Source organism: Dokdonia sinensis (assembly GCF_003688895.1).
Lineage (GTDB): Bacteria > Bacteroidota > Bacteroidia > Flavobacteriales > Flavobacteriaceae > Dokdonia > Dokdonia sinensis.
In genome coordinates this window covers 57,672-276,961 of record NZ_REFV01000003.1, presented here as the reverse complement: position 1 = coordinate 276,961, position 219,290 = coordinate 57,672, and the positions used below count along the sequence as shown (strand labels likewise).

Genomic DNA, 219,290 nt, shown 5'->3' with positions numbered 1-219,290 from the left:
CTTTTTACACTGAAAATTGTTCAGTGTTTAAGGTCCAATCGAGAAATCGGTTGGACCTTTTTTTATGTCCAAAAATAAGGCCAAGACTGCCCTCCACACGCTCTCTGGACCGATACCAAAATACCGCACGTTCAAAGGGGAGTCATTGCTAAGGGCAGCTGTTCTCTGGAGCAAAGGAATCCACATAAATACAAGAGCGATCCCGGATCGTTGCTCATCAACACACATGTCTGATAGAGCGGGTACCATAAGGTGAGACCTTTATAGTGTTGCTATTCCCCTACAATGATACAATGGATGTAATCGCACAGATTGCCAGAGCTTAGTGCAAGTAACCAAATCCTATGAGCGCATAGCAAAATTACTGCTTGACAAACCATAATTGTTATCGTAATAGTTTGAATGGTGGTACTTCTCCTTGAAGTGTTACTTCCTTAGTTTTCCTCTGGTCTCCAGCAAATCGGGCATCTAGAACATAAGGCATACGTTCTAAACGCTGAACCTCTAGGGTAAGAAACCCAAACTCTGTTACCACCTTGCCCGAAATTCGATAAACACCCTTACCCTGAAAAGGCCATTTCTTGAGTGAAGGAGGGAAGTGTACCGTATCTAACCACTTTCCAGTAAGGTCTAAAAATGTGCCAAAGCACATCCTGTCTCCACGGGAGGTACTCGTTTTTTTTGCGGTGACGAGATAACCATAGATAGTAATTTGTTTGTTTAAGTATCCTGATAGCTCAGAGGCAATGAGATGATGTGAAGGTTCTTCTTGAAGAATTAGGAAAGGATCAAATAATGGGAAACCCAGCAATTCTAATTGGTCAAAGGCTTTTTCAAGATCTGTAATTGGAAATTTTGGAAGTATGAAATCTTTAATTGAAGTTTTAAAAAGTTTTTGCTGGTTTATGTCTTTTGGAGCGTTGCTCTCTTTGAAATATACTTCCCACAACAAAGCGCGCTTGTCTTTGTTTATTGTTCTAAACGCGTTTATTCGTACTAAGAGATCTAGCTGTTCTAGGCTTATTTCAATACGCTCTTTAAAATTGTCTAGAGAGGTAAATGTGTTAATGTGCCTATCGTTCATTATATCTATCATAATTTGTTTTTCCAGTCCTTGAATATGCTGGAAGCCTAGATAGATTTCTTTTCCTTTAATGACTGTTTGAATATCGCTCGTGTTGATACAAGGAGGATGTATAGTGCCACCGTGCATTTTTGCTTCATGTATATAGGTTTCTGTTCGGTAGAAGCCGCCACCGTTATTTATGGTGGCTACCATATACTCAAGTGGGTAGTAGCATTTTAAATAAAGACTTTGATAGGATTCAACGGCATATGACGCAGAGTGCCCTTTTGCGAAAGCGTAACCCGCAAAGCTCTCCACCTGTCTCCATACCTCATCTATCTTTTTCTCATCTTCTCCTTTGGCTAAACAGTTTGACTTAAACTTTTCTTTTACTTTAAAAAATTCTTCTCTAGAACGATACTTGCCGCTCATCCCACGACGTAGTACGTCTGCCTCGCCTAAATTTAAGTCTGCATAATAATGTGCCACTTTAATAACATCTTCTTGATACACCATTACACCATAGGTATCTGGCATAATATCTAGTAGGACCGGGTGGCTTTCTCGCTTTGCCCGACTGGGATCCTTATGTCGCAAGATGTACTCGCGCATCATCCCGCTTTTTGCAACTCCTGGGCGTATTATGGAGCTTGCAGCAACTAATAGTGGATAATTATTTACTGATAATTTCCGTAGTAACATACGCATCGCCGGAGATTCTACGTAAAAACAACCTATACACTCGGCGCGGGAAATCATCGCGTTGATGTTCTTATCCTTAAAAAATGGTTTTGCATCGTGAATGTCAGGAAGCTTAATTTCAGGGTGATTTTGCTTTATAATAGCTATCGCATCCTTTATTTTACCTAAACCTCTCTGTCCCAAAATGTCAAATTTATACAGCCCTACATCTTCAGCAATGTGCATATCAAACTGCACGGTGGCAAAACCCTTAGGTGGCATATTAGTCGCCGAAAAGTGATGAATGGATTTTTCTGAAATGAGAATTCCCGCAGCGTGTATACTTATATAATTAGGCCTTCCGTTAAGTATTGAGGCATATTTGAGCACTAAGGTCTTTATATTATCTAAGTTGTCGATGTTATATCTACCATCACTCAACTTATCAATCTCGTGTTTAGGCAAGCCAAATACCTTACCCAGTTCTCGCACAGCGCCACTACGTTTAAAAGATACATAAGCGCCTAGCAAAGCGACGCGATTATCTTCCCCAAATTCCTTGAATATAAAATCAGTAACATCCTCGCGATCCCAAGTAGAAAAATCTATATCAAAATCTGGCGGAGTCGCGCGGTAAATGTTCATAAAGCGCTCAAAATAAAGGTCGAGCTCAATAGGATCTACATTTGTAATGCGAAGTAGGTAGGCCACTATACTGTTTGCACCACTTCCGCGACCTACATAAAAATAGCCTTTGCTACGGGCATACTCAATAATGCGCCAGTTTATGAGGAAAAACGCCACATAGCTCTGCTCTTTTATGACGCCAAGCTCCTTTTTTAAGCGTTGGCGTATGGTGTCATCTACAATTTCATATCGCTCTGGAAGTCCTTTGTGGCAGAGGTCAACAAGCATCTCATAATCTGCTTCTGGAGAATCCAAAAAAATAGAGAGATTTTGAGAGGGTTTTATTTTTTCAAAATTGAAATGGATTTTACATTCACTTAAAAGGCGTTTTGTGTTCTCAATGATGTGCGAGTACTCTTTAAAATATGCTTTGAGTGTTTCTTTCGAAAGCATTTTGTCATCTGGGCTTCCCTGTTCAGATTCTGGGAGCATACTTAGTAATGCATAATTATCTATAGCCCTGAGTAAGCGGTGTGTGTTATAATCCCGCTTATCGCGAAAGCTCACCGTGTGCAAAACCACTAATCGGTCTTTGAATTTCTGCAATGGGGAAAACCGAAACTTATTCAAATCTTTTATTCTAATCCCAATATATTCATTGGCCGAAAATGAAGTTTTTTCCAACTTCAGTACATTTTCAAAAGGATAGATAACAGAAACATTCTTAAATGCAGGAGCAAGTTCAGGAAAGGAGGTTTTGTCATGCAGATGTCTAGAAAGAAAGGTGTTGATTTCTAGAAAGCCCTCGTTATTTTGTGCAAGCGTGATATAGCATTGATAAATCCCGTTTCTGAAATCGACGCCTATGATGGGTTTTATGTTGTTTTCCTGTGCTCTTCGTACAAAGTTCAGGCAGGCAGAGGTGTTGTTTATATCCGTAAGCACAAATTCCTTACATCCTTCGGCTATTGCCATTGCAAGCAGTTCTTCTTCGGAAATGGTTCCGTAGCGTAGGCTGAAATAGGAGTGATTGTTTAGGTACATTTTGAACTTGAACTTGAATTTGAATTTGAATTTGAATCTGAATCTGAAAAGACATAGGACTTGCACTCCTACGGCTTGCTGACTTAGTACATAAGACTAAAAGTGTTGCGTAACAGTTTTGCTTTCCTGCCTGCCGGCAGGCAGGCGCGAAAGCGGAATCATTTTGTCCTAAGTCCTACCTCAGGGTGCAAAGCGACCCCATCCTAAGTCATCTCGCAATCTCGTTTTTCTACTTTCTACTTTATTTACTGATGTCTGTGTGCTAATAAAATAGGCGGTTCTCCATTAAAGGGATTCCCCTGGTTCCCGATAGTTCTTGAGCCTTCTCCTATGGTATTTGCCCGGCGTATGCTGTGGTCGCCGTAGCGATCTCTTATGATGTCCATTGCTTTATATAGGTTTACGGTTTTATTCGTGTTTTCAAAAAGGTCTATCTGGTAATGACCTTCAGTAAGACCGCTGTAGCGTACACCCACGAGCCTGATGAGCATCCTGCGGTTATGGAGTTTATGGAAGAGTTCCATTACTTTTGGGATAAGTGTATGATCTGCCGAAGTGTAAGGAACACGCATCTGTTTAGAATAGGTCTGGAAGTCTGAGTAGCGTACTTTTACAGTTACTATAGAGGTAAGCTTATTACCACGACGCAATTGAAATGCAAGATTTTCGGCCATTGCGCTTATGGTGGTGCGCAGTTTTGTGATGTCTGTCGTGTCCTGGCCGTAGGTACGCTCGCTGGAGATGGACTTGCGCTCGTGATACGGCACAATGGGGCTGTTATCTATTCCGTTACATCGCTCCCAGATGATGCGCCCACTTTTGCCAAAAACCGCTTCCATCATTTCTAGTGGCATTTGCTGTACAAGGTCAACGGTGCGCACACCTAAGTTGCAGAACTGTACAAACGTTTTCTGACCTACAGAGGGAATCTTTTTTATAGATAGTGGTGCGAGAAATATCTTTTCATACCCTGCATCTACCTTGATTTCGTTGTTAGGTTTTGCTTCTCCAGTTGCGACTTTAGAAACCGTTTTATTAGGAGACATTCCAAAGGAAATAGGCAGTCCAGTCTCGTTCATAATGCGCTGACGCAATTCCTTAGAAAAACGGTAACACCCAAAAAATTTATCCATCCCCGTAAGGTCTCCGTAAAACTCATCTACACTCGCTTTTTCTACCACAGGAAGTGACTCTTGCAGTATCTCTGTGACCTCGCGCGACATTTTAGAATATGTGCCTGCGTTTCCTCTTATGTAAACGGCGTCGGGACATAACTGGCGTGCCATTTTCATAGGCATTGCGCTATGTACCCCAAAGGTACGCGCCTCATAACTGGAAGCGCTCACAACGCCACGGTCACCTGTCCCACCTACGATAACGGGCTTTCCTATAAGGCGACTGTCCAATCTCCTCTCACAAGAAACGAAGAAAGTGTCTAGATCAAAATGTATTATCGTGCGTTGCATAGTTAAGATATTATCCAAAATTATGGAATAATTCCTATATTTAATGTTAACGTCAGTCAACTAAGTTATCAACACATTGGAACTGCTAATAAATCAGGCTTCTTACGTATAGCTATTGACTTTTCTTAACACAAATTAACAAACACCAGTATTATCTTCACTTTTCAAATCGTAACACTATTTTTGGATGAAGTTTACTCAATATTTAGTACTTGCATTTCTTGTAGTCACTACCATTTCTTGTAAGCAGGAGGGTGGGGAGGATACCGCTTTCGCGAAAGCGGAAACCCCGACATTTAACGTAAATTTTGAAAAGTTTACGCTGGACAATGGTCTTACCGTCATCTTGCACGAGGACAAATCTGACCCAGTAGTCGCAGTCGCGCTGACCACGCACGTAGGATCTGCTCGTGAAATTGAGGGAAGAACAGGATTTGCACATTTGTTTGAGCACCTATTATTTTTAGAATCTGAAAACCTGGGAAAAGGCGGACTGGACGCAATGAGCGCCCGCATAGGTGGCTCGGGAGCAAATGGATCCACCAGTCGCGACCGTACCAACTACTTCCAAACGGTGCCGAAAGATGCGCTGGAAAAAATGATTTGGGCAGAGGCAGATAAGTTAGGGTATTTTATAAACACGGTGACAGACCCAGTGCTCGCCAAAGAAAAACAGGTCGTAAAAAACGAAAAACGTCAGAGCGTAGATAACCGTCCTTATGGTCACTCGCGCTATGTAATCGGAAAAAATATGTACCCAAAGGATCATCCGTACAACTGGCAAGTGATAGGATCGCTGGAGGATTTACAGAATGCAACTTTGCAAGATGTAAAGGATTTTTACAATCGCTGGTACACACCAAATAATACGGTGCTTACGATTGCCGGAGATTTTGACGTAGCGCAAACTAAGGAGTGGGTGGAAAAATATTTTGGCGAGATTCCCCGTGGGGAAGAAGTTGCTCCTCTGGAAAAACAGCCTGTGCAACTTGAGGAGACAAAAAAAATGTACTATGAAGATAATTTTGCACGCCTTCCACAACTCACAATGACGTGGCCTACGGTGCCTAATTATGAGGAAGATTCTTATGCGCTAGATGTTCTTGCTACCTACCTTTCTGACGGAAAAAAAGCGCCTTTTAATCAGTTATTGATTGATGAAAAAAAGCTTACAAACCGTGTGAGTATGTTCAATTTTGGGTCGGAGCTTGCTGGGGAATTTGGACTTTCTATTAATGCCTATGCGGGAAAGGATTTAGATGAAGTTGCAAAAGCCGTGAGCGAAGCCTTTACAAAATTTGAATTACAGGGAATTTCAGAAAATGACCTTGAGCGTATCAAAGCCGGTCAAGAGACACAGTTTTACAATGGCCTTTCTAGTGTGCTGGGCAAAGGATTTCAACTGGCTCAGTATGAGATTTTTGCTGGAGATGCGGGATATATTAATAAAGATGTAGATAAGATACTTGCCGTAACTAAGGAAGACGTGATGCGCGTTTATGAGAAATACATTAAAGGTGAAAATTATGTGTCCACGAGTTTTGTGCCCATCGGTCAAAAAGACTTGGCTCTAGAAGACTCAAAGCTCGCCGAAGTGGTAGAGGAAGAAATAGTAGAAGGTGCCGAGGAAACATTTGACGCCTCTATCGTTGCTGACTATGAAAAGACGCCTTCTTCTTTTGACCGTTCTGTAGAGCCACCGTATGGAGAAAGCCCAGAATTAAACATCCCAGAAGTTTGGAATGAGACGCTCTCTTCTGGTATAGAAGTTTATGGAATAGAAAATGACGAAGTACCGCTCGTGCAGTTTCAGATGAATATAAGAGGCGGACTGTTATTAGAAAACAAGGACAAAGTAGGTGTTTCTAATCTGCTCGCGCAGTTAATGACTAAAGGAACAGCCACAAAAACTACAGCGCAACTTGAAGAGGCTATTGAAAAACTGGGAGCCAATATTTACGCCTATTCAGACAAAGAGAATGTTTATATAGGAGGAAACACCCTGGCAAAAAATTACGATAAGACAATGGCGCTCGTCGAGGAAATTCTCTTACAACCTCGCTGGGACGAGAAGGAATTTGACTTGATAAAGCAAAGCACTTTAAGTAATCTAGAACAACAAAAGGCTAACCCTAATGCGATTGCTTCTAATTATTTTGATATGCTTATTTATGGGGAAGACAGTATTCTCGGGAAGAATAATCTAGGAACACCTAAGTCTGTACAGGCAATAACGCTTGCAGACCTTAAGAGTTATTATTCCAATTACATATCACCTTCGGTTGCTAAAATGCAGATCGTAGGTGCTATAGGAAAGGGGCAAGCGACAGCTTCTCTCAATGGTATCAATGAGCAATGGGAAGTAAAAGAAGTAATCATCCCAAAACCTGTGGTTCCTGAAGCTCCAGAGCAGTCTAACGTTTACTTTTATGATGTGCCAGATGCAAAGCAGTCTGTACTTCGTTTTGGCTATCCTGCGCTGTCAGCTACAGATGAGGATTACTACCCTGCTCAGGTGATGAATTATAGACTTGGTGGCGGAGGCTTTGCCTCAGAGCTTACGCAGGAATTGCGTGAGGGGAAAGGGTATACATATGGAATAGGTTCGCGTTTTAGCGGGACTACCATTCCTGGGCCATTTTCTATTTCTAGCGGTGTACGTTCTAATGTTACGTATGAGTCTAGTGCTCTGGTAAAAGAAATTGTTCAGAACTACGGAAAAGACTTTACACAAGAAGATCTTGACGTTACTAAAAGTTTTATGACTAAAAGCCAAGCGAGAGCCTTTGAAACTATAGGGGCAAAACTCAACATGCTAGATAACATCTCTAATCTAGGAATGCCCGTAGATTATGCAAAACAGCGACAAGCAACCGTTGCGAAAATGACCGTTGAAGATGTAAAGAAACTCGCTGGCGAGTATCTCAATCCTGACAAGATGATTTATCTCGTCGTAGGGGATAAGAAAACACAAATGATTAAACTGGAGCAATTGGGCTACGGGACACCTATTTTGCTCGAGGAGAAAGAGGAAAATGTAAAGCAATAATGGTATTACATAAGCGAACTTAGGTTCGCTTTTTTTTCTCTTGTAGGAGTATAAACGTAGATACTTTTAATTTTTAAATAAAAAAAAATAAGCAAGTTGAGAGTATAAGTAAAATCACTCGTTTAAGACTCGTTCTTGACTGAACATTAAGGATACTCGCAACCCTTTCTGATTTGTGGTTCAAGCCAAGCGTTTTTAAGTTTCGGGCATAAAGAAAGCCAAGCAAGTTGATAAAGAAGAAAAACCGCTCGTTCACGGTCAGTGCTGTATTTGTGGTTCTGGCTACTCGCGACCCCTTCTGATTTATGGTTCAAGCCAAGCGTTTTTAAGTTTCGGACATAAAGAAAGCCAAGCAAGTTGCTTGGCTTTCACCCCAAATCATAATTGATTATTTAAAGTCAATTACAACAGTCTTAAATATTTTTCGGTGATTTCTACCTTACAATAATATAATAATTTTTTACAAATAGCTGTTAATCAGTATTTTTCTATTTTCTAAAAATCTTACAAAAAGATAACGTCTTTCTAGTAAGATTAGTACAAATGTACGTCGAATTATTGCTTACTGTCAAACAATTTTAAGCTATTTTTTTAGGCTAACTCTTTGCCGATGAATATATTAATTTCATCGAATTATTAACACATTCATTTACAGTTTTGGATTGCTAACGTTATTTAAATGAAGGCTTTTGACTCAATAACATCATTTTTGTTCTCTTGCCACTTCATCATATTGAATCCTTTATGAATGCAAAAACTACCAGTATCACCTGACTTATTCATAGCGATGTACGCTACTTGAAAATCTTTATAGCGATTGTTTTTTCTAGTAATACGGTAAACGGCCTCTTCACAAGCCTCTTGCGGTGACATTCCTGATCGCATTAGTTCGACAATAAGGAAACTCCCTACGGTTTTTAGAACCTCCTCGCCCATACCCGTCGCAACGGCGCCACCTACTTCATTATCTAAAAATAATCCAGAACCTATAATGGGAGAGTCACCCACACGACCCTTCATTTTATACCCTAATCCAGATGTAGTACACGCCCCCGCAATATCTCCATCACCGTCTATCGCGAGCATTCCTATAGTATCATGGTTTTCTACATTAATTGCGGGTTTGTAATTACTAGTCTTCAACCATTCTTCCCATTCTAGTTTACGCTGTTCTGTAAGTAGCGGCTGTTTTTTGAATCCCGCTTTATAGGCGTACTCTTCGGCACCGCGACCTGCTAAAATAACATGTGGAGTGTCTTCCATCACTTTTCTGGCAAGTGCAGCCACATTCACAATATTTTCGACAGCCAGTACGGCACCGCAATCTCCCGCTGGGTTCATTACGCAAGCATCTAGCGTTACGTTACCCTCACGATCTGGAGTCGCACCTATTCCTACAGTCGAGTTTTCTTCATTTTCTTCTTCTACAGCAACTCCTGCGATAACAGCATCCAGAGCAGACTTTCCTTGCGATAATAATTCGCCAGCTCGAGCAGTAGCTCCAGAAAAGTTCCAAGTACAAATGGCTATAGGTGATGGTTTAAAAGCAGATTGTTTTTCCGCTTTCGCGAAAGCGTCCACCTTTCCACTTTCATTTTTACATCCCAAGAGAGTAGCACCCGTTGCTAGACCTGTTCCAGCTAGAGTTGTATTATGTATGAATTTTCTTCTATCCATAGAAAATTGAATTTTTCCCACAATTGCAGAAATTTAATTACTGTACTAAATGATTACGCGTTGCCCATTCCGTCCAAGAACCGTCATACACAGTCTTAGAGCCTTCTGAAATTAAATCGTATGCTAAAAGAATAATACAAGCCGTAATCCCCGAACCACAACTGAAGATAGGTGATTTCCCCGCTATAGGTAACTCACTAAAAATATCTTGAAGTTGGGCGTTAGATTTGTATTTCCCATCTTCTAGCACCTCCGTATATGGTAGGTTAATTGAATTTTTAATTTGTCCACTTTTAAGCTGTGGTCTAGGTTCGGGAGCCGTGCCTCGAAAACGACCTGATGACCTTGCGTCAATTAAAATAGAGTCTTGGGAACGAATATTTGCTTGTATATTTTCAAAAGTTGCAATCCTTCTGGGGTCTAATTGGGCTTTAAAATTTCCTCTTTCCACAGACTCATTGGTGCCTTGTATTACAGAATAACCAGATGCTCTCCAAGAAGGAAGTCCGCCATCAAGTACAGATACTGCATCGTGACCAAAGGTCTTAAACATCCACCAAACCCTAGGACTCGTAAAAATACCTTTATTGTCATAAACTACAATATGTGACGAGGTGTTGATGCCAAGGTTCTGACATCCTTTTTCAAAAATTTCTGGACTTGGAAAACTGTTGGGTAAAGGATTATTAAGGTCGCTAAAGGTGTTTTTTATATCAAAATGTCTGGCTCCATGTATCGTTTGCGTCTCATCATAATCTGCACTTGCATCCAGAACGATAAGGTGATCATTATACAAGTTGTTTCTAAGCCAATCTACAGATACTAATTGCTTTGTCATAATTACTACACTATCGTATTACAATCTCATCTAAAAAGAGCCAGGCCTTCCCGTCATAGTCATATCCCAAATGCCATTCTGGAACGGGGCCCACAGTTTTTGCTACCACTTTAATATAACGCGCATTAGTGTTTGGGGTGGCCGTAATGTTTCGGATAGCAATAGCATCATCTTTTTTGCTCGATTCATAATTTTCTTTAAAAACTTCGGTATAAGTTTTACCGTCTTGTGATATAAGATAAGACACCTCTGTTGGGTAAAAAATCCAGCTTCTCTGATCCTGTAGGAAACCTACTTCTATTGAGTTTATAGTCTGATTTTTACTTAAATCTAAGGTCGCAATTACATCTTGATCTGAGTAACCTTGCCAGGTTCCTGTTCTAAAATCTACCGTGCCACGTATTCCGTCTATTAAAGCATCGTTACCACCCGCATTGTAGGCATTTGCATATTCGGCATCCAGTTGTATGGATAAATTTTCATTAATTTGAAAAAATTGTGTCTCGATGACTGTGCTCTGGCCGTGTCTCGTGTCGGTATAAGTGCGTAGTGTTGTGGGTTGAGATATTGTAATGGGCTTACGGTATCTTTTAAAAGGTTCTTTTTTGCTTAAAGCAAAATATATCTCTGCATCCTTCTCAACACTCCCCAGAACAATAGTTGTTTCTCCTTTAAAAGCAATATCGCCTTGCTCAATAAAAGGAGCGGGAGTGAAAAGATGGTCCTTAATTTCGGTTTTAGGACTATGGGCAGGATGTTTTCCCCAACGTGATGGGCTCGTAGACATTTCAAAGGTTAACGCTCCACCGTCTAATATATCACTATGTTTAAGGTAAGAATAAGGATGTGCAGAACCGTTCATTTTTGCGGAAGCGATATATCTATTTTCCTCGTTTAGATTTTCTGCTGTAATCGTAAATTGATTCCCATTCTCAAGATTAATTGTTGCTTTATCAAATAATGGTTTTCCTATCACATACTCGCTTGTTCCGGGAGTAACGGGATAAAACCCTAGTGAACTAAATACATACCAAGCGCTCATCTGGCCGCAATCCTCGTTGCCCGAAATTCCGTCTGGGGCATCGTGGTACATTGTGGTCATAATCTCGTGCACGCGTTCTTGTGTTTTCCACGGCTTGTTTATAAAATTATAGAGATATGCCATATGGTGGCTGGGTTCGTTTCCGTGAGCATACTGACCTATGAGCCCCGTGATATCTGCTTGGTCTCGTCCAGAGGTTTGGCTTTCTGCTGTAAATAATTCATCTAACTTTTTTTCTAGCATTTTCTTCCCGCCCAAAAGTTTTGTAAATCCTGTTATATCTTGCGGTACGTAAAAACTATATTGCCAGGCGTTTGCCTCTGTATAATTAAAATTGACTTCAAAAGGGTCAAAGGGTGCAAACCATTTATTGCGCATACGACCACGCATAAAGCCGGTCTCCGGGTCAAAAACATTTTTGTAGGACTGTGCTCTTTTAATAAAGGTCTCATACATTTCACCGTCACCCATTTCTTTGGCGACCTGCGCAATCGTCCAATCGTCATACGCATATTCCAAGGTCTTTGAGACGGACTCTGATTCTTCTTCTACAGGAATAAACCCAAATTCTTTATACACCTTTAATCCAAGCTTATCCCTTGTTGCGCTATGAATCATTGCTTCAAAAGCTTTTTCGGTATCATAACCGCGTATGCCTTTTATATAAGCATCTGCAATTACGGGAATACCGTGATAACCTATCATACAGCCGGTATAATTCCCAGAAAGATCCCAGATAGGGATGATACCACCTTCATCATATTTGGCAAGCATCGTGTTTATAAAATCGTTTGTACGTTTTTCTTCTATAATTGTATATAATGGGTGCGCAGCACGGTACGTATCCCATAGTGAGAAGACGGTATAATATTTAAAATCTGTTGTTTGGTGTACCTCCAGATCCATTCCTCTATAACGCCCGTCAACATCTTGATAGAGGTTTGGGGCGAGCATTGTATGATATAATGACGTGTAGAAGTTCGTTTTGTATTCCGTATTTGAACTTTCAACAATAATTTTTTCTAGTTGTTTTTCCCATTTGGCCTGCGCTTCTTGTTTTACTTCCTCAAAGCTTTTATCGCCTATTTCGGTTTCTAGATTATTTTTTGCTCCTGATTCATCTACCGCAGAAATACCAATTTTTATGATGATGGGCTCATTTTTTGGGTTGTCAAATTTTAATGCGGCCTTATTTGCTTTTTCTCCTTTCTTACTAATGAGCAAAGACGAAGATTGCTTCATAAATTTAAACGGATGCGAAGTTTTGATATAATAAAATAACATTTGTTTATTAGCCCAGGCCTTAGAGTGACGATAGCCAGAAAGTTCGGTGGTAGAAAGGGTGTCCACCTTAGCATCTAACACTTCATCGCGATGGTCTAGGTCTAGGATGAGGTAATTTCTTAGGGAGTCCGCTTTCGCGAAAGCGTACTTGTGAACCCCACTTCGTTCTGCAACCGTGAGCTCAACATCAATATTTGTGCTGTCCAGATGTACCTTATAATATCCTGGTTGTGCAATCTCATTATCGTGTGAAAAATGATCGCGGTATCCAGCGTTTCCGTCTGCTCCATTATTAAAATTAATTGTAGTGGATGGCATTAAAAGAATATCACCATAATCTGAAACGCCGGTGCCACTCAAGTGTGTGTGGCTAAAGCCATAAATGTACTCGTCATCATAGTGATACCCAGAGCACCCATCCCAACCGTCTAGTCTAGTGTCGGGACTGAGTTGCATCATCCCAAAAGGCATTGTCGCCCCGGGATACGTATGTCCGTGACCGCCTGTTCCTATAAATGGATTTACATAGTTTATAAGAGGTCGGTCTTTTTGAGCTGGAGTTACTTCTATGATGCGGTCACAGCTTAAGAATAGTGTGGTTGAGATTAAAAGTAGTAGGTAAGATCGCATTTTTGGCTTTGTGTTTGTGACTAAGATACGGATAATGCAATTTCCGTACATTAGGGATATGAAACTAGAAATTTGTGCAAATTCCTTTGAGAGTGCTCAAGCGGCTCAGGTAGCTGGGGCGCATCGTATAGAGCTATGTCAAGAGTTAGCCCTAGGAGGCATCACGCCCAGCCACGGGCTTATAGAAAAAGTAGTGGAGGAACTTGAGATTCCCGTTTTTGTACTCATACGCCCTCGTAGTGGAGATTTTACGTATTCTTACAGCGAGTTTGATATAATGTTACGAGATATCGCATTTGCAAAGGCAGTAGGTTGTAGAGGAATTGTTTCTGGTATGTTGAATTCGGATTTTACGATAGACGTCGAAAGAACTCAAAAGTTAGTGACGGCTTCTTCTGGAATGGACTTTACCTTTCATCGCGCTTTTGACTGGACTCTGGACTATAATGTTGCTATCCAAACATTAAAAGGAATGGGAATTAACAGGATCCTAACCTCTGGGCAAGAAACAAATGTAGATGCGGGTTTTGAGAAGTTAGTTGAGATGAAAAATATCGCAGGGTCAGATTTTTCAGTAATGCCAGGAGGTGGTGTAAATTCAGAAAATATTGTGAGGTTTAAAGAAGCCAGTTTTACTGAGGTTCACGCGAGTGCATCCAGCTTTCGTCAAAGCTTAAAACATCACATACCAATGCATAATACCGCAGATTTAGATAAAGACAAGCTAAGATTTTCTGATGTAGAAAAAATAAGAGGATTGTTGAAATTTTTATAAACAAAAACCTCCCGAAAATGAAAAATCGGGAGGTCTCTACTATTTATATTTCAAAAATGTAATTAATCATTAAGCTTTAAAACAGCCATAAACGCTTCTTGAGGAATCTCTACGTTTCCTACGGCACGCATACGTTTTTTACCTTTTTTCTGCTTTTCAAGAAGTTTGCGCTTTCGCGAAATATCTCCTCCATAACACTTAGCTGTTACATCTTTACGTAATGCCTTTACAGTCTCACGAGAGATGATTTTTGCCCCAATCGCTGCTTGGATTGGAATGTCAAACTGCTGGCGAGGTATGAGTTCGCGTAGCTTCTCACACATACGTTTACCTATGTCATATGCATTATCTTGGTGCAATAAGGCACTAAGTGCATCTACAGGTTGTGCGTTTAGAAGTACATCTACTTTTACAAGTTTTGAAGCACGCATTCCAATAGGAGAGTAGTCAAACGAAGCATACCCTTTTGAAACTGTTTTTAACCTATCATAAAAGTCAAAAACGATTTCTGCCAGTGGCATATCAAAATTTAACTCTACACGCTCTGTAGTAAGGTATGTTTGAGCTACAATTTGCCCACGTTTTTCAATACATAGGGACATTACAGGTCCCACAAAATCAGATTTAGTAATGATTGTTGCTTTAATAAATGGTTCCTCAACACGGTTAAGTGATGAAGGCTCGGGTAAATCAGAAGGGTTATTTACCAGAATAATCTCATCTGGATTTTTGTGCGTAAAGGCATGGTAGGATACGTTAGGCACCGTAGTAATTACGGTCATATCAAACTCTCGTTCCAGACGTTCTTGTATAATCTCAAGATGCAGCATCCCAAGGAATCCACATCGGAATCCAAAACCAAGCGCCGCTGAACTTTCGGGCTCAAAGACTAAAGAAGCGTCGTTAAGTTGCAGCTTCTCCATAGAGTTACGTAGTTCCTCATAATCCTCTGTGTCTACTGGATAAATCCCAGCAAAAACCATAGGTTTTACGTCTTCAAAACCTGCAATTGCATTTTTGGTAGGGTTCTTTGCATCGGTAATTGTATCTCCTACTTTTACCTCGCGTGCATCTTTAATTCCAGTAATGAGGTACCCTACATCACCGGCTTTTATTTCTTGTTTTGGTGCTTGTGTAAGTTTCAGAGTTCCTACTTCATCTGCTCCGTAAGTATTACCAGTTGCGACAAATTTTATCTGTTGATTTTTCTTTATTGACCCGTTAAGAACTCTAAAATATGTTTCTACACCTCTAAAAGGATTATAAACACTATCAAAAATCAAAGCCTGTAATGGCTCGTCTACATTTCCTTTAGGAGCAGGTATACGTTCAATTACTGCAGCGAGTATTTCTTGTATACCGATACCCGTTTTTGCACTTGCAGGAATCACATCTTCAGCCTTACAGCCCAAGAGATCTACAATATCGTCTGTTACTTCTTCGGGATTTGCGCTTGGGAGGTCAACTTTGTTCAGTACCGGAATAATTTCTAGGTCATTTTCTAGCGCTAGATATAAATTTGATATCGTTTGTGCCTGTATGCTCTGGGCTGCATCTACAACGAGCAGTGCTCCCTCGCAGGCAGCAATACTTCGAGATACCTCGTAAGAGAAATCTACGTGGCCTGGAGTGTCTATTAGGTTTAGAATGTATAGCTCTCCTTTGTACATATATTCCATCTGGATGGCGTGCGATTTTATCGTAATACCACGCTCCCGTTCTAGGTCCATACTGTCCAATAATTGTGCTTGCGCCTCCCGCTTTGTTACCGTTGCAGTTTCGTCCAGAAGACGGTCTGCCAGCGTACTTTTACCGTGGTCAATGTGGGCAATAATGCAAAAATTCCGGATGTTCTTCATAGTCATAGCAAATAGGCTACAAATATACGGCTAATCGATGCCATTTAATTCTTACCAAAATAGAATTTGTGTATTTGGTCGAAAATTTTAATTATATACTCTCTTGTTTGAACTTATAGTATAAATTAGACGACCTAACTCAATATGTACTTCAAGACTTACTCAATTTTGAATATAAGATTTCTACTCATTTTTTTACTTCTTTTTTCCGCTTTCGCGAAAGCGCAAGAATATACCCTTTCAGGCTCCGTGGTCGATAGTAATGGAACTCCTGTGCCATTTGCAAATGTACTACTGCTTAATCCGGATCAAGAGATCATTCAAGGCACCATTACCGAAGATAATGGAACATTCACCCTCACGGGGCTGGATGACGCAGGGTATCAATTAAAAGTGAGTTTTTTAGGATATAAAGATTATCTGTCTGATGCCTTTACAGTTTTTGGTGATGAAACTTTCCCGCAAATAGTAATGGACGAATCTTCCGAAGGCCTGGAAGAAGTCACGGTAGTCGGGCGTAAGCCTACGATTACAAGAAAAGCAGATAGGATTGTTTTTAATGTGGAGAACAGTATTTTGTCCTCAGGGAATACACTGGATATTTTGAAGCGCACTCCAGCCGTAGTCGTTAGTCAAGATAATATTACAGTGCGCAATGAAGCAGTGACTGTTTATCTCAATGATCGTAAAGTACAACTGAGCCCTACGGAACTGTCGAGCCTTCTTGAAAATCTAGACGGTAACGCTATAAAATCCATTGAGGTTATCACAAATCCTCCCGCACGATACGATGCCGAAGGTGGTTCTGTTCTCAACATAAATACCTCAAGAGCAGTAGCAACAGGCTACAAAGGAAATATAAATGGAAGAGGAACCTATTCGATTTTTCCTAAGTATAATATCGGGACGAGTCAGTACTACAAAAATGACAAACTCAACCTATTTTTTAATTATAGCTTTAATCCTTCAAAATTTTCAAATCAAAGTGATAATCTGATCAATTATAGAAATGAAGGGGTCACTACCACTTGGAATCAGGATTTTGAGCGTACCTCTAGAACCCAAGCGCATAATGCAAATTTCATTTTAGACTATCAGTTATCGGAAAAATCCGAGCTCAATTTTTCTGCCGTGGGCTTGCTTTCTCCTAATATAGAACAATCAACAGCTTCAACTACAAGTGTTATATCGTCGAGCGCAGATGCATTTTTTATCAGTACTGCCAGCGACATAGATAATGACCGCAATAACATTGCGCTGGATCTACAGTATAAATACACGCTAGAAAACGGACAGTTAAGTACGAATGTACATTTTACCACTTTTGAGAGAGAGCAATTACAAAGCCTCACTTCTGATTATCGCAATGAGAATGATGACTTATTCCGAACCGTACGATTTACGAGTGATGCAGATCAGGACATTGATATATACACGGCGCAAATAGATTATGAGGCGACCATAGGCGAGTTTGCATTTGAGACAGGAGCAAAAGCAGCTTTTATTAATTCACAATCTAGAATTGATTTTTTAAACATAGATGATGAAGGAAATTCTGGTCTTGACCAAGCCCAGAGTGATAATTTCCTTTACGATGAAAAAGTATTTGCTGGCTTCTTTTCATTAAGTCGGGATTGGGAAAAATGGAGTGCAAAAGTTGGTCTACGTGCCGAACAGACCAATAGCAAAGGAACGTCCATAGTGCTAGAGGCAGAAAATGAATTAGACTATCTAGAGTTTTTTCCGACAGCTTATTTACAATACACTATTTCAGATAATCATAGGGTAGGACTGGATTATTCGAGACGTTTGAGCAGGCCACGTTATGAGGATCTTAATCCTTTTGCAATCTTTTTAAATGAGAATAATTTTAACGTAGGTAATTCTGGATTACAACCATCATTTAGTAATCGCTTTAATTTCAATTATACTTTTAAGAATGAATACTTTTTTGATGTGTATTACAGGGATAATGGCGAGAATATCGTGACGCTTGCCCAGCAGGACAATGTAAATCAAATATTGCGCACTGAACGACAGAATGCAGTAGGAAGTAAATCTTGGGGAATAGATTTGAACCACGCTAGGGAAATTGGCAACTGGCTTTACGTTGCAACGTATATAAGTCTTTTTCACGAAGAGGACACTTTTGTTGCCACCCAAAGTGGTGGAGTAGAGTTTACAAATAGCGTTGATGGGCTGTATGTATACTTAGGGAATAGTTTTACACTTGATAAGAAAAAAACCCTTACTGCAGAGGCTACCATAGAGTATATATCAGAGTTTATCCAGGGAGCTTACATACAAGACGACGTCTTCCGTTTAGATATAGGGCTGCGCAAAAGATTGTGGGATCGTCGTGCGTCACTGTCCGTAAATTTTGGAGATGTTTTTAACAGAGCAACGGCTCTCGTAAGTGCAGATTATCTCAATCAAGACAATAGTTACTTCCCTAGAGTTGAAACGCAATTTTTCCGAGTAGGGTTCCGATATAATTTCGGCAACTTTAGATTGAGAGATAATGATCGCGCTATTGACAATTCGGAAAGGGAAAGATTGAAGCAAGGAGAATAGTTCTTGACATATAATTTTAAACATTTACTTTTATGAAAAAAATCAATTTTAACATTACTAATTCTGACAGCTGTTTCTGCTGTTGTAACTCTTAGTTCATTTAGAAGCGATACAAAGAAATATTCGGAACAAGATTTTTTTGAAATTATTGCATCTGAAAAAGCCTTTACAGATGAAGAAGTTCGGATTTTAATAGAGCAAACTAAATTTGAGACAATTAGTCCAGCAATGATAAGAAGATGTGACGGGAGTTCTAATGATTACTGTAAAGGGGATTTCCCTAACGGTGTTCCAAGGCCTAAATGCTGTATAAAGGCTCTTCCGCCAAACCAATAGAACATATATAGAAAGGCTGTCTGTAAAGGCAGCCTTATTATTGAAAATCATCTATAATTTTTTTGACAATGGTTATCTCCCCATCCCAGAAACCCAATACGTACGTGTCGCATTCACTTATAACTTTGGGAATTTTAGATTAAGTGATAACAATAGGGATTTAGACAAAAAGGAGCGAGAACGTTTAGGATCATCGCAATAGTCCATATACTTTATATTTGTCGTTTAACGATGTAGATATTTGCTATGCGTATAGATTATTCTCGTAGGATTTTCGGCTTTGATCTTCTTAGGGGTGGTGCCACGGTTACGGTAGTTGCGGGACATTCAGTACATATCCTCCCGGATACTACAAATACACTTGCTGCGGGGATCAATTTTTTAGGAATCCTCGGTGTTGAGATGTTTTTCGTTTTAAGTGGTTTCCTTATTGGTCGGATTCTTTATAATCTTTTGACCAGAAATGAGATAATACGTGGGGAATTCCGATATTTTTTGGCGAGAAGATGGTTTAGAACCCTTCCTAATTATTACTTATTGCTCTTAGTTAATATCGTTTTGCTATTCCTGTTAGGAAGGGAAATGCCAGAACAATTGTGGAGTTACTTTATTTTTTTACAAAATTTCTCTTCCGGTATGGGAGGTTTTTATGGAGAAAGTTGGAGTCTTACTGTGGAAGAATTTGTGTATTTGCTTGGACCTATTCTATTATTTTTAGGAGCTCTAAGTTTTCCCAAAAAAAACCGAAAAAAACTATTTCTTTATATCATTCTAACAATAATAGCTTCTGCAATGGCCATAAAACTATGCTATTATTTCAATCTTTCAGATTTAAGCGGAGCTCGATGGAATGATACTTTACGTACTGTAGTAATATATCGCTATGACAGTATTTTCTATGGAATGGTAGCAAGTTACATCGCATTACGATATCCACAATTTTGGAAAAGAGAAGCAATAAAAGCGGCTATTTTAGGGTTGGTAATAGCGGTAGGAATCGTTATGATGCTCATCATTTTTAAGTGGACTCCAGAAACGGCGCCATTCTTTTGGAATGTAATTGCTCTCCCATTAATCTCGATAGCATTTGCTCTAATTATGCCATTGTGTTCCGAGATGAAAACTGCGCCAGCTTACATAAGGAGGCCCATAACCTACATTAGTATTCGTTCTTATACGATGTACTTGCTTCATTTTGGAATAATATTAAAAACGATGCTCTATCTTTATCCTACAGAAGGAATGTCTCGAGAAGCATTAATGGTTTATGCGATTATCTATATGGGAATCGTATTTGGTTTAACTCATTTATGGTACCGCTATGTTGAAAAACCTGCAACAGACCTTAGAGATAAGCCCTCAGTAAAAAAATGGTTTCTATCTTAAAGGAGCAAAACATACAGAACCGAAGAATTTTTGGTCTCGACCTGATGAGAGCTATTGCAATCCTTGCTGTTCTCGGCTCACACACTTTATGGATATTTCCTGAGGCTACCGGCACACTGCCTTCACTTTTGAAGTTTGGCGGAGTGATGGGTGTAGAGCTGTTCTTTGTGTTGAGCGGTTTTCTCATAGGGCGCATTCTTTTTAAAATATTTACGAAAGACGATTTTACAATTGTTGATCTGAAATATTTCCTTGTCAGGCGCTGGTTTAGGACATTGCCTAATTATTATTTAATTCTTATTCTTAATATCATTTTGGTCTCGGCTATCGGTAGGGCATTGCCAGATAGTTTGCCTTTGTATTTTGGTTTTTTACAGAATATGACTTCCGGAATGGATATTTTCTTTACAGAATCTTGGAGTTTGCCGGTAGAAGAGGTTGCCTATGTTGTTGGTCCGTTTTTGTTATATGTTGTAGTTTCCGCTTTCGCGAAAGCAAAAAAAGAAACTATTTTTCTCTTTACAACATTAAGTATCATCTTAACCTTTTTAATGACCAAGGTTTTCTATAATCTCCATGTTGCAAACAGTTCTCTAGATTACTGGAATATTAATCTTAAAGCGGTCGTGTTATATCGTCTGGACGCTATTTACTATGGAGTCCTAGCAGCTTATTTGTCATTAAAACATCCTGATTTTTGGAAGCGGAATAGTGGATTTCTGGGTATTGCAGGCGTAGTGCTATTTTTGGGGTTTCAATGGATTTTGGGAAAATATCAACTTTCCATTGCGCAGGCGCCTTTCATTTGGAATGTACTATACCTTCCTGTTGTTTCTATATCATTTTGCTTTTTCCTTCCTTTTTTATCCCAATGGAAAAAAGCTCCAAAATTCATAGGAAAACCTATCTTTACATTAAGCATTATTTCCTACGCAGTTTATCTATTGCATTACGGTATCCTATTGCAAGGAATGCGCTGGTTGCAACCTATCGAGGGACTCAATAATAATGAGCGACTCCTATTCGCAGGAATATATCTGTTGCTCACGATACTTATTTCCTACCTCTGGTACCGCATTTATGAAAAGCCGATGACGGACTTGCGTGACCATCCTAAGATAAAAGGCCTGTTCGACCGTTAATCTATCCAGTCTACAATAAACAGGTTCGTATCACGGCCTCCACCGTTATTTCTGTTAGAAGAAAAAGCAAGTTTCTTACCGTCATTAGAAAAAACAGGAAATGCGTCAAAGGTCTCCCCGTGTGTCACACGTTCCAGATTCTTCCCGTCTATGTCAATCATATAGAGATTAAACGGAAATCCACGCTCTGCTTCATAATTAGACGAAAAAAGGATTTTTTTCCCACTAGGGTGAAAAAATGGACTCCAGTTTGCATTTCCTAATCGTGTGAGTTGCTTTAAGTCTGAGCCGTCTGCATTACAGATGAAGAGTTCCATTTCTGTAGGTTCTACGAGACCATCTGCAAGGAGGTCTTTATACTTTTTAACCTCTGCTTCGGTTTTTGGGCGACTGGCTCTAAAAATGATTTTTGTCCCGTCTGGAGAGAAAAAAGCTCCACCATCATATCCCAGCTCATCCGTAATTTGTTGTACATCTGTCCCATCTAGATTCATGGTGTATAACTCCAGATCGCCGCTTCGGGTTGAGGTGAACACAATTTTATCACCCTGAGGAGATACGGTAGCTTCGGCATCATAACCTACTTCAGTTGTGAGCTGTTTTGTGATATTTCCTTCTAAGTCTGATACAAAAATGTCAAAACTATCATATACTGGCCAAACATAGTTTCCATTCTTACGTAATGGCACTTCTGGACATTCCTTATTGGCTAGGTGGGTAGAACCGTAAACGTAATGCTTATTGTCTGGAAGGAAATAGGCACAGGTGGTACGCCCCATTCCTGTAGAGATCATAGGGGGATTGTTGGGCTGCTCCCCGAGCGGAGCCGAGGGGAAGCTTTCTCCCACATTCATTAAGAACATCTGGTCACATTCCATTCCCCAGGCTTTATTGTTAGATTGAAAAACAAGTTGCTTGTCGTCAAAACTCCAGTAAGCCTCTGCGTTATCACCGCCAAAGGTCACCTGTTGCATATTCTTAAAATGCTTCTCTTCAGGGTAAATGAGCGGGTTATCTACAGATTTTACGGCCTCTTCCGGATCTATAGGTGCTGCTTGAACTTTAGTGTTTTCTTTTTTACAGGACACTAGGATTAGAACGAGTAGGGCTATATAAATACTTCTCATACAGAATGATTAATTTTGCACAAAAATAAGTCATATTTATATGAAAAAGGTTTTTGCTGTTATCGCTATTCTGGGAATGTTTGCTTGTCAGGAGAAAATGGAAAAGAAAATATCCTTTGAAGATGATGTTGCTTTTCTTGCTTCAGATGACCTTGCAGGTCGAGAAACAGGAACTGAAGGGGAGATCAAAGCAGCCCATTATATAAAAGATCGTTTTAAGTCTATGGAATTGCAGGCAATGGGGAATGCAGGAACTTATTTCCAGACGTTTACATTTGCGCCAAAAAATGATCCTCACGGGGAAGTCCGCTTTCGCGAAAGCGGAAAAAACGATTCCCTTATCACAGGAACAAACGTCATAGGTTTCCTGAATCATAAAGCCAAAAATACTATTGTAATAGGCGCGCATTATGACCATTTAGGAATGGGAGGAGAGGGATCATTACATAGAGAAGGAGCCGCTATACACAATGGTGCAGACGATAATGCAAGTGGTGTCGCCATAATGCTGCAACTAGCCGAAACGCTGAAAGCCGAAAATTACAAAGGCAATAATTACCTATTTATCGCTTTTTCTGGCGAAGAGATGGGCCTTCTAGGTTCTAATTTCTTTACTAAAAATGCTACAATCGATTTGTCGACCGTAAACTATATGATTAATATGGATATGGTGGGACGATTAAATGACGACAAGGCACTTGCTGTTCATGGTACGGGAACTTCTCCTATTTTTCCGCAAGCAGTATTTTCGGCAAATAGTGATTTTAAAATTGCAGAGCATAAGAGTGGCGTAGGTCCTTCTGACCATACCTCTTTTTATCTGAATGATATCCCTGTATTACATTTTTTTACTGGCCAACACGAGGATTATCACAAACCAGGAGACGATAGCCAGAAGCTTAATTATGATGGGATGGCGCTTATCCAAAAGTACATCGAGGCCATCATCCTAGAGCTAGATGATAATGGTAAAATAAAATTTACTAAGACAAAAGATGAAAGCGCGGCAGTTCCCAGCTTTAAAGTGGGCCTAGGCGTAGTTCCAGATTATTTATATAGTGGTTCTGGAATGCGTATAGATGGCGTGAGTGAAGGGAAAGCAGCCCAAAACGCAAAGCTACAACGTGGCGACATTGTTATTAAAATGGGTGATAGTACCGTGACAGATATGATGAGTTATATGCGTGTGCTTTCTACCTTTGACCAAGGAGATACCACAACGGTTGTTATACAACGTGAAGGTGAAGAAATAGAAAAAGAAGTTACTTTTGTAAAGGATTAGGGGTTCGCTTTCGCGATTTATCCTGAGCTTGACTCAAGGAAAGCGGCATAAACTGTTCCTTGAGTAAATAAATATATAATCTGCAGTTGCAGCACAAAAAAGACCCCTGCCTGCGCAGGGGAGATTATGGCAAAAATAGGAAATATAGATGTAGGGGACTTCCCGTTGCTACTAGCACCGATGGAAGATGTGAGTGATCCACCGTTCCGAGCATTGTGCAAGGAACAGGGCGCAGATGTAGTATATACGGAATTTATATCCTCAGAAGGACTGATACGTGACGCTGCAAAAAGTGTGATGAAGCTGGATATTTATGAGAAGGAGCGTCCGGTGGGTATTCAGATTTTTGGTGCAGTAGAAGAATCTATGCTCCGTAGTGTAGAGATTGTAGAGGCTAGTGGGCCAGATATTATTGATATTAATTTTGGTTGTCCTGTAAAAAAGGTAGTTTCAAAAGGAGCTGGGGCTGGTATCCTAAAAGACATAGACTTAATGGTAAGCCTCACTAAAGCGATGGTAAACCATACAAAGTTACCCGTAACCGTAAAAACGAGACTAGGCTGGGATCACGATAGTATAAAAATAGTCGAGGTTGCCGAAAGGTTGCAAGATGTAGGTTGCGCAGCAATTTCCATACACGGACGTACCAGAGCACAGATGTATAAAGGTGATGCAGATTGGGCTCCTATAGCAGAGGTTAAGAATAACCCACGAATGCATATTCCTGTCTTTGGGAATGGCGATGTAAACTCTCCGGAGCGCGCTGTAGAGATGCGTGATAAATATGGACTAGACGGAGCAATGATAGGTCGAGCTAGTATAGGTTATCCTTGGTTTTTTAATGAAGTAAAACACTTTATAGCAACGGGAACCCATAAAAAGCCACCTACATTAGAAGAGCGGGTGCAAGCTGCGCGCCGTCACTTACAAATGTCTATAGACTGGAAAGGCGAGATTCTAGGTGTTTTTGAAACTAGACGTCACTATACAAATTACTTTAGGGGAATTCCGCACTTTAAGGAGTATCGAATGAAACTTGTGACTTCAGATAAAAGTGAGGACGTATTTGCCGCCATGGATGTTATTGAAAAAGAATTTGCGGGCTACGAGTTTGTTTAGAAAGACGCTATTCTATATTCTCAATCATTCGTTTATTTATTTTGCTTGCAGCAAGTCTGGCTGCGATGATTCCTAAGACTAAAATCAATACGTAAACTATAAGGATATTCAGCGGTTCTACAATCATAGGCCAGGGGAGTGTAGGTGTTATCATTTTAAGTGCAAATTGCTCTTGTAAAAAGGCCACCAGTAAGCCTAAAATGATTCCTATAAATCCCCCTAAAATTATGATAAGCGCTCCTTGAAGGAAGAATGTTTTTCTAATTTCCTTAAGCGATGCGCCTAGATCAGATAAGGTTTTAATATTTCTTTTTTTATCGATGATTATCATTATCATACTTCCTACAAAGCTAAAAAGAGCGATAATAAGTATAAGTGTGCTTACAAAATATAGCATTAAATTCTCCGTGTTTAGCATTTTGTGTAAAGCATCATTCAGCTCAATGCGATTTTTAATGATGACTTTGTCCGTCCCTAAAAGCTTACCTATTTTATCTCGAACTTCATTTTCATCTGCGTCTGGAGCAAGTTTCAAATCAATGCTAGTCACAGTATCCACGTCATAACCTAAAAGTTGCCCTACAAAATCAATATTGCCAAAAATATGATCTGTACTTATCTCACCGGCATCTATGATCCCACTTGCTACCGCACTACTTTTTTTGAAGGCTTGGGTTGGGTCTGTAATTTGGCCAGCGCCAGGTTTAGGAACCATAATACTCATCAAATTACGATAATCTCCTATGCCTATACTTAGATTTCTTGCAACTCCTGCACCTATCGCAAATTCTGGCTCACCTACTTCAGGCCATAAACCATAGGCAATTGTTGTGTCTATGGGGTTTACATCCAGATAATGTTCGTCTACACCTTTCATAATCGCTAAGTGTCTTTTACCTCTGAATTCGAGGTAAGCTCTTTCTTCTATAACTTTAGAGAATTGTGCAACCCCTTCTGTGTTAGATAAGTCTTTTTCATCATCAGAGGTGATAGTAAATGTTTTGCCTTGGGCAGGAACTACTTTTAGATCTGGATCAATGACTGAGGTTATAGAGAGGTTAAATTCCTTTATTCCTGCAAATCCCGAAACGACCACAACGAGTACAGCTGTTACTATTACAATAAGAAATACAGAAATTGCCGTAATTATATTTACAGCACTCGTACTACTTTTTGAAAAAAGATAACGCTTTGCGATGTATAGCGGGAATCGCACTATTTTTTCTTCCTTTTTGGGAGGAGGGTTGGGTCTTGGATAGGATTTTCACCTCCTTTAAGTGACTTGTCTATGTTTTCGATATATTCCAGAGAGTCATCTATGTAAAAGTTAAGTTCAGGCATACGACGCAGCTGGTGACGGGTGCGTTGGGAAATTTCGTGCCTAATTTGCGAATTAATCTCCTTAATTTCAGAAAGAATGTGTTCTCCTTTACTGCTGGGAAAAACGCTTAGGTAAACTTTGGCAATAGACAAATCTGTAGGTACTTTTACCTTAGAAACCGAAATAATAATGCCCGTAGTTCCATTGTCTCTAAGGGTGGCTTGAAGGACTTCGGCGAGGTCTTTTTGTAAAACTCCTGCTACTTTTTTCTGTCTATTACTTTCCATAGCTGCAAAAGTACAGTTTTTTAGAATTGTGATACTTTTGTTTAACGTAGTTTATGGGGTTATTGCGCTTTCGCGAAAGCGTAAAAAAAGCAACCTCTAAATCTAAGAAAAGAGATATGGATAAAATTGAACATATAGGAATAGCTGTAAGAGACCTTGAGAAGTCGAACGACCTGTACGCAAAACTCCTCGGGAAATCTCATTACAAAATGGAGGAAGTGCTTTCTGAAGGGGTGCGCACCTCTTTTTTTGAAGTAGGTCCAAATAAAATAGAATTACTGGAAGCCACAAGTGTCGAAAGTCCTATCGCTGGCTTTTTGGATAAGAAAGGAGAAGGGATTCACCATATTGCATTTGCGGTAGACGATATTGTAGCAGAAATGAAACGGTTAGAATCTGAAGGTTTTAAATTATTAAACAAAGAGCCTAAGTTAGGCGCTGATAATAAGCTGGTTGCCTTTGTTCATCCTAAGACTGCAGGCGGTGTTCTGGTAGAACTTTGTCAAGAAAGGAAGTAATAGTTTTTAAATCCTTTGGTTAATAATAGAATTATATTAAATTTGCACCCGTTTTCGGTCCCATAGCTCAGCTGGTTAGAGCATCTGACTCATAATCAGAGGGTCCTTGGTTCGAGCCCAAGTGGGACCACTTTAAGTTCTTAACAATCCTATTTCTGCAGTATTATTTTGTATTGCAGTAGTAGGATTTTTTTTAGATTGAATTGTCTTATATCCAGAAATAATTCATTTCAAATGAATGAGTTAGATTTTTATTTTATAGTTCAAACTTAGAAAAGGAAGCTTAAATTGTGATTTTATCGGTAAAAAGCGTATAATTGCCGTTGAATTACAGCAAATGATATTATAATATAATGTTTGCCTAGGCGTTACTTTAAGTAATACAATGGTGTTACATTTACATACATTATGAGCCCCTTACTAAAAAAAATAGCCTTATCGGTACTGCTGGCATTTGTGCAATTAACGCTTTTTGCTCAGGAGGTACCACCACCACCTCAAAGAACTCCACCTTCTGGGTTGCCTATGCCTATAGATAATGGGGTAGTATTTTTATTAGTTGTTGGGTCGGCTCTCGGTGTCTTTTTTGTGCTTAAGAATAAAAGAAACCGCAAAGTGGCTTAATATCCAGAAGTAAGTCGCTTCACATATTTTCCTATAACATCAAATTCAAGATTTACAATCGTTCCTTTTTTAAAGGAATTGAAACCTGTGTGCTCGTAAGTATATGGGATTATGGCAACGCTTAAGATTCCTGGTTTAGAGTCTACAACAGTAAGGCTTACTCCATTTATAGTTATGGAGCCTTTTTCGATAGTTACGTTGCCTAGGGACTCATCGTAAGAAAATGTAAATCTCCAACTTCCATTTTCATCCATAATATCTATGCAGGTGCCCACCTGATCCACGTGGCCTTGAACTATGTGTCCATCAAGCCGCGCACCTAGAATCATCGCGCGCTCTAAATTTACAATATCACCTACTTTAAGATGTCCTAAATTGGTTTTGTCCAAGGTTTCTTGTATGGCTGTGACAGTATATGTGTCACTTTCTAAAGCAACAACGGTGAGACACACGCCATTATGGGCTACGCTTTGATCTATTTTTAATTCCTGAGAAATGGCACTACTTATGGTTAAATGAATATTTTCTCCCTCTGTAATAATCTCTTTGACCTTGCCTAAATCTTCAATGATACCCGTAAACATAAATGCTTTTTAATTGGTTACTTTTGTCTAGTAAAAATACGAAACCTCACACAGCAAAAATGAAGAAAGAGCAGAAAATAAAAGTTGGGATTTCCTTAGGTGATCTTAATGGTATCGGGCCAGAAGTTGTACTAAAAACATTTGCAGAGGCTATGATGTTAGATTTCTGCACCCCGGTGATTATAGGTTCTGTAAAAGTGCTCAACCAGATACGTAAAGAACTTGATGTGGAACTAAGCTTGCATGGGATTGACGCTTTCGCGAAAGCGCTAGAAGGAAAAGTGAATGTTCTCAATATATGGAAAGAAAATATCTCAGTAGAACCTGGTGTCGAAACGGCTGAAGCTGGCAAATATGCGTTAGAGTCATTCTTAACTGGGGTTGATGCTTTAAAAAATGAAGAAATAGATGCTCTTGTGACTGCGCCTATAAATAAAGCAAATATCCAGACCGAAGCATTTAAATTTCCTGGCCATACAGATTATCTCGCACAGGAACTTACGGGTGATGCCATGATGCTTATGGTTTCGGAATCACTCAAGGTGGGCTTACTTACTGATCATGTGGCCGTTAAGGAGATTTCTGGAAAAATAACTCCAGAGCTTATTACAAAAAAAATAGAGACCCTTTATGTTACATTGCAACGTGATTTTGGTATAGGTAAACCTAAAATAGCTTTACTTGGTATAAACCCACACGTAGGTGACAACGGGGTGATAGGAGATGAAGATGATAAAGTGCTTATTCCAACATTAGAAAAAATACGGGCAACGGGAAAAGTTGTTTACGGCCCTTATGCGGCAGATAGTTTCTTTGGTTCTGGGAATTATAAGAATTTTGATGCTGTGTTAGCCGCATATCACGATCAGGGATTAATACCTTTTAAGACACTTGCTTTTGGTAAAGGTGTAAACTATACTGCGGGGCTCAATAAAATAAGGACCTCGCCAGATCACGGTACGGGATATGACATCGCAGGAAAAGGTGATGCAGACCATAGTTCCTTTAGAGAAGCCGTGTTTACAGCAGTTAATATTTACAAACACCGCAGCGAGTATGATGTGCTCACAGAAAATGTGCTAAAAGTGTCCCCTAGAAAACCTGGAGGAAGAGGGCGTTCTAGAAATGAAGGTGGGCGTAAATATGACAAAAACAGCTAAGGATAATATTGCGCCTTAGGCTTTAGGAGAGCGCTAAAATAAAATACTTAAGAAGTTTTGTAATATATAATTTTGTGTATCTTTGCACGCTCCTAACGGATGATGAGATGAAAGATTTGAAACTATTTACAATACAGTATGTAGGTTTAAAGGAGGGAGAGCATCGGTTTGATTATAAAATTGATCGTGCGTTCTTTGAACATTTTGACTATGAAGATTTTAACGACATCGACGTTAACGTTGTCTTGACTTTTGTCAAGAAATCTACACTTATGGAGCTTGATTTTAAAGCTACTGGTGTTGTAAATTTAGACTGTGATGTGACTAATGAGCCTTATGATGAGCCTATAGATGCTTCTTATGAGCTCGTTGTAAAGTTTGGGCAAGAGCGCAATGATGATTTTGAAGATATTCTAATTCTTCCTTACGGAGAGTATGAAATAAATGTGGGTCATTACATATACGAACTTCTTGTGCTTTCTTTACCTAATAAACGAGTGCACCCAGGTGTTGCAGATGGGACTTTAAAATCAGAAATACTCGACAAGCTAGAAGCAATGAGTATTCCTAGTCAGAAAGAAGAAGAACCTATAGATAAAACAGAGACGGATCCTAGATGGGATTCACTTAAAAAACTATTAACAGATAAATAAGAGTACATAATGGCACATCCTAAGAGAAAAATCTCGAAAACAAGAAGAGATAAGAGAAGAACACATTACAAGGCTGCTATACCTCAAATTGCTACAGATCCAACCACGGGTGAGTCTCACCTTTATCACAGAGCTCATTGGCACGAAGGTAAATTGTACTATAGAGGGCAGGTGGTAATTGATAAAACAGAGGCAGAAGCAGAGGCTTAGGTCATAAGTCACAACATAAATAAAAGACGCTCACGCTGTGAGCGTTTTTTTTTATGAACAGTTGGCGCAAAAAAAGTTAATTCTGGGCGTGTTTTGCTCAATTTTTATTACTTTTCGTAACTTTTTGTGCTGTTTTGAGGCATAAAAGTTAGAAACCTAACTGAAACTAATGAATAAAATCTCAGCGGCAATTACAGCTGTAGGGGCATATGTTCCAGAATACGTCTTGACCAACCAGATTCTGGCAACAATGGTCGACACGAACGACGAGTGGATTACCACTAGAACCGGAATAAAGGAACGACGCATTCTCAAAGATCCTGATAAAGGGTCGTCATTTCTGGCTGTAAAGGCAGCACAAGACCTTCTAGAAAAACGTAATCTCGACCCTAAAGAAATAGACATGGTAATTGTGGCTACGGCTACACCAGATATGCCCGTGGCATCTACTGCAGTATATACAGCAACGCAGATAGGGGCAACAAACGCATTTGCTTATGACCTTGTAGCCGCTTGTTCTAGCTTCTTATATGGAATGTCTACTGCAGCAAAGTATATAGAGTCAGGGCGCTACAAAAAAGTACTTCTTATAGGGGCAGATAAAATGTCTTCCATCATAGATTATACAGACAGAACTACGTGCATCATCTTTGGGGATGGTGGCGGTGCAGTCCTTTTTGAACCCAACGAGGAAGGATTGGGCGTGCAAGATGAATATTTGCGGTCTGACGGTATAGGTCGTGAGTTCCTAAAAATAGATGCTGGAGGTTCTATATTGCCTCCATCCGCAGAGACAGTTGCAAATAAGCAGCATTATGTATATCAAGATGGGAAAACCGTATTTAAGTTTGCCGTGTCAAATATGGCAGATGTAAGCGAGAAAATAATGATGCGCAATGACTTGTCTCATGATGATATAAGCTATCTTATTGCACATCAGGCAAATAAGAGAATAATAGACGCCACAGCAAGACGTATGGGACTTGAGGAAGAAAAAGTACTTATGAACATACAGCGCTATGGCAATACGACATCTGCAACATTACCATTGTTGATGAGCGATTATGAAAACCAACTTAAAAAAGGAGATAACATTGTTTTTGCCGCATTTGGTGGCGGATTCACGTGGGGTTCCATCCTCCTAAAATGGGCCTATAACTCCTAATTAACCTTAACTGAATAATTCAAACACTTATGGATTTAAAAGAAATTCAAAACCTGATTAGATTTGTAGCAAAGTCTGGAGCAAGCGAAGTAAAGCTTGAAATGGATGACGTAAAAATCACAATTAAAACAGGAGCAGATGAAGAAAAGGGTGGTACTACCATCTTGCAGCAAATGCCAGCAATGCAGCAACCTGTGCAGGCAGCAGCTCCAGCAGCCCCAGCGGCTCCAGCAGCACCCGCAGCACCCGCTTCTCCTGCAGAAGATGAGAATGCAAAATACATCACAATCAAGTCGCCGATCATCGGTACTTTCTATCGCAAGCCTGCACCAGATAAGCCTACATTTGTTGAGGTAGGAAAGAGTATTTCAGAAGGTGATGTGCTTTGTGTGATAGAAGCAATGAAGCTCTTTAATGAGATAGAAAGCGAGGTTTCAGGAACAATTGTAAAAGTTCTTGTAGATGATTCTTCTCCTGTAGAGTTTGATCAGCCATTATTCTTGGTTGACCCATCATAATATAATCCTTTAACAGGTTCTATAAATAGTAGTATAGGTTTTAGGTACGCTTTTGCAAAAGCGTAATCCCTACAACCCGCTACCTTAAAATGACTACCTATGTTTAAGAAGATACTTATAGCAAATAGAGGAGAAATTGCCTTGCGCGTCATCCGTACGTGTAAAGAAATGGGCATAAAGACAGTTGCTGTATACTCTACCGCAGACCGTGAGAGCCTCCACGTAAAATTTGCAGACGAAGCCGTTTGTATAGGCCCAGCTCCGAGTAGTGAGTCCTATCTCAAAATGGCAAATATTATCGCCGCTGCCGAAATTACAAATGCAGATGCCATTCACCCGGGATATGGTTTTTTATCTGAAAACGCAAAATTTTCTAAAATTTGCGAAGAGCACGATATAAAGTTTATCGGTGCTTCTCCAGATATGATAAACAAGATGGGAGATAAGGCGACCGCAAAAGCCACGATGAAAGCCGCAGGTGTGCCCTGTGTACCAGGATCTGACGGGATCATTAAGGATTTTGAAGAGTGTCAGAAACTGGCAAAAGAAACAGGTTACCCAGTAATGCTTAAGGCTACTGCCGGAGGTGGTGGTAAAGGAATGCGTGCCGTTTGGAAAGAAGAAAACTTACACAAAGCTTGGGAATCTGCAAGACAGGAATCTAAGGCAGCCTTTGGTAATGACGGGATGTATATGGAAAAACTCATAGAGGAGCCACGACATATTGAGATTCAGATCGTCGGAGATAGTAAAGGTAAGGCATGTCATTTATCTGAGCGAGATTGCTCAGTACAACGCCGCCACCAGAAGCTGACAGAAGAAACCCCGTCGCCATTTATGACAGATGAATTGCGCGAAAAAATGGGGCAAGCAGCCGTACGAGCCGCTGAATATATAAAATACGAAGGAGCGGGAACCGTCGAGTTTCTTGTAGACAAGCACCGTAATTTCTATTTTATGGAGATGAACACAAGGATTCAAGTAGAGCACCCGATTACAGAACAAGTGGTAGACCACGATCTTATACAAGAACAAATTCTAGTCGCAGCAGGTGTTACAATATCTGGAAAGAATTATTACCCACAACTTCACTCTATTGAGTGTCGTATAAATGCGGAAGATCCTTATAATGACTTTAGACCTTCACCAGGGCGTATTACAAATTTACATACACCAGGAGGTCACGGGGTTCGTATTGATACACATGTGTATAGTGGGTATATGATACCTCCTAATTATGACTCTATGATTGCAAAGTTGATTACAACAGCGCAAACACGTGAGGAGGCTATAAGTAAAATGAAAAGAGCTCTTGACGAGTTTGTGATCGAAGGTATTAAAACAACCATACCTTTTCACAGACAACTTATGGATGAGCCCGATTATATAGCTGGAAACTATACCACAGCATTTATGGATACTTTTAAAATGAATCCAAAAGAAAAGGAATAGTTTAAAAATCCATATCATATTTTAGAAACTCCAATGTCGTAAGATGTTGGGGTTTTTCTTTTTTACGCTTTCGCGAAAGCATAATTAAACGTCTAACCGTTTAGAAAGGACATATCCACTTCATTAGTCTCTTTGCTCGTGGAGAGTACAATATGGCTCTGTACATTACCCAAATAAGGAAGGAGTGTTAGTTTTGAAATTATAAAAGTCTCGTAAGCTTCAATATCTTCAACAACTAGTTTTAGAAGGTAGTCAAAGTTGCCACTTACACGATGACACTCCACCACTTCAGGAAAGCTATTAATACTGTCTACAAACTTCTGCAAATAACTTCTGGTATGTCCTTGGATTGAAATTGCAATAAAGACGGTCTGTTTGAGTCCAAGTTTTTTATGATTTATTCGAGCGACATAATTTGTTATCAGTCCTTCTTTTTCTAACTTTTTAATACGTTCAAACACGGGAGTTGTAGAAAGACCGAGTAATTCGGACATACTTTTAACGGTGCGATTTGAATCTACTTGGAGCATTTTTAAAATCTCAATGTCGATGGTATCAATCTTCATAAAATAATGTTTTACTGTATATGCCTATTCTTAAGAGTCTTGAAAGAATAAAATGTAAATTAATATCAAAAATAAAGAATGATATGCTGAATATAGATTAGATAATGGTGTTTTATAATTATTCTTATTGTGATATTGTTACATTTATATTTAACAGATGCGTTTAAAATATAGGCTATGAATAAGAAGATGACAGATTTATTAATGCCCAAAATGGGTGAGTCTATTACAGAAGGAACTATCTTAAATTGGCTCGTTGCTGAGGGTGAATCTTTTGATGAAGGTGATATTCTTGTAGAGGTAGCGACAGATAAAGTAGATAATGAAGTCCCTGCTCCAAGTGCTGGCGTAATGTCAGAACATTTGTTTGAACCCAATAGCGTTGTTGGTGTAGGAGTCGCAATTGCTCGTTACGAAGAGAGCGGTACAGAAAGCAGTAAAAAAGGTAACACTCTGGCAGAAAGTAAAGTTGGGCTCAAGCAAGTTAAAAGGTTATCGTCAAAAAAGCAGCCTCAATCACTAACGGAATCAAAACAGGCATTTGCAATGCCAAATAAAAATGTTTTTATCAGTCCGCTGGTGGATGCTATGGCTCGTGAGCATCATATTTCTTATGAAGAACTGGCACGTATTTCTGGAACTGGAAATAATGGTAGATTGCGTAAGAGTGATATTACTCATTATTTGGAAGAGGGAAGACCGTTCCAGTTTGCTCAACCCGTTGCAGTTCCAGATCCAGACGCATATAAAATCCCTAAACTTAATTTAGACAAAGGAACGGGTAAAATTGTGGAGATGGATCGTATGCGCCAGATGATTGCAGACCATATGGTATACAGCAAGCATACCAGCCCGCACGTGACCGCTTATGTAGAGGCAGATTTGACCGAAATGGTACAATGGCGCAATGCAAATAAGGTGGCCTTTCAAGAGAAGCACGGAGAGCGACTTACATTTACACCGCTTTTTGTCGAGGCGGTTGCAAAAGCTGTAAAAGACTTCCCAATGATAAACGTCTCGGTAGACGGAAAGAATATAATTGTCAAAGAACATATCAATATTGGAATGGCGACAGCATTACCATCAGGAAATTTAATTGTTCCCGTGGTTAAAAATGCAGATCAGAAGAACCTTGTAGAAATAGCAGCCGAGGTTAATCGCCTTTCGGCTCTGGCCAGAGAAAATAAGTTAGGAGGTGACGATATAAAAGGAAGCACGTTTACCATTAGTAACGTAGGAACCTTTGGTAGCGTTATGGGAACTCCCATTATCAATCAGCCAGAGGCCGCCATACTTGCAACAGGAATTATTAAAAAGCGCGCCGAAGTGATGGAGCGTCCAGAAGGTGATACTATTGAGATACGCCAGATGATGTATCTCTCGCTCAGTTTTGACCATCGTATTGTAGATGGTTACCTAGGTGGTAGTTTCCTACGTCGCATTGCAGATTATTTTGAGCAATTTGATACCACTCGTAGCATATAAAATCAAACCTTTTACCCCTAAAAGATGATGGAAAAAGATATTTTAATAAAAGCCTTCAAGAATCTTTGCACCGCAAAGGCAATGACAGAATTATACGAGGCAAACTTTAAAACAGTATCAAAATACGTGCACGCTACGAGCCGTGGTCACGAGGTTATTCAGACTGCAATCGGGATGCAACTGCAACCTCAAGATTATGCGTTTCCTTATTATCGAGATGATTCTATGCTGCTCGCTATTGGAATGACACCTTATGAACTAATGCTACAGGTTTTAGCAAAAAAGGACGATCCGTTTTCTGCTGGGCGCACTTATTATTCACATCCGAGTCTTAATGATCCAGACAAACCTAAAATCCCTCACCAAAGCAGCGCAACCGGGATGCAGGCTATTCCTGCTACTGGAGTTGCAATGGGGTTCTGGTACAAGGAGTCTCTTGATGTAGATCTAGTATCTGACACAGTCATAAATCAAAACAGCGGGCTGAGCGGAGCCGAAGCCCCTTTTGTGGTTTGCTCTCTAGGTGACGCATCAGTTACAGAAGGCGAGATTGCAGAGGCTTTCCAGATGGCGGCTCTCAAGCAATTGCCTATTTTATATTTGGTACAGGACAATGGCTGGGATATTTCGGCAAATGAGGCAGAGACGCGGGCACAGAATGCTTATGAGTATGCCGCAGGGTTTCACGGGCTAGAAGCTGTGTCTATAGACGGAACAGATTTTGAGGAGAGCTACAGTGCGCTTGAGAAGGTCATAAAAACCATCAGGACGGAGCGCCGGCCATTTTTGGTGCACGCAAAAGTGCCCTTGCTCAATCATCATACTTCTGGCGTGAGGATGGAGTGGTATCGGGATGATTTGGAAGAAGCACGCAGTAGAGATCCGTATCCTAAAATGGTTCAGTTATTACTGGATAACGGTATTTCTCAAAATGAGATTGATGAGATGTCCGCTTTCGCGAAAGCGGAAACCAAAAAAGCCCTTGATAAAGCCATCGCCGCTGATGATCCCAAACCAGAAGATTTATTTACACACGACTTTGCCCCAACGCCCATCACCGAAGAAGTAGGCGAGCGCTCACCAACTGGTGCAGAAAAAGTGGTCATGGTAGATTGCGCCCTTTTTGCCATCGAAGAATTAATGAAAAAACATCCAGAATGCTTGCTGTATGGACAAGATGTGGGTGGCAGATTAGGTGGTGTTTTTAGAGAAGCGGCAACGCTGGCGCAAAAGTTTGGGGACAATCGGGTATTTAATACACCCATACAAGAAGCTTTTATCGTCGGTTCAACCGTGGGGATGAGCGCAGTAGGACTAAAACCCATCGTCGAAGTCCAATTTGCAGATTATATATTTCCCGGAATTAACCAATTATTTACAGAAGTGAGCCGGAGCTGTTACCTGTCTAACGGAAAATGGCCCGTCTCAATGATATTGCGTGTCCCTATAGGCGCTTATGGTTCTGGTGGTCCATACCATTCTTCGTCTGTAGAAAGTATTATCACAAACATACGAGGTCTAAAAATCGCCTACCCATCAAACGGCGCAGACCTTAAAGGTCTGATGAAAGCAGCATATTATGACCCAAATCCTGTGGTTATTTTTGAACATAAAGGATTGTATTGGAGTAAAGTGCCAGGTACAAAAGGGGCTACTTCTCTGGAGCCTTCTGAAGATTATGTACTTCCTTTTGGCAAAGCGTGGGTGTTGCAAGAAATTTGGAAAAAAGAAGATGTAGAGACTATTTCAATTATTACCTATGGAATGGGTGTGCATTGGGCTATGAATGCAAGTGCCGAGCTCGGAATGCAAGATCAAATTGAGATCGTAGATTTGAGGACATTACACCCTTTAGACTATGATACGATATTTAAATCTGTCAAAAAATGTGGTAAGTGTCTTCTCGTTACAGAAGAACCTTCCGACAACGGCTTTAGTCGTGGACTTCAAGGGCGTATTCAGGAAGAGTGTTTCCAAGAGCTTGATGCGCCCGTAATGCTCATCGGGTCAGAAAATATGCCAGCCATCCCTCTTAATAGCGTCCTTGAAGAGACAATGATTCCTAGTACGGAGAAGGTGAAGGAGAAAATTTTGTGGCTTCTTTCCTACTAAATTTTTTTTGGGTTGTTTAAAGTTTTAAATCAAACCACGCTTTCGCGAAAGCGTAATTACCAATAAGGCTATGCGTATTTTGTTCAGGACTTTTTTCACATAAATAATCTCCTAATGGATAACTGTCTATTTATTCAATGTAAGGTTTTCCCCCACCTTTTTATTATTAGACAATGAGTTAGGTCGACGCGATTCTTAAAAAAAAGAGTGATCTTAATCTTTTATCTTAAAGGTTTAACTTTTAATGCTTGAGGCTACATATTAAGGAATCAACAGTTTAAGTGAATTGTAGACTTATTTTATACCTTTATTGACAATTATAAGGGGTGAAACATATAAAATCCTTAATCCTTTCCTAAGCGCAATTCCTATATTGCGAGTGTATAGAGATTAAATCTTTTAAGGCAAATCACAGTACAGGTCGCGCATCAACATCCCCCAGTTATTATCGTTGCTTCAGTATTGATTTCTATTCTTAGTGAGCCTCTTTGTATGAGGTTCATAATTAATATTTTAAAATCTAATAACTGATTATGAAAAAAATTACTTTACTACTTTCTTTTTTGCTCTTGTTTTTTTTACAGAATGAAATCTGTAGTCAAACTACTGTTCTCGATTATACTTTTGAGAATGGAACGCTTACTTCATCTAGCGGCTCTGCTGGGAATACAACTGTCTCTTTTGCTTCAGTAGGTACAACAATGGCCGCATTTAACTCTGGTGTAGGCTGTACACAGGAAGCTATTGCAAATGGATGGAGCGCAAACGATTATTGGACGACAGGATCTTTTAATACTACGGGCTTTTCAGGCTTGACGCTGTCTTTTATTCAATCTCGTTTCTCTGGAGGACCAGGAGGACAGTTTAGTGTAGAATATAGTTTTAACAATATGACTTGGGTAGCTGCTGCGCCCACAAATTATACGCCACCATCAAATGATGCTTGTGCACCAGTTTATACTGCCACAAATGTTGCGTTACCGGTAGCGATGGAAAACCAGCCTACAGTTTATTTGAGATGGAGGAATCTCAATGGAAGTGGAGCTGGGGGAAGTAGGATGGATAATATTCTCGTAAGCGGTACAATGGCGGGTGGAGACACCACAGATCCTAATGCCGTTTGTACGAACATCACAAGGAACTTAGATAGTTCTGGGAACGTAACTATTATGGCATCTGACGTGGATGGTGGGTCTACAGATAATGTAGGTATTGCGAGCAGAAGTGTGTCGCCGTCCTCTTTTAATTGCGCTAATGTTGGAACAAATAACGTAACACTTACCGTTACGGATGCTGCCGGAAATTCTGACACTTGTGTGGCTGTAGTTACCATAGCAGACAATACAGCACCAGTAGTAAGTAATGTAAATGATATTACAGCAACCCTAGGTGCAGATGGAACAGTTGTATTAAATAATAATGCAGACGTGGCTCCAGCAGTTACGGCAACGGATAACTGCGGTATTCAGGTAATTAGTATTATAGGGATTGCAAACCGTACATTCTCCTGTGCAGATATAGCAACCAATCCTAATGTAAGATCTATAAGAGTAAGAGATGTTAATGGTAACAACACTTTTGTAGACGTAAATGTAAATGTTGTGGATGCGATGGCGCCTACGATCACTTGTGTTGGAAACGATACAAGAGATACAGATGCAGGAGTTTGTAACTACACTATTCAAGGAACTGAGTTTGACCCGACCTTTGACGATAATTGCTCAAGTGCAACGATTTCAAATGATTTGAATATGACTGCCACACTCGCTGGGGAAGTACTTCCGCTGGGAGATACAACGGTGACTTGGACAGTAAACGATGGGAATGGACAGACTACGAATTGTATGACTGTAATTACCGTAGCAGATAATGAAGTTCCAGTAATTTCTGCTGTAATGGATATCACAGCAGTATTGGGAGCAGACGGAACAGTCGTAATAAGTAATAATACAGATGTTGCAGATGCTATCACTGCTACGGACAATTGTGGAGTAGATAGTTACTTTGTTCGAGGAAACGGAGGGACAAGTCTTGAGGCAAGAACCTTTGATTGTGATGATATAGCAACAAATCCAAATGTCCGCAACGTACGTGTGCGTGATGTAAATGGAAACGATGCATTTGTAGATGTAAATGTGAACGTTGTTGATGATACCGCACCTACAATCATGTGTGTTGGAGACGATACTCGTGATGCAGATGCAACTGCTTGTAGTTACACCGTTCAAGGGACGGAATTTGATCCTACATTTGACGATAACTGTTCTAGCGCAACGATTACAAATGACTTTAATATGACGGCTACGTTAGATGGAGCAGTACTTCCTTTAGGAGACACTACGGTAGTTTGGACTGTTAATGACGGTAACGGGCAAACAGATATGTGTACGACTATTATAACTGTTGAAGATAATGCGGCTCCTGTAGTGACAGACGTTCAGGATATTACAGCTGTTTTAGAAGCAGATGGAACCGTGATCGTAAACAACATAAACGATGTGGAACCAGCCGTTACAGCAACGGATAATTGTGGAATTCAGAATATCCGCATCATTGGTGTTGAGAACCGTACTTTTTCTTGTGCAGATATTGCAACGAACCCTAACGTGCGTGAAGTACGTGTGCGTGATGAAAATGGAAATAATACGTTTGTAAATGTCAATATTATCGTGGTTGATGATATTGATCCTACCATCACTTGTCCAGTTGATGATGCTCGTGATGCAGATGCTGGTGTCTGTGAGTACACGGTGCAGGGAGCTGAGTTTGATGCAACATTTGACGATAACTGCACGAGCGCAACAATAACAAACGATTTTAACAATGCAACGACATTAGACGGGGCAGTATTGCCAGCTGGTGACACACTCATTACTTGGACAGTAGATGATGGAAACGGTCAAACCGTAAATTGTTCATTTACTGTAACTATAAACGACAACGAAAATCCAGTCGTGACAGATGTACAAGACATCATTGCACAATTAGATGCAAACGGTACAGTGACTATAGGCAATAACTCGGACGTTGCAGATGCGGTAACGGCTACAGATAATTGTGGTATCCAAAGTTATTTTGTTCGTGGAATCAATGGAGGGACCAGTAACGAGGCTAGAACTTTCACTTGTGATGATATAGCAACTAGTCCTAACGTTCGCACGGTTCGAGTAAGAGATGTAAATGGAAACGACACAGATGTAGATATCAATGTAATAGTAGAAGATAATCTAGATCCTATTGTGACAGATGTGCAGGATATCATTGCAGTTTTAGGTCCTGATGGTACAGTCAGGTTAGACAATGATATAGATGTAGCACCGGCAATCACAGCCACAGACAACTGTGAGATTTTAGATATAAGAATTACAGGCGGTAATGGAATGACAGGAGTAGAAAACAGAACTTTCGACTGTGATGATATTGCAAATAATCCCCACGTGCGCAGAGTAAGAGTGCGTGATGTAAACGGAAACCGCGCTCTTGTAGATGTTAATGTGATCGTTCAAGATAATACGGGAGTCATTATCACAGACGGTCCTTTAGATATATTTACCGGAACAGGTTCTAGTGCTGGAGAGTGTGGAGCCATTGTTAATTATGGTGTAGGTATCGCAGCTTTTGTGTTAGAAAATAACTGTGGAGACGATTCAAGTATTGTTTTTGAGCAGACAGCGGGACTTGGTAGCGGAGCTTTCTTCCCAGTTGGAACAACTTCTGAAGAGTTTAGTTTCACAGATAATAATGGTAACGTTACGACATATAGTTTTGATGTAACTATAACAGACACTACGTTACCTGTAATAGCTTGTCCAGGACAAGTTACTGTGGGTAGTGATGATGAAGGAAATTACACCATTGAAGACTACACAGACTTAGCTACAGATAACTGTTCTTCAGGAACTGACCTCGTAATTACACAGGAGCCAGCAGCAGGAACTGTAGTAACTGATCCCAGCACAACAGAGGTAACGATTATAGCAACAGATGAAGCTGGTAACACGACTACCTGCGCCTTCAATCTAGTGGTAGACGAGACTCTAGGTGTAAACGATGAAGCCTTTAATAATAGCATTATCCTTTATCCTAATCCTACAAATGATATTATCAATATAACTTCTAAAAACGGAATTGATACTATAACAATCTATGATTTGAGAGGCAGAGTGGTTGAAAACCAAGTAGTGACAGAGACTTCTGCGATCGTAAGTATGGCATCGCTTTCTTCTGGAGTATATCTTTTACAGATTGCCCAGGGAGAGAATTCGATTGTAAAACGTGTGATAAAAGAGTAGGTTTATGGAATATACGCTTTCGCGAAAGCGTATTCACAATACTATAATATATTTATACAACCCCCAAGCGATTAGTTTGGGGTTTTTCTTTGATCGCTGAATTTTAATTTACTAAAAACAACTTATTCCAATTGGACAGAGTTTTGGCTTTTGATTTTAACCCGTCCCAGAAAGTTTAGGAGAGTGATACTTGGGTGTTGTCTGTTCAGCTTAGGGTGCACCTCTGATTTATCAATGGTAAAATAGGATGGATAATAAAGGCCTAAATATAAAAGCGGATCACCTATCACAGGTATCCGCTTTTATATTTAAAAGAGCTCTTTTAGTTGCTAGCCACATTAGGTGGATACACCATCATAATCTCTTTTACAATTTCTTGTATACGAGCCTCGCGACGTGCTACATCTCCAGATACAAGTGGCGCAGTTCCTTGTCCTTGCCAGATAAGTTGATTTTTATTGGTATCTATTAAGTCTATGTATAGCGTTCCTTCTGTACTTCTCGAGACAACATTGTTGTTAAAGCCTGCGCCCCAGCCGCCCCAAGGACCTCCCCAGAAACCAGGAGCTCCCCAGCCCCAGCCGCCTCCCCAGCCCCAACCTCCAGCAAAGCCAAAATTATTTTGGTATACGTCTACACGTTCTTTTGCTTTTGTAAAAATGCTTACGAGTACGGCAGGATTTTTGGATTTTGTAAAGCCTTTTGCATTCATTTCGGTTTCGATGGCACGTAGGATACGCTTTTTGTCAAGGTCAGAAACCTCAGCTTTGTCGATGCCAGGTTTATAAAAAGCATAGGTCTTATATTGGTCAAAGTTTACACTCTGGTCATAGTCTGCTGCGACACGTACTGTGCTGCAAGATGCTAGTAGGAAAAGTAGCCCTAAAAGCGGGAGTAATTTTAATGCTTTCATAATTATAGTTTTAAATATTGAACAATGCGTCGTCTACGAGGTTAGGTAATGTGACTTTTAAATTTGGTTCCAGCTCCATCGCTCTTTTAATGGCAAAAACTGCCCCCTCGTTTCTTGCCCAACTGCGCCTCGCAATTCCGTTATTTACATCCCAGAAAAGCATTGATTTTAAGCGTCTTTCGGCATCTGTAGTACCATCAATTACCATACCAAAACCACCGTTTATAACCTCTCCCCAGCCTACGCCTCCACCATTATGAATGCTTACCCAAGTTGCTCCTCTAAAGCTGTCTCCTATCACATTCTGTATGGCCATATCTGCCGTAAAGCGGCTTCCGTCATAAATATTACTGGTCTCGCGATATGGAGAATCTGTTCCCGAAACATCGTGATGATCACGGCCTAAAATAACAGGTCCTATTTCTCCTCGAGCGATAGCATTATTAAAGGCTTGTGCAATTTTGGAACGACCCTCTGCATCTGCATATAAAATTCTTGCCTGCGAGCCTACGACGAGCTTGTTTTCTTGAGCGCCTTGAATCCATTTAATATTATCCTGCATTTGCTGCTGGATTTCTGACGGTGCATCTTTTGCAAGTTTTTCTAGCACATCACAGGCAATTGCGTCTGTCTTTTGTAGATCCTCCGCTTTTCCGGAACCACACACCCATCTAAAAGGGCCAAAACCATAATCAAAGCACATAGGCCCCATAATGTCTTGGACGTATGAAGGATATTTAAAATCGATACCATTTTCGGCAAGGATGTCTGCTTCGGCACGAGATGCTTCAAGCAAGAAGGCGTTTCCATAGTCAAAAAAGTAAGTACCCTTTGCGGTATGAGCGTTTATCGCTGCGGTATGGCGACGAAGGGTGCTTTGTACGCTTTCGCGAAAGCGGTCTGCATCACTTGCCATCATTTTATTTGCTTCCTCAAAAGTCATTCCCAAGGGATAATAACCTCCTGCCCACGGATTATGGAGCGAGGTCTGATCACTACCTATATCAATGTGAATATTGTGCTGGTCAAAGGCTTCCCAAACGGCAACAATATTCCCCAGAAACGCGATAGAAACAACTTCTTTTTTCTCCTGCGCTTCCCTGACACGGGCAACGAGAGCATCGGTATCTTTTATTACTTCATCTACCCAACCTTGTGAATGACGGGTGTGGACCGCCTTAGGATTAACCTCTGCGCATACGGTAATACAACCTGCGATATTTCCTGCTTTAGGTTGGGCGCCGCTCATCCCACCTAGGCCAGAGGTTACAAAAAGGCCGCCAGCAGTGGGTTTATTTATTTTTCGGAAAGCATTTAGTACTGTGATAGTTGTGCCGTGTACGATCCCTTGTGGCCCTATATACATGTAGCTTCCTGCGGTCATTTGTCCGTACTGAGTTACACCGAGGGCATTAAATTTTTCCCAATCGTCGGGTTGCGAATAGTTAGGAATCATCATCCCATTAGTTACTACTACTCGAGGTGCTTCCTTATGTGAGGGAAAAAGCCCCATAGGGTGTCCGGAATACATTACCAGCGTTTGCTCGTCTGTCATCGTAGCGAGGTATTGCATTGTGAGTAGGTATTGTGCCCAGTTTGAAAAAACACCTCCATTACCACCGTAGGTGATAAGCTCGTGTGGGTGTTGTGCCACGGCAGGATCCAGATTATTTTGAATCATAAGCATTATACCAGCTGCCTGCGTTGAGGTAGCTGCATAGGCATCGATAGGGCGGGCGTGCATTTTATATTCTGGTCGGAAACGGTACATGTAAATCCGGCCGTAGGTTTCTAGTTCGGCTTTAAATTCTGGCAAAAGTGCAGCGTGATGCTTTGGGTCAAAATAGCGTAAGGCATTTTGTAACGCGAGTTTCTTTTCAGTATTTGAGAGGATGTCCTTACGTTTTGGTGCGTGATTCATCTCTGGATCATATACTTTCTGCGTAGGAAGTTGATCAGGAATTCCTGCTCGTATTTGTTCTTGAAATGTCATTGCTTGTCATTATTTAATTATTAGATCAAGTGCGCTTTTGCAATTTATCCAGAGCTTGTCTTAGAAAAAGCGTAAAATCCTCAAAACTTATTGCTTGCCAGTCTTCTTATCAAATCCGTAAGGACAATGCCTACAGCCACTCTCACAGCAATATCCGCGTTTAAGATGATACTGTTCTGTAAAGCATTTGTAGCCTTCTGGAGTGAGGTAGTAATCCCCTTCTTCTAAAGGAATATGTTTTTTTATATGGGACATAACACAAAGATAGTGAGTATGGTATTAAAGTTGTTCATAAGAACGTAGATGCAAGATGTTCTTTAGGGAGTGTATGAGTCTGATAATGCAATATTTTTAAGGTTATGTTTTACGTGGTAAATAAATATCTCTTGCGTAGGGGTTTTGCAGGAGTTACGCTCTATCCCTTTGTGATTATGCGCGATGCAACCCTACGAGAGGATGCAGTTTTTATGAATCACGAGAAAATTCATTTAAGGCAACAACGGGAATTGTTGATACTACCATTCTTTTTATGGTATGGCGTCGAGTTTTTAGTGCGATGCGTTCAGTATAGAAATAGGTATGTGGCTTACCGAAATATTTCCTTTGAGCGTGAGGCTTATGCGCAGGAAACTAATTTTATTTATTTAAAAGATCGTAATTTCTGGAGTTTTTTGAAATTCCTTTAAAAGTAAAAAGCCTCAAGAATTGAACTCTTGAGGCTTTATTGAAAAAAATATTATTTTTTAATTACCGCTCTTTCTGATTTTCTTGTATTGGAGTAGCAATCTTTATGTTCTTGTCTTCCTCAAGAAGTTGTGGGCTTATTGAGGCTGCTTTAGGATTTATTGCAGCTTTTGATGTGGCTTCTTTTTTGGATTTCCCATTAGTATAGAACATCCCTTTTTCTTTAGGTTGGTTATAAAGTTCTGGAGTAAGATATTTCCCTGCTCTGGTACCTTCTTTTATAAGTTCTGGTTTTCTTAGCTCAGGGTTTTGTTGCATATATGGGTCGTCACGTTCTGCTGTAATCTGCCAGGATACTTTTGCGCCAGCCACTCCTCCTGAAACTATAAAACTGTTGTTTGCTATCTCTCGGGCAACATACATATTAGGCATTGCTGCTCCTACTGCTGTTAGTTGGTAGGAAGGATTTCTATTTACGTCATCATAATAAGAAGGTAAATCTATTGTAGCATTCCCTGAACTATCGAATGTTGCTGTTCCTCTATAGATGTTGAGAACTTCGTCCGACTCTACTGAATAGTGTCTCAGAAGCTTATTGCTCGGATCTTCAGGGTGATCAATTAAAAAGGTTTTAGTTCCGGTGGCCCCAAAATTTCCATTTGAAAATACACCGTAAAAACCTCCTGTACCAAGTACTCCGACCCCAAATCCTACTCCCGGGGTTGAATTTGCATTTACAGCGATATGATCTATGTTACCTATTCCGGTATAGGAAATATCTGCAACTGACAAGGTCCCAATAGCATTATTCTTTTGATTTTGGATTTGTAAGGTAGAGCCTTCTCCTTGATGCGTTGCAAAAATCGTAGGATCGGTATTAAGGTTATTTTCAATGTTGAACTCTGCATTTCTTCCCGCTATTCCAGAATGGTTAAGCAGTATACCGTGCCCAACTCCTGTTTGGTTTCCCACAAAGGCGGCTCCAGATACAGTATTTCCGATTGTAGCAGTCTGGGTTCTTACTTCTGCAAAAAAACCATAAGCATTACCTCCAGCAGTAGGGGTGGTAGCATCATCTACTGCTATGACAAATACGCCCGTTCCATCATTTGTGTCTAAATCTATTTGTTCCCCAATACCTCCAGCGTCGGTAAGGTCTGTGTATAATCCTACATTACTTCCTCCTACAATGTTTACAATACCAATACCATCGGTTGACTGCGAGTATATTGCGTTACCGGTTCCTAAATTGACACCCGCAAGGCCATAACCCGTCCCAGTAGCAAAGCTTCTTAGCGCCGAATTTACATCTCCAGATTGAAAGTAGCCTCCACTACCTGTTCCGGTATTAATTCCAACAACAGCATTACCTGCTCCAGAGTTTTGGCCTTGTACACCAACACCTGTATTAGCTCCAAATCCGATCACCCCAAATCCAGTTCCAGTATTACCACCTTGCACACCCGAACCAGTTGTAGATGACAATCCACCTAAAGCAATTTCTCCATCTGTCCCAACTGAGACTAGGCGAAATGCTGCATTACCGGCGCTGTTTATTCCTATTTCTCCATTTGCTAAGATTCTCATTCTTTCTGTATCGCTAGTAGCGATTATAAGATTTGTCACGTCCGAAGTACCTAGATAATTTTGTCCTGGTCCTGTCCCTGGAGTCGTGCCTGAATTACCTTCAAGCGCCCAGTCATTGCCATTTGTTCCGCCCATTGCAATCCAAGCAGTACCATTCCAATAATAGAAGCCTGGACTTACGGCAGTTGCACCAGTACCCGCAGATGCTGTGTTGTATACTAACATACCTGCAGCCCCTGCATTGACAGTAACCGTTCCCGTATCGGCTGTACCCGTGAGGGCTACTCTATTAATAAGAATACCTTTGTCTGTTGCCCCCATTTCTAATTGAGCACCTCCTTGTAGATTAGTTGTTCCTACACCTATATCACCATCACTAGCAATGAGTAGCGCGTCATTTGCATCTACTCTAAATTGGTGTGCATTGTTTGTAGAATATGTAAATGGATCATCGTTATCACCTGCATCTGGAGATAAGATGGATAACCCTCTATCTGATTGTGAGGTGAGTTTGAGGATTTCAGATTCTGTGGTTGCACTATTCTGACGTATTTCTAATCGTGCATCAGGGTCATTAGTTCCAATTCCTACATCATCGGTTTGAGACTCAACAAACAGAGCGTTTGTGTCATTATTTCCTTCGACTCTAAAGTTTGTTCTAACACTCGAATCATTTATTACTACTTCGGAGTTATTTCCTGCTTCTATAAAGGAGGCAAGTTCTCGCCCACCAGCGGTAAGCTGCACTACATCTGCTCCAGTTTTGAAAAGTCCTGTATCCGTATCTGCACTCCAAGTGAATGAAGGGTTTGCAAGTGTCCCAGGATTATTTGCCTGAATTTGTCCTCCAGTCGTTAAAGTTAACACAGGACTTCCATCTGTAGCAATGATTAAATTCTGGGTGTCAGACGTTCCTAAATAATTCTGTCCCGGTCCAGTTCCAGGAGTAGTACCCGCGTTACCTTCAAGTTCCCAAGCGTCTAGAGCAGCTGGTGTGATGGCAGTCCAAAGAGAACCACTCCAATAATAGAATCCTGGGCTCACGGCGTTAGAGCCCGTCCCGGCCGTGGCATTATTAAAAACAAGTGTCCCTACTTGGAGCGCACCCACCGTTGTTATAGGTGCTTGTGTTGCTTTACTGGTAAGCGCTACTCTAGGAATGAGTATTCCAGAATTTGTACTTTCTATATCGAGCATTACACCTTCTGCAGGGGTTGTGGTTCCTATCCCTACTTGGGCGATAGTATTCTGACTTAAAGCGATTAGTATTATGCAACTTATGAGTTGCATAATTGAAATTCTGAAGTTCATGATTTAGGGGTTTAAATAATCGCCGCAAATTAAAAAATTTTCTTAAAAAACCGTTAAAGTGTAAATAAAAACGGATAAAATGTAAAAGACAAAGATAACAGACTGGATAGCAATACTTTAATAAAGCTCATGATAGTCACTTTTGAAAATATTTGTTTTTATGATGCTTTTTTGTTCTTAAGATTTTGTGGCAAAACGTCAAATGGCTGCTGCATAACTTGATAGTTTGATCAAATCTTAGACTGGTAAAATGAACTGAGTTGACTATAATTCTATAATTTTGACCATTAATATGTATGTCTTACAATGCACAATCAGATTTTACATTATACCAATGAAAATAATATAGAAATCTGGTTGAAACGGGAGGATGAAATACACCCATACGTCTCAGGAAATAAGTTTAGAAAGCTTAAGTACAATATCGCTTTTGCGAAAGAAAAACAGCACACTTCCATCCTAACCTTTGGCGGAGCATATTCCAATCATATTGCTGCAGTTGCAGCGGCTGGACAATTGGAAGGATTTAATACCACAGGAATTATAAGAGGCGAGGAGTTGGGAAATGATATAAACAAAACTTTGGCTCAAAATCCAACACTTGCCTTTGCTCGACATTGTGGTATGAGATTACATTTTGTGTCTAGAGAAAGTTATCGGGATAAAAATGAGGTATATTTTCGCGAAAGCGTAATAAGTAAATTTGACAACCCCTACATTATCCCAGAAGGAGGTACGAACGACCTAGCCGTAAAAGGATGTGAAGAAATTTTAAGTACCGAAGATGAGCGTTTTGATTATGTCTGTTGCGCCGTGGGTACTGGCGGAACCATTGCGGGGATAATAAATACGGCGAGCGATCACCAAAACGTTTTAGGTTTTCCTGCTTTAAAGGGAGAATGGATAAAAGGTGAAATACAACAATGGTCGAGTAATACGGACTGGAAATTAATAGCCGATTATCATTTTGGAGGATATGCCAAAATAAATAGAAAGCTCGTTAGTTTTATAAATGATTTTAAAAAAGAACAAGGCATATCTTTAGATCCTATTTATACAGGAAAGATGATGTACGGGATTTTTGATTTGATATCCCAAGGTTACTTTCCTCAGAATTCCCGTATTTTAGCAATACATACTGGAGGTCTTCAGGGTATCGCCGGGATGAATAAGCTGTTGAATAAGAAAGGACTTCCTTTAATTGAAGTATAATGATGTATAGACGTATTTTTTTAATTCTTTTTGTTGGACTTCTCGTTACTTCTTGTGGGAGTTCAAAAAAAACTTCTCGTAATTATAAGAAGCCTGAAAAAAGAGAGCGTAGAGTGATGACCAAGGGGAAGGCTGATTCAAGAAAGGAAAAGGAGGTTGAAGTCGCGCCAGCAAAAGATCCGCTGGATAATGGTGTTAATCCTATTCCTAAAGATGGTGTGTCTGTTTATGTGGATACCTATTCTGAAATTGCCAAAGAAGAAATGCTACAATACGGAATCCCAGCGAGTATAACCCTAGCTCAAGGAATTCTAGAGTCGGGAGCAGGAAAAGGAGAACTGGTTCGCAAGGCAAATAATCATTTTGGCATAAAATGCCACGACTGGAAAGGGGCTACGGTTTCTCACGATGATGATTCAAAAGGAGAATGCTTTAGGAAATATAGTCTTGCAAAATTCTCCTATCGCGATCATTCCTTATTTCTCACAAATAGAAAACGCTATACCGACTTATTTAAACTCCCCAAAGATGATTATAAAGGATGGGCAAAGGGTTTAAGAGCAGCAGGTTATGCAACAGATAAAAAATATCCGGCAAAATTGATAAGCCTTATTGAACGTTATCAGTTATACCGTTATGATGGCGAAGTCTTAGGAAAGTCTGAGTCAGACTATACTAGAGTGACAGACCAGCTGGATCAACATACGGTGCAAAAGGGAGAGACGCTCTATCGCTTGTCAAAAAAATATAATCTTACTGTCGAGATGCTCAAAGAGATAAACGGTTTGGAGAGCAACGAGATTTTTGAGGGACAAGTGCTTTATATCAAACCTTTAAGTAAAGGATATTAATACATGATTTATAAAAGAAGTAGTGCGCTTTTTACTGAAGCGCAAAAGGTAATTCCAGGAGGAGTAAATAGTCCTGTGCGCGCATTTAAGGCTGTGGGAGGAGATCCTATTTTTGTAAAAAGTGCAAAAGGAGCCTATTTATACGATGAAGATGGTCGCAAACTCATAGATTATATAAACTCTTGGGGCCCTATGATATTGGGCCACGCATACCCTCCTGTTGTAGATGCTGTTGTGCAAAAGGCTCAAAAAGGCACCTCATTTGGAATGCCCACAGAGATAGAAACAGAGATAGCTGCGCTTGCGGTTTCTATGGTTCCTAACATAGACAAAATACGCTTTGTAAATAGTGGTACAGAAGCTTGTATGAGTGCTGTGCGACTCGCTCGCGGCTTTACAAGAAGAGAGAAAATAATAAAGTTTGCAGGCTGCTACCACGGCCATTCAGATTCATTCTTAATTCAGGCAGGAAGTGGTGCTGTGACCTTTGGAAGCCCTAATAGTCCAGGAGTTACAGAAGGAACGGCAAAAGATACTTTGCTTGCAAATTACAATGACACAGAAAATGTAGAAGCGCTTTTCAAAGCAAATCCTAATGAGATCGCTGCCATTATCATAGAGCCTGTTGCTGGTAATATGGGTTGCATCCCTCCTGCAGAAGGATTTTTATCCCGCTTGCGCGAAATATGTGATGCAAACAATACCCTACTCATTTTTGACGAAGTAATGACCGGTTTTAGACTTGCAAAGGGAGGTGTACAAGAATTATACGGGGTGGCTGCAGATATCGTGACCTTCGGAAAAGTTATAGGTGGTGGCCTTCCTGTGGGTGCTTTTGCAGCTCGCAATGAAATTATGAATCATCTTGCGCCATTAGGGCCCGTGTATCAAGCGGGAACCTTGAGTGGGAATCCGCTTGCAATGGCAGCGGGACTTGCGATGTTAAAAGCTCTTAATGACGATCCAGAAGTATTTGACAGACTCGCTCAAAAGACAGAATATCTTCACAAAGGCATTCAAAAGGCATTAATAGATAATGGGATTGTCCATACCATAAATAGAGTAGGCTCAATGATTTCTGTACACTTTGCCCCAGATGCTGTGGTCAATTTTAAAACGGCTGCTCACGGCGATAACGATACCTTTAAGAAATTCTTTCACGGCTTGCTGGAAGAAGGTATTTATATAGCTCCTAGTGCTTATGAAACTTGGTTTATAACAGATGCGCTTACCTATGAAGATCTTGATACGACCATTAACGCCGTACGCAAAGTAGCCTCGACACTATAAAAAAAAAAGCATCCCTAGGGATGCTTTTATATTGTAATCTTAATTCAAGTGTTTGTAAGGGTATTGTTTACTCAAAAAGCTTGATTAATGAGATTTCTGAATATCGATTTTCAGATTACAATACTGCAATGTACTATAAATTTAAGATTTGACCTAAAAGTCTTAGATTCTTCGGTCTTATTTGACTCTTTTTTTGTGTTTTCCTCTATCTCTTTTGTTACGTAGCATATGCTTTTGCCATTTTTGGAACTGCTCATCGTTGAGAATAGCTTTTACCTGACGTTGCATCGCAATTTTCTCATCTAGTCGCTCATTGCCCATTTTGATGCGATCTTCCTTAGATGGTTTTTCTGTTTCATCCTTTCTGGATTTTCTAAAATTTTCTCGTTTTGTGATTTGAGCTAAAATAATAGGATACATCTTCTTACTCTGAGCGTCATCAAGAGCGAGTGCTAGGGTTGCCTTTTTTGTGGCAAGCGTCGCTTTTTCTTCTACTGACATTTCGGATAATCTCTCGTTTTGTCCTCGGTTTCTCTGTGCCGTCATTGCTACAGTTACAAGTAGCATTATGGCAATCATTACATTTTTCATAAGTATTCTGTTTTTTAAATTGTGAACGCTATTAGGACGCTTTTTTTTTCAGAAGGTTTAAAATCTAGTTGCCTTAAAGTTAAAATTTGATATTATGGAACAAAAAAATCGGCCACAGTTTGCAGCCGACTTTTAACGAGTATTACGCTTTCGCGAAAGCGTAACAACAAAAATTTACAACCTATTTATTAGGCTCAAGGATCATATCTACGCGCTCTATTAAATCACTTATGTGGAACTTAGTCATACGGTCACGAGTCCTGTTTTGTCCGCGTTGTAAGGCGCCTTTAAGTAGCTTTAACTCTGCACGTACAATGGGACGAATGTCACTCTGGCTTACGTCAACATCGGTACGGGAGCCAAAGCGGTTACTTCCTTCTTGCTCTTCTGTCATTAAATGTTCTAGGCGCTCTACATAAGCCCTCTGGAGATTACGACGGTACACATCTATAGTGGATCCACGTTGCAGTTCGCTAAATAGTCCATCGCGTAGATCTTCCATCATTTCTAGAAGCGGGTAGGCAGTAGCTCCATTTTTTGCCTCGTTCTCTATAATACGTCCCATTCTTCCAAAATCAAGAATATTATTTAATGTTCTAGTCTGGAATCGACGTATACGCTCTACACTTCCTGCGCTCTCAATCTTGTCAAAAATGGAATTGTCCAGAAGCCATTCTGGTGTTTCAAAAAGTTGATCATGTAGAAATTGCATTGCTTCTTTCTGCTTTGCGGAATTAACGTGTGTGTATACTGCTCCATCCTGATCATAGGTTTTATACATTTCATATACGCCGCCTATGTTTGCTGTGACGTGTCCCATATATCTGTTGTATTGAGATAATACTTGCCCGTACATCTTGTCTAGTTCGTCGTAGTTTTGTCCATCTTCTGCAGTCCACTCTGTAAGATTTGGGACGATACGTTTTAGGTTTTTAATGCCGTAAGCACTCGCCAGTATTGCGTCGTCGCCTAAATCTTCGGTTTGAGAACTAGGGTCGATGACACCAAATTGCTGACGTCCGAAACGATACATAGGATCCCCAGCGTGCTCAAGAATCCAACTATCAAGTGTTTTCTTTTCATCTACTGCAGATTTATCTGGGATGGGACGATATCCCCATTTAATAGCATATTTATCATATATTCCTATGTTAGGCATTAAAGCAACATCACCATCACCTGGTTGTGCAACATAGTTAAAACGTGCATAGTCCATTATAGATGGGGCGGTTCCATATTTTTTTGTAAAAGCTGGGTCACGCAATTTTTCTACAGGATAAGCAACACTACTTCCCATATTGTGGGGTAATCCTAGGGTATGTCCAACTTCGTGCGAACTCACAAAACGAATTAATCGTCCCATAATTTCATCCTTAAATTCGTTATTGCGCGCCTCAGGATTTATCGCTGCGGTTTGCACAAAGTACCAGTTGTGTAATAAGGTCATTACATTATGATACCAGTTTATATCACTTTCCAGTATTTCTCCGCTACGCGGGTCACTTACGTGAGGTCCATTTGCATTTGGGATAGGTGAGGCAAGATAACGTACGACACTATATCTTACATCTTCTGGTGACCACTCTGGATCCTCCTCTACAGTAGGCGGGTCTTTTGCAATGATGGCATTTTTAAAGCCTGCTTCTTCAAAGGCTACTTGCCAGTCTTCTATTCCCTGTTTGATATAAGGAATCCATTTTTTAGGAGTCGCGCGGTCCACGTAGTATACGATCTGCTTTTTGGGCTCAACGAGTTCACCACGGTTGAATTTTTCCAGATCTTCATCTTTTACTTCTAGTCGCCATCTGTCTAGGTAACGTACGGTTTTACTTTTTTGATTTTCGAGTCCGTAATCTGTTTGTCCACGTCCAAACCAGCCCACACGCTCGTCAAAATAGCGACGCTTCATAGGTTCTTTAGGTAGCAAAATCATCGAGTTGCTCATCATAAGCGAGATGGATCCTGTAGCAGCATTAGAGGGTGGCTCTGAGGCATTATAGGTTTTTACCGTACGCACCTCAATATTGTGTGGGTAACTACGTATAGTGTCTATGTAACTGCGGTCTTTGTCCAGGTTTTTTACTTTATAGCCTTTTCTTCGTCTATCTGGAAGTCCGAGAGGAGCGACATCGTCTGTATAGAGTTTTGTAACATCTATGACTGTGTTTCTGTTGTCAGAAATGGAATCTTTGTGATATGCCGCCACATCAAAAGCATACAGTATAGGCTCAAAATTGCTATTTTTTACGGCTTCAGAAATGGGAAGCGAATCGGCAGCAAATATCTCGTGTGAAACTACACGGAGTAGGACTTTTTTGTCCTTTACTTGCCACCTAAGCACGGAGGTGTTTTGCTTACCGCCGCCAAAACCTAGTCCTGTAGCGGTCTTTGCAATGCGAGTAACCATTAGCATCTCCCGCTCAAAGAGTGAATCTGGAATCTCGTAAAAATACTTATCATCCAGATGGTGCACGGTAAAAAGACCTTCGTCACTTTTTGCTTCATCCGTAATTACCTTGTTGTAAGGTTTGATTTTTTCTTTTTTGTCTTTGTCCTTGTCTTTGCTCGCGGTGGCGCCTTTTTTTGTTGTTTTTAAGGAACTACAGCCTACTACGAGTACGGCTAGAAGACTTGCCGTAAGTGTGGGTAATTTTAATCGCATATTATTTTTTTTTGGAAGGCTTCAAGATAGGGATTGCGCCTAGAGTAGGTTGTTAAGAAAATCATAACAACGCTAATGTGGTTTTGTATAGCGGTTGCCCTGTCATTTTTGATTTTACCCACGCATAAAAACTCAACATAAAGATATCTTCTTTTAGAATGCTTGAGGTTTTGAGTTGACTTTTTACGCTTTCGCGAAAGCGTGCCGCGACCGTATCCATATCCCCACGATACATTGTCGTAGCAAACTTTAAAAACTGTTCCAGTCTCTGATCGTTTTTAATCTGAGATTTATATTTACGCCGAAATCTTTTGAGCAATGATTCTACAAGGTCTATATTTTCAAGTTCTATGTGAACAATAAGTTCTACGAGGTCTCTTTTTATGAGCCAGTCTTCGCCAGCTTTCTCTAGGTACCACGAGTCTGTGTGTTTTAATCTGTTTAATGTAGAAAGTGCCGCTTTGTGTTCGGCTTGTTGCACGTAGAATACGGTAAGAGCGAGAACAAGGTCGGGATTTGGGGCATTCTTTTTTGAGGTTTTTTCAAAATGGGATTGTAAAGTAGCTGTGGCTTTACTTGAATTACCTGTGTAGTTGTCTAGAAGTGTTTTTAGTAGAAGTGCGTTTTCGCAAAAGCGGTCTACATACCGTCCCCGCTCTTCTTTCATCGCAGTTTTCATCTGGCTCAAGTAGTTTTGTGCCTTCCCAAAATCTCTATTGCGGAAATAGGAGTTTGTCATCAAGTAGAAATAATGTATCCTATAATATAAGTGTTTTCCATCTTGAATTTTTGGGATAATAGCCTGCTCGATATTTGTAATAAAAGGAAGCGCTCCAGCAAAATCGGATATAAGATGTGCCGCAGAGGTTATGATTTCCAGCAACTGGTACAGCGATTTAAAAGTAAGAGTGTTGTTAATCGTAATACCGTATTGCCCGAAAGTGGATAGCAAGGTTTTCTGCATATCTGCTTGAGGCGCCTTTAGTTTTACCTTGAGGGTGGCGTATGCAATATTGAGTTTTTCTTGCTGTAGGAGCAGATTTTGATTCTCCTCAAAATCTGCGATGAGTATTTCTAAATCTTCTGTTTTGTGTAAATGAGCGTACTGAATTTGCGTATGATAAATCTCGTTTAAGGCACTATAGAGGTCTATTTTCTGGGCTTTTGCTTTTGCTTTTAAAAGTGTCTTGCGGGCTGGGGCGTGATGTTGTTTTTCATAAAAGATGCGTGCTGCGAGGAGCAGTTTGAATATTTCCATTTCTTCAGAAGCTTCGGTTTCAAAACTACGACTGGCGATAAAATCTATGAGATTGTCGTGTAGGCGTTTTGATAATGCGTGATAGGCATTCCTTGAAGACTTTCCATACAGATGCGTGTCTATATTTTTTATTTCAATACCATTTACGACAGCATCCAGGAGCGCTATGTTTTTTGTGCTGCTGCGCTTGTTTCTTTTCCTCAGATAAGATTTGAAAAGAGGTATTTCTTCAGGTAGTAACGTATCAATAAGTAGTTTTAAAGACATTTTATATCGTAAGTAAATAATTATAAAATTCAATAAATATAGTAATTAATAAGTGTTACGTTTTATTTATATCATAAGTATTATGTAAAAGTTGAATTTGTAAACCGTAATGGCTGCTTCATCTTTGTATCGTAATCAAGCAACCACAACTATGGAATTTAATAATAAAAAGCTTACTCGGACCACCACTTTAATACACTACGTTATCAGTATTGCACTTGCAGTTTTTTTAATAGGATTGGCAAATAGAATTATCTGGGATATGGATAGTGTGAAGCCTTATCCAGAGTTAAGTACTTATGAGCCCGGGACAGATATTCGTAAATATCGAGTAATTGCAGATAGTCTCGAGCAAGAAGCTCAGATAAAGAGAGACGAACTAAAATCGATCCAATTACGAATGGATCTGGAACAAACAACGCTGGACGAAAAAAGACAATCCTTTGCATCGTGGATTTCTAATCGTACGGCAACGCAATCCAATACAGTAAATGATGAGATCAATTTGCGTAATCGTGAGATGGACTCTTTACAAAATTCTATTAAAAGAATTACGAAAGAACGCCTTTTGCATAAAGCGAGTATTGAAGATTTGCAGTCCACTATAAGTGCAAATTATAATCGTATTACAGCAGAACAAGAAAAGGCCTATGAGCTGCTAACTACCGCAGTACGCGCTTATGAACTGCGCATTTTCTTGAGCAGGTTGCTGTTTGTATTGCCTATTCTATTAATAGGTGTATATATGTTACTCAAGAGAAGGGGAAATAGTTACTGGCCATTATTTCGTGGTTTTGTCTTCTTCTCGATGTACGCCTTTTTTGTAGGACTTGTGCCTTACTTACCCAGTTATGGGGGATATGTGCGCTATAGTATCGGGATAATACTTTCCGTATTCATAGGGATTTATGCTATTAGATATTTGAGAGCTTTTGTAAAACGTAAAAAACAAGAATTACAACGCAGTACAAAAGAGCGTTCTGAACAAATTAAGGAAGAAACGGCAGAGAAAGCCCTAGAAAATCATATGTGCCCTAGCTGCGGGAAAGATTATCTCATTAATGAATTGCATCAAAGCGGTCACAAAAAAGGAGCGCTGTTGCATTACAAAATCACCCCATATTGCAGGCATTGCGGACTAGAACTTTTTAAGAATTGCGATACCTGTGGCACTCAGAACTATGCGCATTTACCGCATTGTTATTCCTGCGGAGACCATATTATGAAATCGAAAACGAACTTGAACTTGAAGAACGAAGGCTCTCTTAGAAACGAAAACGAAAACGAAAACGAAAACGAAAACGAAAACGAAAACACTTAAACTTAAAACCCTCGTGTAAAAAAGTCGAATACCGAATACGAAAACAGAGAGGACAATTCCTCAAAAAAACCAATAACAACAAACAACAATTATTATGGAAAATCAATTTGAAACTACCGAAAACAAGAATTTTGAAACGTCAAAAAAGAAGGATAATACTCCTTTTGAAAACAAGCCGTCGCCAGCATTTATCTCGGCATCGTGGAGTGCACTTTTTGTGGGGATGATTGCCTTTTGTGTAGGACTGTGGAATGCAGATATGTTTCTGAACGAGAAAGGGTATTACTTTACTATCTTACTTTTTGGACTTTTCTCTGTAATCTCTGTGCAAAAGAGCGTGAGAGACAGAATGGAAGGTGTTCCGGTGACAGATATTTATTATGGATTGAGTTGGTTTGTCACGATGGCATCTATTTTACTACTCGTCATCGGTCTCTGGAATGCAGACTTGGAATTGAGTGAGAAAGGTTTTTACGGGATGTCTTTTACGCTAAGTCTCTTTGCAGCCATTGCTGTGCAAAAGAATACTCGAGATGTAAAATGGTTTAATGACAATAAATAGAAACGCAATAAACGATGGTGCGATAGTGCCATCGTTTGTTGTTTGATGAGGCGTGGTTGCTTCGAGACCCGATGGTGCTTATGTACTGTCGGGTTTTTATGTTTTTAATAAATCAGGACTTAAAGGAAATAGTCAGTAAGACGTTTTCTAGATGTTTTCGCTTTCGCGAAAGCGTAATTAGACACTAGCTTCTCCAGAAAGCTCATCCTTACTTGGATCATACTTCATAAAAAAGTTAATCCAGATGTTGCGAGAAATCCTCATAATGATGGGCATAAAAATAACCATCGTGCCTACAATAGCTAGAAAAGTATTTACTAGTGTAGCGCCAAAGAAGAGATAAGTGATTACAAAGGCAGCAGTTGCAAATGCAATCCCAACAGGATAGCTCACATACATCGCACCGTAAAAAAAGGAGGGTTCTATTTTATATTTTGTGTTGCAATGGGAGCAGCGCTCGTGCATTTTAAGCGTATCTCTAAGTTTATAAGGGTTAGACTCCTCGTACATGGACTCGTTATGACAAACAGGGCATTTTCCTGTAAAAATGCTATATAATTTTGTGCCTTTTATAAATCCCATAAACCAGAGGTTATTTTGTGCAAATTTAAGCATCTTTGCACCAAATTTATGTGAACGAATGCTTAATATCCATAACCTTTCCGTCTCTTTTCAGGGCGAATATTTATTTGAAGAAATCACCTATAGATTAGGTCACGGTGACCGCGTAGGATTGGTGGGAAAAAACGGAGCTGGTAAGTCTACGATGCTTCGCATTATTTCTGGCGAGCAACAGTATGATACAGGCTCTATAGCGATTGAAAAGGAAGTAACCATAGGTTTTTTAAAACAGGATATTGATTTTGTTGAAGGTCGCACCGTACTTGAAGAATCTTACGAAGCTTTTCAGGAAATAAAAAAACTAGAAGCGCAAATGGAGGATATCAATACTCAGCTGGCGACGCGCACAGATTATGAAAGTGAAGGTTACAATCAATTAATGATTGATATAAACGATGTGCAGCAGCAGTATGAGGTGCACGGGGGTTATAGTTATAAGGGAGAGACTGAGCGAATTTTACAAGGATTAGGTTTTAAGCGAGAAGACTTTGAGAAGATCACAGATACATTCTCAGGTGGATGGCGTATGCGTATTGAGCTTGCAAAGCTCTTACTACAGGATAATGATATCCTATTGCTGGATGAGCCTACAAACCACCTTGATATAGAATCTATTATTTGGTTAGAGACATTTTTAAGAGGATATACTGGCGCAGTAGTAATAGTTTCTCACGATAAGATGTTTCTGGATAATGTAACAAATCGTACCATTGAGATTTCACTTGGGCGCATTTACGATTACCCAAAACCATATACAGAATATCTTGTCCTACGTAAGGAATTACGTGAGCAACAACTGGCTTCTCAAAAAAATCAACAGAAGCAAATAGAGCAAACTGAAAAACTCATCGAAAAATTCCGCGCAAAGGCTTCTAAAGCTACAATGGCCCAATCGCTCATTAAGAAGTTAGACCGTATAGACCGTATCGAAGTAGATGAGGATGATAACAGCGTGATGACCCTGCGTTTTCCAGTATCTGTAACTCCTGGCAAAGTAGTAGTAGAGGCTGAAGACGTTGCAAAGAACTATGGAGACAAAAAAGTGCTTCAAAATATAGATTTACTTATCGAGCGGGATACAAAAACTGCTTTTGTCGGGCAAAATGGTCAGGGCAAATCTACCCTGGCAAAAATCATTGTGGGCGAGCTCGAACACAACGGTAAAGTGAAGTTAGGGCATAATGTGCAAATAGGTTATTTTGCTCAAAATCAAGCCGAATACCTAGACGGTACAAAAACCGTCGAGGAAACAATGATCGACGCGGCAGACGAAAGAACACGGCCTAATGTGCGCAACATTCTCGGTTCGTTTTTGTTTCGTGGAGAAGAGGTAGATAAGTATGTGCGCGTCCTTTCTGGAGGTGAGCGCAATAGGCTGGCGCTGGCAAAACTAATGCTGCAACCCTTTAATGTCCTAGTAATGGATGAGCCTACAAACCACCTCGACATCAAATCTAAAAATGTACTTAAGGATAGTCTTAAACAGTTTGAAGGAACCCTGATAGTCGTGTCTCACGATCGTGATTTCTTGCAAGGCTTGACAGATAGAGTGTACGAATTTAAAGACCAGCGTATCAAAGAATATCTAGGAGATATAGATTATTACTTAGAAGAACGTGAAGTGACAAACTTGCGCGAAATCGAAAAACGCGACGTAATAAAAAAAGTAGCCGATAAGCCAAAGGAGACAAAACAATCCTACGAAGAGCAAAAGAAGCTCAAATCCCTAAATAACAGATTGAGCAAGGTAGAGTCTAATATCAATAAACTGGAACGCGAGATTAAGGAAATAGATGTCCAGCTTGCTGTAAACTATGAGGAGACCATGGCAAAACCTAATTTCTTTGAGAATTACAACAAGAAGAAAAAGCAACTCGACCAGTTTATGGAAGATTGGGAGAAAATAACTGAGGAGCTCGATGCGTTGAGTTAGTATTTCTTGAACTCCGCTTTCGCGAAAGCGTATTAAAATCAAAACCTCGATACATATCTGTGTCGAGGTTTTTATATATAAACAAAAGGTGCCGCGTGATGCAAAGCATCGTTGGGGGAAATAGTTGGGGGGTGCGACACCTTTTTTATGATAATACAAATGTATGATCTTCCTTGTCCTAGACGATGAGTCAATTAATAAGTGGGCAAATAAGGGGATAGGCGTTTTTCAAAATCTGGTTCCTATTATTCCGGGGAGATTCTGACTTTTTTTAAGAGTATTTTAACGCGGCTACGCAAATAGCAGGTTTAGCTTTGTCATTTCGGCAAATGAGTCGAAATCAACCAAAATTATCAGAATGCGTAAAATTATTCTTTCCCTCCTCGGGGTGCTCCTTATTATAGGGGCTTATTTTGCATCTCAGGCCATCGTAGCGAGTAATCAGAGGACTCGTCCCAAGCCTAAAAAAGTCGTAAAAACCGTTTTTGTTGACACCGTAAAAAATGGAATTGTACCCATTAATATTTCGGCAAATGGAAACTTGGTTTCTCAGCGACGGTTGGAGCTTTTTTCTGAGGTGCAAGGAGTGCTACAAAAGGGTAGCAAGCTCTTTAAACCAGGGCAAACCTACAGCAGGGGAGAAACTTTGCTTAGTTTAAATAGCTCAGAATATTATGCAACCGTACAATCTCAAAAAAGTGCATTGTATAATCAGATCACTGCTATTATGCCAGATTTGAGGTTGGACTATCCTTCCGCTTTCGTAAAATGGGATACTTACCTCAATAATTTTGACGTAAACAAAACCACACCAGAACTTCCAGAAATCACCAGCGAGAAAGAACGCTACTTTATCTCTGGCCGAAATATTCTGACCACATATTACAATGTAAAAAATCTCGAACAGCGATTAGGAAAATTTAGAATTACAGCACCCTTCAGCGGTATTCTTACTGAAGCTTTAGTAACCGAAGGAACACTCGTGAGGTCTGGACAGAAGCTAGGAGAATTTATCGATACTAGTGTTTACGAACTTGAAGTGGCAATAAGTAAAACGTACGCAGACTTGTTAAAAGTAGGAAACGAAGTGCAATTGAATACCATAGACGGTAATAAACAGTATAAGGGAAAAGTAACCCGAGTAAATGGAAATATAGACCAAGCATCACAAACAATAAACGCTTACATTGAAGTAAGCGATAAAGAACTTAGAGAAGGGGTATATCTAGAAGCCGTACTTCAAGCCAAAGAAGAAACGAATGCTATTTCTATCCCCCGAGGATTATTACAGCCAGAAAATCAGCTTTTCGCCGTGCGTGACTCTATTCTTGATGTAATTAAAGTAAACCCTGTTTATTTTTCTGAGAAGGAAGTGGTTGTAAAAGGTGTGCCAGAGGGAACTGCGATTGTAAGTAAACCAGTACCTGGCGCTTATGCAGGGATGCTTGTAAAAGTTTATAAAGGCAAAGAAAACACCCAAACACAAGACAATTAGGATGCGCAAGATAATTGAATATTTTATTAAGTATCACGTCGCAGTAAATGTGATTGTACTTATGTTTTTTGTTTTTGGCGTTGTGGGAGCTTTATCACTAAAGTCATCTTTCTTTCCATTAGTAGATTCTAAGAATATCAATATCAATGTAACTTATCCTGGAGCATCTCCTCAAGAAGTAGAGGAAGGGATCGTTCTTAAAATAGAGGATAACTTAAAGGGACTTGACGGCGTAGAACGTGTTACGTCTACTTCTCGCGAAAACAGCGGAAACATAAACGTTGAGATTGAGAAAGGAAAAGATATAGATTTTATGCTCTTGGAAGTAAAGAACGCGGTAGACCGTGTTCCCTCATTTCCTACGGGAATGGAGCCGCTTGTGGTGTCCAAGCAAGAATCTATACGTCAAACCATATCTTTTGCAATAAGTGGGGAGAACATCGACCTTGCAACCTTAAAACAAATAGGTCGCCAGGTAGAAAATGACCTAAGGGCAATAGACGGAATTTCTCAAATAAATGTCTCGGGTTATCCCGCCGAGGAGATAGAAATATCAGTAAATGAAAACAGCTTACTTGCTTATAATCTCTCCTTTGCTGAGGTGTCGCAAGCCGTAAGTCGCTCTAACATACTAACCACGGGAGGAACGATAAAAACAGAAGCAGAGGAGTATCTTATACGTGCTAATAATCGCTCGTACTACGGTGACGAACTTTCAAATGTTATAGTGCGCTCAGATCCTAATGGGAGAACAATACGTCTTAAAGATGTAGCAGAGGTAAGAGATCGTTTTTCTGAAACACCTAACGCAAATTATTACAACGGTAATCTCGCGGTAAACGTTACGATTACTTCTACTAATACTGAAGATCTAATAGGTGCAGCAGAGGCAACAAAGGTCTATATAGAAGATTTTAACCAGAAGTATAATAACGTTCAGCTTGCGGTAGTAAATGATCTTTCTATCACACTAGTACAACGTACAAAATTACTTACAGAAAATGCAGTAGTCGGGATGTTACTTGTCCTGTTATTCTTATCTGTATTTTTAAACACAAGACTAGCCTTTTGGGTGGCTTTTGGCTTACCTGTAGCCTTTCTCGGGATGTTTATGCTTGCAGGATATTTTAATGTTACCATAAACGTATTATCTCTTTTTGGGATGATTATCGTGATAGGTATTCTAGTAGATGACGGAATCGTAATTGCCGAAAACATATATCAGCATTATGAACGTGGTAAAACTCCCATACAAGCCGCAGTAGATGGGACGATGGAAGTACTGCCTCCTATTTTAAGTGCAATTACAACGACAATTTTGGCCTTTGGGATTTTTCTCTTTTTAGATGGTCGTATAGGTGAATTCTTCGGTGAGGTTTCTGTCATAGTGATGTTGACGTTGCTGGTATCCTTAGTAGAAGCTTTAATCATACTTCCGGCCCACCTAGCGCACTCTAAGGCATTACGAAAACAAAGCAATGCACCTAAAAAAGGAATGGCACATGTATTCTCAAAGCTTAGATACATTAATGTATTTGGAGACCGTATAATGAGTTGGTTGCGTGACAATTTATACAGTCCAATTTTAAGATTTGCTTTGGATTATAAATTTTTAATGTTCTCTTTTTTCGTCGTCTTTATCATTTTGACAATGGGAAGTTTTCAAGCAGGAATCATACGCGGGGCGTTCTTCCCACAGATTGCAAGTGATCGTGTTCAAGTAACGCTATCTATGCCTAATGGAACAAATGAAAAGGTGACAGATAGTATTATCTCGTTTATAGAAGAAAAGGCCATCGAGGTAAACAAAGAACTTACCGACGAATATTTGGCAGGCACAAATACAGAGCTTTTTGAGAATCTAATTAAGACTGTGGGTCCAGGAGCATCTCAAGCATCACTTACCTTAAATTTATTGCCAGGAGAAGAACGACCCAATGCGATTACAAGTGATTTGGTCACAACCCGCTTACGCGAGAAAGTAGGACCTGTCGTTGGGGTAGAGAGTCTCGTGTATGGTAGTGGAGGAAACTTTGGAGGGAGTCCAGTTTCAGTCTCCTTGCTCGGTAATAACATAGAAGAGTTAAAAGCTGCCAAAGCAGAGCTTAAAGAGTCTTTAGAAACCAACCCTGTTCTTAAGGATGTGACAGACAATGACCCGGCGGGAATCAAGGAAATACGATTAGAACTTAATGAAAGCGCTTATGCGCTGGGTCTCAACCTACAGACCGTGATGACACAAGTGCGTGCAGGTTTCTTTGGGACACAAGCACAGCGTTTCCAGCGTGGCCAGGATGAGATACGTGTCTGGGTGCGCTACGATCGCGATAATAGGTCGTCTATTACAGATCTAGACGATATGCGTATTACAACCCCTACGGGAGCAAAAGTGCCGCTTAACGAGATTGCGAGTTACAGTATAGAACGTGGAGACGTTGCCGTAAACCACTTAGATGGAAGGCGCGAGATTCAGATATCTGCCGATCTTAAAAATGCAAAAGAGGTAAGCGCAACAGATGTAATGACTGACCTTCGCGAAAACGTAATGCCCGAAATATTGTCTAAATATCCTACGGTAACTCCTTCTTACGAAGGTCAGAACAGAGAGGCAGGAAAGTTAACCGCCTCTTTAAAGCCAGTTGGACTTGCCGTGTTGCTTCTCATTTATATTGTAATTGCATTTACCTTTAGAAGCTATAGCCAGCCTTTAATGTTATTATTACTTATCCCGTTGAGTTTGCCTGCAGTCGCTTGGGGACATTGGATACATGATTTTCCTGTAAATATCCTTTCTATGCTGGGTATCATAGCATTAATAGGAATTATGGTAAATGATGGGTTGGTGCTCATTGGAAAATTCAATACGAATTTACGGGAAGGAATGACTTTTGACGATGCGATATTTGATGCTGGACGTTCTCGCTTTAGAGCTATATTCTTAACCTCTATTACAACGATTGCTGGACTGGCGCCGCTTATTTTTGAAGAAAGTCGTCAGGCACAATTCTTAATCCCAATGGCAATTAGTATTGCTTATGGAATTGGGTTTGCAACAGTGCTCACACTTGTAATGTTACCTATATTTCTTTCTTTCAGTAACTGGGCAAAAACCACAACAGATAAACTGGTAAAAGGAAGAAAAGTCCCTCGCGAAAACTACGAGCGAGCCGTAAAGGAAATGGAGGAAGAAGCAGAAAACGAAGCCGAAGCAAATCCAGAAAACAAGCAAGTGGCGTTTAACCCTAATACTGAGACTGCCTAATGAATTTGTATAAAGATCATAGTGGGAGGGAGCTTATTGTCGTTTTAGATAATGCCAGTAAACTTACGTACGAAGCGCAGCTCAATCTTCTAAAAGAGATAAACAAACGAGGGCTTGTGCTTGACACAAAAATTCTCGAAGAAGAAATAGCTCAAAAAGAAACAGCTATTAAAAATTTTGAGTATTTGTATGATTTAGGATTTCAAGTCACGGTAGATAGCTCTTCACAAGGACTCACGGTTCTAAGAACAGGTCATGCAAAGCTTATGGATGTTGTTTCTACACTTATCGGTTTTGTGCTCTCGCTGCTTGGGTTGTTAGGCTTTTGGCTTTTAATGGCTATCTTTTTTGGTAATAATGAATTTGCACTAGGAAAGCTTATTGGGTATGGATTGCTCATTGTCGTTGGGGGAATAGGCTTTAAAATGCTGAGTGGTATAAATAGATTTTTGGATTATCAGAATTTTAGTCTCGTGCAGCAGGGGAGTAGCATTGTACTCAAACATCAGGGAAACACAAATACATATACTACTGCAGATATGAGCTTACAAGAAGTAGAAGAAGATTTAATTTTAATGCTTGGGGACGAAGAAATTATTTATGCAAGTGCTCAAAACCTTAAACAGAAACTTACATTGCAGGAACTCGTGCATAAAATCAAAAGTATAGGATGAAGATAGGAAGTGTAATAAAGTGTGTGATTTATGTTTTTGTTTTTTTTGCTTTCGCGAAAGCGTATACCCAAGAATCACAGTTAGATTATTTGTCAAGACAAGAAGCTGTTAGACAAATGCTAGAAAATAATTTTGGAATTAAGCTTGCAAATAATCAAGTTTCTGTTGCCGAAAATAACACGAGTATTTTAAACTCTAATTATCTACCCACGGTTTTTGGGTTGGCGGGAGCAAACTTTGACCGTACGAGTAGTAACACAGATTTTAATGGTGCGTTAGATCAAAACGGAAATCCGCGACCAGATTTTGAAATTCTGGATGCAGAGACCACCCGTTATGACGCATCTATAAATGCGAGTTACACCTTATTTGATGGATTGGGGCGGTACTATAACTATAAGCAACTCAAGGAGCGCTACAACCTATCACAACTGGAAGCTCGTGAGACTATAGAAAATACAATGTTGCAGTTATTTTCTGTTTATTATGAGGTGGCGCGCATAGAAGAAAACTTAAATGTTTTACGTGACGCGCTAGAGATCTCTAAAGAGAGAGAAACCCGTGCATCGTATCAGTTTGAATATGGGCAGGTAAATAAACTTGAAATCTTAAATGCACAGGTAGATATCGTAACAGATAGTATTAATATTCTGAACACGCAGCAACAGTTGCGCAATGCGCAGCGTGACCTCAATGTAGTACTTGCGCGTGAGCTAGAAGATTTAAAAAGTACGGACACTACTTTAGTGTTCCTAAACGAACTTGTGATGGAAAGTTATGTAGAAAAAGCAAAGTCTAATAACGTCAGCCTACTTCAAGCAGAACAAGATATTGTAATTACAGATTATGAGATTAAAAAGACCAAGGGGCTATTTTTGCCTACAATAGGTCTAACAGGAAGCTACGGTTGGAATTTATCAAACAACCCCGCCTCGGCATTTTTTCCAGGAACAACACGTACTTCTAACACTCTAGCTGCGGGCGCTAGTTTACGTTGGAATCTTTTTGACGGAGGACAGTCTGTTGTGGGGCTTAAGAATGCAAAAATAGCGTTAGATAGTCAGCAATTGCTTAAAGAGCAGTTAGAGCAGCAAGTGTATCGAGATATTGCAAATGCAGAGGGTAACTATAAAAATGCACTTGCTATTTACAGGCTTCAGGAGCAGAACGTAATTACGAATCAGGCAAATTTTGAACGTTCTCAAGAACGATTCAAACTGGGGCAGGTGACAAGTATAGAATTTCGTCAGGCACAACTCAACCTTTTAAACGCTCAGACCACTAAGAATGCTGCAAAATACACAGCAAAACTTGCTGAGATCCAATTGCTTCAGCTTACGGGTCAATTGCTTAATGTTGATTTTTAAGAAGTACGCTTTCGCGAAAGCGTAAAAAAAACTAACAATATAGTATGTACGAACATTTTTTCCAATGCCCCTACTGCTGGGAGGAGATATCTATGTTACTAGACCCTTCTGTCTCTGCTACATATGTAGAGGATTGTGAAGTATGCTGCAATCCAATAGAGGTGATGGCCAGATTTGAGAGTGGAGAGTTGTCAGAATTTTCTGCTCAGGATATAGAGCAATAAAGCGTATCTTATAAGCAGTAATGGTATTCTAATTTATTTATGTTATAGTTTTAAATTTCATCCTTTGAAGGTGAGTTAAACGAGTTAACGGTTAGTGTTTGTATTAGAGTTAAAATGAAGTCTTATGATAGTCGAACTCAATATTGCAGGTGATACGGTAGGATTTGTATTTGAAAACGCGATTACTCAAGGCGACGTAAAAGCTATACAGCGCAAGATAAAAGAAACACTATCTTCTAACGCAAACATCAATTTATATTTAGAAGAAGATGAGGTGGACGATATAAAAATGGGGGCTTTTATGAATCAGGTATTTTTTGATGTAAAACACAGCGCAAATATTAGAAAAATAGCAATAGTAAGCGATCGAAAATGGATTCAAGCGATTACGATAGCAAAGGATATCTTAGTGCAGGCTAATGTTGAGGCATTTACTCTTAAAGAACGCGTAGATGCTATTTGTTGGATAATGAAGTGACTAAAGGTTGTCGTCAGAATTTAAGACAATGTTTTTAGGAGACCGTTTCTCAAGTTGAGCCAGAGGTAGTTAAAAAATGATTTTGTCGTATCCCTTTGAACAGTTACGCTACCCTCAGTAAATGCGCCTTCATCACTTTTACTATTATTTCTTATAAAGATATTTGCTACTTTGGATAGTAACTTATTTATCCCAATGCCCTTTTTTTGCATTAATTCTATTTTAAAGTTTTCATACTTCATACGCATATCAATAGTTGATCTACTATTATTACCATCTACGGTAAAGTACAGTTTATCTGTCATACCAGTAAGCTTGACATTAAGGTTGGGCTCGGTAAACGGATTTAAATCTGCCGATGGTAGCTTGCCTACCTCTCCTTTTAATAAGAATTTATCTGTCTGGTCATTGACATCAAAACCCCAGCCTACTTTTATAGGAGTTGTTTTCATAAATATTGCAGAAATGTTAATTTCTGTTTTAATTCCAATCTCATAGGTGTTGCTCAGATTAACAATCTCTGTACTGATTTTTTTGAAAGTTATGGCACCACCATTATTCTCTTTTTTTATTCTCTCATTATAGCTTATGCTGCCGTCTTTGATGCTGAGTGTGTCTATGGTAAGGTCAAAAGGAATGTCTCGTATCATCTTGCTGTAAAGCGATTTTTCACTCAGATCGTCTGCAACGAGTTTGTCTCTATAAATGTCTAAAGAAGGATTCTTCATATTAATTTGCCTACTGGACCCAAAGAATTTTGCTTCGATAAATCCAAAATTTAATGCTTCTATATTAACCTGATCTACCTTTAAATTATAATGGTCTCTTTCATTAGGAGTTGTTTGAGACAATTGGTGTCTCGAGTACTTTGTTTTTAAGTTTATAGTATCTAACTGAGCTCTATTCTTTTCAATTAAAAAATGAGAAAGAGTTAAGTTTTCATACGGACCCGCTTGTAAGAAAATTTGAGAGCCTTCTGCATTATAACCTGAATATTTGAAGGGGATTTTTTGGGTGAGTGTTTTCTGGTTAATTAAGATGTCGTCTATCTCAAGAGTAAGTGCATCTCCAGAAAACAGTAGAGGATCTTTTTTGCCATTGTATATTTTAAGCTGCGCGTTGTCTACACTCAATTCCTCTACAATTAAATCTTTGTAAAGTTGGACTAAGGGTGTACGCTCATTTATGCTTCCCTCTGGGTGAAATTTATCGATGTAATATTCAATTTTTGCAGATTGGATTTTTATATCTTCAATAGTAATCTTATCCTTTAATACGTAGTCCCAGTAGCTCACATCTTCTAATATAAATTTTTCTGCCAGTACTCTGGTGTGAATTATGGTATCCATTTTATTACCTATTAAGACTTTTGGGTTCAGGCAATGAACTGTTCCTTCAAAAATATTAAGTGTAAGATCGTCATATTGTAGATTTATATGATTGGGAAGTCGGTTTTCCAGAAAGTAGGTGATTTTATTTTTGATTGTAAAGTTTGTATAAAACCAACCAATTATTATCAATAAAAGGAGTGTTGTTAGGCTTAGAAGTGAGGTGCGTAAAATTTTATTCATAACATAAATATACCCTATCAAGCAACTTAGCCTCAAACTTTATGATTAAATGTTAAATAGATGGTTTCTATTTTGTGTAGAGCAATAATATGTTGTATATTTGCCGTCCAATAACGCAGTACTGATGGCCTATCAAGAAACGTGTTGTTGGATACATACATCGCGAGGTAGAGCAGTAGGCAGCTCGTCGGGCTCATAACCCGAAGGTCACTGGTTCGAGTCCAGTCCTCGCTACTAAGCAAGAAAGTCATAACTTTAAAGTTGTGACTTTTTTTATGTGAGGAAATCTTACAAACTAGGAAAGGCACTCATACTAATCGCAGCAGAATTCACTCTAGTATTCTCTAGTTATTAAAAAGCTATAAAATAATTCAGAATTTGTAATGCCAGCATTACAACCCTGCTGCGTTATAAAGCTTGGCATTTGCTGAGAGGCCTTTTACTAAAATTTCATTTGCCTTAAGCTGTGCATCTATTAATTTTTGTTCTCGGGAGTTTATCAAAAACAGAGAGCTTTCACCTAAAAAGAATTTACGTTCCTCTGCCTGGACTAATGCTTGGTAATCTACCACAATATCTGCGATAAGTGCATTTTGCTTAGTGAGTGAGGTAATTTCTGCTTGAGTAGCATCAAGTTTATTCTGTATAGATAGGGAAGTGGCCGTGCGTTCATATTCAGCATCTTGAACCTTAAGCTTTGCGAGCTTCAAATCACCACGTTCCTTTCGAAGGAAAATAGGAAAACTCACATCTACAAAGGCTTTGTAGTTTGCAGTATTAAAACTATTGATCTGATCTGCCTCTGGCGATAGGAAGTTATATTGTAAATTTACTTTAGGTAAGAGTTTGTTCTTTTTAAGAAATCTATCTACCTCAAGCCCTTCTATTTTTGCATCTAGGCTTACTAATTTTGGATGGTTCTCTAGTAAGAATGCGGCATCTGTAATGCCACTTAATAATAATGAATTCTCAAGACTTTCTTGCTCAGGAAGTACTGGATTTATACCTTCTTGAATTTCAAGAGGAATACCGTCTAGCCATAAAAAATTACTCACAACGAGTCTGGTCTTTTGCATTTTGAGTTGTGCTGCCTCGAGACTTAAAATTCTATTTTGTGCTGCAATGCGGGCTTCTGTAATGTCTATTGCGGCTTTATCCCCTTCAGCGACACTTCGTTCAACAGCTTTTAATCGTGTCGTGGCATTTTCTAAGAATGTGTTGTAAATGCGTTGCTCATTTACTGCTTCTAGCCAGTCAAAGTATGCCAGACTTGCTTCAAATATTAAATTGTTTACTAATAAATCCCTGTCTGCTTTTGTTTGCTGTTCAAAAAAACGTGCTTTTTTAAGCGTTGCCATACGTTCATTTATGAGCAATCCTTGAGCCAGTGAAAAGGAAACGCCAGCACTGTATAATCCTTCATCAGGAACATTGAGATTGGGGTTTAAAAATTCTCCAGTGTTTTCTTCAAAGTTTCCCTTTAATTCAATGCCATACCAAGTTGGTATTTTGAAGGTAGCATTAAGTTGATCATAATATTCGGTGTCTTTAAACTTCTTTCGGTCGTAATCTACCTCGATTTTTGGATCAAAACCACCACGCGCCTTAAGTAGGTTAGCTTCTCCTGTGCTTAAAACAAGTTCTGCTTGTTTTGCAAGAGGATGGTGTTGCTTTACATACCCCAGGTATTCTTCAAAAGAGAGGATGTTTTCTGAGGAAACGGTGTCTTGTGAGAAGCCTGCTGCTTCGACTTGGCTCAGGACAGGTTTCGCGAAAGCAAAAAACAAACTCCCAATAATAAATTTTATAATTGTGCTCATTTCTTCTCTTTATATTCTGTAGAAACTCCTTCTGGTAAGTAGTAGTCTGGTGGGAAGCCATTAAGCTGGCGCCATAGTTCATACCATATTGGGACATCTTGCAATAGGGCTATGGTTTGTGCACCAGAACCTGCTCGCACGTTTTTAGGCCAAGGCTCTGTGGTTGGGTCTGGAGCAATAAGTACACGGAATTTTCCATTAGGACTAATAAATCGTTCAACCGCGACCACAACACCGCCATAGGTTCCAAAGGAGGCATCTGGCCACCCACTAAAAACGATTGCTGGCCATCCGTCAAATACGATTCTTATATGTTCTCCCTGATGAATGAGGGGTAAATCTATGGGTCTAACAAAGGTCTCTACAGCTAGCTCATAATTAGAGGGCATAATCCCAACCAGTTTTTCTCCTTCTTTAAATGTCTCTCCCAAACCACTTACGATAGCTTTATTAATAAAACCGTCTTGAGGGGCTAGTATGTACTGTAATTTGCTCCTAATTTCATAATTAGTAGATGCGTTGTCTAGCTTACTCACTTGTGCCTCTGTATCAAACTGTGATGAGGACGCGGTAAACTTGTCGCTTTGCGCCTTACTAATTTTTTCTGCATACTCAGCTTTGGTGCGATTTATTTCAATAGATGCATTAAGTACTGCATTTTTACTACCCAGAAGTTTTTGTTCTTGAGAGATGAGCTTAGCCTCTGTTTCTTGTAGTTTTAGCCCTTTATCTTCTACATCTGCGGTAGATTTTAAACCTTCGGCTTCTAGCGTTGCGGTACGATTATATTGCTTCAGCGCTATATCACGGTTCGTATTTGCTGCAACAAGGTCTATGCTATCGCTTTCTACTTTAAAGCGGGCTTGTTTCAGTTTGTTTTCTGCTTGTTGTAGTTTTAACGAGAGTTCTTGCTTAAGTGCAACTAGCTGGTTTTCTAAGGCTTGTACTTTAGATTTATAAGAGCCCACGGCATTGCTTTTAGCATCTCGTTGCTGGCGCGTGCGTTCTGCCAGCAGTGGGTCTTGGTATTCATTTTTGATTTCAGAAATGCGTAGTATCGTATCTCCTTTTTTTACCTCTTCTCCTTCGAGCACGTACCACTCTTCAATACGCCCTGGAATAGGAGATTGGATAGTCTGAGGTCGCTGGTCTGGTGTGAGTGTTGTCACATATCCTCTACCGTTGACATTTTGTGTCCACGGTAAGAATAATACAATTACACCCACAATGGCAAATGCAATTAAAAACCGATTGAAGTATTTAAAATGTTCGGTTTTATGCGCTTTCGCGAAAGCGGGATACGCCTCTACTTTAGCCTTGTCTTTGAGATGATTGTGAGTTATGTTAAGCATTCCTTAGTTGTTTTTTGAAATTATAGTACCCCTTTCAAGAATGATATGTCTAGTGCAAACTTTTTCCCAATCTTGGTTATTACTTGTCACGATGAGTAGCCAAGGTCGGTCTGGACTCGCGAGATAGTTCATAATACTTCTAGCTTCATTAGCCTCAAAATGCTCTAGAGCATCCTTAAGCATTAATATTTTAGGTTCGTGCACAATGGCCCTAGCAAGAAGTATACGTTTAGAAATGGTATGTGGGATTTGCTGTCCTTCTGGAAACAATATAGTTTGCAGTCCATTTACTTGTGCGCGAATAAATGGCTGTAAACCTACTTGTTGTATGACTTCAAATATCCTCTCTGTAGTTATTTCTGAATTGCCAAAGCTTATGTTTTCAAGAATAGTTCCTTCAAAAGGGCTTTGTTCTGGTAACACTTGACCTATCTGTGATCTATATGAATTAGGATGCATTCCTTTGAAAGAAAAGTCATTTATAAATATGTTACCCGCGGTAGGCTCAATGACACCAGAGAGTAGTTTAAGTAATGTGGACTTTCCTGATCCAGATAGCCCAGTAATAAGTAAGCGGTCCTTAGTGTAAATGTCTAAATTGATGTCTTTGAGTATGTTCCCTGTTTCTGGAGTAGCGTAGCTTACGTGGTCTATATGTATAGTAGCATCATCTCGCACTTCAAAGGGATTTGAGCCACCTTGTGCTTCCATTTTTTTATCTACTACCTGACCTATTTTTTCTAATGATGTAAGTACGTCGTAAAAACTCTCTAGACCTGTGATGAGCTTCTCTACAGAGCTTATGACTAAGAGAATAATGATTTCTGCTGCCACAAACTGGCCTATATTCATCTGTTGATTAAGAACTAGTAAACCTCCGATGAGTAGAAGCCCAGCAGTAACTAGTACCTTAAAGCCAATCATTTGGATTAATTGAAGTAACAAGACCTTAAAGTGCTTTTCACGCGATTCAAGATAGGATTCTGTGAGGTAGTTATTACGATTAAGAGCTAGTGAGGTACGCCCAGATAATTTAAAACTTACAAGAGAACGTGCTACTTCCTGCAGCCAGTGAGCTACTTTGTATTTATTTTTTGATTCTGCTAGACTAGTCTCTAGACCTTTTTTTGCAGTAAACTTAAATACAAGATATACTAGTAATACGAGAAGGAAGCCGTATATAATAAAGAAAGGGTGATAAAAAGAAAGGAGAATCAAGCCAAATACTATCTGAAGTATTGCCGCGGGGAAATCCAATAGTATTTTAGAAAGCCCTTTTTGTACGGTAAGCGTATCAAAAAATCTATTTGCCAGCTCTGGGGGATAATAATTATGGAGTTCGCTCATTTTTAATTTCGGAAAACGATATGCAAACTCAAATGAGGAACGCGTAAATATCTTTTGCTGGATGTTCTCCAGAATACGCACCTGCATAAGCTGTAATATTCCTTGGAAAGCGACTCCTATAGTTACGAGGATTACTAGGATTATCCAAGAGGTAGAAACCTGCGCTCCTTGTATAAGGTTAATAATGGCTTGAATACCCAGAGGTAAAGTGAGCGCCACAAGTCCAGCAAATATTGCATAAAAAAGGATTTGTCTAATGTCGCGTCTGTCTAGCTCGAGCATATTTACAAAGCGTTGCCAAGGTGTCATTTCTTTCATTTGAAATTATATTTTTTCATTTTCGCGAAAGCGGAAATCATTTTATTCAATTAATCTTCCCCGAGTGCCTTAAACACCATATCTGTATAAAAGCGCACAATGTCATTTTTACCATCAGTCACATCTGTAAGCGACGGGAGGTGCTGGGAAAAATAGCGCTGGTGGTGCGCCCCTTCTATTACAGTAGAAATCAACATATGCGGAAATTCATATGTAGGATTTACTTCCAGTACAAAATCACTAATACGTTGCACAACGCGCTTGTAGGTTTTATAGAAACCCTTTGCGTTTTCTTTATCTATATCTTTAGTGTGATACGCTTTTGAGGATTCAGCGATGATAATCTTATTAAGAAGAACTTCATTTACAAAAGAGATAGAGGTGTCTTCAGTTATTTTCTGGGTAATGATCTCTATAGAACTTCGTAGTTTTAAACGGGCATCTATAACATTTGTGGTAGCAAAAACGAGTTTGTACTCTACCCAACTCCAGTACCAACTTATAAGATATACCAGCAATGCATGCTTGCTCTCAAAGTAGCGATAAATTGAACTCTCGTTAGACCCTATGCGCTGACCTAATTTTTTAAATGTGAACCCCTCGAAACCTAGCTCATCTATGAGCTCTATGCTTACTCCCACAATTTTACGACCTAGCTCGGTACTCTCGGGATTTCTAAGGTAAAGTGCGTCACTTACCGCTATATGTATTTGTAGACTTTCCATTGTACAAATATAATAGTATTGCTATTGAATAAAAAAGTTTAACTTTATTTTGTGATAGTGTTTAATGGCTTACTTTTATTTTTAAGTTCCGAAAAGTTGAATATTATGATGACGCTACAAGTAATTTCAGAAGATAAAAGACTCTTGCACGCCATCGCAGAGGATCTTCTCAAAGAAAAGCTCATTGCAAATGCAATGATTTCAGAAGAATTAATATTTAAGGAAATAGGTAGTAATGATACTATAGCACAAACCACAAGACACCTATTAAAAGGGGTGTCTAAATCACTACTTTTTAATAAAATTAATCTCAGATTACGAGAAACGTATAAAGAGAGGATGCCGTTACTCTATGCGGAGCCCATTATAATGATAGATGCTGAACAAACAGAGGGTGTTTTAGCAAAACTACAGGCTGTTTAAAACGTATATTATTACCTAAATGATTAGGTAGTTCTATTGATTTTCAGAATTTATGAGATATACGCTCCTGCCTGCCGGCAAGGCAGGTTCGCGAAAGCGGACATTTAACAATCCACTTTTTATAGAATACTAGGCAATTCGTTCAAATACCGAGTCACCGTTCCTTTACTGAACTGCTCAAAAAGTAATCCTATTTCCATAGTCGAAAGCTGGCTAGAGAGTCTTGGATAGTTTTCAGATAAGTAATTTTTAAATTGCCCTACATTTTCAGATTTTCTACTGCCTTTTCTGAAAATTTTTGTCAGTTCTCTTTTTGAAACTCTTTCAGAACCTATGCGAAATCGGGATTGAGAGTCCGAACTCTGACTCAAAAACTCTCGGTAATCAAATGTGGTGTCATCTATAACCTCGACCACAAAAGAGGAAATAGATGTGCTGGGTTGAGTTTTGTAAGAACGTGTCGTATTACTCACCAAATAGTTTTGAGAGAGCAATGATGTAGTAAGTACTAATGTGACGAATGTGATATATAGTGTTTTCATAATGTTATTTTATTTCTGCCCTTCGGCTACGTTCAGGCTAAACTCTGACGGAAATCTCATTCACCCTGCGCAATTATTATAAAACAAAATTACCGTAAGGAAACACCTCCTACCATAGACATACTTCCCGACAGCTTGTACATTTTGTAACTTACCGCTATGAAACTGGAATATCGTAACGCAAAAGACGAAAGTCATCTCGTTCTAACAGATTTTAATTGTGCCCCGTCACAACAATTGCTGGCAGACAAAGGCTTGTACAAAATCCTCTGGGCAAAAGAAGCTAGCAGAAAAATTATAGTAGATGGATACAAGGTCCAACTAGAGAAAGGACAGGTCATTTTTTGTACACCACTTAATGTGCTTGAAGTAGCTCAAAGCGACGGCCTTGTTGCACTACTTTTTAACCGTGAGTTTTATTGCATACAAGATCACGATGCAGAGGTTTCTTGTAATGGGTTCTTGTTTTATGGGTCGTCTAAGCCTCCACAAATAGCACTAGATGAAAAATCCATTAAAAGTTTTGATGCGATGTTCTTTATGTTTCAAGAAGAATTTGAGACGCGCGATCACATCCAGGGTGAGATGTTGCGGGTATTGCTCAAACGCTTACTCATAAAATCGAGCCGACTCATAAAAGAGCAATTGCCCGAGCCAGATATACCAAAACCACAGTTTGACACTGTACGGCAATATCATATTCTCGTAGAACAGCATTTTAAGTCAAAACACAAAGTAGCAGCGTATGCCGAGCTACTTTTTAAAAGCCCAAAAACGCTCTCAAACCTTTTTAAAAAATCAGGAGATAAATCGCCACTTGCGATTATAAATGAGCGCATTATTCTTGAGGCAAAACGCCTCTTACTCTATTCAGATAAAAATGCCGAGGAGGTCGCATATGAAATTGGCTTTAATGATGCGGGACATTTTTCTAAATTTTTTAAGAAGCACACAGGTATGCCACCCACCGCCTTTAAGAAAACAAAAAGCTCACTTTAAAGCGAGCTTTTCTATCTAGCGGAAAACTAGGCAACCTCTAATTCCAAAGGCTGGATTGCTGGAAAATCCACTGGGATTCTCGTAGTATTATTGATGTAGTTTGAGATGGTTTTATCTCCTACAAGTGATATGGTATCGATAAGGTTTTCCTTGGTCCATCCCGCGTTAAGGAAGTTTTCAAGTATAGTTGCATCTGTATTACCGCGATTTTCGGTAATGTTTTTGGCGAGCTTAGCCAGCGCATCAAGTTTGCTGTCAAAAGTTGCTCTCCCAGAACGTAATTCAAGAATTTGTTCAGGAGTATATCCGTTCATTCCTGCGATTGCGGTGTGAGCAGAGAGGCAATAATCACAGCCGTTTACCTCGCTTACTGCAAGATTTACAACTTCTTTCTCTTTTGCTTTGAGCGAGCTCGGCGCATTAGAGAAATCCAGATAGTTTTTAAGTGCGTTTTTAGAATAAGCATAGGTTGCAAAAAGGTTAGGAACAAATCCCAACGCTTTTTCCAGATTGTTAAAAATTGCTTGGTTGGTCTCGCTTACTTCTGCTCTAGTTGGTACATTAAATGTGCTCATAATTTTAAGTTTTAAAGTTTATAATTGTTGTTTATGAATTGATATATGGTCGTTCTGAATCACAGTAATAATCATCGTGAAAATTTGTGTCACAGTTCGTTTTAAAAATTTGCTGAGCAACAGTTCTTTTTGCTTTGCTAAAAATCTCTATGAGATTAAAAATAGACTTTGGTGTGGTTTTCATAATTATTCATTTTTGTTATGCCCTTGTAGTCGGTGCATTTCTGTCCACATTATGGTATATACTTCCTTGCGGTGGGTAGATACTTCCTGAATGTTTGATAAACGAGCGATTTTAAGTAAGATAATGTTGGGTGATGAGGTTTTTTACGCTTTCGCGAAAGCGTAACCTAAAGCCCATTCTAGTATGCATAAATTATTATGCTGTCCTTAACTAAACCGTGACCCACGATTATCTACCTTTCTTTCTTAAATAGAAAGCAATGAAAATAAATATAAAGGTCACTTCAGACCACGTGAAAACAATCGAAGTGTTACCAAACTCTTGGAATACTGACGACTATAGAAACCTATTAGAAATAATGGACTATGGGGACACCGCCGAACTATCTGATGCCGAATTAGAAGAAATGTGTCTGCTGTCACTATCTGACAATGAACCCAACGAGGCCGCCGAAATTGTGCTAAAATATCTTTTTAAAGATCAGCTCAATAAAGGGCAGATAGCTAATTTATCACACGAAATGCTCAACGAGCATCCTTGGGAAGAATACTCAGATATGTCTATGCATGAGACGTTTTTTAACGCTGGGCAAATTTTATATAAGGCCTATAACGGTAAGTTTCCGCATCCTAAGGCAATCCATTTTCACGTTACGTTTACAGTAAAAAGCAAAATGATGCTTGATGTTTTTAAAGACGATACAGAAGCACAAATCATAAGAGTACTTGCTCAAGGAATGCCAGATAATACATTACTTAAGAGGCTCTTTAAGGAAGAGCTTGTAGAGGGTGATTTTCTGGAAGCAAAAGACATTATCTGGCAACTCAATAAAGTTTCAGAAACAGATACTACAGTAACTTTTGACATATTGAGCTCTAATCGCTGGTTTGAAGATTTTAAGTATGTTGAGGATTACGAAGCGACGCTTGTGCACGAGCAGGAGTAAATACATCACACAACGAATAGAAAAAGCCGCTAGCGATGAAGCTAAGCGGCATTTTTAATTCTGCACAATGTGCTAAAAAAGAAATAGCCATCAGTCCCCCAACTGATGACTACTTCAAAAATAAAATGGTTAATACTAGAATAATTTAGTCTGGAATAATGACAAATTCCACTCGTCTATTTTCCTCGTACTGTTCTAAATTACACGGGTCACATATATTTATGGGTTGTGTCTCTCCGTATCCTTTTGAGATTAATCGACTTTTAGAAATGCCCTTGTCCGTAAGATATTGTAATACAGATGCAGCGCGTTTTTCTGAAAGTTGTAGATTATAGCTGTCTTTGCCACGCTGGTCTGAGTGAGCGTTAATAGCCACCTTTATATCAGGATTTGCTTTTAATGTTTGGAAAACGGTATTGAGCGTAACGGTGCTTACGGGTTTGATATCTGAGCTGTTGTAGTCAAACTGTATATTATCTATTTTGATATACGATTTTTCATCTGTTTTAATGATTTCTGCGGCTGCTGCTTTTAATGTTAGGTTGTTTTCAAATACGCTTACAAGATTTGTATCTGTTTTTAAGTCTAGAGATCCATTCTCAAAACCGTCTTTATAAGCAATGATAGTATACTCTAGAAAAGCATCTACAGGAAAACGATATGTTCCGTTTGGAGCAGTTTGTAATGTAGCAACTTCAGTTCCCTGGGCATCTAGTAAGACAACAGTTGCTTTCTCAAGTGGGATCCCAGTCTCTAGATCAAGCACAACTCCGCTTGCGGTCTGGTCTACCATAAACTCTGTAAGCTTGTAAATGTCATAACTTCCCTTTCCGCCTTTGCGGTTTGAAGTCATATATCCTACTGTTTTTGTAGCTGGAATATAGGCGATTTCGTCTGCAGATGTATTAATAGTGTTTCCCAGATTACGCGTTGCAACATACCCTAAATCTGCTTTACGACTTCTAAAAATATCATAGCCACCCAGATTAGAGTGACCCTTAGATGAGAAATAAAGATATTTACCATCTAGTGACGTCTGTGGAAATTTTTCATCTAGCACTGTGTTTACCGCGCCCTCTACGCGCTCTACGTCACCATATGAGCCATCTTCTTTTATGCTAACTTGAAAGATGTCAAATCCACCCAATGCTTCAGGTAGATTAGAAGCAAAGAATAACGTTTTTCCATCACGGCTTAAGTGAGGGTTTTCAAAAGAATAATCTGGATTGTTAAAAGGAACTAGCTCTATATTAATAAACTGTCCTTCACGCTCTGGATTCATATCTGCACTATACAATTGGAAGCGTTGTGTGTCATTGTCTGAGCTTGCAGTATAGAATAGTTTCTTCCCGTCTGCCGAGAAAGAAACGGTGCCTAAATTTTCATTTTTATTGAGAATGTGGGAAAATAAGTTAGGGCGGTTTAAATCATACTCGTAGCTTATTTCTGAACAATAAAGTTTTGTAAAGGGTTCTGAAGTAGCGGGATCTTTTTTTGCTAAAGCTCCAATTTTACGAGCAGAAAATGACAAAAATTTCTCCCTGTAAAAGCCTATTCCATAATCTGCATATTCAGAATTTATACCTGTTTTAAAAGTTTCAAACTTAAAGCCGTTATCACCTATCTGACTAGAAGATATTTGTGCCTTGTCTGAGTCTTCAAGAACAGCATATTCTGCATCATTCTCTATCTGAGCAATGAGCGTTATCGAAAATAACAAGAGTGTTATCGTGTGTACTAACTTCATTTTAGAATCTATAATCTTATGATATTGGGGTACCATTAGGGTACTAAATTATATTTCAATTTGTTAAGGCTGAAACTTTTGGGCAACTTTTAGATAAGATGATGTGTATAGTCGTTCAACAACACAAATACGCCTATTCTTACAACAAATGTGGGGTTAGTGTGTATTTTGCATAAAAAAGCTCTTTTTGATTTATTATCAGAGTATTAGCTATTTATATGCAATAATTCTTCAAGGAGGGCCCGGCTGTTTGATAAGCGCGGTACCTTATGTTGTCCACCTAATTTATCTTTGGCCTTGAGCCAGTCATAAAATAAACCTGGTCGAGCCGCGTGTATTTTTGGAGCGTTTAGGGTAGTATTATTAAATCGCTTTGCTTCGTAATCACTATTTACTTGTTGTAAGGCAATGTCCAGATGATGGTTAAAAACCTTTAGATCACCAGGTGGATTTTTAAACTCAATGATCCACTCGTGAGCGCCTTTTTCTTTTCCTTCCATAAAGATTGGAGCGGCGGTGTAATCTTTTATTTCACACTTGGTTAATTGTGAGGCTTTGCGCAGCGCATCCTCTGCATTTTCAATAATGAGCTCCTCGCCAAAAACATTAATGTGATGCTTCGTCCTGCCACTCACCTTAATGCGATAAGGTGATATGCTCGTAAAGCGTACCGTGTCTCCTATTTTGTAGCGCCATAATCCTGCATTTGTGGTAATGACTATGGCATAATTCTGATGTAACTCAACCTCAGATAGCGGAATAATTTTTTCTTCTGAAGTTCCATAAGTATCCATCGGAATAAATTCATAAAAAATTCCGTAATCTAGCATTAGGAGGAGTTCCTTGCTGTGATTGAGGTCTTGAATGGCAAAAAATCCCTCCGAGGCGTTGTAGATTTCATAATACTTGAAATCATTCTTAGGCAAAATCTTTTTGTATTGGTCTACATATGGAGCAAAATTTACACCTCCGTGAAAGTATACCTCCAGATGTGGCCATACCTCAAATAAGTTCTCTTTGCCAGTTGTTTCCAGTACATTATTTAGGAGTACTAGCATCCACGAAGGGACTCCGGCAAGACTAGTCACCTTTTGTTGTATAGTCTCATCTACAATTGCTTGCATTTTTATCTCCCAATCACTTAAAAGAGATACATCATTATTAGGGGTGCTGCTAAACTCTGCCCAAAATGGCATATTATCTATTAATATAGCAGAGAGGTCTCCATAAACGGTACCCTTATCTTCATAGAGTTTCTTGCTACCGCCCAGTCTAAGTCCCTTTCCCGAAAATAACTGAGAGTCAGGATTATTATTAAGGTACATACAGAGTAAATCCTTACTAGCAGCATAATGGCAGTCCTCCAGCGACTCTGGGCTTACAGGAATATACTTGCTTCTTGCGCTCGTCGTACCGCTACTTTGCGCAAACCATTTTATGGGTGTGGGCCAGAGGATATTATTTTCTCCACGACGGCTGCGTTCTATGTGTTCTTGCGTTTCTGTATAATCTGTAAGAGGCACCCTTTCGGCAAAAGTTGCGTAGTTTGTGATGGAGTTAAAACCGTGTCTTTTTCCTATCTCTGTATCCTTTGCCTTTGCTAGGAGCCGTTCAAGCAACTCCTGCTGTACTTCGCCAGGGTATTTCATAAAAAGCTCCATCTGGTGGACGCGTTTTTTTAGAAACCAAGAAGCAATAGAATGTACAAGAGGTATAGGCATAAAGTCGGTATCTTTACTAAAATATATGGGTGTTTATTACGCTTTCGCGAAAGCAAAAAAAAACACTTATAAAAAGCTAAATTAACCATTTTCCCCGCATCATAAAATCTAAAATTACAAATGCAGTATCAAGGTGTCCTCAGAAAAATGCAAACCGAATTTACAGACCCTATCAATTATTATTTGATTATGGATGGCGATTTTATCCAGATGAATCAAATCATAGGTAAACGCATACATATTGAGTTTGTAAAGTATGAATGCCTCGCTTGTGGAGAAAATAAGAAGATTTTCCGCCAGGGGTATTGCTATGACGATTTTTACAAAGTTCCCCAAGCTGCAGATTGGATTATGAAACCAGAATTGTCTAAAGCACATCTGGATGAAGAGGAACGCGATCTGGAATATGAGAAAAAAGTGCAATTGCAACCCCATATTGTATATCTAGCAAATTCTAGTAATATAAAAGTAGGTGTGACGCGCAAGACGCAAGTGCCTACAAGATGGATAGACCAAGGGGCTCACGAGGCCATCGAGATTGTCGAGGTGCCCAACCGTTACCTCGCAGGAATTACGGAATTAGCACTCAAAGAGCACGTGGCAGATAAAACCAACTGGCGCAAAATGCTTAAAAACGAGATTGAAGATGTAAACCTGGCCGAGCACCGCGATGCGCTCAAAAAATACATCCCTGAAGAAGCGCAGCAATATTATATAGATACAAACGAAGAAACGCATATACATTTTCCAGTAGAGCGATATCCAGAAAAATTAAAAACGCTAAATCTGGACAAAACTCCCGCCTACGACGGAACGCTTAAAGGAATTAAAGGACAGTATTTAATCTTTGAAGATGATACTGTTTTTAATGTGAGGAGCTGGGAAGGGTATGTGGTAAGAATGGAGTTACTGTAACATTTTAAAATTATCTGGACTTATAGTGTCAAACTTCCAGAAATGAAAATAGTTTATACATTAATCTTAAGTGCTTTTACCTTGTTTTCTTGTCAGGCACAAACCAGCGAGGCTGTTAACGGTTTTGATACAACTCAATTCCCATCTGAGGCGATAAGTTTAAAGGTTTATGAACAGACAAAGAGATTTCCAAATAATACGCAGATCTCATTTGCATTCTTGAACGAAGGCCAAGAAACTTTTGTGGATGTAAAAAGAGATAATGATACGCTAAGCGTCATCGCTCACAAACCCTATGCGTATGAAATAGGGTCTGTGACCAAAGTGTTTACTTCTACCTTGCTCGCTCAGGCGATTACAGAAGGTAGAGTAAGTCTCAAAGAATCTATAACTAATCATTACAACGCTCCGTTCTCGGGCAATATAGAAATCAGCTTTGAGCAACTGGCAAATCACACTTCAGGATTACCGCGTCTCCCTTCTAATATTTTTAACGCACAAGGTTTTGAGGTGAACAATCCTTATAAGATTTATGATAAAGCTTCTCTTGACTCATATCTAGCAGATCAATTAGAGCTAGAGAATAAATCAGGTACAACATATGGGTATTCTAATCTAGGCGCTGGATTGTTAGGACAAACACTAGCCCAAGTTTATGATACTCCATACAAAAAACTGATTTCCGAAAAGATATTTAAAGTATTTGGAATGAAGCAATCCACGTTTGGTAATGTAAATGTGGAACAATTTCTGGTGAGTGGTCTCGATAAGGATGGACAATCCGTTTCCTTTTGGGATATGGATGCTATGGCTCCTGCTGGAGCAATTATATCGACTACTGAGGATCTGTCTTTGTTTGTTAAAGCGCATTTTGCTGGTGGGAATGATGCTCTTGCGCTTTCGCGAAAACGTACTCATACCATAAACAATAATATGGATATCGCACTAGGATGGCATATTATAAAGGCTCAGAGCGGACAAAAATTCTACTGGCACAATGGGGCGACAGGAGGATTTACATCCTCACTTGCAATGGATGTTGACACTAGAGTAGCCATAGCACTCTTGTCTAACATCTCTGGTTTGAGTCCAGAAAGCGGGAAAGTAGATCAGTTGTGCTTTAATTTAATGCGATTGTTAAAAGAAGAGTAGTTTTGAACCTTGTAAAAGGGCAAGAATGACAAGCACAATACCAATAATATTATTGAGCATTGACTTAAAATGACCATTTTTTTGAATTATAAACCTGCTCAATAAGGCATATCCATAAAGGGCTACTGTCTTTCCCAGGAATACTCCAGTAAAAAAGAAGAGCAGTATGAACCACGGAGAGCCTTCGTGAATGCTAGAATAACTACTCGAGATAGAAAAGAGCACCATCCAATAAATTAATACCGGCGGATTGATAGCGCCAAAAATGAAGCCGCGCAAAAATTTTTTTTTGTTAGGTTTTGTCTTTGTCTCTTTGCGTTGTTTTTTAAATATAAAATACAATCCGAATGCCCCCATCACCGCGCTAAAACTTATTTGTAACCATAAATTTTTATCGTAAAATGATTGTACCATCATTCCGAAAGACAATGCGATAATGGCTACAAGCACTTCCCCAGTCGCAGCACCGTAAGTGATTTTTAGAGATTCCTGTATGGATTCTTCTGCTGTGGTTTTTACAACAGCTAGGTTGGAAGCTCCTGGAGGAAGCGCCCCAATAAATGTTGCAAAAACAGCTATGAATAAGGAAAAAATCATAGCGAGTTAGTAGTTTGCTTTTGCAAAAGCTTACATTTTTACCTCACTAATCGATCACCAATTTAATGGCCTGTCCAATGGAAGCGAGAATGAGCACAACGCCTATAATGGTGTTTAGTTTACCCTTAAAACTAGCGAAGTTCTCTGTCATATAATTACTCAACTTTCCATAAAGAAAAAGGATCAAGTACTTCCCTAAAAAGACGCCACTCAGGAAGAGAACGATTAGTTTAATAGGAGCGTTTTCGTTTAGGATCACATATTTAGAACTAACTGAAAATACTGCTGTCCAGTAAATAAACATTGGGATATTAAGTGCACCCAATAATAAACCGCTTATAAATCGCGTAGGTAGACTTGAATCTTCATTGTTAGATGCTTCTTTCTCTTTTTTTCTTAAGAAATAGATTCCAGCAAGTCCCATCAAAACGATAAATGATATCTGAATCCATAGATGTTCTCTAAAAATGCGCTGGGCAAAAATTCCAAAAACCATAGCTAGTCCAGAAACGACTACCTCGCCTAGTGCGGCACCGTATCCTAACTGAAGCGCTTTTGATAGTGTTTTTTTTGAGGTGTACTTAACCACTGCCAGATTAGTAGCGCTAGGAGGAAGGGATGCGAGAACAGCACCTAATAATCCTATGAGGAAAACAATAATAAAGATGTTCATATAAATTCTTAGAAATATAAAAGTACAACCTGCTCTTTCCTCACAGAATATTTTATTAAATCATTAGCAGTTAATCGTTGCTTCCATTTACATCCAGAATACGCGTTGCTCATACATTTAAACGTATCTTTGCAAACTATAAAAAATTAGTCATAATGAGTACCATAGTTGCAATTGTAGGTCGTCCCAATGTAGGGAAATCCACATTTTTTAATCGGTTAGTACAACGTCGTGAGGCGATTGTAGATGCTGTAAGCGGTGTCACACGAGACCGTCACTATGGAAAAACAGACTGGAACGGTCGTGAGTTTACTGTAATTGATACTGGAGGATACGTTATAGGAAGCGACGACGTCTTTGAGGCAGAAATAGATAAACAGGTAGAACTGGCTATAGGTGAGGCAGATGCTATCATTTTTATGGTAGATGTAGAACACGGAATTACTGGAATGGATGAGGAAGTTGCAAACTTGCTTCGCCGTCAAAAAAAGCCTGTATTTCTAGCTGTAAATAAGGTAGATAATAACAAACGTGCTGCAGATGCAGTAGAGTTTTATAATCTAGGATTAGGAGATTTCTACACCATTGCCGCAACTAATGGTAGCGGAACAGGAGACTTGCTAGATGCGGTTGTAGAAGCGCTACCAGAAAAAGAAGAAGTAGAGGAGTCAGAGCTGCCTCGATTTGCAGTTGTGGGTAGGCCTAATGCTGGGAAATCATCTTTTATCAATGCATTGATTGGAGAGGAGCGCTACATTGTAACAGATATTGCGGGAACAACGAGAGACTCCATAGATACAAAATACAATCGCTTTGGTTTTGAATTTAACCTTATGGATACGGCTGGAATTCGTCGTAAGGCTAAGGTTAAGGAGGATCTCGAGTTTTATTCTGTAATGCGCTCTGTAAGAGCAATCGAACATGCAGATGTCTGTTTACTTGTAGTAGATGCTACAAGAGGTTTTGATGGGCAGGTGCAAAATATCTTCTGGCTCGCCCAGCGCAACCGTAAAGGGATTGTGATTCTGGTAAATAAGTGGGACCTTGTTGAGAAGGATACTAAAACAATGAAGCAATTTGAAAAGCATATCAAACAGCAGATAGAGCCTTTTACAGATGTACCTATTGTTTTTATCTCAGTTCTGGAAAAGCAGCGTATTTTTAAAGCTATAGAGACAGCCGTTCAAGTATATGAGAACAAAACACGTCGTATTAAAACAAGTGAGCTTAACGAATTTTTCCTACCGCTAGTCGAGGCATTCCCGCCACCAGCGTATAAAGGTAAGTACGTAAAAATTAAATACTGTATGCAGTTACCTACACCGCAGCCACAGTTTGCTTTGTTCTGTAATTTACCACAGTATCTCAAGGATGGCTATCGTCGTTTTCTAGAAAATAAGTTGCGTGAAGCCTACGATTTTTCAGGAGTTCCTATTTCAATTTATTTTAGAAAGAAGTAACCTAAAGTAATCGAAGTGTAACGTATTAAAATGTAAAATCCTCTCAAATTTTGAGAGGATTTTTTAATATTAAGCTTCCAGCTTCCAGCTTCCAGCTTCCAGCTTCCAGCTTCCAGCTTCCAGCTTCCAGCTTCCAGCTTCCAGCTACCCAAACAGCCCGAGTAACCACCAGATAATTAAGAAAATAATAATGGTGCTTATACAGCCGCCGCCTAATTTTTTTGCGCCGTAACCCGCAATAAGCGCTTTTATAAATTTATTCATTTCGGTTGGTATTTGATTTCAATTTAAAATTACGACTTTCTCCATTCGGGGCGTCCCAATGAAATGTGAATATTAAGGAACACTATATTTTGAATATTTGCGTTTTTGTTAAAGGTTTCTTAATCTTACGGTATTCCTCCCTTTAAAGCCTTGAGATTTGGCATTTTTACGTTCATTCATCAATCATCACATTATGCAATCAGTACGTTTACTACTTCTTGCGGGAATATTTCTTTTTTCCGCTTTCGCGAAAGCGCAATCATTCTCCATCACAGGAACACTTAAGGACAAAGAGACCAATCAAACCCTCGAGGCAGCCACTGTTTTTTTAGAAACGGTAAAAGACAGTACGCTTGTCACCTATACTATCACAGACCAAGAGGGAGTTTTTAGGCTTGAAGGCAGGAGTCAGGAGAAAAGAGCGCGTGTAAACGTCTCATTTTTGGGCTATAAAAATTATGCTAAGGAAGTAGATCTATCGCAAGGAGCAATTAAACTGGGCGATATCTCTTTAGAAATCTCTGCAGCTACTTTAGGCGAGATTGTGCTCAAAAGCAGAGCTCCCATCACGGTAAAGAAGGATACTTTAGAATTTAATGTGAGCTCTTTTAAGACCAAAAAAGATGCAACAGTAGAGGATTTACTCAAGGAATTACCTGGAGTCGAGGTAGATGAAAATGGCAAAATTCTCGTAAATGGTAAAGAGGTAAGTAAGATATTAGTAAATGGGAAGCCCTTTTTTAGTAATGACCCGACGATTGCTACGCGTAACTTAACAAAAGAGATTATAGAAAAAATACAAGTTGTAGATACCAAGTCAGATGACGAAGCATTTACGGGTGAAGAAGGAGATGATGACAGTAAAACGATAAATCTCACGATTTCTGAGGAGAAAAATAAAGGGCTCTTTGGTAGGGTCGCTGGTGGTGCGGGGACTGATGATCGTTTTGAATATGCGGGTATTGTAAACTCGTTTAATAACGACAGGCGCATAAGTGTGCTTGCGGGCGGGAATAATATCAATTCCCCCGGATTTAGTTTTGGAGAGATACAAAAAATGTTTACTAACATAAGTAGTATGTCTGTGAGCAGTAACGGAACTTTTTCTTTAGATGGGAGATCCTTTGGCGGTGGTCAAGGAATAGTAAATAGTCGCAATATAGGGGCAAATTATGCAGATGATTATTCAGAAGATGTAGATGCGAGTCTGGACTATTTTTATTCGGGTGCAAACTCCTTTGACGAGCGCATCGTAGAGAGAGAAAACATCTTACCAGATAGACGCTTCTTTACAAATAGCATATCTAGATCAGATACAAATGCAGACAGTCACAATGTAAATGGAAATATCAATATAAAGAGAGATTCTACTATTCTGGTAAACATCCGACCCACTTTTAATAGGGCAGATAGAGAGTCACGTTTTGCTCGCAATGAAGAGTCTCTCAATGAAACTGGCGATCTCATTAACCAGTCGGAAAATAGCAATCTTACTAGAAACACGGGTAATGATTTTGAGAACAATATCTCGATTACTAAGAAGTGGGGAGATAAGGGAGCTTTTATTAGAGCAAGAGTTCAAAACGAATTGAGTCGTCAGGAAAGTGAAGATTTTGTTCAGAGTACGACACAAATTTTTGGTGACAATCCAGAAACCATCACGCGAGATCAATTTACAGACGGAGAGACGGATCTTACAGGATTTAATGTGAATCTTTCTTACCGTGCGCCACTTATTACAAAAAAATTATTTTTAGATCTCGACCTAGGATACCGGAATGACTTGAGAAAAAGAAGAAGGTCCACTTTTGATTTTAATGAGTCCACGCAACAGTACGATCAGTTCAATGAATTATTGAGCACTAATTTCGAAGGGCGTAATATTAGAGCTTTTCCAGAAATAGGATTGAGTTATAGAACAGACAAACTTTCCTTAAGCGCTAGCTCGGGTTATGTGTTTAGAACTCTAGAAAATACAGATAACCTTAGGCCAGAACTAGATATAGAACAGGATTTTGAAGCTGTAGAGTTTACAACAAACCTAAATTATCGTTTTTCTCCTAAAATGTCTATCTACGCAAGAGCTGCAAAGACAAATGATCCGCCAGATGTACAACAACTTAACCCCTTTATAGATGTTACAGATCCACTCGATATAGTACAAGGTAACCCCAACCTATCCCCGGCAAATAGATATACCGGGTATGTAAGTTTTAGAAATTATGATTTTCAGAAGGGAGCCGGTTATGGTTTTTATGGTAATATTAATGTTACAGAAGACGATGTTGTAACTAGATCTGTCATAGGAGAGGATTTAGTACGGAGAACTACTTATGAAAATGTAGATGGCAATTACTCTACCTACTTAAGTGCAAACTATAATAAGAAAATTAAGTTGGATTCCATTAGAAGCTTAGACCTTGGGGCAAGAGGCTATGTGAATTTAAGCAGGTCGGTAAACTTTAATAACGACGTGCAGTATGCAAGTAAGCGTCGCACCGCAGGTCCAGCTGTAAACACAACGTTAGATTGGAAAAGCGTAGGAAACCTAAGGACAGAGTATCGCCTTAATCTTACAACAAATGAGTTTGGCATCGCCGCTTTTGAAGATCAAGAATTTGTATCTCACGATGTATCCATTAATACAACTTTTAATATGATAGATCACTTGGAGTGGCGTAATGACGTCACTTATAACTACAACCCCAACATCGCCGCAGGTTTTCAACGTAGCGCTTGGTTTTGGAACACAACGGTGGCCTACAGTTTCTATAAAGATAAATTTACTGCAACAATGAAGGTGTACGATCTGTTAGATCAAAATACTAACGCACGTCGTACGGCAAGCGCAAACTTTATTCAGGATATTCAAAGTACCGTGCTTGAGCAGTACGTTATGTTTAGTCTGAGTTACAAGTTCAATACCCTGGGACAAAAGGGTGAGGTAGGTGATGATAATTTTAGATTTTTCTAGCACGTGTATAATGGACTTTTTTACGCTTTCGCGAAAGCATAATCAGCAACAGCACAAACAATATTTACGGCAAACAGGCTTTTAACGTTTGTCGTTTTCTTTTAACAAAAGATTGGGTAAAGCAGTTTAAACCTAGGATAACTTTGAAAGTCCAAAAAAAGGAAATAAGAAAAATTGCTATGCTAAAAAAATTACTATTGGTAACATTAATGGGTGTTACCTCTATTGCATTTGGACAACGTCCTGATAATCAAATCAAAAGAGAGGTTAGTGTAAACGGAAAAGTTTTTGATGCCGATACAAACACTCCAATGGAATATGCCACAGTATCCTTTACAGACCAAGCCGGAAAAATCGTAACAGGTGGGATTACAGACCAGAAAGGTGAATACAATATTGAAGTACCATCAGGTACCTACTCTGTAAAATTTGAGTTTATTTCTTACGAGCCTAAAACGCTTACAAATCAAAAACTAATTAGTGATATTACACTCCCCAATATAAGTCTTGAGACGGATTCTCAAGCATTAAATGAAGTAATCGTACGTGCCGAAACTACAGAGGTGCAAGTCAGACTAGATAAGAAAATCTATAACATAGGTAAGGATTTAACCACAAGTGGTGCAACGGTAAGTGATGCATTGAGCAATGTGCCTTCGGTAACTGTAGATGTAGATGGAGCGATTGCTCTGAGAGGAAATGGGAATGTGCGCATTCTTATAAATGGAAGGCCCAGTGCCATAGCGGGATTTGGGAGTACAGACGCATTGCAACAATTGCCCGCAGAAGCGATTGAAAGGGTAGAAGTCATTACCTCTCCCAGCGCACGCTACGACGCCGAAGGAACCGCAGGAATTCTTAATATTATCCTGAGAAAGGAAAAAACACTGGGACTTAACGGACAGATTCAAGCAAACTACGGGGTTCCGTTACAAAGTGGATTGACTGGAAATATTAATTTAAGAACAGATAAGTTCAACATTTTTAATACAACAGGAATACGATATAGACAATCCCCAGGAAATGCATTTTTTAGGAATGAATTTTTAGAGGACGGCAATGTAGACCTTACGGTTTTAGAAAATCGAGAGTACGAACGTCTCAATCGAGGTTTTAATACCAACCTTGGTATGGAATACTTTCTGAGTGATAAAACCTCGGTGACCGCTAGTGCGTTCCTGAGATTGGGAGATGATGAAGATATGACCGATAATTTTACAGACGATTTTGGACCAGATGGTGCACCCCTAGAATCCAGAACCCGTACGGAGCTAGAAACCGAAGAAGATACGAGTTTCCAGCTCTCCTTAAACTATATCACAAAATTCAATGAAGACGGTCACGAACTCACCGTAGATTTCCAGTGGGCAGATGATGAAGAGACAGAACGTTCTATCATCGAAGAGTTCCAGACCTTTCCAGAAGATGAAATACTGCCCACTGAAGACATTCTCATAAATGAAACTCAGAACGAATACCTAGGTCAAGTGGATTATGTCTTGCCCATAGGCGAGAATGCACAGTTTGAAGCTGGGTACAGAGGAACTTTTGAGGAAACGGTGACAAATCAGCTCGCAACCGAAGAGGAATTCCCAGGTGGCCCGTTTTTAAGAAACGATGACCTATCTAACATTTTTACTTATAATGAAGATGTAAATGCGGTGTATACGCAGTATGGAAATAAATTTGGTGATTTCTCTTTTCTTGCAGGATTGCGATATGAGCACACGAGACTTCGTGGCTCCTTAGATGAAGAAAGTGTCCAGACAGATGTTGTAAATGATTTATTGGTTGACTTTGACCGAACTTTTGACGGCCTGTTTCCTACGCTCAATCTAACTTACGAACTTAATGATCGCGAGAATATTACCCTAGGTTATAATCGTAGAATCAACAGGCCCAGAGGAAGGTCTGTAAATCCGTTCCCGTCACGGTCAAGTGAGGCAAATATCTTTCAGGGAAACCCTAATTTGAGACCGGCATTTGCAAATGCTTTTGACCTAGGATATCTCAAACGCTGGGATAAACTTACCTTAACATCTTCCATATACTACCAGAGAGAGACCGATAGTTTTGAGCGCATTCAGGAAGAAACAGGAGAAGATACGCCTAACGGTATTCCCATCGTACGAAGCCTTCCCATAAACCTGAGCAGTAATGAACGTTATGGTTTTGAAGCTGGTGTGCTTTATAATCCTGCCAAATGGTTGCGACTCAACGGTAGCTTTAATTTCTTCAGGTTTGTATCGGAGGGAGAATTTAATGGTACTGACTTCGGGGCGGAGAATACAAGTTACTTTGCTCGAGGTAGTGCAAAAGTGACCTTGCCGTATAAAATAGACTGGCAGACCAATATGTTTTATAGAGGTCCTACAAATAATGCTCAGACAGATACTAAAGGACTTATCTCGGTAAATCTAGCATTCAGTAAAGACATTATAAATGATAATGCGACCATTGGCCTTAACGTGAGCGACCTTTTTAACTCCCGTGTGAGACGTTCATTTACAGATACGCCTACCTTTAGAAGCGATAGCGAATTCCAGTGGCGGGTGCGACAGGTAAATCTCTCGTTCACCTACAGATTTAACCAGAAAAAACAGCGTGAGCGCGGTGGTCGTGGTGATGATGGTGGAGACGACGATTTTGAAGGATAACAGCTGATGTTATAAACTAGGGCAATTGCCCTACTGGAGGGTTTGATTTTTTCGATTATTTTTAATCCTATGAAAATCAAACTCTCTATTGTAGACGATAATTCTTTTCTGACTAAAGCCATTAAGGATAAGCTTAGCTTTTTTGATGATATTTCAATTAAGTGGACCGCTATGGATGGAAGTAAAGCACTCACGCATTTAGAAGAAAATCATAATCTTGATATTATCTTAATGGACATTGAGATGCCTGTTCTCAATGGTATTGAAACTACGCAAATCGTAAAACAAAAGTATCCTCATATAAAAATTGTGATGCTTACCGTTTTTGATAATGACGAGAATATTTTTCAGGCTATCCAAGCAGGCGCAGATGGATACTTGCTCAAAGAAGTAAATCCAGAAGATCTACACAGCGGTATCATCGAAACGCTAAAGGGGGGAGCAGCGATGAATCCTTCTATCGCGATGAAGACATTAAAGCTTCTGCGCAATCCCACAAGTATTGAAAATCTAAACGACAAGGAACAAATAAGTCTTTCTAAGCGAGAGATCGAGGTCTTGGAACAATTGTCTAAGGGGTTGAGCTACACCATAATTGCAGACCACTTGTTCCTGTCTCCGAGTACCGTTCGTAAACATATTGAGAACATCTACAAAAAACTTCAGGTACATTCTAAAATTGAGGCGGTACAGAAGGCTAAGAAGCATAACCTTATCTAACAAGAACCTAAAGTTAGAAGTGATGGTAGCCTTTATAAGGTGACGCTCCGGCCTGACGCGAGGCAGGTTCGCAATAGCGTAAAAATCAACATCCTTTTACAATCTGCCAGTCATTTTTTTAATCTATTTTTTTGCCTTTTTCGGGGAAAACATCGTAAGTTTTACCTTGAAAGAGATGAGAATACGACAAATGCCCTATTTCAATATCAGGTAATTTGTAGGAATTTTATAGTGTAAAAATCAAGACATTATGAAATCAATTACCTATCTATTTTTGTTGATCGGAGCAACACTCCTTGCCCAAGATTATCCTATGGGAATGAATTGGGATCCTGGAAGCTACAGGAGCATTCCCTACAAAGTACAGTTTACAGCGGGAACTTATGATAATCTTCCGGCCGCTTACTCTCTTGAGGAATTTGCACCTATTCCCGGCGACCAAGGCAGGTTTGGCACCTGTGTTGCTTATGCGGCAGCCTATGGTTTGCGTACCACGATGCTTGCAAAGGACTTTAATATTAAGGACAAGCAAAAAATCACAGGATATGCCCTGTCGCCATCCTTTATCTATGAACAGATTAAAAAAGAAGGGGATGCTAATTGCCAGGGAGGAGCAGACCCGAGACTAGGAATGGAAGCTTTGAAAATCGTAGGAGCTCCTTTTCTCCAAAATTTCCCCTATCAATGCGGAGCACAAATCACACAGGCTTCGCAACTTGAGGCAATAGATTATAGAATCAGGGATTATCAAGCACTTTTCTTTTACGACGAGCAAGAGCCGGGCTTTAGGGTAAACGCCACGAAGAAGGCCTTGAGCGAGGGTTATCCCGTTTTAATAGGAATGAAATTGCCAGAAAGCTTTTTTAAGGCAAAAAAAGTATGGCGTTCCCTTCCTTCTGATAAAGGTACCCTAGCCAAAAAACACGGATACCACGCAATGGTGGCTGTAGGCTATGATGATAATTACGAGGGTGGTGCAATAAGAGTTTTAAACAGCTGGAGTACACAATGGGGAGATGGAGGATATATTTGGGTGCCCTATAAAGAATTTGATGAATGGTGTCTGGGAGCACTACAACCCTACAGCTATCATAAGAAAAAAGAAGAGCCTAAACCTGATCCAGATAACATTCCCGATGATAAGCCAGATAACGAGCCAGACGTAGAGCCTATTGCTCAAAAGTTGCCAGAAGGTAGTCTGCGTTTTGAACTCAATACAGGTGAAGAAATAGATGTGAGAAGAACTTCTACACGTAATCTTGTGGTAGAGGATGATGTCGAGGGCGAGGATCTCGTAGCTTACAAAGGAGCAAAGGGATATGCTTCAGGAACCCGTTTTAGATTTTATCTCAATAATGTTAATGAAGGATATATTTATGCTTTTGCAACAGATTTAAGTCAGAAAATAAATAAGATTTTACCATATGCAGATGGTATGTCACCGCTCATAGGGGCAAACTCGGCCATCGCTTTTCCTAGCGAAAAAAAGGTCATCCGTATGGATAACAACCCAGGGACAGATTATTTGCTTATTCTTTTTAGTCAGCAAAAGTTAGACGAGACGCAATTACTCTCAGCTATGCAAAATACAGAAGGTGGCCTCACTACTAAGATTAAGAGGGCATTGGGTAATAAGCTCATTGACAAAAAGGATATTGAGTATGCTTCGGCGACACCTGGGTTTAAGGTAAAAGAGGGAGCTTCTGGCTATGTAGTACCTCTAATGGTTGAACTAACACACCTATAATTATGAGACGAGATTATGGTAATATGTACGCTTTCGCGAAAGCGTATACGAAAATAGTCCTAGTAGTGATGAGCTTCCTTGGTTTTACAAAATTAATAGCTCAAGAAAGTGTTTTTCCTACCGTGCCCGCTCATCATAGCGCGTATATTAATAAAATCGTGACATCACCAAATGAGAAATATGTCGCAACTCTAGGAAGTGACGGCCGCATTAAGTTATGGGCGACTGGAAGCAAGAACATTCTAGCCGATGTCCCAGTCATTTCCCCTACAAATGGATTCTTTACGGCAGATAGCAAGTATCTTGCTGTTCGTATAGGAGGTGTGTTGCAAATGAGGGAGGTGCCGTCGCTCAAAATTGTTTCGCAGTTTGTAGATATAGAGGGAGCCTGCCCAGCGCTCGAAGGGTCAGGGTTTTATTATGTCGAGAATAAATATGCAAGCACAGAATGGCGTATATATTATCAAAAATCTCCTAAGTCCATACCTACTGTAGTTTATGAGGAACCAGTAGATAGAGCAACAAGTATGATATCCGGTTATGCGCGCTGGCTTAGCCTCTCACCAGACGGGAGTAAATTGATGTTTACACATACGGATCATAAGACATTTATATACGACTTGCCGTCGAAGGAGATAACGAACCCTATGAATTTTGGCTATGAATTTTTACCTAATGGAAACGTCCTTTCGATGGCGGCACAGGAGTTACAAGAGTTCCAATTCTATGTCACAGACCTTAAAGGTAAAATCAAATGGAATAAAAAGTTTGCTCTAAAACAGTTCAAGTCTGACCTAGAGCGACTATATAGTATTTCTACTGATGAAGAAAGGATATATTTTGCTACCGAAGAAGGTTTGCTTGCCATAAATTATATAAACGGTAAAGAGCTTATTTATAAAGATTTAGGAGCGGTTTCAGGAATAGGAAGTACAAAGAAAGCACTTTGGGTGGGAGATAGTAAGGAGCACGATATTGAGCTAGTAAATCCAAAGAAGATGTCAGAGCGTGCAACAATTGCATTTAAAAGTTTGATAACCCCGACTTCACTTACGGCTAGCCGGGATGCTATGTCTTTTTTTACCGGAGATTTCCGATCTAAAGATCCAAAAATGGTGACAGTAACCCCAGGTGGCGTGCGAACAAAAGAAATTAATTTCCCCATAGATGTGACAAAATCTTCTTTTGGCAATAAGGGAAAATTGATCGCCACATCTATGATAAGAGAAAGAGCTTTACGTGTGTATGATCTCGAGAAAGAAGAGTATACAAACTTCACTGCAGAGCTGGGATATAATGATAAAGTTGTGCTAAGTGATGATGGAAGCATTGCTGGATTAAGAGGTGATGAATTCATTAGTTTTTACGATATAAAGGGGAATAGAACAATCCTACAATCACCTAAAGCAAAGGTTGCAGACTATAATGCAAATCATCCCATTGCTATAAGTCCAGATAATAGCTGGGCTGCGGTAATGGTCAAGGTTAAAAGGGGAGAGACGATTTACTTTGACAATTATATTGCAATGTTTGATCTCAATAAAGGGGAGGAATTGTACAGAGTAAAATATGATGGTATTTCAGGTATTTATGCCATCTCTAATACCGAATATATCACTGTGTCTAATTATGGGCTAAAGGTGGATTACTTTAACGCAAGTTCGGGTAAGTTTTTGAGTAGGAAAGATATAAGAGGGGCTTTTAACAGTGACATTAATGACATTAATGCACAAAATACCTTGCTTGCCAGCGTACAGGCAAAAGGGGATCGCATATTTATAAGTGATCTTGTAAATGGAACCTTGCATTTTGTTTTGAAAGGGCACGAATCTGAGATTGAGAATGTTCAATTTTTGGGAAATGACTTCTTAATAAGCTCTGGCGAAGGGAACGAGCTTATTCTTTGGGACATACACACCGGAGAGCGAGCAGGAAACTTCTATTTATTTGAAGGTAGTAAAGATTGGGCATTTGTAACACCTCAAGGTCATTTTGACGGATCTCAGACTGCAATTAAAACAATGTATTATGTAAATGGCGACGCCATTTTGCCTCTTGAGCAATTGTATGAAGGGTATTATATTCCAAATCTATTAGGAATTGTGCTCGATCATAAAAGACCAGAGGATAATGACATAGACCTCAATAATCTTAAGCCAGCGCCATTTGTAGCACTTACCTATAAAGATGGTTCTAGAAACCTCACCGTTGAGGATGATGCCCAAGCAGAGCAAATTATTGCCTCAAACGAAAATGCATCACTTATTTTGGACACTCAGGCTCCAGAAGATAAGATCATAGAGATACGGCTCTACCATAATGACAAGAGAGTGATAGGTGATGCTCGTAATCTTACGGTCGAAGATGATGTAAAAGATGACACTACTCAAAAAACATATAATCTAAAACTGTTGCCAGGTAAAAATGTTTTTAAGGCAATTGCGGTCAATAGTCAAAAGACCGAAAGTCCTCCGGCAATTCTTGAGATAGTTTACGAAGGCAAGAGCGACCTGCCTCTCTCCAGAGGTATTGTGTTGCACAGTCTCACGATAGGTATAGATACTTATAAAAACGGAAAGTATAACCTCAATTATGCAAAGGCAGATGCTACGAGCTTCGAGGAATCAATTAAACAAGGAATGATGGGGATTACAAAATCTCAAAACGCAACATTCATAAAAGATACAGAGGCTACAAAAGAGAAAATCACGCAGGCACTCAAAAGTATTGCTCAAGAAGCACAACCGCAAGATATCTTCATATTCTATTACGCCGGTCACGGAGTAATGAATAACGAGAAAGAGTTTTACATTGTCCCTACAGACGTTACGCAGCTTTACGGCAACGATACATCGCTTGCTCAAAAAGGAATTTCTGCAAGTGACCTAAAAGAGCTTTCCACAAATATTCTGGCACAAAAACAATTATACATCCTTGATGCCTGTCAAAGTGCAGGTGCCTTAAATACTATTGCTGCCAGAGGCGCTGCCGAAGAAAAGGCAATCGCTCAATTAGCACGAAGTACGGGTACGCACTGGCTTACGGCCTCGGGAAGTGAGCAGTTTGCTACCGAGTTTGCAGAGCTGGGTCACGGCGTATTCACCTATGCATTATTAGAAGCCTTGAGCGGAAAGGCAGATAGTGGTGATAAACGAATCACCGTAAATGAACTTAAGGCATACCTCGAGTCCCGTGTTCCAGAAATTTCGGAAAAATATAAAGGTAGTCCTCAGTATCCCTCTAGTTTTGGGTTTGGGCAAGACTTTCCTGTTTCCCTTACTCGGGAATAAAATGAGTAGTCCGCTTTCGCGAAAGCGTACTTAAACACCATCCTACTTTCATATATCAAAGTAGGATGGTTTCATACTCAGTTTTTAGAATTGCCGTACCTTTCCTTAAAACTTATGAGGCAATGAGGAAGATACTTTTTGGAGCTGTGTTGACACTGGCAATCGTTTTTGGACTCCGGTATTGTGAACATAACAAGGACGAGCGCGAACAGTTAGAAGCAAATACGGCCCTGATCCAAAAGCAACTCAAAAACGTAGGCAAGCTCATAGTTACCGAAGGAAGTTATGCGCAAGTCTTGACCTACGAAGATTCAAAAAAGTATTACGTAGATGTCCTTACGGCAAAGAAAAAAGCACTAGTAGTTGTTAATGCTACGGCAAGTATCTCCTACGACTTAAGCCAGGTCATAACCGAAATAGACGAGACCACAAAAACAGTACGCATTACCAGTATCCCAACTCCAGAACTCAAAATTAATCCTAACATCGAGTATTATGATGTTCAGCAGGATTACCTCAATCAGTTTGAGGCACAAGATTATAACAAGATCAAATCTCGTGTTGAGACGAGCCTCAAAAAGAAAATCGAAGCGTCAGAGCTGTATACCAACGCAGAAAACCGTTTGATTTCCGAGCTCAGTAAAATTTACATTCTCACAAACTCGTTAGGATGGACTTTAGAATACCAAAACACAGTTGTCGAGAGACCAGAAGATTTTGAAACATTGAAACTCTAAGTTTTGACTTTTAAACAGCACGTGCTAGTCAAGACGCTGGCTCAGCTTAAACCAGCCACCGCCGTTCATTGTCTCTACTCCATTTTTTCGTAGGACTGCAGCAGCGCTTGCACTGCGCATTCCAGAGGCGCAACAAGTGATTACCGGTTTATTCCACTTTTTAATTTCCTCAACTTTTCCATTTAAGTGGGGTAATGGGATATGTTTTGAACCAGGGATTGCGCCACTGTCATATTCCGCTTTTGAGCGTACATCTAGAATGACCGCTCCTCGTGATTTAAATTCTTGAACTGCATCTGTTTTATTGCCAAAGAGTGATGATAAAAATCCCATAGTCTATTCGTTATGTATTAAGTCAAGTCCGTCCTGGATAAGATGGGCCACTTCGGGACGTCTTTGTTTTATGTCTTTCAGGTGATTGCTTAAATTTTCCCATCTTACTAATTCGTATATTTCTAAGGTGAGTAACCAGTCATTTGGAAAATCACTTTTAAGTTTTTCAAATACATCTTGTAGCATAGAAATATCAAGAGTCTCAACACAAGCATCAGGATTTTCTTCTAGAAAATCATCTGCTCTTTGCTCTCTTACTTTTTCGTACAAGGCAATAAGCTCCTCTTCTTTTTCTGTACGCTCCACCTTAATGGTTTTCGTGTTAGATGGTTTTACGGTGATAGGAAATGACATAAAATCTGCGGCTCCAGCATATGCCGAGATAATTTCTTTTCCTACCGCCATATCAAAGTCGCCCATTTCTGGAGTAAATAAAACTTCATCTTTATAACGAACTGTACAGTCTGTAAACTGAATAAGCATTAATTTACCGTTGAGGTTGCGCATTCCCGTGACATTCATACCGCTTACGGTAATGCCACTTTCAAACTCGAAGGAAATTGATTTTCCATCATAAAAATTATAAGCTTCAAGGTCGCGAGGCCCCATATTTTCAATAGCAAGATTGATGCCCTTTAGTTTACCCAAGGGAGATCTAAATCCATTTTTATGTCTTGATATTCCGTGGCCTATGAGTTCTTTTTCGCGATAAGCGAGCGCAGTTTCACCACTGGTCTCAAAATAAACAACTTCATTGTCCTCATTTTGAATCATTCTTGTGAACGTACCACTTACTTGGAGACCCGTGCTTATTTCAATAGTCCCCGTCTGCCTTGAGTCTATTAATTTTTGCAGGCCCCGCCATCCTCCTTTACGTACGGCCATAGTGTTTGCAAACTCTTCCAGCACTTGCATAAGGTGAGCAAAATCGGGAGTGACATACAATTGAGGTTGTGGTTTTGTAATGTCAAATTCTTTATAAGCCGCGTCAATAGAATATGGTAGCTTCTCGACCTCGTCTTTCATACACCATACACTCTCACCTATGGATGAAAGCAATCCTGCACCATAAATCTTAGGATTCTCTAGTGTACCTATCATTCCATATTCCACCGTCCACCAGTGTAAGTTTCGTATTAGAGCGATCTCTGAGGAGGTAACTTCCCTGTTTTGCAACGTTTCGACACGGTTTCTTGCATCAGTGATACTTTGCAAATATGATTTTTGAGCATCACTTAGTTTTCCCTCTCCCTCTGGGAGGGGGCTAGGGGGAGGGCTTTCTTCTAGGATGGAGAGCGCTCGCACAGCTTCATACATTTCCATATCGTGGGCGCTGGAGATAGCTTTGGCGCCCACCTCGCCAAAACGTCGTAAATACTCCGCATAATCAGGACTCGCAATAATGGGGGCGTGACCTGCTCCTTCGTGTATGATATCTGGGGCAGGAGTATAGGAAATATGTTCCAGCGTTCGGATGTCGCTTGCTATGACGAGCACCTTATAGGCTTGAAATTCCATAAATGCATTAGGAGGTATAAAACCATCTACAGCGACGGCTGCCCAGCCTATTTCTTTAAGGATGCGGTTCATCCCATACATAGATGGGATTTTATCTATAGAAATGCCCGTCTGGCGTAAACCGTCCAGATAACTCTCGTGAGCTACCTTTGCCAGATAATCTACATTTTTGCGCATTACATAGCGCCACACAGCTTGATTTATAGCCGTGTATTCATCGTAATTCTGTGGTTTTATAAACTGCTTTAAATGCGGTGGCAAGCGATCTATAAGTGGGTTCGTTTCAATCATACCATTCATAGTCTCAAAATTACGGAGATATTACACGCAACAGTAAAAATTTCGGTAGCGAAAAAATAAAATACTATCTTGTAGAAGATTATGGGCTTGAGTGCGCTTTTCGAAGAGGACGTCTTTAGCGTTTCGCGAAATTTATGCTGAGCGCAGTCGAAGTAGCGTAACCTCCCAATAAACACCCCAAATGATGAGTGTCAAATGAAGCAAACTAAAGACCGAAAAGCAGAAATACTACAAACTGCAGCATTACTTTTTAAACAAAAAGGATATAGCGCCGTGACAATGCGTGATCTTGCAGATGCTGTTGGGATAAAGGCTGCCAGTCTGTATAATCACATAAATTCCAAGCAACAAATTCTGTCCGAAATCATCTTTGCTATTGCCGAAGATTTTACCGAGGGTATAGAGGAAATTGTAGCTCAAGAAACAAATGCACAAGCCAAATTAAAAGCTGTAGTCGCACAGCACATAACCCTGACAGCAGATAATCCATACGGAATGGCAGCGCTTAATAATGACTGGATGCATCTGGAAGACCGACTGGAATATTACCTGAAATTGCGTAATCAGTATGAAAAACGCTTTCGCGAGATTGTGCTCAATGGGCAACAATCTGGACAGCTTAAAAATGTAAGTCATGAGATCCTGCTGTTTTCAGTGCTCAGTACCTTGCGAAACCTCTACCTCTGGATTCCCAGAAAAGCCGACCTTCAAAAAGAGAAACTCATAGACGATTTAAGTGAGATTTTGCTTCAAGGAGTTGTGCAATAAGCTTTTAACAATATTCACTTGCATAATTAACTAACAATCGTTAGTTTTACGTAGTATTTATAATAGCTATGGCACTTTTTCATTCGGTAACCGTTAAGGAGATTTACAAAGAAACTTCAGATTGCTCTGTTGTGACTTTTGACATTCCAGAGAATCTTCAGTCAGATTTTGCATTTACTTCTGGACAACATTTAACACTTAAGGCGGTGATTAATGATGAGGATGTGCGCAGATCGTACAGCTTGTGTTCAAGCCCCTTAGATGGTGAGTGGAAAGTTGCAGTAAAGCAAATTCCTGGAGGCGTATTTTCTACCTATGTAAATGAGAAGCTACAAGCTGGAGATGTGCTTGATGTAATGGCACCCAGCGGGAAATTTGGTATTCCAGTGGAAGCAGCAAAAGGTAAGAACTATCTGTTCTTTGCAGCTGGCAGTGGCATCACCCCTGTGTTGTCAATGATAAAAACACATCTCGCGGCTGAACCTGAGTCTACTTGCAAGTTGTTCTATGCAAATAGAACGGCAAAATCTATTATCTTTAAGGAAGAGCTAGAGCAACTTCGTAATCAGTACTTTGGAAGGTTAGAGATCTTTTATTTCTTGACAAAAGAAAAACGCGATATTGAATTGTTCAATGGTCGTTTTGACGATGAGAAAATGGAAATCTTGACCAAAACATTTATCGATGTGCCAGATACAAGCGAGGTTTTTCTTTGCGGTCCAGAGGAAATGGTGCATTATGTGAGTGACTTTTTGGTAAAAAAAGGGTTGCCTAAAGAACTTGTTCATTTTGAATTGTTTATTACAGGTCTCACTGCCGAAGATAAAGCAAGGGCAGAACGCTTGTCGCAACGCAAAGTGGAGGGTATAGAGGTTGTTATAGTAGATGGTGGAAAAGAATTTCACTTCACTATGACAGAAGAGTATGATAATATTCTTGATGCTGCTTTAGGTGCGGGAGCAGATTTGCCATTTGCCTGCAAAGGCGGTGTATGCTCAACTTGCAAATGTAAAGTTGAGGGCGGTAGTGTTGAGATGAAAGTGAATTATGCTCTGGAAGAGAAGGAAGTGGCTCAAAATTTAGTATTGAGTTGTCAGGCCGTTCCAACTTCAGAGAATGTTAGAGTAAATTTTGATGTATAATTATTGGTTTTGAGAAAAACTTAACTTCTTTCTTAAGGGGAAAATGCCCATAGGCTAGAGAGTTTTCGCGAAAGCATTATAAAAATACAATTGTTATGAGTGATAAAGAAGTAAAAAATCTTGAAGAAATTTTTGAAGCCCGCATAGCGCGCGACGAAAAAATTGAACCTAAAGACTGGATGCCGGAGAAGTATCGCAAGACACACATCCGCCAGATGAGCCAGCACGCGCATTCTGAAATTGTGGGGATGTTGCCAGAAGGAAACTGGATTTCCAGAGCACCGTCGCTACGTCGCAAAGTCGCTTTACTTGCTAAAGTGCAGGATGAAGCTGGTCACGGTTTATATTTATATTCTGCGTGTGAAACGCTGGGTATTTCTCGTGAGGAATTATATGATCAATTGCATTCCGGAAAAGCTAAATACTCCTCCATATTTAATTATCCCACTGTCACGTGGGCAGATATGGGAGCTATTGGTTGGCTTGTAGATGGTGCTGCAATTATTAATCAAGTGCCATTATGTAGTACCTCTTATGGACCGTATGCTCGTGCAATGATAAGAGTTTGTAAAGAAGAGAGTTTTCACCAGCGACAAGGTTTTGAGATTATGCTCAAGCTTTCTCAGGGAACACAAGAGCAAAAAGATATGGCGCAAGATGCACTTAATAGATGGTGGTGGCCTTCCCTAATGATGCTAGGCCCTACAGATGCAGAGTCTGTGCATACTGAACAATCTATGAAATGGAAATTGAAGCGTAAATCTAATGATGAGTTACGCCAGCAATTCATAGACCAGACCGTACCGCAAGCAGATTTACTGGGATTAACAATTCCGGACCCAGATTTGAAATTTAATGAAGAGACGGGGCATTATGATTTTGGTGAAATCGATTGGGAAGAATTCTGGCAAGTTGTAAAAGGTCACGGACCGTGTAATAAAAAGCGTATGAAAGATAGAGTAGGCGCTTGGGAACGTGGTGCGTGGGTGCGAGATGCAGCAATGGCGTATGCAGATAAGAAAGAGGCTAGAGCTAAAAAGCGTAAAACAGCCTAGTAATTCTCTCCCTCTGGGAGAGATGCCCGAAGGGCAGAGAGGGCTTTGAATTAACAAAACCTCTTTAACATTAATAAGATACCCGCCGTCGCGGGCATTTAGTATGAGCAAAAAGAACTGGCCCCTTTGGGAAGTCTTCGTAAGGAGCAAGAATGGATTAGAGCATAGACACTGTGGAAGTCTGCACGCGGCAGATGCCGAGATGGCAATGTCCAATGCTCGTGACGTCTATACGCGTCGCAGTGAGGGTGTAAGTATCTGGGTGGTGGAGAGTAGTAATATCCTTGCAAGCAATCCTGAGAACAATGGAGAAATGTTTGAGCCCGCTGCAGATAAAGTGTACCGTCATCCCACATTTTATGACTTACCGGATGAGGTGAAGCATATGTAGATCCTTCATCTGAGTTTTCTTTGGAGAAGAAGTAATAATAATCAGATTATGACAAATAATACATTAGCAAATGATGCCCTCCCTTCAGGGAACATGTCCACAGGACAGCTAGAGGACTTACATAAATACTTATTAGGTATTGCAGATAATTCCTTAATCTTGGGTCAGCGCTTAGGAGAATTATGCGGTCACGGACCTAGTCTGGAAACGGATATTGCCCTGACTAATATCTCACTCGATTTATTTGGACAAGTGCGCAGTTATTTTCAGTATGCGGCACAGATTATAGCCGATGATAAAGTGACAGAGGATAGTCTTGCGTTCTTAAGAATAGAACGTGAATACAGAAATGTGCTTTTAGTCGAACAACCCAACACAGATTTTGGGTACACTATTGCACGTCAATTCTTTTTTGACGCATTTCACTTTCTTTTTCTCAAAGAATTAGAAAATAGTAAAGATGAAACACTTGCCGCGATTGCAAAAAAGTCTATTAAAGAGGTAAGTTATCACTGGCGTTTTTCTTCAGATTGGATAAAAAGATTGGGTGACGGAACCCAAGAAAGTCACGACCGTATTCAGGAAGCGGTAAACGATTTATGGATGTACACAGATGAACTTTTCCATCAAACTGACGCTGACAAAGAAATGATTGCTCAAGGAATAGGAGTGGATACTCTAGCGATCAAGAAGTCCTATTATAAAATGATTACTGAAGTTCTTGAAGAAGCTACACTCGCCATCCCAGAAAGTAAATACTGGCATAAGGGTGGCAAGCAGGGAATTCATTCGGAACATATGGGATATATCCTTTCAGATATGCAATATATGCAACGCACCTATCCTAATATGGAATGGTAAGTCCCCTAATATTCAAGGGAAATTGAAAATAACAGACTACGGTGATGGAGTGGTTTTATTAAAGCAACAACAAAGATAAAATTGTATCGAAATCACCGGCACATGATGACTTTAACAACTCAGAACATAGAACCCCACTTGGAAGCCATTTTAACTTCGGTTTCAGATCCTGAGATTCCTGTACTTTCTATTATGGATATGGGTGTTGTTCGGGAGGCGATTGAGGTTGATGGAATCGTTAAGGTAAAAATTACTCCCACGTATTCTGGATGCCCGGCGATGGATGTTATTGGGGATGATATTGTTTCCGCTTTCGCTAAAGCGGGAAAAACCGCAAAAATCCAGCTCATACTATCACCCGCTTGGACCACAGACTGGATTACTCCTCGTGGCCGAAAAGCACTGGAAGATTATGGAATTGCAGCCCCCTTAACCTCCGAGGCAGACAAAGAAGCATTATTGGGAAATAAGAAAATTGTAAAATGTACTAATTGTGGCTCGACAGAAACGCATTTAGTAAGCCAGTTTGGCTCCACAGCCTGTAAAGCATTATTTAAATGTGATGCTTGTGAAGAGCCTTTTGACTATTTTAAATGCTTGAAGTAATTCCCGCGAAGACGGGAATTTTATAAATGAAACAGAACGAAATCCAATAAAAAGAAACCCGCCTGCGCGGCCATAATTATGACCCAACCTATACAAAAAGAAATAAATAACGGTGTTGCCACGCTAACCCTAAACCGCCCAGAAGTTTTTAATAGCTTTAATCGTGAGATGGCTTTGCTATTGCAAGCGCAACTCGATGTTTGTGAGAAGGATGAAAATGTAAGAGCTATCATTCTAACTGGAAACGGTAAGGCTTTTTGTGCTGGACAGGATTTAAAAGAAGTTACAGACCCTGAACTCAATCCGGGATTCAAAAAAATATTAGAGGAACATTACAACCCTATCATCACAAAAATACGTGCGATAGAAAAGCCTATTATTGCAGCTGTAAATGGGGTTGCGGCTGGCGCGGGAGCAAATATTGCTCTGGCGTGTGACATTGTGATAGCTCACGAGAAAGTAAGTTTTATACAGGCATTTAGTAAGATAGGTTTGATTCCAGACAGTGCTGGAACGTTCTTTTTACCTAGGCTGATTGGTTTTGGGAAAGCAAGTGCGCTAATGATGCTGGGCGATAAAGTGACGGCAACCGAAGCGGAGAAGTTGGGAATGATATATAGAGTAACTTCCATAGATGATTTCGAAAACGAAGTGGCAACAGTTGCAAATACTCTAGCGCAAATGCCTACAAAAGCGTTAGGACTTACAAAACGACTTCTTAATGAATCAATGAGCAGTACCTTAGAACAACAACTTAATTTAGAAGGAAAACTCCAAATAGAGGCATCAGAAACAAAAGACTTTGCTGAGGGAGTCAATGCATTTGTAGAAAAACGTAAACCTAATTTTAAAGGAAAATAATGACCCAGACTTGCGAGGTGTCCCCGCCAAAGCAGACTTCTTGTAGATCGGAAGAAACAACTAATTTTCAACCCCTAGCCAAACAATAGTAAATGATAAAAAATGTCGGAATAATCGGAGCAGGAACAATGGGCTCGGGAATTGCACAAGTTGCGGCAACGGCAGATTGCAAGGTGAAACTATTTGACTTGAATCAGGAAGCTCTCGATAAAGCAAAAGTTGCGCTCGAGAAAATTTTAAATCGGCTTATTGAGAAAGGGCGCATTGATGCAGGAGAGAAATCTCGTATTCAAGGTAATATCACCTACGTAAACCAACTCAAGGACCTTGCAGATTCGGACTTGAGCATAGAAGCTATTGTTGAAAATCTTGAGATTAAGCAAAAGGTTTTTAAAGAATTAGAAAGCTATGTGAGCGAGGACTGCATTATCGCCTCTAACACTTCTTCCCTGTCTATCGCTTCTGTTGCGGCTTCTTTACAGAAACCAGAGCGTTGCATAGGGATTCATTTTTTTAACCCTGCACCTTTGATGAAGTTGGTTGAGGTTATACCTGCAGTGCAAACTTCTCAAAATGTTTTGACCGCTTGCGCGAAAGAAATTACACGTTGGAAGAAAGTCGTGGCAATTGCCAAAGACACTCCAGGTTTCATAGTAAACCGAGTGGCCCGCCCATTTTATGGAGAAGCGTTACGCATCTATGAAGAAGGTATTGCAGATTTTGCGACTATCGATTGGGCTATGAAATCTATCGGAGGATTCAGAATGGGACCTTTTGAACTGATGGATTTTATAGGGAATGATGTAAACTATACTGTGACTGAAACAGTATTTAACGCCTTTTATCAAGACCCAAGGTACAAACCTAGCTTTACGCAACAGCGTTACAGTCAGGCAGGTTATCTGGGTCGAAAGTCGGGACGCGGATATTATAATTATGGAGATGTGGAGGCTGAGAACGCTTTCGCGAAAGCGAACCCTAAAGAGAATGAAGAAACAGGTAATCTAATATTTGACCGTATCCTAGTAATGCTTATTAATGAGGCCGCAGACGCACTTTTCTGGAACATCGCCAGCGCCGAAGATATTGACAATGCAATGACCAAAGGTGTGAATTATCCCAAGGGATTACTCGCCTGGGCCGACGAAAAAGGCATCGGATGGTGTGTTGAGCAAATGGATGGATTGTATGAGGAATACCGAGAAGATAGATATCGTTGTTCACCATTGTTGAGAAGGATGAGTAAAGAAGGAAAACGATTTTTTGATTAACGATTCCCATTTGAAGCATTAGGGATTTGGTATTAGGTATTAGTAATTTGATGCGATGAAAAGTAATTACCATTTTAAGTTTGAAGATTTACTAGTTTATCAAAAGGCAATGGACTTTGGAGAAATAATCGACACATTAGTAAAGGATTTTCCAAAGCACGAGTTATATGCACTTTCTTCACAGTTCAGAAGAGCGTCAGACTCCATAGCACTTAATATTGCTGAAGGATATCCTGGCTCTGATGCTCAATTTGTAAAGCACCTTAATCACGCAATTTATAGCGCAAATGAATGTGTGAGTTGCAGTACAAAAGCTAGGAGAAGAGGTTATATAGATTTTTACACAGATGAAGAGAATAGAATGTTAGTATCAGAATTGACCAAAATGATGTCATCATTACGGAAGAAAATAAAAGAACGAATCAGATAACAAGCAACCTAAACAATGCTAATGCCTAATACCAAATCCCTAATTCCTCAAAAGATGCTCTCCCAAGACTTGTATAGTCAATGGTTGGGAATAGAGATAATAGAAGCCCGGTTAGGCTATGTTAAAGTCGGTATGACAATAAGAAATGAAATGCTCAACAGTATGGGGAAAGCTCACGGTGGGATAAGTTACTCGCTAGCAGATACGGCTTTTGGCTTTACCGCTAATACGCACGGAAAATATGCCGTCTCCATCGAGACGAGCATAAATCACATCGAAGCATTAGAAGAAAGAGATTACATTACTGCCGAGGCTACGGTAAACCTTCAAAAAACTAAAGTAGGTTTTAATATCGTTGAAGTGAAGCGAGGAGAGGAATTAGTAGCACTTTTTAAAGGTGTTGTATATAGAACAAGCAAGGATTGGGAAGAATAAATAACTGATAAAGAATAGATCAAAGCAGGATTTCGATTTCAGCTTCGATTTTAATTTCAATTTATGGAAGCATACATCATAGACGGCATAAGAACGCCTATAGGAAATTATAAAGGAGCACTGAGCGCCGTGCGTACGGACGATCTGGGAGCGCACGTTATACGAGAAATTGTAAAACGTAATCCCGAAATTCCAAAAGAAGCGTATGACGATGTTATAATGGGTTGTGCAAATCAGGCTGGTGAGGATAACCGTAATGTAGCCCGTATGAGTTTGCTACTCGCAGGTTTACCATTTACAGTACCGGGAGAGACTGTGAATCGTTTGTGTAGTTCTGGTCTTTCGGCAATGATTCACGCAAATCGTGCGATAAAAGCGGGCGATGGAGAAGTATTTATTTCTGGAGGTGTGGAGAATATGACCCGCGGGCCGTATGTAATTGCTAAGCCTAGTAGCGCTTTTGGCGGTGATAGTAAGATGTACGACTCTACTTTTGGGTGGCGTTTTATCAATCCGAAAATGCAAGAATTATACGGCACTGACGGAATGGGTAATACCGCTGAAAATCTTGTCGAAAAGTATAATATCTCTCGCGAAGATCAAGATGCATTTGCTTATCGTAGCCAGATGAAAGCCGCTAAAGCTCAATCTAGTGGCAGACTTGCAAAAGAAATTGTTCCGGTAGAAATCCCTCAGCGTAAGAAAGACCCAATTATCTTTAAAGATGATGAGTTTATAAAACCAAATAGCTCCAAAGAGGTTCTAGCAAAACTCCGCCCGGCCTTCAAAAAAGAAGGTGGAAGCGTTACTGCTGGGAATAGTTCAGGGTTAAATGACGGCGCTGTTGCGACTATTATAGCTAGTGAAGAAGCTGTCAAAAAATATGGATTAAAACCTCTAGCGAGAATCGTATCTTCTGCAGTAGTGGGTGTAGAGCCTAGAATTATGGGAATAGGTCCCGTGCAAGCTTCAAACAAAGCGCTGAAAAAAGCTGGGCTAACGATGAAGGATATGGATGTTATAGAGCTTAATGAAGCGTTTGCATCACAAGCATTGGCGTGTATCCGAGAATGGGGACTTGAAGATGATGACCCAAGAATCAATCCTAACGGGGGAAGTATTGCTATCGGGCATCCACTAGGTGTAACGGGCGCACGTATTGCATATTCGGCGGCGCTGGAGTTGAAAGAACAAGGGAAGAAATATGCACTGGTTACGATGTGTATTGGTGTGGGGCAAGGGTACGCCGCGGTGATTGAGAATGTGAATATGTAAGGATAAGCTTTCGCGAAAGCGGAATAAAATCAATAAAATTTTGATCGATTTACTTTCCGATTTCGATCTCAAAAACAACGATAGTATGATTCTAGAATCCTATATAAACGGCAACTGGATTGCTGGTGACGATAAGAATACCCGCAATATGTATGACGCCATTAATGGCGAAATCATCGGTCTTACAAGCACCGAAGGGCTGGATGTCGCCGGAGCTTTGCAATACGGTCGCGACAACGGGAAGGTGTTGCGAGATATGACTTTCCAGCAACGTGGAAATATGATTAAGAAGCTTGCGCTTTATCTCAACAAACGCAAGGAGCAGTTTTATGAGGTCAGTTATAAAACAGGTGCAACGAGAGTTGATAGCTGGATAGATATAGAAGGAGGTTTTGGTAATCTGTTTGCAAATGCGAGTTTGCGTAAGTTGTTCCCAGACCAAAGTTATGCAGTTGAGGGTGATCCCATAGATTTATCTCGAGGCGGTCGTTTTATGGCGCATCATATTCTAGTACCCAAAAAGGGAGTGGCTGTCCACATTAATGCTTTTAATTTCCCGGTTTGGGGAATGTTAGAAAAGTGTGCTGTAAACTGGATGGCGGGTATGCCTGCGGTTGTTTTGCCTGCACCACAAACCGCATTTCTTACAGAAGTTGTCGTTAGAGAGATTATTAATAGTGGTATTCTTCCAGAGGGAGCATTACAATTGTTATCAGGACTTACGACTAGCATTTTAGACACCACCCAAAGTCAAGATGTCGTTACATTTACGGGAAGTGCGCACACAGGTCAGAAACTCCGTATTCACCCCAGATTAATAGAAGAGAGCGTTCCGTTTACAATGGAATCAGATAGCTTAAATGCTTCTGTGCTTGGACCTGATGCAGTCCCAGGAACGCCAGAATTTGATTTATTTATCAAGGAAGTACGCAAAGAAATGACCGTAAAATGCGGTCAGAAATGTACGGCGATACGTCGTGCAATTGTTCCAGAGAATTTAATGGAAGATGTACAAATTGCACTTGGAAAGCAATTAGAACGTACCGTCATAGGCGACCCAAAACTGAGAGAAGTAAGAATGGGCGCGCTTATTAATAATAACCAGCGCGTTACTCTAAAAAGCCAAATAGAGAAACTCACCGCCACCGCTCAAATCGTTTACGGTACGCTGGATAGTGTGGAAGCGATGGGAGATGCTGCAGGGAAAGGGGCTTTTATGAGTCCTATTTTACTCAGGGAGGATCATCCATTTAAAAATACGCAAGTGCACGAGGTGGAAGCCTTTGGTCCTGTGAGTACCCTGATGCCGTATAAAAATATAGACGAGGCGATTGAGTTGGCTCAAATGGGTAAAGGATCGCTAGTGAGTAGTGTGGTTACGGCAGATGACGCTTTCGCGAAAGCGTACACCATTGAAGCCGCGTCCCATCACGGAAGAATTTTAACATTAAACAGAGAAAGTGCACCAGAAAGTACCGGCCACGGTTCACCATTACCATTATTAGTTCACGGCGGTCCTGGACGTGCAGGCGGGGGAGAAGAAATGGGCGGACTGCGAGGTATCAAACATTTTATGCAGCGTTGTGCAGTACAGGGAAGTCCTACGTCACTTTCGACTATTACGGGGATTTACCAACCCAATGGCGCCTACACAGAAGCCGAAAAGCATCCGTTTGCCTACCACTATGAGGATATCAAACCGGGAATGAGCTTAAAAACCCACAAACGCACCCTTACAGATACTGATATCCAGAATTTTGCAAACCTTACGTGGGATCATTTTTATGCGCACACAGATATTACAAGTCTGGACGGCAGTATTTTTAAGAAACGTACGGCACACGGATATTTCATTATTTCGGCGGCGGCAGGGCTGTTTGTGTATCCTAACAAAGGACCTGTAAGTGCAAATTATGGGCTTGAAGATATTCGTTTCCTGCGTCCTCTGTATCACAATGACACCATTTATGTACGCTTAACCTGTAAGGAAAAAAGAGAGCGTGATGTGAGCGGTAGAGAGCACCCTAGTGGCATTGTGAAGTGGTATGTAGAAGTTTTTGACGCTGAGCCTGTAGATTATGAAAACGGTAAAACGGATGAAGAGGCAACTGCTCTGGTTGCGGTAGCAACTATTCTCACAATGGTCGAGAAAAAGCAAACCACGTTTGTCGAGATGACGGATGATGCGATTCGGTCTGCTTTCGCAAAATTAGCTGAAGATTCAAAAGCAAACTGGGGAATAATGACACCGCAGCATATGGTGGAACATCTCGAAGGAAGTTATCGCGTAGCTGCTGGGCAGTTTCAGGACTTTGAAATCGATACTCCTGAAAAGCATCTTGAGAAAGTAGCTGCAACGCTTTGGAATTATGAAAGAATGCCGAAAAATTTCCAAATGCCACTACTCAGAAAAGGAGCTGTAGAGGATTTACGTCACGACAGTTTAGAAACGGCCAAACTCAAATTTTGGGAAGCAAAGTCCATCGCCGAAGATTACTTTAAAAAGAACCCCAAGGCAACTACAAAGAATCCAACTTTTGGGTATTTAGATAAATATGAATGGAACCTACTTTTTAGAAAGCATTTGAATCATCATTTTGAGCAGTTTAACCTGATTTGATATATAAGTCGTCGCGCACTCGTTGCGCGACCGCTTCCCCCGACTTGGACTGTAAAATCAAACAATCATTGCACAATCCATATTAAAGGGTTTAGTCTATGAAAACAATGTACACTTATATAATGGCTCATATTGAGAATAGGTTGTTCTATGTTGGTGTGACAAATAATATAAAGCAGCGTACTTTTGATCATAAAAATGCAACTTACGAAACACATACTGGAAGATACAATATCAAGCAATTAGTGTGGTTTGAAGTTCACAGCAGTCCAATGGATGCTATACGCCGTGAGAAAACGATTAAAAAGTGGAAACGAGAATGGAAAATCAATCTTATCGAGCTTATGAACCCATATTGGGTAGACCTTGCTGCAGATTGGGATTTCACCAATTATATAACCAATAAAGAGCGTTTTAAAGACTTATAAATTAACTTTAGGGACTTTATTTGAGTGAATGCGCAACAAGTGCGCATTGACTTAGTAAATTAAATACCGCCTGCGCGGGAGATAAATATGACACCACCACACGTAAAACAACACATAGCAAACGGAATATCTACTATAGAATTCTTTCACCCGGCGCACAATAGTTTGCCTGGGGATATTTTAGCAAAACTTGCCAATACCATTACCGAGGCAGGTGAGAATAAGGACGTCAAAGTCATAATCCTCAAATCAGGTGGAGACCGCACTTTTTGTGCTGGAGCCAGTTTTAAGGAACTCATTAGCATTAATGATGCAGAAACTGGTAGGGTTTTCTTCTCTGGATTTGCAAACGTGATTAACGCAATGCGCAAGTGTCCTAAATTTATCATAGGTCGCGTGCAGGGTAAGACCGTGGGTGGAGGCGTAGGCGTTGCCAGCGCAACAGATTACTGTATGGCTAGCAAGTTTGCAAGTATCAAACTGAGCGAGCTCAACATAGGGATTGGTCCTTTTGTAGTGGGGCCTGCGGTGGAGCGAAAACTAGGATTAACAGGAATGTCTCAAATCGCCATTGATGCAAACACCTTTTATGATGCCGAGTGGGCACGAGCAAAAGGACTGTATGCGCAGGTATACGAAAGCACAGAAGAATTAGATGAAGCAGTACAAGCCTTTGCCGAAAATCTTTGCACCTACAATCCCGAAGCAATGCGGGAGATGAAAAAAATTATGTGGACAGGAACTGAGAACTGGGATGAATTACTTGCCGAAAGGGCCGTAATTTCTGGTAAATTGGTTTTAAGTGAATTTACTAAGGAGACATTAAAACGTTTTAAATAGAACTTCCTTATCCTAGCCCTCTCATTCATAGAACACGGATAAAATAAACGTTAAGAATATAAATTGTGCCATTTATGATTTATTCATTTAAAGGACATATTCCCGTAGTACACGAATCCAGTTTTGTGCATCCACTCGCAGCCGTTACAGGCAACGTGATTATTGGAAAAAACTGTTACATCGGCCCCGGTGCGGCCATACGTGGGGATTGGGGCGAGATTATTTTGGAAGACGGGGTAAATGTTCAGGAGAATTGTACTGTGCATATGTTTCCAGGGAGGAGTATCCGCTTTCGCGAAAGCGCACACATCGGTCACGGAGCTGTGATACACGGAGCAAACCTTGGACGCAATTGCCTGATTGGAATGAATAGCGTGATAATGGATGATGCCGTGATTGGGGATGAGTGTATTGTAGGTGCAATGGCATTTGTAAAAGCCGAAAGCATCTTTGAAGCACGACAGCTTATCGTGGGAAATCCAGCCAAAGCCATAAAAAAGGTCTCTGATGAAATGATTGATTGGAAAACGGCAGGTACAAGACTGTACCAGCAACTCCCTACAGATTGTTTTGATACGTTGAAGGCAGTTGAACCACTGCGCCATATTCCTAAGGACAGACCAAAACAAGAAGATTTTTATAGGACGTTGCAGGAGATGAAAAACTTTAAGTTATAAAACGAAAAAAGGAAGCTATTTCAGCTTCCTTTTTTACTTGTACGTGGAGGGGTTATTTAGTGATGTTCTCTGGCGTAAACCCATTATTAAATTTTATATTAGTCAGCGTTTGCTCGATGCTAGGTACCTCGTCATATCCTCCAGTTGCGTTAGGCATAAAGTAAGCGCGTTTTGTAGCAATCATTTGCCCATCTATATCCTCGTAAGAATAGTTTGCCGCAATTGCAGGTACATTCATACCCATCGCTGGTAGCGAAAAAAAGAAACGGTCTATCAGTTTTGTGTCTGGATTGATATATAAAATATAGGTGTCATTCTGCGCTTTCCCTGTAACAGCTGGGTCATACGTTACCTCTACTTTGTCATACATAACCCCATTGTATCCCTCTTGACCTAGAGATTTAAAGATGTTTCCCTTGTCACTTAGTTTATACGGCATCACAAACCAAAAGTGATTTGCTCGTCTTAAAAAGTCTGCACCGCCAGTTGCTGCGGGATCCTCTATTACATTGCCATCCACCATAGCTACGGCTTTCTTACCATCGTAATATTGCACTACCTCACCTTCGGTACCTGGCATTGCGTTTACTTCGTTTTTAGAATATTTTCCGTAAGAAGCTTCAGAATGAAAGATATAACGTTCGGTTGAAATGTCTTCTTTACCGTCGCCCATTTTATAACTGTAGGTGTATTGTACGTCCTTTTTGTCATATAAATCGTTCCACCCGCCCTGTGCATACGCAACAGCATTTAGCATTGATTTTGGGTCTTGGCTGTTGTATTCTGGAGCTGTTTGTCCTGTTGCGACTACAGTTCTTTCGGGTGTGTCTTTCTTTGTGGTTTCTCCACAGGATCCGAGTAGTACTATTGATCCTAAGGCTACTAGTAATAGATGTTTTTTTGTAATCATTTTGGTTGTTTTGATTTTAGAAAGAATAGACGTACGCTTTCGCGAAAGCTTACAAAACTGAGATTCTATTTTAGATAAAATAAAAATCGCTGCATGATATACTTCACACAGCGATTCTTGTAATTATCGTACGAATTTTACAGAGGACCTAGTGCCACTTTCTGAGTAGCATTAACGTTTTTGATTTTTGCAAATCTATCATTTGGATTGTCTTTTACTAGCCATTTATGAGTTGTTGTAGCCTTGAGTCCTTTGTTTTCTTTTGTTACGCCACGCCACACAAAATCTACTGTTACTTCATATTCATTATTGCCCAACTCTTGAACAGCAAAATTCTCTGGAAAGTGGTTGCTCTGTTTTAACTGAGTAGGTGTGCCATTGAGCCACTTTTCTAATGCTTCTATACTTGTAATTGGGGCTCCACTCGAGGAGAAATTAAGTTCGAAATCTGGTTCAAGTATTTCAATGAACGGTTCCACATTACCATCTAATTCCTCCATATTAAGTAGCCAGAAATGCATTAATGACAACATTCTATTTGTAGGATATGCATCTTCAAAAGTTGGGTTTTCAATTGTTCCTGTAGGCTTGATATTGATTTCTGAAAAAATAGGCAGTTGCTCGTCGGGTCTCTCTTTTAAAAAGGTGCTATAATGTAAAGCGTAGCTATCATTGCCACCATCTGGCTTTAGGTTTTGATAGATGATATCTGCCTCAAGATTTATACGACCATCATCTGATTTTTGTACATCTATATTTTTTACATGGTGAGCATTTTTCCAGCCCTTATAAACTTTAAGCCGTTCTGGATAATTTGCACGTCCTTGCATCTCTCCCGCCGCCGACTTCATAATGATATCCTCATCTAGGATTTCCAATTGATGCTCTAGACGCTGTACGTTTTCAAAATCGCGTTCATAAAAGGTGTACCAACGGTAGTATTGAACCTTTGCTGCGTGGGCGGTTTTAGTGTATTTAATCATAGCGGTTTTAGGTTTTGATATAAAATCGTGTATGGCATCTGCCACGATATCTGGTACTTCCAGTTGTGGAGAGTGAGCTGCATTTTCTATAAGATTAAGTTCTGACACAGCGATATTATCAGAATAGTATTCGGCGACGTTCATTTCTACAACTTGGTCGTGCTTTCCCCATAGTACAAGCGTTGGAGCAGTAATGTTTGATACCTCGTCTTTGAGATTAAAGTATTTGCCGGTTTTTATTGCAGGTACTAGTGTATGGTCTACAAAGTCTTTGCTATTGTTTATCTGCTCTATCATAAGACTTTTTATGGGGCCTGGTAAACTAGGTTTTTCATAAAAAACACGGTCGAGCACGGCGTCAAACTCTTCCTCACTTTCTATATTCTTACCAAAGCCAGTATACACCACGTGGTCATCTAGTTTTACTCCAGCCGCATTGAGTAACACGAGGTTTTTTACGTAATCAGGATATTTTATAGCATAAGCAGCGGCGGTGTGTCCACCCATCGAATTTCCTATAAGATTGAAATTCTCAATACCTAATTCATTTACGAGATTGTGTAGGAATGTTGCTTGCCCGTCTATGGAGTAATCCATTCCTTGCTTGCGCTCATTTTCACCGTGACCAGCTAAGTCTGGCAGGATAAGGTGATAATGTTCAGAAAGTTTTTCGGCCGTTTGTAAAAAGCTGTTTTTATCATCTCCCATACCGTGAAAAAGAACCAGTGGAGTTTTTTCATTAGGTGCTTCGCTTTCATAAAAGTGTACCGTATAACCATCTATATCTATAACCTTCCGTTCCAGCTGGGCAGCAGTTGCGTAGCCACTATTCGTAAAATCGATTAGTTTTTGCGGGAAGAAGAAGAACACTATCGCTCCTGCCATGAGCAATAGAAGGATTACAATTCCTATTAATTTTAAAATTGTTTTCATAGTTGAGATTTTGGCTAACGAATTTTTTAAAGTGCCGTTTTTACGAAGTTAAGCAATTCTGAAGGGATAGGTTTTAAAAGAAATAGTTAAACTTTTGTTTATCAATTAATTAAAAAGATTAAACATTTCCTATCTTGTTAGCGTTAACTTCTAAAGTAGTTTTTATGCGCTCCAGTATTTTTCTTATAACAATTTTATTAGCTTGTTTCTACTCTTGTAGTACAGATGAAGATTCTCAAAATATGGAGTCTACAGAACAAGAAATGCAAGAGGTCGTAGTCGATCGGACTGCAATTCCAGATCCTGTTTTTGAGGCCTATCTCGTTAGCATAAATGCAGATGATGTTGTAGACGGATCAGTCATCACGGAGCAACTTCTTTTAGTAGATCAAATTGTGGTAGACGATCTCGGTATCGAGGATCTCACGGGAATAGAGAATTGTCCAAATCTCTACAATCTATGGTTGCAGAATAATAATGTCTCCTCTCTGAATGTCTCACAAAATACTAAACTTCAATTCTTGTATGCAGACGGGAATAACTTAACTAGTATAGACGTATCTAATCTTGCAGTATTAGAAAAATTGAGCCTACGTAATAATAATTTAAGCACGATTAATATTACAAACAATCCAGTAATCGAACTTCTGGAAGTGAGTGACAATGAAATTAATGCTATCTCTGTCGTGGATAATCCCAGCTTATTCCGACTTGATGTGACTAACAATCCGCTATCGTGTATTGAGGCGAGTGAGGAACAAATTAATAATCAAAATCTTAATTGGACCCTAGATGCAGATGATACTGTATCTCTGGATTGTAATTAAATAAGTTTTGATAAAGGATTATTTTTATGTTATCTTTCTTCCTTGGGGAAATTGTAGTTTGACCTCCATTAAATATTCTAAATCATCTTAACTAGGAAGTATACTATGTGTTTCCCAAATAATTAAAATTTTATGAAATCATTAATTTTATTTTTTGCCATTTCTTTTGTGAGTTATACTGTGAGTGCTCAAGATTATCTTGATCTTCTTAAACTATCTCATAGTAGAGCAACGCTCGGAAATATAGATAATGATAATGAAACGGAAGTAGGAAACACGCTTTTAGAGGCAAATTTTCCTGTACCCATTACGAGTAAAGCGGTGCTCATTGCTGGATTTACGTATGAGAATACAAGACTAGGATTAGATCATGGGCCAAGCAGAACAAACCTGATTATGACCAGACTCAATGCTGGAGTAAAATACAGTCACAAAAAAAATTGGACAGGAACCTATGTGTTGTTACCTAAAATTGCATCAGATTTTGATGATTTAGGTAGTGATGATTTCCAAATGGGTGGTCTCGCATTATTGGAAAAAAAATATACTAGCCGTTATGGACTCAAGTTTGGAGGATATGCATCGTCAGAGCTTTTTGGAACGACGATTACTCCTTTAGTAGGACTCTGGTATAAGTCTAAGAATAGAAAATTTTATGTAAATGCTGTATTCCCTATTCGTGCAGATGCAAATTACTCTCTTACAGACAATCTTAGCCTAGGTGCAAATCTTCTTACCTCCATAAAATCCTACAATCTTTCAGAAGTAGACTCAGCTTTTTATGTTCAAGAAGAATCAATTCGATTTTCTTTGTTTGCCGCTTATGGCTTTATGGATGACACACTTATTGTCAGAGGTCGTGTAGGATTAGATACTACAGATTATGGAACGTATGCTCAAGGCGATAAAGTAGGTGCTCAGATTCTTACATTCCAGGTGAGTGGTGACGACCGCACAAGACTCAATTCTGAGTTTGATAGTGCCCCATTTGTTGGTGTAGATCTTATTTTCAGGACAGGAATATAATCCACGGACTTTAACGAGGTTTTTTACGACTCATTTTTTGGAAAAGGGAGTGGGGATGGTTATGGGTACGCTTTCGCGAAAGCGTAAACATAAAACCGCGTACCACAAATACTCGTATATTTTTTATGCGGAAAACTCTTGCTCTTTGTGTTGTACTGTTTCTTGTGCAGCAGCTAATGACTGCTCAAAAAATAGATAACCTGATATCTTATCGTGATATAAAAAGCAACAACTACTTTAGGTTTAATTACGATAACGACTATTTTGCTGCCAGTGATGAGAACTATACACAAGGCTATAGTTTTGAGCTTGTCGCACCGTACTTTAAAACGAATCCAGCCAACTATCTTTTTTATAAACCACAAAACGCCGAAATGCGCTATGGCCTTGCCGTAGAGCACATCGGGTTTACGCCAGATGATTACCAGTTACCAGAAATACAGGAAGGTGACCGGCCATTTGCCGTCGCCATATTCCTGAAAAGTTTCATAGTCGCAACAGACACAGAAAAACGTAGCAGATTTACCTCTTCAATTAGTATCGGACTGATGGGGCCAGCGGCCTTTGGCAAAGAGATGCAAACTGGAATTCATAAGGCTACGGGGAATAAGATTCCATCGGGGTGGCGCAATCAGATTAAAAATGATGTTGTGCTCAATTATGAAGTAGGTTATGAGAAACAGCTGGCGCGATATCGAGATTTATTTTCGCTTCAAGCGAGTGCAAATGTAAAAGTCGGAACCCTTTTTACAAATGCCTCAATAGGAATGAATAGCACTGTGGGTATTATAAATAATGGATTCTCGACCATTACAAATCGCAATGGATTTAAACTCTACGCATACGCGCAACCTACGGTTAGTGTTGTGGGTTATGATGCTACGTTACAAGGTGGTTTGATAAATCGGGATAGTCCATATACGATTGCATCAAGTGATGTAACTCGCGTTACAGGACAATTTCATTATGGGATTGTATTGAAAACGAGAACGCTCTACTTTGAGTATGCACGGTCTGTAAGTACAAAAGAGATTACGACGGGGAGTTCCTATAAATGGGGAGGGATTAAAATCGGATTTACACTTTAGTGCGAGTTCTAAAAAATTGTAAAATTTGCCGAAACAGGATATTGCTTCCTTGTTCTATGATAATCGTCTTTTAAATACCTTTTTGATATTCTGTAGCTACCCTTCTTGTACGTTATTTTATTATGAAGAAGATTTATAGGGAACGTTTGTGCGCCGTTAGGAAATAATTCATAACCTATATCATTAAATATTAAATCTGGAACGACATCTTCCCAGCTACCGTTTTTAAGATGTTCTATGGAATAATGTAATCCTGTTATAATGGTATCTGTCGTGGTATTGTACATGGTGGCTTCTACGGTATCTGGCAATGCAGACAGCGCGTACGAATTAGGGTGCAAGGCAAGTGATAATGCATTAGGCGTTATTGTGTTTTTAGATACTGGCCAGACGGTTTCAAAATATTCACACACCACTAGCATATCCTTAGTGAAGGTGTCGCCACTTTCGGCAAGTGCTTTGGTAAAAAATGCTTTGTGAGCCTCTCTCCATTTTTCTAGCAGTTCAACATCTGTTCCCATATCTAAGGAAGCGTATGTCGGGGTGATGAGGTGAAAGGGAATGGTGTCGACCTTTTTGATTTCGATAATGGCGAGCGCTTTCCCGTCAAAGTCCGTAATGATGTGTTTTACGCCAGATTCTGGTAATGGAGCTCCCGCTTCCTCATACCAAATATATAAACTTGAGCCCGCTTGTTTCTTACCTTCGGCGACTAGGTTTCCTAAACGGTTTGCATCTGCTTTGTTATTGTGAAAGAACCAGGATTCTGGGAGTTCACGGGTAGCGGCTTCGGGGTTTGCAGTGATGTAATCATTCCACATTTCTATAACAGATGCGTCTATCTCGCTTTCTTCAGAAGTTACTGTCTGTTCGTCGGGTTGCCCTTTTTGAGAGTAATTACAGCTTATGGTGAAGAGCAGGAAGAGGTAAAGAAGATATTTCATAGGAATATGAAGATAAGAACAATTTAGATTTCAAAAATACTAGGTCGCCACTGTCCGCTTTTTAATCAGTACTGGATATTTACTAAAATCTTAACCCTGTTGCGACTCTATTAACTCTAGAAGCGTCTGTTCATTTAGCTTAGACAGTGCTTTTATGAAATCCAGTCCTTTCTTGTGGCGTTCCTACTATAGAAATAAAGAAAACCCGCCACTGCAATCACAAGTATGGGCACGATGGTAGAAATAACAATGGAAACATTCTTTATATCGTAATAAAGGAGCCAATAAGATTCTACAAACACTAATGTTATAAATGATATTCCAAAAAATAAGGTTGCTATTTTCTTTCTCATAAATAGCATTAAACTCCCTAAAAATTCAGAGAACAGCGCTGCTAAAAAGACGACGGAGTACCAAATGGGTATAGACTCAATGACTTTAAATTGTTCAGCGGTAAGATTACGCTCAAGAAACGATAATTCAAAGGAGCTAAAATATACTTCGGCAACATTCCATATGATGGCAAATACGGCGACGATCCAAAATGACACGGGCGGTTTACTTTCTGATCTCATTGATAGACAATTTACATTTATCTAAAAATAACCAAATATTACTGCTTTTCAGAGTAATATAGTCTTGATTTGAAGTGTTTTAAAGAATATGCACAGGGCGACCTCCTGTAAAATATAACTTTGTAAGGGTCTATGTACGCTTTCGCGAAATGCTAATCACAGTGCGTAATGTTGTTATTGCTATTCGTTTTCGGAGGTTTCGATACATTTTTGATTTTACTATCGCATAAATCAAAAACACTCAACCACCTTTGCTTTGGTTTTTTTATGAAGCAGAACAACCTAAGGTGGTTGAGTGGTTCTTTGAAACGTTGCAAACGTTTTAAAGAACTGTATCGAAACCTCCGACAACTACTGAAACAACATATACCGCGGTGGTACCAATCCATTTAAGCGCATCGCGACAAGCATCTGTGCTCTGTGATGGGTAATGTGGTCTGAGAGGATTTGCAGGACTTGGCGCTTGCTACGCTCGAGTTCGCCGTAGGCGACTTTATCGTTTAGTTTTGTGGTGTCAAAGTCTTTAATGAATTGTATCGTGGTTTCAAAAGTACTGTTGACCGTAGCAATCATTTCTGCTTTGGTTTTAGAAGCGACTTTGAGTTCGTTGTCTGTTTCCCAATCTCGAGCTGGACGACCTCCCAACAACGATTGACTGTGCCAATCCATAGCCCAAGCAATGTGCATTAGGTGTTCTTCAAAACTCATAGACTCTGGTGTCACTCTGTACTCGTACTTCTCTGCGGGCATTGCTGCTGCAACGAGGTTGAGGTATTTCTGGGAGTTTTCTAAGCGTTCTAGGTAGTCGTTTATGAAGTTGGTTTCTTGGGCTTGTAACGAGATGCTAGCAGTACTGGAAAGGATAATGATTGTTAAGATGAAAAGCTGTCGCATAGGATTTAATGTTTTTTAATTATAGGCATTAGTCTTCGATAGTATGCGTATCACGCACGCTGCTGAAGGTCAAGTCCAATAATTTCCAATCTTCATTTTGTTTCTGATAAACTTCTGTCACAGTAAATTCATTAGAAACTTCATTGCCACGTACAACAGCTACTAATGTAATGCGATTCAAGAGGATGGCGGTGTTGTCAAAAACTTCTACAGCAACCTCTTTAACATCTGCATGTTTATACCAAATACTGCCAGTTTTGATGATTTCTAGCACTTTTTCTTTATTCCAAGTCCCACTCATATGAACAAATTTTGCTCCGTCATCAAAGAGATTGGCTAGCTCGTCAACATTTTTGTCTGCCATCCACTCCCATTTCTCTTGGGAGATCTTGATGATTTCTTCTTCTGGGTTTACCTCCTGTGCGCAGGAAATGCTCACCGCTGCTAGTATAAACTATAAAGCAATAAGTAGATTTTTCATTTTGATGCCTAGTTAGGTTGATTATCGAGTGTTTTGTCTTTTAAATATACGGGAATTTGAGGGTCAGGCAACAGCTGTGGTTTTAGCTTTACCTAAGAAAGCACCAAAGGCCGCAGCGCAGGATCGAGAGATTGTAAGCATCATTGCTAACCGCTAATTTTTTATGGGTCTCTATTACGGAATACCCGATATAGTTATCTAGTCGCACGGGTTGATTTAAGATTATATACTAGTTGACTGACAGGAATTAAAGGGGTGAACAAACGCTTTCGCGAAAGCATAAAAGAAAACCCCTTAAGCCATATCCTGCTCATTATTTACATAATCCATCAAGTCCACATCGTTTCCTAGCAATACCTGCGTAGGATTAATGCGTCCTGCTTCTGGGCCGTTTTCTAGTTTGAGCACGCCACGAGGGCATACGGCGCTACAGATTCCGCAGCCTACACAGCTGGAGCGTACGATGTTTTCGCCCTTTTGAGCATAGGCGCGCACGTCTATGCCTTGCTCGCAGTAGGTGGAGCAGTTACCGCAAGAGATACACTGGCCACCGTTTGTGGTGATTCTAAAACGGGATTTAAAGCGTTGTACAAAGCCTAAATATGCGGCGAGCGGGCAGCCAAAACGGCACCACACGCGATTGCCAAAAATAGGGTAGAAGCCGGTCCCAATCACGCCGGCAAACCAAGCGCCTATGAGGAAGCTATAGGTGTCTTTGATCCACTGCGTGTTAATGCCCAGTAGGGATTCTGCACCTGTAAAATAGCAATAGAGGGTGACGAGGGTCATCACGAGGGAGAACACGAGGACGGAGTGTATGAGCCAGCGCTCGAGTTTCCACGCTTTCATTGTTTTATTAGAATGCTGGCGGTAGGGATCTCCTAGGGTTTCGGCGAGACCACCGCAACCACAAACCCAACTGCAATACCAGCGTTTGCCAAAGAAATAGACCATCACGGGCACAATAACCAGCGTAAGCACAATCCCCCAAACGAGGATAAAAATCCCGATGCTGCCACTTTCTGTAAGTGATTGTAAATTCCACTCAAAGAAGAAGTCATAATCTAGCGGGAAGGCATTTTTAAAGTCATAGCCTGGCTTCCCAAGGCTCGCCATAATCTCCGGAATGAGAAAGGCAAATACAATCTGAAAGAACAATACAGAAGTGGTACGCACGATCTGGTATTTGTTATGACGGTATTTGATATACATACGCACCGCCATCGTGACCATAATGACACAGTACATAAATCCGTATACAAACCACTGGCTGGCATCACCACCATTAAGCGCATTACTTATCGGGTCGAGAATAAATGTCCAGTTTACCACATAGTCAGAATAGAAATAGAGCGCGAGGTAAAACAATACAAGATATATTAATACCACCCAAGCAATCCACCCACGGTTAGTCGCGCTGTTGTGATAAATGTGGTCGTTCTTAATGCCTGGTTTTCCCAATAAAACAAGATTAGGAAAGATGAACATAAGCGCACCAAAAATCCCCAATCCAAAAGTCAAGAACCACATCAGTCCCGCGTTTTCCTTTACAAAACCTGATCCTGCTTTTTTGGCAAGTGTAAATGTAAACGACTGGAAGTCTTTGTCATTAATACGATATTGGTACTGCTCCCCTTTTTTGTCCCATTCCTTGGCAGCGTCATATTTGGCGATTTGCGCATCGTAATATTCATTATTTGCCTCCAGCGCCCCACGCACCGCCCCTGAGAATTCAAAGGTTCCATAGGCATTACCCACGACATCTTTTTGGAGTTTCTCGGCTAGGAGTTCGCTTTTAATGCCTTTGTTTTCTATAAAGCTGTCCAGCTGTTCTTGGGTAAGTTTGAACTCGCCCATAAAAAGGGAGCCTGTCCAGATTGCCATTCCCGTAAGGAAGATGATGAGGCCTATGGTTTTTATTGTTTTCATATGGTTTTATATGGTTCTTTTGTTTTCGGAGGTTTCAAGACATTTTTTAATTTTTGCTTTCGCGAAAATTAAAAACCACTCAACCACCTTTGATCGTTCTTTTATTTTAAATTGTTAATTTCAATAACTCGCTGAGGTGGTTGAGTGATTTTATCAATTTGCCACAGGCAAATGATAAAATTGTATCGAAACCTCCGGCTCATTATTGCCGAAACACCTTCTTCGCCAACTCAGGCAACAAATACTCGGTTGCATTAATCAGCGCCTCACGTTTTTTTCGGCTCCAGCCTTGTACTTGTTTCTCTCTGTTAAAAGCAATATCTATTCGCTCGTATTCTTCAAAGTAAACTAGTTTTACAGGTAATCTGCGTGCTGTGTATTGTGCGCCTTCTCCTTACTGATGTTGTGCTAATCGTTTTTCTATGTTCTTCGTACTGCCTACATAGTATGTCTCATCGTGGCATTGTAGGATGTACATATAAGATGTGGGCATTATTTATAATTTGTTAATTCATTTCGGAGGTTTCGATACTATTTACAAATCGCTTCACCGCGATTTGTAAATCACTCAACCACCTTTGGCTTGGTTCTTTTATTTCTATATTTTAATTATCTTAACAATCAAAGGTGGTTGAGTGATTTTATCAATTTGCTACAGGCAAATGATAAAATTGTATCGAAACTTCCGACTCGCCAGTCACTTTTGCTTGGTCTTTTTCATTTCGGTAGTTTCGATACTATTTCAATTCCGCTACGCTTCATTGAAATCACTCAACCACCTTAGATTCGGCTTTTCTATTTCTATTTAAACTTAACTATCAAAGGTGGTTGAGTGATTTCTTTGAACGTTTGCAACGTTTAAAGAAATTGTATCGAAACCTCCGGCATCAAACAGCCGACTCATCAAGCAAATATCCGCTTCCAACTCTTCTTCTTCGGACTAATCGAAGTACCGTACTGCTTATTATACTCTGCGAGAATCTCTTTTTCGTAATGATCGTATAATTCTGGGTCAAAGTTGGCATCCTTGAGATGTTCTAAAACATAGTCTGTTGACCTCTCCTCGTTGAGCCAGCGGTCAAAAAGCTCGTGACGCATTCGTATCCCAAAATTGTTGATACCTATAAACTTGCGCGTTCCTTCTTCCATCTCAATGGTGATACATTTATCATCGTCTTTATGTATCCAGTGGAAGTGGGTATTACCTTCTTTAGGATTTGAAAATACCCAACCGTAGGTTTGGTACTCGATGTCCATAAATTTTGCACTATTGAACCAATGTCCAGGATTGTAGGGCGTTGGTCTTCCCGTAAGGGTTTGGGCAAGGGCTTCGCCCATCATACGGCCAGTATACCACACGGCTTCTATCGGTCTACGACCATTAATGCCCTCGTGCTGTTCGGCACAATCGCCTATGGCGTAAATATCTTTAATATTAGTTTCTAGCATCGGGTTTACTTTGATGCCTCTACCAAGTTCGATACCGCTATCTTTTAGGAAGTCTATGTTTGGCGTCACGCCTGCAGTAAGTCCTACCACGTTACACTCAATTTCCTCTCCAGTTTCCTTAATGGTGATTGCCCGTACGCGACCATTATCATCTGGTAAAATGGAGTCTAGATTGTAACCCAGACGTAAATCTACGTGGTGACTCTTTATATGACGGTTTATCATTGCACTCTCGCCAGGAGGTAGCACACCATTCCAAAAACTATCTTCTCGTACGAGGAATGTCACAGGAATATCACGCGTAAGTAACATCTCGACCATCTCGATACCAATGAGGCCGCCACCTACAACTACAGCACGTTTGCACGTTTGGTTATCAGGTGCATTTGCTTCTAGTTTGTCTAAATCTTGTTTAGAATATAATCCTTGTACGCCATCGAGATCTTGTCCTGGCCAGCCAAATTTATTTGGTTTTGAGCCCACAGCAAGCACTAGCTTATCATACGACATCGTCTCACCTCCAGATAGTTGTAATTGCTTATGCTCGTGGTCTACTTTTTCTACAAAAGCGCGTTTAAGGTCGATGCGGTTTTTCTTCCAGAAATAATCTTCATACGGCTTTGTATGTTCATATTTCATATGTCCCATATAAATGTACATAAGCGCCGTGCGAGAGAAAAAATGGTCTGTCTCGGCAGAGATGATGGTGATTTTATGGTCTGAGGCCTTCCGAATATGTCGGGCGGTGGTCACGCCAGAAATTCCGTTGCCTATGATGACGATGTGGTCTTGCATATGAGTCGGTAGTCTTTAGTTGTTGGTCTTTTGATGTCGGAGGTTTCGATACTATTTACAAATCGCTTTTTTGCGATTTGTAAATCACTCAACCACCTTTGCTTTGGCTTTTGTTTTCGGTAGTGTCGATACTATTTCAAACAAGCTCTCGCTCGTTTGAAATCACTCAACCACCTTGGATTGGGCTTTTATTTCTAATTTTTAATCAACCTAACAATTTAAGGTGGTTGAGTGATCCGCCTTTTCGGCGGATTGTATCGAAACCTCCGCTTTCGCGAAAGCGTAAACCCAAAAAATTTCATTCTAATTTCCCCCTTGGGTCGTTTTAAAGATAGTAAACTTAACGGGATGATGTTTATTTAGATATTTTCTAAATGCCCTTTAGTCTGTAAGGTTCTCATTATAGAGGAGACGTGCAGTTTTGTAAAAAAATATCACCGATCGATGTAAGCGAAAACAAAAACCACCGACCGACTGCACAGAAAATACAAAACCTATGAAATCGATAAAAATATTCATCCTACTACTTTTTGTAGGTACGCTGAGTACAGAAATCTATGCGCAAGACACCGATGCTTTTTTTAGAACAGCAGATGCTTTCTTTAAAGCAAACGTAAAAAATGGACGAGTAGATTATGCTAAAGTAAAAGTAAATCCCGAAACATTACATAAGCTATTAGAAAACGCTTCAAAAATCAAAGTGAGCACTAGCGATGCAAAAACCTATCAGGCATTCTGGATAAACACCTATAATCTTGCAGTTATTAAAGGTATTATTGAGAAGTATCCCGTGAAGCAACCGCTCTCGATCAAAGGTTTTTTTGATAAAAATAAATACGACGTTGGTGGCACTTCCATTACGCTGAATGATATCGAAAACAAAATGCTACGCGCAAAGTTTCCTAACGAACCGCGATTCCATTTTGCGCTAGTCTGTGCTGGATTGGGATGCCCTCCTATTATTGATGAGGCTTATACACCATCTAAACTGGAAAGCCAGTTGCAACGCCAGACCGAAATTGCGGTAAACAATCCGAACTTCATTAAAGTAAAAGGTAACAAAGTGCAACTTTCACAGATCTTTGAATGGTATAAGGAAGACTTTGTGCGCAATGGCAACGAGATAGACTTTCTTAATAAATACCGCAAAGAACCTATTCCAGCAAATGCAAAACTATCCTACTATCCCTATGACTGGACGCTTAATGATGTAAAATAATGTGTCCGTTTGAGCGCAGTCGAGAACTCTTTATTAAATAATTATTTTGTAGTAGCCTCTCGACTGCGCTCGAGGGAATAATACTAAAACTAAAGCCTTTCTCACTCGATTGCTCATTACAGAAAAGGCAATCGGGTGCAGAAAGCACAATCCAAACAATCAAATCCAATAAAATGAAACATTTATTTCTAGGCGCAATATGCCTTATCGCTACAACTATTTATGCACAAGACACCGAAGCCGACACCGATTTAGGAGGCTCTGTAATACAAACATTGACTCCGTCAAAACTGATTGCCAAAGGGCAATATGATATCAAATGGTTCAATAACTTGTACACAGAGACGGAAGATACCTTTGGTCCCAACGGAGAGAATCAAGATATCCCAAGAAATAATTTCTTCACCTCTACGCTCGAGTTTTATACTGGGGTTTCTGACAGTCGTCGTGTGAATCTTGGGCTTATATTAGAAGCGCGCTCAAGTACCGTGGGTGGTAGGGGTGTGCTCGATGTATTTGCTTTTGACGGAGAGCGCGGGACTGCAAGAAGTGGGATTACTTCTATAGCTCCTTCAGTTAAGTTTGTTCCGTTTTCTAATGTGAATAATTTTTCAATTCAAAGTTCTGTTTTTATTCCGTTAGTGGATAATGAAAGTGAAGAAGGTGTCTTTCTTGACCAGAAAAGCTACACGTGGCAAAATCGTTTTTTCTACGATTACACATTTTCGGGAGGTGACTGGCAACTCTTTGCAGACTTGAACTCAGAATTAAATCTAGGAGATGAGGAAGAGAGCTTTGCAAATAACAGCTTACGATTGACACCAGGTTTGTTCTTAAGCTATTTTCCCAGTTCAAAATTTACCGTTTTGGGATTAGTACAACATTCTCAACTCATAGATTTAGGAAATAATTTTTCTCAAGATTTTACCGCCGTAGGTGGTGGCGCAAAGTACCAACTTACAGATGCGCTCAATCTTGAGGTATTGTATACCAACTTTGTAAGAGGAAACGATACAGGATTAGGCCAAACGTTTAATCTTGGATTGAGAGCAGTATTTTAGAATGTAGACAGAAACTTGATTGAAGTGCACTAAAAATCAAGTTTTGTGTCAAACCTGTCGCGCTCATAGGCGCGACAGGTTTTTGAGTTTTTAATTTCATATCGAAACCTTAGCGTATTAGTTTACATAGAAATTTCAAAACAAAGGTGGTTGAGAGATTTTAAAAAGTGTCGCAAACACTTTTTAAAATAGAATCGAAACCTCAGACAACAAAACAACACGACCTAAAATCCCCTATCTTTAAAACCAAAATTGCACAGATGAAAAAATACGCTGGCCTCTTGCTTTTAATGATTTTTCTTCAAGCTTGCTCTGCTCAAATCGCTAAGGATAAAAAGATAAATGGGGTGAGCTTTGTGGCAAATCGTAGTCCTGTAGATAGTTCTCACGTGAAGCCTGTGCAAGATCTCAATGCAAATTATGCGGCCGTGATGCCTTTTGGATTTGTGCCAGAAATGGACAAACCACAAATCGTTTATAATACGGACAGGCAATGGTATGGCGAGACCCGTGAAGGAGGTCGCAACTATGTTACACAGTTGCATAAAGGCGGTATTGAGGTAATGATGAAACCTCAAATCTGGATTCGCCACGGCGAATTTACAGGCTATCTCAAGATGGAAACAGAGGAGGAATGGATCGACCTAGAGAATTCGTATCGTGATTTTATTTTGGACTATGCTACACTCGCCCAGGAAGAAAATACTGCCATTTTTTGTATCGGGACGGAGCTGGAGCAGTTTGTGGTAAACCGCCCTGATTATTGGACAAAGTTAATCGCCGAAATTAAGGCCGTTTACAAAGGTAAGTTAACGTATGCGGCAAACTGGGATGAATACAAGCGCACACCTTTCTGGGGCGCGTTGGATTACATCGGGATAGACGCTTATTTTCCCGTGTGTGAAGACCAGACTCCTTCGGTGGAATGTACAATAGCGGGGTGGGAAAAATGGAAGGATGAGGTGTCCGCTTTCGCGAAAGCGGAAAATAAGAAAGTGATTTTTACAGAATTTGGTTACCGCTCCGTGGACTTTGCAGGAAAAGAACCCTGGAAGGCAGACCGGTCTATGAACGCTGTAAACCTGGAAGCACAGGCAAATGCACTCACAGGACTTTTTCAATCCGTCTGGCAAGAAGAATGGCTCGCAGGAGGATTTATATGGAAGTGGTTTATCCAGCACGACAAGGTCGGAGGAGTGGAAAATCATCAATTTACACCTCAGAACAAACCAGCCGAAGATGTAATACGTACGTTTTACAAATCGAATTAATCGACAGAGATTCACAGCATTTTGATGAAATACATCCTCACGATTGCCTTTTGTGCAATTTCTACTTTAATAATCGCACAAGAAGCTGAAATCACTTCTTTAGAATTTACGGGACTTAAGAGAACTAAATCCTCGTTTCTCAGTAGGCTGGTGAAGGTAAAAACTGGGACAGCATATGACTCTTTAAAAGTTGCAACAGACATTGCAAGGCTCAACAGACTCCCTGGAATTGCAAAAGCGAGTGTAAGCGATTCCATTTCGGCAGATGGGAAACATCACCTTACTTATTACGTTGTAGAAAATTTTACCATCATCCCAGGACTGCGTATTTCTGAAGCAAATGACGAGAGTTTTGCTTTTCGCGCAAGCGTGTTTGAATTCAACTTTTTAGGAGAAAGTCAGATTTTGGGTGGGTTTTATCAACGAGACGTATTTGATTCTTACGGTGGTTTTTGGGAGGCGCCTTTTCTTTTTACTAATAAACTAGGATTGGGAGTTAATTATATTAGGAATACAACCTTTGAACCTATTTACTTAATCGAAAGCGGTATTAACTATACAAAGCAGGACAATGGAGGGGAAGTTTACGGAATGTACGAGATTGATTTTCTCAATAAGGTAGAGCTAGGGGTAAAGGTATATGAGGAGAGGTATGATTTTAATGACACACAAATCGATGCTAATTTTCCGAACGACCTTACCGCAGATAAAGTTGCCATTAGAGGTGAGTACGAGTATTTTAAATTAGATATCGATTATCAGTATTTTGATGGTTTTACAAATATTCTAGATGCGAGATATATCATAGGAGGTTCAGGTTTGCTGGAAGAGGGACTGGTGGCAAGAAATGCCACAGCGTATTACAAAAGAGTAGGAGAGAAGGGTAACTGGGCGAGCAGATTGCAGTTAGGGCTGGCCTCTTTTAACGATTCGGAATTTGCGCCGTTTACCGTTGATAATCAGTTTAACTTGCGTGGTGCAGGTAACGATAGTGCTCGAGGAACAGCGTTCACTTCGTTCAACACAGAATATCGTCATACCCTACTAGAGAAAGGATGGTTTGTGATTCAAGGGAACGCGTTTACAGACATCGGATCGTGGCGCGCGCCTCGTGGAGATTTTGACCAACTTGCGAGTATTCGTAATATTCAGGCGTATTCTGGATTAGGGTTACGCTTCATACATAAGCGTATTTTTAATGCTGTTATTCGGTTGGACTACGGTGTAGGCTGGGGTGCCACAAAAAATCGCGGACTTGTATTCGGGATAGGTCAATACTTTTAGAATAAAACTAGGAAAAGCTCACAGTCGCTTGTTCTATTAAAATACAGGATTACTATTTATGTTTCGTAGGTTATGTATCATCTGTTTTCTTCTCATTGCTACTGCTATGAGCGCACAGTCGCACACCATTGCTGACCTGAAAGTACAGGGCAACAAGAAACTCAAGTCTTCTTTTGTAAAAATGATAAGCGATGTGAAGACCGGTACCGTACTGGACTCTGTCGCGATGGATAGTGATATGATACGGTTAAAGCGTTTACCAGCGGTAGCTTATGCGTATTACCAAGTGTTTCCTGCCGGAGAAAACGAGTACAATGTATTTTACAATATCGAAGAAAACTTCACGCTCATACCTAACGGCAATGTTTACACTACAAACGACGATGAATTTGCCTTTAGGCTAGGACTCTATGAATTTAATACTTTGGGGCGTAACATCGCCTTTGGTGGATTTTATCAGCGGGACATTTATGATTCTTACGGAATCAATCTTCGAGCTCCCTTTCTATTTAGCAATAAAGTTGGACTGGCGCTCAATTTTCAGGATTTGACCACGCAAGAGCCTGTTTTTCTTGCTCAGGGCGTTGCAGATTATAAATATAACAACACTTCATTTGAAGTTTTGGGATTGTATAACTTCAATTTTAGACACCGCATTGAGGCAGGAGTAACGTTTTTTAACGAAGACTATGAATATGTGCAAGGAGCCACAAATCCTGAAATCCCTCAGGATTTTAATGTAAATAAGCGTTTGTATAAAGGGATTTACGAGTACGACGGACTCGATTATTTCTACCAATATGTCTCGGGATTTAAGAGCACCTTTAATTTTCAATACGTCATATCTTCGGACGCTACGTTGCCAGACTTTTTAATAGGGTGGAACGATTTTCAGTATTTTGTACGCTTTCGCGAAAGCGGAAAAGGAAACTGGGCGACCCGTCTCCGTCTGGGAGTGGCCTCAAATGACGAGTCTCCCTTTGCACCTTTTTCTGTGGATAATAATCTGAATATACGAGGCGTGGGAAATACCATCGACAGAGGAACCGCGGCCATCGTGCTAAACACGGAATATCGTCACACGCTGGTAGATAAGGATTGGTTTATTCTACAAGGAAACTTGTTTGTAGATGCCGGTTCTTGGCGGAATCCGGGTGGGGATTTTGGAGATTTTGGTGATGACCAAAACCTACGCGTGTACCCCGGACTCGGACTTCGTTTTATTCATAAACGCATTTTTAATGCCGTCTTCCGCATAGATTATGGGTATGGAGTGACACCAGATGCTACGAGTGGGTTTGTGTTTGGGATCGGGCAGTATTTTTGATAAGATATGAAGCCTTAAATATATTGACTAAATATTTTTTAATTATGGACTTAGAACACTATATCGATATTGCGGCAAAGATTATTGAAGCTATAGGCATCACGATAATTCTCGTAGGGGCTATAACGGCATTGTTTAAATACGGTATCGCCGCGATCAAAGGAAAAGAAGATTGTTATTTTGAACTACGTCGCAATCTGGGCAAGGTGATTCTATTAGGTCTTGAAATACTGATTGCGGCAGATATAATGGCTACGGTTATTACAGAGCCTGATCTTGAATCTGTACTAATCCTTGGGCTTATCGTTGTCATCAGGATTATCTTGAGCCTTTCCATTCAAGTAGAAATTGAAGGGAAATTCCCTTGGAATAAAAAGTCTAACGATGCTTTGCATAAAGCTGTTAAGAAGGAGTCTGTCCGATAATAAACAAAAAACCCGATCAAAAGATCGGGTTTTAATGTGGTACCTCCAGGAATCGAACCAGGGACACACGGATTTTCAGTCCGTTGCTCTACCAACTGAGCTAAGGTACCTCGCGTAAGCGGATGCAAATATAAAACCTTTCTGAAATCTAACAACAACTTTGTTTAAAAAAATGTAAACTTTTCTCAATCTCCTAAAATCAAGAAATAACCAAACCCAAATTTCATTTTTCTCGTAAGTAATTGTAAGAACTTACGATTAAGGGTATATTCGTGCGTACACACATTAAAAGTTATGGCAGACCAATATTACGATCCAAAAGACCTCAGAAAATTCGGCAAGATTACCGAGTGGAGTGAGGAACTGGGAACAAAATTCTTTGATTATTACGGAAAAGTCTTTGAAGAAGGCGCGCTCACAGCACGTGAGAAATCCCTCATTGCTCTTGCTGTGGCTCACACAGAGCAGTGTCCGTATTGCATAGACGCATACACAAAAGACGGTCTCCAGAAAGGAATTACAAAGGAAGAAATGATGGAAGCTGTACACGTAGGTGCCGCTATAAAAAGTGGGGCAACCTTAGTGCACGGGGTAATGATGATGAATAAAGTAAATAAGTTGGATGGGTAGTCTTACGCTTTTTTAAGACGTCTTCAGCGTTTCGCGAAAGCATACTTAAAGTCAAATACTTTTGAAGAAAAAAAGAAACACAGGAAAGGTAGTACAAACTGCTATGTGTGGATGAGATTTCCGCCTTCGCGGAAATGACAATAAAAATTTTTGAATGTCAGCAACAAAATCACTTAAGAAAGAAGGAAACGAACTAGCACAAGCAAACAAGCAGTTGGAGGTTCTATCCAACGGTATTTTTGCTAATGGCGAACTTCCCACTTTTGCAAAGAAAATAAGAGAAACGGGACAATTCCCGCTCAAAGCCAAAAAGCTTGAAATCCTCCAGATAAACGTCGGGTATATGTGCAATCAGGTGTGCGACCACTGCCACGTAGATGCTGGACCGGACCGTAAGGAGATTATGACGTGGGAGACGATGGAGCAATGTCTGGAAGTAATACGTAACACGGGCGCTCACACGCTGGATTTGACAGGCGGAGCTCCAGAAATGAACCCTAATTTTCGCCGTTTTGTAAAAGAAGCGAGTAAAGCGGGTATCAAAGATTTTATCGTGCGCTCTAACTTGACTATTATAAGAGCCAACAAAAAATACTACGATCTCCCAGATTTTTTCAAAGAGCACAACGTTCACGTCATTTCCTCAATGCCCCACTGGACACGCGGAAAAACAGACAAGCAACGTGGTGATGGAGTTTTTGATAAATCTATAAAAGCGCTTCAAGAACTAAATGAACGTGGTTATGGTTTGCCAGATAGTGATCTGAGACTCGATTTAGTCTATAACCCATCAGGAGCTTTTCTTCCAGGCGACCAAGCCAGTATGGAAAAAGACTTTAAAAAGGCGCTGATGGAAGATTTTGGCATTCAGTTTCATAATCTGTTTGCGATTACAAACCTGCCCATCGCTCGTTTTCTGGATTACCTTATCGCTTCTGAAAATTATGAGGATTATATGTATCAGCTCGTTGAGGCATACAACCCGATGGCTGTTCAAAATGTAATGTGTACAAATACCCTTTCCATAAGCTGGGACGGTTATTTATTTGACTGTGATTTTAACCAGATGCTAGAACTTCCCGTAAACGGCAAGTCCCAGCACATATCAGAATATAACGAAGACCTGCTGGAAGGCAGAAACATCGTCATCTCTCAACACTGCTACGGCTGTACCGCTGGCGCGGGGAGTAGTTGTCAGGGGACGGTGGCCTAACAAGTTAAGAGTGTAGCGTTATGAGTTCAGAGTATTTTCTCGCAACTCATAACTCCGAACTCATAACTCATAACTTTGAACTCATAACTTTGAACTCATAACTAAAAAAACCGCCATACTCATCTTCGCCCAGAGCGCTCAGAAGGATGCACAACGCAAGTCTTTCAGACAGTCTGTGGCGCTTTTTGAGGAGCTTAATAGACAAACGATTGAGACTGTAGAAGATACGGGGCTTCCGTATTTTCATTTTTCGGAGAAGGAGCAGGTGGGGGATTCCTTTGGAGATAGGTTAACGCACGCGCTCTCGCAGGTGTATGCGCAAGGTTTTGAAAATGTCATTGCCATTGGGAACGACACGCCACATCTTTCGGCGGGTCATATTCTTTCGGCGGTGGCACAGTTGGAGACTTCGGCACTGGTGCTCGGACCCAGTACGGACGGTGGATTTTACCTGATGGGACTGCGCAGGAGCCATTTTCGCCCTGAGCAATTTAAAAACTTACCGTGGCAGTCGGCACAGCTGAGTGAAGTGATTATGAGTACGCTTTCGCGAAAGCGGAATTCCTTCAATCCGCAATTATTACCCACATTATCAGATATAGATACCCTTGCAGATGTGGCGGTGGTTGCCCAGAAAAAAGCAACACTTTCCCCGTGCTTATATCAAATCCTAAAAAATATCCTGAGCCGAACGCTTGTTCTTGCTCTTTCTTCTTTTGAACGCTTTTTTGAATCGCTTACGAAAGCACATTTCAATAAAGGCTCCCCGCAGTTCGCTTGTAGTTGATTTTTTTGACGACGCCATCTCGGTGTGTTGTCTATTGCTATTTTTTACAAACGAACATTCACCAATGAAACACTTTTACATAGGCATACTCTTGCTTTTTACGGCGAGTTTGTGCGCACAGACTACCATTACGGGAACGGTCACCAGCGCAGATGATGGAACGACCATCCCGTTTATTAATGTCATTCTTACAGGCTCAACACAAGGAACCGTCACTGCAGAAAATGGCTTTTATAGTATCGAGGTGCCAAACGCCACGAGCGTATTGCGATTTTCTGGACTAGGTTTTACCGCTCAGGAAATAACTGTAGGCAATCAGACACAGATAGATGTTGCGCTACAAGCTTCACAGGAAGGACTGGACGAGGTGGTAGTAACCGCTTTGGGCGTAAAACGAAATACTCGCGAACTAGGATACACCGTCCAAACGATAAAATCTGAAGATATAGACGAAGTGAAAAACGTCAATTTTCTGGACAACCTTGCTGGAAAATTAGCCGGAGTTACCATTACACAGGGTGCTACTGGCGTAGGCTCATCATCTCGCATAAGCATACGTGGTGAGGCTTCCTTCTCTAATAACAATCCGCTTTTTGTAGTGGATGGAGTTCCTATCAATAACAATACAGTCTTCAATTTTACAAACGAGGCGGCCGCGGGTTTTCAGGAAGTAGATTTTGGGAATGGCGCAATGGAGGTCAATCCAGATGATATTGCTTCGGTGTCTGTTCTAAAAGGTCCTAGTGCGGCCGCACTCTATGGAACGCGCGCTTCTAATGGGGTTATCGTGATCGAAACCAAAGACGGTAAAAACACAAAAGGCCTCGGCATCAGTATAAACTCCTCCATATTCTTTGACAGTGCTTTCCAGCTTCCCGATTTCCAAAATGAATTTGGGCAAGGGCAAGGCGGTGTGTTTGAATATGTAGATGGTCTCGGCGGCGGAATTTCAGATAATATTACCTACTCTTGGGGACCACGGCTGGATGCGGGGATTTTGATTCCGCAGTTTGATAGTCCGGTGACTTTGCCCGATGGTACGATTGTGCGTGGTGGAGATACGGCGCTCTATTCAGGATTGCCCATCACTCCGACGGAATTCCGTTCCAATCCGGACAACCTCAAAGATTTTTATCAAACTGGAATCACGACCATAAATAATGTATCGGTGGCCAATGGCTTTGACAAAGGCGATTACCGTTTTTCCTTTACTGACCTGCGTAGTGAGTCCATCATTCCGGGTGTAAATCTCGACAGACAGACCATTGCGACCAAACTCAACTTTCGACCGACGGACAAAACGAAAATTCGTGCGAGCATCAGCTATGTAAATGCAGGAAGTGACAACCGCCCGTCTAACGGTTACGGGAGCGAGAATGTAAATTACTCGCTCGTGGCTTGGGGACCACGCTCGTTAAATATAGACAGCCTTCGCGATTACTGGCAACCGGGACTTGAGGGCGTGCAACAGTATTCCTTTAACTACACGTTTTTTGACAACCCATTTTTTATTCTGCAAGAAAACAGAAACTCGTTTAATCGCGACCGTGTTTTTGGTAATGTAGCACTTACACAAACGCTTGCGCGAAATCTTGACCTGACCATACGCACCGGGATGGATTACAGCAACGAGCGCCGACAGTTCCTCAGAAACTTTAGCTCAAACCGTTTCCAAAACGGAGGCTATGCCGAACACGATGTATTCTTCAGAGAAATAAACACCGATTTCCTACTGAACTATAAAAATGACTTTGGCAACTTCTCATTAAATGCAAGCCTTGGCGGAAACAGACTGAGCCAAGTAGCTTCTACCAAACAAGTGCAAACCACCAATCTTGCACAACCTGGGATTTTTAACCTGAACAACGCGGCCTCGCCTATTGAGGCATTTCAATTTGAGTCCGAGAGACGTATTAATTCCTTTTACGGGATTGCAAAATTGGGTTATAAAAATTTCCTCTTTCTCGATGTAACGGGAAGAAACGATTGGTCGAGTTCGCTAGCGACACCATTTTCGGCAGATAATGTTTCCTTTTTCTATCCTTCGGCGAGTGTGAGCTTTATTGGGTCTGAGGTTTTTGCTTTGCCAGAGGCGGTGAGTTACTTACAATTTCGCGCAAGCGTAGCCCAAGTGGGTAACGACACAAACCCGTACCAAACTTCTGGTGCGTTTATCTCGCAAACACCTTTTGAGGGGCAACCCACTTTTAGCGCCCAGAATTTTATACCAAATGCTAATCTTCGTCCTGAGCAAACCACATCCTACGAGGTGGGTGCAGATGTACGTTTCTTTAAAGATAGACTGAATGTAGATTTTACCTACTACAATGCGCTTACCAAAGACCAGATTATCTCGCTCCCTATTGCGATTTCCTCAGGCTTTAATCAGCAGGTGGTTAATGGTGGCGAGGTCAGGACTTCTGGTATTGAGGTTATTGCTGGGATAACGCCAATTATAAATGACAACTTCCGCTGGAATACGACTTTTAATTTTAGTACAAATAAGTCTGTGGTAGAAAGTTTGCCACAATCTGACGGACGACTTACATTGGCCTTCTCACGCATTTATGACAGTGCAAACCAAACTGTTTTCTTCCAAGTAGAAGAAGGTGGCGAGATAGGCGATTTTTACGGAACGGGCTATCTTAAAAATGACAATGGCGACTTTATCATAGATGAAAATGGTCGTTTTATAGCTGATAATAATCTCCAAAAACTAGGAAACTACACCGCAGATTTTAATCTGGGCTGGAACAATGAATTTCGCTTTAAACAGTGGAGCGCATCCTTCCTTCTGGACTGGCGTCAGGGAGGCGAAATCGTCTCTAGAACCAGAGCTCTAGGAAACGTAGGAGGGCAACTCGCCGAAACCGCTTTCCGCCCAGAAGAGGGAATTATTGCCCAGGGTGTAGTCAATACGGGAACGGCGGAAAATCCAGTCTTTGTGCCGAACACAACCGCCGTGAGTGCAGAGAGCTATTACCGTCAGTTTTACGACCGTAATCACGAAGAGAACAATATATATGACGCCTCATTTTTAAAGTTGCGTCAGTTTTCGGTGGGCTATTCTTTTAAACTCAAGGAAGGATTCATCGGCTTAAAGGAAGGTGTAGATGTGGACTTGTCCATCATAGGTCGTAACCTTTTTGCCATTACCGAAAACCCACATTTTGACCCAGAACAATTGGCCGTACAAGGTCAAGGGTTTGTGAGTGGCGTGGAGGATTTGAGTTATGCGACGACGAGAAGTTTTGGGTTTAAGGCAGGGTTTAACTTTTGAAATCGAAATTGAAGTTGAAATCGAAATCGAAAATGACGTAGAACCGGACGGCTGGCGCCATCTGATGTACGATTTAGGACTTAAAAATGATTGGATTACGCTTTCGCGAAAGCGTAAACAAAAATAATAAAACATCGCGAACATCTCCCCTAGCCCCTCTTGGAAGAGGGGAACACTCGGAAGAATGTTTTGCTACGCAAAACTGAAATCGCAACAGTGTCCCTCTTTGAAGAGGGAGTCAGGGAGATGTTTAGCCAAGTTGAATGAAATAACAAATCTCGACCTGCGAGGTTTCCCCGCCGTAGGCGGGAACCTTGTAGGTCTGAACGAACAAGATAATTATGAAACAAATGACACCCTTTTTAAGTTGTATTTTCTTGCTCATACTGAGCAGTTGCTCCAATGATTTTGAAGAAATCAATACCAATCCTAACGACCCTGTGAGTGTGCAACCCAGTTTGTTGTTACGGCAGGTGATTTATGATTTTGGCGAGCAGATGAGCTACGAAGGCTTTGTGGCGGGAGACTTGTTGTCCCAACACCGTACGGCGTTGGATTTTAACCTCTTTGACCGTCACGCCTTGAAGTCGCCACAGTTGGGCGGAAATCCCTGGCCCATTTTTTATACTAATTTACGGGACAACGAAATCATTTTAAACCGTTCTCAGGAAAGTGAAACGTTTGCCGTTTATGAAGGCCCGGCCTTGATTTTAAAAGCCTATATGAGCGCAGGACTTACCGATTTGTTTGGTGATGTACCTTACTCAGAAGCTTTTAATGGAATTAATGGAACGGTTACTCCGGCCTATGATGCACAGGAAGATATTTACCTTGCCGAAGGTGGAATTCTGGACAATCTGAACAAAGGGATTGAGGCTATCGAAACGTACGATGATGTAATTGCGCTGGAAGGAGACATTCTTTTTAACGGAAATCTTGACAACTGGGTGCGTTTTGCAAACAGCCTTAAAATCAAACACCTGCTCCGTATTTCGGATAGAATAGACGTAGGTGCCGAGTTGCAAGCTATTTTTAATGAAGGAAACTACATTACGGACAATAGTCAAAATGCTGTTTTCAATTTCTCAAACACGGAGCCCAATAGTTTCCGTTTGGCACAATTGCGCGTGGGTGATTTTAACAATTTTGTGCTTTCAGAAACAATGGAAAATATCTTGGTCGATTTAGACGACGCAAGATTGAGCACCTTCTTCCGTCCAGCGACAAGTACAGGGGAATTTGACGGATTAATTAATGGGATTGATGCCACTTCGTCTGCTGCGGTGTTGGGCGATTTATCGCTAGCTGGAACGGCGTTTAGAGAAGATACATCGGTGCTGGATGCCAATTTTATGACCGCTTGGGAAACGACTTTTGCTCTTGCTGAGGCCGCACAGAGAGGTTTGATTACTGCAGATGCCGAAGGACTTTATGAAACTGGCGTAGCACAAGCCTTTGACTACTGGCAAACTGATATGCCAGATGGCTATCTGGATGGAAACGCATCATTTAATAATCCAGATAGCAGTCCGCTGGAGCAAATCATCACCCAAAAATGGATTGCAAACATCATTAACGGTTATGAAGGTTGGGTAGAGTATCGTCGCACGGGTTTTCCTGAATTTATGAATGTACAGGCAAGCCTGAACGAAGGATTGATTCCCGTCCGTATGCCCTATCCTTCTGAAGAAGAAGCACTGAATGCAGATAATTATCAAACTGCCTTTAACGCAACTGATGGGAATAGTCTGAATGTGAGAGTTTGGTGGGATGTGGAATAGACGTGAGATTTTAGATGTGAGATGTGAGAAATAAAACTAACTATCTAAGGTGGTTGAGTGTTTTCTATGAAGCGATAGCGGAATAGAAAAAGTATCGAAACCTCCGGAATGAAAATAACAATTAAAATGATCACTGTTGCGAACATCTCCCCTAGCCCCTCTTCAAAGAGGGGAACACTCAGACGTTGTTTTTTTGCTTTGCAAAAAAAATATCCGCAACAGTGTCCCTCTTCGAAGAGGGAGTCAGGGAGATGTGCCGACAGAGTTGAAATAAAACTAACTATCTAAGGTGGTTGTCCCGATAGCTATCGGGAGATTTTTAATTTTCGCCAAAGCGAAAACTAAAAATTGTATCGAAACCTCCGATGTAGAAATAACAATTAATAAAGGCGTGATGAGATATCCGCCTTCGCGGATAATATATGGACGTAACCATCTGGCAATGGATATTACTAATCGCCTCAAGTTTGGGGCTGTTTTTCCTGTCTCCACTTGCCAAAACTCCCGATGCCTTTTTTAAAGCAACTCATCGCAAGAAAGCGCCCAGCGCTTTTATGCTCACGGGAAGTCTCATCATTTCGTGGATATTTGCAAAGAGTATTACAAACGCGGCTAATCTAGGACTGAGTTTTGGTATTGTAGGCGGTGTGGCGTATGCTGGATATTACCTTTCATTTGCAGTGGCTGGAATAGTTATTTACCAAATGCGTAAAAAGGGCGGATTCGAAAGCATTCATCATTTTTTAAGCAGTCGTTTTGGGAAAGGGGCTATGCAACTTTTTTCCATTCTCATAGCTATTAGATTATTTAATGAGGTGTGGAGCAACACGATGGTCATTGGTTCCTATTTTGGTGAAATGGGGAGTGCACCGTATTATTGGGCGATTCTTGTTTTTACCATTTTAACGCTTGCCTATGCTCTTAAAGGTGGGTTGAGCAGCTCCATATTTACAGATGTCATCCAGATGGGGCTTTTTGCCATTTTGCTTTGTGTGATTCTGTGGAGCATATTTTCGGTGGATGATTTTACGATCAAAGAAGCACTGACTTCTGGAACGTGGAGTTTTGACTTGGGACTGAATTTGCTTTTTGCGGCGCTCATTCAGTCGTTTTCGTATCCTTTTCACGACCCAGTGTTAACGGATAGAGCTTTTTTGAGTTCGCCAAAAATCACCCTACGCAGTTTCCTCCTTGCCTCTGTTTTAGGCGCATTTTCTATTGTGCTTTTTTCAATCATCGGAGTGTATGCGCAATCACAAGGAATGGAAGGGCAGGCAGCGGTGGAAGTTGGTAAAGCGTTTGGAGTGGTTATTTTACTGGTCATTAACTTTATTATGATTACCTCGGCGGCCTCTACGTTGGACAGTACCTTTTCTTCATTTTCAAAATTGCTTTCGGTGGATTTGAATTTAGGAAAGAACTTATCTTTCGGTCGATTGTCAATGGCGGTTATTGCGGTTTTGGGAACTATTCCCGTGTTCCTAAACGCAGAAATACTGAGCGCCACGACCATTTCGGGAACGATGGTGATTGGGCTTACTCCGGTGTTTTTATTTTGGCGAAAGCCAGCACCAAAAATCAGCTTTTATTTGAGTGTGATTAATGGGATTGTTTTTGGATTCGTACTCGTTTTTAACGTACTACCCTCGTCGCTCATTTTTACCACAGGAAAATATGCCGACTTACTCTGGACAAACGTCTGGGGCATCGGGGCGTGCATCCTTTTATATTTGATACCGGTATGGATAAACAGTAAAAAATCAGATGGTTGAAGATGGCCTAAGCGAACTTTACGTAAAAAATGATGTGAGTGTAGGGTTAAGCAAACTAGCGCCAGCCTAACTATTCTAATGAATATGAAATAATCTAAATAAATAGAGAATTTGATTTGAAAAATACTACGCCTTTAGTTTGCGCCGAAACGAGGGAAATTTTTAGTAAAGGTCGGTTCAGCCTAGCCTTTTTTGGTTCGTTTTTTTGGCAATGAAAAAAATGAACAGGTTAAATAAGAATAGCTGTTGGGCAAAACATATTACTATCAGATTGACTCTGAGAACAGTATAATTTATATGAGTAAAAAAATAATCGATTTAGGTACGCTTTCGCGAAAAGTCCTACTCTTTGGAGGAGTGTACAGCAATTTGCAGGCGCTGGAAACCCTAAAATCCATCGCCGAAAAGCACGGAATCCCTTCCGAAAATTGCATCTGTACCGGAGATATCGTGGGCTATTGCGCTCAACCCGAAGAAACGGTACAGCTCTTTAAAATCTGGGGTGCACAAAGTATCGCTGGCAACGTAGAAATCCAACTGCGGGAGGGCGCCGAAGATTGTGGCTGTGATTTTAGAGAAGGCTCGCGCTGTGATGGGTTTAGCCAACTGTGGTATCCTTACGCGCAAAGCAAACTGAGCAAAAATTCTCTTGAAGTAATGAGCCACTTGCCAGACCATATCCAGTTTACGTATGCAGGAAAGAAAGTGACGGTTGTACACGGTTCGTACTTTAATGTGTCAGAATTTATATTTAAATCGACGCCCTGGCAGGTGAAAGTGCCCAATTTTGAGGCTACCGATAGTGATGTGATCATTGGCGGACATTGTGGCTTACCTTTTGCAACGGAGCAAGATGACAAACTATGGCTCAATCCCGGCGTCATCGGGATGCCGGCCAATGATGGGAACACAGAAGTCTGGTATGCTATTCTAGATGATAGCGATGGGGTATTTCATTATAAGCATCATACCTTTGCCTATAATCATAAGCTCACGAGCGAGTTGATGCATAACGGGGTATTGCCCGAAGAGTATGCTCGAACCATCCTAACGGGGATTTGGGATAACACGGAGATTTTGCCACCCTTTGAAAGTGGATTACAAGGGTTTGGGGTGAAGCTATGAGAAATCGAACTTGAACTCGAAATCGAAGTTGCTATTTCGACCTGCGAGGTGTTGTTTTTGGCACAAAAACCTCCTTGTAGGTCTGAATGAACAAGATTAAATTATATAAAGTGAAAATTTATTTAAGCATATTACTTCTACTCTCCTTCGCCACAGCGATAGGACAGACCGATATCGATGTGTTGCTCAAACAATACAACACGCGGTCTGTTCCCTACATCTCCGTGCAGGAGCTCAAGATGGGCGCAGAGAACTATCTCATTCTCGATACTCGAAAAAAAGAAGAGTATGAGGTGAGCCATATTCCCAATGCCATTTGGGTTTCAGAAAAGGTAAATGATAGCATATATTCTTTCGCGAAAGCGGATAAAAGCAAACCAATTGTCGTCTATTGTTCCGTGGGAATACGCTCAGAGGATTTTGGGGAGAAGCTTAAAAAATTGGGTTACACCGATGTCCAAAACCTTTACGGAAGTATTTTTGCGTGGAAAGACGAGGGTTACGACGTGGTAAATGCACAAGGAAAAGTGACTGACAGCGTGCACGTGTATTCTAAAGTCTGGGGGAAATACCTGAAAACTGGCAAAAAAGTATATTAAATGAACAAATACATACCTATCATATTTACAATTCTCATCATCGGAGGTTTCGGTCTTCTGGCCTATCATCTTACGAATGAAACGTCAGACTGGAAGGACTACCTTTCAAGTTCGCTTATAATTGTGGCAAACATCGGGATGTTCATCGCCATCAAGAAAGCTGATAGTTGGAATAATAAAAAATGAAATGAAAAAATCAACCATATTTCTCATCTTAGCTTGCCTTTTTGCCTTGTTTTTAATCATCGATATTATCGGTGTTTTTCAATGGTCAGACTTTAGTTGGAAAACTAATCAAGGTGCATATCTCACAATGTTATCTCACGCAGTTTTATTTGTAAGTCAGTTCTATTTATATAAAGATTTTAAGAAAAAGGAACAGAATGCAAAATAAAAACCTGCTCCTCATCTTTACCCGCAACCCCGAACTGGGCAAAGTCAAAACCAGACTTGCACAAGGCGTCGGTCAGGAAAATGCGCTTGAAATTTACAAGACATTACTCAAGCATACTCGTGATGTGGTTGCGCAAGTAGATTGTACACGACGTGTAGGCTACTCAGTCTTGGTGCGGGAAAATGATATTTGGGACGGTGCGCGTTTTGAAAAGTTTCAACAAGAAGGTGACGATTTAGGGGTTCGTATGCATAACGCTTTCGCGAAAGCGTACTCAGACGGCTACGAGAAAGTCCTCATCGTGGGAAGTGATTTATTTGACTTGCGACCAAAACATATCGAACAAGCCTTTATGGCACTCGATACTAATGATGTGGTTATAGGTCCCGCGCAAGATGGCGGATATTATTTGCTGGGGATGAATAAACTTGTAAAAGACGTTTTTTACAACAAAGAATGGGGTGGGGAAACGGTTTTTGAAGCGACGACGAAAGATCTGCAAAGCTACGAAGTAGCAACTCTAGAAACCCTAAACGATATCGACTTTGCCGAAGATTTGAAGCCCTATCCAGAGTTTGCACATTATTTAAAGTAGGGGAAAAACTTTATATTTAAAATTGAAAAAAATACTATGCAACAATTCATAAATCAAACTGCCGATTACCTGAAAGACAAAGGTTTTGACGCACCAGAAATCGGCATCATTCTAGGAACGGGTCTTGGCCAGTTACTTGACAAGGTTGATATCATAAAAACCGTAAGCTACAATCACATCCCAAATTTCCCCACAGCTACGGTAGAGTTTCACACCGGAAAACTCATATACGGGACTTTAGAAGGAAAAAAAGTGGTTGTGATGGAGGGACGTTTCCACGTATATGAAGGTTACTCGCTTACAGATGTCACGTATCCGGTGCGCGTGATGCACGCTTTGGGAATTAAAAAATTGCTGGTTTCTAATGCTTCGGGTGCGATTAATCTTGACTTTAAGAAGGGCGAATTGATGCTTATAGACGACCACATTAACTTGCAAGGTGGATCACCACTCGCCTTTAAAGGCGTCGAGCAGATGGGAGAGCGTTTTGTAGACATGAGTGCGCCGTATGATAAAGCGATGAACCAAAAGCTACGCGAGATTGCCAAAGAAAATAATATCAAGTTACATGAAGGTGTCTATGCTTCAGTCGTTGGACCGCAACTCGAAACGCGCGCCGAGTATCGCTATTTAAAAATCATAGGAGCAGATGCTGTAGGAATGAGTACGGTGCCAGAAATCATTGTGGCAAATCACTTAAAACTTCCCGTGGTGGCCGTGTCAGTTCTGACCGATGAATGCGACCCAGATAACCTAGAACCTGTAAATATTCCAGAAATTATAGAAATGGCTGGCAAAGCAGAGCCTGTTATGATTACCCTATTTACAGAATTAATTAAAACACTTTAGACTACGCTTTCGCGAAACGCTGAAGACGTCTTGAAAAAGCGTAAAAATAAAAAAGCATATACTATGAGATTTCCGCCTTCGCGGAAATGACAAAAAGAGATTTTCTATGAGCTACTTAGAAGCAACCAACGATTTATATAAAGAAGCTGCACTCACGCCAGATGTAGGACTTTGCTGTACCACAAACCCTGTATGGGAATTACCAGGCTTAAAAATTCCACAAATAATGCAGGAGATGAACTACGGATGCGGAAGCACCGTAAATGCTCGTGACTTAACAAACAACCCAAAAATCCTCTATGTAGGCGTAGGTGGCGGTATGGAATTACTGCAATTCTCTTACTTTAACCGTACGAAAGGCGGTGTTGTAGGTGTAGATGTGGTAGATGAAATGCTAGAGGCTTCTCGCAAAAACTTTAAAGAAGCAGAGGAATTGAACCCTTGGTTTAAAAGCGACTTTGTAGACCTTAAAAAAGGAGACGCACTCAACTTACCTGTTGAGGATAATTCTATAGATGTAGCTGCGCAGAACTGCTTATTCAACATCTTTAAAGCTGAAGATTTAAAACGTGCTATCGAAGAGATGTACCGCGTACTAAAACCTGGTGGTAGACTCGTAATGAGCGATCCTACCTGCGAGCAAGAAATGAACGACGCATTGCGCAACGATGATAGACTACGTGCACTTTGCCTTTCGGGAAGTTTACCTATTAAAGAATATGTAAAAGCACTTACAGATGTAGGTTTTGGGACGATAGAAATTAGAGCACGTAAGCCTTACCGTATTTTAAGTCCTGCAGATTATCCTACAGATGAACTTATTTACATAGAGTCTATTGAGATTGCCGCGATTAAAGATCCGATGCCAGAAGATGGACCTTGTGTCTTTACTGGAAAAGCAGCGATCTATTATGGATCTGAGTCTTACTTTGATGATAAGAAAGGACACGTACTGGATAAAAACCAACCACTCGCAATTTGTGATAAAACGGCCGGAGCCCTTGCAGATCTTGGACGTAACGATATTTTTATAAGTGAATCTACCTACCACTACGATGGGGGTGGGTGTTGTTAGGAAGAAGTGAAAGCCACCGACCTGCGAGGTGTTGTCTGAGGTACGAAGACCTCCTAGTAGGTCTGAATGAGATGAACAATTGTTCTTAAATTAGAACGCGTTTTGTTGAAATAGACCTACAAGGTTGCCTCCGGCGAAACCTCGCAGGTCAAGCAACGAATATGGATATGAGATTCCCGCCTTCGTGGGGATGCCAGAAATATGAACAAATACTGGGATAACATACTACAATCTTACTCCAACTACTGGGGATATTTTAAGCGCGAGATATTTTTCCAAAACGATTGGGACAACTATTTCTGGGGCTTGATTATCGTCTCGCTGGTGGTATGGGCACTGGAGATAGCTTTTCCGTGGCGTAAAAATCAGAAAATCTTTAGGAAAGATTTCTGGATGGATACATTCTATATGTTTTTCAATTTCTTTCTGCTCAACTTGATCGTTTTTATTGCTTTGACAAATACAGCGGCGTTATTCTTTGATGACGTTTTGGGATTGATAGGTTTAGAATTACAAGATCTTCAACTTTTTGATGTAGATACGCTGCCTTTTGGTGCCGGGCTGTTGATATTCTTTCTCATTTCAGATTTCGTGCAGTGGAATACGCATAGACTCTTGCACCGAGTTCCGTTTTTGTGGAATTTTCATAAAGTGCATCACTCGACTAAAGAAATGGCCTTTGCGGCGCAGATGCGCTATCATTGGGTAGAGCCTATCGTTTATAAGTCATTATTATATATTCCAATTGCGATAATAGGAGGTTTTGATTTGTCATATGTGGCAATTATTCATTTTACAGCACTCACTGTTGGGCATTTGAATCACGCTAACATTGGTTGGGATTATGGGCCGTTTAAATATATTTTCAATAACCCAAAAATGCACATCTGGCACCATTCTAAGGAATTGCCAGAGGATCATAGATATGGAGTGAATTTTGGACTTACGCTTAGTCTTTGGGATTATATTTTTGGAACGAGCCACGTGCCTCACGATGGTCGTGATATCGAACTGGGCTTTGAAGGAGATGAGAATTTTCCGAAGGATTTTGTGGGTCAGGTTACCTATCCTATGTCTGAAAAGAAGGAGTAATCTTACTCAGCGAGAAATTAGCTTTTATACGCTTTTACTAAAGCGGAATCATTTTTGCCTTTAATATTATATGAGAAACACAATTTATTTACTAGTTGCGATTATAATAGCTTCCTGCGGAAGCTCTAAAAGAACATCGCCCGCACCCCAATCTCCAGAGATTGTTACACAAACAGTCGTAACCGTACCTCAAAACGGATCCGGAACCACGCCAGATGTACAAGAGTCTGATAGTATAGAAACTCCCCAAACTCCAAAAGAAGATTGTGTGGAGTTACCAGAAGTTATTGAAGTGGTGCCTGCTCCAGAAACTCCAGAGATTATAGACGATAGTAATCAGTACTTGGATGAGATTGTGGAAGTTCGTACAACCTTTGACCACAGTAATTTCAATAAAATTCTCGTGCAAAATGTATCTAAAGCGGGGAATGTAAATTATGATGCGATAAAAAGAAATTGGTCCACGCTACGAGCTTATATTACCTCTTTGGGTGAAAATATGCCTACTGAAGATTGGTCTAGAAACGAAAAACTCGCATACTGGATGAATGCCTACAATGCAATGACGATAGATTTAATCCTTCGTCATCAGCCATTAGAGAGTATTAAGGATATTAAAGACCCTTGGAAGCAACGGTTTTGGAAATTGGGTGAGAAGTATTACAATTTGGATGAGATTGAGCATCAAATCTTGAGGAAAATGGGCGACCCGAGAATTCATTTTGGAATCAATTGTGCTTCTTTTTCTTGTCCGCCGTTGCTCAACGAAGCTTTTACGGCGGAGAAGGTTAATAGCCAACTCAAGAGCCTTGCCTCAAAGTTTATAAACGACCCAAAACGGAATACTATCACCACAGACCGCGTTGAGATTTCTAAAATCTTTGACTGGTTTGCTAAGGATTTTAAAACAAGCGGTTCTGTTATTGATTATCTCAATAAATATTCTGAGACAAAAATTTCGACAAATGCTAAGGTGCGGTATATGGATTATAATTGGGCGCTTAACGATCAGTAATGTTTTCCTAAAACTAGCTTAAGGTGACGTTAAGGGAGTCCGCTTTCGCGAAAGCGTACCCTATATTTAGCCCAATCAATATGACCATAATGAAAAATATACTACGATTCTTTTCAATTCTACTCATCACTTATACGGTCCAAAGTTGCGCCGTCCTCTCTGCCGGCGGGATCATCTCACAAGGACAACCCACTAAAGAGGTTACACAACCGCTTACTTCAACCACCGCAAATTCGGCAGTAAATGTAGACCACTCGCAGTTTGACAGTTTGCTGAAAAAGCACGTGAATGCACAAGGATTGGTAGATTATGACGGATTTACGGAAGATAGAACACTCTTGGAAGGATATTTAAACCAACTTGCCGAGTTAGATCCCAATAATGACTGGAGCGTGCAGGAGTTACTCGCCTACTATATAAACCTCTACAACGCGGTGACTATAGACTTAATTTTAGATAACCCCAATGTAAAAAGCATAAAAGATATAGATGGACCGTGGACAAAAGGCCGTGCAAAAGTGGGCAATCGCGAACTCTCTCTAGGCGGGATTGAGAATGGAATCCTGCGCAAGATGAATGAACCGCGTATTCATTTTGCTATCAATTGCGCTTCCATTTCTTGTCCGCCATTATTGCGGGAAGCATACACGGCTGGGAAAATAAATGAACAGTTAGATAAAGCCACAACAGAATTTATAAATTGCGACAAAAACACGATTACTGAGGACAAAGCCGAGCTTTCCTCCATCTTTAAATTTTATACCAAGGATTTTTACATTAACGGGAATGAGAGTTTAATTCCTTATGTGAACACGTATTCAGATACCAAAGCGCGTTTAGACGCCCCGGTGACCTTCAAGGAATACGATTGGGGACTTAATAAACAGTAGTGTATACAAAACTAGCCCTTTGGTTTTTGCGTATGTTTGTCTAACCTAGGTTGCTTATTTTATGAAACACCGTATTTCGGTAGTAATTCCAGTACTTAATGAAGCAGAAACGATATCCTCGTTGTTGCAACATTTGTGTGATTCCGCTTTCGCGAAAGCAAACTTTGCCGAAATCATAGTCGTAGACGGTGGAAGCTCAGATAACACGACGGATAAAGTAAGCTTCTTCCTCAACCGAAGCGACATTGTTGTACAATCTATTGCGTCTAATAAAGGTCGTGCCGTCCAAATGAATGCTGGAGCACACCAAGCCACAGGCGACATTCTATATTTCCTTCACGCAGATTCTTATCCGCCAAAAAACTTTGACAAATACATCATCGAGCAGGTAGTTGCTGGGAATCCAGCAGGTTGTTTTAAGATGAAATTTGACTCAAACCATTGGTGGTTACGACTGGCTGGGTGGCTTACCCAATTTAGATGGCGGGCCTGTCGCGGTGGCGATCAGAGCCAGTTTATTACTAAAGTACTTTTTGAAGAGCTCGGCACCTTTGACGAACGCTACATTATTTATGAGGATAATGACCTTATTAATAAACTCTACGCAAGACGTAAGTTTGTAGTCATTCAGGAATGGCTTACCACCAGTGCAAGACGCTACGATGAGAACGGCGTTTGGAAATTACAATATTACTTCTGGAGTATTTATGTGCGTAAATGGTTTGGTGCGAGTGCAGAGGATTTGCTGGCGTATTATAGGAGAAAGGTTTCTTAAAATCACATTATTTTACACATCACAGGTGCGGAATTAATTCCGCACCTGTGATGTGTTGTGGTGTCTTTTCAAAATCAGAGGTTTTGATACAATTTTTAGTTTTCGCTTTCGCGAAAATTAAAATCTCCCGATAGCTATCGGGACAACCACCTTAGACTGATAATCTCATTAGAAATTGTCAACATCCATCCTCAGCTATTTTCTTAAACGGTTAAATTATTTGTGATGAACATATTTAAAACCGAAAAAAATTTTCCCAATCCGTCGTGGTGGATGACTTTTTTCTCAGTTGAGCCAATTTTCACTCCCTTCAGGGCGGGGAAAATGAAAATTGGCGGAACAATACTACAGATAAGTACGTACAATGAAAATGTTCTTCAAAAGAAAAGAGCTGGGGTTTCAATCAAAAATAACCCTCCCAGTAAACAGCTCGTCCACCTCAACTACAGGTGGAGTGTTCTTTAAAATTAAATTCCCGGTGCTTCTGAGTTCGCCAGTAATGGATTGTAAGGGTGCAATGATAATGTCGTTTGTTCCTGTATGATTAACGATCACATTTTGAACAATAAGGTCTTCTAACGGTAAACGGCTGTCACCTTCTAAAAGATTAATATCTAGATTTTCAATACTTCCGTCCAGAAAATAATTGGAAAGTCCATTGCATTGTATGAGTACACTTTCTGAGTCTAGGGTCATCCTAAAGTCTCCGTCCTTATGGAAAAAGTCTTCTTCTATCAAGTCGTCAGAAATAAGTGCCAGATTCTCCCAACCGATTACGCCATCGCTTAAAACGGTAAATCCACTACTATTTCTTATTTCTGTAAGGTTTGGAGCGCTTACATATACCTTAGAATAATCATAATCACGAAAGAGATTACACGCTCCATTGTTGCGCACATTGAGCACACCATCCTCCACAAAAACCTCCATATCTTCCAGCAAATTCTCTCCCGTTTCTAATCGCACACTTACTTCGGGAGCATCCTTAACGATGAGCTGTATGCGCTCGTAAACAATAATCTTATCAAAGGATTCTAGGTCGTAGGTTTCTGAAATTTCATCACCTGTGGTTTTTAGGCAGGTTAAGGTGTCTTCGGTATTGCAGGAAACAATAGTTAGGAGCAAAAAAACAAGTACACATATTTTTAATCTCAGATTCATCATCTCATTTTCTAATTACCCTAATTCTCTAATTGCTTTAAAACCTCCACCCCACACCAAATTCAACTTCTTCAGCCTTCGCTCCGTGCGCTCTAACCGTTACAACCCCAAAAAGATGATCACCAAAAGTCCGTTTCAACCCCAACCGATTATAAAACCGTCCTTCAAAATCAAAGGGGTAGTACACATAATAGCCAAGTTCTGAAACAAAAGACATCTCGTCAAAATGCAACTCGTGACCCACATAAATTCCTGCACGTTTCCAATCTTCATCACCCGTGACGCCACTATCTGGCAAGGCTATAGACTCGTAGCGTATCAACTCTTTTAAAAAGTTAGAAAAGAAAACATCTACTCCACCCACAAGTGTTGATTTGTGATTGATGCGTTTATCTACAAAACCTGTGAGGTGTAAAAAGCCGTAACGACCACTGTTGTTTATGTCGCTTTGGTTTACGCCAGAACGTGCCACCACGTTATAATGCAAGGGCTCGCTGTATTTGGTTTTTTCGCCCATTGGGATGTAGTCGGGCATTTTCTCATAATCGGGAAAATAGTTGATACCGGCGGTAAAAGCCCAGGTGTTTGTGGAGTTGTTTGGTGCACGCAAGTTTGCGTTGCTGTAATGTATTATGGAAACACCTGCGTGCAGACCAAAACCTTTCCAGATATTATTCTGCTTATACCCAAATTTGAGCATCGTGCTACTCATCACACGTGTTCCGTAGGCGTTGTTTATAAAATTGGTCTCACGGTCGTAAGGCTTTGTCGCCACCGCAATTCCTTGTCCTATTCTGAATTGCAATCTCCTTTTCCAGTAATAAAAATTGTAGTGCGCATATCCGGAATATACTTCCCCCAGATGGAAATTCTTCATATCCTGATAAGCAAAAGTGTATCCCACATCCGGAAAATTGTATCGTCGTTCCCACTCTTCAAAGCCATACGTTTTTCGGTTGTAGGCGAGCATTAATCCCGTGGGATGCTCCGTAATGAGATGAGAAATATCTGGGTTATGCTCTAGGATAGTGCCATAAAACAAATCTGCTTCGAGGTCAAAGGGGCGTACTTTTTCTTCTTGTGCGCTTAAAGCGAAAATGTGAAATATTAGCAATAAAGCGTACAAATGACGCATAGGTAAGTGTGATTAGGTTAGCTGTCAAAACTTACGTAAAAATACAAGAGCTGGTTGCATCAGGAGAAGGATTTGTTCAAAATTCGAAAACCTATTAAAATTTTTGTGGAATACAGAAACAAAAACTCACAACTTCAGTTCAAAGAGCAGAAGTTGTGAGTTTTAAAATTTTCGCGAAAGCGTAAAAACTTTCTATTTACTTGTTACCCAGAATGCGTGTATCACACCTGGGATGAATCCTAAAATGGTAAGAATGATATTTATGATTAAATCTTTCCCCGCGCCCTTCTCGACGGCTACGCCTAGTGGTGGAAAAATAATATTTAAAATGATGGTTAGTAGTGACATATTATTGGTTTTGGTTCCTTGTAAAAGTAGAGGAAACTGCCCCTAAAAAAGGTTAAGGGTTTTGTAATTGGTTTTTCATTAACATCCTTTTGCTGGTGCTAGCTGTATTTTTAAATAAACTAAAAACCAATTATGATGAACATTTTTGAAGCAATAAGAAAAGACCACGACAAGCAACGCGAGCTATGCCGACTAGTAACCAGCACCTCTGGAGACTCCAAGGGTCGCAAGCAAATGTGGGAAGACCTAAAAAAGGAACTACAAGTACACGCCGATGCGGAGGAAAGACATTTTTACAGTCCGCTCATACATAACGATATGATGCAGGAGCACGCCCGTCACGGTATTGCAGAGCATCACGAGATGGATGAACTTATTGAGAAAATAGATGAGACCGATATGGATTCTCCAGCATGGCTTACCTACGCAAAACAACTTTGTGAGAAGGTAGAGCACCATTTAGAAGATGAAGAGCATACCTTTTTCCAACTTGCAGGAAAAGTATTTTCCGAAGCCCAAAAAACCGATCTTGCCAAGGATTATACTGAGGCAATGAAAGAGAACAGATAATCTAAAACAGACCTATTGAGAATTTTAATTTATACAGCGCTTATCGCGCTGTTTTTTACGAGTTGTGCGAGCACAAAGCATAAGGATATTTCTTATCTGGGCACAGATAAGGTCCTATCCTTAGACGGAACATCAGTACCCGCTCCCACATTAAATATTTATGAACCAAATGGCAAAAAAAATAAACCTTCTCCAGTCCTTATCTACGTGCACGGCGGAAATTGGAACAAGGGCAAAAAAGAAATTTACTGGTGGCTAGGGCGCAACTTTGCAAAGAACGACGTACTTGCAGTTTTACCTGGGTACACACTCAGCCCAAATGCGAGTTACGATGAGATGGCGCAACAGATCGCACAGGCTATCTTGTGGACAAAAGAAAATGCAAGCAATTACGGAGGCGATCCATCACAAATCTACATCACGGGACACAGCGCTGGTGGACATCTGGGCGCACTTGCCGTATTGAATCCTAAATACGGTATCTACGCCGATGATATAAAAGGTATCATTCTAAATGACAGCGCTGGGCTGGATATGCACCATTACTTACAGAGCAACCCACCGCAGGAGTATAACAACTATAAAACCACCTGGACGACAGATGAACAAAAGTGGAAAGATGCTTCGCCCATCTATTTTCTAAATGAGAAGACCCCGCCAGTAATGATATATTTGAGCAGTAAAACGTACAAATCTATCACGGTGGCAAACAACCGTTTTACAGAGGCTTTGCAGGAATTTCAGCCGGGAGTTGCGCCTATAATTTTGGATAAAAAGCACGTTCCTATGATTACGCAATATATCTTTGGGTGGAGCGATCGCTTCGACGAGATTATTCAATTTATGCAAGACAATAAATGATAGTATTTTCTATTTTAGGTATTGGACTTTTGGGGTTAATGGTGTTTGGTTTTATTAAGCTTTCGCGAAAGCGTCCTCAAAAACATTTCCCTTCTCAATGGAAACCCGTACTAGAGAAAGAAGTCCTCTTTTACCGAAAGCTCGATGAAAAGGATAAAGTCATTTTTCAAAACCGAATGATGGCTTTTCTCGCCGAAATTAATGTCGAGGCCGTACAATTTGAACTTACGGATAAGGATAGGATGCTGGTTTCGGCGAGTGCGGTGATTCCTATATTTAATTTTGGGGATTGGGTATATGATAATCTGGAGACGGTTTTGATTTATCCGGGCCACTTTAATGAAGATCTAGGTTTTAATAAGGATGATCCTAAACGGCGTATTGCCGGGATGGTAGGAACAGGGCAGTTTGAGAACCAGATGATACTTTCGCGCAAAGCATTATACCACGGTTTTTCAAATGCTACCGATAAAGGCAATACTGCCGTACACGAATTTGTGCATTTACTAGATAAATTAGACGGTGATACTGATGGTATTCCTGAACGACTATTAGAACATCGCTATATTGAGCCCTGGCTGTCACTGATGCACCGCGAGATGGAACGTATCAATAATGATGAGAGCGATATAAGAAAATACGGCGCCACAAACCAAGCTGAGTTTTTTGCCGTAGCCTCAGAATATTTCTTTGAGCGTCCAGACTTGTTTAAAAGAAAGCATCCCGAATTGTACGAGATGCTTGTAAATTGTTTTGAACGTCCTAAGTCTAAAAACTAGTCCTCTAGGTCTTCAATAATGAGTTGCGCCTCTTTAAGAGATTTTCCGTAAAACCTGCTTCCTAAATAGGCAATTATACCAAAAATGATGAGTCCAAAAATCATAGGAATAATCATCTTTGTGAGGTCAACTTCTAAGAACATATCTTTCCCACTAAATAAAACAGAGAACACTGCCGAAGACGCAAACAGTACAAAAAAGCCTACGAGTATACTTCCCCTTTGAAACTGCGAGGTGTACTTCTTGTATTTAGAAAATTTTTTAATCGTAGTGCTCAGATTATCTTGCTGTAGATTTATCGCCTTCATTTTCTTGAGTAAAAAAAGGGATCCTACAGACATCACAAATAAAGTTATTACAAGTATGACAGCGCTCGCTTGTGATTGCCAGGATTGAAACTTTGTAAAGTTCACAAGAATATAAATGATAGTCGCAAAGCATATGATCGCTCCCACTCGCTCTGCGCGTAGTATTTTGTTGATTTTTGAGGTGTACTGTTGTTGTGCCATTTTCATAATAAGTTCGTCTGTGAGTTGTTTTTGTTTTTCGAGTTCGCTACTCATTTGTGACCAGGCAATTTGCATTTCTTCCAGTTCCATAGTCTTATTTTTTTACGAGTTGTTTTTTTAATTTTTCCTTGATGCGGGATATTCTTGTGCCTATGGCGGTTCGCGTAAATCCGGTGATTTCGGCGATTTCTTCGTACTTTTTTCCTTCTAGGAGTAAGAGCATTATTCCCTTTTCTACGTCACTTAAGGCGCGTATCTGATTGTACATTTCTTTGATACGCTCTTCCAGTATTGGGTCGTGAGCCTCGTAAGCAATCTGGAGGTCATCCATTTGTACTTTGTGTCCTTTACGTTTCTCCTTGCGTAGAAAAGAAAAGGCAGTATTTAATGCCACGCGATACATCCAAGTGCTCGCTTTTGAATCTCCGCGAAAGCTGTCAAAACCCTTCCATAACTGGAATACAATGTCCTGATACAGGTCTTTCTGGTCCTGCGTATTATCGCAATAGGCTCGGGAGATTTTAAAAATCATTCCCTCATTGTCCTTAATCAAGGTTGTAAATCGCGTTTCTTTAGAATTCAAATGAATTGTTTTTGTGATGGTTTGTGGTATTAGTTACGCTTTCGCGAAAAAGGTCACATCAAGATGAACATTTTTTTACAAACTCCTATTTTTGCCCAATGCAAGTAGACAACTTTTCAAACGAATTCTTCGGTATCGGTATCCAGAATGGTAAAACACCCGAAAATTTGGGCGTACTCTGGCGTAGTGCACAAAATCTAGGTGCAAGCTTTATTTTTACCATAGGCAACCGCTACGCAAAACAGGCAAGTGATACTCATAATGCTGTAAAGGCAATGCCTTATTTTCACTATAACACTTTTGAAGATTTTTATGCCCACCTACCCAAAGGCGCAAGAATCGTAGGGGTAGAGATGGATGAAAAAGCCGAGCCATTAGAAGATTTCAACCATCCCAGAAGATGCGTATACCTCCTAGGTGCCGAAGACCACGGGCTATCTAATAAAGCTATTGAGAAGTCACACCACCTCGTGCAATTCCCGTCTAAGATGAGCCTTAATGTAGCAGTCGCAGGGAGCATTGTGCTCTACGACAGAGGTCGCAATAAACCCCGACAATAAAAAAAGCACCTCTTAAGAAGTGCTTTCTAAATATTTACGGTAAATCGTTTTATTTAACGATTAAGTATTGATAGTCTTCAAAGTCAAGATTTCCACCAAAAATTTTAATTGACTTCTTAATAATGACTTCGGCCGCCTCATCCGTGTAGCCTAATCCTCTTGCATAGCGATTAAGCAACTTACGCTCAGCCTCGTCTATCTGGTGGTCTGCATAGATAATCTGGAAAAGATTAAAAAGACGTTCCAGCCTGCGCTCACTAGACGTAGGAGGGTCTATTGGGTACATCTTTGGGTTTTCTATAATCTCTTTGTATTCTGAATCGCGTATATCTAGTTTGCGTTTAAAACGCTCTAAAAGGGCAATTTCCTCTTCATTGAGTTCCCCGTCTGAAGAAGCAAGATGAACCAGAGAAGCAAAGTGCGCCACATTCTTACTGTGCTCGCCAGAATCGTATAGGTCTGTAAAAGACATAGTCGTTGGTTTTAAGTTTTTGAACTACAAAGGACGTTAATTTTCGGCAAATTTTCTTTGGAAAAGCCTATTAATTTAGTGGAGGATTTGGCGGTTGGTTACGCTTTCGCGAAAGCGTAATTATACCCAATACCAGTATCTTCATTTTTAAGTGAGAACCGCTACCATAGTTTACGCATTTGCTACCTTTGCACCAAAGAAAACGACATGGCACATAAAGCAGGATTTGTAAACATTATAGGAAACCCGAACGTGGGGAAATCTACGCTTATGAACGCCTTTGTGGGCGAGCGGTTGAGCATTATCACGTCCAAAGCGCAAACCACAAGACACCGTATTCTTGGAATAGTAAACGGAGAAGACTTTCAGGTATTGCTAAGCGACACACCTGGAATCATCAAGCCGGCTTACGAACTACAGGCCTCAATGATGGACTTTGTGAAAAGTGCCTTTGAAGATGCAGATGTGCTCTTGTACCTCGTAGAATTGGGAGAGAAAGAACTGAAAGACGAAGCGTTTTTTGAAAAAATACGCAATGCCAAAATTCCTGTGCTGTTGCTCATCAATAAAATAGACAAAGGAAACGAAGAGTTACTCAAAGAAGCAATGGATTTGTGGACGACTAAAGTTCCAAATGCTGAGGTGTTTGCGATATCAGCTTTAGAGAACTTTGGGGTAACTGAAGTTTTTAATCGCATCATTGAGCTTATTCCCGAGTCGCCACCGTTTTACCCTAAAGACCAACTTACGGATAAGCCAGAGCGTTTCTTTGTAAATGAAATTATACGCGAGAAAATCCTGATGCACTATAAAAAGGAAATTCCGTATTCGGTTGAGATTGATACTGAGGAGTTTTTTGAGGAAGAAACTATCATCCGGATGCGTTCCGTTATTATGGTAGAGCGCGAGACGCAAAAAGGAATTATCATAGGTCACAAGGGGTCGGCACTTAAAAGAGTAGGAGTGGAAGCGAGAAAGGATCTTGAGAAATTCTTCGGTAAGCAGGTACACCTAGAACTGTACGTAAAAGTAAACAAGAACTGGCGCAGTGATGCAAGGCAGTTGAGGCGTTTTGGATATAATCAGAAATAGGGCGCGCACGCGCTTCGCTTGAAATCGAAGACGAAATCGAATTCGAAGCTGAAGATGAAGCTGAAGATGAAGATGAAGCTGAAGATGAAGCCGAAGCTGAATTTTAATAGAAATCCAGACATGCGAGGTGTTGTCTGAGGTACGAAGACCTCCTTGTAGGTCTGAATGAAACAGAAAAGTGTAAAAGGAAATCGAAGTCGAAAAAGACGTAGGACTTGATGGCTGGCGCCATTTGACCTAAGACATAGGACAAATAAGCACAATCAAAGGTGGTTGAGTGATTCCGACGCCCCCTGTGCGTAGCCGAAGGGTAAGTTGGAATCGTATCGAAACCTCCGAATTTATTATGCAAAACAGAAAACTAAAAAATAGCGAACTCGACCGCAAGGACATCGAAGCTTTCAAAGCTTCGGAGAAGACTCCTTTAATTATCGTTCTCGATAATATCCGAAGTTTAAATAATGTGGGTTCCGTTTTTAGAACGGCAGATGCGTTTCTGGTTGAAAAAATATACCTGTGTGGGATTACTGCGCAACCACCTCATAAAGACATTACAAAAACAGCCCTGGGAGCAACAGATGCCGTCGCTTGGGAATATGTAGAGGACACTTTAGAACTAGTCAAAAAACTAAAATCTCAAGGCGTTCAAGTATGCGCTATCGAACAAGCGGAAGAGGCCGTCATGCTGGATAACTTTATCGCAGAAGATGGTAAGAAGTATGCAGTCATTTTTGGCAACGAAGTAAAAGGAGTGCAACAATCAGTAGTAACAGCTAGTGATACAGTTATTGAGATTCCTCAGTTTGGGACAAAGCACTCGCTTAATATTGCTGTGAGTTGTGGGGTTGTGGTTTGGGATTTGTTTTCTAAGATGAAATGATGCGTATTCTAAGATTTATAGGTCACCTTACGCTCATTTTATTTTTTACTGTATTGACACAGATAGGCGGTATAATCTATCTCGTTGTGGTGATTCTATTTCGAAAGTCAGTTGCTGTACGTTGGATTGTCTTTGCCAGTATTTATCTTTTGAGCACTTTTCTGATTGTGCCTTATCTAGCTCCTGTTTTTGGACGAGAAAAAATAGCTACAGGCGACGGAGTTGTTATTCATAACTTCTTTACGACAATAGCCAACAGAAACTATGTAGTGCCTAAAGTAAACACACTTTTAAGAGAAGTAACTCTAGATGCGCGCAAATCATATCCAACTATTGAAGTTCATTGTCTGGATGGGAACTTCCCTTTCTGGGATGGGTTTCCTTTACTGCCCCATCTAAGCCATAATGATGGAAAGAAATTAGATATATCATTACTCTATACCGATGATTCTGGGGAATTAACTAATACAAAACCTTCCAGAAGTGGTTATGGAGTATTTGAAAAACCTTTGGCTTCGGAACATAATCAAAATGATGTCTGTAAGAGTAAAGGCTATTGGCAATATGATTTTCCCAAATATCTCACATTGGGAAAAAATTCTGACTCGTTATTATTTTCCGTAAAAGCGAATAAAAAATTGATACAATCTATATTAAATCAACGAGCTATTTCTAAAGTTTTTATAGAACCTCATTTAAAGATGCGAATGGGTTTAGAACATAGTAAGTTGCGATACCACGGTTGTCGTGCCGTGCGTCATGATGATCACATACATATTCAGGTGAAATAAGGCTTAGTTTTTTATTTTAGGTTGGTAGTATTTTTTATCCTGTAGCCTCAATGTACGCTCTATTTTTTCGATAGATAATACTTCTTCTTTACTTCTCATTTTTCCATCTAGTCCTACAATGTAACGTGTTGTGATAAATGCTGTCAATTCTTTATCGTCTCTAAAAAATTTTTTAAAGGTGTCAAAGCCTTTGAAAGGGTAGCGGGTGTTCCATTCTTTATTAGCTATATATATCCGCTCTGCTATATTGTTCTTTTTGTCTTTAGAAATTCGTTTCCGCTTTAGACTATACTTTATAGAATCTCCACTTGACTGAGACTCTGTGATATGAAATTGTCTTCTTATTGGACTCTCCATAAGTCTATCATATTGTACCCAATATGACAGTTCCCAAATAGATGATTCGCTCAAATTCTCAATACTCAATCTACCATGCCCGCCTATTTTATTTTTATTGTCACTGAAGTAAATTTTGATGGAGTCAATTCCGATTTCTCTGATAAGTAATGAATAGCTGTCATCTTTTGAATTTATAAGTCTATATGCGTTTTTTTCATCATTAAAATTATGTTCGCTCGTCGAGTCTTGGACCTTCATTACCGCCATATAGTCAAACTTATAATCTTGTTGAGCATATAGTTGAAAAGTAAGGAATGTAAGCAAGAATAGTTTCATTTAAAAAGGATTGTAAATTGAACATCTCTTACGCTTTCCAAACGATTGTCATCTGTAATGCTTCCATCTTTTCTATTTGTGTAAGCGCGAATAATGAGTTTGTTCTTCAATTCTTTGTCCCATTTTAAACGTGAATAGTAATCTCCAAAGCCTATTCCTGAATGAATTGAAAATTTCACATCGGTAGTATGTAAGGTATGAGAAGTTATATTGCGAGGGTTGCTTTTTTTTGAATATGAATAAACAAACTTTGTGGTGGAGCTGTCTAATCTTTCTGCTTTTATTTCATAGTCTTTTAAATTCCTAATTCCGTGATATGAGTTATGTACTAAATACGATCTAGAAATATCAAGATTCCCATTTTCAGATATTATAAAGTTATCTAGGGAAACTTCGGCAATGCGGTCTTTTTTGTCATCTCTAAATATCATTTTATAGCGGTCTTCCCCTTTATCAATGAGAATAGCAACAATCTTTGAGTTTTCAGTATTTATGAAATACCTTCTGTTCTCATAAGTAGAATCTTGTGACTCTCTAGCATTAGAGCAATTGTAAATAATTTCTTTATTAAAAAAATAGGATTGTCCAAGACAAATGGAACAGCAAAGCATTATTGATATAAAGATTATTTTTTTCATACCAACCCCTTCAAATCCTCAAAATCCAATCCACCATAATTCCCACTGCTCATAAGCAATATCGCTTTATCCTCTAATTCCTGCCCAAACAAAAATGTCCTAAAATCCAACGGGTTCGTATAAATAATTAAATCCCTACGACGGAAGGCTTCTTCAATTTGCTTTTTGGTTACTTCTTCCAGTCCTTTTATTTCTACAGCGTGGGGGGAGTAAAAGACCACGGCAACATCTGCACTGTCTAAAGCACCTTTATATTCGGTTAGGAATTCTGGATTGAGGCTGGAATAGGTGTGGAGCTCTAGGCAAGCGACTAGCGTTCTGTCAGGAAATTGCTCTTTTACGGCTTGTGTTGTGGCTTCGACCTTCGATGGACTGTGCGCAAAGTCTTTGTAGATAACCGTTTTGTTGTTCTCAGCAATTTTTTCTAGGCGTTTGCTAGCACCTTTAAAGGTTGCGATGGCTTCATAAAAATCTTCCTCGACGATGCCCATATGCTGGCAAATCCATTTTGCGCCCGCAAGGTTATTGAGGTTATGTTTTCCAAAAATCTCTAGAGGCATTGGCCCATCGGGAGTCTCGATGAGTGTTTCGCCATTTTCGACTGTGTATTCTGGGGTTTTATAAGGATATTTCTTGATGTGCGCGGTGGCATTTTCGACTACGTTTACTACTTCTTCATCTTCCGTATTGTAAATCATTGCACCACCATTAGTCATACTGTCCACAAAAATCTGGAACTGCTCCACGTAGTTCTCGTAGGTAGGAAAAACATTAATGTGGTCCCAAGCAATACCGCTCAGTAATGCAATATTTGGTCTGTATAAGTGGAATTTTGGCCTGCGGTCTATGGGACTACTTAAATATTCGTCTCCTTCTAGCACCATAAAATCTGCGTCATCTGTAAGGCGCACCATCGTGTCAAAACCTTCCAGTTGCGCTCCCACCATATAATCTACCTCTTTATCCCAATAGTGCATCACGTGCAATATCATAGAAGTAATGGTTGTCTTCCCGTGAGAACCGCCTATGACAACGCGGGTTTTATTCTTTGCTTGTTCGTAGAGATATTCTGGGTATGAGAATATGTCTAACCCTAATTTTTGGGCTTTAAGAAGTTCTGGGTTGTCCTCCTTAGCGTGCATTCCGAGGATTACGGCATCTATTTCTGAAGTGATTTTTTCTGGAAACCAGCCAAAAGACTCTGGCAAGAGTCCATACTTATTTAGCCGAGATTTAGACGGTTCAAAAATGGTGTCGTCACTTCCCGTAACCGCATCTCCTTTATGATGTAGTGCCAGCGCCAGATTGTGCATCGCACTCCCGCCTATGGCTATAAAATGTACTCGCATAGATTGTTTGCCTTTTATTCAAAAATAAGCAATGCAATAGAAGATAGGAAATTGTGAAGGGTGGATGTGGGTTTGATGCTGGGTGCTGGGTGTTGGGTGTTGGAAGTAGGGAGTTGGAAGTAGGGAGTTGGATGCCGGATGCTGGGTGCTGGAAGTTGGGAGTTATTTTTTTCCGCTTTCGCGAAAGCGGTATTGTGAATAGGTAAACCTCTTTAGATACATACAAGTGATGAGAGATGACATTTCGAGGGAAACGCCGTGACGAGAAATCACTTAGCAGTGAGCACGCAAAAGTGAGCGACTTTGATTAGCACTATTCCCGAGTTTATTTATGTGATTTCTTACATCACTCAACCACTTTAGATTGTGCTTTTTTGTCCTACATCCTAGGTCAGATGGCGTCAGCCATCACGTCCTACGTCTTTTTCAGCTTCGAGTTCAACTTCAACTTCGATTTCCTATGGAATATTCAAGTACTTATGCGTCTGTAAAGAAACTTTCCACTTTGGGTTTGCCATCACATAATCCACAATAAGTGGAATCATCTTCTCCCGAACGCTCCATTCTGGTTGTAGGAAAAGTGTGCAGTCTTTGTTTACTTTGCGAGCATATTCTTCGGCAAACTCGAAGTCGTGCTTGTTGTATATGATGACCTTAAGTTCGTGAGCGTTGTCCAGTACATCTTTTTTAGGGAGCATACGCTTTTTTGGCGAGAGGCAAATCCAGTCCCACGTTCCCGTGAGCGGATATGCGCCAGAGGTCTCGATATGTACCTGTAAGTTTTTAGCCTTTAGCTTTCGCGTAAGCGGTTCCATATCCCACATAAGCGGTTCACCGCCTGTGATAACAATTGTATCGCTATATTTTGCGGCATTTTCTACAATCGCATCTGCCTCAGTAGGAGGATGAATTGCCGCGTCCCAACTTTCCTTTACATCACACCAATGACAGCCCACGTCACAACCACCTATGCGAATGAAATAGGCGCTTTTACCTGTATGTGCGCCTTCCCCTTGAATTGTATAGAATTCTTCCATAAGCGGAAGTAGTTCTCCTAGGTCTATACGTGATTTTATGGCTTCTTTTGTCATAGTGGGCAAAGATAACGGTTCGTGGGAAAATTCTAAGGAGTGTAGTAAGTAAAGTGTCTCGTACAACTGAGTATAATAGGAGTGTGATTTATAAGTTTAAACTTAGTGCTTTAGGCCACTAAAGTATTTTTTTTCTGTTCTTTTTTAAGTAACATCTTAAGAAGCTAAGTATTTGTTAATCAAACGAAAATTTTAAGTTTATGCACTATTTTTATTGAAAACAATGAGATATGAAAAATGTTATTTTAAGTTTTTTTGTATTAAGTGCATTTGCATTATTTGCGCAAGAGAAAATTACTCTAGAAGTCGCACCTTATACGATCTACTGCGACGATACCGAGTCAGAACGCTGTCTACAGCTTCTCGATACGCTAGGAGCAAGCCTGGAAATAGTAGGAATGGATGCTATTGAGGGTTTTAAAGCAGAAGAAGGCTTTGAATATACCATTGAAGCCCAACCGTTGCCAGTTATGGACGACGGAGTGGTAAGATATAGATTGATTAAAGAAACATCAAAAATGTGGGTACCACAGTACGCAACTGATGCCCCGACTTTAAATGGAAGTTTTCAAGTAGTAGGATTTAATGGAAGAAGCCTAAACAACAACCAGATAGATCTTGTTATCAATGCAAATAATAGTATCATGCGGGGCTCTACGGGCTGTAATAACTACCATTTGTTCTTTAAGCAACTAGGCTATAGCTTAATATTCTCTAAAATTCTTGCAAGTCATTTGCTTTGTGATAGCCGTTCGGCTTTGGATGAGGAGTATTTTGTAGTTTTCAATAGCGTACATCATTTTGATCTACAAGGAGATGTTTTACGACTTTATGATATTACAAACAAATTATTGCTCGAAGCGCAACGCATTAGATAGTTCAAGTTTAGAGACGTAGCAAAAAAAAAGCGCCACTTCTCCTGAGGAAAAGTGGCGCTCTATAATTTATCTTGAGTTGGGGTATCTACAGCTCAAGTACCGAGTTCTCTGCAGCAGCATATTCGTTCCACTGGAAACGGTCTGCTTCGGCTTCGTTTTGCCATTGTCCGTCTACTACGTAGCGAAACTCAACAGCTTTATCTGCTGGAAGATCAAAAGTTCCTTTAAATGTTCCGTTCTTTAATTTTTTAAGTGCTGCTGTGGTATCCCACGCGTTAAAATCTCCCGCTACGGCAACAGAGTTTGCCTCTGCTGCTGGTACTGCAAAAGTTACTTTGCATACTGGTTTTGATTTTAAATATTTCTTAGTAATAGGCATAATATTCTAGTTTGATTTAATGGGGTAAATGTAAAGGAAGTATGTGTTAAAAACTTATAAATTAGGGAATTAACTTCATTTTTTACAATTTGATAATAGGATAAGGGGAATTTTTATAATAGCGTAAAACGAAAACGTTTGCACTTGCGAAATTTAGACAACAAGTCGTAATAAAATTGCAGAATCCTTAGCGGAATAAGAATAAATTACCTGTTGTTTTCATAAAATCGCTATAAAAAAGACAGTAATCTGTTTAAATCATCTTCCGTATTGAAGTAATGAAAACTTACCCGCACGCCTTCCCCTCGAGCAATAACGATGATGTCTTCTGTCCTTAATTTTTGAACGAGCGCTTCATCCCCTTTTATATTAAAAATACTGCTGTGGTTTTTTCGATTTGTGATTGCGGAGTCTATTAAACCTCTTTCGGCAAAGGCTTCTTTTGCACTCGTGGCGAGTGTTGCGATTTTTGATTGGATGGTTTCCAGCTCTATTTGGTTGATTAAATCAATTGCTTCACCCAGACTTCCGTAGTTTAATGTGTCTTGATGTCCTGGTTCAAAGCGCCCTAAAAAACTTCCCTCTTGTGGCTTGTATTTCCCTTGCAAGGCATTAAACCCAGTGGTTTGTGCGCCTACTTTTTCGGCTACTTGTTTTTTAAAAAGGAAAAAGGCGTTGCCGTAGCCGGCATTCATCCATTTATAGGTGCTCGCCCCCAGAGCATCTATTGCCGAGTTGTCAAAGTCAAAAACCTCAGTTCCCATATATTGAGTTCCATCGGCAATGAAGAGGGTGTCGGGGTATTTGCTTTTTAAACTTTTTAGAAATTCTTGATCCAGTTTTATCCCGTTGAGCCATTGCACTAATGAAAATGCAAATATGTGGGGTTGCGCTTTCGCGAAAGCGGCCTCAATATCATCCTCCACTTTCTCAGTTATAGAAACGTAACGCACATCAAATCCCCGTGACGTGAACGGCCAGTTCACCGAAGGGTAATCTTGCTCCAGCAACAATACCTTTTCTGAACCTTCCAGCCCTTCAACTAGAGTGTTAAAACCATAGGAGAAATTAGGAACCAGCGCCACACGCTCCGGCAGGCAACCAAAAAGCTTTCCTACTTTCTCGCGCACTCCAGAAAGTATTTTCCCCTGCTTCTCCTTGAGCATACTGCCACCCACTAAAAAGTCGAGGTCGTGTTCCTGTCGCCACTCCATAACGGGAGTGGGTAATAGTCCAGACGCGGCGGTATTGAGGTAGGTGTATTGCTGGAGAATCGGGAATACTTTCTTAAAATTTTTCATAAGGTGATTGAGAATTGGATTATAAAGCAATACTTTTATAAGACAATATAAAGGTCGGACTTATGGGACTATTTACAAAGAAAAAGGAAACAGCAATTGACCCCGAACAGCGGGAACTTATAGAGAATGCGCAGGCGCGAGTGCGACAGAAGAAAAATCTGTATCGGCACTTTGTTGTTTTTCTCGCCGGTGCAATTTTATTAATAGTTCTTAATCTTGCTTTGGGAATAGGCGAGGAGTTCAAACCTTTTGAGAAACCTTGGTTTGTGTGGGCTATTTTGATTTGGATCTTCTTTTTCTTGGTACACCTTATCAATGTTTTCCTTTTAGGAAGCTTTATGAACAAGAAGTGGGAAAAGGAGCAAGTGGATAAGTTAGTGCAAAAACAAAAAGCAAAAATCGCTCAGATCCAGCAACAGATAGATGCTCAGAACCCATTACCTGAAAAAAAAAGTCCGTTACTAACGTATCCAGAAAAACCATTTACAGACCAGAATTCTCCCCTATGATTACAATGATTGCAGCCGCTGGTGAAAATAACGCGCTGGGAAAAGATGGAGATCTCGTATGGCACTTGCCGGATGATTTTAAACGTTTTAAGAAGCTAACGACTGGTCATCATATTATTATGGGACGTAAGACCTGGGAATCTTTCCCCAGGCCTTTACCCAACAGAACGCATCTTATCATCACCAGAAATAGAGATTTCAAAGCTGAGGGCGCCATTGTTGTACATTCCATGGAAGATGCGCTGGCTTATGCAAAGGATGATGAAAACACCTTTATTATAGGTGGTGGAGAAATCTACAAGATGGGGTTGGACTATGCCAGTCATATTGAGCTTACAAGAGTGCACGGTACCTTCGAGGCAGATGCGTTTTTTCCTGAAATCCCAGATGATACATGGGAGCTAGTAGGCAGCGAAACCCACGACAAGGATGATCGTCATAATTATGCGTTTACATATGAGACGTATCGTAAGAGGTAATATTTTTTCATCTTAACAAACATTAATACTTAAAGAAATACTTTTAGCAAACCTTTCACGGATAAAGGTTACTGTGCGTACTATCTTTAAAGAAAAAAGATTATGAGCACAGAAAACTTATACAGTAAAGAAGCCAAAGCAAAAATTAAAGAACTCGTAGAGGACATCGACTTTGCAATGATGACGACAAACCTAGGTCAGAAGCCTCTGGGAGCAATTCCTATGTCCACAAAGAAAGTGGATGAAGCTGGAAACATTTGGTTCTTAAGCGGTGCAGACAGCGACCACAATAAGGATATCCAGAAAGATAGCGATGTACAGCTTTTGTATTCGAAACCTAGTGATATGGAATTTCTAAGCGTTTTTGGAAAAGCTGTGATTACTCGCGATAAGAAGATATTAGAAGATCTTTATGGGAAGTCAGATGATAACTGGTTTGATGGAGTGGATGATCCAAACTTGACCGCTATCTCATTTAAACCAACCGAAGCAAGGTACTGGGATACGAAGCATAATAAATTTGTTTCCCTATTTAAAATGTTATATGGAACGGTAGCTGGCGAGAAAACGGATATAGGTGTCTCAGGAACATTGAAGCCGTAAAAAACAATGAGTAATAAATAATGGAAGAGCCTCTACTTGTTTGTAGAGGTTTTTTTTGCTTTCGCGAAAGCGTAACCTAGCCCATTTCAAGACTCAACCCTTCTTTGTATTTTTGTATAAACTAACTGAAAAATTTATGAACGCATATATATTTCCGGGACAAGGAGCTCAATTTTCAGGGATGGGCCTTGACCTTTTTGAAAAATACCCAGAAGCTCAAGATTTATTCCTTAAGGCAAACGATATTTTAGGTTTTGAAATTACCGACACCATGTTTGAAGGTACCGTCGACGACTTAAAGGAAACTAAAGTAACACAGCCTGCCATTTTCTTACATTCGGTTATTATGAGTAAGGTAATGGGAGACCGTTTTAAGCCAGATATGGTTGCAGGGCATTCTCTGGGAGAGTTTTCTGCTCTTGTAGCAAACGGAGCTCTAAACTTTGAAGATGGACTCAAACTTGTCTCTCAGAGAGCCCTTGCAATGCAAAAGGCCTGCGAGGCACAACAATCTACAATGGCAGCAGTTCTGGGCTTAGATGACAATATTGTTGAGGAAGTTTGTGCACAAACTGAAGGGATTGTTGTGGCGGCAAACTATAACTGCCCGGGACAACTTGTGATTTCTGGAGAGGTAGCTGCAATAGAAAGGGCTTGTGAAACGATGAAAGAGCGAGGAGCAAAAAGAGCTTTAGTACTTCCCGTGGGAGGAGCTTTTCACTCACCACTTATGGAGCCTGCTCGTGAGGAACTTGCTGCGGCTATCGAGGCAACAACATTCTCAAAACCTAGTTGTCCCATTTATCAAAACGTGAGCACAACCGCTGTTATGGATGAAAGTGATATTCAGAAAAATCTTATTGATCAACTTACAGCGCCCGTAAAATGGACACAAAGTATGCAACAGATGATTGCAGATGGTGCCTTAAATTTTGTTGAGGTAGGTCCTGGAAAAGTCTTACAGGGACTGATGCGTAAAATTAATCGTGAGGTTACAGCTTCAAGCGCAGATTGGGAGGCGTAGTACTAAAAGATTAACCCAGAAAAAATCCCCTTCGGTTTTGAGCGAAGGGGATTTTTTTGGACTACATTTAGTTATCGTCCGTCTGTGATTTTTCGGTAGCTTCTTTCATAGACTCACCACCTTTTTCGGTCATTTCTTTAGTTTCTTTCTGAATATCTTGGGCGACTTCTTTAATTTCTTCGCCTGCTTCCTCTAGTGCATCCCCGGCGTCTTTTATAACTTCTTTTGTGGCCTTAGTGGCATCGCTGGTTTTTTCTTTTACCTCTCTACAAGAAATAGCTGTAGTTGCGAGGGCTAGAATTACTATATACAGGGTTTTCATGTCTTATAATTTAGGGTTGAATTCGATGTAAAAATAGCGATTTATGGAGTAGTGAAATGTTGTAAGTTTCTTAATGGGGATATGATTTTTTTGCTCCAGAAAAAAATTTCGCGATACGCTGAAGACGTATTTATAAAAAGCGAACTAAAATTTAACTAGGAATTATTCCAAATTTTATTAGATTTACCGTATGGGAACAAACGATTTAGCTTCAGAAATTCGCCGATTTAAAGAAATACGGGAAGACCACGATTTTACACAGTCGGAATTTGCCGAGCAACTGGGCATTAAAAACTCCACGGCAGACATAGAACGCGGGAGGACAAAACTTTCTGGACGTGTTGTTACAGAGATGTTGCGACTTTTTAACGTGAATCCGTTATGGATTTATGGATATAGCAATCAGAAGCATCTCAATACGGATAAAGGTGATGTAAGTCCTAAAGTTGTGATTGTAGATAAAGAGGACAACGAGAATATGGTTATGGTTAACCAGAAGGCGGCTGCCGGCTACCCCAACAATATTCAAGATGTAGAATGGTATCAAAATCTTCCTGCCTTTGACCTTCCGCTCCCACAATATAGAAATGCAACCTATCGCGGTTTTCAAATAGAAGGAGATAGTATGGTTCCTAACTTTAGACCTGAAGACTGGGTGCTGGCAAAAGGCGTCGAGAGCTTAGATTATGCGGCAGACAATAAAGTGTATGTAATTGTAATGCAGGATGCCGTGGTCGTAAAAAAATTACAAAAATTACCTGATGCTTCTAAGGTGCTACTAGTATCACTCAATAAAGAATATGTTCCTTATGAAGTTTCGGTAAGTGATATTCAAGAAATCTGGCAAGTGAGCAGCAAGCTCACTTTTAATCTGGAAGAGAACTCTGAGAGTAACCTACTCAAGGAATTACAACAATCTATGGAGGAATTGAAGTTACAGTTGGGCGGTAAACACGCTAAGGCGTAACTGCTGGACAACCCTTAAAAGAAATGGGCTATAATTCAATCGAATTATAGCCCATTTGCTTAGGGAATTTAAAATCTATTTAGAGTCGTCGTCAACTTTAATCTTAGTCTCACCGTCCTCTTCCTTGATTTTTACTTCCTTACCGTCCTCGGTCTCCATCTTGATTTTATAAGAGTCATCGTCGCTCTTTTCTTTGATGGTAGCTCCCTCTTCTTTCATCTCTTCTATAAGTTTCTCTTTTTCAGATTTCTCTTCTCTACAAGATGTGAGGGTTATTGTTCCGGCAGCGAGTAAAAGCGCTGCATATTTATATAATTTCATAATCTTTTGTTTAGTTATCGTCAGTACCACCGGTACCTGTGTTTTCCTCTATTTCGTCTACGCCTTCTTCAATCGCATCTCCTGCGTCGTCTATTGCGTCTTCGATATCATCACTACTATCTACCTCGATAGTTGTGGTTTTATTTTCTCTACAAGATGTCATTGTAAACGATGAACCTAGTAAAGTAATAATTGCTAATGTTGCAAATATTCTTTTCATAATAATGTAAATAATGGTTAGTTGCTATTAGTTGTCGTCGTTGCCGATTTTATCAATTTCTTCATTGATTTCCTCATTCACTTCTTTGTCGATTTCCTTTGCAGTGCGCTCTAGAATACCTTCCTTTTCTTCTGTTCTTTCCACTTCAACTTCTTTTACGATAGTTTTAGTTTCTGTTGTCTTCTCGCGACAACTCGTAAATGATAGCCCTACAAGTAGTAAAGCGGCGACAGCTATTTTTTGCATTTTCATAATTCGAGTTATTGATTAGTAGGACAAATGTAAATGTTAAACTGAATGCTTTTGATAATGATTTACCAATTCTTTCTAAATAATACGTTAACATTTTAACCTTGCACTCATTTCTGCCTAAATACTGTTAATTTTAAAAGAAAAAATGCACTTTCAATCGCTTTATCAATTTTTAGAACAGCTCCAAAACAATAATTCAAAAGAGTGGATGGATGCCCATCGCAGGGAATATCACGACATTCGTGATGCACATATAGACTGGCTAGATAGGCTCAACCAGAAATTTGCTAAAATAGATAAAGAGTACTTTGATACTCCTGGAAAGAAGGCCATCAACAGGATAAACAACAATTTAATGTTCCATCCTAATAAACCTATTTATAAGGATCACTTTGGGGCGGGATTGGACCAAAAAACGAAGCAAGGTGATTTTTACATTGAGATAGGCCTCAAGCAAAACTTGCTCGCTGGAGGTTACTGGCGTCCCAAAAAGGAAATACTTGAAAGTATACGGAGCGCTATAGATTACAATGGAGAGGAATTACAAGCGATTATAGACAAGCCAAGTTTTCAAAAAACCTTTGGAGGTCTTTATCAAGATGAAAAACTCAAGACTGCCCCTAAGGGATATTCTCAAGACCATCCTCATATCAATCTATTGCGTCATAAAACATTTGCCGTTGAGGTTACGCTTTCGCGAAAGCGTGTACTCGCAACAGATTTTGAGGATTATATTGTTGAAGTATACAAGGAGATGTTGCCATTTAGAAGGTATCTTCGGGAAGCAGTAACGGTTTGAAAAATACGTCAAATCCCGAACCTTGATAAGTGATGATCGAGATGTTTACTAAGGAATGAATATTAACTTTAAGTTTTCTAGTTTTTGTAAAGAAAAAATTTACAAAAACTAGAAAACAACCACCCCGACAATGTACTGAAGTCATTACATTTAATTAAACCCCAAACTGAGTGAGATGATGATCCAGATGTTTGTACTCTAATTTCCCCCATTGCTCTGGAGTAAAACTACCGAACATAGGGTGTGGTAGCCATTCCTTCTGCTCCCGTTTCTCATAAAATGCATCTATCATACTCACAAGTTTTTCCCTTTCTAGGGAGAGGTCGCGTTGATCTGTAATTTTTGCGGCTTTGACCGTAGGTAATCCTTTTCTCCAGGGTTTATCACTGTACAGAGATTTTTTAAACATTAATGGGATAGGATTCCAAGTACGTTTGCGCGGTTTTGTGCTCAACGCAACTTTGAACGGAAATTGACAATGGGTGACCATTTGCCCGACGTTCATTTTTCCCCACTCGGGAGTGTGGTCTGGCGTGAGTTTTTGGAGGCGTGTTTTGATTTCGTGGTAAGCACTTTCGTCAAATAAACTTTTCATAGGTCAGGTTGCGTATTGGTTCGAGTTATTCTATGATTTGTAAATACACCATAGTCGCCATTAAAGGTAAAGTATTATCTTTAATTTCTATGTCAGAAGAATTACCGCAATCCTTTTCTATTAAAAACTGGTCAGAAGATGACCGCCCCCGCGAGAAACTACTCAATAAGGGAAGAACAGCACTTAGCGATGCAGAACTAATAGCCATATTAATAGGGTCTGGCAGTCGTAATGAGAGTGCTGTGAGTCTAAGCAAGCGCATTCTTGCTTCGGTAGAGAATAACTTGATGGAACTGGGAAAGCTTACTATTAAGGACTTGATGAAGTTTAAGGGGATAGGAGAGGCAAAAGCTGTAAGTATTGCCGCGGCGCTTGAACTTGGGAGGAGGAGAAGTGGTGGTGATACGCTTTCGCGAAAGCGTATTTCTTCAAGTGAAACCGCTTATAGCATTTTACAACCTATCATAGGCGACCTTGCACACGAGGAATTTTGGGTTATTTATCTCAATAATTCGAACAAGGTTCTTGATAAAAAGCAATTGAGCAAAGGAGGTATCACGGGAACACTTGTGGATGTACGTCTCGCACTTAAGACAGCGCTAGAGCTAGGAGCAGTTGCTATCGTGCTGGGGCATAACCACCCCTCTGGAACTTTAAAACCCAGTCAGGCTGACAGGCAAATTACCCAAAAACTCAAAACAGCAGGCGAGAGTCTTGATATCAAAGTCCTGGACCACATTATTGTAACCGAAAAGACGTATTTTAGCTTTGCCGATGAAGGCATACTGTAATTTTTACCCTCCAGATGCTGCTCGTTTACACGCACAAAATCACACCTAGAATAAGCTACACCTTTAAGCATATTTTTACAAGAATGCTTGGGCTTCCGGTTTCATTTACCTCAAAAGTGGAGGAGGTCGTGGCTCACGAGGGTCCAAAAATTTCCTATACCCAAAAGCAACTGGGCAACGAGCTCCATTTTAAAAGTACAGATTTACTTTTTGAACAGGGAATAACAGATGCGTCCATAAAGGTCTCAGACTGGAATGGGGTACCTTGCTTTTTTCAAGTAGGTGAGATGAGTGCGATGCCTTATGATATTTTTGCGGCAACTTTTTACCTACTAAGTAGGTATGAGGAATATCTGCCACATGTAAAAGATGAGCTGGGAAGATACCCTGCGTCAGAGAGTCTTGCGCTTCAAAACCATTTCTTGCACCGTCCCGTAGTAGATATATGGGTGCAGCGCTTAGAGTATTTATTCAAGAGGCACTTTAAAGATTTTGTCATTCCTGAGCGATTGTTTAGGGAAAAGGTGCTGGTAAAGGTGCCTCAGGCATATGCTTTTAGAAAATTAGGATTGCTCAGAACGTTGGGGGGATTTTTCAGTGATTTCTTCAATTTTAGATTGAGACGTAATTTTGACCGATTGCAGGTACTCCTAGGTGCTCGCAAAGATCCTTATGATTCTTTTACTTGGTTTATTAATATCCAGAAACAGACCACAACAAAAATTCAATTTTTCTTTGAACTTGGTGATTTTTCAGAAGAGAGTCGCAATGTGAAACATAGTAAATCCACGTTCCAGTCACTCATTAAGATGGTGGCAGATTATAGTAAGGTGGGTCTTATGATTTCTAAGGGCGCTGTTCAGTCCCTACCTATGCTCAAGGTGGAGCGCCGTAGGCTTGAAGACATTGTAAACCGTAGTCTTGATCAAGTAGCTATTACACATAATTTGATTCACTTGCCAGAGACCTATCGCAATTGCATAGATCAGGAAATTGTTGAAGATTACAGTATGCATTATGCGACGCATAGCGGTTTTAGAGCAGGGACTTGTAGCCCATTTCTTTTTTATGACCTCGACTATGAAATCCAAACACCATTGATTCTTTATCCTACCTGTTCAGAGGACAGGTTACTGGTAGATGAGCGCAGAGGTACCATAGATATGGTTACTATACGGTCCCTTTATCAAGAGGCAAAAGCAGTGAATGGGTATTTTATTATAGGATTTACGAACACCTCTGTCATCTATCCTAAGGGTAAGGAATTATTAAAAACTATAGTACTGCGAGATGCTTAAAAATATAGAACACGTTTTTTTTGATTTAGATCACACGCTTTGGGATTTTGATAAAAACTCAGGTTACGCTTACGCGAAAATTTTCTCACTCCATAACATTGAAGTAGATTTAAAGCAGTTTCTTAAAATCTACGAACCTATCAATTTTCAGTACTGGAAATGGTATCGAGAAGAACGCGTGACAAAAAAACAGTTACGCTACGGAAGGTTAAAAAAAAGTTTTGATACCCTCAAAGTATCTTTATCTGATGATCTTATAAACACCCTCGCCGAAGATTACATTACGTATTTACCCGACAACAATCATCTTTTTGACGGAGCGACAGAACTTCTCGAGTATCTCAAACAAAAGTATGAACTTCACATTATCACAAATGGTTTTGAAGAAGTACAGACCAAGAAACTCGTAAACTCTAAAATTGATTATTTCTTTAATACCGTTACCACATCTGAGTCGGCCGGTGTTAAAAAACCTAATCCTAAAGTCTTTCATAAAGCGATGAATGACGCTGGGGCTGTTGCTTCTAGCAGCGTTATGATAGGTGATACATACGAAGCAGATATTCTAGGAGCAATAGGAGTGGGGATGCCCAGTATATGCTTTAACTATCATAAGGCAATATTGCCAAAAGAGCAGTTATTTGTAGACCATCTTCTGGAGATTAAAAAATACCTCTAGCAATATTGTAGGAAAATGGGGCGTTAAAGAGTAAACCCCCTAAGTATGAATTACCTTTTAAAAGGTACATTTTGGCTATTACTTATTGCACTGTCGTTTGCATCAGTCTCTTGTGTGAAAGATGTTGATTTTGAACAAGCAGACGATTTTGCCACTACTCAAAAAGTGGACCTAGACCTTATCTTTTTTGATCTTGACACCTCCAACTTTGTAGACGTGGTTACAGAGGAGGTCATTCTAGTGATTAGAGATACTACGCGTTTAGAGTTTCTGGACGACACCTTCATTCAAGACAATCTAGTACAGATTGACTTTTTATTTCAATATGAGAATACATTCTCTCAAGGCTTTTTTAATCGCGCCGTGTTTCTTAATGAGCAGGACGATATTCTATATGAGACCTCTTTTGAAGTAGACCCCTCATTAAATGGGGAAATAGAAACTACTCAATTTACAGAAATCGTTATTGCACCAGAGCTAGATTCTATTAAGAATGCGATAAAGATGTTTATTGAATTGACCCTCCAGCCCAATGGACAGCCTTTAGAAGGTACACTCGGACATAAGAGTAAGGCAGTGTACACGCTGGAATTCTCTGACTTGTAACTATGAGACAGCTAGTATATCTTTTTATCTTATGCCTAGGTTTTAATGTTTTAGGGCAGAATAAGCAATTACTCTATAATGTAGATAACTTACCTCAGACTTTATTGCTTAATCCTGGTGCTTCTCACAGCTTTGAAAAACATATTGGAATTCCATTTTTCTCCGGATTTTCTCTAAGTGCTGGATCATCTGGGATAAGTGTTTACGATATTTTTCAGGAAGGTGGTGATTTTAATGCGAGAGTAAGAGATGCTATTTTTAATCTTTCAGATAAGGATTTCTTTACCGTAAACGAACAAATCGAGATAGCTTCTTTTGGATGGAAACCTAGATTCAAGGACATTTATTATTCGGGTGGTGTTTATCAAGAGTTGGATGCGATAGTTTATTTTCCTAGGGATTTAGCCATCTTGGCATACGAAGGAAATGCTTCATATATCGATGTTCCTTTTGAGTTCAATGATCTTTCGGTAGCTGCAGAAGCACTTACAGTATACCACTTTGGAGTAAATAAGCAGGTTTCTAAGAAACTACGTTTAGGAGCCAGAATTAAGCTGTACTCGAGTATTGTAAATGTAAATAGTACAAATAACAGAGGGCAGTTTATAACTAGAACAACCCCCGAAGGAGATAATTTTTATAGTCACGAAGTTCAAAATGCCAGTGTCCGAGCTAATACTTCTGGATTAGTCTCAATAATAGAACAGGAAGCGAGCCCCGTAGCACGAGCAATTCTAAGCAAAAATTTAGGAATAGGTCTGGATGTAGGGGGCACTTATACATTGTCAGAAAAGTGGACGGCTAGCGGAAGTCTTTTAGATATAGGTGCCGTATTTCATCGCGACGACGTTAATAATTATGAACTTACGGGAAGTTATGACTTGCAAGGAATAGAATTTATCTTTCCTCAAGTTCTTGACGGCACCGCGACAACGCCGTATTGGGAGAACCTTGAAGATGAGATTGAGGAGCAGTTGCCATTCAACGATTCTTTGCAGGTTAATTACACAACCTGGAGGCCGATTAAGGCGAATGCCGGTTTGAATTATGGATTTGGTAAGAATCTATTTGGAGACTGCGACTGTACTAATGGTGGCAAGAACCAATATGAGAGTAATGTCGGTCTTCAATTCTTTGCTATAAAGAGGCCCAGAGCAATAAACAGTGCCTTAACTGCCTATTATGATAGACGATGGAATCGCCTACTCAGAACAAAACTAACCTATACACTCGACGCATTTTCAAAGCGCAATGTAGGCCTGTTGCTTTCGGCAAATATTAAGAATTTTAATGTTTATCTTGCCGCTGATAATTTACTGGACTATCCCAACCTTGCCAAAGCTTACAATGCTTCTTTGCAGTTGGGCTTTCAGTTCACCTTTGAACCAGATTAATAACGATGAAGATTTTCTACACCATTTTATTTGCTTTTTTTATAGGTAATTCCATTTTCGCGCAAAGCGTAAATAATTATAAGTATGTTCTTGTTCCCAATCAGTTTGAATTTTTAAAAAGTCCGGACGAATTTCAGGTGAACTCACTTACGGTGTTCTTATTTAAAAAGTATGGATTCGATGCTTATAAGGGTGGGCTAGAAGCTCCTGCTTACGTTCTTGATAATCGTTGTGATGTACTTTATGCTGATGTGATTGGGAATTCCGGATTTTTAAGGACAAAACTAAAAGTTGTGCTAAGGGACTGTAATAATATTGTAGTTTATACTTCTGAAGAAGGAGATAGTAAAGATAAACGTTATAAAGAGTCCTATCACGAGGCGCTCCGGGAGGCTTTTCTATCTATAGAAGCCCTGAATTATAAATACGAGCCTGGTAATGACAAAAAGACTACAAGTTCAGATACGGCCGAAACAGAGATGCAAAGCGCTATTTCTAAGCCCGATGATAAAAAAGAAATTCAAGAGGTAATCGAGGTTCCAGATATAAACAAGGAACATATTGACGAAATCGTCACTAACGCTGACTCCAGTGAAGCTGTGCGGGTTTTCGTGAGCGAAAACAGTGACTATAAGTTAGTTCAAGCTGGTGGTAATTTTATAGTTTTTGACGGTACAAAAGAGATAGGAGCCGCACGACTTAAAAATTCAAATGTGTTTTTGGTTGAAACCACAGACTTTTCTGGAGAGGGTAGGATTTCTGGTGACGAATTTCTAATTAACAGGGAGATAAAAGGCGTAGGTATGGTAACTATGCGATTTATAGAAGTAAACTAATACCCATACTTATCCTTCCATTGTTTTTTGAGGTATTCCCTTAATGCATTTTCACGAGGGTTTGCACCTGGATCATAGAGTGTGGTCCCTTTTACTTCTTCGGGGAGAAATTCCTGAGCAATAAAATTTCCTGGATAATCGTGTGAATACCTATATTCATTACCATAACCTATATCTTTCATCAGTTTTGTAGGAGCATTGCGCAGGGGTAGTGGTACAGATAGGTCGCCTGTTTCCCTTACTAATTTTTGAGCTTTACCTATTGCTAAATATGAAGCATTGCTCTTAGGGCTTGATGCGAGGTAAGTGACACACTGACTCAGTATGATACGAGCCTCAGGATATCCTATGGTGTTCACGGCTTGAAAACAATTTGTAGCAACCACAAGCGCCGTAGGATTTGCATTTCCAATATCTTCTGAAGCAGAGATGATTAGCCTTCTCGCTATAAATTTTACATCCTCCCCGCCCTCAATCATTCTAGCAAGCCAGTAGACAGCCGCGTTAGGGTCACTGCCTCTTATCGACTTTATAAAGGCAGAAATTATATCATAATGCTGTTCTCCTGTTTTATCATAAAGCACCGTGTTTTGTTGCACTTTAGACATTACCATATCATTGGTAACTGTCACGTCAGAAGAAGATTCCGTAGCAATGATGAGTTCAAAGATGTTGAGCAACTTACGGGCATCTCCACCGCTTAGTCTCAAAAGCGCCTCAGTTTCTTTCAGGGTGATATTTTTCTTTTTTAGCTCATCATCTTCTTTTAAAGCGCGAAATAATAAATTTTCAAGATCATCTTTACCGAAGGGATTCAGGATGTAAACCTGGCATCTTGAGAGTAATGCAGGTATTACTTCAAAGCTAGGATTCTCTGTAGTGGCGCCTATAAGTGTAACCCAACCCTTTTCGACTGCACCTAATAAAGAATCCTGCTGTGATTTACTAAACCGATGAATCTCATCTATAAAAAGGATGGGGTTTTTCTGAGTAAAGAGACCTCCGCTCTGTTTTGCCTTCTCAATAACCTCCCGTACGTCCTTTACTCCGCTACTTATGGCACTTAAGGTGTAAAATGGCCTTTTTGAAGTGCTTGCGATGATGTTTGCTAGTGTTGTTTTACCAATTCCAGGAGGTCCCCAGAGTATCAATGAGGGTATCACTCCTGCCTCAATAGCGCCTCGTAAGGAACCTTGTGGTCCTACTAGATGTAGTTGGCTCAAATAATCATCAAGAGTTTTCGGCCTTAAACGCTCAGCTAGGGGTATATTCATTGTATAAAAATAAGTATTTTGTCTAGGCTAAGACTGACAATTTAACGGCAATTAAAATTGTGGACTACCTTTTGACAAACTTTAGATCAAATGTCTAGAGAAGAAGAATCATTTCCGTTTTACTATGGTGTTGTCCTATATCCACTGTTGTTTGTCCTTGTTATATGGACAGTAATGTGGGTGGAGGTTACATTTCATGTAGATTTTACGACCTATGGAGTAAGACCGCAGACTGTTAAAGGATTGCGCGGTATATTTTTTTCGCCATTTATACATTCAGGAGTCACTCATCTTTGGCACAATACAATTCCCATTTTTGTGCTTGCTATGGCCCTATTTTATTTCTACAAAAAGATTTCCTGGGCGGTATTGTTCTGGATTTTAATCTTAAGTGGTTTGGGGACATGGTTGTTGGGACGACCGTCCTATCATATTGGGATGAGCGGTATTATTTATGGTTTGGTTTCTTTTCTTTTTTTTAAGGGGATTTTTGCGAAGCATTATCGACTTATAGCGCTCTCACTCGTAGTAGTTTTTTTATATGGTGGCCTTATTTGGGGTGCCTTACCTATCAAAGCTGGAGTATCTTGGGAAGGTCATTTAGCAGGTTTGATTGCGGGGTTGTTGTTAGCATTCCGCTTTCGCGAAAGCGTACCATTGCCTGCAAAATATATTTGGGAAAAACCAGATTACAATGCCGAAGATGATCCTTTTATGAAACAGTTTGACGAAAATGGAAATTTTATCGAAATAGAACCTGAAGAACCATTAGAAGAAGTAGAGATACATTATGAGTACAAAGAATCTAAGCTGAATGATACTGAAGGCCTATGATCTCTGCCGAACGGTCTCATATAAAAATGCGCCACAGGCTACAGATACGTTAAGTGAGCCTATCTCTCCCATTAGAGGTAGCTTAGCTTTATGATCTACAATTTTAAGTACGCCTGGAGAGACACCACTATCTTCTCTTCCCATTACGATGGCAGTAGGGGAAGACAGTTCCATTTCAAAAAGGCTGATGTTACTTTTTTCTGTTGCTGCGATAACTTGTATGCCAGATCCTTGTAAATAGTAAATAGCATCTTTAATATGGTCCACCTTTGCAATGGGTACATTAAAAGCAGCTCCTGCAGAGGTTTTTACGGCAACGCCATTGAGAGGAGCGCCTCCTTTTTTCTGAATAATTATACCGTGTACTCCAGTACATTCTGCTGTACGAATAATGGCACCGAAGTTCCTAACATCTGAAAGTTGATCTAATAAAAGAAATAAGGGATTAACACCTGATTCTATAGTTTGTGTCACTAGAGTCTCAAAGTCTCTATATGCTATAGGTGAGATAGTTGCAAAAGCTCCTTGATGATTTTTTTGAGTAAGCCTATTGAGTTTTTCGACTGGTACGTATGAAAAATTGATCCCATTTTTCTTGATAAGAGTATTTAACTCGCTTGTAAGTGCATTGTTAAGTCCTTTTTGTAGAAAGACTTTGTCTATTTCTTTTCCTGCCTGAATGGCTTCTATAATGGCTCTTGTGCCAAATATTTCTAGATTTGTGCTCATAGAATAAATATAAAAAGAGGCCGATATATATCGGCCTCTTTAAAATAATTAATTAATTTTTTAATTATTGCTTAGTAAAACGTAAGCGCATAGGGTAACTTCCTGTACCACAACCTCCGTCATCAAGACCGAATCCAGAAACATCAAATTCGAAAACATCATCATCCTCAAGATTCAAATCAAAGTTTGCTTGTGGTTGAGCGTGAATATCTTGAATAGTGTTTGCTCCACCTGTACAACCTAGAGATCCTCCAGGAGCTGCATCAGTTGTAAAGAATATTTTACCACAAATCAAATTGATGGTAGCTTGTTGAGCAAATACAAATGAGTCAGGATAAATTGTAAAATCAAAGAAACGCTGTGTTCCATCTGCAGTAATGTCTACTAAAACAGCATCTGGATAGTGATCTCCAAAACCTCCTTGGAAAGGGTTGTCATTTCTTAGTAACTCTTCCATTAAGTAAGTTCCTGAGAAAAAATCATCTGCTTCAAATAAACAAACTACTTCAGTCGTGTACTGAAATGGTGAGCTAAAGAATAATTCAGTAGCAATGTTTGGGTTTGAATTAGTTGATGACCAAGAAGTACCATCTGTAAGATTCAATTCAAATCTATAGGTGAAAGTATCTGCACCATTAATTAAATTTGGATCAAGACTTAAAGCATCAATTGCATCAGTCACAGAGCTATTGTATGATACTCGAGGAAATCCATCAGGTCCAGCAGTAAAGGCACTTCCTGGGATGGTTTCTAACATAACTTCACTTACAGAAAAGTTAGGGTCATCAGAAGGATCGTCTGGTGTCCCATTATCATCATCTAGAGTTAAATCTGCAAATGCTACAAATACGTCTACGTCTTGTAATAAATTTCCGTTGTCAGAATCTCTTGCCTCTAAAAGAAGGTCTATAGTTGATCCATCTAAGTTAAACAGATCCACAGTAAATGACGATTCTATTGTCTTAAGAAATGCACCGTTAGGTAGCGTTCCAGGAATTTCAGCGCCTATTTCACCAAATGGTAGAGGAAATTTTTCCTCTTCTGTACAACTAGAAGTCCCAATAAGTACTGCAGCTGTAGCTAGGGTGATTCCGACAGTTTTTATATTTTTTAAAATTTTCATGATTTATTTTTTTTATTTAGTCAATAAATCCAGCTGGATTTGTATCCCAAAAGATTTGTTCTGTACGCTCTTTCTGATTAGCGTTCGTATTTAGAGTAACATAGTTGTTAGGATATAATGCGCTTCTAAAGTAGGCACCTGGATCAGGAAGGATCATAGGTTGCATATTGCTAGGGAAGCCTGTTCTTCTATAATTATTATAGGTTTCTAAACCATTACCCCAAGCAAGGATGTGGTACTCTTTCATTAATAGATCAAGTTTTCTGATATCACTTCCAGCACTAAATTCATCTAAAATGAAAGTTACATAGTCATCATTAGCATCCTCTAGGTCCATTTGTGCATCAGCATCATCAAGAGTGAATCCAGCAAAATTCTGAACTAAACTAAATGAATCACGTACGGCATCTTCCATCAAGGAAGCTGGATCGCCAGGAGTTCCTAAAGTAAGGGCCATTTCAGCTTGAATTACTTTAGTAAAAGAAGATAACCAGATAGGAGCAATTCCTGCACCTACGGCACCGTCAGTACCTGCATTCTGAACACTTCCTCCTTCACCTGCATCAAATTTCCCACCTGCAGGATATAATCCTGGAGCGGTTCTTTTTGTCGCATCTGGTGGAATACCACTATTATCACCGTGATCTCTTCCCCAGTATCCTCTTGCAGCATCGGTTACACAAAATGGAACGATAGTGCTATTGTATAAAGAGCTAACCGAGTTGTATTGAGCAGGAATAGCTGCTCCAAGACAATCTAAAGTAAAGAGGTCTTCATCGGTAGCATCAGTATCTTGTCTGTAAAAATAATATGGTAGACGTGGGTCGTCAAACCCTTTTTCAACAGCAAGTTGCCACATAAACCAGTTAGACATATATCCACCAGCAGCATTTTCATAGAATCCATTATACATTGGATGACGTGTATTAGGATTTAATCGACTTGAACCGTACTGAAAAGTGAAATTTTCTTCAGGAGTATCGATTAGGTCATTTTCAGATAACAATGCATTCGCCTCAGCTACAATATCAACTCCTAATGCGCTACCGTTTAAACGTGCGTTATTAAGAATTCTAAGCTTAAGTGTTTTAGCCGCTGTGATCCAAAGTGTGGCAGTATCTTCATTTACTTCACCATCACCATCACCATAAAATAAATCTTCAGAAGGGTAGAGGCTTGGCTCTTCGCTAAGAAGGACGATAGCTTCATCAAGAAGATCATAAGCTACTTTGTAAAGATCTGCTTGCGGATCAGCTGTTGGATTTGTAATTGTTTCTCCCATTAGAGCTTCTGAATAAGGAACATCCCCAAATAAGTCTACTAAGGTAGAAACAATATAAGATTCCATAACTTTAGCAGTTCCTATATGATATGTAAGACCCGTCTCAAGTGCTGGTTCTTCAAGAGTTCTAATGTCAATTAATGCATTACTATACACGGTCCATAAACCATTAAAGTTAACTGGTGCATAAGCATTATTGTAAGTGTTACCACCACTAAGTTGACGCATTCTGGTTACATCCTGCGTAAAAGTGCCGTTTCCACCTGCTGCCGCATTAAAGAATCCTATGAATCCTAATTGGGCATTGTTGAATAGAAAATCCGGGTCCAATGATTCCTCAGAGACTTGATTAGGATTTTCAACTAATTCTAACTCTACTGTTTCACACGCAGTAATTGCGAAAAGTGCCAGGAGAGCAAGAATGCTTTTAAATTTATAATTCATAATTTTTTTTATTAAAAAGTAACATTTAAGTTAAAACCATATCTTTTTGCAGTTGGACCAGTAAGGAAGTCAAATCCTTGACCGTTACCAACTCCAAGACTCTGAACTTCTGGATCGAAGTTTAGACCTTCAGGCACGTTAACTGCTTTGAACCATAAGTTTTGTCCGATAAGAGAAATACTCATTCGTCCAAAAGGTGTTTTTTCAAGAAACTTCTTTGGTAAACTATAGCTTAAAGATACTTCTCTCAATCTTACGTGAGTTGCATCATATATAGCTTGTTCGTCTATGAAGAAACCAGAATTAACAAAGCCTAAATCAGTAGCAGTAATCTGCACATTGTTTGGAGTTGAAACACCGTTTGCGTCAACATTTACACCAGGAAGAACATAAGTTTGAGTTCTGTCAAAATCTGTATCTGTTGTTAAACCTCTAGATAGAAGAGCTGCTGCCGTTGTAGAGTAAATGTCTCCTCCGTGCTGATACTCAAGTTGAAATTGGAAAGATAGTCCCTTCCAAGAAAATTCATTGATCACAGTACCTCTCCAGTCTGCATTAGGGTCAGCAATGATAGTATTATCATTGTTTGCTAAATAGTTTCCATCAGAAGCAACAATCGGTTGTCCGTTGTCATCTCTTGCGATCGAAGTACCTTGGATTACACCATAAGGTTGTCCAGGTATTGCAAAGTTACCAAGGTTTGTAAATCCACCCCCAGGTATTACAAATCCATCTTCAAGTCCAGGAGCAGTTTCGACTACAATATTTTCGTTTATGGTATACTGTCCACTAACGTCCCAGTTAAAAGAATTTGCATCAGCTCCCTTAATAGGGCTAAAGTTGAATCCTAATTCCAGACCTTCATTCTCCACCTCTGCGGTGTTTCCAGATGTAACACTATATCCAGTTGATGGGTCAAGTAAGAGTTGATCTACAATAAGATCACTACTTGTCTTTTTATATACAGATAAATCAATACCTAAACGGTTACCAAAGAATCGTGCTTCAACCCCTGCTTCTAATTCTTGAATTCTTTCAGGAAGAAGACCCAGTTGTCCTAGTCTACCACTAATTCCTAATGCATTTACTGTTGATCCATCTCGTGGATCTTGATAAGCATTAGCAAAAGCATTTAATCCTACACGTGTTCTGTATGGCGGTGGGAAACCTGCAGACTCTCCATAACTTAATCTGAATTTTAAGAAATTAATCGCATTACTAGCTCTTAATCCCTCAAAAGCCGATGTAGGTACGAAAGATACCGAAGCTGATGGGTATAGAAGACTGTTGTTGCCAGCTTCTAGTGTAGAAGACCAATCATTTCTAGCTTGAGCGTTGAAGAACAAGAAGTTGTCATAGTCAAATATTATTGATGCATAAGCTCCAAAAATATTTTCTTCTGATTCAAAGCTGCTTGCTGTTGTCTCTTCAAAGTTTGAGTGGTTGAACAATCCATATACGAATTGTTGAGTACTACTGATAAACCTTGATGATCTGGTTTCGCGTCTTGCGTTAAATCCTACTGTACCACCGATATTGAATTTTTCAGAAATATCTCTACTGAAGTTATAACTAAGTGTGTGATCCCAAACTGTGTTTAGTCGCGTTGACGTAGTTAAAGACCCTCCATTAATCTGAGGTCCACCTTTATTAGCTTTAAACTCTTGTACTTGAGTATACTGGTCAAGTGTAATACGATAATTCAAAGAGCTCCAATCGTTAAGATCGTAATTGGTACTAATATTACCAAAGAAACGTCTTACTTGCTCGTTGTCATTGATATTTTTCAAAGTCCAACGTGGATTTTGAATATCGTTACCTCCTCTATAGTAAACACTTTCTCTAGTTACTGGATCTTCAAAAGGTAGTCCTAATAAATCTACACTTCTTGGTGTATAAAGAACGTTTGAGAATAAAGAAGCTCCTGCTGGATTACTACCAAAACTAATACCTGCTGGTGGCGTGTTTCTGTCAGTTCTAACCACGTTAAAGCTTGAACTTACGGTAAATCCGTTAGAAAATTTATGCTTTCCTCCAAGTCCAAAGTTAAGACGCTTATAATCGTTATTAACAGTAAAACCTTCATCGTTAGTACGACCTACATTCAAACTATATGAAGTGTCACCATTAGCACCTTGAGCATTTACAGAATTTGTTACTACATTTCCTGTTCTAAAAAATCGCTCAACGCTATTGTATGGTCTATAATCGTATCGAGCACCTTGAAACTCAGGAAAAGAACCAGCGAGGGCTGCTCTATCGTAAGGGTGAGTTACAGTTCCATCTTCAGCTACTCCTAGCTGACCTCTTGTGTTGAAGTTAGGTCCCCAGTTTGAGAAAGCTTGAGAGTATGCTTGATAGAAACCATTACCATAATTGTTTTGGTAATCAGGTAAATTTGCTATTTCTGTTGCGAAATAAGAATTTGTTACAGAAATCTCTAACTTCTTATTTGCGTTTTCTCCAGCAGAACCTGATTTTGTTGTGATTAAAATCACACCGTTTCTACCTTGTGATCCATATAACGTCGTAGCAGCAATACCTTTAAGAACAGATAATTCTTCGATGTTGTTAGGATCTAGATCTAGAAAACGACTCGAAGCAGTTGCTCCACCAGTTTGGAATCCTCTATCATTGTTAGTATCCGAATTAAAAGGAACACCGTCAACAATGAACAAAGGCTGGTTACTTAAACTAATAGAAGAGAATCCTCTAATTATTATGTTAGTACCAGAACCTGCAAGTCCAGATGTTTGTTGAATGTTTACTCCAGGAGCTTTACCTGTAAGTGCACGTACTGCATCTGTAGATGGTTTACTAGATAATGCATCTGCGCCTATTGAGGTTACAGCATATCCTAGCGCTTTCTTTTCACGCTTAATACCTTGTGCAGTTACAATAACCTCTTCAAGAGCATTGTCACCTTCAAGAGTTACATTAATCGTGCTTTGCGCACCGACTGTGACTTCTTTAGTACTATACCCAACAAAACTAAATGCAATCACATCTGTTGCACTTGCTTGAATTGTGTAGTTACCATCAAAATCTGTTTGAGTTCCTGTAGATGTACCCTTGATAATGACATTTGCACCAGGCAAAGGTCCTCCATCAGCGGTTACAGTTCCGGAAACTGTTTTTTGCTGTGCAAATGTCATTTGCACTACAAACGCCAGTAATAGCGTTAAAATTCCACTAAACTTTGTTTTCATTTTTATAAATTATTTGAATTAGCCAATGCCAAAAATCACAATAAAAAGTTAATTACACAACTATTTGATACTAAATTTCAAATAATATAAAAATCGCTAGCCTTAAGTTATAACCAGCCTTAGCTGTTATTAGGCTTAGAAATGAATGTTGAGAGTATGTTAATTTATTGCTTCGGTATATCTGTATGTTAAATTTAACGTTTTGTCATTTCTGTTTAGCATAGTACAATTAGGTAGTCGAATTGAGGTTGGATTTTTTGCCTCTTAAAAATAAAGAAACTCAAAAGTTTAATTTTCTCATAAAAGAGTGCTTTTAGGTATTCGGTTTCCTGTTTGGAATAATTAAAATTTAGCTTGTAATTGCAAATGCACTTTAGTGTTGGAAAACTTGAATTCTTGCCCATCGCTCTTTCCGTTTGCAATATTGATTTTAAAGAGACCCGCTTTGGTGTTTAAACCTGCACCAAAACCAAAGCTTATCAATTCATTTTCGGCATCTATAAGCTCGTTTTCAAAATAAGCAACGTCCAGAATGCTATGGACATATAGGCCTGGGTTAATAGTATAACGGTACTCGGTATTCAAAACAGAAAATAGGTTTGCAAAAATGCTGTTTTCTTCAAAACCTCGAATGCTTGTGATGCCCCCAAAACGGTAAAGCTCATTTGTTACAAACGAGTCGGAAAATAGTATTTGCGTGGCAGATTGAATGTATACCGCATTCGTATCATTAAGTTTAAAGATGTTCCGCGCGACGGTAAGAAAACTTAGCTGCTGTTCGGAAAAATCGGTTGTGTTTCGTTGTCCCATTTCGCCTTGAGCGAAAAAATACCGGCGCTCTGGGAAAAGTACATTAGAGCTTAATTCAGCGTAAGTGAGGGATAAAGTACCTCGATTGCTTGTATAGTCAGAAATATTTGAGGTTAAGCCTGGTATGTCTAGTAAATTATCAGAAGTCTTATATTGGTATCCTGTATTGATCTTGATTCTCGGGCTAGCTTGATAATATAGGGAGGCTTGTTGTGTAGTTTCGGAAAACGTGGTGTCTTTTCTAAAAAGGTAGAGTTCTGCATTCACCCCCAGCGGACTGCCGAAAAGGTAGGGGAGGTCTGCGCTTACCTTTAGTTGGGACTGGTCGTTCCCATCACTTTTATAATTCAGAATGAGAGATTCGCCATAGTTAAGGTTGTTGCGTAAAACTAAATCTAAATAGCCGTCGAGTATCAGGTTATTTGTTTCATCTGTAGAAAACCCCAGAAAACCATCAAAGCTATTATTGCGTTGCTTGTTGAGGTATAAGTATACATTAGTACTGTCCTTAGTGAACTGGATTTCCAAATCCTTTTTGACGGTCACAAACGGTAAATTGTTAATCGCTTCCTGTTTTTCTAAAAGTTTCTGGCGATTAAAGAGTGTGCCACTTTTAAGACCTGCATATCTCTTTATAAATGACATAGGCATTTTATCATATCCCTGGATGATTATGTTATTTATGTTTCGGATGGTGTCTTCTGTTATTTTTAATTCTCCTTGCAAAATCGAGTCGTTCCTTTTTGATATATTTTGTATTTGAAACGATGAGAACGGTTTGCCTTTGTTTGCCGCAATGATTGTAAGTTGTTCTAGTAACGCTTTCGCGAAAGCGGTCTCCACATCAATCCAGTTTTCTTGAATAGGGTAGCCTGTACCTTTTAGATACGATGGTAAGGATGAAAGTTCATCAATGAGGAGAATAATCCTTTTAAATCTATTTCCTAGGTGCAATCGTACAGAGTAGGTGTTATCGGTAAAGTTTTTACGATCAATTTCTTTAGTGTCATAATATCCGAGAGCAACGAGATCATTTTTGGCTTTTTCTATGGTTTGAGAAATACTCTGGTACTCTTGGTGTTTTCTCTGATAGGAAAGACTATCAATAATCTCAGTTTCAATATCTGTATATCCTAAAATTTTCAAGTTCAATTCTTGTGCTTCTGAACTTTGGAGAAAAATAGCATATGTAATAAGGACAAAAATAGTGTTGTAAGTAACCTTCAAGTGTATTATTTATTGATCGTGTAAAGCTAACGGTTTTGGAGACTTTCTGGTATGAAGTGCAATTATTTTGGTTTCTGGCTGAAAATAAATGCAGTATCATTTGATGGATGAAAAATAATCCTTACTTTTGCAAGCCCTTAAAAAGGGAGTTTATAAAATATTAAACAATTTTAGGTAGAAGAAATTATGCCAACAATTTCACAGTTAGTACGAAAAGGTAGAACCAAAATAACTAAGAAGAGTAAATCGGCTGCTTTAGAATCGTGCCCACAACGCCGCGGCGTATGTACTCGTGTTTACACGACTACACCTAAGAAACCTAATTCAGCAATGCGTAAAGTAGCACGTGTTCGTTTGACAAATGGTAAAGAGGTGAATGCATACATCGGAGGAGAAGGTCACAATCTACAAGAGCACTCGATAGTATTAGTTAGAGGTGGAAGGGTAAAAGATTTGCCAGGAGTTAGATATCACATCGTTCGTGGAGCGCTGGACACCGCTGGTGTTGCAGGACGTACGCAACGTAGATCTAAGTATGGAGCAAAACGCCCTAAGAAGTAAAACAACAACACTTTAAGAAGAAGTAATGAGAAAAAGACAGGCCAAAAAGAGACCTATTCTTCCAGATCCAAGATTTAACGATCAGTTAGTAACAAGATTCGTTAATATGATGATGTGGGACGGTAAGAAGTCTACAGCTTTTAAAGTATTTTATGATGCAATTGATATCGTAGAAGAAAAAAATACAAACGAAGAAAAAACAGCCTTAGAGTTGTGGAAAGATGCATTATCTAATGTAATGCCTCACGTAGAGGTGCGTAGCCGCCGTGTAGGTGGAGCGACTTTTCAAATTCCTATGCAAATACGTCCAGATCGTAAGATCTCTACGGCGATGAAGTGGTTAATCAGCTACTCAAGAAAGAGAAATGAGAAGTCTATGGCGCTTAAGCTTGCCTCTGAGGTTCTTGCTGCGGCTAAGGAAGAAGGTGCTGCAGTAAAGAAGCGTGTTGATACGCATAAGATGGCTGAAGCAAATAAAGCATTCTCACACTTTAGATTCTAAGAAATGGCTAGAGATTTAAAACTTACTAGAAATATTGGTATTGCCGCGCACATTGATGCAGGTAAAACCACTACAACAGAACGTATTCTTTATTATACAGGAGTGAGCCATAAAATCGGTGAAGTTCACGATGGTGCGGCTACGATGGACTGGATGGAGCAAGAGCAGGAGCGTGGTATTACAATTACCTCTGCTGCAACTACTTGTACTTGGAAGTTCCCGATGGAAAATGCACAGCCACTTCCTGAAACTCAAGATTATCACTTCAATATTATCGATACTCCGGGTCACGTAGATTTTACCGTAGAGGTAAATCGTTCTTTACGTGTACTTGATGGTTTAGTATTCCTTTTTAGTGCAGTAGATGGTGTTGAGCCTCAATCTGAAACAAACTGGAGGCTGGCAGATAATTACAAAGTGCCACGTATTGGGTTTGTAAACAAAATGGACCGTCAGGGTTCAAATTTCCTCGAAGTTTGTCAGCAGGTTAAAGATATGTTAGGCTCTAATGCAGTTCCTATTGTATTAAACATTGGTGATGAAGAGGATTTTAAAGGAATTGTTGACTTGGTAAAGAACCGTGCGATTGTTTGGCACGAGGAAGGAATGGGATCAACATTTGATGTTGTTGATATTCCGGAAAACCTTAAAGAAGAGGCTAGAATGCTTCGTGGTAAACTCATAGAAGAGGTTGCTGCATACGATGAGAATCTTCTTGAGAAGTATATGGAAGATGAAGATTCTATTACTGAGGACGAAGTGCACGCTGCACTTAGAGCTGCCGTAATGGATATGTCTATCATTCCTATGATCTGTGGATCTGCATTTAAGAATAAAGGAGTTCAATTCCTTCTTGACGCAGTATGTCGTTACCTGCCTTCTCCTATGGATAAGGAGGGTATTGTTGGGGTTAATCCTAATACAGATAAAGAAGAATTGCGTAAGCCAGATGTAAAAGAGCCATTTGCTGCTCTTGCATTTAAAATTGCTACAGATCCTTTTGTAGGTCGTTTAGCATTTTTTCGCGCTTATTCTGGACGTTTGGACGCAGGTTCTTACGTTTTAAATAACCGTTCAGGTAAAAAAGAACGTATCTCTCGTATCTATCAAATGCACGCTAACAAGCAGAATGCAATTGATTTTATTGAGGCTGGAGATATTGGAGCTGCTGTTGGATTTAAATCTATTAAAACAGGAGATACACTCACAGACCAAGATCATCCTATAGTTCTTGAATCTATGGACTTCCCAGATCCAGTTATTGGTATCGCGGTAGAGCCTAAGACTAAGGCGGATGTAGATAAATTAGGTATGGGTCTTGCAAAACTTGCAGAAGAGGATCCAACATTTACAGTGCGATCAGACGAGGCTTCAGGACAAACTATTATTTCTGGAATGGGTGAGCTTCACCTTGATGTAATTGTAGATCGTTTAAGACGTGAGTTTAAGGTAGAGGTGAATCAAGGTCAGCCGCAGGTTGAGTACAAAGAAGCTATTACTGCAGCTGCAGACCATAGAGAAACGTACAAGAAACAATCTGGTGGTCGTGGTAAATTTGCAGATATTGTATTTACTATCGAACCAGCAGACGAGGGCGTTGTAGGACTTCAGTTTGAATCCATTATTAAAGGTGGTAACGTTCCTAAAGAATTTATCCCTTCTATAGAAAAAGGATTCAAGATGGCGATGGTTAATGGACCACTTGCTGGATATGAAGTAGATTCTATGAAAGTAACATTGAAGGATGGATCTTATCACGATGTGGATTCTGACCAGCTTTCTTTTGAACTTGCTGCAAAATTAGGATTTAAGAACTCTGCAAAAGCTGCCAAAGCAGTAATTATGGAGCCTATAATGAAGTTAGAAGTGATCACTCCAGAAGAGAATATGGGTGATATTGTAGGAGATTTGAACCGTCGTCGTGGTCAGATGACCAGTATGGGAGACCGTGCAGGTGCTAAAACTATTAAGGCAACGGTGCCGCTTTCTGAAATGTTTGGTTACGTAACAACATTACGTACGCTTTCATCAGGTCGTGCGACATCTACTATGGAGTTCTCTCATTATGATCAGACTCCGGCTAACATTTCTGCAGAAGTTATTGCAGCAGCAAAAGGAACAGCAAACGATTAATTACCAAGAAAATGAGTCAAAAAATTAGAATAAAACTGAAATCTTACGATCACAACTTGGTAGATAAATCTGCTGAAAAAATCGTAAAGACTGTAAAGACAACTGGAGCTGTAGTGACTGGACCTATTCCACTTCCTACACATAAGAAAATCTTTACTGTACTTCGTTCTCCACACGTAAACAAGAAATCACGTGAGCAGTTTGAGCTTAGCTCTTATAAACGTTTGCTTGATATCTATTCTTCTTCTTCAAAGACCATTGATGCTTTGATGAAACTAGAATTACCTTCTGGAGTAGAAGTAGAGATAAAAGTGTGATAGGTTTTTACGCTTTCGCGAAAGCGTAAACTAACCCCACACTAATTTGTCCTGAGCTGCGAGCGAGGGAAAAACGGAAACACACATTCAAGGTCGAACGTGTTCGGCCTTGTTTTTTGAATTGAATTTTAATAATTAATATTTATAAATATGTCTGGGTTAATCGGAAAGAAAGTAGGTATGACCAGCATCTTTGACGAGAACGGGAAAAACATCCCTTGTACCGTTATAGAAGCAGGTCCCTGCGTAATCACCCAAGTCAGAACCAAAGAAGCTGACGGGTACGAAGCCCTTCAACTTGGTTTCGATGACGCAAAAAAGTCAAACAAAGCTGCTGAAGGCCACGCCAAGAAAGCAGGAACTGTTGCTAAGCGTAAAGTTGTCGAGTTCCAAGGATTTGAAGGAGAGTTTAAATTAGGTGACGCAATCACTGTAGATCACTTTGCTGAAGGAGAGTTTGTCGATATTTCGGGAACTTCCAAAGGTAAAGGGTTTCAAGGAGTTGTTAAGCGTCACGGTTTTGCTGGGGTAGGTCAAGCTACTCACGGACAGCATAATCGTCTCAGAGCACCTGGTTCAATTGGAGCAGCATCTTATCCTGCGCGCGTTTTCAAAGGGATGAAAATGGCAGGACGTATGGGTGGTGACAAAATTAAAGTTCAAAATTTAAGAGTTTTGAAAGTAGTTGCTGAAAAGAATCTACTTGTGGTGAAAGGGTGCGTACCTGGACACAAGAACTCTTATGTAATCATTCAGAAGTAATGAAGGTAGCAGTTGTAGATATTAAAGGAAAAGAAACAGGGAGAAAGGCAGACCTTTCTGATGCTGTTTTTGCAATAGAGCCTAACAATCACGCGGTTTATTTAGATGTAAAACAATATTTGGCAAATCAACGCCAAGGAACGCACAAGTCTAAGGAAAGAGCAGAGATTGCTGGATCTACTCGTAAAATTAAAAAACAAAAAGGAACTGGTACAGCTCGTGCGGGTAGTATTAAGTCTGGTGTTTTTAAAGGTGGAGGTCGTATGTTCGGACCAAGACCAAGAAATTACTCTTTCAAACTTAACAAAGGCCTCAAGAGATTAGCACGTCGTTCTGCACTTACAATGAAAGCAAATGATAACGCAATTACTATTGTTGAAGACTTCAATCTTGATGCACCAAAAACGAAAGATTTCGTTAATGTGCTGAAGGCTTTAGGGCTTGAGAATAAAAAATCTTTGATAGTGTTGGGAGAGTCAAATAATAACGTATATTTGTCGTCACGCAATTTGAAGACCACTAAAGTTGTAACTAGCTCTGAATTAAGCACTTACAGTATTATTAACGCTAATAATGTAGTGTTCTTAGAGGGGTCTTTAGAAGGTGTTGAGTCGAATTTATCTAAATAAGACACTATGAGTATTTTAATAAAACCCGTTATTACAGAAAAAGCTACAACAGATAGTGAGTTAAATAATCGCTATACTTTTGTTGTAGATAATAGAACGAACAAGGTTGAAATTAAGAAAGCTGTTGAGGCTACTTATGGGGTTTCAGTTGAGAAAGTTCGCACAATGAATGTCCGTCCAGATCGCAAGACTCGTTACACGAAGACTGGGGTTGTTACTGGTAAAACAAGTGCTGTTAAAAAAGCAATTGTACAGGTGGCGGAAGGTGATACAATAGATTTTTATAACAACATTTAATTTAAACAAATGTCAGTAAGAAAATTAAAGCCTATCACTCCAGGGCAGCGATTTAGAGTTGTAAATGGTTATGACCAGATTACAACTGATAAGCCGGAAAAAAGCCTTTTGGCTCCGAAAAAACGCTCTGGTGGTAGAAACAATTCAGGAAAAATGACGATGCGCTATGTAGGCGGAGGTCATAAAAAACGGTATCGTATTATCGATTTTAAACGTAACAAGACAGGAGTTCCTGGGACAGTTACTTCTATCGAGTATGATCCTAATAGAACTGCGTTTATTGCGCTTTTGAGTTACCAAGATGGTGAAAAGCGTTACGTGATCGCTCAGAATGGTCTTCAAGTAGGGCAAAATTTAGTTTCGGGTGCAAATGTTGCGCCTGAAATAGGAAACGCAATGCCATTGTCGGATATTCCATTGGGAACAATCATCTCTTGTATCGAGCTTCGTCCAGGTCAAGGTGCTGTAATGGCACGTAGTGCCGGTGCCTTTGCTCAACTAATGGCTCGTGATGGAAAGTTTGCTACGGTAAAGTTGCCATCAGGAGAAACAAGACTAATCCTTGTGACTTGTATGGCTACAATAGGTGCAATTTCAAATAGTGATCACCAACTTCTTGTAGGTGGTAAGGCTGGAAGAAGTCGCTGGTTAGGTAGAAGGCCTCGTACCCGTCCTGTTGTGATGAACCCTGTCGATCACCCAATGGGTGGTGGTGAAGGAAAATCTTCAGGAGGACATCCACGTAGTAGAAACGGTATACCTGCAAAAGGTTATAGAACCCGATCTAAAACGAAGTCGAGTAACAAGTATATTGTAGAACGTAGAAAGAAATAATAAGATATGGCACGTTCATTAAAAAAGGGACCTTACGTTCACTATAAGTTAGAAAGAAAAGTTGCTGCAAACGTTGAGGCAAATAAGAAGACAGTCATTAAGACGTGGTCTAGAGCTTCGATGATTACTCCTGATTTTGTCGGGCAAACAATTGCAGTACATAACGGCCGTCAATTCGTACCGGTTTACGTAACTGAGAATATGGTAGGACACAAGTTAGGGGAGTTCTCTCCTACACGTTCGTACCGTGGTCACGGAGCTGATAAGAAAAATAAAGGTAAAAAATAATTGAAGCAATGGGAGTTCGTAAAAGAGAAGCAGCAGAGCAACGCAAAGCTGCAAATAAGCAAATCGCTTTCGCAAAATTGAATAACTGCCCTACTTCACCACGTAAAATGCGTCTTGTGGCGGATATGATACGGGGTCAAAAGGTAGAGAGAGCCCTTCAATTATTAAAATTTAGTAGTAAAGAAGCATCGCGACGCGTTGAAAAACTTGTCCTGTCTGCAATAGCAAACTGGGAAACAAAGAACGAGGAGGCGAGTATCGAAGATGCAGATTTATTTGTAAAGGAGATCAAGGTGGATAGTGGAGCGATGTTAAAGAGACTTCGTCCAGCACCACAAGGTCGTGCTCACAGAATAAGAAAGCGCAGCAACCACGTAACTGTCGTGATTGGTGCTAAAGATAACACACAAAGCAAGTAATTAAATGGGACAAAAAACAAATCCAATCGGAAATCGCCTTGGAATTATCAGAGGATGGGAGTCTAACTGGTATGGTGGTAACGACTACGGCGATAAGTTAGCCGAAGACGACAAGATTAGACGTTATATCCACGCTCGTTTAAGTAAAGCTAGTGTTTCACGTGTAATAATTGAGCGTACACTTAAACTTGTAACCGTTACTATCACTACTGCTAGACCTGGAATTATTATCGGGAAAGGTGGACAAGAGGTAGACAAGTTAAAAGAAGAGCTTAAGAAGATCACAGATAAGGAAGTTCAACTAAACATTCACGAGATCAAACGCCCAGAACTTGATGCATTTCTGGTAGGTCAGAGTGTCGCAAGACAAATTGAGAATCGTATCTCTTTTCGTCGAGCGATAAAGATGGCAATTGCGGCTGCAATGCGTATGAATAGTGAAGGTATTAAAATCCAGATTTCTGGACGTTTGAACGGTGCAGAAATGGCACGTTCTGAGTCTTATAAAGATGGGAGAATTCCTTTATCAACTTTTAGAGCCGACATAGACTATGCTTTAGTAGAAGCTCACACTACTTATGGTAGATTGGGTATTAAGGTATGGATTATGAAAGGTGAAGTATATGGCAAAAGAGAACTTTCTCCTTTGGTTGGTCTCGCAAAGAGTAAATCAAAAGGTGGAGCTCGTAAGGATAACAGAGCGCCACGTCGTAGAAAGTAATTTTTTAAAAGACAACAAAAAATGTTACAGCCTAGAAAAACAAAATTCCGTAAACAGCAGAAAGGACGTATGAAAGGACTTGCTAATAGAGGGCACCAGCTTTCTAATGGTACGTTCGGGATTAAGTCATTAGATTCAAGCTTCGTTACGGCAAGACAAATAGAAGCAGCGCGTATCGCAGCAACACGTTTTATGAAAAGAGAGGGGACTCTCTGGATTAAAATATTTCCAGATAAGCCTATCACAAAGAAGCCTCTCGAGGTTCGTATGGGTAAAGGTAAGGGTGCTGTTGAGTATTGGGCAGCTGTTGTAAAGCCTGGACGTGTATTGTTCGAGTTAGGTGGTGTATCTGAGCCGGTGGCTAAAGAAGCACTTAGACTAGCAGCTCAAAAACTTCCTGTGAGAACTAAGTATATCGTAGCTAGAGATTTTTCAGCTGAATAAAATTGAATACAATGAAACAATCAGAGGTAAAAGGATTATCTGTAGCAGAATTACAAGAAGAACTTGTGAAGGCAAAGAGAGCTTATTCAGATCTTAAAATGGCCCACACGATATCTCCATTAGAGAATCCTATTCAGTTGCGCGGTCTAAGACGTAGCGTTGCAAGACTTGCTACTGAGTTAACTAAAAGAGAACTACAATAACTCTGCTAAAGATGGAAAAAAGAAATTTAAGAAAAGAGCGTATCGGTACTGTTACCAGTAACAAAATGGTGAAATCTATTGTGGTTTCTGAAGTTAAAAAGGTAAAGCACCCTATGTATGGAAAGTTCGTTTTAAAAACGAAAAAGTACGTAGCGCACGATGAAAATAACGATTGTAACGAGGGTGATACTGTTCGTATCATGGAAACTCGTCCAATGAGTAAATCAAAGTGCTGGAGACTAGTAGAAATTATAGAAAGAGCTAAGTAATATGTTACAGCAAGAATCAAGATTAAGGGTAGCAGATAATACAGGGGCAAAAGAAGTTTTGACTATCCGTGTATTAGGCGGTACTGGAAGAAGATATGCTTCTGTTGGAGACAAAATTGTGGTTTCTGTAAAAGACGCTACACCGAACGGTCAAGTTAAAAAGGGAGCAGTTTCTACAGCAGTAGTTGTGCGTACAAAGAAAGCAGTGCGTCGTCCTGATGGATCATATATCCGTTTTGATGACAACGCTTGTGTTCTTTTAGGTCCTCAAGGTGAAATGCGCGGTACTCGTGTTTTTGGACCTGTGGCCAGAGAACTTCGTGACAAACAGTTCATGAAGATTGTATCATTAGCACCAGAGGTGCTTTAATACATAAGATAATGACAAAGCTTAAGATAAAATCAGGAGATACAGTACGAGTTATTGCTGGAGACCATAAAGGTCAAGAGGGTAATGTAGTGCGTGTGCTTATTGAAAAGAATAAAGCTATCGTTGAGGGTGTAAATATGGTGAAGAAGCACGAAAAGCCGAGCGCCGCAAATCCTCAGGGTGGAATTAAAGAAAAAGAAGCGCCTATTCAAATTTCTAACTTGTCTTTAATAGACAAGAATGGTAAAGCTACTCGTGTAGGTTATCGTATGGAAGGAGATAAAAAGGTTCGTTTTGCAAAATCAACAAACGAAATTTTATAGTCATGGCATATATTCCAAGATTAAAACAAGAGTATAAAGATCGCGTTGTCGCAGCACTTTCAGAAGAGTTCGGTTACAAGAATGTAATGGAAGTTCCAAAATTACGCAAGATTGTTGTATCTCGTGGAGTTGGGGCCGCAGTTGCAGACAAGAAACTTGTAGAAAATGCAATGGATGAGCTTACACTCATTACTGGTCAGAAAGCAATTACAACAATGTCCAAAAAAGATGTTGCAACTTTCAAATTAAGAAAGGGAATGCCTATCGGTACTATGGTAACGTTAAGAGGTGAGCGTATGTATGAGTTTTTAGATAGACTTATTACATCAGCTCTACCACGTGTACGCGACTTCAATGGTATTAAGGCGACCGGATTTGACGGACGTGGAAATTATAATATGGGGGTTGAGGAACAAATTATTTTTCCAGAAATCAATATTGACAGAATTAAGAAGATTGACGGAATGAATGTTACTTTCGAAACTTCTGCCACTACAGATAAGGAAGCAAAGTCTTTGCTTGCAGAACTAGGTTTACCATTTAAAAAGAATTAAGAGATGGCTAAAGAATCAATGAAAGCCCGTGAGGTAAAAAGAGCTAAAACTGTAGCTAAATATGCTGAGAAACGTAAAGCTTTGAAAGAAGCTGGAGATTACGAAGCGTTACAGAAATTACCAAAAAATGCCTCACCTATACGTCAGCACAACCGTTGCAAATTAACGGGTCGTCCTAGAGGTTATATGAGACAGTTTGGATTGTCACGTGTGATGTTTCGTCAGATGGCAAATCAAGGTCTCATCCCAGGTGTTAAAAAGGCTAGCTGGTAAATTAAGTATAAACTGGTGGCGGGTTTTGAGTGTGCTTTCGCGAAAGCTGGAAATTACTCAAAAAACTACCTCCGAAACATAAATAAATGAATACAGATCCAATTGCAGATTTTCTAACTCGTATTAGAAACGCTGCCGCAGCAAACCACAGAGTTGTTGAAATCCCAGCATCAAACCTTAAAAAGGAGATGACAAAGATTTTATTTGACCAAGGTTACATTTTAAGTTACAAATTTGAAGATGCTACTGCTCAAGGAACGATTAAAATCGCCTTGAAATATGATAGTATTACTAAAGAATCAGTAATTAGAGATGTACAAAGAATAAGTAAGCCAGGTTTACGAAAGTATGTATCTTCATCTGAAGTGCCTAGAATCCTTAATGGACTAGGAATTGCTATCGTTTCCACTTCTAAAGGAGTAATGACAGGAAAACAGGCAGCACATAATAATGTTGGTGGCGAAGTTCTTTGTTACGTTTACTAATCCAATAAAAAGAGAAGGAAATGTCAAGAATAGGAAAAAGCCCAATAACAGTACCAGATGGTGTTACACTTACCATTGCTGATAACGTTATTACCGTAAAGGGGAAATTAGGAGAGCTTACACAAGAATACTCAGGTATTACTATAAAAGTTGAAGACGGAACTGTAACTCTAGAAAGAGATTCAGATAAGAAAGATGTTAGAGCAAAGCATGGTCTCTATCGTTCTTTAATCTTTAATATGATCGAAGGTGTATCTAAAGGTTGGACTAAAGAGTTGGAACTAGTAGGAGTAGGTTACCGTGCGAGTAATCAAGGACAGAAGCTAGATCTAGCTGTTGGTTTTTCTCATAATATCATATTGGAAGTTGCTCCTGAAGTAACTGTTGAGACTGTATCAGATAAAGGAAAAAATCCTAGAATTAAGCTTACATCATTTGATAAGCAGTTGGTAGGACAAGTTGCCGCGAAAATCCGTGGCTTCCGCAGACCAGAACCTTACAAAGGAAAAGGTATTAAGTTTGTAGGTGAAATTATTAGAAGAAAAGCAGGTAAATCTGCATAATACATAGAGAAATGGCATTATCAAAAAGTCAAAAAAGAAATAGAATTCACCTTAGAATTCGTAAGAATATTTCTGGAACTGCACAGCGCCCAAGACTCTGTGTGTTTAGAAGTAATAAAGAAATTTACGCACAAATAGTTGATGATTTGAACGGTAAGACTATTACTGCCGCTTCATCACGCGATAAAGATTTAGCTAAGACAGAGGGTAACAAAGTGGAAACTGCAAAACTCGTAGGAAAAGCTGTTGCTGAGAAAGCTATTAAAGCAGGTGTAGAAGCTGTGGTTTTTGACCGCGGTGGATACTTATATCACGGAAGAGTAAAACAACTAGCAGAAGGCGCAAGAGAAGGCGGACTTAAATTCTAAGAAAATTATGTATCAGAATTATAAAAATGTAGAGTTGGTAAAGCCTAGTGGTCTTGATTTGAAGGATCGTTTAGTAGGTGTACAACGTGTTACAAAAGTAACAAAGGGAGGTAGAGCTTTTGGATTTTCTGCGATTGTAGTTGTAGGTGACGAACATGGAGTTGTTGGTCAGGGCCTTGGAAAGTCTAAGGAGGTTGCAAGTGCTATTGCTAAGGCAGTAGAGGACGCAAAGAAAAATTTAGTGCGTATTCCATTAACTAAACGTACAATTCCTCACGAACAAAAAGGAAAATACGGAGGTGCAAGAGTATTACTTATGCCAGCAGCTGCCGGTACGGGGGTGATTGCAGGTGGTGCCATTCGTGCGGTGCTTGAATCAGTTGGTGTACACGATGTACTTTCTAAAAATCAAGGATCTTCTAATCCTCATAATGTGGTAAAGGCGACCTTTGATGCGCTTCTTCGTTTAAGAAGTGCTGAGCAAGTTGCAAAGCAACGTGGTATTTCTTTAACTAAATTATTTAAAGGATAATAAGATGGCAAAGATTAAAGTAACAAAGGTAAAGAGTGCTATAAACCGCACACAGAACCAAAAGAGAATATTAGAGTCTCTTGGGTTAAGAAAAATTGGCCAGGTAAAGGAGCACGAAAATACTCCTAACATCCTTGGAATGATAAATAAAGTGAGTCATTTAGTTTCTGTTGAGGAAGCTTAAATAAAAGATTACAAATGAACTTAAATAACTTAAGGCCTGCAAAAGGCGCAGTTAAAAGAAACGATAGCCGCAAGGGTCGCGGACAGGCTACTGGACAAGGTGGTACTGCAGGGCGTGGTCATAAAGGTCAAAAGTCTCGTTCTGGATATTCTAAGAAAATAGGTTTCGAAGGAGGCCAAATGCCGCTTCAACGTCGTGTTCCCAAATTTGGATTTACTAACATTAATCGCAAGGAGTATGCAGGCGTAAACTTAGATACTCTTCAAGAATACGTAGATGCTGGTAGACTTAAAGATGAAGTTACCATAGAATCGTTGATTGAGAATCGCCTTGTTGGAAAGAATGATTTAGTTAAAATACTAGGTCGTGGTGAGCTTAAAGCAAAATTAAAAGTTTCCGCTCATAAATTTACTGGAACAGCAAAACAAGCTATTGAGAGTGCTGGAGGTGAAGCTGTAACTTTATAAACCCCATCAAGGATGAAATTTTTAGATACTATAAATAATGTATGGAAGATAGAGGAGCTTAGGAATAGAATTATTCTGACGCTAACACTTCTTTTAGTTTATCGATTTGGTGCTCAGGTAGTTTTACCAGGTATTGATGCGTCTCAGTTAGAAGGACTAAGAGATAATACTGATGAAGGTTTGTTGGGTCTTCTTGCTGCATTTACAGGTGGAGCATTTTCTAATGCCTCTGTATTTGCATTAGGAATTATGCCTTACATCTCTGCTTCTATCGTTGTACAATTGATGGGTATAGCTATTCCGTATCTTCAGAAGCTACAAAAAGAAGGAGAAAGTGGACGCCGCAAGATTAATCAAATTACGCGATGGTTGACCATCGGAATTTGTTTACTCCAGGCACCTGGTTACCTTGCCGCACTACCTTCGCTTATGGGTGGAACTAGTGCTTTTGTAATGGGACTAACTCCTACATTCTATATATCTTCAGTATTAATTCTTGTAACAGGTTGTGTGTTTGCAATGTGGTTAGGGGAGAAAATTACAGATAAGGGTATTGGAAATGGAATTTCATTATTGATTATGGTTGGGATTATTGCTAATTTACCTTCATCTTTTTTACAAGAATGGGCAGCACGTGTAACACAATCTAACGGGGGAGTTATTCTTATTCTTATCGAAATTGTAGTCTGGTTTGTAATTATCTTACTTAGTGTCCTCTTGGTGATGGCTGTAAGACAGATACCTGTTTCCTACGCAAGAAGAACTGCTACTGGGAGTTATGAGAAAAATGTGTTTGGAAACCGACAGTATATTCCGTTAAAACTTAATGCTTCTGGGGTAATGCCTATTATCTTTGCGCAAGCAATAATGTTTGTTCCTGGATTGATTGGAGGTACAGCGTGGTTAAAAGAAACGGGTGCAGGAATCTGGCTGCAAGCTAATTTTGGTAATAACCTCTTTGGTTTTTGGTATAATCTAGTATTTGCTTTGTTGATAATTGTATTTACATATTTTTATACAGCGATTACTGTTCCTACCAATAAAATGGCAGATGATCTTAAGCGTAGTGGAGGTTTTATTGCAGGCATTCGCCCTGGAACTGAAACCGCAGAATACTTGGATAGAATTATGTCTCAAATAACGTTGCCAGGCTCTATATTTTTAGCTGCAATAGCAATATTTCCAGCAATTGCTGTTAATGTCTTTGGTATGACTCAGGGATGGGCATTGTTTTATGGAGGTACATCGCTTCTCATTATGGTTGGTGTTGCTATCGATACAATGCAGCAGGTAAATTCGTATTTGCTGAATAGACATTACGATGGCCTTATGAAATCTGGTAAAAATCGAAAAGCAGTAGCATAATGGCAAAACAACCGGCAATAGAACAGGATGGATCTATAATCGAAGCATTGTCTAACGCGATGTTTAGAGTAGAATTAGAAAATGGTCACGTAGTGACAGCACATATATCAGGTAAAATGCGTATGCACTACATTAAGTTGTTGCCTGGAGATAAAGTTAAATTAGAAATGAGCCCTTACGACTTGTCAAAGGCTCGCATAACGTACCGCTACTAAGCGGAAAATAAGCTTGATATGAAAGTAAGAGCATCAGTAAAGAAAAGAAGTGCCGATTGCAAGATTGTACGTCGCAAAGGCAGATTATACGTAATTAACAAAAAGAACCCTAGGTTTAAACAAAGACAAGGTTAATAGTTATGGCTAGAATTGCAGGGATAGATATCCCAAAACAAAAGAGAGGTGTAATTGCATTAACTTACATCTTTGGAATCGGAAAGAGTAGAGCACAAGAAATCTTAGCAGAAGCAAAGGTGGACGTGAGTAAAAAAGTTTCAGATTGGGACGATGATGAAATTGGTCGTATACGTGACGCAGTAGGTACTTACACTATTGAAGGTGAATTACGTAGTGAAGTTCAGTTAAACATCAAACGTCTTATGGACATTGGTTGTTATCGTGGTATACGTCACCGTGTGGGTCTTCCACTTCGTGGACAACGTACTAAAAATAACTCGCGTACTAGAAAAGGAAAACGTAAAACTGTTGCAAACAAGAAGAAAGCAACTAAATAATACCTGAAGTAATGGCAAAGCAAAGTGCAAAAAAACGTAAAGTTGTTGTTGAGTCTGTAGGAGAAGCTCACGTTTCTGCTTCATTTAACAACATCCTTATCTCTTTAACAAATAAAAAGGGAGATGTAATCTCTTGGTCATCTGCCGGTAAAATGGGTTTCAGAGGTTCTAAGAAAAATACTCCTTATGCAGCTCAGGTAGCAGCGGAAGAATGTGTAAAGGTTGCTCACGAAGCAGGTTTACGTAAAGTTAAGGTTTATGTGAAAGGACCTGGTAACGGGCGTGAGTCGGCTATTCGTGCAATTCATAATGGCGGAGTAGAAGTAACAGAAATTATTGATGTTACACCTATGCCACACAATGGATGTCGTCCACCTAAGAGACGTCGCGTTTAATTAATTATAATAGTATAAATATCTGAAGGGAGCACGGTTTGCGAAGGATTGACCTTAATTCCTTACCCCCTTTAACAAACAACTTAAGAAATGGCAAGATATACTGGTCCCAAGACTAAAATCGCCCGTAAATTCGGTGAAGCGATTTTTGGAGAAGATAAATCTTTTGAAAAAAGAAATTATCCTCCAGGACAACACGGTAACAACAGACGTAGAGGAAAGAAATCTGAATACGCAATACAGTTGGCCGAAAAGCAAAAAGCAAAATACACTTATGGGATTCTAGAGCGTCAGTTCAGAAACCTTTATGACAAAGCAAACCGTGCCCCAGGAATTACGGGTGAGGTTTTACTTCAGCTTTGTGAGGGTCGTTTAGACAATGTGGTATATAGAATGGGTATATCTTCATCTAGAAGAGGTGCTCGTCAGTTAGTTTCTCACCGTCACATTACTGTAAATGGTGAACTAGTAAACATTCCTTCTTATGCTGTTAAACCAGGAGATGTTATTGCAGTTAGAGAAAAATCAAAATCTCTTACAGCTATTTCAGATTCACTACAAAATGCTTCGCACGTATACGAGTGGATAACTTGGAATAACGATAAGAAAGAAGGGACTTATGTATCTGTTCCGCAACGTCTTCAGATCCCTGAAAACATCAACGAGCAGTTCATCGTCGAATTATATTCTAAATAATATTAACCAAAGCTAGAAAACACGATATGGCAATATTAAATTTCCAGAAACCGGATAAAGTCATTATGATTGACTCTACTGATTTTGAAGGTAAATTCGAATTCAGACCTTTAGAACCAGGTTACGGGTTAACTGTAGGAAACGCTCTTAGACGAGTTTTACTTTCGTCTTTAGAAGGTTTTGCAATTACCTCAGTACGTGTTGAAGGTGTGGATCACGAGTTTTCTACATTGGCTGGTGTAGTTGAAGATGTAACTGAAATCATCTTAAATCTTAAACAAGTACGTTTCAAAAGGCAGATAGAAGAGATAGATAACGAAACTGTTACTATTTCACTTTCTGGTATTGATCAACTTACTGCTGGAGATTTTCAAAAATTTATTTCTGGATTCCAAGTGCTTAACCCTGAACTTGTGGTGGCAAATATGGACAAGAAGGTAAATTTAAATATGGAAATTACCATAGAAAAAGGTAGAGGTTATGTCCCTGCAGAAGAAAACAAAAAATCTAATGCACCATTAGGCACAATTTTTACAGATTCTATTTATACCCCTATAAGAAATGTAAAATACAGTATTGAAAATTACCGTGTTGAGCAAAAGACTGATTACGAAAAGTTGGTTTTTGAAATTATAACAGACGGTTCAATACATCCTAAGGATGCTCTTACTGAAGCGGCAAAAACATTAATTCATCACTTTATGCTCTTTTCTGATGAGCGTATTACGCTTGAGGCAGATGAGATTGCACAAACTGAGACGTATGATGAAGAATCGCTTCATATGCGTCAATTGCTTAAGACAAAACTCATTGATATGGACCTTTCGGTTCGTGCGCTGAACTGCCTTAAAGCTGCGGAAGTTGAGACTTTAGGAGATCTTGTGTCTTACAACAAAAATGATTTAATGAAGTTTAGAAACTTCGGTAAAAAATCACTTACTGAGCTTGAAGAACTTGTTAATGTTAAAGGTCTAAACTTCGGAATGGATCTTGCGAAGTATAAATTAGATAAGGATTAATAAGCTTTCGCGAAAGCGTAAGAAATAATTATATTAAGTAAACATCATATTTTACTCTCTGCACGAGGCAGATTGAGCAAGATGATGTTAAAAACCAAATGTCATGAGACACGGAAAGAAATTTAACCACTTAGGAAGAAAGACTGCTCACAGAAAGTCTATGCTTGCAAATATGGCTTGTTCTCTTATAGAACATAAAAGAATTAATACTACAGTTGCTAAGGCGAAAGCGCTTAAACAATTTGTAGAGCCTATGATTACAAAGTCAAAAGAAGATACGACTCATAACCGTCGTATTGTATTTGCAAAGCTTCGTCAGAAGGATGCAGTAACAGAGCTTTTCAGAGATGTTGCAGCAAAAATAGGAGATCGTCCAGGTGGATATACACGTATTATCAAACTAGGTAATCGTCTAGGGGATAATGCAGATATGGCAATGATTGAGCTTGTAGATTACAATGAAATCTATAATGCAGGTAAACCAGCTAAGAAGAAATCTACTCGTCGTGGTAGAAGTAAAAAAGCTGACGCACCAGTAACTCCAGTTGCAAGCAATGAGGAAGAGTAATCACTTCATCATAGAATAATATAATAAAGGGATTTGTCGTTTAGGCAAATCCCTTTTTTTATGTAATTAAATCAATTATTTTTGTACAACATTTAATGTGGTGCAATACTCAAACTAGAATGTTTATATGAAATATCAATCTAACCGTCCAGCTCTTATCTTACTTGCAGACGGCACTATTTTTCACGGAAAATCTGTAGGCAATAAAGAGGGAACTTCTTTTGGGGAAGTTTGTTTCAATACGGGAATGACTGGGTATCAGGAAATTTTTACTGATCCTTCTTATTTTGGTCAGCTCATGGTAACTACAAATGCTCACATCGGAAATTACGGTGCGACAGATGAAGAAACCGAATCAGATGGAGTTAAAATTTCAGGATTAATTTGTAGAAACTTCAGTTATACATATTCAAGACAGGGCGCTCAGGAGTCGTTACAAGAATTCTTAAATAAGAATAACCTCTTAGCAATTTCAGATGTAGATACACGTGCCTTGGTAGCTTATATAAGAGACAATGGAGCTATGAACGCCGTGATTTCTACGGAGGTCGATAATATTGAAGTGTTAAAAAAGGAACTAAGCCAGGTTCCCAGTATGAATGGACTTGAGCTTGCATCCAGAGTTTCTACAAAAGAACCTTATTTTTTTGGAGAAGAGAATGCTCCTATTAAAATTGCTGCTTTGGACATCGGTATAAAGCGTAATATACTTCGCAACCTTGCAAAGCGTGGGACGTACATTAAAGTTTTTCCATTTGATACCACCTATCAAGAGATGAAATCGTGGAATCCAGATGGTTATTTTTTGTCTAACGGGCCTGGAGATCCAGAGCCGCTGGAAAATGCTGTACAGGTAGCAAAAGATATAATTGCAGACGACAACCCGCTCTTTGGCATTTGTCTGGGACATCAAGTAATTGCGCTAGCAAATGGTATTTCTACCTACAAAATGCACAACGGGCATAGAGGAATTAATCATCCTATAAAGAATTTACTTACTGGTAAGGGTGAAGTCACTTCTCAGAACCACGGTTTTGCCATTAATCGTGAGGAGACAGAGGCAAATGCAGATCTTGAAATCACACATGTACACCTTAACGATCATACTGTTGCAGGAATTAGAATGAAAAACAAAAATTGTTTTTCTGTGCAGTATCATCCAGAGGCTAGTCCTGGCCCTAATGATGCAACCTACCTTTTTGACCAGTTTATAGACAACATTAAAAGCGTAACAGCATAGTTATTTGAACCTGATGGAAACATCAGGTTTTTCTATTTAAATAGTCACGCTTTCGCGAAAACGTTATCGTGATTACGCATCACATTTTATCTAAGAACATAAGACATATTGTACCTTTATAACAATATAAAAAGACCAAAAATATGAGTATGATAATTGATATCCACGCAAGACAAATTTTAGATTCAAGAGGTAATCCTACAGTAGAGGTAGATGTTCACACAGAAAATGGCTATATGGGTCGTGCTGCTGTTCCTTCTGGCGCCTCTACCGGTGAACACGAGGCTGTAGAGCTTCGAGATGGTGGAAAAGCATATATGGGAAAAGGAGTTCTTAGGGCAATAGATAATGTGAATGACATTATAGCTCAAGAATTGTTAGGTATATCTGTTTTTGAGCAAAATTTCATCGACCAGACCATGATTGCTCTTGACGGAACGAAAAATAAGTCAAAATTAGGAGCAAACGCTATTTTAGGTGTTTCTCTTGCTTGCGCAAAAGCCGCCGCTGCAGAACTCAATATGCCATTATATCGTTATATCGGAGGAGTGAGCGCAAATACACTTCCAGTTCCTATGATGAATATCATAAATGGAGGATCACATAGTGACGCTCCAATTGCTTTTCAAGAATTTATGGTAATGCCTGTAAAAGCAGAGACCTTTACGCACGCAATGCAAATGGGTACAGAAATATTTCATAATCTCAAAAAAGTCCTGCACGATAGAGGATTGAGCACAGCGGTAGGTGACGAAGGAGGATTTGCTCCTAAACTAGAAGGTACAGAAGATGCATTAGACTCAATTAAGCTAGCAGTAGAAAAAGCTGGATATAAATGGGGAGACGAAGTTATGGTGGCATTAGACTGCGCTGCTGCCGAATTTTATGTAAACGGAAGATATGACTACAAGAAATTTGAAGGTGATACAGGTGTAATAAGAACAAGCGAGGAGCAGGCAGATTATCTTGCAGAACTTGCTGCAAACTACCCTATCATCTCTATAGAAGATGGAATGGATGAGAATGACTGGGATGGCTGGAAATATCTTACTGATAAAATTGGAGATAAAGTACAACTCGTTGGTGACGATTTATTTGTTACAAATGTTGAGCGACTATCTAAAGGAATTAAAAACAACATTGCCAATTCAATTCTTATTAAAGTTAATCAAATAGGTACCCTTACAGAGACCATAGCAGCGGTTAATATGGCGCACAATGCAGGATACACATCTGTGATGTCACATCGTTCTGGCGAAACGGAGGATAATACAATAGCAGATCTGGCAGTTGCACTTAATACGGGGCAGATTAAAACAGGCTCTGCTTCTAGATCTGACCGTATGGCAAAATATAATCAGTTACTTCGTATAGAGGAGAGCTTAGGGACAACAGCTTATTTTCCAAAGCAAAACGCTTTTAAAATCTAAAAACTGATTATTTAAATTTATTAAAAACCTCTCAGAATTGAGAGGTTTTTTTATGTAAAACAACGACAAATGACATTTTGATCCTGTTTAAATGTAAGTTTTACTGGTTTATTCTAATGGAAATCTTCCTTTTTGTATCTTTTTGTTCCTCTAGGAGTATTGTTTTCAACAAAATTTATTTATTTAAATAATTAATAATCAAATAGTTGTATTTTATTTTTTAATAAGTAAGAAAAATATTACACACACAAAACAGTATAAGTGAGCATTTTAGCTACTTTTCTAATCCCAAATGTTATGAACGTCGCTTAGAGAATACCTACTGCGATTTGATATTGGTTTTACTTTCGCGAAAGCGATCTAAAAAAGATCACTCTCCCGAATTTTTTTGAAATCGCACTTCTCAATGACTTCATACCCGGCAATTAGAATTACCATGAGCTATAACAAGTGTAAATGACGATTTTAAGTTGGGTAAGAGAACGGGTCGGTTTGACCTTGTGTTAGTCACCCGTTCTTTTTTAAAAACATACTTCAGGAGACTGGAGTTTATTTTGAAGTTGGGTAAAAAGGCTTGTGCTATGGTGCAAGTCTTTTTTTATGGAATAAAACGAAAATTCATTTTAAGCTTTTTTTAACCTGCTGTGGTAGGTAAATGTTAATAAAAGCGACTCTTTTTTCGTAATTTAGCATTCCTCAAAAAAAGATAATCACAATAAAACGATAATAAGAGAATGGCAGACAAGGCGACACTAACGATAGACGGACAGAGCTATGAATTTCCTATCATTACAGGAACTGAGCAGGAGAGAGCAATAGATATCAAAACGCTCAGAGGAGCAACAGGAGGTGTCACTACAATTGATCCTGGTTATAAAAATACTGGATCTTGTCAGAGCGCAATTACTTTTTTAGACGGTGAAGAAGGAATTTTGCGCTACCGTGGTTACGCTATTGAGGCACTAGCAGAAAAAGCAAGCTTTTTAGAAGTAGCTTACCTATTGATTTTTGGAGAACTTCCGACTCAGGTTCAACTAGATAAATTTGATAAAGACATTAAGGCTGAGTCGCACGTAGACGAGGACATGAAGAAAATCCTAGATGGTTTTCCTAAATCAGCTCATCCTATGGGTGTTTTGAGCGCATTAACGTCTGCCCTTATAGCCTTCAACCCATCTTCGGTAAATGTAGATTCAGAAGAAGATATGTACAGGACCATAGTAAAATTACTTGCTAAGTTTCCTGTTCTTGCTGCATGGGCTATGCGCAAGAAAAAAAGCCAGCCACTTGACTATGGCGATAACTCGCTAGGCTACGTTGAGAATCTGCACAAAATGATGTTTGCAAAACCTAATGAAGAATACAAAGTAGATAAAGCTGTTATAGACGCTTTAGATAAATTACTCATCTTACACGCAGACCACGAGCAAAACTGTTCGACAAGTACAGTACGTATGGTAGGGTCATCACACGCGGGACTATTTGCATCTATATCTTCTGGAATATGTGCACTTTGGGGACCATTACACGGCGGTGCAAACCAGGCGGTTATTGAGATGCTCGAAAGTATTAAAGAAGACGGTGGCGATACCAAAAAATATATGGCTAAGGCAAAGGATAAAGAAGATCCTTTCCGTTTGATGGGCTTCGGTCACCGCGTGTACAAGAATTTTGACCCACGTGCAAAAATCATAAAAGTTGCTGCAGATGACGTTTTAAATCAGTTAGGAATCGAAGACCCGGTTCTTGATATCGCAAAAGGTCTTGAGAAGGAAGCTCTGGAAGATTCTTATTTTGTAGATCGTAAGTTGTATCCTAATGTAGATTTTTATTCTGGAATTATATACCGAGCATTAGACATACCTGTAGAGATGTTTACGGTAATGTTTGCCTTAGGCCGTCTTCCGGGATGGATAGCACAATGGAAAGAGATGAGGGAAAACAAAGAACCTATAGGTCGTCCACGTCAAGTGTATACCGGAGAAAACTTTAGAGAATTCAAAGAAGTTTCAAAAAGATAGATCAGAACGTATAAAGTTATTCATTAAAGAGCGAGCATTGTGCTTGCTCTTTTTTTATAATCCATTTTGCTTTCGCGAAAGCGTAAAAATTTTATCTTCACTTTCGTGAAAACAAAACTATTCCGAGACCCAAAAGTTATAAAAAGAGAGGCTATCCATATCGTTGGGATACACAGCCGAATGTCTCTTGCAGAAAATACGACACAACAATTGTGGCAATCATTCGGACCTCGTAAAAAGGAAATTGTGCACAGGGCAGATGCTGGTAGCTATAGTATCCAGATATACGATGATTCATTCCTGAAGGAGCCATTTCTTCCCACCACATTTTTTGAGAAGTGGGCAGGAGTGGCTGTAATGAGTTTTAAAAAGATTCCTCAAGGATTGGAAGTTTTACAGATTCCAGAAGGACATTGGGCTGTATTTGAATATCAGGGACTACCGCGAGATTTTGGGGATTTAGTAAAATATGTGATGACAGATTGGTTGCCTCATTCTCCGTATGAATTGGACGCTCGTCCTCAGTTTGAATATATGGATGAGAATTATAAAGGTCCTATGGATCCATTATCTCAAGAAGAATTTTGGGTGCCACTTGTAAAATAACAGTGTTTATGATTCCATTTATTTTCCAATTTTTAAATTGATATTTTAAGGTTTGGAATTTTTATCTTCGCTTTATGCTTAAACTCAATGTACAGAATGAAACCTCTCGCCTTAGAGCAGTAGTCCTAGGAACTGCCAAAAGTAATGGTCCTACACCAAAACTGGAGGATGCTTATGACCCTAAGTCTGCACTTCACTTGCGTGAGGGCACATATCCCTTAGAAAAAGATATGGTGCCAGAGATGGAAGCTGTGGCTGCAGTTTTTCATAAATACGATGTACAGGTGTTTAGGCCAGAAATAATAAAGAATCTTAATCAGATTTTTACTAGGGACATTGGTTTTGTTATTGACAATAGGTTCTTTAAGGCTAACATTCTTCCAGACCGAGAAGAGGAAATTGATGCGATACAGCATGTGATAAATCAAGTGCCAGCGACGCACGTTTTTAGATTGCCCGAAGAGGCACATATTGAAGGTGGTGATGTTATGCTAGCAGATGACCACATTTTTATAGGCACCTACCGTGGTGACGATTATTCAGACTATATCATTGCCCGAACTAATATGCTGGCAGTAGGAATGATTCAGGAGCTTTTTCCTAGAAAGAAAGTGATGTCTTTTGATTTAAGGAAATCAAATACCGACCCATACAGCAACGCACTTCATCTAGACTGCTGTTTCCAACCCGTGGGAAAAGGAAAAGCCATTCTCCACAAAAATGGGTTTCTACAAGAGAAAGAGTATGAGTGGCTGGTAAAATTTTACGGAAAAGAAAACATATTTGAAATTACTGCAGAGGAAATGTTTAACATGAACTCAAACATCTTCAGTATTTCTCCAGAGGTTGTTATTTCTGAGCGCAATTTCACCAGATTGAATACTTGGTTGCGCAATCAGGATATTACTGTTGAGGAAGTGCCCTATGCAGAGATTGCAAAGCAGGAGGGGTTGTTACGATGTAGTACGTTGCCTTTAATTAGGGATTGATTCTAAATTTTCCTTCTCGAATTATAGAAGGAAATTAAAGATGAAACTCTTTATTTTATATTGCTGATAGTGATGCTTTAGATTGCTTGCGCTTAATTTATTTCTAAATAATGTTGCAGCTTATTTGTATGCTGAATTGCAAGTTAGGGCGCCTACTAATTTACAATGTTCCTCCAGCAGGCCAATTTTTCCAATGATTATTTGGTTTTACATTCGGCTTGTAAAGTTCTGTATTTCCAGTTTCCAAGACCTTTGCTATTTGCTGAAATGTTTCATTTCTACTAGGAAGTTCAGAGTCAGCGCAGTCAGGATGATTCCATTCGGTTAATTCCATAATTTGTGGCAGGTCCCTTGGGATTCGTGTTCTAATCTCGTTTTCAGTTGCCTCAAAGTCTTTATTATGTTCAGGTTCTAAACCTCTCAAAAATTCCCAAATAAAAATTTTATCATCTTCTTCTAACTCAATACCCTTATTTATGTAAAATTTCCGATTATGATTAATAGCGATTTCATTTTTTCGCAATATCATAGTCTTCGATTTTGGATTTAAACTTTCTTCGTATTCGTCATCGAAAGTTGGATGATCTGAACTACTATCCGTTATATAAAGAAAATTAGCGTTATCAGTTCCAGGTTTTGTGTCAATACAGTTTCCGTATGTGTGCAAACAGTTGCTAATTCCATTGTGTCCGCCACTACGATAATTAAATCCTATAACCTCAATAATTAAAGCCCAGCGATTACCATCTCTGTATGCGCTCAACTTCGAGTGAACAGGATAGATATATCCATTATCAAGCATTGGAAAAGTGAAATCGTTTGCGCACCTATCAAGTTGTTCTAAAATATCCTCTGCCGTATATTCTTTTTTGCGCTTAAATCCGAAAATGTTCATTCCCATTTACAGTCACTATTTAGATAATAGATTTTAATATAGATATAATGTAATGATTGTAATACGTGCAATTTGGTTTACAATCCATATTCTTTAACACGTTTGTTAATACACCCGCACCTTTCCCGCCAATTCTTTAGCTCGTTTCGTCACAGTTTCTATATCTCCACCTAAGTCATCATAGGCAACCACAACACCCATCCTGCGATATGGTCGAGAACTCGGTTTTCCAAATAACCTAAAGTCTGACTTTGGAGCAATAGCGACCGTTTCAATTCCTTCAAAACGAGGATTGTCACTATGAGCGCTTGCCAGAATAACCGCACTGGCTCCAATACGCTCTTGTGTAATCTCGGGAATAGGCAATCCTAAAACTGCTCTCAGGTGTAATTCAAACTCATTAAAGTTTTGTGTATTTCCTAAAGTTACCATTCCAGTATCGTGTGGTCGGGGAGAGAGCTCAGAGAAGTAAACGCCATCATCTGCTATAAAGAATTCTACACCCCAGAGTCCTGCGCCTCCCAAAGCTTCTGTGACCTGCGCGGCCATATCCTGGGCAGTTTTGAGATGTATGTCTTCCATTGTGGCGGGTTGCCAACTTTCCTGATAATCACCACGTTCCTGGCGGTGTCCTATGGGTGGGCAAAAGAGTGTTTTGCCATCGCGCTGCGTTACTGTGAGTAAGGTGATTTCATAATTAAAGTTTACAAAGGCCTCTACTATAACTTCGGCGACATCGCCTCTGGAGCCTTCTTGGGAATATTCCCAGGCCTTTTGGATATCGGCTTCGGTTTTTATGGTAGATTGTCCTTTTCCGCTAGAGGACATTAAGGGTTTCACGACGCATGGCATTCCGACATATTTTACAGCTTCTTTTAACGCTTTCGCGGAAGTGGCATATTCATATTTCGCCGTTTTTAGTCCTAAATCTTTTGCAGCGAGGTCTCGTATGGCCTTTCGGTTCATAGTGTAATTTGCAGCCTTGGCACTGGGTACTATTGTATATCCTTGCTTTTCATACTCGTAAAAACGTTCTGTGCGTATGGCTTCGATTTCGGGAACGATGTAGTCTGGTTTGTGTTTGGCAACAATAGCATCCAGCGCATCGCCGTCTAGCATATTAATGACTTCATAACCGTGTGCAACTTGCATTGCTGGTGCGTTTTCATAACTGTCTACCGCAATTACGGTCTGGCCTATGCGCTGTGCGGCAATTACAAATTCTTTACCGAGTTCTCCTGAGCCTAGGAGTAGGATTTTCTTTTTCAAAATAAGTGTCTTTAATTATCTAAGGTACTTATTATGAGGAAAATTTTAATCACTACGGTCATATTAGTTTATTGGATATCGTGTCTAAAAGCTCAAAATGCCGAGATCCAATTCATTCACAATGCTGCAGACTTTAATGGTATCGGTGGGAATGTCCTTTCGGCATTTGAGTACTATACGACTTTGGAATTGGAAGCTCCGGGGTTTCCAGATTATTCAGGTCAAGCAGTAATTATGCTGTTAACAGGTGTTGAGGATCCTGATGCATTTGAGAATGGTGAATCTTTTGATGCCTATCTTTTAGGTCCTAAAGGTGGGAATTTTTAGCCATTATTGTCCATAGAGGAAAAATGTAATGCAACGTTTAAGTTATAACCTAAATCAACAGATGATTTCCTATGTGTACAAAGTCAAGTTCCATTATCAGGGTATAAAATTTATGATATACGTGGGGTGTTGATTAAACAAAATACCTTTATGGCGAGAACTAAAGTAAGTTTAAGCCTAGAAGGTCTAGAAGGAGGAATTTACTTTTTTACAATATATAATCTCGCAAGTAATACGTCTGTCACTAAGCGGATTATAAACAAATAAATCAAGTATGGAGGTGCTATTTTTTCATTTAACAATAAGCTTCTTAAAATGACTATTGCCATTTCCGTTTGTGATTTGTAGTATGTAAAGACCACTAATTAATCTCGGTATCTTGAGGCCATTGTTACTGTCTTGATATTGTATTCTTTCTAACACCTGCTGCCCTGAACTGTTGATGATTTTCAAATCTAGTTTTTCTGAAGTGCCAATTCTTAAAACTCCAGTTGAGGCAATAGGATTGGGGTAAACGGGAAAAGTAGCTAAATTATTTTCAACAATGGAGAGACTGGCATTTTGTAAAGCGTCATGGGCATTTATGCGACCGTGACCAAAAAAGTTGTCGAATCCAGGGGTGTCCTCATTTGCTGGACCCACTTCATCTTGAGAGGTTGCTATCAGAATATTATTGATTTCGTCTACCGTGAGATTAGGGTCTAACGATTTTAACAAGGAAATTACTCCCGCAACATGAGGAGCGCCTTGTGACGTGCCTCCCCAGTAGGTGTTGTAATTAGTATCAGAATCATACTTTGCTCCATATATATAATTTCCTGGGGCTACATAGTCTAAAGCTGGTCCATAGTTACTGCCACTTGTGGAACTCCAAAAAAAAGGAGAGGAACGAGAGTCATCAGGATTTGTAGAGCCTACAGCGATTGAGTTTTCATATTGTGCGGGATACTGAATAACACCATCTTGGTTTCCAGTAGAAATTACAATGGGCACATCTTGAGAGTAACAATAATTTATGGCCGCCTCTAATGCGGTTGAGGAAGAGTTTCCTCCTATAGACATATTTATAACATCACATCCATTGTCTACGGCATAATAAATTGCTTCAATCATTGAAGAATAGAAGCCTGAATTATTGCTGTCTAGTGCCTTGATAGTCATTATTTTTGAGTTCCAGTTCACCCCAGCATAACCGATGTCGTTATTTCCTGTCATTCCTAATATGCTTGTAACATTAGTACCGTGACCGTGATCATCCGTAGGGTCGGAATCTTCATTTACAAAATCCCATCCATAAATGTCATCCACATATCCATTATTGTCAGAATCTAAACCATCCTCAGTCTCAGCATTATTAATCCAGATTCGATTTTCGAATTCAGGATGATTTAAACGGAGGCCAGAATCTATGACACCTATTATTAAATCCGGATCTCCAGTTGTAATTTCCCAAGCCTCTAACATGTCAATATCAGCATCTTGCGTTGCAGGAGAGA

214 protein-coding genes, 3 tRNA genes and 1 pseudogene (1 of these 218 only partly in view) are annotated in these 219,290 nt (G+C 39.8%); 148 read left to right on the top strand and 70 right to left on the bottom strand.

Annotation, left to right across the window (positions count from 1 at the left end):
* Positions 1 to 385: 385 nt before the first annotated feature.
* Positions 386 to 3,418, bottom strand: a complete 3,033-nt coding sequence (locus tag EAX61_RS05140; protein ID WP_121916591.1) for a DNA polymerase III subunit alpha — start codon at positions 3,416 to 3,418, stop codon at positions 386 to 388.
* A gap of 245 nt (positions 3,419 to 3,663) precedes the next feature.
* On the bottom strand, positions 3,664 to 4,884 hold the full coding sequence (dinB, locus tag EAX61_RS05135) for a DNA polymerase IV (protein ID WP_121916590.1): 1,221 nt from the start codon (positions 4,882 to 4,884) through the stop codon (positions 3,664 to 3,666).
* Positions 4,885 to 5,071: 187 nt separating this feature from the next.
* Here dinB and EAX61_RS05130 point away from each other — a divergent pair, with 187 nt between their 5' ends.
* On the top strand, positions 5,072 to 7,933 hold the full coding sequence (locus EAX61_RS05130; protein WP_121916589.1) for a M16 family metallopeptidase: 2,862 nt from the start codon (positions 5,072 to 5,074) through the stop codon (positions 7,931 to 7,933).
* Positions 7,934 to 8,608: 675 nt separating this feature from the next.
* On the opposite strand, the gene EAX61_RS05125 is transcribed toward EAX61_RS05130, so the two are convergent.
* The 3 genes from EAX61_RS05125 to EAX61_RS05115 are packed head-to-tail and all read right to left on the bottom strand — an operon-like array spanning position 8,609 to position 13,404.
* Entirely contained in the window at positions 8,609 to 9,610 is a 1,002-nt protein-coding gene (locus EAX61_RS05125) for an isoaspartyl peptidase/L-asparaginase family protein (protein WP_121916588.1), read from the bottom strand.
* Positions 9,611 to 9,647: 37 nt separating this feature from the next.
* Complete coding sequence (locus tag EAX61_RS05120) at positions 9,648 to 10,448, bottom strand: sulfurtransferase (RefSeq protein WP_121916587.1); 801 nt, start codon at positions 10,446 to 10,448, stop codon at positions 9,648 to 9,650.
* A 10-nt stretch (positions 10,449 to 10,458) separates the two neighbouring features.
* The gene (locus EAX61_RS05115; RefSeq protein WP_121916606.1) at positions 10,459 to 13,404 is read right to left on the bottom strand and encodes a GH92 family glycosyl hydrolase; all 2,946 of its coding nucleotides are present in this window, start codon (positions 13,402 to 13,404) and stop codon (positions 10,459 to 10,461) included.
* A gap of 58 nt (positions 13,405 to 13,462) precedes the next feature.
* On the opposite strand from EAX61_RS05115, the gene EAX61_RS05110 reads away from it, so the two are divergent.
* Complete coding sequence (locus EAX61_RS05110; protein WP_121916586.1) at positions 13,463 to 14,179, top strand: copper homeostasis protein CutC; 717 nt, start codon at positions 13,463 to 13,465, stop codon at positions 14,177 to 14,179.
* Between the two features lie 62 nt (positions 14,180 to 14,241).
* On the opposite strand, the gene lepA is transcribed toward EAX61_RS05110, so the two are convergent.
* On the bottom strand, positions 14,242 to 16,038 hold the full coding sequence (lepA, locus tag EAX61_RS05105; RefSeq protein WP_121916585.1) for a translation elongation factor 4: 1,797 nt from the start codon (positions 16,036 to 16,038) through the stop codon (positions 14,242 to 14,244).
* 168 nt (positions 16,039 to 16,206) lie between these two features.
* On the opposite strand from lepA, the gene EAX61_RS05100 reads away from it, so the two are divergent.
* The 4 genes from EAX61_RS05100 to EAX61_RS05090 all read left to right on the top strand — a co-directional run bounded on the left by EAX61_RS05100 (position 16,207) and on the right by EAX61_RS05090 (position 21,476).
* The gene (locus tag EAX61_RS05100) at positions 16,207 to 18,612 is read left to right on the top strand and encodes an outer membrane beta-barrel family protein (RefSeq protein WP_161555198.1); all 2,406 of its coding nucleotides are present in this window, start codon (positions 16,207 to 16,209) and stop codon (positions 18,610 to 18,612) included.
* 376 nt (positions 18,613 to 18,988) lie between these two features.
* Positions 18,989 to 19,150 carry a hypothetical protein gene (locus tag EAX61_RS16435; protein ID WP_161555197.1) on the top strand — a complete coding sequence of 54 codons (162 nt, stop codon included), beginning with the start codon at positions 18,989 to 18,991 and terminating at the stop codon, positions 19,148 to 19,150.
* Between the two features lie 44 nt (positions 19,151 to 19,194).
* Complete coding sequence (locus tag EAX61_RS05095) at positions 19,195 to 20,334, top strand: acyltransferase family protein (RefSeq protein WP_121916583.1); 1,140 nt, start codon at positions 19,195 to 19,197, stop codon at positions 20,332 to 20,334.
* A complete protein-coding gene (locus EAX61_RS05090; RefSeq protein ID WP_121916582.1) occupies positions 20,319 to 21,476 on the top strand; it encodes an acyltransferase family protein in 1,158 nt (385 codons plus the stop codon). Before EAX61_RS05095 ends, EAX61_RS05090 begins: the two co-directional genes overlap by 16 nt.
* Here EAX61_RS05090 and EAX61_RS05085 read toward each other — a convergent pair.
* Positions 21,473 to 22,603: a TolB family protein gene (locus EAX61_RS05085; RefSeq protein ID WP_121916581.1), complete on the bottom strand. Its 1,131-nt coding sequence runs from the start codon at positions 22,601 to 22,603 to the stop codon at positions 21,473 to 21,475. The genes EAX61_RS05090 and EAX61_RS05085 overlap by 4 nt on opposite strands.
* A gap of 40 nt (positions 22,604 to 22,643) precedes the next feature.
* Here EAX61_RS05085 and EAX61_RS05080 point away from each other — a divergent pair, with 40 nt between their 5' ends.
* Positions 22,644 to 23,885 (top strand): M20/M25/M40 family metallo-hydrolase, encoded by a 1,242-nt coding sequence (locus tag EAX61_RS05080; protein ID WP_121916580.1) that lies wholly within the window; start codon positions 22,644 to 22,646, stop codon positions 23,883 to 23,885.
* Between the two features lie 126 nt (positions 23,886 to 24,011).
* Positions 24,012 to 25,004, top strand: coding sequence for a tRNA dihydrouridine synthase DusB (gene dusB / locus EAX61_RS05075; RefSeq protein ID WP_121916579.1), 993 nt, complete (start codon positions 24,012 to 24,014; stop codon positions 25,002 to 25,004).
* Positions 25,005 to 25,011: 7 nt separating this feature from the next.
* On the opposite strand, the gene EAX61_RS05070 is transcribed toward dusB, so the two are convergent.
* Both EAX61_RS05070 and rbfA read right to left on the bottom strand, forming a co-directional pair.
* Positions 25,012 to 26,220 (bottom strand): ABC transporter permease, encoded by a 1,209-nt coding sequence (locus tag EAX61_RS05070; RefSeq protein ID WP_121916578.1) that lies wholly within the window; start codon positions 26,218 to 26,220, stop codon positions 25,012 to 25,014.
* Entirely contained in the window at positions 26,220 to 26,612 is a 393-nt protein-coding gene (rbfA, locus tag EAX61_RS05065; protein WP_121916577.1) for a 30S ribosome-binding factor RbfA, read from the bottom strand. Before rbfA ends, EAX61_RS05070 begins: the two co-directional genes overlap by 1 nt.
* Before the next feature lie 116 nt (positions 26,613 to 26,728).
* Between rbfA and mce the strand changes: the two genes are divergently transcribed.
* The 3 genes from mce (at position 26,729) to EAX61_RS05050 (ending at position 27,754) form a co-directional block, all read left to right on the top strand.
* The gene (mce, locus tag EAX61_RS05060) at positions 26,729 to 27,130 is read left to right on the top strand and encodes a methylmalonyl-CoA epimerase (RefSeq protein WP_121916605.1); all 402 of its coding nucleotides are present in this window, start codon (positions 26,729 to 26,731) and stop codon (positions 27,128 to 27,130) included.
* A 56-nt stretch (positions 27,131 to 27,186) separates the two neighbouring features.
* Positions 27,187 to 27,260, top strand: a tRNA-Ile gene (locus EAX61_RS05055).
* Positions 27,261 to 27,538: 278 nt separating this feature from the next.
* Positions 27,539 to 27,754, top strand: a complete 216-nt coding sequence (locus EAX61_RS05050) for a hypothetical protein (RefSeq protein ID WP_121916576.1) — start codon at positions 27,539 to 27,541, stop codon at positions 27,752 to 27,754.
* Here the strand turns inward: EAX61_RS05050 and EAX61_RS05045 are convergent.
* A complete protein-coding gene (locus EAX61_RS05045) occupies positions 27,751 to 28,338 on the bottom strand; it encodes a riboflavin synthase (protein ID WP_121916575.1) in 588 nt (195 codons plus the stop codon). The genes EAX61_RS05050 and EAX61_RS05045 overlap by 4 nt on opposite strands.
* Positions 28,339 to 28,397: 59 nt before the next feature.
* On the opposite strand from EAX61_RS05045, the gene pdxA reads away from it, so the two are divergent.
* The 6 genes from pdxA (at position 28,398) to accC (ending at position 33,496) form a co-directional block, all read left to right on the top strand.
* A complete protein-coding gene (pdxA, locus tag EAX61_RS05040; RefSeq protein WP_121916604.1) occupies positions 28,398 to 29,498 on the top strand; it encodes a 4-hydroxythreonine-4-phosphate dehydrogenase PdxA in 1,101 nt (366 codons plus the stop codon).
* Positions 29,499 to 29,605: 107 nt separating this feature from the next.
* The gene (locus tag EAX61_RS05035) at positions 29,606 to 30,151 is read left to right on the top strand and encodes a YceD family protein (RefSeq protein ID WP_121916574.1); all 546 of its coding nucleotides are present in this window, start codon (positions 29,606 to 29,608) and stop codon (positions 30,149 to 30,151) included.
* 9 nt (positions 30,152 to 30,160) lie between these two features.
* On the top strand, positions 30,161 to 30,361 hold the full coding sequence (rpmF, locus tag EAX61_RS05030; protein ID WP_121916573.1) for a 50S ribosomal protein L32: 201 nt from the start codon (positions 30,161 to 30,163) through the stop codon (positions 30,359 to 30,361).
* Positions 30,362 to 30,530: 169 nt separating this feature from the next.
* On the top strand, positions 30,531 to 31,526 hold the full coding sequence (locus EAX61_RS05025) for a beta-ketoacyl-ACP synthase III (protein WP_121916572.1): 996 nt from the start codon (positions 30,531 to 30,533) through the stop codon (positions 31,524 to 31,526).
* 29 nt (positions 31,527 to 31,555) lie between these two features.
* Positions 31,556 to 32,044, top strand: a complete 489-nt coding sequence (gene accB / locus EAX61_RS05020; protein WP_121916571.1) for an acetyl-CoA carboxylase biotin carboxyl carrier protein — start codon at positions 31,556 to 31,558, stop codon at positions 32,042 to 32,044.
* A 99-nt stretch (positions 32,045 to 32,143) separates the two neighbouring features.
* Positions 32,144 to 33,496 (top strand): acetyl-CoA carboxylase biotin carboxylase subunit, encoded by a 1,353-nt coding sequence (gene accC, locus EAX61_RS05015; protein WP_121916570.1) that lies wholly within the window; start codon positions 32,144 to 32,146, stop codon positions 33,494 to 33,496.
* A 92-nt stretch (positions 33,497 to 33,588) separates the two neighbouring features.
* Here the strand turns inward: accC and EAX61_RS05010 are convergent, their stop codons facing one another.
* Complete coding sequence (locus EAX61_RS05010) at positions 33,589 to 34,062, bottom strand: Lrp/AsnC family transcriptional regulator (protein ID WP_121916569.1); 474 nt, start codon at positions 34,060 to 34,062, stop codon at positions 33,589 to 33,591.
* Positions 34,063 to 34,239: 177 nt separating this feature from the next.
* On the opposite strand from EAX61_RS05010, the gene EAX61_RS05005 reads away from it, so the two are divergent.
* From EAX61_RS05005 to EAX61_RS04995, 3 genes are all read left to right on the top strand, one after another.
* Positions 34,240 to 35,547, top strand: a complete 1,308-nt coding sequence (locus tag EAX61_RS05005; protein ID WP_121916568.1) for a dihydrolipoamide acetyltransferase family protein — start codon at positions 34,240 to 34,242, stop codon at positions 35,545 to 35,547.
* Positions 35,548 to 35,574: 27 nt separating this feature from the next.
* Positions 35,575 to 37,659 carry an alpha-ketoacid dehydrogenase subunit alpha/beta gene (locus EAX61_RS05000; RefSeq protein WP_121916603.1) on the top strand — a complete coding sequence of 695 codons (2,085 nt, stop codon included), beginning with the start codon at positions 35,575 to 35,577 and terminating at the stop codon, positions 37,657 to 37,659.
* 533 nt (positions 37,660 to 38,192) lie between these two features.
* Positions 38,193 to 41,951 carry a T9SS type A sorting domain-containing protein gene (locus EAX61_RS04995; protein WP_121916567.1) on the top strand — a complete coding sequence of 1,253 codons (3,759 nt, stop codon included), beginning with the start codon at positions 38,193 to 38,195 and terminating at the stop codon, positions 41,949 to 41,951.
* Between the two features lie 322 nt (positions 41,952 to 42,273).
* On the opposite strand, the gene EAX61_RS04990 is transcribed toward EAX61_RS04995, so the two are convergent.
* The 3 genes from EAX61_RS04990 to EAX61_RS16430 all read right to left on the bottom strand — a co-directional run bounded on the left by EAX61_RS04990 (position 42,274) and on the right by EAX61_RS16430 (position 45,112).
* The gene (locus EAX61_RS04990) at positions 42,274 to 42,864 is read right to left on the bottom strand and encodes a DUF4136 domain-containing protein (RefSeq protein WP_121916566.1); all 591 of its coding nucleotides are present in this window, start codon (positions 42,862 to 42,864) and stop codon (positions 42,274 to 42,276) included.
* Positions 42,865 to 42,874: 10 nt separating this feature from the next.
* Positions 42,875 to 44,857: a urocanate hydratase gene (gene hutU, locus EAX61_RS04985; protein ID WP_121916565.1), complete on the bottom strand. Its 1,983-nt coding sequence runs from the start codon at positions 44,855 to 44,857 to the stop codon at positions 42,875 to 42,877.
* A gap of 87 nt (positions 44,858 to 44,944) precedes the next feature.
* The gene (locus EAX61_RS16430; RefSeq protein ID WP_161555196.1) at positions 44,945 to 45,112 is read right to left on the bottom strand and encodes a C1orf53 family protein; all 168 of its coding nucleotides are present in this window, start codon (positions 45,110 to 45,112) and stop codon (positions 44,945 to 44,947) included.
* A gap of 104 nt (positions 45,113 to 45,216) precedes the next feature.
* Between EAX61_RS16430 and EAX61_RS04980 the strand changes: the two genes are divergently transcribed.
* Positions 45,217 to 45,543, top strand: coding sequence for a hypothetical protein (locus tag EAX61_RS04980; protein ID WP_121916564.1), 327 nt, complete (start codon positions 45,217 to 45,219; stop codon positions 45,541 to 45,543).
* A 61-nt stretch (positions 45,544 to 45,604) separates the two neighbouring features.
* Here EAX61_RS04980 and EAX61_RS04975 read toward each other — a convergent pair whose 3' ends face one another.
* Positions 45,605 to 48,439, bottom strand: coding sequence for a beta strand repeat-containing protein (locus EAX61_RS04975; protein ID WP_147448338.1), 2,835 nt, complete (start codon positions 48,437 to 48,439; stop codon positions 45,605 to 45,607).
* A gap of 306 nt (positions 48,440 to 48,745) precedes the next feature.
* Here EAX61_RS04975 and EAX61_RS04970 point away from each other — a divergent pair, with 306 nt between their 5' ends.
* Genes EAX61_RS04970 through hemL form a run of 3 tightly spaced genes read left to right on the top strand, consistent with a single transcriptional unit; the run spans position 48,746 to position 51,792 of the window.
* Positions 48,746 to 49,651, top strand: a complete 906-nt coding sequence (locus tag EAX61_RS04970) for a 1-aminocyclopropane-1-carboxylate deaminase/D-cysteine desulfhydrase (RefSeq protein WP_121916562.1) — start codon at positions 48,746 to 48,748, stop codon at positions 49,649 to 49,651.
* 2 nt (positions 49,652 to 49,653) lie between these two features.
* Complete coding sequence (locus tag EAX61_RS04965; RefSeq protein ID WP_121916561.1) at positions 49,654 to 50,502, top strand: glucosaminidase domain-containing protein; 849 nt, start codon at positions 49,654 to 49,656, stop codon at positions 50,500 to 50,502.
* A gap of 3 nt (positions 50,503 to 50,505) precedes the next feature.
* Positions 50,506 to 51,792 carry a glutamate-1-semialdehyde 2,1-aminomutase gene (gene hemL, locus EAX61_RS04960; protein WP_121916560.1) on the top strand — a complete coding sequence of 429 codons (1,287 nt, stop codon included), beginning with the start codon at positions 50,506 to 50,508 and terminating at the stop codon, positions 51,790 to 51,792.
* Between the two features lie 177 nt (positions 51,793 to 51,969).
* On the opposite strand, the gene EAX61_RS04955 is transcribed toward hemL, so the two are convergent.
* The 3 genes from EAX61_RS04955 to EAX61_RS04945 all read right to left on the bottom strand — a co-directional run bounded on the left by EAX61_RS04955 (position 51,970) and on the right by EAX61_RS04945 (position 56,570).
* A complete protein-coding gene (locus tag EAX61_RS04955) occupies positions 51,970 to 52,383 on the bottom strand; it encodes a DUF4890 domain-containing protein (protein WP_121916559.1) in 414 nt (137 codons plus the stop codon).
* A gap of 181 nt (positions 52,384 to 52,564) precedes the next feature.
* Positions 52,565 to 55,045, bottom strand: coding sequence for a zinc-dependent metalloprotease (locus tag EAX61_RS04950; protein ID WP_121916558.1), 2,481 nt, complete (start codon positions 55,043 to 55,045; stop codon positions 52,565 to 52,567).
* Between the two features lie 61 nt (positions 55,046 to 55,106).
* Entirely contained in the window at positions 55,107 to 56,570 is a 1,464-nt protein-coding gene (locus tag EAX61_RS04945) for a hypothetical protein (RefSeq protein WP_121916557.1), read from the bottom strand.
* 109 nt (positions 56,571 to 56,679) lie between these two features.
* On the opposite strand from EAX61_RS04945, the gene EAX61_RS04940 reads away from it, so the two are divergent.
* Together EAX61_RS04940 and yiaA are read left to right on the top strand one after the other, a co-directional pair.
* Positions 56,680 to 57,891, top strand: coding sequence for a zinc finger Ran-binding domain-containing protein (locus tag EAX61_RS04940; protein WP_121916556.1), 1,212 nt, complete (start codon positions 56,680 to 56,682; stop codon positions 57,889 to 57,891).
* 94 nt (positions 57,892 to 57,985) lie between these two features.
* Positions 57,986 to 58,453 carry an inner membrane protein YiaA gene (gene yiaA / locus EAX61_RS04935; protein ID WP_121916555.1) on the top strand — a complete coding sequence of 156 codons (468 nt, stop codon included), beginning with the start codon at positions 57,986 to 57,988 and terminating at the stop codon, positions 58,451 to 58,453.
* 177 nt (positions 58,454 to 58,630) lie between these two features.
* On the opposite strand, the gene EAX61_RS04930 is transcribed toward yiaA, so the two are convergent.
* A complete protein-coding gene (locus EAX61_RS04930) occupies positions 58,631 to 59,035 on the bottom strand; it encodes a DUF983 domain-containing protein (protein ID WP_121916602.1) in 405 nt (134 codons plus the stop codon).
* Positions 59,036 to 59,093: 58 nt separating this feature from the next.
* Between EAX61_RS04930 and EAX61_RS04925 the strand changes: the two genes are divergently transcribed.
* The 7 genes from EAX61_RS04925 to EAX61_RS04895 all read left to right on the top strand — a co-directional run bounded on the left by EAX61_RS04925 (position 59,094) and on the right by EAX61_RS04895 (position 68,507).
* Positions 59,094 to 61,007: an ABC-F family ATP-binding cassette domain-containing protein gene (locus tag EAX61_RS04925; protein WP_121916554.1), complete on the top strand. Its 1,914-nt coding sequence runs from the start codon at positions 59,094 to 59,096 to the stop codon at positions 61,005 to 61,007.
* A 358-nt stretch (positions 61,008 to 61,365) separates the two neighbouring features.
* On the top strand, positions 61,366 to 62,502 hold the full coding sequence (locus tag EAX61_RS04920; protein ID WP_121916553.1) for an efflux RND transporter periplasmic adaptor subunit: 1,137 nt from the start codon (positions 61,366 to 61,368) through the stop codon (positions 62,500 to 62,502).
* A gap of 1 nt (position 62,503) precedes the next feature.
* Complete coding sequence (locus tag EAX61_RS04915; protein WP_121916552.1) at positions 62,504 to 65,764, top strand: efflux RND transporter permease subunit; 3,261 nt, start codon at positions 62,504 to 62,506, stop codon at positions 65,762 to 65,764.
* A complete protein-coding gene (locus EAX61_RS04910; RefSeq protein ID WP_121916551.1) occupies positions 65,764 to 66,438 on the top strand; it encodes a hypothetical protein in 675 nt (224 codons plus the stop codon). The genes EAX61_RS04915 and EAX61_RS04910 overlap by 1 nt, the downstream gene beginning before the upstream one ends.
* On the top strand, positions 66,435 to 67,805 hold the full coding sequence (locus EAX61_RS04905) for a TolC family protein (protein ID WP_121916550.1): 1,371 nt from the start codon (positions 66,435 to 66,437) through the stop codon (positions 67,803 to 67,805). Before EAX61_RS04910 ends, EAX61_RS04905 begins: the two co-directional genes overlap by 4 nt.
* Before the next feature lie 44 nt (positions 67,806 to 67,849).
* Positions 67,850 to 68,029 (top strand): zinc ribbon domain-containing protein, encoded by a 180-nt coding sequence (locus EAX61_RS04900; RefSeq protein ID WP_121916549.1) that lies wholly within the window; start codon positions 67,850 to 67,852, stop codon positions 68,027 to 68,029.
* 124 nt (positions 68,030 to 68,153) lie between these two features.
* Complete coding sequence (locus EAX61_RS04895; RefSeq protein ID WP_121916548.1) at positions 68,154 to 68,507, top strand: SpoIIAA family protein; 354 nt, start codon at positions 68,154 to 68,156, stop codon at positions 68,505 to 68,507.
* Between the two features lie 20 nt (positions 68,508 to 68,527).
* Here the strand turns inward: EAX61_RS04895 and EAX61_RS04890 are convergent, their stop codons facing one another.
* On the bottom strand, positions 68,528 to 70,078 hold the full coding sequence (locus EAX61_RS04890; RefSeq protein ID WP_147448336.1) for a hypothetical protein: 1,551 nt from the start codon (positions 70,076 to 70,078) through the stop codon (positions 68,528 to 68,530).
* A 161-nt stretch (positions 70,079 to 70,239) separates the two neighbouring features.
* On the opposite strand from EAX61_RS04890, the gene EAX61_RS04885 reads away from it, so the two are divergent.
* Positions 70,240 to 70,312 (top strand) — tRNA-Met (locus EAX61_RS04885).
* A 158-nt stretch (positions 70,313 to 70,470) separates the two neighbouring features.
* Here the strand turns inward: EAX61_RS04885 and EAX61_RS04880 are convergent.
* The 4 genes from EAX61_RS04880 to EAX61_RS04865 are packed head-to-tail and all read right to left on the bottom strand — an operon-like array spanning position 70,471 to position 75,640.
* The gene (locus EAX61_RS04880; RefSeq protein WP_121916546.1) at positions 70,471 to 71,898 is read right to left on the bottom strand and encodes a TolC family protein; all 1,428 of its coding nucleotides are present in this window, start codon (positions 71,896 to 71,898) and stop codon (positions 70,471 to 70,473) included.
* Positions 71,895 to 73,250 (bottom strand): HlyD family secretion protein, encoded by a 1,356-nt coding sequence (locus EAX61_RS04875; protein WP_121916545.1) that lies wholly within the window; start codon positions 73,248 to 73,250, stop codon positions 71,895 to 71,897. Before EAX61_RS04875 ends, EAX61_RS04880 begins: the two co-directional genes overlap by 4 nt.
* A gap of 3 nt (positions 73,251 to 73,253) precedes the next feature.
* The gene (locus tag EAX61_RS04870) at positions 73,254 to 74,915 is read right to left on the bottom strand and encodes a peptidase domain-containing ABC transporter (RefSeq protein WP_121916544.1); all 1,662 of its coding nucleotides are present in this window, start codon (positions 74,913 to 74,915) and stop codon (positions 73,254 to 73,256) included.
* Positions 74,916 to 74,965: 50 nt separating this feature from the next.
* Entirely contained in the window at positions 74,966 to 75,640 is a 675-nt protein-coding gene (locus tag EAX61_RS04865) for a TetR/AcrR family transcriptional regulator (RefSeq protein ID WP_121916543.1), read from the bottom strand.
* A gap of 105 nt (positions 75,641 to 75,745) precedes the next feature.
* Here EAX61_RS04865 and EAX61_RS04860 point away from each other — a divergent pair, with 105 nt between their 5' ends.
* Positions 75,746 to 76,063 (top strand): hypothetical protein, encoded by a 318-nt coding sequence (locus EAX61_RS04860; RefSeq protein WP_121916542.1) that lies wholly within the window; start codon positions 75,746 to 75,748, stop codon positions 76,061 to 76,063.
* Between the two features lie 119 nt (positions 76,064 to 76,182).
* Here the strand turns inward: EAX61_RS04860 and EAX61_RS04855 are convergent, their stop codons facing one another.
* Positions 76,183 to 76,605 (bottom strand): hypothetical protein, encoded by a 423-nt coding sequence (locus tag EAX61_RS04855; RefSeq protein ID WP_121916541.1) that lies wholly within the window; start codon positions 76,603 to 76,605, stop codon positions 76,183 to 76,185.
* Between the two features lie 159 nt (positions 76,606 to 76,764).
* Here EAX61_RS04855 and EAX61_RS04850 point away from each other — a divergent pair, with 159 nt between their 5' ends.
* A complete protein-coding gene (locus tag EAX61_RS04850; protein ID WP_121916540.1) occupies positions 76,765 to 77,604 on the top strand; it encodes a helix-turn-helix domain-containing protein in 840 nt (279 codons plus the stop codon).
* Between the two features lie 26 nt (positions 77,605 to 77,630).
* Here EAX61_RS04850 and EAX61_RS04845 read toward each other — a convergent pair whose 3' ends face one another.
* Positions 77,631 to 78,179, bottom strand: a complete 549-nt coding sequence (locus EAX61_RS04845; RefSeq protein WP_121916539.1) for a carboxymuconolactone decarboxylase family protein — start codon at positions 78,177 to 78,179, stop codon at positions 77,631 to 77,633.
* Positions 78,180 to 78,210: 31 nt separating this feature from the next.
* Positions 78,211 to 78,363, bottom strand: a complete 153-nt coding sequence (locus EAX61_RS16425) for a hypothetical protein (RefSeq protein WP_161555195.1) — start codon at positions 78,361 to 78,363, stop codon at positions 78,211 to 78,213.
* Between the two features lie 259 nt (positions 78,364 to 78,622).
* On the opposite strand from EAX61_RS16425, the gene EAX61_RS04840 reads away from it, so the two are divergent.
* Entirely contained in the window at positions 78,623 to 79,309 is a 687-nt protein-coding gene (locus tag EAX61_RS04840; protein ID WP_121916538.1) for a hypothetical protein, read from the top strand.
* A gap of 145 nt (positions 79,310 to 79,454) precedes the next feature.
* Here EAX61_RS04840 and EAX61_RS04835 read toward each other — a convergent pair whose 3' ends face one another.
* On the bottom strand, positions 79,455 to 81,056 hold the full coding sequence (locus EAX61_RS04835) for an OmpA family protein (protein ID WP_161555194.1): 1,602 nt from the start codon (positions 81,054 to 81,056) through the stop codon (positions 79,455 to 79,457).
* 206 nt (positions 81,057 to 81,262) lie between these two features.
* Positions 81,263 to 82,777, bottom strand: coding sequence for a GH3 auxin-responsive promoter family protein (locus tag EAX61_RS04830; protein ID WP_121916536.1), 1,515 nt, complete (start codon positions 82,775 to 82,777; stop codon positions 81,263 to 81,265).
* Positions 82,778 to 82,897: 120 nt separating this feature from the next.
* On the opposite strand from EAX61_RS04830, the gene EAX61_RS04825 reads away from it, so the two are divergent.
* Together EAX61_RS04825 and EAX61_RS04820 are read left to right on the top strand one after the other, a co-directional pair.
* Positions 82,898 to 83,692, top strand: coding sequence for a DUF2797 domain-containing protein (locus EAX61_RS04825; protein ID WP_121916535.1), 795 nt, complete (start codon positions 82,898 to 82,900; stop codon positions 83,690 to 83,692).
* A gap of 42 nt (positions 83,693 to 83,734) precedes the next feature.
* Entirely contained in the window at positions 83,735 to 84,844 is a 1,110-nt protein-coding gene (locus EAX61_RS04820) for a serine hydrolase domain-containing protein (protein WP_121916534.1), read from the top strand.
* On the opposite strand, the gene EAX61_RS04815 is transcribed toward EAX61_RS04820, so the two are convergent.
* Complete coding sequence (locus tag EAX61_RS04815; protein WP_121916533.1) at positions 84,830 to 85,441, bottom strand: LysE family transporter; 612 nt, start codon at positions 85,439 to 85,441, stop codon at positions 84,830 to 84,832. The genes EAX61_RS04820 and EAX61_RS04815 overlap by 15 nt on opposite strands.
* Positions 85,442 to 85,487: 46 nt before the next feature.
* The gene (locus EAX61_RS04810; protein WP_121916532.1) at positions 85,488 to 86,114 is read right to left on the bottom strand and encodes a LysE family transporter; all 627 of its coding nucleotides are present in this window, start codon (positions 86,112 to 86,114) and stop codon (positions 85,488 to 85,490) included.
* Positions 86,115 to 86,269: 155 nt separating this feature from the next.
* Between EAX61_RS04810 and der the strand changes: the two genes are divergently transcribed.
* On the top strand, positions 86,270 to 87,574 hold the full coding sequence (der, locus tag EAX61_RS04805) for a ribosome biogenesis GTPase Der (protein WP_121916531.1): 1,305 nt from the start codon (positions 86,270 to 86,272) through the stop codon (positions 87,572 to 87,574).
* Here der and EAX61_RS16420 read toward each other — a convergent pair.
* Entirely contained in the window at positions 87,556 to 87,726 is a 171-nt protein-coding gene (locus EAX61_RS16420; protein ID WP_161555193.1) for a hypothetical protein, read from the bottom strand. The genes der and EAX61_RS16420 overlap by 19 nt on opposite strands.
* 305 nt (positions 87,727 to 88,031) lie before the next feature.
* Here EAX61_RS16420 and EAX61_RS04800 point away from each other — a divergent pair, with 305 nt between their 5' ends.
* The 6 genes from EAX61_RS04800 to EAX61_RS04775 all read left to right on the top strand — a co-directional run bounded on the left by EAX61_RS04800 (position 88,032) and on the right by EAX61_RS04775 (position 99,963).
* Entirely contained in the window at positions 88,032 to 90,812 is a 2,781-nt protein-coding gene (locus EAX61_RS04800) for an outer membrane beta-barrel protein (RefSeq protein WP_121916530.1), read from the top strand.
* 179 nt (positions 90,813 to 90,991) lie between these two features.
* A complete protein-coding gene (locus tag EAX61_RS04795; protein ID WP_347337921.1) occupies positions 90,992 to 93,469 on the top strand; it encodes a TonB-dependent receptor in 2,478 nt (825 codons plus the stop codon).
* 69 nt (positions 93,470 to 93,538) lie between these two features.
* Entirely contained in the window at positions 93,539 to 94,189 is a 651-nt protein-coding gene (locus tag EAX61_RS04790) for a response regulator (protein WP_121916529.1), read from the top strand.
* A 250-nt stretch (positions 94,190 to 94,439) separates the two neighbouring features.
* On the top strand, positions 94,440 to 95,936 hold the full coding sequence (locus EAX61_RS04785; RefSeq protein WP_121916528.1) for a C1 family peptidase: 1,497 nt from the start codon (positions 94,440 to 94,442) through the stop codon (positions 95,934 to 95,936).
* A 2-nt stretch (positions 95,937 to 95,938) separates the two neighbouring features.
* Positions 95,939 to 99,226 carry a caspase family protein gene (locus EAX61_RS04780; protein WP_121916527.1) on the top strand — a complete coding sequence of 1,096 codons (3,288 nt, stop codon included), beginning with the start codon at positions 95,939 to 95,941 and terminating at the stop codon, positions 99,224 to 99,226.
* Between the two features lie 122 nt (positions 99,227 to 99,348).
* Positions 99,349 to 99,963 carry a DUF4230 domain-containing protein gene (locus tag EAX61_RS04775; protein ID WP_121916526.1) on the top strand — a complete coding sequence of 205 codons (615 nt, stop codon included), beginning with the start codon at positions 99,349 to 99,351 and terminating at the stop codon, positions 99,961 to 99,963.
* Between the two features lie 24 nt (positions 99,964 to 99,987).
* On the opposite strand, the gene EAX61_RS04770 is transcribed toward EAX61_RS04775, so the two are convergent.
* Together EAX61_RS04770 and EAX61_RS04765 are read right to left on the bottom strand one after the other, a co-directional pair.
* Positions 99,988 to 100,296, bottom strand: coding sequence for a rhodanese-like domain-containing protein (locus tag EAX61_RS04770; protein WP_121916525.1), 309 nt, complete (start codon positions 100,294 to 100,296; stop codon positions 99,988 to 99,990).
* A gap of 3 nt (positions 100,297 to 100,299) precedes the next feature.
* A complete protein-coding gene (locus EAX61_RS04765; protein WP_121916524.1) occupies positions 100,300 to 102,114 on the bottom strand; it encodes an aromatic amino acid hydroxylase in 1,815 nt (604 codons plus the stop codon).
* 195 nt (positions 102,115 to 102,309) lie between these two features.
* On the opposite strand from EAX61_RS04765, the gene EAX61_RS04760 reads away from it, so the two are divergent.
* From EAX61_RS04760 to EAX61_RS04690, 15 genes are all read left to right on the top strand, one after another.
* Positions 102,310 to 102,882, top strand: coding sequence for a TetR/AcrR family transcriptional regulator (locus EAX61_RS04760; protein WP_121916523.1), 573 nt, complete (start codon positions 102,310 to 102,312; stop codon positions 102,880 to 102,882).
* Between the two features lie 68 nt (positions 102,883 to 102,950).
* On the top strand, positions 102,951 to 104,024 hold the full coding sequence (locus EAX61_RS04755) for a 2Fe-2S iron-sulfur cluster-binding protein (RefSeq protein WP_121916522.1): 1,074 nt from the start codon (positions 102,951 to 102,953) through the stop codon (positions 104,022 to 104,024).
* A gap of 95 nt (positions 104,025 to 104,119) precedes the next feature.
* Positions 104,120 to 105,079 (top strand): 1,2-phenylacetyl-CoA epoxidase subunit PaaA, encoded by a 960-nt coding sequence (paaA, locus tag EAX61_RS04750; RefSeq protein ID WP_121916521.1) that lies wholly within the window; start codon positions 104,120 to 104,122, stop codon positions 105,077 to 105,079.
* 103 nt (positions 105,080 to 105,182) lie between these two features.
* Positions 105,183 to 105,470, top strand: a complete 288-nt coding sequence (paaB, locus tag EAX61_RS04745) for a 1,2-phenylacetyl-CoA epoxidase subunit PaaB (RefSeq protein WP_121916520.1) — start codon at positions 105,183 to 105,185, stop codon at positions 105,468 to 105,470.
* A 93-nt stretch (positions 105,471 to 105,563) separates the two neighbouring features.
* Entirely contained in the window at positions 105,564 to 106,331 is a 768-nt protein-coding gene (gene paaC, locus EAX61_RS04740; protein WP_121916600.1) for a 1,2-phenylacetyl-CoA epoxidase subunit PaaC, read from the top strand.
* Between the two features lie 105 nt (positions 106,332 to 106,436).
* Entirely contained in the window at positions 106,437 to 106,937 is a 501-nt protein-coding gene (gene paaD / locus EAX61_RS04735; RefSeq protein WP_121916599.1) for a 1,2-phenylacetyl-CoA epoxidase subunit PaaD, read from the top strand.
* A 78-nt stretch (positions 106,938 to 107,015) separates the two neighbouring features.
* Positions 107,016 to 107,798, top strand: coding sequence for an enoyl-CoA hydratase-related protein (locus EAX61_RS04730; protein ID WP_121916519.1), 783 nt, complete (start codon positions 107,016 to 107,018; stop codon positions 107,796 to 107,798).
* 92 nt (positions 107,799 to 107,890) lie between these two features.
* Positions 107,891 to 109,069 carry a 3-hydroxyacyl-CoA dehydrogenase NAD-binding domain-containing protein gene (locus EAX61_RS04725; RefSeq protein ID WP_121916518.1) on the top strand — a complete coding sequence of 393 codons (1,179 nt, stop codon included), beginning with the start codon at positions 107,891 to 107,893 and terminating at the stop codon, positions 109,067 to 109,069.
* Positions 109,070 to 109,124: 55 nt separating this feature from the next.
* Positions 109,125 to 109,499, top strand: a complete 375-nt coding sequence (locus EAX61_RS04720) for a four helix bundle protein (RefSeq protein ID WP_121916517.1) — start codon at positions 109,125 to 109,127, stop codon at positions 109,497 to 109,499.
* Positions 109,500 to 109,520: 21 nt separating this feature from the next.
* Complete coding sequence (locus EAX61_RS04715) at positions 109,521 to 109,934, top strand: PaaI family thioesterase (protein WP_121916516.1); 414 nt, start codon at positions 109,521 to 109,523, stop codon at positions 109,932 to 109,934.
* A gap of 63 nt (positions 109,935 to 109,997) precedes the next feature.
* The gene (pcaF, locus tag EAX61_RS04710) at positions 109,998 to 111,209 is read left to right on the top strand and encodes a 3-oxoadipyl-CoA thiolase (protein ID WP_121916515.1); all 1,212 of its coding nucleotides are present in this window, start codon (positions 109,998 to 110,000) and stop codon (positions 111,207 to 111,209) included.
* An 85-nt stretch (positions 111,210 to 111,294) separates the two neighbouring features.
* Positions 111,295 to 113,829: a phenylacetic acid degradation bifunctional protein PaaZ gene (paaZ, locus tag EAX61_RS04705; protein WP_121916514.1), complete on the top strand. Its 2,535-nt coding sequence runs from the start codon at positions 111,295 to 111,297 to the stop codon at positions 113,827 to 113,829.
* Positions 113,830 to 113,936: 107 nt separating this feature from the next.
* Complete coding sequence (locus EAX61_RS04700; RefSeq protein ID WP_236641985.1) at positions 113,937 to 114,257, top strand: GIY-YIG nuclease family protein; 321 nt, start codon at positions 113,937 to 113,939, stop codon at positions 114,255 to 114,257.
* Between the two features lie 87 nt (positions 114,258 to 114,344).
* Positions 114,345 to 115,097, top strand: a complete 753-nt coding sequence (locus tag EAX61_RS04695; protein ID WP_121916512.1) for an enoyl-CoA hydratase/isomerase family protein — start codon at positions 114,345 to 114,347, stop codon at positions 115,095 to 115,097.
* A gap of 74 nt (positions 115,098 to 115,171) precedes the next feature.
* A complete protein-coding gene (locus EAX61_RS04690; protein ID WP_121916511.1) occupies positions 115,172 to 115,774 on the top strand; it encodes an acyltransferase in 603 nt (200 codons plus the stop codon).
* Positions 115,775 to 115,826: 52 nt separating this feature from the next.
* Here the strand turns inward: EAX61_RS04690 and EAX61_RS04685 are convergent, their stop codons facing one another.
* Both EAX61_RS04685 and EAX61_RS04680 read right to left on the bottom strand, forming a co-directional pair.
* The gene (locus EAX61_RS04685; RefSeq protein ID WP_121916510.1) at positions 115,827 to 116,684 is read right to left on the bottom strand and encodes a DUF6503 family protein; all 858 of its coding nucleotides are present in this window, start codon (positions 116,682 to 116,684) and stop codon (positions 115,827 to 115,829) included.
* A gap of 137 nt (positions 116,685 to 116,821) precedes the next feature.
* A complete protein-coding gene (locus EAX61_RS04680) occupies positions 116,822 to 118,600 on the bottom strand; it encodes an alpha/beta fold hydrolase (RefSeq protein ID WP_121916509.1) in 1,779 nt (592 codons plus the stop codon).
* Positions 118,601 to 118,764: 164 nt separating this feature from the next.
* On the opposite strand from EAX61_RS04680, the gene EAX61_RS04675 reads away from it, so the two are divergent.
* From EAX61_RS04675 to EAX61_RS04665, 3 genes are all read left to right on the top strand, one after another.
* Entirely contained in the window at positions 118,765 to 119,427 is a 663-nt protein-coding gene (locus tag EAX61_RS04675) for a leucine-rich repeat domain-containing protein (RefSeq protein ID WP_121916508.1), read from the top strand.
* A 132-nt stretch (positions 119,428 to 119,559) separates the two neighbouring features.
* Positions 119,560 to 120,453: a DUF6268 family outer membrane beta-barrel protein gene (locus EAX61_RS04670; protein ID WP_121916507.1), complete on the top strand. Its 894-nt coding sequence runs from the start codon at positions 119,560 to 119,562 to the stop codon at positions 120,451 to 120,453.
* Positions 120,454 to 120,578: 125 nt separating this feature from the next.
* Positions 120,579 to 121,541: a lipid A deacylase LpxR family protein gene (locus EAX61_RS04665; RefSeq protein WP_121916506.1), complete on the top strand. Its 963-nt coding sequence runs from the start codon at positions 120,579 to 120,581 to the stop codon at positions 121,539 to 121,541.
* A gap of 8 nt (positions 121,542 to 121,549) precedes the next feature.
* On the opposite strand, the gene EAX61_RS04660 is transcribed toward EAX61_RS04665, so the two are convergent.
* The 7 genes from EAX61_RS04660 to EAX61_RS04630 form a co-directional block, all read right to left on the bottom strand.
* Complete coding sequence (locus EAX61_RS04660) at positions 121,550 to 122,485, bottom strand: ASCH domain-containing protein (protein ID WP_121916505.1); 936 nt, start codon at positions 122,483 to 122,485, stop codon at positions 121,550 to 121,552.
* A gap of 152 nt (positions 122,486 to 122,637) precedes the next feature.
* Positions 122,638 to 123,060: a hypothetical protein gene (locus EAX61_RS04655; protein ID WP_121916504.1), complete on the bottom strand. Its 423-nt coding sequence runs from the start codon at positions 123,058 to 123,060 to the stop codon at positions 122,638 to 122,640.
* A gap of 351 nt (positions 123,061 to 123,411) precedes the next feature.
* Complete coding sequence (locus tag EAX61_RS04650) at positions 123,412 to 123,954, bottom strand: DinB family protein (protein WP_121916503.1); 543 nt, start codon at positions 123,952 to 123,954, stop codon at positions 123,412 to 123,414.
* A gap of 28 nt (positions 123,955 to 123,982) precedes the next feature.
* On the bottom strand, positions 123,983 to 124,393 hold the full coding sequence (locus EAX61_RS04645; protein ID WP_236641984.1) for a nuclear transport factor 2 family protein: 411 nt from the start codon (positions 124,391 to 124,393) through the stop codon (positions 123,983 to 123,985).
* Between the two features lie 336 nt (positions 124,394 to 124,729).
* Positions 124,730 to 126,364 (bottom strand): 4Fe-4S binding protein, encoded by a 1,635-nt coding sequence (locus tag EAX61_RS04640; protein WP_121916502.1) that lies wholly within the window; start codon positions 126,362 to 126,364, stop codon positions 124,730 to 124,732.
* Between the two features lie 394 nt (positions 126,365 to 126,758).
* Positions 126,759 to 126,857, bottom strand: a complete 99-nt coding sequence (locus EAX61_RS16615; RefSeq protein ID WP_236641983.1) for a GIY-YIG nuclease family protein — start codon at positions 126,855 to 126,857, stop codon at positions 126,759 to 126,761.
* 410 nt (positions 126,858 to 127,267) lie between these two features.
* Positions 127,268 to 128,608 carry an NAD(P)/FAD-dependent oxidoreductase gene (locus EAX61_RS04630; protein WP_121916501.1) on the bottom strand — a complete coding sequence of 447 codons (1,341 nt, stop codon included), beginning with the start codon at positions 128,606 to 128,608 and terminating at the stop codon, positions 127,268 to 127,270.
* A gap of 496 nt (positions 128,609 to 129,104) precedes the next feature.
* Here EAX61_RS04630 and EAX61_RS04625 point away from each other — a divergent pair, with 496 nt between their 5' ends.
* From EAX61_RS04625 to EAX61_RS04600, 6 genes are all read left to right on the top strand, one after another.
* Positions 129,105 to 129,827: a DUF547 domain-containing protein gene (locus EAX61_RS04625; protein WP_121916500.1), complete on the top strand. Its 723-nt coding sequence runs from the start codon at positions 129,105 to 129,107 to the stop codon at positions 129,825 to 129,827.
* Positions 129,828 to 130,000: 173 nt separating this feature from the next.
* Complete coding sequence (locus EAX61_RS04620) at positions 130,001 to 130,888, top strand: transporter family protein (RefSeq protein WP_121916499.1); 888 nt, start codon at positions 130,001 to 130,003, stop codon at positions 130,886 to 130,888.
* Positions 130,889 to 131,148: 260 nt separating this feature from the next.
* Entirely contained in the window at positions 131,149 to 132,159 is a 1,011-nt protein-coding gene (locus EAX61_RS04615; protein ID WP_121916598.1) for a glycoside hydrolase family 113, read from the top strand.
* 24 nt (positions 132,160 to 132,183) lie between these two features.
* Entirely contained in the window at positions 132,184 to 133,443 is a 1,260-nt protein-coding gene (locus EAX61_RS04610; protein WP_121916498.1) for a POTRA domain-containing protein, read from the top strand.
* A gap of 58 nt (positions 133,444 to 133,501) precedes the next feature.
* Positions 133,502 to 134,770: a BamA/TamA family outer membrane protein gene (locus EAX61_RS04605; RefSeq protein WP_121916497.1), complete on the top strand. Its 1,269-nt coding sequence runs from the start codon at positions 133,502 to 133,504 to the stop codon at positions 134,768 to 134,770.
* Positions 134,771 to 134,814: 44 nt separating this feature from the next.
* Positions 134,815 to 135,195, top strand: a complete 381-nt coding sequence (locus tag EAX61_RS04600) for a DUF1622 domain-containing protein (protein WP_121916496.1) — start codon at positions 134,815 to 134,817, stop codon at positions 135,193 to 135,195.
* A gap of 37 nt (positions 135,196 to 135,232) precedes the next feature.
* On the opposite strand, the gene EAX61_RS04595 is transcribed toward EAX61_RS04600, so the two are convergent.
* Positions 135,233 to 135,305 (bottom strand) — tRNA-Phe (locus EAX61_RS04595).
* A 184-nt stretch (positions 135,306 to 135,489) separates the two neighbouring features.
* Here EAX61_RS04595 and EAX61_RS04590 point away from each other — a divergent pair.
* The 17 genes from EAX61_RS04590 (at position 135,490) to EAX61_RS04510 (ending at position 153,067) form a co-directional block, all read left to right on the top strand.
* Positions 135,490 to 135,825, top strand: coding sequence for an arsenosugar biosynthesis-associated peroxidase-like protein (locus EAX61_RS04590; protein ID WP_013750118.1), 336 nt, complete (start codon positions 135,490 to 135,492; stop codon positions 135,823 to 135,825).
* Between the two features lie 154 nt (positions 135,826 to 135,979).
* On the top strand, positions 135,980 to 137,038 hold the full coding sequence (gene arsS, locus EAX61_RS04585) for an arsenosugar biosynthesis radical SAM (seleno)protein ArsS (protein ID WP_121916495.1): 1,059 nt from the start codon (positions 135,980 to 135,982) through the stop codon (positions 137,036 to 137,038).
* Positions 137,039 to 137,213: 175 nt separating this feature from the next.
* Positions 137,214 to 137,825 carry a TIGR04282 family arsenosugar biosynthesis glycosyltransferase gene (locus EAX61_RS04580; protein ID WP_161555191.1) on the top strand — a complete coding sequence of 204 codons (612 nt, stop codon included), beginning with the start codon at positions 137,214 to 137,216 and terminating at the stop codon, positions 137,823 to 137,825.
* A 64-nt stretch (positions 137,826 to 137,889) separates the two neighbouring features.
* Positions 137,890 to 141,105: a SusC/RagA family TonB-linked outer membrane protein gene (locus EAX61_RS04575; protein WP_121916493.1), complete on the top strand. Its 3,216-nt coding sequence runs from the start codon at positions 137,890 to 137,892 to the stop codon at positions 141,103 to 141,105.
* 341 nt (positions 141,106 to 141,446) lie between these two features.
* Positions 141,447 to 142,886: a SusD/RagB family nutrient-binding outer membrane lipoprotein gene (locus EAX61_RS04570; protein WP_236641982.1), complete on the top strand. Its 1,440-nt coding sequence runs from the start codon at positions 141,447 to 141,449 to the stop codon at positions 142,884 to 142,886.
* A gap of 422 nt (positions 142,887 to 143,308) precedes the next feature.
* Complete coding sequence (locus tag EAX61_RS04565; RefSeq protein ID WP_121916492.1) at positions 143,309 to 144,658, top strand: sodium:solute symporter family transporter; 1,350 nt, start codon at positions 143,309 to 143,311, stop codon at positions 144,656 to 144,658.
* Positions 144,659 to 144,955: 297 nt separating this feature from the next.
* Positions 144,956 to 145,783 (top strand): metallophosphoesterase family protein, encoded by an 828-nt coding sequence (locus EAX61_RS04560; protein WP_121916596.1) that lies wholly within the window; start codon positions 144,956 to 144,958, stop codon positions 145,781 to 145,783.
* 110 nt (positions 145,784 to 145,893) lie between these two features.
* Entirely contained in the window at positions 145,894 to 146,382 is a 489-nt protein-coding gene (locus tag EAX61_RS04555; RefSeq protein WP_236641981.1) for a rhodanese-like domain-containing protein, read from the top strand.
* Entirely contained in the window at positions 146,383 to 146,568 is a 186-nt protein-coding gene (locus tag EAX61_RS04550; protein WP_121916490.1) for a hypothetical protein, read from the top strand. It abuts the gene before it with no gap.
* 1 nt (position 146,569) lies between these two features.
* On the top strand, positions 146,570 to 146,776 hold the full coding sequence (locus tag EAX61_RS04545) for a hypothetical protein (protein WP_121916489.1): 207 nt from the start codon (positions 146,570 to 146,572) through the stop codon (positions 146,774 to 146,776).
* On the top strand, positions 146,766 to 147,371 hold the full coding sequence (locus tag EAX61_RS04540; RefSeq protein ID WP_121916488.1) for a TIGR04282 family arsenosugar biosynthesis glycosyltransferase: 606 nt from the start codon (positions 146,766 to 146,768) through the stop codon (positions 147,369 to 147,371). The genes EAX61_RS04545 and EAX61_RS04540 overlap by 11 nt, the downstream gene beginning before the upstream one ends.
* Positions 147,372 to 147,407: 36 nt before the next feature.
* Entirely contained in the window at positions 147,408 to 148,220 is an 813-nt protein-coding gene (locus EAX61_RS04535) for a purine-nucleoside phosphorylase (protein WP_121916487.1), read from the top strand.
* 106 nt (positions 148,221 to 148,326) lie between these two features.
* Entirely contained in the window at positions 148,327 to 149,295 is a 969-nt protein-coding gene (arsM, locus tag EAX61_RS04530) for an arsenosugar biosynthesis arsenite methyltransferase ArsM (protein ID WP_121916486.1), read from the top strand.
* Between the two features lie 201 nt (positions 149,296 to 149,496).
* On the top strand, positions 149,497 to 150,387 hold the full coding sequence (locus EAX61_RS04525) for a sterol desaturase family protein (protein ID WP_121916485.1): 891 nt from the start codon (positions 149,497 to 149,499) through the stop codon (positions 150,385 to 150,387).
* A 70-nt stretch (positions 150,388 to 150,457) separates the two neighbouring features.
* Positions 150,458 to 151,402, top strand: coding sequence for a DUF547 domain-containing protein (locus tag EAX61_RS04520; RefSeq protein ID WP_121916484.1), 945 nt, complete (start codon positions 150,458 to 150,460; stop codon positions 151,400 to 151,402).
* An 89-nt stretch (positions 151,403 to 151,491) separates the two neighbouring features.
* Positions 151,492 to 152,292, top strand: coding sequence for a DUF547 domain-containing protein (locus tag EAX61_RS04515; RefSeq protein ID WP_121916595.1), 801 nt, complete (start codon positions 151,492 to 151,494; stop codon positions 152,290 to 152,292).
* A gap of 61 nt (positions 152,293 to 152,353) precedes the next feature.
* A complete protein-coding gene (locus tag EAX61_RS04510; RefSeq protein WP_121916483.1) occupies positions 152,354 to 153,067 on the top strand; it encodes a TIGR04283 family arsenosugar biosynthesis glycosyltransferase in 714 nt (237 codons plus the stop codon).
* A 399-nt stretch (positions 153,068 to 153,466) separates the two neighbouring features.
* Here EAX61_RS04510 and EAX61_RS04505 read toward each other — a convergent pair whose 3' ends face one another.
* The 3 genes from EAX61_RS04505 to EAX61_RS04495 all read right to left on the bottom strand — a co-directional run bounded on the left by EAX61_RS04505 (position 153,467) and on the right by EAX61_RS04495 (position 155,711).
* The gene (locus EAX61_RS04505) at positions 153,467 to 154,192 is read right to left on the bottom strand and encodes a head GIN domain-containing protein (RefSeq protein ID WP_236641980.1); all 726 of its coding nucleotides are present in this window, start codon (positions 154,190 to 154,192) and stop codon (positions 153,467 to 153,469) included.
* A gap of 73 nt (positions 154,193 to 154,265) precedes the next feature.
* Positions 154,266 to 155,363, bottom strand: a complete 1,098-nt coding sequence (locus EAX61_RS04500; RefSeq protein ID WP_121916481.1) for an acyloxyacyl hydrolase — start codon at positions 155,361 to 155,363, stop codon at positions 154,266 to 154,268.
* A gap of 192 nt (positions 155,364 to 155,555) precedes the next feature.
* Positions 155,556 to 155,711, bottom strand: a complete 156-nt coding sequence (locus tag EAX61_RS04495; protein ID WP_121916480.1) for a YqaE/Pmp3 family membrane protein — start codon at positions 155,709 to 155,711, stop codon at positions 155,556 to 155,558.
* 135 nt (positions 155,712 to 155,846) lie between these two features.
* On the opposite strand from EAX61_RS04495, the gene EAX61_RS04490 reads away from it, so the two are divergent.
* The 3 genes from EAX61_RS04490 to EAX61_RS04480 are packed head-to-tail and all read left to right on the top strand — an operon-like array spanning position 155,847 to position 157,921.
* The gene (locus tag EAX61_RS04490; protein WP_121916479.1) at positions 155,847 to 156,281 is read left to right on the top strand and encodes a hemerythrin domain-containing protein; all 435 of its coding nucleotides are present in this window, start codon (positions 155,847 to 155,849) and stop codon (positions 156,279 to 156,281) included.
* 15 nt (positions 156,282 to 156,296) lie between these two features.
* Positions 156,297 to 157,142, top strand: a complete 846-nt coding sequence (locus tag EAX61_RS04485; RefSeq protein ID WP_121916478.1) for an alpha/beta hydrolase — start codon at positions 156,297 to 156,299, stop codon at positions 157,140 to 157,142.
* Positions 157,139 to 157,921 carry a M90 family metallopeptidase gene (locus tag EAX61_RS04480; RefSeq protein ID WP_121916477.1) on the top strand — a complete coding sequence of 261 codons (783 nt, stop codon included), beginning with the start codon at positions 157,139 to 157,141 and terminating at the stop codon, positions 157,919 to 157,921. The genes EAX61_RS04485 and EAX61_RS04480 overlap by 4 nt, the downstream gene beginning before the upstream one ends.
* Here EAX61_RS04480 and EAX61_RS04475 read toward each other — a convergent pair.
* Together EAX61_RS04475 and EAX61_RS04470 are read right to left on the bottom strand one after the other, a co-directional pair.
* Positions 157,918 to 158,520, bottom strand: coding sequence for a hypothetical protein (locus EAX61_RS04475; protein WP_121916476.1), 603 nt, complete (start codon positions 158,518 to 158,520; stop codon positions 157,918 to 157,920). The genes EAX61_RS04480 and EAX61_RS04475 overlap by 4 nt on opposite strands.
* Positions 158,521 to 158,524: 4 nt before the next feature.
* On the bottom strand, positions 158,525 to 159,013 hold the full coding sequence (locus tag EAX61_RS04470; protein WP_236641979.1) for an RNA polymerase sigma factor: 489 nt from the start codon (positions 159,011 to 159,013) through the stop codon (positions 158,525 to 158,527).
* A 98-nt stretch (positions 159,014 to 159,111) separates the two neighbouring features.
* Here EAX61_RS04470 and EAX61_RS04465 point away from each other — a divergent pair, with 98 nt between their 5' ends.
* Complete coding sequence (locus EAX61_RS04465) at positions 159,112 to 159,573, top strand: RNA methyltransferase (RefSeq protein ID WP_121916474.1); 462 nt, start codon at positions 159,112 to 159,114, stop codon at positions 159,571 to 159,573.
* A gap of 49 nt (positions 159,574 to 159,622) precedes the next feature.
* Here EAX61_RS04465 and EAX61_RS04460 read toward each other — a convergent pair whose 3' ends face one another.
* Entirely contained in the window at positions 159,623 to 160,045 is a 423-nt protein-coding gene (locus EAX61_RS04460) for a tellurite resistance TerB family protein (RefSeq protein ID WP_121916473.1), read from the bottom strand.
* A 207-nt stretch (positions 160,046 to 160,252) separates the two neighbouring features.
* Between EAX61_RS04460 and era the strand changes: the two genes are divergently transcribed.
* The 3 genes from era to EAX61_RS04445 all read left to right on the top strand — a co-directional run bounded on the left by era (position 160,253) and on the right by EAX61_RS04445 (position 162,808).
* On the top strand, positions 160,253 to 161,137 hold the full coding sequence (era, locus tag EAX61_RS04455) for a GTPase Era (RefSeq protein ID WP_121916472.1): 885 nt from the start codon (positions 160,253 to 160,255) through the stop codon (positions 161,135 to 161,137).
* Between the two features lie 346 nt (positions 161,138 to 161,483).
* A complete protein-coding gene (locus tag EAX61_RS04450; protein ID WP_121916471.1) occupies positions 161,484 to 162,017 on the top strand; it encodes an RNA methyltransferase in 534 nt (177 codons plus the stop codon).
* Positions 162,014 to 162,808: a hypothetical protein gene (locus EAX61_RS04445; RefSeq protein ID WP_121916470.1), complete on the top strand. Its 795-nt coding sequence runs from the start codon at positions 162,014 to 162,016 to the stop codon at positions 162,806 to 162,808. Before EAX61_RS04450 ends, EAX61_RS04445 begins: the two co-directional genes overlap by 4 nt.
* Positions 162,809 to 162,811: 3 nt before the next feature.
* Here EAX61_RS04445 and EAX61_RS04440 read toward each other — a convergent pair whose 3' ends face one another.
* Genes EAX61_RS04440 through EAX61_RS04430 form a run of 3 tightly spaced genes read right to left on the bottom strand, consistent with a single transcriptional unit; the run spans position 162,812 to position 165,470 of the window.
* Positions 162,812 to 163,483 carry a hypothetical protein gene (locus EAX61_RS04440; RefSeq protein WP_121916469.1) on the bottom strand — a complete coding sequence of 224 codons (672 nt, stop codon included), beginning with the start codon at positions 163,481 to 163,483 and terminating at the stop codon, positions 162,812 to 162,814.
* Positions 163,480 to 164,121, bottom strand: a complete 642-nt coding sequence (locus EAX61_RS04435) for a hypothetical protein (RefSeq protein WP_121916468.1) — start codon at positions 164,119 to 164,121, stop codon at positions 163,480 to 163,482. The genes EAX61_RS04440 and EAX61_RS04435 overlap by 4 nt, the downstream gene beginning before the upstream one ends.
* Positions 164,118 to 165,470 (bottom strand): UDP-N-acetylmuramate--L-alanine ligase, encoded by a 1,353-nt coding sequence (locus EAX61_RS04430; protein WP_121916467.1) that lies wholly within the window; start codon positions 165,468 to 165,470, stop codon positions 164,118 to 164,120. The genes EAX61_RS04435 and EAX61_RS04430 overlap by 4 nt, the downstream gene beginning before the upstream one ends.
* A 53-nt stretch (positions 165,471 to 165,523) precedes the next feature.
* Here EAX61_RS04430 and EAX61_RS16415 point away from each other — a divergent pair, with 53 nt between their 5' ends.
* On the top strand, positions 165,524 to 165,676 hold the full coding sequence (locus EAX61_RS16415; protein WP_161555190.1) for a hypothetical protein: 153 nt from the start codon (positions 165,524 to 165,526) through the stop codon (positions 165,674 to 165,676).
* A 252-nt stretch (positions 165,677 to 165,928) separates the two neighbouring features.
* Here the strand turns inward: EAX61_RS16415 and EAX61_RS04425 are convergent, their stop codons facing one another.
* Complete coding sequence (locus tag EAX61_RS04425; RefSeq protein ID WP_121916466.1) at positions 165,929 to 166,561, bottom strand: 7-carboxy-7-deazaguanine synthase QueE; 633 nt, start codon at positions 166,559 to 166,561, stop codon at positions 165,929 to 165,931.
* A gap of 230 nt (positions 166,562 to 166,791) precedes the next feature.
* Here EAX61_RS04425 and EAX61_RS04420 point away from each other — a divergent pair, with 230 nt between their 5' ends.
* The gene (locus tag EAX61_RS04420) at positions 166,792 to 167,439 is read left to right on the top strand and encodes an META domain-containing protein (RefSeq protein WP_121916465.1); all 648 of its coding nucleotides are present in this window, start codon (positions 166,792 to 166,794) and stop codon (positions 167,437 to 167,439) included.
* Between the two features lie 85 nt (positions 167,440 to 167,524).
* Here EAX61_RS04420 and EAX61_RS04415 read toward each other — a convergent pair whose 3' ends face one another.
* Together EAX61_RS04415 and EAX61_RS04410 are read right to left on the bottom strand one after the other, a co-directional pair.
* Entirely contained in the window at positions 167,525 to 167,818 is a 294-nt protein-coding gene (locus tag EAX61_RS04415; RefSeq protein ID WP_121916464.1) for an isoamylase early set domain-containing protein, read from the bottom strand.
* Positions 167,819 to 168,048: 230 nt separating this feature from the next.
* Entirely contained in the window at positions 168,049 to 169,119 is a 1,071-nt protein-coding gene (locus EAX61_RS04410) for an aminotransferase class V-fold PLP-dependent enzyme (protein WP_121916463.1), read from the bottom strand.
* A 62-nt stretch (positions 169,120 to 169,181) separates the two neighbouring features.
* On the opposite strand from EAX61_RS04410, the gene EAX61_RS04405 reads away from it, so the two are divergent.
* From EAX61_RS04405 to fabD, 4 genes are all read left to right on the top strand, one after another.
* Entirely contained in the window at positions 169,182 to 169,628 is a 447-nt protein-coding gene (locus EAX61_RS04405) for a 2TM domain-containing protein (protein ID WP_121916462.1), read from the top strand.
* Positions 169,625 to 170,107 carry a dihydrofolate reductase gene (locus tag EAX61_RS04400; protein ID WP_121916461.1) on the top strand — a complete coding sequence of 161 codons (483 nt, stop codon included), beginning with the start codon at positions 169,625 to 169,627 and terminating at the stop codon, positions 170,105 to 170,107. The genes EAX61_RS04405 and EAX61_RS04400 overlap by 4 nt, the downstream gene beginning before the upstream one ends.
* Before the next feature lie 102 nt (positions 170,108 to 170,209).
* The gene (locus EAX61_RS04395; RefSeq protein ID WP_121916460.1) at positions 170,210 to 170,710 is read left to right on the top strand and encodes a pyridoxamine 5'-phosphate oxidase family protein; all 501 of its coding nucleotides are present in this window, start codon (positions 170,210 to 170,212) and stop codon (positions 170,708 to 170,710) included.
* Positions 170,711 to 170,846: 136 nt separating this feature from the next.
* Positions 170,847 to 171,734, top strand: a complete 888-nt coding sequence (fabD, locus tag EAX61_RS04390) for an ACP S-malonyltransferase (RefSeq protein ID WP_121916459.1) — start codon at positions 170,847 to 170,849, stop codon at positions 171,732 to 171,734.
* Between the two features lie 67 nt (positions 171,735 to 171,801).
* Here the strand turns inward: fabD and EAX61_RS04385 are convergent, their stop codons facing one another.
* Positions 171,802 to 172,056 (bottom strand): hypothetical protein, encoded by a 255-nt coding sequence (locus tag EAX61_RS04385; protein WP_121916458.1) that lies wholly within the window; start codon positions 172,054 to 172,056, stop codon positions 171,802 to 171,804.
* A gap of 190 nt (positions 172,057 to 172,246) precedes the next feature.
* Between EAX61_RS04385 and EAX61_RS04380 the strand changes: the two genes are divergently transcribed.
* Positions 172,247 to 173,023 carry a LexA family transcriptional regulator gene (locus EAX61_RS04380; protein ID WP_121916457.1) on the top strand — a complete coding sequence of 259 codons (777 nt, stop codon included), beginning with the start codon at positions 172,247 to 172,249 and terminating at the stop codon, positions 173,021 to 173,023.
* Positions 173,024 to 173,098: 75 nt separating this feature from the next.
* Here the strand turns inward: EAX61_RS04380 and EAX61_RS04375 are convergent, their stop codons facing one another.
* From EAX61_RS04375 to EAX61_RS04365, 3 genes are read right to left on the bottom strand one after another with little or no spacing between them, the layout of a single operon-like run.
* Positions 173,099 to 173,344, bottom strand: a complete 246-nt coding sequence (locus tag EAX61_RS04375) for a hypothetical protein (RefSeq protein WP_121916456.1) — start codon at positions 173,342 to 173,344, stop codon at positions 173,099 to 173,101.
* Positions 173,345 to 173,354: 10 nt separating this feature from the next.
* Positions 173,355 to 173,564, bottom strand: a complete 210-nt coding sequence (locus EAX61_RS04370) for a hypothetical protein (protein ID WP_121916455.1) — start codon at positions 173,562 to 173,564, stop codon at positions 173,355 to 173,357.
* A 27-nt stretch (positions 173,565 to 173,591) separates the two neighbouring features.
* On the bottom strand, positions 173,592 to 173,816 hold the full coding sequence (locus EAX61_RS04365; protein WP_121916454.1) for a hypothetical protein: 225 nt from the start codon (positions 173,814 to 173,816) through the stop codon (positions 173,592 to 173,594).
* A gap of 145 nt (positions 173,817 to 173,961) precedes the next feature.
* Between EAX61_RS04365 and EAX61_RS04360 the strand changes: the two genes are divergently transcribed.
* The gene (locus tag EAX61_RS04360; protein WP_121916453.1) at positions 173,962 to 174,615 is read left to right on the top strand and encodes a DUF2461 domain-containing protein; all 654 of its coding nucleotides are present in this window, start codon (positions 173,962 to 173,964) and stop codon (positions 174,613 to 174,615) included.
* 154 nt (positions 174,616 to 174,769) lie between these two features.
* Here the strand turns inward: EAX61_RS04360 and EAX61_RS04355 are convergent, their stop codons facing one another.
* Positions 174,770 to 175,210 (bottom strand): DUF1569 domain-containing protein, encoded by a 441-nt coding sequence (locus EAX61_RS04355; protein ID WP_121916452.1) that lies wholly within the window; start codon positions 175,208 to 175,210, stop codon positions 174,770 to 174,772.
* Positions 175,211 to 175,299: 89 nt separating this feature from the next.
* Here EAX61_RS04355 and radC point away from each other — a divergent pair, with 89 nt between their 5' ends.
* The 6 genes from radC to EAX61_RS04325 are packed head-to-tail and all read left to right on the top strand — an operon-like array spanning position 175,300 to position 180,814.
* Positions 175,300 to 176,001, top strand: a complete 702-nt coding sequence (gene radC, locus EAX61_RS04350; RefSeq protein WP_121916451.1) for a RadC family protein — start codon at positions 175,300 to 175,302, stop codon at positions 175,999 to 176,001.
* 14 nt (positions 176,002 to 176,015) lie between these two features.
* Positions 176,016 to 177,299: a DUF7033 domain-containing protein gene (locus EAX61_RS04345; protein ID WP_147448335.1), complete on the top strand. Its 1,284-nt coding sequence runs from the start codon at positions 176,016 to 176,018 to the stop codon at positions 177,297 to 177,299.
* Positions 177,292 to 177,978 carry a YjjG family noncanonical pyrimidine nucleotidase gene (locus EAX61_RS04340; RefSeq protein ID WP_121916449.1) on the top strand — a complete coding sequence of 229 codons (687 nt, stop codon included), beginning with the start codon at positions 177,292 to 177,294 and terminating at the stop codon, positions 177,976 to 177,978. The genes EAX61_RS04345 and EAX61_RS04340 overlap by 8 nt, the downstream gene beginning before the upstream one ends.
* Before the next feature lie 45 nt (positions 177,979 to 178,023).
* Positions 178,024 to 178,584, top strand: a complete 561-nt coding sequence (locus tag EAX61_RS04335) for a hypothetical protein (protein WP_121916448.1) — start codon at positions 178,024 to 178,026, stop codon at positions 178,582 to 178,584.
* 2 nt (positions 178,585 to 178,586) lie between these two features.
* Positions 178,587 to 179,978, top strand: coding sequence for a DUF5723 family protein (locus EAX61_RS04330; RefSeq protein ID WP_121916447.1), 1,392 nt, complete (start codon positions 178,587 to 178,589; stop codon positions 179,976 to 179,978).
* Positions 179,979 to 179,983: 5 nt separating this feature from the next.
* Positions 179,984 to 180,814, top strand: coding sequence for a hypothetical protein (locus EAX61_RS04325; RefSeq protein ID WP_121916446.1), 831 nt, complete (start codon positions 179,984 to 179,986; stop codon positions 180,812 to 180,814).
* Here EAX61_RS04325 and EAX61_RS04320 read toward each other — a convergent pair.
* Positions 180,811 to 182,088 carry a replication-associated recombination protein A gene (locus tag EAX61_RS04320; RefSeq protein WP_121916445.1) on the bottom strand — a complete coding sequence of 426 codons (1,278 nt, stop codon included), beginning with the start codon at positions 182,086 to 182,088 and terminating at the stop codon, positions 180,811 to 180,813. The genes EAX61_RS04325 and EAX61_RS04320 overlap by 4 nt on opposite strands.
* Before the next feature lie 90 nt (positions 182,089 to 182,178).
* Here EAX61_RS04320 and EAX61_RS04315 point away from each other — a divergent pair, with 90 nt between their 5' ends.
* Positions 182,179 to 182,922: a rhomboid family intramembrane serine protease gene (locus EAX61_RS04315; protein ID WP_121916444.1), complete on the top strand. Its 744-nt coding sequence runs from the start codon at positions 182,179 to 182,181 to the stop codon at positions 182,920 to 182,922.
* Here the strand turns inward: EAX61_RS04315 and rlmB are convergent.
* The 5 genes from rlmB to EAX61_RS04290 form a co-directional block, all read right to left on the bottom strand.
* The gene (gene rlmB / locus EAX61_RS04310; RefSeq protein ID WP_121916443.1) at positions 182,917 to 183,651 is read right to left on the bottom strand and encodes a 23S rRNA (guanosine(2251)-2'-O)-methyltransferase RlmB; all 735 of its coding nucleotides are present in this window, start codon (positions 183,649 to 183,651) and stop codon (positions 182,917 to 182,919) included. The two genes, EAX61_RS04315 and rlmB, sit on opposite strands and share 6 nt — an antisense overlap.
* 64 nt (positions 183,652 to 183,715) lie before the next feature.
* The gene (locus tag EAX61_RS04305) at positions 183,716 to 184,774 is read right to left on the bottom strand and encodes a hypothetical protein (protein ID WP_121916442.1); all 1,059 of its coding nucleotides are present in this window, start codon (positions 184,772 to 184,774) and stop codon (positions 183,716 to 183,718) included.
* Positions 184,775 to 184,790: 16 nt separating this feature from the next.
* Positions 184,791 to 186,500, bottom strand: a complete 1,710-nt coding sequence (locus tag EAX61_RS04300; protein WP_121916441.1) for a SusD/RagB family nutrient-binding outer membrane lipoprotein — start codon at positions 186,498 to 186,500, stop codon at positions 184,791 to 184,793.
* 11 nt (positions 186,501 to 186,511) lie between these two features.
* A complete protein-coding gene (locus tag EAX61_RS04295) occupies positions 186,512 to 189,709 on the bottom strand; it encodes a SusC/RagA family TonB-linked outer membrane protein (protein ID WP_121916440.1) in 3,198 nt (1,065 codons plus the stop codon).
* Positions 189,710 to 190,051: 342 nt separating this feature from the next.
* Positions 190,052 to 191,746 (bottom strand): POTRA domain-containing protein, encoded by a 1,695-nt coding sequence (locus tag EAX61_RS04290; protein ID WP_121916439.1) that lies wholly within the window; start codon positions 191,744 to 191,746, stop codon positions 190,052 to 190,054.
* A gap of 186 nt (positions 191,747 to 191,932) precedes the next feature.
* Between EAX61_RS04290 and rpsL the strand changes: the two genes are divergently transcribed.
* From rpsL to EAX61_RS04105, 37 genes are all read left to right on the top strand, one after another.
* Positions 191,933 to 192,307, top strand: coding sequence for a 30S ribosomal protein S12 (gene rpsL / locus EAX61_RS04285; protein ID WP_121916438.1), 375 nt, complete (start codon positions 191,933 to 191,935; stop codon positions 192,305 to 192,307).
* A 25-nt stretch (positions 192,308 to 192,332) separates the two neighbouring features.
* The gene (gene rpsG / locus EAX61_RS04280; protein WP_121916437.1) at positions 192,333 to 192,809 is read left to right on the top strand and encodes a 30S ribosomal protein S7; all 477 of its coding nucleotides are present in this window, start codon (positions 192,333 to 192,335) and stop codon (positions 192,807 to 192,809) included.
* 3 nt (positions 192,810 to 192,812) lie between these two features.
* Positions 192,813 to 194,942 (top strand): elongation factor G, encoded by a 2,130-nt coding sequence (gene fusA / locus EAX61_RS04275; protein ID WP_121916436.1) that lies wholly within the window; start codon positions 192,813 to 192,815, stop codon positions 194,940 to 194,942.
* Between the two features lie 11 nt (positions 194,943 to 194,953).
* Complete coding sequence (rpsJ, locus tag EAX61_RS04270; RefSeq protein ID WP_013073266.1) at positions 194,954 to 195,259, top strand: 30S ribosomal protein S10; 306 nt, start codon at positions 194,954 to 194,956, stop codon at positions 195,257 to 195,259.
* A 150-nt stretch (positions 195,260 to 195,409) separates the two neighbouring features.
* The gene (rplC, locus tag EAX61_RS04265) at positions 195,410 to 196,021 is read left to right on the top strand and encodes a 50S ribosomal protein L3 (RefSeq protein WP_121916435.1); all 612 of its coding nucleotides are present in this window, start codon (positions 195,410 to 195,412) and stop codon (positions 196,019 to 196,021) included.
* Positions 196,021 to 196,650, top strand: coding sequence for a 50S ribosomal protein L4 (gene rplD, locus EAX61_RS04260; protein ID WP_121916434.1), 630 nt, complete (start codon positions 196,021 to 196,023; stop codon positions 196,648 to 196,650). The genes rplC and rplD overlap by 1 nt, the downstream gene beginning before the upstream one ends.
* A gap of 6 nt (positions 196,651 to 196,656) precedes the next feature.
* Complete coding sequence (rplW, locus tag EAX61_RS04255) at positions 196,657 to 196,947, top strand: 50S ribosomal protein L23 (protein ID WP_121916433.1); 291 nt, start codon at positions 196,657 to 196,659, stop codon at positions 196,945 to 196,947.
* 9 nt (positions 196,948 to 196,956) lie between these two features.
* Positions 196,957 to 197,781 (top strand): 50S ribosomal protein L2, encoded by an 825-nt coding sequence (rplB, locus tag EAX61_RS04250; protein ID WP_121916432.1) that lies wholly within the window; start codon positions 196,957 to 196,959, stop codon positions 197,779 to 197,781.
* Between the two features lie 6 nt (positions 197,782 to 197,787).
* On the top strand, positions 197,788 to 198,069 hold the full coding sequence (rpsS, locus tag EAX61_RS04245; RefSeq protein ID WP_121916431.1) for a 30S ribosomal protein S19: 282 nt from the start codon (positions 197,788 to 197,790) through the stop codon (positions 198,067 to 198,069).
* An 8-nt stretch (positions 198,070 to 198,077) separates the two neighbouring features.
* Positions 198,078 to 198,488 (top strand): 50S ribosomal protein L22, encoded by a 411-nt coding sequence (rplV, locus tag EAX61_RS04240; protein WP_121916430.1) that lies wholly within the window; start codon positions 198,078 to 198,080, stop codon positions 198,486 to 198,488.
* 4 nt (positions 198,489 to 198,492) lie between these two features.
* A complete protein-coding gene (gene rpsC / locus EAX61_RS04235; protein WP_121916429.1) occupies positions 198,493 to 199,209 on the top strand; it encodes a 30S ribosomal protein S3 in 717 nt (238 codons plus the stop codon).
* Positions 199,210 to 199,230: 21 nt separating this feature from the next.
* Positions 199,231 to 199,653 carry a 50S ribosomal protein L16 gene (rplP, locus tag EAX61_RS04230; protein WP_121916428.1) on the top strand — a complete coding sequence of 141 codons (423 nt, stop codon included), beginning with the start codon at positions 199,231 to 199,233 and terminating at the stop codon, positions 199,651 to 199,653.
* Positions 199,654 to 199,664: 11 nt separating this feature from the next.
* Positions 199,665 to 199,856: a 50S ribosomal protein L29 gene (gene rpmC, locus EAX61_RS04225; protein WP_121916427.1), complete on the top strand. Its 192-nt coding sequence runs from the start codon at positions 199,665 to 199,667 to the stop codon at positions 199,854 to 199,856.
* A gap of 11 nt (positions 199,857 to 199,867) precedes the next feature.
* Positions 199,868 to 200,125 (top strand): 30S ribosomal protein S17, encoded by a 258-nt coding sequence (rpsQ, locus tag EAX61_RS04220; RefSeq protein ID WP_121916426.1) that lies wholly within the window; start codon positions 199,868 to 199,870, stop codon positions 200,123 to 200,125.
* Position 200,126: 1 nt separating this feature from the next.
* Positions 200,127 to 200,495 carry a 50S ribosomal protein L14 gene (rplN, locus tag EAX61_RS04215; RefSeq protein ID WP_121916425.1) on the top strand — a complete coding sequence of 123 codons (369 nt, stop codon included), beginning with the start codon at positions 200,127 to 200,129 and terminating at the stop codon, positions 200,493 to 200,495.
* Between the two features lie 11 nt (positions 200,496 to 200,506).
* A complete protein-coding gene (gene rplX, locus EAX61_RS04210; RefSeq protein WP_121916424.1) occupies positions 200,507 to 200,818 on the top strand; it encodes a 50S ribosomal protein L24 in 312 nt (103 codons plus the stop codon).
* Positions 200,819 to 200,820: 2 nt separating this feature from the next.
* Positions 200,821 to 201,372: a 50S ribosomal protein L5 gene (gene rplE, locus EAX61_RS04205; protein WP_121916423.1), complete on the top strand. Its 552-nt coding sequence runs from the start codon at positions 200,821 to 200,823 to the stop codon at positions 201,370 to 201,372.
* Positions 201,373 to 201,375: 3 nt separating this feature from the next.
* Complete coding sequence (gene rpsN / locus EAX61_RS04200) at positions 201,376 to 201,645, top strand: 30S ribosomal protein S14 (RefSeq protein ID WP_121916422.1); 270 nt, start codon at positions 201,376 to 201,378, stop codon at positions 201,643 to 201,645.
* 86 nt (positions 201,646 to 201,731) lie between these two features.
* On the top strand, positions 201,732 to 202,130 hold the full coding sequence (gene rpsH, locus EAX61_RS04195; RefSeq protein WP_121916421.1) for a 30S ribosomal protein S8: 399 nt from the start codon (positions 201,732 to 201,734) through the stop codon (positions 202,128 to 202,130).
* A gap of 20 nt (positions 202,131 to 202,150) precedes the next feature.
* On the top strand, positions 202,151 to 202,693 hold the full coding sequence (gene rplF, locus EAX61_RS04190) for a 50S ribosomal protein L6 (protein ID WP_121916420.1): 543 nt from the start codon (positions 202,151 to 202,153) through the stop codon (positions 202,691 to 202,693).
* 11 nt (positions 202,694 to 202,704) lie between these two features.
* Positions 202,705 to 203,061, top strand: coding sequence for a 50S ribosomal protein L18 (rplR, locus tag EAX61_RS04185; RefSeq protein ID WP_121916419.1), 357 nt, complete (start codon positions 202,705 to 202,707; stop codon positions 203,059 to 203,061).
* A gap of 7 nt (positions 203,062 to 203,068) precedes the next feature.
* Positions 203,069 to 203,593 carry a 30S ribosomal protein S5 gene (gene rpsE / locus EAX61_RS04180; RefSeq protein ID WP_121916418.1) on the top strand — a complete coding sequence of 175 codons (525 nt, stop codon included), beginning with the start codon at positions 203,069 to 203,071 and terminating at the stop codon, positions 203,591 to 203,593.
* 4 nt (positions 203,594 to 203,597) lie between these two features.
* Positions 203,598 to 203,777, top strand: coding sequence for a 50S ribosomal protein L30 (gene rpmD / locus EAX61_RS04175; RefSeq protein ID WP_121916417.1), 180 nt, complete (start codon positions 203,598 to 203,600; stop codon positions 203,775 to 203,777).
* Positions 203,778 to 203,791: 14 nt separating this feature from the next.
* Positions 203,792 to 204,244 carry a 50S ribosomal protein L15 gene (rplO, locus tag EAX61_RS04170; protein ID WP_121916416.1) on the top strand — a complete coding sequence of 151 codons (453 nt, stop codon included), beginning with the start codon at positions 203,792 to 203,794 and terminating at the stop codon, positions 204,242 to 204,244.
* 12 nt (positions 204,245 to 204,256) lie between these two features.
* Positions 204,257 to 205,609, top strand: a complete 1,353-nt coding sequence (gene secY / locus EAX61_RS04165) for a preprotein translocase subunit SecY (protein WP_121916415.1) — start codon at positions 204,257 to 204,259, stop codon at positions 205,607 to 205,609.
* Positions 205,609 to 205,824 (top strand): translation initiation factor IF-1, encoded by a 216-nt coding sequence (infA, locus tag EAX61_RS04160; RefSeq protein ID WP_010181908.1) that lies wholly within the window; start codon positions 205,609 to 205,611, stop codon positions 205,822 to 205,824. The genes secY and infA overlap by 1 nt, the downstream gene beginning before the upstream one ends.
* Before the next feature lie 18 nt (positions 205,825 to 205,842).
* Positions 205,843 to 205,959: a type B 50S ribosomal protein L36 gene (ykgO, locus tag EAX61_RS04155; protein WP_013305171.1), complete on the top strand. Its 117-nt coding sequence runs from the start codon at positions 205,843 to 205,845 to the stop codon at positions 205,957 to 205,959.
* A gap of 5 nt (positions 205,960 to 205,964) precedes the next feature.
* Positions 205,965 to 206,339 carry a 30S ribosomal protein S13 gene (gene rpsM, locus EAX61_RS04150; RefSeq protein WP_121916414.1) on the top strand — a complete coding sequence of 125 codons (375 nt, stop codon included), beginning with the start codon at positions 205,965 to 205,967 and terminating at the stop codon, positions 206,337 to 206,339.
* An 11-nt stretch (positions 206,340 to 206,350) separates the two neighbouring features.
* Positions 206,351 to 206,734, top strand: a complete 384-nt coding sequence (gene rpsK, locus EAX61_RS04145) for a 30S ribosomal protein S11 (protein WP_121916413.1) — start codon at positions 206,351 to 206,353, stop codon at positions 206,732 to 206,734.
* Positions 206,735 to 206,824: 90 nt separating this feature from the next.
* Positions 206,825 to 207,430 (top strand): 30S ribosomal protein S4, encoded by a 606-nt coding sequence (gene rpsD / locus EAX61_RS04140; RefSeq protein ID WP_121916412.1) that lies wholly within the window; start codon positions 206,825 to 206,827, stop codon positions 207,428 to 207,430.
* A gap of 26 nt (positions 207,431 to 207,456) precedes the next feature.
* Positions 207,457 to 208,449 (top strand): DNA-directed RNA polymerase subunit alpha, encoded by a 993-nt coding sequence (locus EAX61_RS04135; RefSeq protein ID WP_121916411.1) that lies wholly within the window; start codon positions 207,457 to 207,459, stop codon positions 208,447 to 208,449.
* A 103-nt stretch (positions 208,450 to 208,552) separates the two neighbouring features.
* Positions 208,553 to 209,017 (top strand): 50S ribosomal protein L17, encoded by a 465-nt coding sequence (gene rplQ / locus EAX61_RS04130; protein ID WP_121916410.1) that lies wholly within the window; start codon positions 208,553 to 208,555, stop codon positions 209,015 to 209,017.
* Positions 209,018 to 209,144: 127 nt separating this feature from the next.
* A complete protein-coding gene (gene carA, locus EAX61_RS04125) occupies positions 209,145 to 210,257 on the top strand; it encodes a glutamine-hydrolyzing carbamoyl-phosphate synthase small subunit (RefSeq protein WP_121916409.1) in 1,113 nt (370 codons plus the stop codon).
* Positions 210,258 to 210,400: 143 nt separating this feature from the next.
* Positions 210,401 to 211,687: a phosphopyruvate hydratase gene (gene eno, locus EAX61_RS04120; RefSeq protein ID WP_121916408.1), complete on the top strand. Its 1,287-nt coding sequence runs from the start codon at positions 210,401 to 210,403 to the stop codon at positions 211,685 to 211,687.
* A 734-nt stretch (positions 211,688 to 212,421) separates the two neighbouring features.
* On the top strand, positions 212,422 to 213,708 hold the full coding sequence (locus tag EAX61_RS04115) for a citrate synthase (RefSeq protein WP_121916407.1): 1,287 nt from the start codon (positions 212,422 to 212,424) through the stop codon (positions 213,706 to 213,708).
* Between the two features lie 105 nt (positions 213,709 to 213,813).
* The gene (locus EAX61_RS04110) at positions 213,814 to 214,314 is read left to right on the top strand and encodes a GyrI-like domain-containing protein (RefSeq protein WP_161555189.1); all 501 of its coding nucleotides are present in this window, start codon (positions 213,814 to 213,816) and stop codon (positions 214,312 to 214,314) included.
* Between the two features lie 74 nt (positions 214,315 to 214,388).
* The gene (locus EAX61_RS04105) at positions 214,389 to 215,303 is read left to right on the top strand and encodes a dimethylarginine dimethylaminohydrolase family protein (RefSeq protein ID WP_121916405.1); all 915 of its coding nucleotides are present in this window, start codon (positions 214,389 to 214,391) and stop codon (positions 215,301 to 215,303) included.
* Positions 215,304 to 215,463: 160 nt separating this feature from the next.
* Here the strand turns inward: EAX61_RS04105 and EAX61_RS04100 are convergent, their stop codons facing one another.
* Positions 215,464 to 216,204 carry a DUF7003 family protein gene (locus EAX61_RS04100; RefSeq protein WP_121916404.1) on the bottom strand — a complete coding sequence of 247 codons (741 nt, stop codon included), beginning with the start codon at positions 216,202 to 216,204 and terminating at the stop codon, positions 215,464 to 215,466.
* A gap of 99 nt (positions 216,205 to 216,303) precedes the next feature.
* On the bottom strand, positions 216,304 to 217,467 hold the full coding sequence (purT, locus tag EAX61_RS04095; protein WP_121916403.1) for a formate-dependent phosphoribosylglycinamide formyltransferase: 1,164 nt from the start codon (positions 217,465 to 217,467) through the stop codon (positions 216,304 to 216,306).
* A gap of 33 nt (positions 217,468 to 217,500) precedes the next feature.
* On the opposite strand from purT, the gene EAX61_RS04090 reads away from it, so the two are divergent.
* The gene (locus tag EAX61_RS04090; protein ID WP_121916402.1) at positions 217,501 to 217,794 is read left to right on the top strand and encodes a hypothetical protein; all 294 of its coding nucleotides are present in this window, start codon (positions 217,501 to 217,503) and stop codon (positions 217,792 to 217,794) included.
* Between the two features lie 75 nt (positions 217,795 to 217,869).
* Positions 217,870 to 218,061 (top strand): annotated as a pseudogene (locus EAX61_RS16740) (T9SS type A sorting domain-containing protein); the annotation flags it as partial.
* 24 nt (positions 218,062 to 218,085) lie between these two features.
* On the opposite strand, the gene EAX61_RS04080 reads toward EAX61_RS16740, so the two are convergent.
* Positions 218,086 to 219,290 carry the 3' portion of a S8 family serine peptidase gene (locus EAX61_RS04080; protein WP_161555187.1) on the bottom strand. It continues 406 nt past the right edge of the window, so only the last 1,205 of its 1,611 coding nucleotides appear in the window; its start codon lies off the right edge, out of view — the gene reads right to left on this strand; the stop codon is at positions 218,086 to 218,088.

Bases quoted from the DNA above. Each gene is read 5' to 3' on its own strand.
- EAX61_RS04395 (WP_121916460.1), top strand. From the start codon at position 170,210: ATGAGCACAGAAAACTTATACAGTAAAGAAGCCAAAGCAAAAATTAAA.
- rplD (WP_121916434.1), top strand. From the start codon at position 196,021: ATGAAGGTAGCAGTTGTAGATATTAAAGGAAAAGAAACAGGGAGAAAG.
- EAX61_RS04315 (WP_121916444.1), top strand. From the start codon at position 182,179: ATGTCTAGAGAAGAAGAATCATTTCCGTTTTACTATGGTGTTGTCCTA.
- EAX61_RS04765 (WP_121916524.1), bottom strand. From the start codon at position 102,114: ATGAATGGTATGATTGAAACGAACCCACTTATAGATCGCTTGCCACCG.
- infA (WP_010181908.1), top strand. From the start codon at position 205,609: ATGGCAAAACAACCGGCAATAGAACAGGATGGATCTATAATCGAAGCA.
- EAX61_RS04355 (WP_121916452.1), bottom strand. From the start codon at position 175,210: ATGAAAAGTTTATTTGACGAAAGTGCTTACCACGAAATCAAAACACGC.
- EAX61_RS04625 (WP_121916500.1), top strand. From the start codon at position 129,105: ATGAAATCGATAAAAATATTCATCCTACTACTTTTTGTAGGTACGCTG.
- EAX61_RS04475 (WP_121916476.1), bottom strand. From the start codon at position 158,520: ATGGAACTGGAAGAAATGCAAATTGCCTGGTCACAAATGAGTAGCGAA.
- EAX61_RS05125 (WP_121916588.1), bottom strand. From the start codon at position 9,610: ATGGATAGAAGAAAATTCATACATAATACAACTCTAGCTGGAACAGGT.
- fusA (WP_121916436.1), top strand. From the start codon at position 192,813: ATGGCTAGAGATTTAAAACTTACTAGAAATATTGGTATTGCCGCGCAC.
- EAX61_RS04360 (WP_121916453.1), top strand. From the start codon at position 173,962: ATGCACTTTCAATCGCTTTATCAATTTTTAGAACAGCTCCAAAACAAT.
- EAX61_RS04335 (WP_121916448.1), top strand. From the start codon at position 178,024: ATGAATTACCTTTTAAAAGGTACATTTTGGCTATTACTTATTGCACTG.
- EAX61_RS04365 (WP_121916454.1), bottom strand. From the start codon at position 173,816: ATGAAAATGCAAAAAATAGCTGTCGCCGCTTTACTACTTGTAGGGCTA.
- rpmD (WP_121916417.1), top strand. From the start codon at position 203,598: ATGGCAAAGATTAAAGTAACAAAGGTAAAGAGTGCTATAAACCGCACA.
- EAX61_RS04840 (WP_121916538.1), top strand. From the start codon at position 78,623: ATGAAAATAAATATAAAGGTCACTTCAGACCACGTGAAAACAATCGAA.
- EAX61_RS04980 (WP_121916564.1), top strand. From the start codon at position 45,217: ATGTTTTACGTGGTAAATAAATATCTCTTGCGTAGGGGTTTTGCAGGA.
- rpsH (WP_121916421.1), top strand. From the start codon at position 201,732: ATGAATACAGATCCAATTGCAGATTTTCTAACTCGTATTAGAAACGCT.
- EAX61_RS04610 (WP_121916498.1), top strand. From the start codon at position 132,184: ATGAAATACATCCTCACGATTGCCTTTTGTGCAATTTCTACTTTAATA.
- EAX61_RS04295 (WP_121916440.1), bottom strand. From the start codon at position 189,709: ATGAAAACAAAGTTTAGTGGAATTTTAACGCTATTACTGGCGTTTGTA.
- EAX61_RS04640 (WP_121916502.1), bottom strand. From the start codon at position 126,364: ATGAAAACAATAAAAACCATAGGCCTCATCATCTTCCTTACGGGAATG.
- EAX61_RS04900 (WP_121916549.1), top strand. From the start codon at position 67,850: ATGTACGAACATTTTTTCCAATGCCCCTACTGCTGGGAGGAGATATCT.
- EAX61_RS04785 (WP_121916528.1), top strand. From the start codon at position 94,440: ATGAAATCAATTACCTATCTATTTTTGTTGATCGGAGCAACACTCCTT.
- EAX61_RS04910 (WP_121916551.1), top strand. From the start codon at position 65,764: ATGAATTTGTATAAAGATCATAGTGGGAGGGAGCTTATTGTCGTTTTA.
- EAX61_RS16615 (WP_236641983.1), bottom strand. From the start codon at position 126,857: ATGCCCACATCTTATATGTACATCCTACAATGCCACGATGAGACATAC.
- rplB (WP_121916432.1), top strand. From the start codon at position 196,957: ATGTCAGTAAGAAAATTAAAGCCTATCACTCCAGGGCAGCGATTTAGA.
- EAX61_RS04135 (WP_121916411.1), top strand. From the start codon at position 207,457: ATGGCAATATTAAATTTCCAGAAACCGGATAAAGTCATTATGATTGAC.
- EAX61_RS16425 (WP_161555195.1), bottom strand. From the start codon at position 78,363: ATGAAAACCACACCAAAGTCTATTTTTAATCTCATAGAGATTTTTAGC.
- EAX61_RS04600 (WP_121916496.1), top strand. From the start codon at position 134,815: ATGGACTTAGAACACTATATCGATATTGCGGCAAAGATTATTGAAGCT.
- accB (WP_121916571.1), top strand. From the start codon at position 31,556: ATGGATTTAAAAGAAATTCAAAACCTGATTAGATTTGTAGCAAAGTCT.
- EAX61_RS05130 (WP_121916589.1), top strand. From the start codon at position 5,072: ATGAAGTTTACTCAATATTTAGTACTTGCATTTCTTGTAGTCACTACC.
- EAX61_RS04995 (WP_121916567.1), top strand. From the start codon at position 38,193: ATGAAAAAAATTACTTTACTACTTTCTTTTTTGCTCTTGTTTTTTTTA.
- EAX61_RS04550 (WP_121916490.1), top strand. From the start codon at position 146,383: ATGAACAAATACATACCTATCATATTTACAATTCTCATCATCGGAGGT.
- EAX61_RS04950 (WP_121916558.1), bottom strand. From the start codon at position 55,045: ATGCGATTAAAATTACCCACACTTACGGCAAGTCTTCTAGCCGTACTC.
- EAX61_RS04540 (WP_121916488.1), top strand. From the start codon at position 146,766: ATGCAAAATAAAAACCTGCTCCTCATCTTTACCCGCAACCCCGAACTG.
- EAX61_RS05140 (WP_121916591.1), bottom strand. From the start codon at position 3,418: ATGTACCTAAACAATCACTCCTATTTCAGCCTACGCTACGGAACCATT.
- EAX61_RS04685 (WP_121916510.1), bottom strand. From the start codon at position 116,684: ATGATTACAAAAAAACATCTATTACTAGTAGCCTTAGGATCAATAGTA.
- fabD (WP_121916459.1), top strand. From the start codon at position 170,847: ATGAACGCATATATATTTCCGGGACAAGGAGCTCAATTTTCAGGGATG.
- EAX61_RS05045 (WP_121916575.1), bottom strand. From the start codon at position 28,338: ATGTTTACGGGTATCATTGAAGATTTAGGCAAGGTCAAAGAGATTATT.
- EAX61_RS04400 (WP_121916461.1), top strand. From the start codon at position 169,625: ATGATTACAATGATTGCAGCCGCTGGTGAAAATAACGCGCTGGGAAAA.
- EAX61_RS04615 (WP_121916598.1), top strand. From the start codon at position 131,149: ATGAAAAAATACGCTGGCCTCTTGCTTTTAATGATTTTTCTTCAAGCT.
- EAX61_RS04300 (WP_121916441.1), bottom strand. From the start codon at position 186,500: ATGAATTATAAATTTAAAAGCATTCTTGCTCTCCTGGCACTTTTCGCA.
- EAX61_RS04695 (WP_121916512.1), top strand. From the start codon at position 114,345: ATGACACCACCACACGTAAAACAACACATAGCAAACGGAATATCTACT.
- EAX61_RS04865 (WP_121916543.1), bottom strand. From the start codon at position 75,640: ATGGAAAGTCTACAAATACATATAGCGGTAAGTGACGCACTTTACCTT.
- EAX61_RS04930 (WP_121916602.1), bottom strand. From the start codon at position 59,035: ATGGGATTTATAAAAGGCACAAAATTATATAGCATTTTTACAGGAAAA.
- paaB (WP_121916520.1), top strand. From the start codon at position 105,183: ATGAGCAAAAAGAACTGGCCCCTTTGGGAAGTCTTCGTAAGGAGCAAG.
- EAX61_RS05085 (WP_121916581.1), bottom strand. From the start codon at position 22,603: ATGAGAAGTATTTATATAGCCCTACTCGTTCTAATCCTAGTGTCCTGT.
- EAX61_RS04880 (WP_121916546.1), bottom strand. From the start codon at position 71,898: ATGAGCACAATTATAAAATTTATTATTGGGAGTTTGTTTTTTGCTTTC.
- EAX61_RS04990 (WP_121916566.1), bottom strand. From the start codon at position 42,864: ATGAAAGCATTAAAATTACTCCCGCTTTTAGGGCTACTTTTCCTACTA.
- EAX61_RS04420 (WP_121916465.1), top strand. From the start codon at position 166,792: ATGAAAAATGTTATTTTAAGTTTTTTTGTATTAAGTGCATTTGCATTA.
- paaD (WP_121916599.1), top strand. From the start codon at position 106,437: ATGACTTTAACAACTCAGAACATAGAACCCCACTTGGAAGCCATTTTA.
- rlmB (WP_121916443.1), bottom strand. From the start codon at position 183,651: ATGAGCACAAATCTAGAAATATTTGGCACAAGAGCCATTATAGAAGCC.
- EAX61_RS04810 (WP_121916532.1), bottom strand. From the start codon at position 86,114: ATGAACATCTTTATTATTGTTTTCCTCATAGGATTATTAGGTGCTGTT.
- rplE (WP_121916423.1), top strand. From the start codon at position 200,821: ATGGCATATATTCCAAGATTAAAACAAGAGTATAAAGATCGCGTTGTC.
- EAX61_RS04850 (WP_121916540.1), top strand. From the start codon at position 76,765: ATGAAACTGGAATATCGTAACGCAAAAGACGAAAGTCATCTCGTTCTA.
- EAX61_RS04730 (WP_121916519.1), top strand. From the start codon at position 107,016: ATGACCCAACCTATACAAAAAGAAATAAATAACGGTGTTGCCACGCTA.
- rplN (WP_121916425.1), top strand. From the start codon at position 200,127: ATGTTACAGCAAGAATCAAGATTAAGGGTAGCAGATAATACAGGGGCA.
- EAX61_RS04860 (WP_121916542.1), top strand. From the start codon at position 75,746: ATGATGACGCTACAAGTAATTTCAGAAGATAAAAGACTCTTGCACGCC.
- EAX61_RS04760 (WP_121916523.1), top strand. From the start codon at position 102,310: ATGAAGCAAACTAAAGACCGAAAAGCAGAAATACTACAAACTGCAGCA.
- EAX61_RS04660 (WP_121916505.1), bottom strand. From the start codon at position 122,485: ATGAAATATCTTCTTTACCTCTTCCTGCTCTTCACCATAAGCTGTAAT.
- rpsC (WP_121916429.1), top strand. From the start codon at position 198,493: ATGGGACAAAAAACAAATCCAATCGGAAATCGCCTTGGAATTATCAGA.
- EAX61_RS04450 (WP_121916471.1), top strand. From the start codon at position 161,484: ATGCAAAACAGAAAACTAAAAAATAGCGAACTCGACCGCAAGGACATC.
- hemL (WP_121916560.1), top strand. From the start codon at position 50,506: ATGATTTATAAAAGAAGTAGTGCGCTTTTTACTGAAGCGCAAAAGGTA.
- EAX61_RS04920 (WP_121916553.1), top strand. From the start codon at position 61,366: ATGCGTAAAATTATTCTTTCCCTCCTCGGGGTGCTCCTTATTATAGGG.
- dinB (WP_121916590.1), bottom strand. From the start codon at position 4,884: ATGCAACGCACGATAATACATTTTGATCTAGACACTTTCTTCGTTTCT.
- EAX61_RS04405 (WP_121916462.1), top strand. From the start codon at position 169,182: ATGGGACTATTTACAAAGAAAAAGGAAACAGCAATTGACCCCGAACAG.
- EAX61_RS04675 (WP_121916508.1), top strand. From the start codon at position 118,765: ATGCGCTCCAGTATTTTTCTTATAACAATTTTATTAGCTTGTTTCTAC.
- EAX61_RS16430 (WP_161555196.1), bottom strand. From the start codon at position 45,112: ATGTCCCATATAAAAAAACATATTCCTTTAGAAGAAGGGGATTACTAC.
- EAX61_RS04835 (WP_161555194.1), bottom strand. From the start codon at position 81,056: ATGAAGTTAGTACACACGATAACACTCTTGTTATTTTCGATAACGCTC.
- EAX61_RS04720 (WP_121916517.1), top strand. From the start codon at position 109,125: ATGAAAAGTAATTACCATTTTAAGTTTGAAGATTTACTAGTTTATCAA.
- EAX61_RS04755 (WP_121916522.1), top strand. From the start codon at position 102,951: ATGGCACTTTTTCATTCGGTAACCGTTAAGGAGATTTACAAAGAAACT.
- EAX61_RS05110 (WP_121916586.1), top strand. From the start codon at position 13,463: ATGAAACTAGAAATTTGTGCAAATTCCTTTGAGAGTGCTCAAGCGGCT.
- paaZ (WP_121916514.1), top strand. From the start codon at position 111,295: ATGATTCTAGAATCCTATATAAACGGCAACTGGATTGCTGGTGACGAT.
- lepA (WP_121916585.1), bottom strand. From the start codon at position 16,038: ATGAAGAACATCCGGAATTTTTGCATTATTGCCCACATTGACCACGGT.
- ykgO (WP_013305171.1), top strand. From the start codon at position 205,843: ATGAAAGTAAGAGCATCAGTAAAGAAAAGAAGTGCCGATTGCAAGATT.
- EAX61_RS04490 (WP_121916479.1), top strand. From the start codon at position 155,847: ATGAACATTTTTGAAGCAATAAGAAAAGACCACGACAAGCAACGCGAG.
- rplV (WP_121916430.1), top strand. From the start codon at position 198,078: ATGGGAGTTCGTAAAAGAGAAGCAGCAGAGCAACGCAAAGCTGCAAAT.
- EAX61_RS04565 (WP_121916492.1), top strand. From the start codon at position 143,309: ATGGACGTAACCATCTGGCAATGGATATTACTAATCGCCTCAAGTTTG.
- EAX61_RS04780 (WP_121916527.1), top strand. From the start codon at position 95,939: ATGAGACGAGATTATGGTAATATGTACGCTTTCGCGAAAGCGTATACG.
- EAX61_RS04690 (WP_121916511.1), top strand. From the start codon at position 115,172: ATGATTTATTCATTTAAAGGACATATTCCCGTAGTACACGAATCCAGT.
- secY (WP_121916415.1), top strand. From the start codon at position 204,257: ATGAAATTTTTAGATACTATAAATAATGTATGGAAGATAGAGGAGCTT.
- EAX61_RS04305 (WP_121916442.1), bottom strand. From the start codon at position 184,774: ATGAAAATTTTAAAAAATATAAAAACTGTCGGAATCACCCTAGCTACA.
- EAX61_RS04770 (WP_121916525.1), bottom strand. From the start codon at position 100,296: ATGGGATTTTTATCATCACTCTTTGGCAATAAAACAGATGCAGTTCAA.
- rplP (WP_121916428.1), top strand. From the start codon at position 199,231: ATGTTACAGCCTAGAAAAACAAAATTCCGTAAACAGCAGAAAGGACGT.
- EAX61_RS04575 (WP_121916493.1), top strand. From the start codon at position 137,890: ATGAAACACTTTTACATAGGCATACTCTTGCTTTTTACGGCGAGTTTG.
- EAX61_RS04370 (WP_121916455.1), bottom strand. From the start codon at position 173,564: ATGAAAAGAATATTTGCAACATTAGCAATTATTACTTTACTAGGTTCA.
- rpsN (WP_121916422.1), top strand. From the start codon at position 201,376: ATGGCTAAAGAATCAATGAAAGCCCGTGAGGTAAAAAGAGCTAAAACT.
- pcaF (WP_121916515.1), top strand. From the start codon at position 109,998: ATGGAAGCATACATCATAGACGGCATAAGAACGCCTATAGGAAATTAT.
- EAX61_RS04945 (WP_121916557.1), bottom strand. From the start codon at position 56,570: ATGTCTTTAAAACTACTTATTGATACGTTACTACCTGAAGAAATACCT.
- EAX61_RS04435 (WP_121916468.1), bottom strand. From the start codon at position 164,121: ATGAAAAAAATAATCTTTATATCAATAATGCTTTGCTGTTCCATTTGT.
- EAX61_RS04655 (WP_121916504.1), bottom strand. From the start codon at position 123,060: ATGAGATCAGAAAGTAAACCGCCCGTGTCATTTTGGATCGTCGCCGTA.
- EAX61_RS04620 (WP_121916499.1), top strand. From the start codon at position 130,001: ATGAAACATTTATTTCTAGGCGCAATATGCCTTATCGCTACAACTATT.
- hutU (WP_121916565.1), bottom strand. From the start codon at position 44,857: ATGACATTTCAAGAACAAATACGAGCAGGAATTCCTGATCAACTTCCT.
- EAX61_RS04820 (WP_121916534.1), top strand. From the start codon at position 83,735: ATGAAAATAGTTTATACATTAATCTTAAGTGCTTTTACCTTGTTTTCT.
- EAX61_RS04560 (WP_121916596.1), top strand. From the start codon at position 144,956: ATGAGTAAAAAAATAATCGATTTAGGTACGCTTTCGCGAAAAGTCCTA.
- EAX61_RS04510 (WP_121916483.1), top strand. From the start codon at position 152,354: ATGAAACACCGTATTTCGGTAGTAATTCCAGTACTTAATGAAGCAGAA.
- yiaA (WP_121916555.1), top strand. From the start codon at position 57,986: ATGGAAAATCAATTTGAAACTACCGAAAACAAGAATTTTGAAACGTCA.
- EAX61_RS04725 (WP_121916518.1), top strand. From the start codon at position 107,891: ATGATAAAAAATGTCGGAATAATCGGAGCAGGAACAATGGGCTCGGGA.
- EAX61_RS05050 (WP_121916576.1), top strand. From the start codon at position 27,539: ATGAGCCCCTTACTAAAAAAAATAGCCTTATCGGTACTGCTGGCATTT.
- EAX61_RS04425 (WP_121916466.1), bottom strand. From the start codon at position 166,561: ATGACAAAAGAAGCCATAAAATCACGTATAGACCTAGGAGAACTACTT.
- EAX61_RS04650 (WP_121916503.1), bottom strand. From the start codon at position 123,954: ATGCGACAGCTTTTCATCTTAACAATCATTATCCTTTCCAGTACTGCT.
- EAX61_RS04545 (WP_121916489.1), top strand. From the start codon at position 146,570: ATGAAAAAATCAACCATATTTCTCATCTTAGCTTGCCTTTTTGCCTTG.
- EAX61_RS04665 (WP_121916506.1), top strand. From the start codon at position 120,579: ATGCGGAAAACTCTTGCTCTTTGTGTTGTACTGTTTCTTGTGCAGCAG.
- EAX61_RS05010 (WP_121916569.1), bottom strand. From the start codon at position 34,062: ATGAAGATTGATACCATCGACATTGAGATTTTAAAAATGCTCCAAGTA.
- EAX61_RS04825 (WP_121916535.1), top strand. From the start codon at position 82,898: ATGCAGTATCAAGGTGTCCTCAGAAAAATGCAAACCGAATTTACAGAC.
- EAX61_RS05080 (WP_121916580.1), top strand. From the start codon at position 22,644: ATGAAAAAGGTTTTTGCTGTTATCGCTATTCTGGGAATGTTTGCTTGT.
- mce (WP_121916605.1), top strand. From the start codon at position 26,729: ATGGATAAAATTGAACATATAGGAATAGCTGTAAGAGACCTTGAGAAG.
- pdxA (WP_121916604.1), top strand. From the start codon at position 28,398: ATGAAGAAAGAGCAGAAAATAAAAGTTGGGATTTCCTTAGGTGATCTT.
- EAX61_RS04325 (WP_121916446.1), top strand. From the start codon at position 179,984: ATGAAGATTTTCTACACCATTTTATTTGCTTTTTTTATAGGTAATTCC.
- EAX61_RS04520 (WP_121916484.1), top strand. From the start codon at position 150,458: ATGAGAAACACAATTTATTTACTAGTTGCGATTATAATAGCTTCCTGC.
- EAX61_RS04955 (WP_121916559.1), bottom strand. From the start codon at position 52,383: ATGAAAAATGTAATGATTGCCATAATGCTACTTGTAACTGTAGCAATG.
- rbfA (WP_121916577.1), bottom strand. From the start codon at position 26,612: ATGGAAAGTAATAGACAGAAAAAAGTAGCAGGAGTTTTACAAAAAGAC.
- EAX61_RS04500 (WP_121916481.1), bottom strand. From the start codon at position 155,363: ATGCGTCATTTGTACGCTTTATTGCTAATATTTCACATTTTCGCTTTA.
- EAX61_RS04570 (WP_236641982.1), top strand. From the start codon at position 141,447: ATGAAACAAATGACACCCTTTTTAAGTTGTATTTTCTTGCTCATACTG.
- accC (WP_121916570.1), top strand. From the start codon at position 32,144: ATGTTTAAGAAGATACTTATAGCAAATAGAGGAGAAATTGCCTTGCGC.
- EAX61_RS04590 (WP_013750118.1), top strand. From the start codon at position 135,490: ATGGCAGACCAATATTACGATCCAAAAGACCTCAGAAAATTCGGCAAG.
- EAX61_RS04105 (WP_121916405.1), top strand. From the start codon at position 214,389: ATGCTTAAACTCAATGTACAGAATGAAACCTCTCGCCTTAGAGCAGTA.
- EAX61_RS04700 (WP_236641985.1), top strand. From the start codon at position 113,937: ATGTACACTTATATAATGGCTCATATTGAGAATAGGTTGTTCTATGTT.
- EAX61_RS05005 (WP_121916568.1), top strand. From the start codon at position 34,240: ATGAATAAGAAGATGACAGATTTATTAATGCCCAAAATGGGTGAGTCT.
- EAX61_RS05035 (WP_121916574.1), top strand. From the start codon at position 29,606: ATGAAAGATTTGAAACTATTTACAATACAGTATGTAGGTTTAAAGGAG.
- radC (WP_121916451.1), top strand. From the start codon at position 175,300: ATGTCAGAAGAATTACCGCAATCCTTTTCTATTAAAAACTGGTCAGAA.
- rplR (WP_121916419.1), top strand. From the start codon at position 202,705: ATGGCATTATCAAAAAGTCAAAAAAGAAATAGAATTCACCTTAGAATT.
- EAX61_RS04480 (WP_121916477.1), top strand. From the start codon at position 157,139: ATGATAGTATTTTCTATTTTAGGTATTGGACTTTTGGGGTTAATGGTG.
- EAX61_RS05120 (WP_121916587.1), bottom strand. From the start codon at position 10,448: ATGACAAAGCAATTAGTATCTGTAGATTGGCTTAGAAACAACTTGTAT.
- eno (WP_121916408.1), top strand. From the start codon at position 210,401: ATGAGTATGATAATTGATATCCACGCAAGACAAATTTTAGATTCAAGA.
- EAX61_RS04875 (WP_121916545.1), bottom strand. From the start codon at position 73,250: ATGCTTAACATAACTCACAATCATCTCAAAGACAAGGCTAAAGTAGAG.
- EAX61_RS05000 (WP_121916603.1), top strand. From the start codon at position 35,575: ATGGAAAAAGATATTTTAATAAAAGCCTTCAAGAATCTTTGCACCGCA.
- EAX61_RS04495 (WP_121916480.1), bottom strand. From the start codon at position 155,711: ATGTCACTACTAACCATCATTTTAAATATTATTTTTCCACCACTAGGC.
- rpsK (WP_121916413.1), top strand. From the start codon at position 206,351: ATGGCAAAGCAAAGTGCAAAAAAACGTAAAGTTGTTGTTGAGTCTGTA.
- rpsJ (WP_013073266.1), top strand. From the start codon at position 194,954: ATGAGTCAAAAAATTAGAATAAAACTGAAATCTTACGATCACAACTTG.
- EAX61_RS04815 (WP_121916533.1), bottom strand. From the start codon at position 85,441: ATGATTTTTTCCTTATTCATAGCTGTTTTTGCAACATTTATTGGGGCG.
- rplW (WP_121916433.1), top strand. From the start codon at position 196,657: ATGAGTATTTTAATAAAACCCGTTATTACAGAAAAAGCTACAACAGAT.
- EAX61_RS04445 (WP_121916470.1), top strand. From the start codon at position 162,014: ATGATGCGTATTCTAAGATTTATAGGTCACCTTACGCTCATTTTATTT.
- EAX61_RS04465 (WP_121916474.1), top strand. From the start codon at position 159,112: ATGCAAGTAGACAACTTTTCAAACGAATTCTTCGGTATCGGTATCCAG.
- rpsL (WP_121916438.1), top strand. From the start codon at position 191,933: ATGCCAACAATTTCACAGTTAGTACGAAAAGGTAGAACCAAAATAACT.
- EAX61_RS04715 (WP_121916516.1), top strand. From the start codon at position 109,521: ATGCCTAATACCAAATCCCTAATTCCTCAAAAGATGCTCTCCCAAGAC.
- EAX61_RS04100 (WP_121916404.1), bottom strand. From the start codon at position 216,204: ATGGGAATGAACATTTTCGGATTTAAGCGCAAAAAAGAATATACGGCA.
- dusB (WP_121916579.1), top strand. From the start codon at position 24,012: ATGGCAAAAATAGGAAATATAGATGTAGGGGACTTCCCGTTGCTACTA.
- EAX61_RS04800 (WP_121916530.1), top strand. From the start codon at position 88,032: ATGCAATCAGTACGTTTACTACTTCTTGCGGGAATATTTCTTTTTTCC.
- EAX61_RS04905 (WP_121916550.1), top strand. From the start codon at position 66,435: ATGAAGATAGGAAGTGTAATAAAGTGTGTGATTTATGTTTTTGTTTTT.
- EAX61_RS04630 (WP_121916501.1), bottom strand. From the start codon at position 128,608: ATGCAAGACCACATCGTCATCATAGGCAACGGAATTTCTGGCGTGACC.
- EAX61_RS04115 (WP_121916407.1), top strand. From the start codon at position 212,422: ATGGCAGACAAGGCGACACTAACGATAGACGGACAGAGCTATGAATTT.
- EAX61_RS04970 (WP_121916562.1), top strand. From the start codon at position 48,746: ATGCACAATCAGATTTTACATTATACCAATGAAAATAATATAGAAATC.
- carA (WP_121916409.1), top strand. From the start codon at position 209,145: ATGAAATATCAATCTAACCGTCCAGCTCTTATCTTACTTGCAGACGGC.
- EAX61_RS05115 (WP_121916606.1), bottom strand. From the start codon at position 13,404: ATGCGATCTTACCTACTACTTTTAATCTCAACCACACTATTCTTAAGC.
- EAX61_RS04775 (WP_121916526.1), top strand. From the start codon at position 99,349: ATGAGGAAGATACTTTTTGGAGCTGTGTTGACACTGGCAATCGTTTTT.
- rpmC (WP_121916427.1), top strand. From the start codon at position 199,665: ATGAAACAATCAGAGGTAAAAGGATTATCTGTAGCAGAATTACAAGAA.
- rplQ (WP_121916410.1), top strand. From the start codon at position 208,553: ATGAGACACGGAAAGAAATTTAACCACTTAGGAAGAAAGACTGCTCAC.
- EAX61_RS04795 (WP_347337921.1), top strand. From the start codon at position 90,992: ATGCTAAAAAAATTACTATTGGTAACATTAATGGGTGTTACCTCTATT.
- EAX61_RS04975 (WP_147448338.1), bottom strand. From the start codon at position 48,439: ATGAACTTCAGAATTTCAATTATGCAACTCATAAGTTGCATAATACTA.
- rplO (WP_121916416.1), top strand. From the start codon at position 203,792: ATGAACTTAAATAACTTAAGGCCTGCAAAAGGCGCAGTTAAAAGAAAC.
- rpsS (WP_121916431.1), top strand. From the start codon at position 197,788: ATGGCACGTTCATTAAAAAAGGGACCTTACGTTCACTATAAGTTAGAA.
- EAX61_RS04940 (WP_121916556.1), top strand. From the start codon at position 56,680: ATGGCTGCTTCATCTTTGTATCGTAATCAAGCAACCACAACTATGGAA.
- der (WP_121916531.1), top strand. From the start codon at position 86,270: ATGAGTACCATAGTTGCAATTGTAGGTCGTCCCAATGTAGGGAAATCC.
- EAX61_RS04525 (WP_121916485.1), top strand. From the start codon at position 149,497: ATGAACAAATACTGGGATAACATACTACAATCTTACTCCAACTACTGG.
- EAX61_RS04535 (WP_121916487.1), top strand. From the start codon at position 147,408: ATGCAACAATTCATAAATCAAACTGCCGATTACCTGAAAGACAAAGGT.
- EAX61_RS04605 (WP_121916497.1), top strand. From the start codon at position 133,502: ATGTTTCGTAGGTTATGTATCATCTGTTTTCTTCTCATTGCTACTGCT.
- EAX61_RS04320 (WP_121916445.1), bottom strand. From the start codon at position 182,088: ATGAATATACCCCTAGCTGAGCGTTTAAGGCCGAAAACTCTTGATGAT.
- rpsD (WP_121916412.1), top strand. From the start codon at position 206,825: ATGGCAAGATATACTGGTCCCAAGACTAAAATCGCCCGTAAATTCGGT.
- EAX61_RS04890 (WP_147448336.1), bottom strand. From the start codon at position 70,078: ATGAATAAAATTTTACGCACCTCACTTCTAAGCCTAACAACACTCCTT.
- EAX61_RS04895 (WP_121916548.1), top strand. From the start codon at position 68,154: ATGATAGTCGAACTCAATATTGCAGGTGATACGGTAGGATTTGTATTT.
- EAX61_RS05095 (WP_121916583.1), top strand. From the start codon at position 19,195: ATGCGTATAGATTATTCTCGTAGGATTTTCGGCTTTGATCTTCTTAGG.
- EAX61_RS04330 (WP_121916447.1), top strand. From the start codon at position 178,587: ATGAGACAGCTAGTATATCTTTTTATCTTATGCCTAGGTTTTAATGTT.
- rplX (WP_121916424.1), top strand. From the start codon at position 200,507: ATGACAAAGCTTAAGATAAAATCAGGAGATACAGTACGAGTTATTGCT.
- EAX61_RS04915 (WP_121916552.1), top strand. From the start codon at position 62,504: ATGCGCAAGATAATTGAATATTTTATTAAGTATCACGTCGCAGTAAAT.
- EAX61_RS04410 (WP_121916463.1), bottom strand. From the start codon at position 169,119: ATGAAAAATTTTAAGAAAGTATTCCCGATTCTCCAGCAATACACCTAC.
- era (WP_121916472.1), top strand. From the start codon at position 160,253: ATGGCACATAAAGCAGGATTTGTAAACATTATAGGAAACCCGAACGTG.
- EAX61_RS04965 (WP_121916561.1), top strand. From the start codon at position 49,654: ATGTATAGACGTATTTTTTTAATTCTTTTTGTTGGACTTCTCGTTACT.
- EAX61_RS04440 (WP_121916469.1), bottom strand. From the start codon at position 163,483: ATGAAACTATTCTTGCTTACATTCCTTACTTTTCAACTATATGCTCAA.
- EAX61_RS04415 (WP_121916464.1), bottom strand. From the start codon at position 167,818: ATGCCTATTACTAAGAAATATTTAAAATCAAAACCAGTATGCAAAGTA.
- arsS (WP_121916495.1), top strand. From the start codon at position 135,980: ATGTCAGCAACAAAATCACTTAAGAAAGAAGGAAACGAACTAGCACAA.
- EAX61_RS04380 (WP_121916457.1), top strand. From the start codon at position 172,247: ATGGGAACAAACGATTTAGCTTCAGAAATTCGCCGATTTAAAGAAATA.
- EAX61_RS05025 (WP_121916572.1), top strand. From the start codon at position 30,531: ATGAATAAAATCTCAGCGGCAATTACAGCTGTAGGGGCATATGTTCCA.
- EAX61_RS04090 (WP_121916402.1), top strand. From the start codon at position 217,501: ATGAGGAAAATTTTAATCACTACGGTCATATTAGTTTATTGGATATCG.
- paaC (WP_121916600.1), top strand. From the start codon at position 105,564: ATGTCCACAGGACAGCTAGAGGACTTACATAAATACTTATTAGGTATT.
- EAX61_RS04430 (WP_121916467.1), bottom strand. From the start codon at position 165,470: ATGCGAGTACATTTTATAGCCATAGGCGGGAGTGCGATGCACAATCTG.
- EAX61_RS04515 (WP_121916595.1), top strand. From the start codon at position 151,492: ATGAAAAATATACTACGATTCTTTTCAATTCTACTCATCACTTATACG.
- rpsQ (WP_121916426.1), top strand. From the start codon at position 199,868: ATGGAAAAAAGAAATTTAAGAAAAGAGCGTATCGGTACTGTTACCAGT.
- EAX61_RS04870 (WP_121916544.1), bottom strand. From the start codon at position 74,915: ATGAAAGAAATGACACCTTGGCAACGCTTTGTAAATATGCTCGAGCTA.
- EAX61_RS04670 (WP_121916507.1), top strand. From the start codon at position 119,560: ATGAAATCATTAATTTTATTTTTTGCCATTTCTTTTGTGAGTTATACT.
- rpsE (WP_121916418.1), top strand. From the start codon at position 203,069: ATGTATCAGAATTATAAAAATGTAGAGTTGGTAAAGCCTAGTGGTCTT.
- EAX61_RS04790 (WP_121916529.1), top strand. From the start codon at position 93,539: ATGAAAATCAAACTCTCTATTGTAGACGATAATTCTTTTCTGACTAAA.
- EAX61_RS04680 (WP_121916509.1), bottom strand. From the start codon at position 118,600: ATGAAAACAATTTTAAAATTAATAGGAATTGTAATCCTTCTATTGCTC.
- rplC (WP_121916435.1), top strand. From the start codon at position 195,410: ATGTCTGGGTTAATCGGAAAGAAAGTAGGTATGACCAGCATCTTTGAC.
- rpsM (WP_121916414.1), top strand. From the start codon at position 205,965: ATGGCTAGAATTGCAGGGATAGATATCCCAAAACAAAAGAGAGGTGTA.
- EAX61_RS04460 (WP_121916473.1), bottom strand. From the start codon at position 160,045: ATGTCTTTTACAGACCTATACGATTCTGGCGAGCACAGTAAGAATGTG.
- EAX61_RS04925 (WP_121916554.1), top strand. From the start codon at position 59,094: ATGCTTAATATCCATAACCTTTCCGTCTCTTTTCAGGGCGAATATTTA.
- EAX61_RS04855 (WP_121916541.1), bottom strand. From the start codon at position 76,605: ATGAAAACACTATATATCACATTCGTCACATTAGTACTTACTACATCA.
- rpmF (WP_121916573.1), top strand. From the start codon at position 30,161: ATGGCACATCCTAAGAGAAAAATCTCGAAAACAAGAAGAGATAAGAGA.
- EAX61_RS04385 (WP_121916458.1), bottom strand. From the start codon at position 172,056: ATGAAAACCCTGTATATAGTAATTCTAGCCCTCGCAACTACAGCTATT.
- EAX61_RS04375 (WP_121916456.1), bottom strand. From the start codon at position 173,344: ATGAAATTATATAAATATGCAGCGCTTTTACTCGCTGCCGGAACAATA.
- EAX61_RS04340 (WP_121916449.1), top strand. From the start codon at position 177,292: ATGCTTAAAAATATAGAACACGTTTTTTTTGATTTAGATCACACGCTT.
- EAX61_RS04845 (WP_121916539.1), bottom strand. From the start codon at position 78,179: ATGAGCACATTTAATGTACCAACTAGAGCAGAAGTAAGCGAGACCAAC.
- EAX61_RS04830 (WP_121916536.1), bottom strand. From the start codon at position 82,777: ATGCCTATACCTCTTGTACATTCTATTGCTTCTTGGTTTCTAAAAAAA.
- EAX61_RS04345 (WP_147448335.1), top strand. From the start codon at position 176,016: ATGCTGCTCGTTTACACGCACAAAATCACACCTAGAATAAGCTACACC.
- rpsG (WP_121916437.1), top strand. From the start codon at position 192,333: ATGAGAAAAAGACAGGCCAAAAAGAGACCTATTCTTCCAGATCCAAGA.
- arsM (WP_121916486.1), top strand. From the start codon at position 148,327: ATGAGCTACTTAGAAGCAACCAACGATTTATATAAAGAAGCTGCACTC.
- rplF (WP_121916420.1), top strand. From the start codon at position 202,151: ATGTCAAGAATAGGAAAAAGCCCAATAACAGTACCAGATGGTGTTACA.
- paaA (WP_121916521.1), top strand. From the start codon at position 104,120: ATGAGTGATAAAGAAGTAAAAAATCTTGAAGAAATTTTTGAAGCCCGC.
- EAX61_RS05090 (WP_121916582.1), top strand. From the start codon at position 20,319: ATGGTTTCTATCTTAAAGGAGCAAAACATACAGAACCGAAGAATTTTT.